Source organism: Pseudoalteromonas ulvae UL12 (assembly GCF_014925405.1).
Taxonomy (GTDB): domain Bacteria; phylum Pseudomonadota; class Gammaproteobacteria; order Enterobacterales; family Alteromonadaceae; genus Pseudoalteromonas; species Pseudoalteromonas ulvae.
Genome location: NZ_AQHJ01000023.1, coordinates 57,672 through 288,357 on the forward strand (window position 1 = coordinate 57,672; position 230,686 = coordinate 288,357).

Annotated in this window: 209 protein-coding genes, 1 tRNA gene and 1 other annotated feature (2 of these 211 only partly in view); of the genes, 83 read left to right on the plus strand and 127 right to left on the minus strand. The window is 41.2% G+C overall.

The window, feature by feature from the left end:
* From truA to PULV_RS03785, 5 genes are all read right to left on the minus strand, one after another.
* A protein-coding gene (gene truA, locus PULV_RS03765; protein WP_193331254.1) for a tRNA pseudouridine(38-40) synthase TruA crosses the window boundary here: on the minus strand, window positions 1-547 show its 5' portion. The gene continues 242 nt to the left of window position 1, outside the view; the window shows 547 of its 789 coding nt (coding positions 1-547); it begins with the start codon at window positions 545-547; its stop codon lies beyond the left edge, outside the window.
* A gap of 215 nt (window positions 548-762) precedes the next feature.
* Window positions 763-3,387, minus strand: coding sequence for a glycosyl hydrolase family 18 protein (locus tag PULV_RS03770; RefSeq protein ID WP_193330959.1), 2,625 nt, complete (start codon window positions 3,385-3,387; stop codon window positions 763-765).
* Window positions 3,388-3,426: 39 nt separating this feature from the next.
* On the minus strand, window positions 3,427-5,007 hold the full coding sequence (locus PULV_RS03775; protein WP_193330960.1) for a lytic polysaccharide monooxygenase: 1,581 nt from the start codon (window positions 5,005-5,007) through the stop codon (window positions 3,427-3,429).
* A gap of 47 nt (window positions 5,008-5,054) precedes the next feature.
* Window positions 5,055-8,195 carry a glycosyl hydrolase family 18 protein gene (locus PULV_RS03780; RefSeq protein ID WP_193331255.1) on the minus strand — a complete coding sequence of 1,047 codons (3,141 nt, stop codon included), beginning with the start codon at window positions 8,193-8,195 and terminating at the stop codon, window positions 5,055-5,057.
* Window positions 8,196-8,600: 405 nt separating this feature from the next.
* Complete coding sequence (locus tag PULV_RS03785) at window positions 8,601-9,374, minus strand: hypothetical protein (protein ID WP_086742878.1); 774 nt, start codon at window positions 9,372-9,374, stop codon at window positions 8,601-8,603.
* 144 nt (window positions 9,375-9,518) lie between these two features.
* Here PULV_RS03785 and PULV_RS03790 point away from each other — a divergent pair, with 144 nt between their 5' ends.
* From PULV_RS03790 to PULV_RS03805, 4 genes are all read left to right on the plus strand, one after another.
* A complete protein-coding gene (locus PULV_RS03790; RefSeq protein WP_086742877.1) occupies window positions 9,519-10,019 on the plus strand; it encodes a DUF1543 domain-containing protein in 501 nt (166 codons plus the stop codon).
* Between the two features lie 51 nt (window positions 10,020-10,070).
* On the plus strand, window positions 10,071-10,397 hold the full coding sequence (locus PULV_RS03795) for a hypothetical protein (RefSeq protein WP_086742876.1): 327 nt from the start codon (window positions 10,071-10,073) through the stop codon (window positions 10,395-10,397).
* Between the two features lie 164 nt (window positions 10,398-10,561).
* Window positions 10,562-11,755 carry a porin gene (locus PULV_RS03800; protein WP_086742875.1) on the plus strand — a complete coding sequence of 398 codons (1,194 nt, stop codon included), beginning with the start codon at window positions 10,562-10,564 and terminating at the stop codon, window positions 11,753-11,755.
* A 13-nt stretch (window positions 11,756-11,768) separates the two neighbouring features.
* Window positions 11,769-12,179, plus strand: a complete 411-nt coding sequence (locus tag PULV_RS03805) for a type 2 periplasmic-binding domain-containing protein (protein ID WP_086742874.1) — start codon at window positions 11,769-11,771, stop codon at window positions 12,177-12,179.
* 81 nt (window positions 12,180-12,260) lie between these two features.
* Here the strand turns inward: PULV_RS03805 and PULV_RS03810 are convergent.
* The 7 genes from PULV_RS03810 to rlmE all read right to left on the minus strand — a co-directional run bounded on the left by PULV_RS03810 (window position 12,261) and on the right by rlmE (window position 18,466).
* A tRNA-Leu gene (locus PULV_RS03810) sits at window positions 12,261-12,346 on the minus strand.
* A gap of 7 nt (window positions 12,347-12,353) precedes the next feature.
* Entirely contained in the window at window positions 12,354-12,710 is a 357-nt protein-coding gene (secG, locus tag PULV_RS03815) for a preprotein translocase subunit SecG (protein WP_193330961.1), read from the minus strand.
* A 2-nt stretch (window positions 12,711-12,712) separates the two neighbouring features.
* Entirely contained in the window at window positions 12,713-13,462 is a 750-nt protein-coding gene (gene tpiA / locus PULV_RS03820; RefSeq protein ID WP_193330962.1) for a triose-phosphate isomerase, read from the minus strand.
* Window positions 13,463-13,533: 71 nt separating this feature from the next.
* The gene (gene glmM, locus PULV_RS03825; protein WP_086742871.1) at window positions 13,534-14,886 is read right to left on the minus strand and encodes a phosphoglucosamine mutase; all 1,353 of its coding nucleotides are present in this window, start codon (window positions 14,884-14,886) and stop codon (window positions 13,534-13,536) included.
* Window positions 14,887-15,726, minus strand: coding sequence for a dihydropteroate synthase (gene folP / locus PULV_RS03830; protein WP_193330963.1), 840 nt, complete (start codon window positions 15,724-15,726; stop codon window positions 14,887-14,889).
* 96 nt (window positions 15,727-15,822) lie between these two features.
* Window positions 15,823-17,769 carry an ATP-dependent zinc metalloprotease FtsH gene (gene ftsH, locus PULV_RS03835; RefSeq protein ID WP_227009346.1) on the minus strand — a complete coding sequence of 649 codons (1,947 nt, stop codon included), beginning with the start codon at window positions 17,767-17,769 and terminating at the stop codon, window positions 15,823-15,825.
* Window positions 17,770-17,836: 67 nt separating this feature from the next.
* On the minus strand, window positions 17,837-18,466 hold the full coding sequence (gene rlmE, locus PULV_RS03840; protein ID WP_086742868.1) for a 23S rRNA (uridine(2552)-2'-O)-methyltransferase RlmE: 630 nt from the start codon (window positions 18,464-18,466) through the stop codon (window positions 17,837-17,839).
* Between the two features lie 88 nt (window positions 18,467-18,554).
* On the opposite strand from rlmE, the gene yhbY reads away from it, so the two are divergent.
* The gene (gene yhbY, locus PULV_RS03845) at window positions 18,555-18,851 is read left to right on the plus strand and encodes a ribosome assembly RNA-binding protein YhbY (protein WP_086742867.1); all 297 of its coding nucleotides are present in this window, start codon (window positions 18,555-18,557) and stop codon (window positions 18,849-18,851) included.
* Between the two features lie 53 nt (window positions 18,852-18,904).
* Here yhbY and PULV_RS03850 read toward each other — a convergent pair whose 3' ends face one another.
* Both PULV_RS03850 and PULV_RS03855 read right to left on the minus strand, forming a co-directional pair.
* Entirely contained in the window at window positions 18,905-19,408 is a 504-nt protein-coding gene (locus PULV_RS03850) for a histidine phosphatase family protein (RefSeq protein ID WP_193330965.1), read from the minus strand.
* Window positions 19,408-20,541: a serine hydrolase domain-containing protein gene (locus PULV_RS03855; protein ID WP_086742865.1), complete on the minus strand. Its 1,134-nt coding sequence runs from the start codon at window positions 20,539-20,541 to the stop codon at window positions 19,408-19,410. Before PULV_RS03855 ends, PULV_RS03850 begins: the two co-directional genes overlap by 1 nt.
* A gap of 176 nt (window positions 20,542-20,717) precedes the next feature.
* On the opposite strand from PULV_RS03855, the gene PULV_RS03860 reads away from it, so the two are divergent.
* From PULV_RS03860 to PULV_RS03885, 6 genes are all read left to right on the plus strand, one after another.
* Window positions 20,718-21,530 (plus strand): hypothetical protein, encoded by an 813-nt coding sequence (locus PULV_RS03860; protein WP_086742864.1) that lies wholly within the window; start codon window positions 20,718-20,720, stop codon window positions 21,528-21,530.
* Window positions 21,531-21,619: 89 nt separating this feature from the next.
* Window positions 21,620-22,465, plus strand: a complete 846-nt coding sequence (locus PULV_RS03865) for a MipA/OmpV family protein (protein WP_086742863.1) — start codon at window positions 21,620-21,622, stop codon at window positions 22,463-22,465.
* On the plus strand, window positions 22,455-22,856 hold the full coding sequence (locus PULV_RS03870; RefSeq protein WP_086742862.1) for a DUF3019 domain-containing protein: 402 nt from the start codon (window positions 22,455-22,457) through the stop codon (window positions 22,854-22,856). The genes PULV_RS03865 and PULV_RS03870 overlap by 11 nt, the downstream gene beginning before the upstream one ends.
* Window positions 22,856-23,563 (plus strand): response regulator transcription factor, encoded by a 708-nt coding sequence (locus PULV_RS03875; RefSeq protein WP_086742861.1) that lies wholly within the window; start codon window positions 22,856-22,858, stop codon window positions 23,561-23,563. The genes PULV_RS03870 and PULV_RS03875 overlap by 1 nt, the downstream gene beginning before the upstream one ends.
* A gap of 3 nt (window positions 23,564-23,566) precedes the next feature.
* Window positions 23,567-24,862 (plus strand): sensor histidine kinase, encoded by a 1,296-nt coding sequence (locus PULV_RS03880; protein WP_086742860.1) that lies wholly within the window; start codon window positions 23,567-23,569, stop codon window positions 24,860-24,862.
* 210 nt (window positions 24,863-25,072) lie between these two features.
* Window positions 25,073-26,422, plus strand: a complete 1,350-nt coding sequence (locus PULV_RS03885; protein ID WP_193330966.1) for a sodium-dependent transporter — start codon at window positions 25,073-25,075, stop codon at window positions 26,420-26,422.
* A gap of 83 nt (window positions 26,423-26,505) precedes the next feature.
* Here PULV_RS03885 and PULV_RS03890 read toward each other — a convergent pair whose 3' ends face one another.
* From PULV_RS03890 to PULV_RS03900, 3 genes are read right to left on the minus strand one after another with little or no spacing between them, the layout of a single operon-like run.
* Window positions 26,506-26,955 (minus strand): GNAT family N-acetyltransferase, encoded by a 450-nt coding sequence (locus tag PULV_RS03890; protein WP_193330967.1) that lies wholly within the window; start codon window positions 26,953-26,955, stop codon window positions 26,506-26,508.
* 3 nt (window positions 26,956-26,958) lie between these two features.
* A complete protein-coding gene (locus PULV_RS03895) occupies window positions 26,959-27,570 on the minus strand; it encodes a rhomboid family intramembrane serine protease (RefSeq protein WP_086742857.1) in 612 nt (203 codons plus the stop codon).
* A gap of 39 nt (window positions 27,571-27,609) precedes the next feature.
* A complete protein-coding gene (locus PULV_RS03900) occupies window positions 27,610-28,353 on the minus strand; it encodes a sporulation protein (protein ID WP_086742856.1) in 744 nt (247 codons plus the stop codon).
* Window positions 28,354-28,701: 348 nt separating this feature from the next.
* Between PULV_RS03900 and PULV_RS03905 the strand changes: the two genes are divergently transcribed.
* The 4 genes from PULV_RS03905 (at window position 28,702) to PULV_RS03920 (ending at window position 32,701) form a co-directional block, all read left to right on the plus strand.
* Window positions 28,702-30,276 (plus strand): cation:proton antiporter family protein, encoded by a 1,575-nt coding sequence (locus tag PULV_RS03905; RefSeq protein WP_086742855.1) that lies wholly within the window; start codon window positions 28,702-28,704, stop codon window positions 30,274-30,276.
* A 331-nt stretch (window positions 30,277-30,607) separates the two neighbouring features.
* The gene (locus PULV_RS03910) at window positions 30,608-30,892 is read left to right on the plus strand and encodes a hypothetical protein (RefSeq protein WP_086742854.1); all 285 of its coding nucleotides are present in this window, start codon (window positions 30,608-30,610) and stop codon (window positions 30,890-30,892) included.
* A 104-nt stretch (window positions 30,893-30,996) separates the two neighbouring features.
* Window positions 30,997-31,233, plus strand: a complete 237-nt coding sequence (locus tag PULV_RS03915; protein WP_086743207.1) for a DUF3820 family protein — start codon at window positions 30,997-30,999, stop codon at window positions 31,231-31,233.
* Between the two features lie 10 nt (window positions 31,234-31,243).
* Window positions 31,244-32,701 (plus strand): aminoacyl-histidine dipeptidase, encoded by a 1,458-nt coding sequence (locus PULV_RS03920; RefSeq protein WP_193330968.1) that lies wholly within the window; start codon window positions 31,244-31,246, stop codon window positions 32,699-32,701.
* Window positions 32,702-32,724: 23 nt separating this feature from the next.
* On the opposite strand, the gene PULV_RS03925 is transcribed toward PULV_RS03920, so the two are convergent.
* The 9 genes from PULV_RS03925 to ilvY all read right to left on the minus strand — a co-directional run bounded on the left by PULV_RS03925 (window position 32,725) and on the right by ilvY (window position 43,505).
* Window positions 32,725-33,723 carry a sterol desaturase family protein gene (locus tag PULV_RS03925; protein ID WP_193330969.1) on the minus strand — a complete coding sequence of 333 codons (999 nt, stop codon included), beginning with the start codon at window positions 33,721-33,723 and terminating at the stop codon, window positions 32,725-32,727.
* A gap of 79 nt (window positions 33,724-33,802) precedes the next feature.
* Window positions 33,803-35,998, minus strand: a complete 2,196-nt coding sequence (locus tag PULV_RS03930; protein ID WP_193330970.1) for a TonB-dependent receptor family protein — start codon at window positions 35,996-35,998, stop codon at window positions 33,803-33,805.
* A gap of 9 nt (window positions 35,999-36,007) precedes the next feature.
* Complete coding sequence (locus PULV_RS03935) at window positions 36,008-37,294, minus strand: imelysin family protein (RefSeq protein ID WP_193330971.1); 1,287 nt, start codon at window positions 37,292-37,294, stop codon at window positions 36,008-36,010.
* Window positions 37,295-37,381: 87 nt separating this feature from the next.
* Entirely contained in the window at window positions 37,382-39,124 is a 1,743-nt protein-coding gene (locus PULV_RS03940) for a DUF4856 domain-containing protein (protein WP_193330972.1), read from the minus strand.
* A gap of 261 nt (window positions 39,125-39,385) precedes the next feature.
* On the minus strand, window positions 39,386-40,630 hold the full coding sequence (locus PULV_RS03945; RefSeq protein ID WP_193330973.1) for a sensor histidine kinase: 1,245 nt from the start codon (window positions 40,628-40,630) through the stop codon (window positions 39,386-39,388).
* Window positions 40,631-40,633: 3 nt separating this feature from the next.
* A complete protein-coding gene (locus tag PULV_RS03950) occupies window positions 40,634-41,320 on the minus strand; it encodes a response regulator (RefSeq protein ID WP_193330974.1) in 687 nt (228 codons plus the stop codon).
* Window positions 41,321-41,334: 14 nt separating this feature from the next.
* Window positions 41,335-41,703, minus strand: a complete 369-nt coding sequence (locus tag PULV_RS03955; protein WP_193330975.1) for a DUF3019 domain-containing protein — start codon at window positions 41,701-41,703, stop codon at window positions 41,335-41,337.
* 10 nt (window positions 41,704-41,713) lie between these two features.
* Window positions 41,714-42,517: a MipA/OmpV family protein gene (locus PULV_RS03960; protein WP_193330976.1), complete on the minus strand. Its 804-nt coding sequence runs from the start codon at window positions 42,515-42,517 to the stop codon at window positions 41,714-41,716.
* A gap of 85 nt (window positions 42,518-42,602) precedes the next feature.
* A complete protein-coding gene (gene ilvY, locus PULV_RS03965; RefSeq protein WP_193331256.1) occupies window positions 42,603-43,505 on the minus strand; it encodes an HTH-type transcriptional activator IlvY in 903 nt (300 codons plus the stop codon).
* Between the two features lie 143 nt (window positions 43,506-43,648).
* Between ilvY and ilvC the strand changes: the two genes are divergently transcribed.
* The 5 genes from ilvC (at window position 43,649) to PULV_RS03990 (ending at window position 50,316) form a co-directional block, all read left to right on the plus strand.
* Window positions 43,649-45,124, plus strand: coding sequence for a ketol-acid reductoisomerase (gene ilvC / locus PULV_RS03970; protein ID WP_193330977.1), 1,476 nt, complete (start codon window positions 43,649-43,651; stop codon window positions 45,122-45,124).
* Between the two features lie 157 nt (window positions 45,125-45,281).
* On the plus strand, window positions 45,282-47,201 hold the full coding sequence (locus PULV_RS03975) for a methyl-accepting chemotaxis protein (protein ID WP_193330978.1): 1,920 nt from the start codon (window positions 45,282-45,284) through the stop codon (window positions 47,199-47,201).
* Window positions 47,202-47,209: 8 nt separating this feature from the next.
* Window positions 47,210-48,106, plus strand: a complete 897-nt coding sequence (locus tag PULV_RS03980; protein WP_193330979.1) for a Dyp-type peroxidase — start codon at window positions 47,210-47,212, stop codon at window positions 48,104-48,106.
* 117 nt (window positions 48,107-48,223) lie between these two features.
* Window positions 48,224-49,396: a tetratricopeptide repeat protein gene (locus PULV_RS03985; RefSeq protein ID WP_193330980.1), complete on the plus strand. Its 1,173-nt coding sequence runs from the start codon at window positions 48,224-48,226 to the stop codon at window positions 49,394-49,396.
* Between the two features lie 59 nt (window positions 49,397-49,455).
* The gene (locus tag PULV_RS03990) at window positions 49,456-50,316 is read left to right on the plus strand and encodes a M20/M25/M40 family metallo-hydrolase (protein WP_193330981.1); all 861 of its coding nucleotides are present in this window, start codon (window positions 49,456-49,458) and stop codon (window positions 50,314-50,316) included.
* Here the strand turns inward: PULV_RS03990 and PULV_RS03995 are convergent.
* Window positions 50,258-50,617 (minus strand): GIY-YIG nuclease family protein, encoded by a 360-nt coding sequence (locus tag PULV_RS03995; protein WP_086743205.1) that lies wholly within the window; start codon window positions 50,615-50,617, stop codon window positions 50,258-50,260. The genes PULV_RS03990 and PULV_RS03995 overlap by 59 nt on opposite strands.
* A gap of 80 nt (window positions 50,618-50,697) precedes the next feature.
* On the opposite strand from PULV_RS03995, the gene PULV_RS04000 reads away from it, so the two are divergent.
* Window positions 50,698-51,045 (plus strand): outer membrane protein assembly factor BamE, encoded by a 348-nt coding sequence (locus tag PULV_RS04000; protein ID WP_086742839.1) that lies wholly within the window; start codon window positions 50,698-50,700, stop codon window positions 51,043-51,045.
* A gap of 50 nt (window positions 51,046-51,095) precedes the next feature.
* Here PULV_RS04000 and PULV_RS04005 read toward each other — a convergent pair whose 3' ends face one another.
* Together PULV_RS04005 and PULV_RS04010 are read right to left on the minus strand one after the other, a co-directional pair.
* The gene (locus PULV_RS04005; RefSeq protein ID WP_086742838.1) at window positions 51,096-51,416 is read right to left on the minus strand and encodes an RnfH family protein; all 321 of its coding nucleotides are present in this window, start codon (window positions 51,414-51,416) and stop codon (window positions 51,096-51,098) included.
* The gene (locus PULV_RS04010) at window positions 51,413-51,850 is read right to left on the minus strand and encodes a type II toxin-antitoxin system RatA family toxin (RefSeq protein ID WP_086742837.1); all 438 of its coding nucleotides are present in this window, start codon (window positions 51,848-51,850) and stop codon (window positions 51,413-51,415) included. The genes PULV_RS04005 and PULV_RS04010 overlap by 4 nt, the downstream gene beginning before the upstream one ends.
* A gap of 117 nt (window positions 51,851-51,967) precedes the next feature.
* On the opposite strand from PULV_RS04010, the gene smpB reads away from it, so the two are divergent.
* Both smpB and PULV_RS04020 read left to right on the plus strand, forming a co-directional pair.
* Window positions 51,968-52,447: an SsrA-binding protein SmpB gene (gene smpB / locus PULV_RS04015; protein ID WP_086743204.1), complete on the plus strand. Its 480-nt coding sequence runs from the start codon at window positions 51,968-51,970 to the stop codon at window positions 52,445-52,447.
* A 287-nt stretch (window positions 52,448-52,734) separates the two neighbouring features.
* Entirely contained in the window at window positions 52,735-55,353 is a 2,619-nt protein-coding gene (locus PULV_RS04020) for a TonB-dependent receptor (protein WP_086742836.1), read from the plus strand.
* A gap of 91 nt (window positions 55,354-55,444) precedes the next feature.
* Here PULV_RS04020 and PULV_RS04025 read toward each other — a convergent pair whose 3' ends face one another.
* Both PULV_RS04025 and fadR read right to left on the minus strand, forming a co-directional pair.
* On the minus strand, window positions 55,445-56,050 hold the full coding sequence (locus PULV_RS04025; RefSeq protein ID WP_086742835.1) for a peroxiredoxin C: 606 nt from the start codon (window positions 56,048-56,050) through the stop codon (window positions 55,445-55,447).
* Window positions 56,051-56,454: 404 nt separating this feature from the next.
* The gene (fadR, locus tag PULV_RS04030) at window positions 56,455-57,168 is read right to left on the minus strand and encodes a fatty acid metabolism transcriptional regulator FadR (RefSeq protein ID WP_086742834.1); all 714 of its coding nucleotides are present in this window, start codon (window positions 57,166-57,168) and stop codon (window positions 56,455-56,457) included.
* Between the two features lie 432 nt (window positions 57,169-57,600).
* Between fadR and dsbB the strand changes: the two genes are divergently transcribed.
* Both dsbB and PULV_RS04040 read left to right on the plus strand, forming a co-directional pair.
* Window positions 57,601-58,116, plus strand: a complete 516-nt coding sequence (gene dsbB / locus PULV_RS04035; protein WP_086742833.1) for a disulfide bond formation protein DsbB — start codon at window positions 57,601-57,603, stop codon at window positions 58,114-58,116.
* A 9-nt stretch (window positions 58,117-58,125) separates the two neighbouring features.
* Window positions 58,126-58,431: a DUF6170 family protein gene (locus PULV_RS04040; protein WP_227009347.1), complete on the plus strand. Its 306-nt coding sequence runs from the start codon at window positions 58,126-58,128 to the stop codon at window positions 58,429-58,431.
* 36 nt (window positions 58,432-58,467) lie between these two features.
* On the opposite strand, the gene PULV_RS04045 is transcribed toward PULV_RS04040, so the two are convergent.
* Window positions 58,468-58,773: a ComEA family DNA-binding protein gene (locus PULV_RS04045; protein WP_086742832.1), complete on the minus strand. Its 306-nt coding sequence runs from the start codon at window positions 58,771-58,773 to the stop codon at window positions 58,468-58,470.
* Window positions 58,774-58,988: 215 nt separating this feature from the next.
* On the opposite strand from PULV_RS04045, the gene PULV_RS04050 reads away from it, so the two are divergent.
* Complete coding sequence (locus PULV_RS04050) at window positions 58,989-59,291, plus strand: YebG family protein (RefSeq protein ID WP_086742831.1); 303 nt, start codon at window positions 58,989-58,991, stop codon at window positions 59,289-59,291.
* A gap of 27 nt (window positions 59,292-59,318) precedes the next feature.
* Here the strand turns inward: PULV_RS04050 and PULV_RS04055 are convergent, their stop codons facing one another.
* The 4 genes from PULV_RS04055 to PULV_RS04070 all read right to left on the minus strand — a co-directional run bounded on the left by PULV_RS04055 (window position 59,319) and on the right by PULV_RS04070 (window position 63,326).
* Window positions 59,319-60,506 carry an amino acid aminotransferase gene (locus PULV_RS04055; protein WP_193330982.1) on the minus strand — a complete coding sequence of 396 codons (1,188 nt, stop codon included), beginning with the start codon at window positions 60,504-60,506 and terminating at the stop codon, window positions 59,319-59,321.
* 112 nt (window positions 60,507-60,618) lie between these two features.
* Complete coding sequence (locus PULV_RS04060) at window positions 60,619-61,287, minus strand: GAF domain-containing protein (RefSeq protein WP_193330983.1); 669 nt, start codon at window positions 61,285-61,287, stop codon at window positions 60,619-60,621.
* Window positions 61,288-61,362: 75 nt separating this feature from the next.
* Window positions 61,363-63,018: an ATP-binding SpoIIE family protein phosphatase gene (locus PULV_RS04065; protein ID WP_086742828.1), complete on the minus strand. Its 1,656-nt coding sequence runs from the start codon at window positions 63,016-63,018 to the stop codon at window positions 61,363-61,365.
* Window positions 63,019-63,020: 2 nt separating this feature from the next.
* Window positions 63,021-63,326 (minus strand): STAS domain-containing protein, encoded by a 306-nt coding sequence (locus PULV_RS04070; protein WP_086742827.1) that lies wholly within the window; start codon window positions 63,324-63,326, stop codon window positions 63,021-63,023.
* Between the two features lie 239 nt (window positions 63,327-63,565).
* On the opposite strand from PULV_RS04070, the gene PULV_RS04075 reads away from it, so the two are divergent.
* Together PULV_RS04075 and PULV_RS04080 are read left to right on the plus strand one after the other, a co-directional pair.
* Entirely contained in the window at window positions 63,566-63,895 is a 330-nt protein-coding gene (locus PULV_RS04075) for an SUI1 family translation initiation factor (RefSeq protein ID WP_086742826.1), read from the plus strand.
* A 1-nt stretch (window position 63,896) separates the two neighbouring features.
* Complete coding sequence (locus PULV_RS04080) at window positions 63,897-64,697, plus strand: response regulator (protein WP_086742825.1); 801 nt, start codon at window positions 63,897-63,899, stop codon at window positions 64,695-64,697.
* On the opposite strand, the gene PULV_RS04085 is transcribed toward PULV_RS04080, so the two are convergent.
* Window positions 64,694-67,693: a bifunctional diguanylate cyclase/phosphodiesterase gene (locus PULV_RS04085; RefSeq protein ID WP_086743202.1), complete on the minus strand. Its 3,000-nt coding sequence runs from the start codon at window positions 67,691-67,693 to the stop codon at window positions 64,694-64,696. The genes PULV_RS04080 and PULV_RS04085 overlap by 4 nt on opposite strands.
* Window positions 67,694-67,892: 199 nt before the next feature.
* Window positions 67,893-68,015 (plus strand) — a sequence feature (Phe leader region).
* Between the two features lie 26 nt (window positions 68,016-68,041).
* Between PULV_RS04085 and PULV_RS04090 the strand changes: the two genes are divergently transcribed.
* Window positions 68,042-69,223, plus strand: coding sequence for a chorismate mutase (locus PULV_RS04090; protein WP_086742824.1), 1,182 nt, complete (start codon window positions 68,042-68,044; stop codon window positions 69,221-69,223).
* 72 nt (window positions 69,224-69,295) lie between these two features.
* Here PULV_RS04090 and tyrA read toward each other — a convergent pair whose 3' ends face one another.
* The 6 genes from tyrA to ffh all read right to left on the minus strand — a co-directional run bounded on the left by tyrA (window position 69,296) and on the right by ffh (window position 74,263).
* Entirely contained in the window at window positions 69,296-70,435 is a 1,140-nt protein-coding gene (gene tyrA / locus PULV_RS04095) for a bifunctional chorismate mutase/prephenate dehydrogenase (protein WP_193330984.1), read from the minus strand.
* Window positions 70,436-70,695: 260 nt separating this feature from the next.
* Window positions 70,696-71,055 carry a 50S ribosomal protein L19 gene (gene rplS / locus PULV_RS04100; RefSeq protein ID WP_086742822.1) on the minus strand — a complete coding sequence of 120 codons (360 nt, stop codon included), beginning with the start codon at window positions 71,053-71,055 and terminating at the stop codon, window positions 70,696-70,698.
* Window positions 71,056-71,088: 33 nt separating this feature from the next.
* Window positions 71,089-71,856, minus strand: coding sequence for a tRNA (guanosine(37)-N1)-methyltransferase TrmD (trmD, locus tag PULV_RS04105; RefSeq protein ID WP_086742821.1), 768 nt, complete (start codon window positions 71,854-71,856; stop codon window positions 71,089-71,091).
* A complete protein-coding gene (rimM, locus tag PULV_RS04110) occupies window positions 71,856-72,386 on the minus strand; it encodes a ribosome maturation factor RimM (protein ID WP_086742820.1) in 531 nt (176 codons plus the stop codon). Before rimM ends, trmD begins: the two co-directional genes overlap by 1 nt.
* 17 nt (window positions 72,387-72,403) lie before the next feature.
* Entirely contained in the window at window positions 72,404-72,652 is a 249-nt protein-coding gene (gene rpsP, locus PULV_RS04115; protein ID WP_009838798.1) for a 30S ribosomal protein S16, read from the minus strand.
* A 237-nt stretch (window positions 72,653-72,889) separates the two neighbouring features.
* Entirely contained in the window at window positions 72,890-74,263 is a 1,374-nt protein-coding gene (gene ffh, locus PULV_RS04120; RefSeq protein WP_086742819.1) for a signal recognition particle protein, read from the minus strand.
* A gap of 195 nt (window positions 74,264-74,458) precedes the next feature.
* Here ffh and PULV_RS04125 point away from each other — a divergent pair, with 195 nt between their 5' ends.
* Entirely contained in the window at window positions 74,459-75,265 is an 807-nt protein-coding gene (locus tag PULV_RS04125; RefSeq protein ID WP_086743201.1) for a cytochrome C assembly family protein, read from the plus strand.
* Window positions 75,266-75,327: 62 nt separating this feature from the next.
* Window positions 75,328-76,596, plus strand: a complete 1,269-nt coding sequence (locus tag PULV_RS04130) for an HlyC/CorC family transporter (RefSeq protein WP_193330985.1) — start codon at window positions 75,328-75,330, stop codon at window positions 76,594-76,596.
* A 113-nt stretch (window positions 76,597-76,709) separates the two neighbouring features.
* Here PULV_RS04130 and PULV_RS04135 read toward each other — a convergent pair whose 3' ends face one another.
* From PULV_RS04135 to PULV_RS04145, 3 genes are all read right to left on the minus strand, one after another.
* Complete coding sequence (locus PULV_RS04135; protein WP_086742817.1) at window positions 76,710-77,318, minus strand: transglycosylase SLT domain-containing protein; 609 nt, start codon at window positions 77,316-77,318, stop codon at window positions 76,710-76,712.
* Window positions 77,319-77,425: 107 nt separating this feature from the next.
* Window positions 77,426-79,000 (minus strand): glutamate--cysteine ligase, encoded by a 1,575-nt coding sequence (gshA, locus tag PULV_RS04140; protein WP_193330986.1) that lies wholly within the window; start codon window positions 78,998-79,000, stop codon window positions 77,426-77,428.
* 70 nt (window positions 79,001-79,070) lie between these two features.
* Window positions 79,071-80,039, minus strand: a complete 969-nt coding sequence (locus PULV_RS04145; RefSeq protein WP_193330987.1) for an NADP-dependent oxidoreductase — start codon at window positions 80,037-80,039, stop codon at window positions 79,071-79,073.
* Between the two features lie 162 nt (window positions 80,040-80,201).
* Here PULV_RS04145 and PULV_RS04150 point away from each other — a divergent pair, with 162 nt between their 5' ends.
* A complete protein-coding gene (locus tag PULV_RS04150) occupies window positions 80,202-80,621 on the plus strand; it encodes a DUF4124 domain-containing protein (RefSeq protein ID WP_193330988.1) in 420 nt (139 codons plus the stop codon).
* A gap of 68 nt (window positions 80,622-80,689) precedes the next feature.
* Here PULV_RS04150 and clpB read toward each other — a convergent pair whose 3' ends face one another.
* From clpB to rluD, 3 genes are all read right to left on the minus strand, one after another.
* Window positions 80,690-83,266 carry an ATP-dependent chaperone ClpB gene (gene clpB, locus PULV_RS04155; protein WP_193330989.1) on the minus strand — a complete coding sequence of 859 codons (2,577 nt, stop codon included), beginning with the start codon at window positions 83,264-83,266 and terminating at the stop codon, window positions 80,690-80,692.
* A 91-nt stretch (window positions 83,267-83,357) separates the two neighbouring features.
* Window positions 83,358-84,098 (minus strand): peptidoglycan editing factor PgeF, encoded by a 741-nt coding sequence (pgeF, locus tag PULV_RS04160; protein ID WP_193330990.1) that lies wholly within the window; start codon window positions 84,096-84,098, stop codon window positions 83,358-83,360.
* Entirely contained in the window at window positions 84,088-85,065 is a 978-nt protein-coding gene (rluD, locus tag PULV_RS04165) for a 23S rRNA pseudouridine(1911/1915/1917) synthase RluD (RefSeq protein WP_086742811.1), read from the minus strand. The genes pgeF and rluD overlap by 11 nt, the downstream gene beginning before the upstream one ends.
* Window positions 85,066-85,189: 124 nt before the next feature.
* Here rluD and PULV_RS04170 point away from each other — a divergent pair, with 124 nt between their 5' ends.
* Window positions 85,190-85,942, plus strand: a complete 753-nt coding sequence (locus PULV_RS04170) for an outer membrane protein assembly factor BamD (protein ID WP_086742810.1) — start codon at window positions 85,190-85,192, stop codon at window positions 85,940-85,942.
* Between the two features lie 38 nt (window positions 85,943-85,980).
* Here the strand turns inward: PULV_RS04170 and glnB are convergent, their stop codons facing one another.
* Window positions 85,981-86,319: a nitrogen regulatory protein P-II gene (glnB, locus tag PULV_RS04175; protein ID WP_086742809.1), complete on the minus strand. Its 339-nt coding sequence runs from the start codon at window positions 86,317-86,319 to the stop codon at window positions 85,981-85,983.
* Between the two features lie 177 nt (window positions 86,320-86,496).
* Between glnB and PULV_RS04180 the strand changes: the two genes are divergently transcribed.
* Both PULV_RS04180 and PULV_RS04185 read left to right on the plus strand, forming a co-directional pair.
* Entirely contained in the window at window positions 86,497-87,018 is a 522-nt protein-coding gene (locus PULV_RS04180; RefSeq protein ID WP_193330991.1) for a GspH/FimT family pseudopilin, read from the plus strand.
* 47 nt (window positions 87,019-87,065) lie between these two features.
* Window positions 87,066-87,578, plus strand: coding sequence for a GspH/FimT family pseudopilin (locus tag PULV_RS04185; RefSeq protein ID WP_193330992.1), 513 nt, complete (start codon window positions 87,066-87,068; stop codon window positions 87,576-87,578).
* A 35-nt stretch (window positions 87,579-87,613) separates the two neighbouring features.
* Here the strand turns inward: PULV_RS04185 and PULV_RS04190 are convergent, their stop codons facing one another.
* From PULV_RS04190 to murJ, 13 genes are all read right to left on the minus strand, one after another.
* Complete coding sequence (locus PULV_RS04190) at window positions 87,614-88,006, minus strand: type IV pilin protein (RefSeq protein WP_086742806.1); 393 nt, start codon at window positions 88,004-88,006, stop codon at window positions 87,614-87,616.
* Between the two features lie 9 nt (window positions 88,007-88,015).
* A complete protein-coding gene (locus tag PULV_RS04195) occupies window positions 88,016-91,033 on the minus strand; it encodes a pilus assembly protein (RefSeq protein WP_193330993.1) in 3,018 nt (1,005 codons plus the stop codon).
* 50 nt (window positions 91,034-91,083) lie between these two features.
* Window positions 91,084-91,557 (minus strand): pilus assembly PilX family protein, encoded by a 474-nt coding sequence (locus PULV_RS04200; protein ID WP_193330994.1) that lies wholly within the window; start codon window positions 91,555-91,557, stop codon window positions 91,084-91,086.
* Window positions 91,557-92,537 carry a PilW family protein gene (locus tag PULV_RS04205; protein WP_193330995.1) on the minus strand — a complete coding sequence of 327 codons (981 nt, stop codon included), beginning with the start codon at window positions 92,535-92,537 and terminating at the stop codon, window positions 91,557-91,559. The genes PULV_RS04200 and PULV_RS04205 overlap by 1 nt, the downstream gene beginning before the upstream one ends.
* Window positions 92,534-93,082 (minus strand): type IV pilus modification protein PilV, encoded by a 549-nt coding sequence (gene pilV, locus PULV_RS04210; protein ID WP_193330996.1) that lies wholly within the window; start codon window positions 93,080-93,082, stop codon window positions 92,534-92,536. The genes PULV_RS04205 and pilV overlap by 4 nt, the downstream gene beginning before the upstream one ends.
* 105 nt (window positions 93,083-93,187) lie before the next feature.
* Entirely contained in the window at window positions 93,188-93,895 is a 708-nt protein-coding gene (locus PULV_RS04215) for a LytR/AlgR family response regulator transcription factor (RefSeq protein WP_193330997.1), read from the minus strand.
* Entirely contained in the window at window positions 93,892-94,911 is a 1,020-nt protein-coding gene (locus PULV_RS04220) for a sensor histidine kinase (RefSeq protein ID WP_086742800.1), read from the minus strand. Before PULV_RS04220 ends, PULV_RS04215 begins: the two co-directional genes overlap by 4 nt.
* A gap of 24 nt (window positions 94,912-94,935) precedes the next feature.
* Window positions 94,936-95,865 (minus strand): 4-hydroxy-3-methylbut-2-enyl diphosphate reductase, encoded by a 930-nt coding sequence (ispH, locus tag PULV_RS04225; RefSeq protein ID WP_086742799.1) that lies wholly within the window; start codon window positions 95,863-95,865, stop codon window positions 94,936-94,938.
* Window positions 95,865-96,305 carry an FKBP-type peptidyl-prolyl cis-trans isomerase gene (gene fkpB / locus PULV_RS04230; protein WP_193330998.1) on the minus strand — a complete coding sequence of 147 codons (441 nt, stop codon included), beginning with the start codon at window positions 96,303-96,305 and terminating at the stop codon, window positions 95,865-95,867. Before fkpB ends, ispH begins: the two co-directional genes overlap by 1 nt.
* Window positions 96,298-96,795 (minus strand): signal peptidase II, encoded by a 498-nt coding sequence (lspA, locus tag PULV_RS04235; RefSeq protein WP_193330999.1) that lies wholly within the window; start codon window positions 96,793-96,795, stop codon window positions 96,298-96,300. The genes fkpB and lspA overlap by 8 nt, the downstream gene beginning before the upstream one ends.
* Before the next feature lie 9 nt (window positions 96,796-96,804).
* Complete coding sequence (gene ileS / locus PULV_RS04240) at window positions 96,805-99,633, minus strand: isoleucine--tRNA ligase (protein WP_086742796.1); 2,829 nt, start codon at window positions 99,631-99,633, stop codon at window positions 96,805-96,807.
* Window positions 99,634-99,663: 30 nt separating this feature from the next.
* Window positions 99,664-100,584: a bifunctional riboflavin kinase/FAD synthetase gene (ribF, locus tag PULV_RS04245; protein ID WP_086742795.1), complete on the minus strand. Its 921-nt coding sequence runs from the start codon at window positions 100,582-100,584 to the stop codon at window positions 99,664-99,666.
* A gap of 65 nt (window positions 100,585-100,649) precedes the next feature.
* The gene (gene murJ, locus PULV_RS04250; RefSeq protein WP_264372475.1) at window positions 100,650-102,227 is read right to left on the minus strand and encodes a murein biosynthesis integral membrane protein MurJ; all 1,578 of its coding nucleotides are present in this window, start codon (window positions 102,225-102,227) and stop codon (window positions 100,650-100,652) included.
* Window positions 102,228-102,512: 285 nt separating this feature from the next.
* Here murJ and rpsT point away from each other — a divergent pair, with 285 nt between their 5' ends.
* Window positions 102,513-102,773 (plus strand): 30S ribosomal protein S20, encoded by a 261-nt coding sequence (gene rpsT, locus PULV_RS04255; protein WP_086742793.1) that lies wholly within the window; start codon window positions 102,513-102,515, stop codon window positions 102,771-102,773.
* Window positions 102,774-102,836: 63 nt separating this feature from the next.
* Here the strand turns inward: rpsT and PULV_RS04260 are convergent, their stop codons facing one another.
* Window positions 102,837-103,232: a response regulator gene (locus PULV_RS04260; protein ID WP_086742792.1), complete on the minus strand. Its 396-nt coding sequence runs from the start codon at window positions 103,230-103,232 to the stop codon at window positions 102,837-102,839.
* Window positions 103,233-103,348: 116 nt separating this feature from the next.
* Here PULV_RS04260 and PULV_RS04265 point away from each other — a divergent pair, with 116 nt between their 5' ends.
* The 3 genes from PULV_RS04265 to smrA all read left to right on the plus strand — a co-directional run bounded on the left by PULV_RS04265 (window position 103,349) and on the right by smrA (window position 104,816).
* Entirely contained in the window at window positions 103,349-103,804 is a 456-nt protein-coding gene (locus PULV_RS04265) for a hypothetical protein (protein ID WP_086742791.1), read from the plus strand.
* 87 nt (window positions 103,805-103,891) lie between these two features.
* On the plus strand, window positions 103,892-104,131 hold the full coding sequence (locus tag PULV_RS21890; protein WP_227009348.1) for a hypothetical protein: 240 nt from the start codon (window positions 103,892-103,894) through the stop codon (window positions 104,129-104,131).
* Window positions 104,132-104,234: 103 nt separating this feature from the next.
* Window positions 104,235-104,816: a DNA endonuclease SmrA gene (smrA, locus tag PULV_RS04270; RefSeq protein WP_193331000.1), complete on the plus strand. Its 582-nt coding sequence runs from the start codon at window positions 104,235-104,237 to the stop codon at window positions 104,814-104,816.
* A 14-nt stretch (window positions 104,817-104,830) separates the two neighbouring features.
* Here smrA and PULV_RS04275 read toward each other — a convergent pair whose 3' ends face one another.
* Together PULV_RS04275 and PULV_RS04280 are read right to left on the minus strand one after the other, a co-directional pair.
* Window positions 104,831-104,968, minus strand: coding sequence for a hypothetical protein (locus PULV_RS04275; RefSeq protein ID WP_176365123.1), 138 nt, complete (start codon window positions 104,966-104,968; stop codon window positions 104,831-104,833).
* 121 nt (window positions 104,969-105,089) lie between these two features.
* Window positions 105,090-106,007 carry a 2-hydroxyacid dehydrogenase gene (locus tag PULV_RS04280; RefSeq protein ID WP_193331001.1) on the minus strand — a complete coding sequence of 306 codons (918 nt, stop codon included), beginning with the start codon at window positions 106,005-106,007 and terminating at the stop codon, window positions 105,090-105,092.
* Window positions 106,008-106,108: 101 nt separating this feature from the next.
* Between PULV_RS04280 and PULV_RS04285 the strand changes: the two genes are divergently transcribed.
* On the plus strand, window positions 106,109-106,897 hold the full coding sequence (locus PULV_RS04285) for a UDP-2,3-diacylglucosamine diphosphatase (RefSeq protein WP_086742787.1): 789 nt from the start codon (window positions 106,109-106,111) through the stop codon (window positions 106,895-106,897).
* A 97-nt stretch (window positions 106,898-106,994) separates the two neighbouring features.
* Complete coding sequence (locus tag PULV_RS04290; protein ID WP_193331002.1) at window positions 106,995-108,713, plus strand: GNAT family N-acyltransferase; 1,719 nt, start codon at window positions 106,995-106,997, stop codon at window positions 108,711-108,713.
* A gap of 63 nt (window positions 108,714-108,776) precedes the next feature.
* On the opposite strand, the gene dapE is transcribed toward PULV_RS04290, so the two are convergent.
* Window positions 108,777-109,958: a succinyl-diaminopimelate desuccinylase gene (dapE, locus tag PULV_RS04295; protein ID WP_086742785.1), complete on the minus strand. Its 1,182-nt coding sequence runs from the start codon at window positions 109,956-109,958 to the stop codon at window positions 108,777-108,779.
* Between the two features lie 281 nt (window positions 109,959-110,239).
* Here dapE and PULV_RS04300 point away from each other — a divergent pair, with 281 nt between their 5' ends.
* Window positions 110,240-110,893: an OmpW/AlkL family protein gene (locus PULV_RS04300; protein ID WP_086742784.1), complete on the plus strand. Its 654-nt coding sequence runs from the start codon at window positions 110,240-110,242 to the stop codon at window positions 110,891-110,893.
* A 43-nt stretch (window positions 110,894-110,936) separates the two neighbouring features.
* Here PULV_RS04300 and PULV_RS04305 read toward each other — a convergent pair whose 3' ends face one another.
* Window positions 110,937-111,473, minus strand: coding sequence for a thioesterase family protein (locus PULV_RS04305; protein WP_086742783.1), 537 nt, complete (start codon window positions 111,471-111,473; stop codon window positions 110,937-110,939).
* A gap of 136 nt (window positions 111,474-111,609) precedes the next feature.
* On the opposite strand from PULV_RS04305, the gene PULV_RS04310 reads away from it, so the two are divergent.
* Entirely contained in the window at window positions 111,610-112,095 is a 486-nt protein-coding gene (locus PULV_RS04310) for a hypothetical protein (protein ID WP_193331003.1), read from the plus strand.
* A 39-nt stretch (window positions 112,096-112,134) separates the two neighbouring features.
* Here the strand turns inward: PULV_RS04310 and tyrR are convergent, their stop codons facing one another.
* A complete protein-coding gene (gene tyrR, locus PULV_RS04315; RefSeq protein WP_086742781.1) occupies window positions 112,135-113,691 on the minus strand; it encodes a transcriptional regulator TyrR in 1,557 nt (518 codons plus the stop codon).
* A gap of 281 nt (window positions 113,692-113,972) precedes the next feature.
* On the opposite strand from tyrR, the gene PULV_RS04320 reads away from it, so the two are divergent.
* The 3 genes from PULV_RS04320 to PULV_RS04330 are packed head-to-tail and all read left to right on the plus strand — an operon-like array spanning window position 113,973 to window position 116,904.
* Window positions 113,973-114,935: a UDP-glucuronic acid decarboxylase family protein gene (locus tag PULV_RS04320; protein ID WP_193331004.1), complete on the plus strand. Its 963-nt coding sequence runs from the start codon at window positions 113,973-113,975 to the stop codon at window positions 114,933-114,935.
* Between the two features lie 12 nt (window positions 114,936-114,947).
* Window positions 114,948-116,105, plus strand: a complete 1,158-nt coding sequence (locus PULV_RS04325) for a glycosyltransferase family 2 protein (protein ID WP_193331005.1) — start codon at window positions 114,948-114,950, stop codon at window positions 116,103-116,105.
* Between the two features lie 13 nt (window positions 116,106-116,118).
* Window positions 116,119-116,904, plus strand: coding sequence for a family 16 glycosylhydrolase (locus PULV_RS04330; protein WP_193331006.1), 786 nt, complete (start codon window positions 116,119-116,121; stop codon window positions 116,902-116,904).
* Here PULV_RS04330 and PULV_RS04335 read toward each other — a convergent pair.
* The 8 genes from PULV_RS04335 to PULV_RS04370 are packed head-to-tail and all read right to left on the minus strand — an operon-like array spanning window position 116,888 to window position 124,878.
* A complete protein-coding gene (locus tag PULV_RS04335; protein ID WP_193331007.1) occupies window positions 116,888-118,090 on the minus strand; it encodes a glycosyltransferase family 4 protein in 1,203 nt (400 codons plus the stop codon). The genes PULV_RS04330 and PULV_RS04335 overlap by 17 nt on opposite strands.
* A gap of 25 nt (window positions 118,091-118,115) precedes the next feature.
* Entirely contained in the window at window positions 118,116-118,607 is a 492-nt protein-coding gene (locus tag PULV_RS04340) for a hypothetical protein (RefSeq protein ID WP_140372830.1), read from the minus strand.
* Window positions 118,604-120,139, minus strand: a complete 1,536-nt coding sequence (locus PULV_RS04345; protein WP_086742775.1) for a lipopolysaccharide biosynthesis protein — start codon at window positions 120,137-120,139, stop codon at window positions 118,604-118,606. The genes PULV_RS04340 and PULV_RS04345 overlap by 4 nt, the downstream gene beginning before the upstream one ends.
* Entirely contained in the window at window positions 120,136-121,620 is a 1,485-nt protein-coding gene (locus tag PULV_RS04350) for an O-antigen ligase family protein (RefSeq protein ID WP_086742774.1), read from the minus strand. Before PULV_RS04350 ends, PULV_RS04345 begins: the two co-directional genes overlap by 4 nt.
* A 16-nt stretch (window positions 121,621-121,636) precedes the next feature.
* Window positions 121,637-122,446 carry a P-loop NTPase family protein gene (locus tag PULV_RS04355; RefSeq protein ID WP_193331008.1) on the minus strand — a complete coding sequence of 270 codons (810 nt, stop codon included), beginning with the start codon at window positions 122,444-122,446 and terminating at the stop codon, window positions 121,637-121,639.
* Window positions 122,447-122,479: 33 nt separating this feature from the next.
* A complete protein-coding gene (locus tag PULV_RS04360; protein ID WP_193331009.1) occupies window positions 122,480-123,895 on the minus strand; it encodes a GumC family protein in 1,416 nt (471 codons plus the stop codon).
* Window positions 123,896-123,898: 3 nt separating this feature from the next.
* Window positions 123,899-124,294, minus strand: coding sequence for a polysaccharide biosynthesis/export family protein (locus PULV_RS04365; RefSeq protein WP_193331010.1), 396 nt, complete (start codon window positions 124,292-124,294; stop codon window positions 123,899-123,901).
* Entirely contained in the window at window positions 124,291-124,878 is a 588-nt protein-coding gene (locus tag PULV_RS04370; protein WP_193331011.1) for a polysaccharide biosynthesis/export family protein, read from the minus strand. The genes PULV_RS04365 and PULV_RS04370 overlap by 4 nt, the downstream gene beginning before the upstream one ends.
* A 369-nt stretch (window positions 124,879-125,247) precedes the next feature.
* Here PULV_RS04370 and PULV_RS04375 point away from each other — a divergent pair, with 369 nt between their 5' ends.
* Entirely contained in the window at window positions 125,248-126,189 is a 942-nt protein-coding gene (locus tag PULV_RS04375; RefSeq protein WP_086742770.1) for an OmpA family protein, read from the plus strand.
* 15 nt (window positions 126,190-126,204) lie between these two features.
* Window positions 126,205-128,028: an asparagine synthase-related protein gene (locus tag PULV_RS04380; RefSeq protein WP_193331012.1), complete on the plus strand. Its 1,824-nt coding sequence runs from the start codon at window positions 126,205-126,207 to the stop codon at window positions 128,026-128,028.
* 1 nt (window position 128,029) lies between these two features.
* Here PULV_RS04380 and PULV_RS04385 read toward each other — a convergent pair whose 3' ends face one another.
* The 5 genes from PULV_RS04385 to PULV_RS04405 all read right to left on the minus strand — a co-directional run bounded on the left by PULV_RS04385 (window position 128,030) and on the right by PULV_RS04405 (window position 136,389).
* Window positions 128,030-128,794: a WecB/TagA/CpsF family glycosyltransferase gene (locus tag PULV_RS04385; RefSeq protein ID WP_086742768.1), complete on the minus strand. Its 765-nt coding sequence runs from the start codon at window positions 128,792-128,794 to the stop codon at window positions 128,030-128,032.
* 8 nt (window positions 128,795-128,802) lie between these two features.
* Window positions 128,803-130,029, minus strand: coding sequence for a glycosyltransferase (locus tag PULV_RS04390; protein ID WP_193331013.1), 1,227 nt, complete (start codon window positions 130,027-130,029; stop codon window positions 128,803-128,805).
* 1 nt (window position 130,030) lies between these two features.
* Window positions 130,031-131,488 carry a sugar transferase gene (locus tag PULV_RS04395; protein WP_086742766.1) on the minus strand — a complete coding sequence of 486 codons (1,458 nt, stop codon included), beginning with the start codon at window positions 131,486-131,488 and terminating at the stop codon, window positions 130,031-130,033.
* A gap of 38 nt (window positions 131,489-131,526) precedes the next feature.
* Window positions 131,527-133,329 carry an AAA family ATPase gene (locus PULV_RS04400; RefSeq protein WP_193331014.1) on the minus strand — a complete coding sequence of 601 codons (1,803 nt, stop codon included), beginning with the start codon at window positions 133,327-133,329 and terminating at the stop codon, window positions 131,527-131,529.
* Window positions 133,330-133,455: 126 nt separating this feature from the next.
* A complete protein-coding gene (locus PULV_RS04405) occupies window positions 133,456-136,389 on the minus strand; it encodes an Ig-like domain-containing protein (RefSeq protein WP_193331015.1) in 2,934 nt (977 codons plus the stop codon).
* Window positions 136,390-136,555: 166 nt separating this feature from the next.
* On the opposite strand from PULV_RS04405, the gene PULV_RS04410 reads away from it, so the two are divergent.
* Window positions 136,556-137,554 (plus strand): acyltransferase family protein, encoded by a 999-nt coding sequence (locus PULV_RS04410; protein WP_193331016.1) that lies wholly within the window; start codon window positions 136,556-136,558, stop codon window positions 137,552-137,554.
* A gap of 27 nt (window positions 137,555-137,581) precedes the next feature.
* Here the strand turns inward: PULV_RS04410 and PULV_RS04415 are convergent, their stop codons facing one another.
* A complete protein-coding gene (locus PULV_RS04415) occupies window positions 137,582-139,369 on the minus strand; it encodes an ABCB family ABC transporter ATP-binding protein/permease (RefSeq protein WP_086742762.1) in 1,788 nt (595 codons plus the stop codon).
* 149 nt (window positions 139,370-139,518) lie between these two features.
* On the opposite strand from PULV_RS04415, the gene PULV_RS04420 reads away from it, so the two are divergent.
* The 10 genes from PULV_RS04420 (at window position 139,519) to PULV_RS04465 (ending at window position 150,166) form a co-directional block, all read left to right on the plus strand.
* Window positions 139,519-140,310, plus strand: a complete 792-nt coding sequence (locus tag PULV_RS04420) for an ATP adenylyltransferase family protein (protein WP_193331017.1) — start codon at window positions 139,519-139,521, stop codon at window positions 140,308-140,310.
* 273 nt (window positions 140,311-140,583) lie between these two features.
* Window positions 140,584-142,011 (plus strand): peptide MFS transporter, encoded by a 1,428-nt coding sequence (locus tag PULV_RS04425; protein WP_086742760.1) that lies wholly within the window; start codon window positions 140,584-140,586, stop codon window positions 142,009-142,011.
* Between the two features lie 543 nt (window positions 142,012-142,554).
* On the plus strand, window positions 142,555-143,601 hold the full coding sequence (hppD, locus tag PULV_RS04430; protein WP_193331018.1) for a 4-hydroxyphenylpyruvate dioxygenase: 1,047 nt from the start codon (window positions 142,555-142,557) through the stop codon (window positions 143,599-143,601).
* 138 nt (window positions 143,602-143,739) lie between these two features.
* Window positions 143,740-145,053, plus strand: coding sequence for a fumarylacetoacetase (gene fahA / locus PULV_RS04435; protein ID WP_086742758.1), 1,314 nt, complete (start codon window positions 143,740-143,742; stop codon window positions 145,051-145,053).
* 130 nt (window positions 145,054-145,183) lie between these two features.
* Entirely contained in the window at window positions 145,184-146,413 is a 1,230-nt protein-coding gene (locus PULV_RS04440; protein ID WP_086742757.1) for a peptidoglycan DD-metalloendopeptidase family protein, read from the plus strand.
* Window positions 146,403-146,798: a bactofilin family protein gene (locus tag PULV_RS04445; protein WP_193331019.1), complete on the plus strand. Its 396-nt coding sequence runs from the start codon at window positions 146,403-146,405 to the stop codon at window positions 146,796-146,798. The genes PULV_RS04440 and PULV_RS04445 overlap by 11 nt, the downstream gene beginning before the upstream one ends.
* 42 nt (window positions 146,799-146,840) lie before the next feature.
* Window positions 146,841-147,494: a peptidylprolyl isomerase gene (locus PULV_RS04450; RefSeq protein WP_193331020.1), complete on the plus strand. Its 654-nt coding sequence runs from the start codon at window positions 146,841-146,843 to the stop codon at window positions 147,492-147,494.
* 55 nt (window positions 147,495-147,549) lie between these two features.
* Complete coding sequence (locus PULV_RS04455) at window positions 147,550-148,734, plus strand: multidrug effflux MFS transporter (RefSeq protein WP_193331021.1); 1,185 nt, start codon at window positions 147,550-147,552, stop codon at window positions 148,732-148,734.
* Between the two features lie 280 nt (window positions 148,735-149,014).
* Window positions 149,015-149,644 carry a LysE family translocator gene (locus PULV_RS04460; protein ID WP_086742753.1) on the plus strand — a complete coding sequence of 210 codons (630 nt, stop codon included), beginning with the start codon at window positions 149,015-149,017 and terminating at the stop codon, window positions 149,642-149,644.
* Window positions 149,645-149,701: 57 nt separating this feature from the next.
* Entirely contained in the window at window positions 149,702-150,166 is a 465-nt protein-coding gene (locus PULV_RS04465) for a methylglyoxal synthase (RefSeq protein WP_086742752.1), read from the plus strand.
* A gap of 99 nt (window positions 150,167-150,265) precedes the next feature.
* Here PULV_RS04465 and yegD read toward each other — a convergent pair whose 3' ends face one another.
* The 12 genes from yegD to PULV_RS04525 all read right to left on the minus strand — a co-directional run bounded on the left by yegD (window position 150,266) and on the right by PULV_RS04525 (window position 168,720).
* Window positions 150,266-151,630: a molecular chaperone gene (gene yegD, locus PULV_RS04470; RefSeq protein WP_193331022.1), complete on the minus strand. Its 1,365-nt coding sequence runs from the start codon at window positions 151,628-151,630 to the stop codon at window positions 150,266-150,268.
* Between the two features lie 88 nt (window positions 151,631-151,718).
* A complete protein-coding gene (locus PULV_RS04475; protein WP_227009349.1) occupies window positions 151,719-152,567 on the minus strand; it encodes a DNA ligase in 849 nt (282 codons plus the stop codon).
* A gap of 47 nt (window positions 152,568-152,614) precedes the next feature.
* Window positions 152,615-153,277 carry an HAD family hydrolase gene (locus PULV_RS04480; RefSeq protein WP_193331023.1) on the minus strand — a complete coding sequence of 221 codons (663 nt, stop codon included), beginning with the start codon at window positions 153,275-153,277 and terminating at the stop codon, window positions 152,615-152,617.
* 54 nt (window positions 153,278-153,331) lie between these two features.
* Complete coding sequence (locus tag PULV_RS04485; protein WP_193331024.1) at window positions 153,332-153,634, minus strand: hypothetical protein; 303 nt, start codon at window positions 153,632-153,634, stop codon at window positions 153,332-153,334.
* A 191-nt stretch (window positions 153,635-153,825) separates the two neighbouring features.
* Window positions 153,826-156,759, minus strand: coding sequence for a TonB-dependent receptor (locus PULV_RS04490; RefSeq protein ID WP_193331025.1), 2,934 nt, complete (start codon window positions 156,757-156,759; stop codon window positions 153,826-153,828).
* Between the two features lie 335 nt (window positions 156,760-157,094).
* On the minus strand, window positions 157,095-159,401 hold the full coding sequence (locus tag PULV_RS04495; RefSeq protein WP_193331026.1) for a TonB-dependent receptor: 2,307 nt from the start codon (window positions 159,399-159,401) through the stop codon (window positions 157,095-157,097).
* 644 nt (window positions 159,402-160,045) lie between these two features.
* Window positions 160,046-160,915, minus strand: a complete 870-nt coding sequence (locus tag PULV_RS04500; protein ID WP_193331027.1) for a hypothetical protein — start codon at window positions 160,913-160,915, stop codon at window positions 160,046-160,048.
* Window positions 160,916-160,932: 17 nt separating this feature from the next.
* Window positions 160,933-162,801: a methyl-accepting chemotaxis protein gene (locus PULV_RS04505; protein ID WP_193331028.1), complete on the minus strand. Its 1,869-nt coding sequence runs from the start codon at window positions 162,799-162,801 to the stop codon at window positions 160,933-160,935.
* A gap of 118 nt (window positions 162,802-162,919) precedes the next feature.
* On the minus strand, window positions 162,920-163,207 hold the full coding sequence (locus tag PULV_RS04510) for a hypothetical protein (RefSeq protein WP_193331029.1): 288 nt from the start codon (window positions 163,205-163,207) through the stop codon (window positions 162,920-162,922).
* A gap of 108 nt (window positions 163,208-163,315) precedes the next feature.
* Window positions 163,316-164,797, minus strand: coding sequence for a carboxypeptidase M32 (locus PULV_RS04515; protein WP_086742743.1), 1,482 nt, complete (start codon window positions 164,795-164,797; stop codon window positions 163,316-163,318).
* A 25-nt stretch (window positions 164,798-164,822) separates the two neighbouring features.
* Complete coding sequence (locus PULV_RS04520; protein WP_405127479.1) at window positions 164,823-166,091, minus strand: M20/M25/M40 family metallo-hydrolase; 1,269 nt, start codon at window positions 166,089-166,091, stop codon at window positions 164,823-164,825.
* Window positions 166,092-166,551: 460 nt separating this feature from the next.
* Entirely contained in the window at window positions 166,552-168,720 is a 2,169-nt protein-coding gene (locus PULV_RS04525; RefSeq protein ID WP_193331030.1) for a M3 family metallopeptidase, read from the minus strand.
* 292 nt (window positions 168,721-169,012) lie between these two features.
* Between PULV_RS04525 and PULV_RS04530 the strand changes: the two genes are divergently transcribed.
* The 4 genes from PULV_RS04530 to PULV_RS04545 all read left to right on the plus strand — a co-directional run bounded on the left by PULV_RS04530 (window position 169,013) and on the right by PULV_RS04545 (window position 175,114).
* Entirely contained in the window at window positions 169,013-170,770 is a 1,758-nt protein-coding gene (locus tag PULV_RS04530; protein ID WP_193331031.1) for a response regulator, read from the plus strand.
* Between the two features lie 172 nt (window positions 170,771-170,942).
* Window positions 170,943-172,466, plus strand: a complete 1,524-nt coding sequence (locus PULV_RS04535) for an ethylbenzene dehydrogenase-related protein (protein WP_405127484.1) — start codon at window positions 170,943-170,945, stop codon at window positions 172,464-172,466.
* Complete coding sequence (locus PULV_RS04540) at window positions 172,463-173,086, plus strand: Lcl C-terminal domain-containing protein (RefSeq protein WP_193331033.1); 624 nt, start codon at window positions 172,463-172,465, stop codon at window positions 173,084-173,086. The genes PULV_RS04535 and PULV_RS04540 overlap by 4 nt, the downstream gene beginning before the upstream one ends.
* Before the next feature lie 66 nt (window positions 173,087-173,152).
* Window positions 173,153-175,114, plus strand: coding sequence for a pre-peptidase C-terminal domain-containing protein (locus PULV_RS04545; protein ID WP_193331034.1), 1,962 nt, complete (start codon window positions 173,153-173,155; stop codon window positions 175,112-175,114).
* A 54-nt stretch (window positions 175,115-175,168) separates the two neighbouring features.
* Here PULV_RS04545 and PULV_RS04550 read toward each other — a convergent pair whose 3' ends face one another.
* Complete coding sequence (locus tag PULV_RS04550; RefSeq protein ID WP_193331035.1) at window positions 175,169-176,845, minus strand: glucosamine inositolphosphorylceramide transferase family protein; 1,677 nt, start codon at window positions 176,843-176,845, stop codon at window positions 175,169-175,171.
* Between the two features lie 291 nt (window positions 176,846-177,136).
* Entirely contained in the window at window positions 177,137-177,997 is an 861-nt protein-coding gene (locus PULV_RS04555) for a type 2 periplasmic-binding domain-containing protein (protein WP_193331036.1), read from the minus strand.
* A 187-nt stretch (window positions 177,998-178,184) separates the two neighbouring features.
* Between PULV_RS04555 and PULV_RS04560 the strand changes: the two genes are divergently transcribed.
* The gene (locus tag PULV_RS04560) at window positions 178,185-178,781 is read left to right on the plus strand and encodes a lysophospholipid acyltransferase family protein (protein WP_193331037.1); all 597 of its coding nucleotides are present in this window, start codon (window positions 178,185-178,187) and stop codon (window positions 178,779-178,781) included.
* A gap of 3 nt (window positions 178,782-178,784) precedes the next feature.
* Here PULV_RS04560 and PULV_RS04565 read toward each other — a convergent pair whose 3' ends face one another.
* From PULV_RS04565 to PULV_RS04600, 8 genes are all read right to left on the minus strand, one after another.
* On the minus strand, window positions 178,785-182,633 hold the full coding sequence (locus PULV_RS04565; protein ID WP_193331038.1) for an ATP-binding protein: 3,849 nt from the start codon (window positions 182,631-182,633) through the stop codon (window positions 178,785-178,787).
* Window positions 182,634-182,732: 99 nt separating this feature from the next.
* Entirely contained in the window at window positions 182,733-183,062 is a 330-nt protein-coding gene (locus PULV_RS04570) for a hypothetical protein (protein ID WP_227009351.1), read from the minus strand.
* 2 nt (window positions 183,063-183,064) lie between these two features.
* On the minus strand, window positions 183,065-183,328 hold the full coding sequence (locus PULV_RS04575; RefSeq protein ID WP_086742732.1) for a DUF3081 family protein: 264 nt from the start codon (window positions 183,326-183,328) through the stop codon (window positions 183,065-183,067).
* 70 nt (window positions 183,329-183,398) lie between these two features.
* Window positions 183,399-183,587, minus strand: a complete 189-nt coding sequence (locus PULV_RS04580; protein ID WP_193331039.1) for a hypothetical protein — start codon at window positions 183,585-183,587, stop codon at window positions 183,399-183,401.
* 163 nt (window positions 183,588-183,750) lie between these two features.
* Window positions 183,751-184,209 carry an RDD family protein gene (locus tag PULV_RS04585; RefSeq protein WP_086742730.1) on the minus strand — a complete coding sequence of 153 codons (459 nt, stop codon included), beginning with the start codon at window positions 184,207-184,209 and terminating at the stop codon, window positions 183,751-183,753.
* Window positions 184,210-184,437: 228 nt separating this feature from the next.
* Window positions 184,438-184,830, minus strand: a complete 393-nt coding sequence (locus PULV_RS04590; protein ID WP_086742729.1) for a hypothetical protein — start codon at window positions 184,828-184,830, stop codon at window positions 184,438-184,440.
* A 139-nt stretch (window positions 184,831-184,969) separates the two neighbouring features.
* On the minus strand, window positions 184,970-185,173 hold the full coding sequence (locus PULV_RS04595) for a DUF2256 domain-containing protein (RefSeq protein ID WP_405127480.1): 204 nt from the start codon (window positions 185,171-185,173) through the stop codon (window positions 184,970-184,972).
* Complete coding sequence (locus tag PULV_RS04600; protein ID WP_193331041.1) at window positions 185,133-186,620, minus strand: cryptochrome/deoxyribodipyrimidine photo-lyase family protein; 1,488 nt, start codon at window positions 186,618-186,620, stop codon at window positions 185,133-185,135. Before PULV_RS04600 ends, PULV_RS04595 begins: the two co-directional genes overlap by 41 nt.
* Before the next feature lie 235 nt (window positions 186,621-186,855).
* Here PULV_RS04600 and PULV_RS04605 point away from each other — a divergent pair, with 235 nt between their 5' ends.
* The 3 genes from PULV_RS04605 to PULV_RS04615 all read left to right on the plus strand — a co-directional run bounded on the left by PULV_RS04605 (window position 186,856) and on the right by PULV_RS04615 (window position 189,516).
* Entirely contained in the window at window positions 186,856-188,541 is a 1,686-nt protein-coding gene (locus tag PULV_RS04605; RefSeq protein WP_086742726.1) for an alkaline phosphatase, read from the plus strand.
* A 232-nt stretch (window positions 188,542-188,773) separates the two neighbouring features.
* Complete coding sequence (locus PULV_RS04610) at window positions 188,774-189,130, plus strand: RidA family protein (protein WP_193331042.1); 357 nt, start codon at window positions 188,774-188,776, stop codon at window positions 189,128-189,130.
* A 170-nt stretch (window positions 189,131-189,300) separates the two neighbouring features.
* On the plus strand, window positions 189,301-189,516 hold the full coding sequence (locus PULV_RS04615) for a hypothetical protein (RefSeq protein WP_086742724.1): 216 nt from the start codon (window positions 189,301-189,303) through the stop codon (window positions 189,514-189,516).
* A 23-nt stretch (window positions 189,517-189,539) separates the two neighbouring features.
* Here PULV_RS04615 and PULV_RS04620 read toward each other — a convergent pair whose 3' ends face one another.
* Window positions 189,540-189,980 (minus strand): tellurite resistance TerB family protein, encoded by a 441-nt coding sequence (locus PULV_RS04620; RefSeq protein WP_086742723.1) that lies wholly within the window; start codon window positions 189,978-189,980, stop codon window positions 189,540-189,542.
* Window positions 189,981-190,270: 290 nt separating this feature from the next.
* Between PULV_RS04620 and PULV_RS04625 the strand changes: the two genes are divergently transcribed.
* The 3 genes from PULV_RS04625 (at window position 190,271) to PULV_RS22135 (ending at window position 192,159) form a co-directional block, all read left to right on the plus strand.
* Window positions 190,271-191,227, plus strand: coding sequence for a substrate-binding domain-containing protein (locus PULV_RS04625; protein WP_227009352.1), 957 nt, complete (start codon window positions 190,271-190,273; stop codon window positions 191,225-191,227).
* 409 nt (window positions 191,228-191,636) lie between these two features.
* Entirely contained in the window at window positions 191,637-191,870 is a 234-nt protein-coding gene (locus PULV_RS04630; RefSeq protein ID WP_086742721.1) for a type II toxin-antitoxin system ParD family antitoxin, read from the plus strand.
* Window positions 191,863-192,159: a type II toxin-antitoxin system RelE/ParE family toxin gene (locus PULV_RS22135; protein WP_086742720.1), complete on the plus strand. Its 297-nt coding sequence runs from the start codon at window positions 191,863-191,865 to the stop codon at window positions 192,157-192,159. The genes PULV_RS04630 and PULV_RS22135 overlap by 8 nt, the downstream gene beginning before the upstream one ends.
* 8 nt (window positions 192,160-192,167) lie before the next feature.
* Here PULV_RS22135 and PULV_RS04640 read toward each other — a convergent pair whose 3' ends face one another.
* The 3 genes from PULV_RS04640 to PULV_RS04650 form a co-directional block, all read right to left on the minus strand.
* Complete coding sequence (locus tag PULV_RS04640) at window positions 192,168-192,527, minus strand: MmcQ/YjbR family DNA-binding protein (RefSeq protein ID WP_193331044.1); 360 nt, start codon at window positions 192,525-192,527, stop codon at window positions 192,168-192,170.
* Window positions 192,528-192,535: 8 nt separating this feature from the next.
* Window positions 192,536-195,265: a CHASE domain-containing protein gene (locus PULV_RS04645; RefSeq protein ID WP_193331045.1), complete on the minus strand. Its 2,730-nt coding sequence runs from the start codon at window positions 195,263-195,265 to the stop codon at window positions 192,536-192,538.
* Between the two features lie 132 nt (window positions 195,266-195,397).
* Window positions 195,398-196,651, minus strand: a complete 1,254-nt coding sequence (locus PULV_RS04650) for a hypothetical protein (protein ID WP_193331046.1) — start codon at window positions 196,649-196,651, stop codon at window positions 195,398-195,400.
* Between the two features lie 230 nt (window positions 196,652-196,881).
* Between PULV_RS04650 and PULV_RS04655 the strand changes: the two genes are divergently transcribed.
* Window positions 196,882-197,163 (plus strand): hypothetical protein, encoded by a 282-nt coding sequence (locus PULV_RS04655; protein ID WP_086742716.1) that lies wholly within the window; start codon window positions 196,882-196,884, stop codon window positions 197,161-197,163.
* A 70-nt stretch (window positions 197,164-197,233) separates the two neighbouring features.
* Here PULV_RS04655 and PULV_RS04660 read toward each other — a convergent pair whose 3' ends face one another.
* Together PULV_RS04660 and PULV_RS04665 are read right to left on the minus strand one after the other, a co-directional pair.
* Window positions 197,234-200,401 (minus strand): M1 family aminopeptidase, encoded by a 3,168-nt coding sequence (locus PULV_RS04660; RefSeq protein WP_193331047.1) that lies wholly within the window; start codon window positions 200,399-200,401, stop codon window positions 197,234-197,236.
* Window positions 200,401-201,261 (minus strand): ABC transporter ATP-binding protein, encoded by an 861-nt coding sequence (locus PULV_RS04665; RefSeq protein WP_086742715.1) that lies wholly within the window; start codon window positions 201,259-201,261, stop codon window positions 200,401-200,403. The genes PULV_RS04660 and PULV_RS04665 overlap by 1 nt, the downstream gene beginning before the upstream one ends.
* 183 nt (window positions 201,262-201,444) lie before the next feature.
* On the opposite strand from PULV_RS04665, the gene PULV_RS04670 reads away from it, so the two are divergent.
* From PULV_RS04670 to PULV_RS04680, 3 genes are all read left to right on the plus strand, one after another.
* On the plus strand, window positions 201,445-202,968 hold the full coding sequence (locus PULV_RS04670) for a sensor histidine kinase (protein WP_193331048.1): 1,524 nt from the start codon (window positions 201,445-201,447) through the stop codon (window positions 202,966-202,968).
* Window positions 202,962-203,660, plus strand: coding sequence for a LytR/AlgR family response regulator transcription factor (locus PULV_RS04675; RefSeq protein WP_193331049.1), 699 nt, complete (start codon window positions 202,962-202,964; stop codon window positions 203,658-203,660). The genes PULV_RS04670 and PULV_RS04675 overlap by 7 nt, the downstream gene beginning before the upstream one ends.
* A gap of 159 nt (window positions 203,661-203,819) precedes the next feature.
* Window positions 203,820-205,670, plus strand: coding sequence for a DUF885 domain-containing protein (locus PULV_RS04680; protein ID WP_193331050.1), 1,851 nt, complete (start codon window positions 203,820-203,822; stop codon window positions 205,668-205,670).
* A 174-nt stretch (window positions 205,671-205,844) separates the two neighbouring features.
* Here PULV_RS04680 and PULV_RS04685 read toward each other — a convergent pair whose 3' ends face one another.
* Window positions 205,845-206,552 (minus strand): outer membrane beta-barrel protein, encoded by a 708-nt coding sequence (locus tag PULV_RS04685; protein WP_176365120.1) that lies wholly within the window; start codon window positions 206,550-206,552, stop codon window positions 205,845-205,847.
* A gap of 193 nt (window positions 206,553-206,745) precedes the next feature.
* Here PULV_RS04685 and PULV_RS04690 point away from each other — a divergent pair, with 193 nt between their 5' ends.
* Complete coding sequence (locus PULV_RS04690) at window positions 206,746-207,360, plus strand: flavin reductase family protein (protein ID WP_193331051.1); 615 nt, start codon at window positions 206,746-206,748, stop codon at window positions 207,358-207,360.
* A gap of 279 nt (window positions 207,361-207,639) precedes the next feature.
* Here the strand turns inward: PULV_RS04690 and PULV_RS04695 are convergent, their stop codons facing one another.
* The 8 genes from PULV_RS04695 to PULV_RS04725 all read right to left on the minus strand — a co-directional run bounded on the left by PULV_RS04695 (window position 207,640) and on the right by PULV_RS04725 (window position 214,941).
* A complete protein-coding gene (locus tag PULV_RS04695) occupies window positions 207,640-208,314 on the minus strand; it encodes a hypothetical protein (RefSeq protein ID WP_227009353.1) in 675 nt (224 codons plus the stop codon).
* 109 nt (window positions 208,315-208,423) lie between these two features.
* Complete coding sequence (locus PULV_RS04700) at window positions 208,424-209,272, minus strand: hypothetical protein (protein ID WP_193331052.1); 849 nt, start codon at window positions 209,270-209,272, stop codon at window positions 208,424-208,426.
* 125 nt (window positions 209,273-209,397) lie between these two features.
* On the minus strand, window positions 209,398-210,024 hold the full coding sequence (locus tag PULV_RS04705) for a hypothetical protein (RefSeq protein WP_193331053.1): 627 nt from the start codon (window positions 210,022-210,024) through the stop codon (window positions 209,398-209,400).
* Between the two features lie 262 nt (window positions 210,025-210,286).
* Window positions 210,287-211,261 carry a transposase gene (locus tag PULV_RS04710; RefSeq protein ID WP_193331054.1) on the minus strand — a complete coding sequence of 325 codons (975 nt, stop codon included), beginning with the start codon at window positions 211,259-211,261 and terminating at the stop codon, window positions 210,287-210,289.
* Window positions 211,262-211,532: 271 nt separating this feature from the next.
* Window positions 211,533-211,676: a hypothetical protein gene (locus PULV_RS22140; protein ID WP_405127485.1), complete on the minus strand. Its 144-nt coding sequence runs from the start codon at window positions 211,674-211,676 to the stop codon at window positions 211,533-211,535.
* Between the two features lie 123 nt (window positions 211,677-211,799).
* On the minus strand, window positions 211,800-212,621 hold the full coding sequence (locus PULV_RS04715; protein WP_193331055.1) for an alpha/beta hydrolase: 822 nt from the start codon (window positions 212,619-212,621) through the stop codon (window positions 211,800-211,802).
* Between the two features lie 1,078 nt (window positions 212,622-213,699).
* Window positions 213,700-214,434, minus strand: a complete 735-nt coding sequence (locus PULV_RS04720; RefSeq protein ID WP_193331056.1) for a substrate-binding periplasmic protein — start codon at window positions 214,432-214,434, stop codon at window positions 213,700-213,702.
* Window positions 214,435-214,602: 168 nt separating this feature from the next.
* Window positions 214,603-214,941 (minus strand): zinc ribbon domain-containing protein YjdM, encoded by a 339-nt coding sequence (locus PULV_RS04725; protein ID WP_086743197.1) that lies wholly within the window; start codon window positions 214,939-214,941, stop codon window positions 214,603-214,605.
* On the opposite strand from PULV_RS04725, the gene PULV_RS04730 reads away from it, so the two are divergent.
* Entirely contained in the window at window positions 214,940-215,095 is a 156-nt protein-coding gene (locus PULV_RS04730) for a hypothetical protein (protein WP_193331057.1), read from the plus strand. The two genes, PULV_RS04725 and PULV_RS04730, sit on opposite strands and share 2 nt — an antisense overlap.
* Window positions 215,096-215,144: 49 nt before the next feature.
* Window positions 215,145-216,557 (plus strand): MFS transporter, encoded by a 1,413-nt coding sequence (locus tag PULV_RS04735; RefSeq protein ID WP_086742708.1) that lies wholly within the window; start codon window positions 215,145-215,147, stop codon window positions 216,555-216,557.
* An 80-nt stretch (window positions 216,558-216,637) separates the two neighbouring features.
* Here PULV_RS04735 and PULV_RS04740 read toward each other — a convergent pair whose 3' ends face one another.
* From PULV_RS04740 to hutH, 3 genes are all read right to left on the minus strand, one after another.
* The gene (locus tag PULV_RS04740) at window positions 216,638-217,669 is read right to left on the minus strand and encodes a cytosolic protein (protein WP_086742707.1); all 1,032 of its coding nucleotides are present in this window, start codon (window positions 217,667-217,669) and stop codon (window positions 216,638-216,640) included.
* A gap of 180 nt (window positions 217,670-217,849) precedes the next feature.
* Complete coding sequence (locus tag PULV_RS04745; RefSeq protein ID WP_086742706.1) at window positions 217,850-219,862, minus strand: urocanate hydratase; 2,013 nt, start codon at window positions 219,860-219,862, stop codon at window positions 217,850-217,852.
* Between the two features lie 13 nt (window positions 219,863-219,875).
* The gene (gene hutH, locus PULV_RS04750; RefSeq protein ID WP_193331058.1) at window positions 219,876-221,369 is read right to left on the minus strand and encodes a histidine ammonia-lyase; all 1,494 of its coding nucleotides are present in this window, start codon (window positions 221,367-221,369) and stop codon (window positions 219,876-219,878) included.
* Between the two features lie 159 nt (window positions 221,370-221,528).
* On the opposite strand from hutH, the gene PULV_RS04755 reads away from it, so the two are divergent.
* Window positions 221,529-222,422, plus strand: a complete 894-nt coding sequence (locus tag PULV_RS04755; protein ID WP_193331059.1) for a LysR family transcriptional regulator — start codon at window positions 221,529-221,531, stop codon at window positions 222,420-222,422.
* Window positions 222,423-222,448: 26 nt separating this feature from the next.
* Here the strand turns inward: PULV_RS04755 and PULV_RS04760 are convergent, their stop codons facing one another.
* A complete protein-coding gene (locus PULV_RS04760) occupies window positions 222,449-222,769 on the minus strand; it encodes a hypothetical protein (RefSeq protein WP_140372824.1) in 321 nt (106 codons plus the stop codon).
* Window positions 222,770-222,945: 176 nt separating this feature from the next.
* Here PULV_RS04760 and PULV_RS04765 point away from each other — a divergent pair, with 176 nt between their 5' ends.
* Both PULV_RS04765 and PULV_RS04770 read left to right on the plus strand, forming a co-directional pair.
* The gene (locus PULV_RS04765; RefSeq protein WP_227009354.1) at window positions 222,946-224,088 is read left to right on the plus strand and encodes a sensor histidine kinase; all 1,143 of its coding nucleotides are present in this window, start codon (window positions 222,946-222,948) and stop codon (window positions 224,086-224,088) included.
* Window positions 224,085-224,699: a response regulator gene (locus PULV_RS04770; protein WP_086742701.1), complete on the plus strand. Its 615-nt coding sequence runs from the start codon at window positions 224,085-224,087 to the stop codon at window positions 224,697-224,699. The genes PULV_RS04765 and PULV_RS04770 overlap by 4 nt, the downstream gene beginning before the upstream one ends.
* A 51-nt stretch (window positions 224,700-224,750) precedes the next feature.
* Here PULV_RS04770 and PULV_RS04775 read toward each other — a convergent pair whose 3' ends face one another.
* The 3 genes from PULV_RS04775 to PULV_RS04785 all read right to left on the minus strand — a co-directional run bounded on the left by PULV_RS04775 (window position 224,751) and on the right by PULV_RS04785 (window position 226,728).
* Window positions 224,751-225,569: a class I SAM-dependent methyltransferase gene (locus PULV_RS04775; protein ID WP_193331061.1), complete on the minus strand. Its 819-nt coding sequence runs from the start codon at window positions 225,567-225,569 to the stop codon at window positions 224,751-224,753.
* 121 nt (window positions 225,570-225,690) lie between these two features.
* Window positions 225,691-226,296 carry a M23 family metallopeptidase gene (locus PULV_RS04780; RefSeq protein WP_193331062.1) on the minus strand — a complete coding sequence of 202 codons (606 nt, stop codon included), beginning with the start codon at window positions 226,294-226,296 and terminating at the stop codon, window positions 225,691-225,693.
* Between the two features lie 183 nt (window positions 226,297-226,479).
* Window positions 226,480-226,728, minus strand: coding sequence for a hypothetical protein (locus tag PULV_RS04785; RefSeq protein ID WP_086742699.1), 249 nt, complete (start codon window positions 226,726-226,728; stop codon window positions 226,480-226,482).
* A 652-nt stretch (window positions 226,729-227,380) separates the two neighbouring features.
* Here PULV_RS04785 and PULV_RS04790 point away from each other — a divergent pair.
* From PULV_RS04790 to PULV_RS04800, 3 genes are all read left to right on the plus strand, one after another.
* Complete coding sequence (locus PULV_RS04790) at window positions 227,381-228,529, plus strand: CobW family GTP-binding protein (protein WP_193331063.1); 1,149 nt, start codon at window positions 227,381-227,383, stop codon at window positions 228,527-228,529.
* A 254-nt stretch (window positions 228,530-228,783) separates the two neighbouring features.
* Window positions 228,784-229,503, plus strand: coding sequence for a lipoate--protein ligase family protein (locus PULV_RS04795; RefSeq protein WP_193331064.1), 720 nt, complete (start codon window positions 228,784-228,786; stop codon window positions 229,501-229,503).
* Between the two features lie 156 nt (window positions 229,504-229,659).
* Window positions 229,660-230,686, plus strand: the 5' portion of a protein-coding gene (locus PULV_RS04800; RefSeq protein WP_086743196.1) for a dipeptidase. The gene runs 464 nt beyond the window's last position; 1,027 of the gene's 1,491 nt are visible here — the first part of the coding sequence; its start codon is at window positions 229,660-229,662; its stop codon lies beyond the right edge, outside the window.

Here is a 230,686-nt window from a genome sequence, read left to right on the forward strand (position 1 = left end):
TCACCACAAAGTCGCCAAAGCGGTCGACTCTAAGATGGCTGATATTTCTAAATGGCGTATTTGATTGGCAATGAACCGCTCTAAAAGAGGTAAAATCGTTTTCGCCTAACAAGCAATCTGTTGCTTGCTGCATCAAATTAACATTTAACGGTAAGTGGTAATGGCTGATGCCATTTTTAAGAATACCCGGACGATTATTATGATTTAGTATCACATACCGATAGCGACGTGCCGTAGCACTAAAGCGCGCGTGAAATTCGCTGTCAACTTCTTGTGCCCACCTTACTGCGATAGCATCAGGTAATAAAGAGTTCATCCCAAGATAAAAAGCACTGATGTCACGCTTTGCGTCTGTATCAAAATGAACAACTTGACCTGTGCCATGAACACCTGAATCAGTACGACCTGCACACACCACTTCAACGGGATGATTACAAATACTAGACAGCGCTTTTTCAACTTCTTCTTGCACGCTGATCACATTACTTTGGCGTTGCCAACCAAAGTATTGAGAACCGTCGTATTCGACACCTAAAGCTATTCGCATATTTTCCCACTGAATATTAATCAATAATAACGTGCAATTATATAAAACTATCGAACAAACAAAAAGTGCTCTTTTACCATAACGACGACTGTGCATCATAAATCACCTCTAAAAAAGGTGTATAAGTGCACACCAAAGAGCCCGCTCAAATCTAAAAAATGAACATAAAAAAAGCAGCTAATAATAGCTGCTTTGGGTGTCATCTAGGGATTACCTTATTGTTTAGTCCAAACACCTGATTGGCCCGGCTCTTCACCTTTGGTCCACCAGCCAGCTTTGTAGGTTGCATTATTATGCGTGACCACATCACCGCCGTTGTAAACTAAATCAGCACGCCAAGCGCGAACTTGTCCATCATCAGGAATAACTTCTTCCCATGGGCCGCCTTGATCAGGTTGATTACCTTGTGTCCACCATTTAGCACGATATTGTTTACCGTTGAACAAGACAGTATCGCCAGCTAAATAAATTTTACTCGCTTGCCAAGTTGTATCGCCCCCACCCGTTGTTGTATTTGTCACTGTAACAACAAAACTGGTCGATGCCGATGCTTTGCCATCTGATACTGACACTGATACGGTATAGTCAGTGTCTGATGTCACATTTGCAGCGGTTAATGTGACATTTGACCCCGTGCCTGACAACGTCAGACCTGCAGGGACTGTCCACTCATAAGATAATGCATCGTTATCAGCATCTGATGCCACTGCCGCTACATTAATTGCTTGACCTTCTTCAACAGATACATTCGCAATCGTTTCAATCACAGGAGCTGTGTTTGCGGCATCAGCTGCTAATACACGAACAGTTGCAGATTTGCTGACGGTATCCGTGCCATCAGAGACTGCCACAGTGACAATGAAATCAGTATCGACTGATACAGATGGTGCAGTGACGACTAAGTCAGCGCTATCATTACCAGATACAACTAAACCAGCAGGTACTGTCCAAGTATAAGTAAGTGGGTCATTGTCACGATCAGAGGCGCTCGCTGAGACTGTTACTTGCTCACCCGTTTTGACACTGACTAAAGCAGGTACAGATACCACAGGTTTTGCATTAACCGGGCCACCTGTACTACCTAACCCTTCATGCATGGCATTTAAAATATCGCCGTTATCTGCATCAATTTCCCAAGCAAACAAACCGCCTAGACCTAAAGTATTGGCATATTGACCTTTAGCTATCGTTGAACGAGGGCTATCGTATGTCACTAATTTACCTGTTGCGCGGTTCCAAACATACGCACCTTGTGCTTGCTCATCATAACCAACTTCAAAGCCATTGATACCCGTGCCTGATGCGCCAATCATGGAAGACTTGATGCCTTTATAGTCAATGACACCTGCTTCCCAAACACCTTGCTCTTTTGTGCCTGTAAGCTTTCCATTACCCGGCGCCGTGAACGGATTATCAGGGTTAGTCGCGTTTGCTGGATAAACACCTTCCCATCCACGGCCATACATAGCTGTACCGAGTACTATTTTCTCTGGTGCAACACCTTGTTGTAATAACAACTGAATACCGTTATCAGTGGTATAAGCAGGCCCCTTACGCGGTTGGCCTTTGTCATCAAGTCCTGTGCCAGCACACTCATCAGGACTCATGTGTTCACCACAATATAACGCGGTTTGATGACCCGTTACGTTGTTCCAACCACCGAAGAAATCATAGGTCATGGCAAAAATGTAATCCATGTACTGCGCGGCTTGAAGATAGTTAACATCTTCAATCTTGTCATAACCCATGCCGATTGCTGATGTGAGCTGATATTCTTTGCCTGTTTCAGCGCTGAGTTCTGTTAACATGGCACGAAGCTCTTGCATTAAGGCAATGTAAGCTGGACCGTCTTTGACCGGATCGCCTAAATTTGCATTAGGGCCACCGCCACCTGGAAATTCCCAGTCAATATCCACACCATCATAAAACTTCCACGTTTTTAAGAATTCACGAACCGATGCAACAAACACATCACGGTTCTTTTTATCAGTGAAACCATGAAACGGATCAGACAGCGTCCATCCACCGACAGACGGTAAAATTTTAAGATCAGGATAGCGCTGTTTTAGTGCCATCATTTGCGAATAAGTACCGCGGATGGGATCTTTGGCATCAACACCCGGTAGTGACTTTTGGATTGCAGCCCAAGGGTCGTGAATAACCACTTCGTAATCTTGTGAGTCACCACAAGCTTTTTGTAAAGCACGCCAGCTGTTACCATTTTCGATTTCTTTTAGTGATTCATTAGGCCCACAAATTGGCACAAAACCATACAAAATATGTGTTAAGTTTTTGCCAGGCACTTTGGTTACATCAAAATCACGCCCGTAAATCCCCCACTCGACAAAATAAGCACCCACCACTTTGTTTGGATCAGTATTAAAATCACGGTTATTTGGATCGTAGTTCATTGGTAATGGCGCTAAATGCCCACCATCTGTGTCAGCAATAACAATTTTTTTCTCCGCACTGCTTGCACATTCAGCGCCTTGGCAAAGTTGCATCGTCATTTGATGACGTCCAGATTTGGTATATGGGAATGTCACTGTGCCGGTTTTTGTTCCTGGCGCTAACTGACCTTCGTTGACCACCACGCCATCAAATAAAATTTTGTAGCTATCGCCACCTTCACCGCTCCAGGCACTCCACTTTATTGCGATGTCGACTTGATCTTTACGTGTCACTAATGATTTATACGAACCTTGACCGTCAATATTGACATCAACAAACGAATAAAGCTGATCTTCCCAGCTTAAGCTTGGGGTTGAAGGGGCTGCTGTGGCATGCATGCTTGCCAATGCGGCTGCGACAGCCAATGCTGAGGTGAGTTTTTTATACATAATGTTCTCTCAGTTATTTAGTTAAAATTGAATGTAGAATTAAAGGGCTTGCCAGACTGATGCTTTCCCAGGCTCTTCGCCTTGAGTCCACCACTTAGCCTGATATTTTGCTCCCAAGTGACTCACTTCACTGCCTCCTGGGTATGACTTCACTGCTTGCCATTGATCATTACTGGTTGGTGACAGCAACTCCCACGCTGAACTGGTGTCAGGTTTCTCTCCTTTAACCCACCATTTAGCACGGTACTTTTGTCCGTTATAAGTAACGATATCACCAGCAGAATAAGCTTTGTTTTCTTGCCACGCAGGATCGGTCGGATCAACCACCGGAGTGTCATTCACGGTGACATTAAAGCGCTTTGTCGTGCTTAATTGCCCATCACTGACCGTGACACCGATAATCACTGTGGTATTGGTATCCACTTCGCCCGCGGCAAGTGTTAAGTTCATTCCCTCTGCGCTATAGGTCAGTGGTGCTGGGACATCGTACGTAAACGTTATGGGATCATTTTCATCATCAAAGGCATGAACATGCACGTTGATAGAAGTTGCTTCATCTAGGGATACATCAGCAATGTCATTAACAATCGGTGGGGTATTATCTGGCGCGACTTGCACAGATAACGCAAAGCTATAATCCTTATTTACAGCGAATACTTGATTTGAGGCGACATTACTGGCATCAAATGCAATATTGCCATCGGCTCCTTGTACACCCACTTGGAGGTACTGACTGTAATTAAGGTTAAGTGAATCAGCCAATTGCGCTTGCCAACTAGCTTGATTTTGAGTTGTAACAGCTAATTGCTCACTGACCAACTCTTGGCCTGTGGTATCAAATAAGCGCAACCACACAGTGTCGCCGACATTGGCTTGCTGTCCTTGACGAACAAAATAGCCCAATGCAAACCAATCGACTGGGGTGACTGTATCTTGTTGGATAATAATATCGCTACAGTTATAAAACCCTTCTCCGACGACATCATCCCGTTGCCAACGGGTGTATAACAGTGCTTCCCCTTGTCTATCTGCAGGGATCGCCACCTTCATTTCATAGTAACGTTTGTCATCAGGATCTTTGACAAAATCAACATTGCCATAACTTTGCACTAACTCTAAGTCTTGCCACTTCAGAGTATCTGTCGCTGCATTAAAACTTGGTTTAGATAAATAAAATTGCCAAAAACTTGGGTTATGCGGTGTTGTAGCACGAAAACGAACGTTAATTTCGCCATTAGCGTTAGGCGTAACCACGGTTTTTTGCCAATCCGCTGAAGGTAAATTCATCCCCCGCTTTTGGTGGCTGCCAGCACTGCATAACGTGCCATCAGGTATATTTGCTTCAACAGCCGCTTGATTTAAAAAATCAGCAGTATTGACTGAAAACTCATGTTCTTGAATAAACTGAACATGACCCGACTCTAAAAAAGCGGCACGGCAAGCTAGGTTCGGGATGTTCGAACCATCTTGTGGCCACCAATACCCACCTTGTGCTTCACAAAACGCTTGGCGTGCTTTTGGGCTATCCATGTAACCATGTGCCGTCACTGACGGTGAGGCTAGAGTAGCAACCAAACCCAGTGCACTTGTGATCAGAGTCACTTTAAAAATAGGTTTCATATTTGTCTCCTCAAATGCTGAGGGCCAAAGCCCTCAACATTGATTGATTAAAGGCTACAGGCTTTTGTCCAATCAGATGTACCAGGCTCTGTGGCAGTCCACCACTTTGCTTTAAATACGCCATTGTTATGCACTAACAAATCACCCGCATTGGCATGTGATGGGTTGCCTGCCCAATCTTTTCGAGGGAAATCAGGATAAACAGGGATGTCGGCAATTTTAACCCCTTCACAGGTGCCATCAGCGTTACCGCCCCCACCACCATTGCCAGGTTGAGTCGCTGCTGGTAAATGTGGGTATTCAAACGCTGCTGCGTAGACTTTGCCGTCTTTCTCAATGGTAAAATTAACAGGTCCAGTGATTGGCATGTAATACATCACTTGTGCATTAATGGTTTCACCCGGAAGGAAGGATTTCACCACACTGCCAAACTCGTTCACTAAGGTAATAGAAAAACGGTGGAACTCATTTTCATACCCACCAATGTTATTACCCGCAGCATTTGAAGCGTTTTTCTCCACCACCATGCCAAGCTTCTCTTGAGCGTTCCAATTTGATTTGAAAATAGCCGATGTAGACACAGGCACATCAAACGAAATTTTGGCACCGCTTAAATCAAGGACTGAGTGATTGGTAAAAGCAAATGTTGGTGAAATTGGGTAGTTTTTATCGCCAACTGGAAAGTCTTTTGTTTCAAAGCTGATATCCACTGATTCTGCAGGTAACACAAACTCAGCCGCACCTTTATTGATGTCGTACCCTGCCGCTTGGCTAAACTTGTTATAAGCAATAGATGTCATGGTCGAACCCATGAAATATTCTTTTTTCACTGCATCATAATCAAAGTCACCAGCAAGCTCCCAGAACATGATACCGCCCAGACCTTTATTGATGATGTAATCAACTTTGGTGGCCATTGACTCTTCATCTTCGATTGATAAGAAGACTTTTTTCTCTGCATTCCATAACCATGGCGCAACAGCGACACTGTCGTATTTACGTGCATAAGTGCCCACAAGCTGATCATCTGCAACATTCGCAGGATCGAGTCCATACACACCTAAATAAGAAGGTAAAATCCCATTTTGAAGGTTTTTCACATGCCAAAGTGGGTTACTACCGGCTGGAATTTCTTCATTATTTTTACCTAAATCATGCCAAAGATTATCGATACCTACGGCGCCATTACCACAGTTGTTTTTCTCTCCTTTTCCGGTTCCCACTGGACAATCGGCTTGATTAGGAAGCGGCGCTCTGCCCCAGAGTCCGTCCGTACCACCACTTACATCTTTAAAACCTCGGGTGTAATAAGGCACGCCAATATTGATGCGCCCAGCACTGAGTGCACCACGGAAATACGTCACAGCCCAATCAGTGTTTAAATAACCAATCCCTTCGAACTCTTTAGTACCGTAGACATTCCATGCAGCAAGCTCAGAATCTTTACCTGTGTCATATAGTGCAGCGTTATGACCAACATGGTCATTCCATGCACCATGCAAGTCATAAGACATGATGTTGACATAATCGAGATATTGCGTTGCTTGGAATGTTTCCATCCCACGTAATAAATAACCCGAAGATGGCGAAGCAATCGTGAGCATATAATGCTTACCTGCTTTTTCACCAGCCATGTCGAGCTCTTCACGCAGACGTTTCATCAACACATTGTACGACGCGTTTAAACCCGCTCGACGCGCATTTGAAATAGGAAAATCATCTGGGTGACCGGCATCATTCATCGAAGAGGGATATTCGTAATCGATATCGACACCATCGAAGCCATATCGTTGAATAAACTCAACTGAACTTTTAGCAAATGCATCAATACCAGCATGGTTGATTGAGCCATCAGCATTGGTGGTCATGGTATAAAAACCACCACTGGCGACGCGGTTACCATCAGCACCAAAGTATCCACCCGTTTCAGCCCAGCCGCCCACTGAAATCAATGTTTTAACATCAGGGTGGAGCTTTTTGTATTTGTTCAATAAGTTAAAGTGACCCGTATAGCTAAAGCTAGGATCCATTTCAGCCCCTTCTACGCCCGGCCATTCCATGTTGGTAGCAGCATTATTCACTGCATTTGGATTGCCAATTGACACTTTGTTTTCAGCGTCAACATGAGCAAAGGCATAATTAATATGAGTGATTTTGTCCCAAGGAATGTCTTTGGCTAAATAACTGGGTTGGTCATTTTTACCTGTCCGCCAACTGGTGAAATAACCGATAACACGACGTGGATGATCAGCGCCCATCTCTTCACGCCCATTGGCATCGTACACTGTACAATAAGGGGTATTGACTCCTGGAGTTTGGTACAAGCCTTCAGGTTTACAATTATCTCGGTCGTCATCAGGGGGAGTTGTAGCATCTTTAACATTAATCACCACAGCCGAGCTTGTTGTCGTAGCACCTAAGTCATCCTTAGCTACCAAAGTAAATTCAAACCGACCCACGGCGGCTGCGTTGAAAGTAAATTCGCCGCTAGCACCATTGACTTGACTGACCGATTGGCCATTTTCGAACAGCTCTAGTGAAACAACTTGGCCATCGGTGTCTTGACCTGACAACCCAAAGACAACGCTGTCATTAATATTAACAGAAGTAGTCCCTGAGGTGATGCTCAATAAGGTTTGCGGTGCTTGATTGCCTGGCGAAGCAGTATTGACTTTGATAGCAACAGCGCTTGAAGTAACGCGCGCACCTTTATCATCTTCAACAATGGCTGTCAGGACAACATCACCAACACTTGCAAGCCATTGCGCTGAATATGGAGCACTTGCGTCAGAGCTAATAAGCTGACCATTTGCGAAAAATTCAACTTGCTTCACAGTGCCATCAGCATCGCTTGCATCAGCCTTTATGACAACGCTGTCTTTTTCAGTGAAAACAGTGTTTTGCCCTGGCTCGGTGATAAGCACCATTGGATTTTCATTCGGCACATCGGTGCCACTACACGCACCAAGCGTTTCCCATTCTTGCCATGGCCCTGAATGTGTTAACGGATCTGCTTGAGTCCACCATTTCGCTTTAAAAGCCTGATTCGCTTTCTGAGCTGTTTGCCCTGCTGTGTAAGCTTGACCACTTAGCCATTGATCGATATTTGTACAATCGACAGTTTGCGCTTGCGCACCCGCTGCACTTATCAGTACAGAGAAAGTGCTGAGCTTAAATGCTCGCTGCATCATTTTCGTGTTTTTCACAACGCCTCCAGTTAACTTCAACTTAACAATATTACCCATTAAGATTACAAGCTAACATAGGATTTAACAAAGTGGCAAATATAAAAATGGGTTCAGCTTACGTTCAGGTAAAAATACATTAACCAATAAAAACAGTGCATTAGATTAAAAAGTGAATTTATCATGAATTAAAATGCAACTGAGTTTTTACTCTAAAAAACACGTACTGCACAAATGTAAATAATTGTTACATTTAATTAACGCCAGTGGTTTAGGGGCTTTGCAGTGTATTTCAGGGACACTTTTGCCCCTTTCAAAAATGAAATAAAAGTTATTAATTAGAACTAATAATTATATAGGAAAGCAATTTTTGTCATATGGCAGTCACATGAGTGAGTAAACTAGCTATTAACTCAGTCGTTCAGTTAATAGCTTTTCAAGTGCTTGTTGAATTGTCATTTCTTCATCTTCGTTTAAATAATATTCAACAGTGCGAATGACAAATTTTGTATTTTGTTTATGTTGCTTTGCAAAATCGCCGCATTGTTTTTTAAGGGCTTTATCATGCTCTTTTTCTAATTGCATTTGCCCAAATCGATAAATAGCTTGATTGTAATCATCATTATAAATTTCCAGCAAGTCGATCAAGGTTGCTTTTGGAATTCGATAAGTCTTATTTGCATAATCAAGCGCCTCTTTAGTGGTGTAAAAAACCCGATCATCAACTTTAATAGCCAGCTTCGCTTCTGGTAATACATGATGCTTGTGACCATCGACCTCATAGCTAAACCCTGAAAATTCAACTCTCTCGAGGGATTCTTTCCCTAAGATAAGCCCTGCTGCGATACTTTTGGCTAAATGGTAATCGAGTTCCTCGATTTCATCTTCTTGCCATACTTGATAAACATGAATTGCACGTTGGTATTTTTGAGCGAGGAGTTGCTTTAATTTATCTCTGCGTAAAGTAACGTAGGCTGCGTGGTTTTTTTTAAGCAATGAGACGCACTCTAAACAACTAGGTACCGCATAAAAATCGCCATCATCTTGGTCTAATTGGTAATCTTTTACGTATTGTTTAGGCGGTACGTAATCTAGCTCTGTTGCTAAACAGCCGCAATAAAAGCATTGATGATAATGCTCTGAGCTGAGCGCATTCATTTTAAAGTAAGTGACATCCTGCATAGGTGGTATTCATTATCGATTTGTTGTCATATGATTAATTTTACAGTCAAAGCCGTTTCACCTCGACTGTTTTAATTGATTAATTATCTGTATGTTTTGTCACCTGATCATGCAAGCGAGCCTACTAACTTTTCGGGAGTTTTAATGAACCTTTTTTTAACCTATTTAGGAGGGCGTATCACAGGTGGCAACATTGAAATTCATGACGTGCAATTTGTAGTAGGACCCAATATTGAACATACATTTTCAGAGCTTAAACAGCGCTGGATAGGCAATAAAAACAGCGTACACCTCGACGCATACATCACATTAAGGTATGTCGATGGTTACAGCATCACGATTGCCAATGAACCTCAAGATACTCAATTGAGTCTTTATTTTGTTAATATTGGCGGTTATCAAAAGGATAAAATCGCAGAACAACATGAATTTGGGGTATTTGTTGCCACAAGCGAAGCCCATGCTATTTCAAGAGCCAAGCAGCAATTATTAAGAAATACTGAGTTACAACACAAAGATGACAGCTACGACATCGACGATTGTTTTAAAGTCTCTCTATTTGATCTTCACCAATATATTCATCTGACCCCGACACCCCACACGCAAGCATTTATCCCTGATTGGTATGGGTACCATGTTTTATAATTAACAACTTTCTACTATCTTTGATGAGTCTATTCCCACAGAGAATACCGAATGAATGCTTTACCATTAGAAAAACAACTCACAGTACTTTTTCGGCTAGAACCAGGTTGCCTAGGGCCTCAGGGGATTGATTTTATAGAAGAGTTTTGCTCGTTTATCAATAAGCAACCCCCTCAACTACACTATGCTCGTTTTAATTTTGTGGCTCGGTACGATAAAAAACTGCCTGAGTGGGAGTACTCTATCAACAAACGTAACTTGAACGACGAAAAAGTTGCCATGTATCTCAACCTATTTCAAACAAATAAGTCTGCCTTCGAAGAAGAAATTGAAGAGCTACTCGCACAACGAATCGAAGTTTTTTTTGCGCGTAGCTAAACAAACATCCCATCAATGTTCTTGCGGATACGCAGGCACTTAAATACAGCTGTTGACTCTACTTAAAAATTAAAGGTACACCTTTATCTTTTTGGCTTTTAATCAATGCATTACTACACTGTAAATGTGAAAACACACATAAAAGCAACATTAGGATGAAAAACATGAAAAAACAGTTACTCGTGTACGCTATTGGTCTTGCCTGTTGCGCTAGTTCCGTGCAAGCAGAAGTCAGAGTCAATGGATTCGCATCCATCATTGGTGGAATGACATTAGATAAAAACAGTAATTTATTCGGTTATACTGACGAATTTTCTTTCGAAAATGAGAGTTTATTTGCACTGCAAGTCTCTGCCGATTTACAAGAAAACTTGAGTGCAACCGCTCAAATAATGGCAAAAGGCAGTAATGACTTTAATGCTGAGTTTGAATGGGCTTATTTAACTTACCAAATTAATGATCAGACACAAGTAAGCGCTGGTCGAATGCGCGTTCCTTTTTACCGTTACTCAGACTTTCTTGACGTGGGTTATGCCTACCGTTGGATTAGACCACCACAGTCGGTCTACAACCTTCCTTTTTCAACTTATGAAGGCTTAAGCTTAGTGTACAACACCCAACTTGGAGAGTGGGACTCAACTCTGCAAGTGATTGGTGGCGCTACTAGTGGTGATGTAAGAACGTTTACAGACAACGACCCATCTAAGCTCGATGGTATTGTCGGTGTAAACTGGACGATGATGTATGAGTGGCTCAGCCTTCGCGCGGCATATTTTGTAGCAGAAACCACTGTAAGTGGCGAAAACTCACCTCAGTTTACTGGATTAATTGCCGGCTTAAATAACTATGGGTTAACCGACCAAGTAGACGAATTACTGATTGATAAAGATGATGGTAGCTTCTTGGGATTAGGATTTTCTGTTGATTATGAAAATTTCTTACTCGATGGTGAATTTACTGAGCTCAATGTCGACAATAGCTTTATTGCCCCACAAGAACAGTATTACCTTGCAGCGGGATATCGCATTGATGAATGGCTGATTCATATGACCTATGAGAAACGCGATGTTGAGCACGAAACGAGTAAATATAACACAGTGCCAGTTACCATCGAACACCCTGTATTTGGCACTATTCCCGTCTCTACCGATCCAACTAACCCCAATGCGCCACTGCTACGTGACTTAACCAATGCAGCACTTGCAGGGACTATGGTTGATTCAAGCTCGATGTCATTTGGTATTCGCTATGACTTCCATTCTTCAGCAGCACTGAAAATAGATTACACGATAGTTGATAACTCGCTAACAAACACCGATACAGATGTCCTCGCCTTCGGCGTTGATCTTGTCTTTTAAGGAGCGCACACACATGAAAAAATTATCTTCAATTTTAATTTTGAGTTGCTGCTCATGGTTTGCCACTGCAGAAGTGGCCATTGTGGTTAATACTGCTAATGCAAATAGCTTAGATCAAAGTGCAATCGCTAAAATTTACTTAGGAAAATCTAAATCTTTTCCAAGTGGTGACAAAATTGAATTTGCCACCTTAGATGATGGCCATGCTACGACAGAAGAGTTCAATGATAAGGTGTTAAAAAAATCAAGTAGTCAAGTTAACGCGTATTGGTCTAAATTGGTTTTCACAGGAAAAGGAACTCCTCCTAAAAAACTTGAGAATGATGCTGCAATGCTCCAGTTTGTGGCGTCCAATCCAAACGCCATTGGCTTTGTTGATGCAGGTAAAGTAGACGACAGTGTGAAAGTGATTGCGACATTTTAATTCTGAGATTGAATTTGTTTTACAGTTAAGTGTATTTAAAACAGCAAAAAGCCAACTGATTTCTCAGTTGGCTTTTTTATTTGGTGCCGTGAGCGGGACTTGAACCCGCACGAGCATAGCTCACCACCCCCTCAAGATGGCGTGTCTACCAATTCCACCACCACGGCAAATACTTTAGTTTGGAACTTCAGATGTTTTATTCTCTGATACTGGTACATCTTCAACAACTGGAACAATCTTTTCAACTACTTCTGCAGCAGGTGCAGTAGATAAATCAGACCACTCGTCTGTTTTCTTAATTTGGCCAGCTGTTAAGTTACCAAGAACGATACTTAAAACAAAAAATACAGCTGCTAGTGTTGTTGTGGTTTTAGTCATGAAGTTACCTGCACCACTCGAACCAAATACAGTAGCCGAAGCACCTGCGCCAAATGAAGAGCCCATATCTGCGCCCTTACCTTGTTGGATTAGCACCATTCCGATCAGAGCTAAAGCAACAATTAAATAGATAACCAATAAAATTTCGTACATCGTTATACGTTCCCTTGTGCACTTTGGCAAATATTAACGAAACTGTCAGGTTTTAGGCTTGCGCCACCGACCAATCCGCCATCAATATCTGGTTGTGCAAACAATAATTCGCTACTAGACTCATTGACGCTACCACCGTAAAGGATAATAAGCGATTGAGCTACATCTGCATCGAGTGCAGCAATTTTAGTTCTTATGAACTGATGCACTTGTTGTGCTTGTTCTGGCGTCGCAGTTTTACCTGTGCCTATCGCCCAAACGGGTTCGTATGCTATCACAGATTTATCTAAAGACACCACACCTAAATCGTCAATTACAGCATCTAATTGCTTTGAAATCACCGACTCGGTTAAATCTTGTTCGCGCTCTTGCTCTGTTTCACCCACACATAAAATTGGAATGAGCTGAGAAGACTGTGCTCTTGCAAATTTCTTCGCGATTAAACTATCAGACTCACCATACAAGCTTCGACGTTCTGAATGACCAACTAGAGTGTATTTACAACCTAGCTCGTACACTAAACTTGCATCGACTTCACCTGTAAACGCACCTGCTTCTTCATGAGAAACTGTCTGCGAACCAACATTGAGCCCAGTATTAATCGCGTTGGATAACAAAGGAAAAGGTGGAAAAACCACTACATCTACGTTATCTAGTTCTGCTGCTTTTACAGCGTTGGCCATCTGATTAACCAATTCAACTGAACCATTCATCTTCCAGTTGCCGGCAACCATTTTTTTGCGTAATTTCATTAATTACTCCAACTTGTTAAGCGGGCGAGATACTAGCGCGACTCACCCAAAGATTCAAGAAAATAGTTTAGTTAAACTGACTGATTGCTCACACTTTCAACAACTTCGGCGATTTTTGTTGCAAAATCGATAACTTGCTTCTCTTGCTCAGCTTCGACCATGACACGCACAACAGGTTCAGTTCCCGATTTACGCAGTAAAACTCGGCCTTTTCCAGCAAGGAGCGCTTCGACTTCCTTAACTGACTCAATAACACGAGAGTCATTGACCGGATCAGTCCCTTGAGGGTAACGAACATTGATCATTTTCATAGGATACTTAACGAATCCTTTGCCCAAGTCTTCGAGTGTTTTATTTTGTGCGATCATCGCTGCTAATACTTGTAGACTTGAAATGATGCCATCCCCTGTCGACGTTAAATCAAGATTAAGGATGTGGCCTGAGCTTTCACCACCTATTTTCCACCCTTTTTGCTTTAATAGCTCCATGACATAACGATCACCCACTTTGCTGCGTGCAAACGGGATGCCGCGTTCAACTAACGCATTTTCTAACCCCATATTAGACATGACAGTGCCTGCTACACCCGTCTCACCAAGACTACCATCTTGCTGTGCCTGACATGCTAAAATATAGACAATATCGTCCCCGTCAAACACACGGCCTTTGCGATCAACCATCATGACTCGGTCTCCATCGCCATCATAAGCAATACCGACATCTGCTTTTTCTTCAAGAACTTTGCGCACCAAAGCATCAACATGGGTCGCGCCACATTCGAGATTAATATTCAAGCCATTCGGTTGACAAGCAAAGCTGATCACTTCTGCGCCAAGCTCTGATAATACCGATGGAGCAATATGATAAGTCGCACCATTGGCACAATCGACCACGACTTTCAAACCTTCTAACGACATACGATCTGGAAATTGGCTTTTGCAAAACTCAATGTAACGACCATCAGCATTATCCAGACGGCGTGCCTTACCAAGCTGTTCAGATGCAACGCAGGTCATTTCTTCATCTAACATAGCTTCAATTTGCATTTCCACATCATCAGGTAACTTTAACCCTTGGCTAGAGAAAAACTTGATACCATTATCATGAAATGGATTATGTGATGCACTGATCACAATTCCCGCCTCGGCACGAAATGTTTGTGTCAAATACGCGACCGCAGGGGTTGGCATTGGACCAAGCAACACTACATTTATGCCTGCTGAAATTAACCCAGCTTCTAAAGATGTTTCTAATAAATAACCTGAAATACGGGTATCTTTTCCGATGATGACTTTTTTTGTGCCCTTTTGTGATAGGACTTTACCCGCAGCCCAACCGAGCTTTAATGCAAATTCTGGCGTAATTGGATATTGACCAACTAACCCGCGCACGCCATCCGTGCCAAAATGTTTTTTATTACTCATCTAAATTCCATATTCTGTTGCTTGCCAAACTTTTAATACATCGACGGTTTGTGCCACGTCATGTACACGAATAATTTTTGCACCTTTTTGCGCTGCGATAAGCGCCCCCGCGAGCGAGCCCGCCAATCGATGTTCTGTGTCACGCGACAACAAGTTTCCAATCATCGATTTTCGAGACAACCCCGCCAACACTTCGCAACCGTGCAACCTAAACTGTCCAAGTTCTTTTAATAACTGATAATTGTGCTGCAGTGTTTTACCAAATCCAAAACCGGGATCGAGAATAATATTCTCTAATAAGAACCCCTTTTTGACACATGCATCAATTCGCTCTTCAAAAAAGCAATTAATTTCTGAGATTAAATCGGTGTAAACAGGGTTATTTTGCATTGTCCGCGGTGCGCCTTGCATATGCATTAAACACACCGGCACCTGTAACTGCGCTGCCATTTCAAGCGCACCAGGTTCTTGCAACGCTCTGACATCATTGATGATGTCAGCACCCGCAGCGACAGCCTGCTTCATGACCTCAGCCTTGCTGGTATCAATCGAAATAATACAATCAGATTGCATTCTAAGCGCTTTAATGACTGGGATAGTGCGTTTTAGTTCCTCATCAAGAGCGACTTCTGGTGCATTTGGCCGAGTGGATTCGCCGCCAATATCTATGATAGAAGCCCCCTCTGCCAACATTTGCAGCGCCTTAATGACAGCGCTGTCGAATGTATTATGGCACCCGCCATCTGAAAATGAATCAGGAGTAGTATTTAAGATCCCCATAACATGAGGAGCCTTACTTAGGTCTAACGAGCGACCTTGACGTAACGTTAAAATAGACATGCATTACCTATCAATACGAGCGTATTGCTGTGCAACGAAGATTTAAATATTAAAAAACCCCGAAAGTTCGGGGTTTTATGATTGAGATTTTACCGCTTATTGCTCTTGATCATCAAGCTTTGTTGTCGGTTTTTTCTCGGCCTCTGCAGGCTCCACAACTTGCTCTTCTACTTCATCGGCAACAACATCTTCTTTGATATCTTTGCTTTTAAAGTGATTATCGTGAGCATCAGTCGGTGGACGAACTTCTCTTCGCGCCATCAAATCATCAATTTGTTTTGCGTCAATTGTTTCGTATTTCATCAATGCATCTTTCATAGTATGAAGAATATCGATGTTATCTTTTAGTATTTGCTCTGCACGTAAGTAGTTACGATCTGAGAGTTCACGAACTTCTGCATCAATGATTTTAGCTGTTTCATTAGACATACTCTTAGCTCGCGCTGAACTGCGCCCCATGAATACTTCACCTTCTTCTTCAGCATAAAGAAGTGGGCCTAATTTTTCACTTAATCCCCATTGAGTGACCATTTTACGTGAGATTTCAGTTGCGCGTTCAATATCATTGCTCGCACCGGTTGTCACTTTTTCAAAGCCATAAATTAACGCTTCAGCAATTCGACCACCATACAAGCTTGAAATCATTGACTCTAAGTGTTGTTTAGAATGGCTGACACGATCTTGCTCTGGCAAGTACATGGTCACACCTAACGCTCTTCCGCGTGGAATGATTGACACTTTATAAACCGGATCATGCTCAGGTACCATGCGGCCAACAATCGCGTGACCTGCTTCATGATACGCTGTCATTTCTTTTTCTTGCTCGCTCATCACCATGGACTTGCGCTCAGCACCCATCATGATTTTATCTTTAGCGGCATCAAATTCTGCCATGCTAACCACACGTTTATTACCGCGTGCAGCATAAAGTGCAGCTTCATTAACTAAGTTAGCTAAATCCGCACCAGAAAAACCAGGTGTACCGCGCGCGATAACAGATGCTTTAACATCATCAGCTAATGGCACTTTACGCATGTGCACTTTTAAGATTTGCTCTCTTCCACGAATATCTGGAAGGCCTACAACAACTTGGCGGTCAAAACGTCCAGGACGAAGTAAGGCAGGATCAAGTACATCTGGACGGTTAGTCGCAGCAATCACGATAATCCCTTCATTGCCTTCAAAGCCATCCATTTCAACTAACATTTGGTTAAGTGTTTGTTCACGCTCATCGTGACCACCACCCATACCAGCGCCACGTTGGCGACCTACAGCATCGATTTCATCAATAAAAATGATACAAGGCGCTGCTTTTTTAGCTTGTTCGAACATATCACGAACACGCGATGCACCCACACCCACAAACATTTCAACAAAATCAGAACCAGAAATAGTGAAAAATGGCACTTTCGCTTCACCGGCTACCGCTTTAGCAAGCAATGTTTTACCTGTACCAGGAGGGCCGACCATCAACACGCCTTTTGGAATGCTGCCACCAAGTTTTTGAAACTTTGATGGATCGCGTAAAAAATCAACCAGTTCAGTGACATCTTCTTTCGCTTCATCACAACCTGCGACATCTGCGAACGTTGTTTTGACTTGATCTTCACTCATTAAGCGAGCTTTACTTTTACCAAAGGACATCGCGCCTTTGCCACCGCCGCCTTGCATTTGACGCATGAAGAAAATCCATACACCAATAAGCAGTAACATTGGGAACCACGAAATAAAAATAGTGGCTAAAATTGATTGTTCTTCAGGTGGTTTGCCCACCACATTGACACCATTTTTAAGAAGATCATTCATCAAGTCGCCGTCATACATAGGCATAATCGTGGTAAAACGCTCACCACTGTTTTTAATACCACTTACTTGACCTGTGCCTTGATCCATTCTGACTTCACGGATCGCACCACTGCGTACATCATTGATGAATTGCGAATAACTTGTATTACGGTCGCTTGCATCGCCCGGATTAAAGCTCTGAAAGACCGACATTAATACGACGGCGATTACTAACCAGAGTATGAGATTTTTAGCCATATCACTCAAGGGGTTAACCTCTTGTTTTCAATTAATTAAAAGTTTCAGGAATTCCTGACCTAATGTACTACAGTTTGTACCCTGTAGCTACTATATACACTTCTCTTGAACGCGCACGTGAAGAATCTGGTTTGCGTATCTTGACCGAATTAAAACTCGACCGCACGTCCTTAACATATTGATCAAACCCTTCTCCTTGGAAAACTTTAACTGCAAAACTGCCATTTTTCTTAAGAACTTGGTGGCACATGTCTAATGCTAATTCAACAAGATACATACTGCCAGCTTGATCTACTGATAAATGACCGCTCATGTTAGGTGCCATATCAGAAAGCACCACATCTACATTTTTACCACCTATACGATTAAGAAGTGCATTTAGCACACTTTCTTCACGAAAATCGCCTTGCAAAAATTCCACGCCGGCCAGGGGATCCATGGGCAGAATATCACACGCGATCACTTTACCGTTAAAACCGATAAGCTCAGCAACGTATTGCGACCAACTACCGGGAGCTGCGCCTAAATCAACCACAGTCATACCGTCTTTGATCAATTTATCTTTATTTTGCAACTCTTCTAATTTAAACATTGCACGTGAGCGTAGCCCTCTCTTTTGGGCTTCTTGTACATAATGATCGTCAAAATGCTCCATCAACCAGCGCTTAGAACTGGATGTGTGCTTTTTTTTTGTCATGAATTTACACTCAACTAATTAGTATTATTCTCTAGATGGCGTTAGAATACCGATAATTCAAGCTTTATCCAACGAAATTTGTAACAACATGACATTATCAAACAAGCAAAAACAGTTTTTAAAAGGCCTAGCACACAGCCGTAAGCCTGTGGTTTTACTAGGAAGTAATGGATTAACTGAAGGCGTAGTGGTCGAAATTTCCAACGCCCTCGATATTCATGAATTAATTAAAGTTAAAGTACCGACTGAAGATCGTGAAACCAAAAATTTAATTTTTGAAGCCATTGTTCGTGAAACGGGTGCAATTAAATTACAAACAATTGGCCATATAATTGTATTATTCCGCCAATCAGACGACAAAAAAATCGAACTGCCACGCAGATAGATAATTTTTCGTCATTTGTGTTTTATAAAAAAGCCAGCATCCGCTGGCTTCTTTTATGGCTGTGTTTGTCCAAACTCCATCTGTTTTTCGCTGGCTTTAAAGCCATCTTTGACACTCACCAATTCAACATAAGTATTAAACTCACTTTCAGACCAATTGTCAGCTGGATAATCAGCTAAATAACTGGCTAGTTTTGGAGTTGTATTACTGTGACCAACAACAACGATATGCCCATCCATTGCTAATAACTGCTCTGCAAACGTAGTTAACTCTCGAGGATCATAACTGCGAACAGTCAGGTTTCTTGCCAAAGCAAGCGGTGCTGCCGTTTGCTCTGTGCGGTGATAACGAGTACTAAAAATGTGTGTCACGGCTTTTGATGACAACTCATCAATTAAACTCTGCGCTCTTTTTTGACCTATATCACTAAGCGATGGGTTACTGCCGGTGAGCTTTTCACTATGGCGTAACAGCGTAATAGTCTCTGGTTTAGCTAACGCGACATGACTAATCAATAGTTGGATTAATACACTCATCAATAAAACACTTTTTTTCATTATGACCCCTGTTGTTTTTCGTTATCCACGACTCGATTGATAAAATCGGTCGTTAATTCATTAATGACGCCTGCTTCTGCATTAATCATTAAACTAAAGCCAATAGAGCGTTTAGGAAAGATCACAATATCAGCGCGATATCCTTGTACCCAGCCACTATGGTAATACAAAGACTCACCATCATAATCATAAATCCGCCAGCCAAGTCCATAGCTCGCTTCTTTAAGGCGTTTACGCCAAACTCGACGTTTCAGTTCTTTTTTTGTTTTAGTATAAGGCTTGACTTGTTTGCTGAGCGCACTTTCATTCAATACATCGGGATATTGTCCAAGCTGAGCTTTTAACCACTGCACCATATCGGATGCACTGGCATTGACACCAGCAGCAGGGGCTACTTTATAATAATCTTTTTTCAACTTAGCTGTGTACCAACGTTTTCGAGCACGAACATGCGGCAGCGCATAATTCTCATCTTTCACCATCTCGTCATAACCCACACTGGCGTTATGCATGTTGAGTGGTTTAAAAAAGAACTCTTGTAGCCATGTTTCATAACTTAAACCGGTACTTTTCTTGGTTATATCTCCAATCAAGCTAAACATGACATTTTGATAGCCATAACACACCCCAGGTGAGCACATAGGCTTAACCTGCGCTAACTTTTCAACTATGGCATCATACTGCATCCTTGACTCTATCAGGTTATCGTAAGCATTGGGGACTAGGCCTCCTGAATGACTGAGTAAATGGTACAAGCGCAGTTTTTTATCGTAACCTTCGTAATGAAATTGAGGGTGATATTTAGCAACAGGATCATTGAGTGCAAAAGCCCCTTCACTCGCCAATTTTGCCGCTAAAGAACCCGCAAACGTTTTCGATACTGAAGCTAAACGAAAGCGAGTATTTGCAGTGACCGGATGCCCCTTTTTAGCCTTTGTGACACCAAATCCCATTGCAACTGAGCTGTGATCCGTTTTCACAATCGCAACCGCAGCCCCTGGTATTTTTTTTGATTTTAATTTTGTATCTAGCTCTTTAACATAAGAATCAACTAGTTGATTCCAATCTTGTGGCTTTGCATTGAGGTTGAGACTCAAAAACAACATCACCACACACCCAATAAAACGTGGCATTATCACTCCAAAAATTTCGCCACTGAATATCACCGGCTATTCGGTTATTTTATCATGAGTTAAGCGAAGGGGTAATCACCTGCCGTGGATTTTATAAGAGACAATTTTATGGTTTTAGATCTATTTATGGTACGATTTGCGCAAAATTATACTGATTAACAATTTGGGTTCTCTGTATGCGACATGTCTCCCTCTTCCTTATCTTCTTATTTCTGATTGTATTGCAAGGATGTCAATTATTAACTGAACCAGCACCTTTATTAGAGCGACCTAAAGAGCCAAAACTACAAACTCATACGGCTATTTTACACTATGAAGCTCCGATGGCTCCCCTCCAGATAAAATCAGTTCAGCTGCCAGCTCATCCGCTTAAAAATGGGCAAACCGTAATGCTCGCTGATAAAAACATCCACAGTGACAGCGAACTTGCGCAGTTACTGGCAACAAAACTCAATGAAATAGGCCTAACCCTCATTCATTCAGCTCAAGCTGATTACAAGTTAACTCTTACTAAAATGGAATTATTACCCGGCAACACAACCGATTTTAAACTCCAAGTACAGCCCACTAAACAACCTTTCATACAACAAGAAATGGACAATAATCCAGTCAAGCACTGTGCGACATTAAAGGGAAATATTGGTTTTCGCCTGACTCATTTAAAAAGTGGCGATATTGTCTGGTTTGCAAAAGCTCGCGCTGACACAACCACTTTAGGTGAGCACATACTTACACACAAAATTATCCTTCAAGAAACCATTACTAATCAACACAGTATTCAAGCCTTTATTGAAGAGCACAATACTGACGAAGCCCGAATAAAGCGCGCGCACCAACCCGTCACCATTCCTAAATATAAGCTTGAACAAAAAGCGACCAAAAATGATAAAATCTCTGGTCGTTGTAATGAAGAAGAAGTGCAATCATTAAATATACCGCTACAACGTTTTTTGATTAGTGAGCTAATCAGCAAATTAAATGTCATTTAAACTTTGTACATTTTTTTACAGCTTTGGTACATCTAATCACAATATAATTACACTGATAGCGAATAACGAGCAAAACAATAAGGATCCCAATGCTAACTAAACACCTGTTCAAAGGGCTGCTTTTATTAAGTCTTGTGTACTTGCCTGCTGCAAACGCAAGTAACCGTTACTATGCGGACAACGCACTTGAACCTACAGAAGGGTTTGCTTGGGATTGGAGTTTAGGATTAGGGTATTACGTTGCTGATACTTACCTAGCTGGGGTTGATCCATATAACGACGGCATTGAGTTCAATATCAATTTAGCCATGTCATATGATAAGTTTTATTTTGATGCGGATAACAGCCAGCTCAGCGGTAATTTTACAATTGGCTATAGTTTAATCAATAAATATGAGTGGGATCTCGATATTATTGGCACTAATGTCCAAGATGGTTTCGATCAATATGGCACCTACTACAACGAAGACAGCATTGTTGAAGAGTTAGCTGGAATTAAAGTCCGTGAATACGATTTCGATGTGGGTCTTCGCCTGACTCGACGCTTAAATGAGTCTCAATTTTCATTGGAAATTTTAAAGGATATATCAGGCAGTCACAGCGGTATCATAGTTAACAGCTTTGTCAGCCACATCCAGACTTATCGAAACTGGGAGTTTCGTGCAGGGGTGGGACTAAATTACTACTCATCTGATTTTGTTGATTATTATTTTGGCATTTCCGCTGATGAAGCCATTAATGGCCGACCAATCTATGTGGGCAGCTCAGGCGTAAATGTCCTGACTGAGTTTCATGCAGAATACCCTATCAATGAAAATTGGGTCTTTTTAGCCGGTTGGTTATCAACCTGGTTCTCACAATCAATTAACGATAGCCCTATCGTCTCTCAGGATTATCAGCATAAAGCCAAGGTAGGCGTGCGCTATGTATTTTAGATTACTCTTAGTAATACTGCTGTTTGGAGGCGCTCCCGCTGTCCAAGCCAAAGAAAAGCGCCACACCGAGCCTGTTGATTTAACATTGCAAGCTTCTCCTAATAAATGTGTAGCACTGCGTGAAGGCAGCGCCTGTTATGCGGTGGTGACGTTAGATTGGGCGCAAAACAAAGTTGGCGACTACTGCTTACGCAACCAAGCGACTAAAAAAATTATTCAATGTTGGCTTGCCAAGCAAACAGGGCAATATGCCTATGAATTTAATTCTGATCAAACCTTGCAGTTTGAATTAATCAATACACAAACAGGGCAAGTACTGGGTCAAACTCAAGTGCTCGTCAATTGGGTCTATACCAATAAACAAAAAAAGAGACGTTGGAGGCTTTTTTAATGGAAAATTACGGTAAAATTTTACTCGTTGAAGATGACCTTTCTTTGGCTCAATGGGTCAGTGAATACCTGACTGAACAAGGCTTTCACGTCATCTTATGCCACCGTGGAGACTATGTTCAGCGACTGGTGAAGCAACATGATCCAGCCTTAATTTTGCTCGATATTATGCTGCCGGGCATGGATGGTATTAGTGTCTGTCGGGAATTACGGAGCTTTTATCAACAGCCAATTATTTTACTTACCGCCAAAGGTGAAGAAGTCGACGAAGTCATTGGCCTTGAGGTTGGTGCGACCGATTACATCATCAAACCGGTAAGGCCGCGCGCTTTATTAGCCAGAATTAAATCAGCATTGCGTGCAGCTCAACCAAACTCCGATACCCCAGCTGAGCCAGAAAGTGAATTAAATGTCGGCCACTTAACCATCGATGTACGTTCACGTAATGTCAGCTTAGGCGCCAATAACATCACATTATCAAACGCCGAGTATTCACTGCTGTACTTTCTAGCAAAGAATGCGGACAAAATCGTCGACCGTGATGCAGTGTTTATGGCAACCAAGGGCCGAGAATACGATGGCTTAGATCGCAGTGTCGATGTGTTAATCTCAGCATTACGGAAAAAATTTGCTGATGATCCACAAAATCCGCAAAAAATTAAAACCATTTGGGGTCAAGGTTATTTACTCGTTTCGGCTGCTTGGTAAACGATGAAAAAGCTGTATATCTCACTGTTGCTCAGTGCGTTTATCTCATTATTCGCACTGGGTTGGTTAATCGATACGTTTAGTCAAATTGAAGTCAGCCACATTGATGAGTTTATTGTAGAGAAAAAATTACTTGATGGTTTTGCTGAACAAGTCGCGCTCAGCCCAGATAAACAAGCTGCAACTGTGTTACTCGCACAACATTTTAGTCAAAACCTGACATACAATCAAAACCGTGACTTAGCTTTACACCAAAGCTTACTCGATGAGCTGACCATTCCGGGTGGCTTAATGCTCGAAGATGAGATAGGTTTTTATTTATTAAAATCTCACCCCAAATTTGTCGATTCTCACCTAGAACTACGCTTAACTAAGCCGGATGCAAAAACTCGCCGACTAGATTTACTCCTCACCTTGTCATTTTACTTAGGAGTATGCCTGTTGATGTGGTTGTGGTTATCTCCATTGACTAAGCGCTTAAGCTTGCTTTATAAAACATCTCAGCAATTTGCCAGTGGTGACTTATCTGCACGAATCAAATTGAGTAAATTCACCTACATCACAGATGTCGAGGTCGCATTTAATCGCATGGCAGCGCAGATACAAAAACTGATGGAAGAAAACAAGCTGCTTGCATCAAGCTTATCACACGATATAAGAACCCCGGTTGCTTGTTTGCGTTTTGGATTAGATGCAGCCTTAGACTGCCCGGATATCAATAAAAAGAATGAATACCTGCAACGGATGGAAGCTGACCTTGATCATATGGAATGCATGCTGAAGACTTATCTTGAATTTGCTAGCTTGGAAAAAAAATCTTACCAAATCAACTTCCACCCTATTGACTTAAATGAATATTTTATCAAATTAAAGCAACAAATTAGTCCTCAATTACAAAATAAGCACATCCAACTGACTCTCGACTGTGAGGCAATCACAATTCAAGCTGATCTACATTGGCTTGGCCGAGCTATCGTCAATTTACTTTCGAATGGTTGTGATTTTGCCCAAAGCCAACTTAGGCTCAGTGCAAAACAGACCGACCGTTTTACATTTATTTATATTGAAGACGATGGCCCAGGGATCGCCAAAGATAACTGGCAACACGTATTTGAACCTTTTTTTAAAGAGCAAAACCACCGTAATCGTAGCGATAAAAGTTATGGCTTGGGCTTGGCCATCGCCGCTAAAGTGATAGATTGGCACTTTGGTTCAATTAGTGTTGACCAATCCGATTTATTACAGGGTGCCCGCTTTACTATCGCCCTACCATTAAAGTGTCCACGGACGCCCGTATGAAAATACTGACGGATGAGTTGATAAATAAGCAATAAAGCCGTCTTGTTATCAATATGTTAGGTAACTGTGCTCATTTGCTTACAACCTGTATGCCACTTACCTTATTTTTGAACAATCTTAATTGAGCTGAATCAACCAAATAGCCCTTTTTATTTAAAGTTAATTCAAGTAGATTGTGACCGCCGTTATAAAAATGAGAATGAAGAAACTATGAGCGCTATCCGAGGGGAATTCAGTTCCCGATTTGGTTTTATTATGGCCGCAGCAGGCTCTGCTGTAGGTCTTGGAAATATTTGGGGCTTCCCCACACAAACAGCATCAAACGGGGGTGCTGCATTTGTACTTGCATATTTAGTATTAGCTTTTTGCCTTGCCTACCCCGCACTTATGGCTGAACTGGTTGTCGGCCGTCATGGTCAAGCTAATGCAGTCAGCGCGTTGCGCAAAATCTCTAAGCCAGGCTTTGGACATAAAGCGGCCTTTACTGTTGGCTTTGGCGGCATCGTGTGTGCAGCGCTCATTTTAAGCTTTTACGCCATTGTTGCAGGCTGGATGATGAGTGCCACCATTGAGCCGATTGCAACATTTGCAGGACAAGCAGAAGCCGCAACTTGGCTGACCAGCCAATCTTTAAGCCGTGATTTACTCTTTACTGCGGGTTTTATTATTCTAACCGTGGCGATTATCAGTCGCGGGGTCGAAAACGGCATAGAAAAATGGTCAAAGCGCTTAATGCCTGCTTTGTTGATTATCTTATTTTCGTTGATTGCTTATGTATTGACTCAAGAAGGGGCAATGACAGGGCTTAAAGCCTATTTAGTTCCTGATTTTTCGCGTATTTTTGAAGCCGATCTCCTGGTAAGTGCATTAGGGCAAGCATTCTTTTCGTTATCTCTTGGTACCAGTGTAATGATTATTTATGGCTCATACATAAGTAAAAAAGAAAACTTAGTCTCACTGGGCGCCTATGTGACCCTGATTGATGTGTTCATTGCTTTTGTGGCTGGTCTGTTAATTATTCCTGCGATGTACGTTGCTCAAGCACAAGGGGTGCAAATTTTCTCTGACACGGGTGCGTTGCTCTCAGAAGATACCCTTGTTTTTCAGGTCTTACCGGCATTATTTGAAAGCATGGGAAGTATTGGTTTATTAATCAGTTTTGCATTTTTTGCGTTGATGAGTATTGCAGCCCTCACTTCATCTATTTCAATGCTTGAAGCACCTGTATCTTACACGGTTGAAAAGTTTGGTATGAATCGATTACAGGCAACTTGGACCATTGGTGGCATTATTGCACTGACCAGTTTTACGATTGTCTTTAATTTTGCTGCATTATTTGGCTTTGTTATCACGTTAACCACTCAGTACGGTCAACCATTACTAGGGTTAATGTGCTGTATTTTTGCTGGTTGGTTTTGGAATCGTGGCGGCTTGTTAAATGAAATAAAACAAGGAAATGAACACACTGAACATACTATATTTTGGAAGATCTGGCCTTGGTATATTCGCTACGTCTGCCCACTATGTATTGGTTTAGTGTTTGTTAACTCTATTATTTAATCAACACAACCGAACTCTAATTAGAGATTGAAAAAGGCGCTTAAGCGCCTTTTTCAATCTCTGCACACTAGGGGTTGTTGATCTTACTTTACTAACTTCATATCTTGATGTGGCAAGCCATCTTCTAAATAAGGCTCAGAACACACCTTAAAACCTAATTGACTGTAAAACCCTAATAGATAGCTTTGTGCCGAAATTTTTAAATCGCTTTGTGGCCATCGGTCTAGACAAGCCTGCATGGCTTGCGTCATTAATGCATTTGCCAAGCCCTTCCCACGCGCTTGTTTTGCGACAACCACCCTACCAATTGCACAGGCATCAGTAAAAGTTGAATTTGGCGCTAAGCAACGGGCGTAAGCCACTAACTGGTTTTGTTCATACATTAAAATATGATGTGTATCACGATCACAATCTTTGTCATCTAATTCAGGATAAGCACATTGTTGCTCAACCACAAAAACATCAACACGCAATTTAAGTAATTCATAGAGCTCTATAGAAGTGAGTTCTTCAAACTTTTTTTTTAATTTCATACATTAAGGTTTACCTTTTAACGCTTGCTCAGTCTGGTAGCGTAAATCATTTTTCAATAATGCTTGTTTGTCTTTCTTAGCAAAATAACGGGCGAGTCCCCCCCCCATCAGCGCACCAAACAGATGGGTTTCGAAGCTCATACCAGGAATAACAGGTAATAACCCCCAAATAAATGAGGCATACAGAAACATCACTACAATGGCGATAAGTATCGCTTTGATGCTACGAAAAGACACCGCAAACACTAAAATATAAGCCCATAAGCCATACACCACACCACTTAAGCCGATATGGAATGACTCCCTTGCAAACAGCCACACTAACAGCCCTTCACCCAATGCAGTAAAGACTATCACCCAAGGGACCCGAGCTGATTTTAAAGGCCAAGCTAGAGCGACCAAAATACTAAACGACACCAGATTTTGCAGCAAATGTTGCCAATTAGCATGCAAAAATGGATGGGCAATAATACCAATAAGTCCATCAATGTGACGAGGTAAAATACCGAATTGATTTAACTGCATGGCGAGCAAAATATTCATAATGTGAATACTGATCAGCGTAACGCAGACAAAACTAATAAAAGGGATAAAGGTGAATTGCGGTTTTGTCATAAAAACCTTCAACAAAATAGGGTGCGGCTGCACCCTATATTATTTAAGTAAACGTTCGAGTTGATCGCACAACTTAGATAAATTGACTTGATCGTGTTCAATGGTAAGGTCAACATAACCGTCACCTCTAAATGCGCGATCGAGTTCTATCAACACATGTGTTTTATGCATTTCTGGTACAAATGATAACTCGACTTCTCGAATGCCAAAGACACTGATCCCTGTTGGGCGATATTCTATTTCTTGATAACAACCTGATGTAGAGTGAAAACTTGGCGCGGTTAAAAACCCTTTTTCGACATCTGATTTAACTAAATTAAAGCCTAAACGCTCCATCGCTTGCATAAAGGTACGTACGGCTTCATTTGGGTAGACATAGATAGGATCTTTATCGGTCGGATCAAGCGCCATATCAATGTTTAAACCTGTCGCTAACCATACCTGGCATTGATTTAAGCCTGAATTGATTTCTGTGATCGGTGTCTCTGAATGTAAACGAGCCTCAAAAGGAATGCGTTTTTCTTCCCCTGGCGCAACTGTGCATTTATCTACAATTTTCCACTTATCAATCACATGGTTTGCAAAGTAATCACCTTCCTCACTTTCAACCTTCACTTTAGTCATCAATGAAAGCTCTAAACCGGTAATTTCTTGCTCGACGTCACCACCATAAATAATGATTTCTGCACTAAACTTTTGCCCTGGATGCAAGTGCTCTGTTTGTAATACGGTATCAACTTTGGCAGCACCTACCCCTATAGATGCGAGGATCTTTTTAAACATAGTGTACTCCTGTTATGTCATCCTTTGATTTGCATAATAACCATATTTTTTGCGCCTTGTCAGTGAAAATTATGTAAATTAAAGTTTATTTTAAGACAATAGGTGACTAAATAAGCTAAAAAGGCCCATTTTTTAAATCTATCCCCTGTGATGCAAACAGATGAAGGCTTTGATCAACAACAAACAGACACTTTTCAGTATCATTGTTAGATCATTTTATAAAATACCAAACCCCTACATCCTGTTAGATGTTATATAACCTACAGCAATAGTGACTATTTTTAATCTTCGCTAACAAAGTATTAAATTGTTATGTAAACTAAAAAAAAGTAATCAAAAAACAGTGATATGGAACTAATCTTCTTTGCAACCGCATTTGTATGCGGATTCATTATTTTACAACTAAAACTTCCACCATTAATTGGCTTTCTCGCTGCGGGTTTCATCCTCAATTTAGCTGGCTACGAAAGCACACCTACGCTCGAAACCATCGCGGCGTTGGGCGTGACTCTTTTACTGTTCAGTATTGGTTTGAAACTCAAAGTCGAAAACCTAACTAAACTGCAAGTGTGGGCACCCGCTTCGCTTCACATCGTGATCAGCAGTGCACTCTTTTCAGGATTCTTACTAGCGTTAGGTTATTTTGGCTTACCGTTATTTATTGACCTTTCAGCTGAATCTGCCCTTATTTTGGGCTTTGCTTTTAGCTTTTCAAGTACTGTATTTGCCGTAAAAGTGCTCGAAGAGCGCGGTGAAATGGCCAGTTTGCATGGTAAAATTGCGATCGGTATTTTAGTTATGCAAGACATTTTTGCTGTCTTGTTTTTAGCTGTAAGTACAGGAAAAACACCTAACTTATGGGCGATTGCCCTAATTGTCGCGCTTTTATTTGTACGGCCTGTGTTCTTTTGGGTGCTCGCACGATCTAAACATGGTGAAGTACTCCCTCTTTTTGGTTTTTTCTTTGCACTCGTAGTTGGTTATCACGCATTTGAATTTGCAGGCCTAAAAGGAGATTTAGGTGCACTGATCATTGGTATGTTACTGGCTTCACATAAAAAAGCAGGCGAGCTTGCAAAGTCATTAATGAGTTTTAAAGATTTGCTGCTGGTTGGTTTTTTCTTAAGTATCGGTCTAAACGCTCAGCTCACCTCACAAGCATTTGTCGTCGCTTTATTAATTGTATTAGTGTTACCAGTCAAAGTGGCACTTTATTATGTACTTACAAACTTATTTCATTTACGTGCCCGCACGTCATTATTAGGTGCATTCACCCTTGCAAATTTCAGTGAATTTGGCCTCATCGTATGTGCAGTGGCAGCGACAAACCAATGGTTAACCCCAGAATGGCTTGCTGTAGTGGCAATATCTGTCTCTCTTACTTTCATTATTGCGTCACCTTTAAATAACCGTGCTAATGACATATATGTCAAACTCGAAAACTGGTTGTTTAAATTTGAGTCCGATAAACGCTTAGCTGAAGAAATGCCGGTAAACTTAAATAAAACTAAAATCCTTATTTTTGGTATGGGCCGTATCGGTACTGGTGCGTATGAAGCAATTGCACATTCATATCCTGATACAGTTGCAGGTGTTGATATTAACCCTGAGTGTGTTGAACGCCAGCTAAAACGTGGCCGTTTTGCTATTTTAGCCGATGCAACAGATCCAGATTTTTGGCAACGGATCAATCACTCAGATGTTGAAATGGTCATGCTCGCAATGCCAAAACATGTGCAAAACTTATTTGCATTAGAGCAAATCAAAGCATCGGGGTTTGTTGGCCAAATTACTGCTATCGCAAATTACCCAGATCAACAAAAAGAACTCGAAGACTTAGGCGTTGACTCAACCTATAACTTTTATCTTGAAGCCGGTTCTGGTTTTGCGGAGCATGTAAAGGAACACTTTTCCCCAAAATAACTAAACGGTCATCACTGATTTATATTGAGTAATCGGTTTATAAAAATAATTATCAGCCCCCATTTGTGGTACTGATAATTATTTTTATTTGACTCTCAAACAGTTAGCTTTTCATTTGTTAATTAAACCGAAACAACACAGAAATTCTATTTACAAACATTTACATCCAAATTGGCATTTCCTTGCACAAACATCGTACACTTACCCTCAATGAATAACGCTAAGTATCTATTTTTCACACAAAAATAAGAAAAAGGTACTGTTTTAAGCGCAAACTAATTTAATCACCATTTCGTTACATCTTGTAACACTAAAGTAACGGGGAGCACCTATGGCTAAGCAAGACAATAATATAGAACACCAAGCTGTCGCTGCAGATGCTAATGCAGAGTTACTTGTTCGCTTACAACAAGAATTAGATGCTATCCAGAACAGAGGAATAAGCCCCATGCAATTGCGTGAAGCCTTGTTCCAAAAGATGCTCGATTTATATCATGTGCCTATGCAACATAGTTTACGCGCCGAGCCCATCCCGATGAACTTAGATGATCCTTCGATAAAAACTAAACTTAATCAGCACGGCTTTTATCGTCATGGCCGCCCTATTTTACACTAAATATCGAGGCCCTACTGTCTCGTAAATAGACCAACAATGCCCCGTTGGTCTATTTTCTCTTTCAAAAGCCCATTATAATGGGCTTTTTCTTTTTGGGTTTAATTATGGATAATGCCACGCTAACCGACGCAATAAACGCGATTATGCCTTTTGGTAAACATGCTGGTCGCCCGTTATTATTATTGCCTGAGCCTTATTTAGTCTGGTTTAAACAACAAGGCTTCCCTGATACTAAACTTGGACAACAGTTGGCGCTCATCTACGAAGTTAAACTCAATGGCCTTGAAGGGATGCTAATGCCCTTACTTAAACAAGCACCTCGTTCAAAAAATCATTCATAAAGGTATTATTTTGACCACACTTAGCCAATTATCACCCCAACCACTTTGGACTATTTTCGAAAAAATCTGCTCTATTCCACACCCAAGCAAGCACGAGCAACAAATTTCAGCTTGGATCCAAAGCTTTGCTACAGAGTTAGGGTTAACAGTAAAAGAAGACAAAGTCGGAAACCTAATCATTAAAAAGCCAGCCACTGCTGGGATGGAAAACAGAAAAGGTGTAGTACTTCAAGCACATATGGATATGGTGCCACAAAAAAATGCTGATAAAGTCCATGATTTTGTTACCGACCCAATTGAAGCTTATGTTGATGGTGAATGGGTCACCGCGAATGGGACCACTTTAGGTGCAGATAATGGCATTGGCCTAAGCGCCTGTTTAGCGGTACTGCAAAGCACTGATATTGTTCATGGACCAATCGAAGTACTGGTAACCATTGATGAAGAAGCCGGAATGACAGGTGCATTTGGCTTAGAGGCCGGTTGGCTTGATGGCGAGATTCTTTTAAATACCGATTCAGAAGATGAAGGTGAAGTCTACATGGGCTGTGCTGGCGGCATTGACGTCAATGTAACGTTACCCATTACACGCCAGCCAAGCAATCTAAATCAGCAGGCATTTGTGCTCTGCATTAAAGGCTTGAAAGGCGGTCACTCAGGGGTTGATATTCACACTGGTCGCGCCAATGCCAATAAACTCCTTGCACGTTTCTTAAAACAGTTTTCTGAGTTAAATCTAGCGATTCACAGCTTTTCTGGAGGCACATTACGTAATGCCATCCCACGAGAAAGCCAAGCAACTATTTTATGTGATACAAACTCTGTATCTGCATTAAAAGCAGCAGTAACAGATTTTAACCAAACCCTCGTCGCTGAACTCAGCGCGATAGAAACCAACATCAGGGTCTCTGTAGAGCCTTGTGAGCGCCCAGATGATCAGTTGAGTGCACACAGCCAACTTGCCTTAATTAACTCGGTTAATGCCTGTGTTAATGGTGTGATCCGTATGAGTGATGAAGTTGAAGGCGTTGTGGAAACCTCGACAAACTTAGGCGTGATCACCACTGAGGCTAATCACATCAATATTATGTGTTTAGTGCGCTCATTAATCGATTCAGCGCGAACTAACACACAATTGATGATCACCTCTAATTTCGAGTTAGCTGGGGCGAGTGTCATCTGTACTGGCGCTTATCCCGGTTGGGAACCCAAAGCAGAGTCCCCAATCAAAGATTTATTGCGCGAAACGTATCAAAGTATGTTTGGTGAATTACCAAAAATCATGGTCATCCACGCAGGCTTGGAGTGTGGCTTATTTAAAGATGCTTACCCTAATTGGGATATGGTGTCGTTTGGTCCAACAATTCGCTTTCCACACTCACCTGATGAAAAAGTGAAAATTGATACCGTTGCACCATTTTTTGATTTATTAGTGAATGTATTAAAAGCCATTCCTGCAAAACCTTAATCTTTTCAGTATAAAAAACGCCTTTACGGCGTTTTTTTATACTTAGAATTATTTAAATCTATTGCTCGTTTTGGTTTAAAAGAGCCTATCGCATTGACGATTGGCCGCCAATAGATCTCAGCAATCGAATCGTGTTTGACATCATACTGGCCTATGCCAATTTCAATTTCTTTCACCTCTGATGCTTTAATTAACGTGCCACACATCCGATCCCAAATAGCCAATGCAGAACCTAAATTGGTATCAAAGTGAATAGGATTATTACTGTGATGGATTTGGTGCTGTGCAGGGCTAATCAACACCCCTTCCACTTTATTACCAAAACTAAACCAGATATGAGAGTGGCGTAAATTAGCACCCAATACGTTAAATAAAAATACAAACACATTGGCTCCTAGCACATCAAACATACTTAATGTACCGCCAAAGAGATAATACCCAGCTCCCACAACACTGCCTTGCACTATGGCCATTCGACAAGCATAAAGATAACTTTCCACAGGGTGAGTGCGATAAATAGTGAAAGGAGTCAGCACTTTTGCTGAGTGATGCACCGCATGAAAATGCCAAAGAAAATCGATTTTATGTAAAGCTAAATGCAGTAAAAAACGCGTAAGATCATCAACAATAAATAGAGCGAAAGTAAAAACAGCTATAATACTGGCTTTAGACCAAGCAAATGGGGTTATCGCTCCAAATAGCCACTCAAGCCCATCTGAAAAAAACAGTGCCACCGGCACCATAGTCAACACGATTGGTCCAAACAACAAGGTTTTAAGTAGTTTATTTAACAGCCAAAGTACGTAGTCTTGTTTGGCGCTGTTGTGGAGCCACACGCGTTTAGGAAAAACAAACTTCATAAACTGAGTGAACGTTCGCTCAGCTTTGTTTGAGGTGGCAGCTAAAAAAACCGGTATGGCCATCAGCCAGGCTGTTACCAAATACCCAATGAAAATACGTTTGTTTGCATCGGTGAAATAACTTGGCAAGGCTAAAATACTATTATTGAATACTTCAAGCACAGAGTTTCCTCTTTGATTTAGTCAGGCCATTAACTTGATAATTGTAAACAAGGTGCCGAAGCACCTTGTTGATAGACAATTAGAACTGATATTTATACCCAATTGAAATTTGTCTTGGTTTACTCGGTCTCGCCCCATAAGGACGGCGACTGATAATATCTGCCTCATCGGTAATATTATCAACCTTGGCGTAAATACGACCATATTGGCCAATATCATAACTCGCTGAGACATCAATCACAGTTGAAGCATCGGTTTTTACTCCCGATAACGCCACACCACGGCCCGCAGCTTCGTTCATCGCGCTAATGTATTTAAGCGCCATGTTAATACGCCAGACATCGCTGTCGATTCCCAAATTAAAGGTCGCTTGGTGAGTCGGTAAATACGGTAATTCATCACCTTTACTCACCTCTCCCCATTGAGCAAAATCTGAGTTAAATGCTTCTTGGAATTCACTTTTCGTGTATGTGTAAACAACACTGTATGGAATTTCAATTTGCATATTTAATGGATAACGTTGGCCAAATTGTGTTTCTAAACCATACACATTGACAGCGCCACCATTAAACTCAGTATCAAGTTGAGTATCATCGCCACAATTAGACTGCGAACAACTTTCTTTAAGATTACTGTAATCATTAAAAAAGCTCACTACTTCAAACTGGGTAATCCCATCATTGAAACGTCCTCCGAATTCATAATTAACGCTCTTCTCTAACTCAATATCATCCCCTTGTTGTGGGCTCGATGGCACAAAACCTTGATGAACCCCAAACAACATGCCGGCCGAATCAGAGAACTGATAAAAACCACTCACACCTGGCAACCAAATACGAGTTTCTTTATTTTGCCAGTCATCAAGGTTGGCTTTGTTATGGTAATGCATATCCATAAACTCACCACGAACACCTGCTGTCACTGTGAGTTTATCTATAGTGACAGCATCTTCAATATACACAGCTAACGCATCAGTTTGTTCGACATTTTGCGTGGTATCGTAACGGCTATCAGCGATTTCTTGACTTATCCCTGCTTCCATTAAAAATACTTGTTCAAAATGTTTACGATCAATCTCATCTTCGTGATAACGAGCACCAAACGACAATTTATGTTCAAAGTTAAAGGCGTTAAATCGCCAGGTACCATCAAGTTGAACACCCTTAGAGTAGTACTCTCTATCGTTAGTTCCCATTATCAAATTATGACTTGTTTCGCCGCTGACCACAGAATCACGTGCACCAGTGATCACACCAAACTCAGTTTGGTAAGTTGTCGGATCAGCCAACACTTCAGACAAAGTCGCATTTGTATTGGTGAGCTTATTCAGCTTTAACCAAGCACGTTCATAATCGTTGCGATAAATACGGCTGGTCAAACTAAACTGATCATTGCTCATGTTATGCGTAAACATTACTTGTTGGTGTTCAGTTTCCATCAAAGCCGGTTGGGTAGCCGCATAACGACGATAAGGCGTGGTAGCAAAGTCATCATCACTTAAACCCAAGTATGTTTCGTGAGATGTTTCATCCGCATAGGACAATTTGAGTTGGATATTTTGATCAAACCCAGCAGCATTGAATTGATAACGAATTTTGGCAAGTAGATCATTTTTATCAAAGCCCGTATTGCCGCCGCCATCGAGTTCTTTAAAGCCATCGGCACCTAAATGCACCCCTTCGACTAAAAAGCTTAAGTCATCCACTGCATTGCCGTAATAACCATGCACTTTTTGATAACCATCTTGTCCAGTAGCCAGATCAATCCCACCCTCTTGCATATCTGGAACTTGACGCGTCACCATATTTAACGTGCCTGCGACTGTCTGCGGGCCAAATTTAATTGCTGCAGGCCCTTTAAAGACCTCTACAGCAGTCATACGCGTGGTGACCGGAAAATAATAAGCCGCTGGTGCAGAATAAGGAGCTGGACCAATTAAGACACCATCTTCTAGAATCGTAATTTTTTTACTGCGCTCAGGAGTCACACCACGAAAACCGATGTTAGGGCGTAAGCCATAACCGTCTTCTTCACGAATGTTTACACCTGGAACAGACGATAAAATACGGTGGATATCATCGTATTCAAATTTTTCCAATTCGACTTCAGTCAATAAAGTCGCAGAGCCTGATTCGGTACGTAATCTGTCATGATGACTAATAATTTGGATATGCTCTAAATCAGAGCTGTTTACTTTAGCAGCCTCAGCTTGCGCATTGACTGAATGCGATGAAAATAACGCTGCGATACTGACCGCGAGTATTGATTTTTTCATTGTGATCCCTTAATCGTTATCGCCAGCTGACGTTTTTGGTAACTCCAGCGCTAATTTATTGATGAAATCATTTTTCAATTGATCGGTAATCACTTTAACTTGATCATGGGTGTCTACCACCTTGTCATTTTCATCGATTAAGGCTTGTTGTAAATCACCATTAATATTGGTCACTGCAGCTTTGGCATTCGCAATGCCTAAAATCATCGCTTCTTTAACCTGCGAGCCATTTTCTTGGTCGAGGAAATCATCAAAACCGGTTGTATTCTCTGTATTGACACCTTGGCCTAAAAACAGCTGCTCAAATGCGCTGATATTAGCGCTAATATACGCCAGTGAAACATTTGCGATTCCCGATTCAACATCTTGTGGACAAGCTACTTTGCCACATGAGTTGGTAAATTGTCCTAAGCCTAATGGCACTGCTAATTTGTTGTCTTTGACTTCTTCTGTTAAGTAAAAAAGTGCATCAGAGATCACATTGACCGCCAGGTGGGCTGACTCAAATTGGCTGCCAGGCTCCCCAGCTGTTTTTAATGCTTTAGCATAACCATTGTCGGCATTCCAAGTATTGACTAAGACAGTGGCGTTATCGTGTAAATCTTTGGCCACTTCCACTGCAAATTGGCAACGGGCCACTTTGCGTGATTGCTCTGGGCGCATATCCCAATCGGCTAACGCATCATTGGCCACTGAACAATTGTGGGCTAAATTTTGGTTGAAAAGTAAATGCTCTAAGCTAATTAAACCACGACGGTTTGCCGTGCGATCTTTAATATCAAACGGTTTATTTGGATCTAAATTGATAAGCCCATCTTCAAAATACGCCACATCTTGGTCTATGCCACATAAACTTTTTGATGGCCAAGAATAAATGACATTGCGCAATTGCTTGTCGTTTTCGACTAGCGGACCCACTTGCATCAATTCCGCATGTTGCCAAATTTGTGCTAAATCACGCCACGATTGTGTCGCTTCAACATAGGCTTCATCACGCTGGGCTTCAACAGCTTCACCCGCGAGTACTTGCTGCTCTAAACCACAATAGGCCGACACTGCAGCAATGTTTTGCTCACTTTGAGTTTGAAATGCATTAAATGTCGGTGTAATAACGTTATCGACAAGATTAGTTAAGAGTGCGCGTTCATCAAACGTTGTGCCACCTTGGCCTGGATCAGGTTGATTACCACCAAAATCTGGGCCGCTGGTGCTAGACGTACTTTCACCACATCCCGTTAAAATAACGCTTAGCGCACAAGCGATAGCCAGTGGTTTCATTTTTCGAGAAAACAGCATCGTCATTCCTAAAGTTTTGAATCATAAATTACAACAAAAGGTTAGCACCCGAAAGTACTAACCTTTTTTCGATAGATTAATTACCCATTACCAATCAGCGACAGTGTCGGCATCAAAGTTATACGCCGCTTGAAGAATATCTCGGGCTTTAATTAAATCCGCAGCATAGGCATCCACAGCTGATGCATCTAAAACAGGTGCATCTTTAAACAATGTGTGCAAACTAACAAAGTCAGCATTCGCAGCCGTCGCTGAATGAGCAAACGGTGAGTATGGGCTAAATTGTAAGTTCAATGCAAAGCCTTTCATTTCACCCCAATGTTTTGCATAAGTAGCGAACTGATCAGCAGTAAACTCACCCGTTTTAATAACCGCTAAATCAGCAATGCTGTCATTGATATAATGAATAACAGTTGCTGCAATGGCTTTTTCCCAACCTAATGACGCAGCTTTAGCATGCGCTTTTAATTGCGTCATTTGCTCATCAGATAAAGGCGTGCCAACCACGTCAGCTAAAATTTTACGCCCTGCAATAAAGTGAGTCATTGCTTCTGCAGTTAGATCGATTGGGTTGGTTGCACCTAAATCACGTTTTGCCGCGTTTGATGAGTTACCCCAAACAAATTCTGCACCTAAATCAATGGTACCATTGCTGTTGATATCGTTTTTACCTTGGAATTCATCACGGCCGCCTTTGATCGCAATTTCTTTATCTGAATATTCAAGATAATTACGAGACGCTCCGAAATAACCAAAACCTTCATCAAATTGGTGTGCAAGTTTAGTGTACGCTTTTGTGCCATCTTGCACATTGTCTGAATTTAGACCTTCTTCAAGATAATCATCAGTACCTTGTGAAAACATCACTGCACCGAGAGTGTGCTTTTGAACCAATTGCACTAAATCTAAGCCTTCAGGGGTAATGTGTACAGGAATAACAACGTCAGTACCAACAACTTTATTCGCTTCACCGCTGTTAACTTTCGCTACTTGCGCTACAAATAAATCTAAAAGGTGCTTAATTAAACCCTCAGGAGTCGCCGCTTGAGTACCAAAATCAGACCAACCAACAAAGCTGCCGGCTGCTAACCAATCTTTATACATTTTCGAACCGTCATTACCAGCCACTTTACCGCTTAATTCTTTGCCTGAACCAGAGATATCAGCAAATGTTTTTTGCTCAAAGTTAGTTAAATCACCTAAGAAAGTCATGTTTGATTCTGAGATGGCAGCATAATCGCCCCATAAAGCATTTAACTGCGCACTGACTTGTTCAGGCGTATAGCTAGCGACATCAGATGAAACGGTACTCATGTACTCTTTAATTTCAGCCGATAAAGCGTGACGAGCAATTTGACCTGTGTAAGAGACTGACGAACCATCTGTAAATGTTGATGCAAACTCATACACATTCACACCGTTTTGCGCATCTAAATCAACAACATTAATTGTTAATGTATCTGTAAACGTTAACCCACCGGCATCAGTCACGGTAACTTCAACATCCACTGTCGCAGCATCTTCAAAATTAAGCGCTAAATTCTCTTTTAATGACAATACGCCATCAGTGATCGTAAAACGAACGTCATTGGTAGTAAAAACTAAACCTGAAGTTGAGTCATCGGTTGCAGATAATTGACCAACCACTGCACCCAACATATCTTCAGAAAAATCAGAAGATACAGTCAAAGCGATTGCTGTTGGTGCTTGATTCGTAGGAGTGACTGGAGGAGTAACTGGATCTTTTTTATCGCTTGAACCACCACAACCGGTTAAACCTAACGTTGCAGCAAGAACTGCTGAGGCCAATAAGCTTTTACGTAACATCATCTGACTATCCTTTTATAAAATAACTGGTTAGAACTTTTTATTGAGCCAGATTATATAGATATACCAATGAGAATCAATATCATTTACCTTGCTTTTTAGAGTTAAAACCATTGAAATATTGGATTATCAAGCTAACCGTTTGATTTGTATTGACAATAAAAGTAGAAATAAAATTTACAAACGTCAAGAAAAATGAAATTCACGCAACAAACCTAAAAAATATTTAAAATTCAGATAAATACTAGTTAACTTGTGCTCAGCTTAGTGACCATTAAGGGGGAGTTCGATCACAAATGAGGCACCTTTGAGTGATCCTTGTTGCAAATAAAGACGCCCATGATGCCAATCAACAATCTTGCTGACGATTGCTAAACCGAGTCCAAACCCACCTTTTTGTTTGTCTCGACTTTTATCTAACCGAATAAAAGGTTTAAACACCTGCTCCCAGTCTTGCTGATTAATCCCTGAGCCATCATCACTCACAATAAGCTTTATATGATCAGATTGCTGATTAATCTCAACTTGAACACAGCTTTGAGCATATTTTATTGCATTACCAATTAAGTTTTGCAGTACCCGTGTCATAAAATGTGCATCACAACGATAAAACACCGACTCAGTTTGCATTAACTGCAAAGACAATCCGTGGTTAAGTTGTAATTTTTCCATCGTTTGCCCTGCAAGCTCAGTTAAATTGACCTCAGTCAAATTCAGCGCTGGGGTTTCACGATCCATCTTGGCAAAGTTCAGCATTTCAGTCACCAATGCCTCGAGCTCGCTAATATCTCTGGTCATGCCATCTATGTAATTATATTGCTCCTCATTGAGTGGGTACTCTTCTAGCATTGCAATGGCGAACTTTAAACGCGCTAAAGGCGTGCGAAACTCATGAGAAACGGCTGACGTTAATTCTTTTTGCGAACTCAAGAGCTGTTTTATACGGCTCTGTAAGGCTCGTAACACATCGGTAATAGGTAACAAAGCCGAGCTATACCCAGAGGCAAATTCTGCACTTTCTGGGGCCACCATATTATCGCAAGCATGGCGCAGCTTGTTAAAATCTCGCAGTAACCACAGGCTCCAGAGTCCAATAGGCAAGCCGATTAACAGCAACATCACTAAATATGGCCAACTCGAATCAAAATTAGGAGTCACTATGTCTATCGGGCCTAATTGTAATAATTGCTGCTGTGGGAGTTGAAAGTACCAACTTGCCTGTTGCTGCTGATTAAACAACAACACCGCTTCGCCACGGGCTAATTGCGCCTGCTGTTCTGGCAAAAAGGCAATCTCATTAATCTGGAAAATCGCACTGGGGTAATGCTGCTGAACTTGTTGTAAACCATCTGGGTAGGTGAGCAATAAAGCAATACTGTGGGTAAATTCGGGGTGCAGCATCAGTGCTTGCTCCCCTTCTTTGTGAGGCCAAAACTTTTCGACCACTCCACTGAGTAATAACACTGACACTATGATGTATAAATATAAGCTGCCAAACAGTTTACCCATGAATTATTCCCATGCATCTGAGACAAACAAATACCCTTGCCCCCACACAGTTTTGATTCGATACGGGCGAGCTGTATTATCGATTAATTTTTTTCTTAATCGAGAAATACGTACATCAACGGTTCTGTCTAGGCCATCGTATTCGCGCCCAATCATTTTTTGATGAACATAATCTCGGTTAAGGACTTCTCCAGCATTTGAAGCCAATAACCATAATAATTCAAACTCATGCGAAGTTAAGATAACTTCTTGCTGGTGTAAAAATACTTGCCGACTGGTTTTATCAATGCGTAATTGCCCAAACACTAGTTCTTCACTGACTTTTACTGGTTGCTGACGCCTTAATACGGCATTAATGCGAGCAAGTAACACCCGCGGCTCAACAGGTTTAATTACGTAATCATCCGCACCAAACTCTAAACCAACAACCTGATCAAAATCTTCTCCTTTGGCTGTTAACATTAAAATAGGCACGTTAAATCTATCTCTCACTTCACGACACACAGTAAAACCGTCTTTTCCTGGTAGCATGACATCTAAAATAATTAAATCAGGCATACGTTTATGCAGTGCAGCCATCACATCATCACCGTTAGCGATGGTCGCAACTGAAAAGCCATTATGAACTAAATACTCTTTGGTCAACTGTTGAAGTGCTAAGTCGTCTTCAACTAATAATATATGCGCCATAAGATCCCTATCTATTAAAAAAAGCTCCAAGGAGAGCGCAGTCTTCGCCTTTGAGGCTTTAGTTGACTGTTTTGCACTTGTGCTTTTACTTTATCAAGCACGACCCCTTGCTTTGTTCTTGATAACAAATATACGGTATCAAACTGAATGCTCGCTTTATGATGGTAATTTATTTCTCGTTCTTGCCAACATTGAATGACTTTGTCGTTTTCAAACAGGCACACTTCATCGCTGCTCTGCTGTATCAACTGAACAAAAACACTGACATCACAATAAGGTGCGGTGTTATTAACAGCACAAATTTTGGGTGTCACGACTAATTTTTCAGGGTTAGTGCTGGCCTCTGAAGCTGGACATATCAGGCTGAGTACCACAGCAACCACAATCAGGGTTCTAAAAAATATATTTCAATCCTAAAAATATGCTAAGCGCATGATCTTCTTTAAATAACGGGCTCTCACTGAGCTGGCTGTAATCGTCATAACTGGCACGAACAAACACCGCTTTATCGTGCGAAAACGGCCAGGTTAACTGAACTTTTGCATAGGGAGAAAAACTATCATCAGCCAAGTAAAGTTGCTCCAGTTCCAGTGACGGATCAATACCATAATAATACTGATTCAATTGCTGACTTCGATATTGAACTCCGACCAAAGGATTGATCAGCCACTCTCCGAGCACTAACTCAGTTTCTAACTCAATACTGGCACGGGCACTGTTATAGACCCCTGTAATGTCATGTAACCAATCAATCCGCATCACAAAATCATCTGCAAAATATTGGTATTCGAATCCGCCGTCCAGTGCCCAACGTTTTTTATCTAACGTTTCAATAGACACTGAGTTTTCAAGTTTTAAATCTGAGCTTCGGTAAGAATTAAGAAAGAGGTTCGCAGGATGCCAAAAAACAAAAAAACGATTTTCTGGATTTAGTTCGGTAATTGCACTCAAAACAAAACGTTTATCCTGAATAAACGTGTAACCAAGGACACCATTATCAAAAAATACGTGTTCATCGTAATAGGCTAAATCAGGCAAAACAAGCAGTGGAATATCATCACCACCATGCAATGGATTTGTGGCAATCCCGATCCCAACTCCCACTGCAATATGCCATGTAGCCAATTTAATATCGTTGTTTTCGCTTTGCACCATCAGACTAAACACAGCTAACAAAGCAAAAAAAGAGTGTCGCATACTTAAACCTATCATGTTCTATGTGGCTACTTTAGCAAATCCCCAGCTGCGAAGCAGTAGCGCGTTACAAACAATAACAAAATGACTAAACACTCATCGATTGCGCGGTTTGATACATGGCAGTGATCAGTGGGTCTTGTAAACGATTTCGTAGCACACAAATACCTATTTCAAATGCAGGAGGTTGAAACGGTGCAGAGATGATTTGTACTTTATCAAGCAGTGGACTGTTATCTAACACTATCTGAGGGACTAACGCGACACCAAACCCTAAACTCACCATCGACACAATCGCTTCATTCCCCGCTACTTGCGCATAGATTGATGGTTTGATGTTCATTTTTTTCCACCAGCTTTCCAAACGCTTACGATTAAGGCCCATTTCAGGAACTATGTAGGGCAAAGATTGCCAAGGCGTTTCTTGTTTATCACGCTGGCAATTCGCCAGCTGCTGGGCGATCTCACCATGACCGATCGGCGCGATAAATTGCAGACTCGAATAACCAGTCGAACAAAATGCTAAGTTTGCCGGTAAGTGATCGGGCCGCGCGGCAATTGCCATATCTTCATGGCCTTCGAGTACCCGGTCGAGAGCTAACGCGGGATCCCCTGTGTGTAACTTAATTTCGACTTGCTGATAATTTAACCTAAATTGTTCCAGCAATTTGTACAAAAAACTATAAGAAGCCGTGACTGAGCAAAACAAACTAAGCTCTCCGACTAACTGCTCTGTCTGTTGTTCAAATGACAGCTTAAGTTGTTGCCATTGCTGCAGTGAGAGTTTGGCATACTCAATAAATGCCTTTCCATGAGCTGTTAAACGCACTGTACGGTTATCTCGTAAAAATAAGTCGACGCCCAATGACTCTTCGAGTTGTTTAATATTGCGACTTAACGTCGGAGCACTGACATGACAGCGCTCACTGGCTCGGGCGAAATGTAATGTATCTGCTAATGCTAAAAATAATTGCAAAGTGCGTTGATCTATCATGAGTTCATTCCACTAGAGCATTTCAAAATATGAAACACTCTAGTGCAAATATATCATTTTACGCAAGGTTATTTATTCATTACATTAATTTTAAGCGCAACCTGAGAGCAGCGTTGCCAAGATTTCAAGGATTTTAACAAATGTCGAAAAATTATTTTAATAGCTTAAGCCTACGTGAACAATTGGCGCAATTAGCCCAATGTGAATTTATGGATGCCTCAGAATTTGATGATGGTGTTGACGTACTTATTGGTAAAAAGCTTGTCATTGTCGGTTGTGGTGCACAAGGTCTTAACCAAGGATTAAACTTACGTGACTCAGGTTTAGATGTCAGCTACGCCTTGCGCGAATCAGCAATTGCCGAAAAACGTCAATCGTTTTTAAACGCTTCAGATAATGGCTTTGTGGTTGGCACTTACGAGCAATTGATCCCAACGGCTGATTTAGTATTAAATCTCACTCCTGATAAACAGCATACTTCAGTCGTCACTGCCGTCATGCCATTAATGAAACAAGGCTCTACACTTGCCTATTCTCATGGGTTTAATATTGTCGAAGAAGGCATGCAAGTTCGCTCTGACATCACTGTAATAATGGTGGCTCCAAAATGTCCGGGGACAGAAGTACGTGAAGAATATAAACGTGGTTTCGGTGTACCCACTTTAATAGCGGTTCACCCTGAAAACGACCCTGAAGGTAAAGGTTTAGCACAAGCTAAGGCTTACGCAGCTGGCACTGGCGGTCATCGTGCAGGTGTTTTACTGTCATCGTTTATTGCTGAAGTAAAATCAGATCTGATGGGCGAGCAAACCATTTTATGTGGCATGTTGCAAACTGGCTCTATTTTATGTTTCAACAAGATGGTCGAAAAAGGCATCGATGCCGCCTACGCATCAAAACTTATCCAATATGGCTGGGAAGTGATCACTGAAGCATTAAAATATGGTGGTGTCACCAATATGCTCGATAGACTCACGAACCCTGCAAAAATCAAAGCTTTTGAACTAAGCGAAGAGCTGAAGCAAATCATGCGTCCGTTATACAACAAACATATGGATGACATTATCAGCGGTGAGTTTTCATCTGGCATGATGGCTGATTGGGCCGAAGACGATGCAAAATTACTCGGCTGGCGCGCAGAAACAGGTGAAACTGCATTTGAGAAGCAAACAAATACAGACGAGTCAATCAGCGAGCAGGCCTTCTTCGATAAAGGTATTTTAATGGTCGCCATGGTCAAAGCTGGTGTTGAACTTGCTTATGAAACCATGACGGCGGCAGGCATTAAAGCAGAATCAGCTTATTACGAATCTCTGCATGAAACACCATTAATTGCCAATACCATTGCACGCAAAAAGTTATTCGAAATGAACCGTACCATTTCTGATACCGCTGAATATGGCTGTTACCTCTATAACCATGCATGTTTACCACTTTTAGCTGACTTCATGAAAAACATCGAGACTGATGTGATTGGTGAAGGTTTGCAATTAAGTTCGACGGGTGTCGACAATGCCAAGCTCATCGCGGTAAACAAAGCGTTACGTGAGCACCCGGTTGAAATAATTGGCACCACATTACGTGGTTATATGTCAGCGATGAAGCCGATTGTTTAACATTTAAACTTTTCGTTTGTTAAGTCCCAAGCCTAATAACTCCCTGATATTAGGCTTTTTTCTTTATTAGAAACAGATTCATCCCTTCTTGCAGTAAACACAACAAAATAACCATGCTAAAGTAAGCATCATTACAAGTCACTGTAGGTATAAAAAGTTGTCGTTTTCCCTTTCAATTAAACAAAAAGTTGCACTTGTCGCCACGCTTGTGGCAATCGTTGTTGCATCGTTAATTGGCGCCAGCGCCATCTACTCAGCCAAAAACATCATCGAAAAAAGGATGATTGAGTCAGAACTTCCGAGTAAAGTCGAAGAAATCAATAACTATGTAGCAAAAGAAATTAGCTTGCTCTTAATGGCAAGTGAGCAACTCGCCAGTAACGAGTTTGTATTAAATTGGGCTGCGCAGCCGTCACAGCAAGACGATGCTTTATTGTTAAAAGAACTCAACCGAATCGTCCGCCAATATGATTTAGCGACCGCTTCTTGGGCCAATCGCAACACCAATCAATATTGGAACCAAGAGGGTTTTTTACGCGTGCTGACCCCAGAACAAGATGGTTGGTTTTTTTCGTTTGTTAATACCTCAGAAAACTCTCTGATCAGTATTTATCAGGAAAGTCCTGGCGATGTAAAAATGTTTGTTAACCACCAGCAAACTAATGGTGTTGGTCTGGCAGGGCTCGCCAAAAGCATTGATGATATGCAATCTATTTTGCAGAAATTCAAAATTGAACAAACTGGCTTTGTTTACCTTGTTAATCAAGAAGGACTTGTTCAACTTCATAAAAACGATCAGTTCGTTGCCAAACAAACCATAGATCAAATTTATCAGCAACCTCTGAGTCGTGAGTTGCTTAATCGTCAGCGTTTTACTTACCGCGAAGTATCTATTGAAGGAAAACCTCATTTAATTGCAACGAGCCCAGTCAAAAATACTCAACTATACATAGTCGCTCAAGTGCCAAAAGATGAAGTTTTTTCAGCTCTAGACAGTTTAACCTGGAAGATTGTCACTATTTCGTTAGTTGTAGCTATGTTGGCAAGTATTTTTGGCTTGTTATTGGCATCAACAATTAGTGCTCCCCTGCAAAAAATCACTCAGTTATTCACGGAACTTGGCGCAGGTGAAGCGCGACTTAATTACCGCCTACCTCAGAGTAATCAGCCTGAATTAAACCGGTTAAGCAGTGGGTTTAATTTATTTCTTAATAAAATTGAAGATGCCATGCATCGAGTTTCCAATGAAAGCCACGAAATAAAAGAGGCCTCTGAAGCGGTCTATTCACAATCACAAGTGAATGCAGGTCAAATTGAGCAACAAAAAGACCAAACAATGTCAGTGGCGGCAGCGATTAATGAAATGGGGGCGACAGTGCAAGAAATAGCCGCCAGTGCTGGTCATGCAGCAAAATTGACCGAGCAAAGTGCGCAACATGTGCTGTCAACTCAACAAAGGGTGAGTCAAAGCCAACACGATATCACCCAACTGGCTCGTAACATTGAACAAGCCAGCACAAAAATCCATGCCTTAGCTGATAAAACCTCGCAAATTGGCTCTGTGGTCGATGTTATTCGTAGTATTTCTGAGCAAACCAATTTATTAGCACTGAATGCCGCCATCGAGTCTGCCCGAGCTGGTGAACATGGCCGAGGTTTTGCCGTTGTTGCTGATGAAGTCAGGGAGCTGGCAAAACGAACATCTGTTTCCACCGATGAAATTCAAAAGACTATTATTGAATTAAATAATACATCCAATGAAGTTGTCAGCGATATTGCACAATCACAACAAACGGCGACTGTCGGTGTGACATCAATGAATGAAGCCGTGAACGAGTTAAAAGATATTGTCAACATGGTCAACCAAATCAATGAAATGACCACCGTGATTGCCTGTGCAACTGAAGAACAAAGTAAAGTTGTCAGTGAAGTTGGCCAGAATGTCGAACAAATCAGTACAATCAATGAAGAGGCTGTCCACAATCAGCAAGGGGTGACTGGCGCAATCGCTTCTTTGAAGGATTCAGCACAATCACTCGATGGTCTCGTTGAATCTTTTAAACTTGAAAAACAATGAGGATAAAAATGACACGTCCACAATCGGGCATTTTTGCCGAACAAAGTACAGCATTTGAAGTCATTGAATACCGAGCAAAAACGGGTGCTACGCTTCAGCAAATCCGCATGGCATTAGCGGAACTTAAGCAACAACTTGATACTATTGAACTCGTGATTGGGTTTGGCCCGAAATTGTTGCAAACATTGACTGGCTCAAACGAAACGATATTTGATGAATATACACCGCGCCAAAGTAGCCATGGACACCAAGCACCTGCAACGCAAACAGACTTATTTTTATGGTTTCACAGCAACGACCAAAATAACTTAGCGGAAGCACTCATAGACCTTCAGCCTATTATGGAAAAGGTGATGACAATGACTCAGCAGTGCAGTGGGTTCAAATATCGTGATAACCGTGACTTGACTGGGTTTGTTGATGGCTCTGCCAATCCAAAAGACTTGGCAGCGAAGCAACAAGCCGCACTAGTGGCTGCCGAACATCCATTAGCCGGTGGAAGTTTTATTCTTGGGCAAATCTGGCAACATCAACTAAGCAAGTTTCACCACCAATCAATCTCTGAACAAGAGCAAATCATTGGTCGAACTAAAGCAGATTCCATTGAGCTATCTGGTAAAGCTATGCCCAATAACTCTCATGTCAGCCGAACCGACTTAACGATTGATGAGGTCGCGCAAAAAATGTATCGTCGCAGCATGCCTTTTGCGAATGCAAGCCAACAGGGATTATATTTTCTTGGGTTTAGCTGCCAGTTATCACGTTTCGATGCACTACTCGATAGTATGTATGGGTTAACGGACGACGGAATTACTGATCGGCTGTTGGATTTTTCTCAGCCTGTTTCTGGCTCATACTGGTTTGCTCCAAGTGAAGACATGCTAGCAACGCTCCTGCAAAGCTAAATAGAAACCTTATGTAACAAATCAATCACTGCAAAAACATCATTCTGGTTATATAGTTATATGATAATGAGTGAAAAAAAACTCACTCATGTGACGGTATATTGGGTGAGGTGTCTGATGAATATCAAACTATTTATATGTTTTTGCAGTGTTATTTACTTAGCTGGGTGCCAAAGCACATCCCCCTCCGCCCCGCTAACGCCACCCGATATTTTGAATAATGTTTCGTTTGAGCATCAACCAGTAGAGTCTGTTGAAGAAATTTTCTCACTCTCTCCTGAGATAATTAATCAATTTCATCAATCAATACATCACACTCCTGATGCAAAAATCATGACTCGGGAATTGCTTACTTTTATTTTTGAATCTTCAACCAATAAACTCAATTATGTTTCTGGCTCAACACTTACAGCAAATCAAACCTTTAGTCAGCAAAACGCGAATTGCCTCTCTTTGTCGATTTTAGCCCATGCGTTGGCTGAAGAGCTTGGGTTAGATTCTCGTTTTCAGCGGGTTTATATCCCTGAATATTGGGCACTCGATCAGGGTTTCAATATGCTGACCGGACATGTTAATTTAAAAATCAACCGCCAAGCATTCGAATCTCAAGATGGCGTGACACGATTTTACAATTATGCAGATAGCTTGACCGTTGATTTTGATCCAAACTCTCGCGAACAAGGTTTCCCAACACAATTTATTGATAAATCAGTGATTGCAGCGATGTTTTATAACAACAAAGGCGCACAAGCATTGGTCAATCAACAATATGATCGAGCGTTTAGTTACTTTAAAGCAGGGATTGATATTGCACCCCATTATTCAGGCTCGTGGGGCAATGTAGGTATATTATTCAAACTCAACAATCAGTATAACGCAGCTGAGCAAGCTTATCAGTTCGCTATTAAGCTAGATGAAGATAACAATACTGCAAAAGGTAACTTAGCTATTTTATTGTCACTCACCGGTCGTGAAGAACAAGCAAAAGTAATTCAAGATGAACTTGAACTAAAACGACAATCCAACCCTTATTACCACATAGCGAAAGGCAATGAGGCCTACATTCATAATGAATACCAAATGGCGATGCGTCATTACCGCAAAGCGTTAACGTTGGATAAAAAAAGCCACGAATCGTACTTTGGTCTTGCTAGAAGCTATTACCAACTCGGTGACACTAAATTGGCTGAGCGCTATTTGAAACAAGCACATAAAAGCGCTCGGTTTAGTTTTGACATCGAACGTTATCAAAGTAAATTATCTCATTTAAGTGCGGCAATAAACTATTGAAAATAACAGCATGCCTTTGCCTTGTTTTTTGCTCGTTTACAGGGTTAGCAAGTTCACTGATGAGCGACTTAACGACATTAGCCAGCGATGACATGCTTGGCAGAAAAACGGGCACATCCGGTAGTCACTCCGCCGCCCTTTTTATTGAGCAGCAGTTTTCAACTGAGGGCTTGAGCCAATATCAAGGACGGTTTTTACATCCATTTAATTACCGAAGCGGCTTTACAAATAAACAAGGCGTGAATGTCATCGCGCAATTAGGCGCCTTAGATAACCACCAACCGCTCATTGTATTCACTGCACATTACGACCACCTAGGGCAACGCGGTCATAAAATTTTTAACGGCGCTGATGATAATGCCTCTGGAGTTGCTGCATTACTTCACCTTGCAAGACAGTTTAAAAGTCAGACAATTCATCACACCATGTTATTTGTTGCCACTGACGCTGAAGAGAATGGGCTGTATGGGGCAAAAGCGCTTGTTCAAAACCTGTTAGATGCAGGCCATAAAGTGGTCTTAAACATTAACTTAGATATGCTGGCCATTAAGCCCAAACGTGGTCATGTATTTGCTTTTGCTGATAAACGCTTAGCGCCTTTTGAAAACATAATTGAGCAATATAATCAGGCGCTAAACAGTAACATCACCTTTAGTAGCAGTAGTAACCTGATTAATCGTCTTAATAAAACGGACAAAATAGATTGGCGTCGAGCCAGTGATCATAGTGCGTTTCGGGAGCAGAAAATCCCATTTTTATATTTCGGAGTCGGCACGCATAAATACTACCATACCGATAAAGATGAAGTGTCAAACATCGATGTTGAATTTTATCACACCACAGTGCAGGCAATTGAGCTAATTAGTTTGGCATTAGATCAGCAAAATTTAGCTGCATTGTTGCTTGATGCTGATAGTTAACTTGTTGATGTCGTTCACACCAAGTCTGCTTTTGTTTTTTTGTGAGTTTTTTAAGGGCTATTTCTAATTTTGTTGCTTCACTGCGATTACCCACTGGCGTAGAAAATACTAATGTCAGCGGTTGCTTACCACGTAAGTTCTTAGCGCCACGCCCCAGCTGATGCTGTTCGAAGCGCTTTAAAACATCGGTGCTAATCCCAATATACCAATGCCCTAAACGAGTTTGTACGATATAAACAAACCACATCGCTTGCGGTGTATCTGCCTGATTATTTTCCTGTTTGGAACTATTAATCGCCATAAGGGTCAAATTTAAACTTTTCCACATTGCCTGCAACAGGTATCATGCTATCAGTAAGCCAATAAGGATTAAAATAAAGAATGCAGTGGTTAAAATATTTATTAGTTTCATTAATGGTTGTGTCTGCCTCAGGATGCGCAAACTGGGTTTATCGTATGAATATTCCACAAGGGAATTTTTTAGAACAAAAAGACATCGATAGATTGCGTATTGAAATGACTCGCGAGCAAGTCTTATATGTATTAGGTAAGCCTGTTGCTGAAGATGCGTTTGATAATTCAGTTTGGCATTATATGTACTTACTGAATCATGGTCGTAGCTCAGAAATGCGCAAATCACTCCAAGTTCATTTTGACGGTGACAAGTTAAAAAGTATTAGTGGTGATTACGAAGTCCCTGAAGAGTTTAATATCCCCTTAGAGGGATAGGAAAATAGCACAAGCTGCTAGCGATAAAAAAGAGGCTAAACGCCTCTTTTTTATTTTAAAGGTTTGCCGCCGGTTATTTTGTTGGCGCGCCCTTCCTCTTTCGCTTTTTCGGCTCGTTTTCTTCGCGCATCTTTTGGATCGGCGATAAGGGGCCGGTATATTTCAATGCGATCTCCCTCTTTTAAAATTTGCGTTAATTTACAGGTCCGATTCCATACCCCGACAGTCATAGAGTCTTTATCGATTTGTGGACACTTTTCTAAAATGCCCGATGCAATAATGGCCTCTTCAACCTGTGCCCCTTCGGCCACTTCAACACGTAAGCACGTTGCTGAATCTGGTAATGCATACACCACTTCAATTTTCATCAGCGCACTCCATAAACTTGCTTGGCTCGTTGAGTAAAAGCAGTAATCATATTGGTCGCTACTTCATTAAACACCTTGCCAAAAGCCATTTCTACCAATCGATTGGTAAATTCAAACTCGAGGTCCAATGACACTTTACAGGCATGTTCATCAAGTACTTTAAATGTCCAACCACCGCTTAATGTTTTAAACGGCCCATCGAGTAATTGCATATGAACAGCTTGATTTTCAATAAGCGTATTTTTGGTGGTAAACCACTTTTTTAAACCCGCTTTAGAGATTTCTAAAGCCGCGGTCATTTCATTGGCTGATTGAGCAATAATTTTCGCGTCAGAACAATGAGGTAAAAACTCAGCATACGCACTAACATCATTCACCAAGTGATACATTTCTTGGGCACTGTACATCACCAGCGCATTTCTACTGATTTGAGGCATAACATCTCCGATTTAATGCGGGGATTCTAGCAAGGTTTAGCGCTAAACAAAATACGTTCTCAAAGCCCTAAAAAAATGGATGTAAATATTCAAACAATCCGTATAATAATCGCCACTATGGCAAATAAAAAATCAAAACCAGGTAGCAATACCATAGCGCTTAATAAAAAAGCGCGACACGAGTACTCGCTCACAGATAAAATTGAAGCTGGCCTTGAATTACAAGGCTGGGAAGTAAAAAGCATTCGTGCGGGTAAAGTTAATATTTCTGATACCTATATTCATCTTAAAAATGGTGAAGCTTTCCTATTGGGGTCTCAGATCCAACCTTTAAACAGCGCATCAACACATGTTGTGTGTGATCCTTATCGTTATCGTAAGTTGTTATTAAAAAAACGAGAGATAGACCGATTAGTTGGCTCCACTGAGCGTGATGGATTCACGCTGGTTGCAACCGCTATGTATTGGAAAAAATGTTGGGTTAAGCTTGAGTTTCACTTAGCCAAAGGTAAAAAACTCCATGACAAACGTGCTGATGGGAAAGATAAAGATTGGGCACGTGAAAAAGAACGCACCATGAAGCATTCTGCAAGATAAATAAACCTTCAATAAAAGCCGCTTTGCATATGCGGCTTTTTTGATCTGCACGCGCTATCGCCGTACCAGCCATCTCTTATTGCGCATATTTCTCATTATACAGTGAGTGCCAGCGTATTTTTTATAACGAATATGTCCGCCTTCTGCTGCGCATTCACACTTACGGTATAACGTCACCAATGCATTTCTTGTAACAAAACAGTTAATTGCAAGCTACCAATTTACATGATATTAATATATATGAGTTTTTTACTCACATTATTATAATAGTAATAAGGATATCTATCATGTCACGCGCTACTCAATTTAGCCTCAGTAAACTGGCTATTGCTATTTCATCTTGCTCTTTACTTCTCACTGCAAACACCCATGCTCAAGAGGAAGAAATCGAAAAAATTGAAATTACGGGATCTCATATTAAAAGAACGGATCTCGCAGGCCCATCCCCGGTCAGCTCACTTTCTGCTGCTGATATTGCTAACACAGGGGCAACAGATTTAATTGCATTATTTGCCAAGCTGCCAATTTCAGGTCAAGGCACTTTTTCTACACAAGCCAATAGCAGTGATGACACAGCGAATGGTGGCTCAAGTGTGTCACTTCGTGGTTTAGGTGCGGATTCGACTCTTATTTTAGTTAACGGACGCCGTGTTTCTGTTAGTCCATTTGCAAAAGGGATCGATACTGCATTCGTAGACATCAATAACATCCCTGTTTCTGCAATTAAGCGTGTTGATATATTAAAAGATGGTGCATCTGCAACTTATGGTTCTGATGCTGTCGCTGGTGTAATCAATATTGTGTTACGTGATGATATTGATGGTGCTGAAATTTCAGCAAAAATTGGCGGTACAGCTGATGGCGGCGGTGGCGAAGATAATTTAAGCATTGTGTGGGGCAACACAACTGACAAAAGTAACCACACGTTCATTTTAGATTATTTTAGCCGTGATGAAGTGCTTTATGCTGATCGTGATTATGCCAAGTCATCTAATCAATCAGCATTAAACCCAAATGACCCGTTTGCGACTGACTTTAGAAGTTCTTCAGGTATTCCGGGCACTATCGCATTAAAATCAGATCCAACTAACCGAATTCCAGATACATTTGGCGCCGACGTTTGCCCAGCTGAAGATATAGTTGGCACACTTTGTCGTTATGATTATGCCCCCTATATGACAATGGTTCCATCGACGGAGCGTTTTAGCTTTAACTATTTAGGTAAGTATGAAATTAACGATTCACTTCGTGCATTTGCTGAATTAAATGGCCAAAACTCAAAAGTCACCATTAAAGGCGCCGGTAGCCCGAGCTTTAATGAATTGTTTATGGACGGTGACAACGTAAATCATCCATTTGCCAATATGCCTGAGCATGAATTTTTTGGTCAAGATCTCACCATGAGACGCCGTATGGTTGATATTGGTAACCGTAAAAAAGAAGTTGATTCTGATTACTTACGCACTGTGCTAGGACTCAAAGGTGAAGTAGGAGATTGGAGTTGGGAAGCAGCATATAGCTATATAAAAAGTAAATCAGTTGAACGTGGTGTTGATGGTTTCCCTAACTCACGCCGTGTACAAGAAGCCATTGATAATGGTTCATGGGACCCGTTTGAACCTTCTAAAAACTCTCAACAAGCGCTTGATTTTATTGAAACAACTACCACTCGCGTCGGTAAATCAACCAATCGCATTTGGGATGCTAAAATCTCAGGTCCTCTGATGGACATCTCTACAGGCGAAGTGATGGTTGCGATCGGTGTTGAGCACCGTAAAGAAACCATTAGCGATAACCCAGATGATCAATTCTTACGTGGTGAAGTATTTGGTACAGAAGCAACGCAAGCAAATGGTGAACGTGACAACACTGCGGTGTTTGCTGAGCTCGCGATTCCAGTTATGGATAATTTCGAAATGCAATTTGCAATTCGACACGAAGACTATAGCGACTTTGGTACAACCACTGATCCTAAAGTATCGTTCTTATGGAGTGCGACTGAAGATGTCTCGCTTCGTGGTTCTTGGGGGACAGCGTTCCGTGCTCCATCACTTGCGCAGTTAGGGCTTGGTCGCACTGATGAATCGCCAAACTTAGTCGATAAACTTCGTTGTGATGCAATCGGTAATATTAATAAAGCGTGTGAACCACAAGAATACACCGCTATTTTTGAAGGTAATCCTGATTTAGGACCTGAAGAATCGCAAAGCTATAACTTAGGTCTTATTTATAATGTGACCGAAAACTTAGACTTCTCAGTTGATTACTACAGCTATGATATTGAGAACATTATTGATTCCGACACTCAACACTTGCTCAATACCAAAGGGCTTGATTCGAGCGTTGTTCAACGTATTCCTACCGGGATTGCTGGCGACCCAGGTGAAATCGTGCAAATCTTTGATCGTTTCCAAAATATTGGTGACTTATCAACGACAGGCTTAGATCTTGATCTGAAATACCGCTTACCGACAGAAATGGGTGATTTTAAATTTTCATATATTTTAAATTATGTCATCGACTTTAAAGATGAGCGCCCTGATGGACAAGGTGGAAAACGTACCAATATCGCTGAAGGAGACTTTGAACAACCACAATATCGTTGGACTGCAGGTGTTGATTGGTCTAAAGATGATATGACTGCGTATTTAGGTATTAACTTTATTGATTCATTTAAACAACAAGAAGCTGTTCAACAAGATGGAATGAGTGACGTTGATTCAATGATGACCGTTGATACATCATTTAATTACCATGGAATCGAAAACACAGTTTTCACGGTTGGTGTCACCAACTTACTTAATGAAGAACCACCTTTTGCATACCATGACTTTATGGGCTTTGCTGTCAATGTGCATAGTGGCCAAGGTCGCTTTGCTTATTTACAAGCAAGCTATAAGTTCTAATTAGTAATTGTTTAAAGCCATACTTGTATGGCTTATATAAAAAAACCGCTTAAAAAAGCGGTTTTTTTATTTTCACAAAAGGGCTAAATAATTATAGCTCGCCTTCGTTTTGAGATAGGTAAGCAGCAACACCTTCAGGGCTTGCATCCATACCTTTTTTACCTTCAGTCCAACCAGCTGGACATACTTCACCGTGCTCGCTATGGAATGCTAGTGCATCAACCATACGAAGCATTTCATCGATATTACGACCTAGTGGTAAATCATTCACTACTTGGTGACGTACATTACCCGCTTCATCGATAAGGAAAGAACCACGGAAAGCAACACCCGCTTCAGGATGCTCAACATCGTACGCTTGACAGATTTCGTGCTTAACGTCAGCTACAAGTGCATATTTAACTGGACCGATACCACCTTCGTTTACCGGAGTGTTACGCCATGCGTTATGAGAAAATTGTGAATCGATAGATACACCAATTACTTCAACGCCACGCTTTTGGAATTCCTCAAAACGCTTGTCAAAAGCAATTAGTTCAGATGGACAAACAAATGTGAAATCTAATGGGTAAAAGAAAATAACCGCTTTTTTACCTTTAATTGTTTCGTGAAGGTTGTAGCTATCAACAATCTCGCCATTACCAAGTACTGCTGCAGCTGTAAAATCAGGAGCCTGACGGCCAACTAATACACCCATTGTATTCTCCAATAAATTAAAATAATTATATCGATTAAGAGCTTCGCTCTTGTTGCTGTCATTGATATTGTGGCTAAAAACAAAAACCCAACCCCGAATTGAAAATTAAAACGAGATAACGACTTTTAGCACTGAATAAAAACAACATTCTGCTTTTTACTGTTTGATTTGAATTAATTAACATCAATATTCACACAGCAAAATTAACACGTATCCTACTGAGCAATATAATTAAAAGATAATCGTATTTTACGATGGGTATGATTGAAAAAATTGAATGGAATTAAAATACGCTATTAGAGGCTATTGATCTCGAACAAAATTCAACCTCCAAAGATCAGCAATCCCTAGGTTTATATTAAAAAGCCCTGCACTGCAGGGCTTTTTAATGAAGAGGTGATGAGTTAATCCATAATATTTTCAGGGATTGAATTACGTAACTCGTGCCAAATTTGGCCAGAATTCAAACCATATTTACGCATCAAGAAAATTGCTTCGTCAAACTTATTTTGCTCAGCTAATCCCATGAGGTCTTTATAAAATTTACGCGCAAGATCACGAGTTCTAATGTCTGAAAAATAATGCTGCGCGATTTTAGAGTACAAACCACGAAAGCCATTCAGTGTTAACACATAAATCGGATTTCCACATGCCGATGCTAACTCATGATGCATACGGTAGTCGTACTCTGCAAGTGCTTGCGGTGTATCGTCTATTTCTTCACTACGCTTTAAAATTTCAATCACTTTTTCTGGATTGTTTTTAATCGCGGCTCGTGTATAAATGGCACTAATATTTGTTCGCGCAGATAAAAGTTGATCAATTAGATCTGGCATCTTATCTTCATCTAATCTTGCCAACGTTTCGAGAATATTTAGACCTGACGTTTCCCAAAAATCATTTACTCGAGTGGGTTTACCATGTTGGATTGTTAACCAGCCATCTCTTGCTAAGCGCTGCAAAACTTCTCGCAAAGTGGTTCGTGTGACACCGATTAATTCTGAAAGCTCTCTTTCTGCAGGCAAAATAGAACCAGGAGGAAATTCACCATTCCAAATTGATTCAACAATATATTCTTCAGCAAATCCGGCAGGGCTTTTCGCTTTGAAAATTCTCATCAACATCCCACTTTAATAATTATACGCTACTTCATCAAAGACTGATTGTACCAGATGAGGCGTAACTAACAAGATAATGTAGCAACATATCGTGACTCAAATTTTAGCTAACAAAAGCACAAGCATATTCCTTTAAATGACACAGCGATTATTTTAATTGACCGTATTTATAATTTATTTTTACCCAATGAGTGTGCTTGCAATAAAGAAATAAGGAGCCCTCTCCCCCTTTATTTTTCAATGTTTAAGTTCTGGCTACATAATTTGTAACGCTTTGAGATCAGTCATGATGTTGTGCTTTATAAGAAATAATTGGATGACCCAGTGTTACATCGCGGCTTTTCTAGGTCTTATCTTAAACTCACTTCCAATCTAAGCGCTAAATATGGTTTAATCAACGCATTGAAAAGAGTCTCTACTAACAGGTTATTAATGAACTTTATTGCATCGCTTCCAACTTCTCGGGCGGCATGGTTAACGCTTGCAGCATCAGCTCTTGTACTCGAAATCTGTGCGTTATTTTTCCAGTACTTCTTAAATCTTGCGCCTTGCATCATGTGCATTTATCAACGCACAGCAGTACTTGGATTGGTATTTTGTGCGGTATCGGCCATCAACCCACAGCAAGTCTTACTCCGTGTGTTCGGCTATCTGTGCTGGGCTATTTCAGCTTTTTGGGGATGGAGTATTGCAAATGAGCATATTGCCATGCAGCAAAATACAAACCCTTTTGCTTTTAGCTGTGAAGTCGTGCCTAATTTCCCAAGTTTTATGCCTTTGCATCAATGGATACCGAGCTTTTTTGAAGCAACAGGAGATTGTGGTGAAATAAGCTGGTCTTTTTTAGGAATGAGTATGCCAGGTTGGATGCAAATAATTTTTGCAGTGTATAGTATTGCGTTCGTAGTCGTCTTATTGACGCGATTGCTCGTTAAAAAATCTGTTTAAGGAAAATTGATGATCTTTTTCACTTCAAGAAATATTCCTGAACTAAAAGGTTTAAAATATGCTGAACGAGCTGAAATCATCAAGCTCGCGCAAGGTAATTTAACCACTCCACAAAAAACAGTACTGAATATCATCAAATTACTTTTTCTCACGCCTCTATTTTTATTATTAGCCAACATAGAAAGTTGGTGGTTGTTACTGTATTTGTTTATCTTAGGGATAAGCTATCCTGTCGTCACGAACCCAATCACCTTCTATTTTATTAGGCACACTCTTAAAGATACCAAAGACGAGTATTTCCGCCTGATAAAGTAAATACCGATAAAAGGGCTGAAAACAGCCCTTTTTTGTTTAAAATCTGACTTTTCCTTCTAATTTCGCAATAGCCTTATCGCCTATTCCTTTCACGTTTTTCAACTCAGCAAGTGATGTGAATTCACCAAATTGGTCGCGATATGCAATTATTGCTGCAGCTTTAGATTTACCAACACCTGGTAACGCTTCAAGCTCCTTCGCACTGGCTTTATTTACGTTTATAAGCGCGTCTTGACTGACCGACACATCAGGATTGACTGCTATATTTTCTACAGCCATCACTGTAGGGCTAGACATAACTAATGCACTTATGATTAAAAATAGAGATGTCATAAACTTCATTGTATTTCCTCCTTGATGTCCACCATGGACTGACTATTAGCTCATTTAGCTAACATATTAACTAAAGAACATGACCTAAAATTTGTCAAAAATAAGTAATATGGAGAAATAGAAACGGCAAGTGTACAATTAGTTAGATCAGCTGAAGTTTTTCACTTGAAAAAAAACACCAATAAAGTTACTGTATAAAAAAACAGTACTCTTAGGAGAGAATCATGGCCGTAGTTGTCAAATATGTTGTAGAAAGAAATGGAGTAGAGCGGATGACTTTTACAAGTAAAAAAGATGCTGATGCTTATGACAAGATGCTCGATATTGCAGAGTCTTTAGAATCTATTTTATCAACTATCGATGTCCCCCTAAGTGAACAGCAAGTCGAATCACTCGCTTTAGAAATGGCGAAAGATAAAGATAATATTATTAATGCTTTAAAAGGTATGAGTAAAGCCCCAACTAAAACGGCAAAAAACAAGAGTGAGTCTTCTGCTAAAGTAGCTGATATAAAACAAGCAGGATAAAAGCGGGTTACCCCGCTTTTTTCATCTTTAATTTAAGACTTCTGCAACAGCCTTCGAGAAGTAATCAATATTGGCTTTGCTTATGCCTGCGACATTCACACGGCTCGAGCCAACAATATAAATGCCAAACTCTTTTTGTAAACGTTCTATTTGCTCTTTATTAATTCCTAAGAACGAGAACATACCGTGCTGGTGTTTTATAAATGAGAAATCTTGATCTGTTTCGGTATTCAATGCATCAACGATTAAGCTACGAAGACCATTGATACGATCTCGCATTTCTGCCAATTCTTCATGCCATAGAGCGGTTAATTCATTACTGCCTAAAATTGTATCGACAATTGCAGCACCGTGCGCTGGTGGCATAGAGTAAATACTACGTACGACACTTAACAACACTGAGTTTGCAATATCTGCTACTGCTGATGTATCCGAAATGATCGAACAAGCACCAATACGTTCTCTGTATAAACCAAAGTTTTTCGAACAAGAAGAACAAATAATTAACTCATCAACTTTATCTGCCAACAGACGTAAACCTGCGGCATCATCATCTAAGCCAGTACCGAACCCTTGATATGCAATATCAACCAAAGGTGTAAAGCCAACATCGGCAGCGATATCAGCAACAATTTCCCACTGCTCAAGATTTAAGTCCATACCACTTGGGTTATGACAACAAGCATGTAATAAAACAATGTCGCCTTTTGGCACTTGCTTTAAGGTCTCAATCATCTCATCAAATAGTAGCCCTTTATTTTCATAATCATAATAAGGGTATTCTTTGACTGTCAGACCTGCCGCTTCAAACAAACTAATATGGTTCGCCCAAGTAGGAGTGGTTACCCAAACTGTCGCATTTGGATTACAGCGTACAACAAATTCAGCTGCAACGCGTAACGCACCCGTTCCACCAGGCGCTTGCGCCGTTCGTACGCGATTAGCCAATAACGCACGATGCTCACCTAAAAGCTGCTGTTCAATCTTACTACAAAAACCAAGGTCACCTGCTAAGCCAATATATGACTTTGACGTCTCATTTTCTAAACGAAATGCTTCTGCTTTTTTGACAGCCTTAAGAACGGGTGTATTACCCAGCTCATCTTTATAGACGCCCACACCCAAATCAATTTTGTTTGGATTAGTATCTTGGCGATAAGCGGCCATTAAACCTAAAATAGGATCTGTTGGTAACGGTTTCAAAATCGAAAACATTGCTGGTATCTCTTTACTCGGGGTTAATAAAACACTAGCTTAACATAAAGTCATCTTTTGTAAGCTAGCTTTAAATGGATATTTATTCCTAAATAATTCAATTAGCAAACGGCTAATTAAGTAAATATTTGGGGATAACAAAACATGCTGCAATCAGCAATGCAAGTTGCTCATCATCAAAAAAATGCAACTTAAAGGCTTCTGCATCAATAATACCTAATAATTGATTATCGCCACTGAGTAATGGCAAACAAGACTCCGCAAGCACTTTAGGATCGCAAGTGTAATACTCACCTCCTTCAGTTAAATAGGTGGGTATATCATTGATAACTCGCGCACGTTTCGATAGCCCTACTTTGACGTTATTACTCAAAGCTGCAAACGTTTCATTTAATGGAAAGCATGCGCGACTTTCTGCGCCAAAATATGCAAGCTTAACTAATTGCTGTTGCGAGTCATGAGTTACTTTTTGATAGATTCCAAACCAATCTACTTGTGACTCCTTAACAACACAATCAACAATTGCTTGTAAACAGTTAAGACGTTCGAGGTTTTTATCGTCAGTAATATTTACTACCGAACTTAATTCAAAAGGTTCAGCTTGTAAGTGACCAAATAAGCTACAACTACCACCCTCGCCTAATTCTGGGACATAATAATTAAGTGGTGCTTTTGTATCTAATCCATGTTGAGCCAGATAAGTTTGAATCAGCTCGATTTTACTTTCGATTAAAGAAACAGGGCACTCAAGCCCTGCTGTTGATAAATATGAAGAGACCATTTAGCCATCAATCCATCTAAAAATAATGACTTGATACTATCATGGCAAAATGCGAAAAAGTAGCAATCACTTCGCTTAATTATTAATTAACTGATAACTAATCGTTATGATATTTCCAATCTCGTTATAAGTTACCTCTTTGGCAATTTCAGCCATCAACCCTACCCCTCTACCATGCTCATGGTCATCCTCAGAGCGACAAAAATGCGTTCCCCTTTTAAAGCCTTTTCCAGAGTCTTCCACTGTTAACTTTATTTCTTTTGAATGGGGTTCATAGGTTGCACTTAAATTTATTTCGCCACTTTCTAATGCTTCTAGCCGTTGTGTTCTTTGCTCATAAAACAACAGGAATCCATCTTCCTCATCTTTTAAGTGAGAGTCTAATTCTAATAAGCCATGATCAACAGCATTGTTATAAGCCTCTGATAGTAAAAGAAATAAATTCGACCTATGTTCTGATGCTCCTTCAATACTTGAGATTAGGTTCACCATTTGAATAACAGGATCGGTGGTTTTGAGTAATTTCGCATCAAGATTCAATGAAAACGAAACTGGTATATCACAATATATTCGCTCTCGAGGTTTTAAAAGTGGGCTAGGCTTGCAATGAAGCAGCGCTAAACTCAAATCATCTTGTTGAGCTATTTCTCCACTAAACTCTTTAACTGCATCAACAATCTCTAAAATACCTGCATGCTCAGAGCTTGCCATCACATCAAGCACTCTGTTTTCACCAAAATAATCATCATTTCGATCTGCAGCTTCAATAATGCCATCAGTGAAGACTAAAATTCGATCGGTATTGTCAACCTCAAAATGCACTATGTCTCGTTCAAATTCATGATCATCGAGTATCCCTAATGCCATATGTTGCGATTCAAGCACTCGTTTTACTTGGCCATTTTCATTGAGCACATAACAATCAGGCAAACCACCTAACCAAGCAGAAAAACTACGGCCACTGCCACTCAACTCAATAATTGTCGCGGCACAAAACATGTGCTCAGGAAGCAACTGCGTCAAGACCGTATTGAGCTCGGCTGCGATATCGCCCACAGAAAGCCCTTTGTGAGTCATCGTATAAAAAACTTTTGAAGTCGGTAGTGCACCAATTGCAGCGGCTAATCCATGTCCGGTGAAATCCCCAAGTAGCATATAAATGCCACCAACAGGACTCGGAGCGACTAAAAACAAGTCGCCATTAAACATGGATGCTGGAGACATGTGGTAATCAATCAAATCAGGAACAATTAGGCGTTCTTGTAGCGCGTTTGCAAAAATATGCTCTACAATTTCATGCTCTCTTTCTGTTTCATTTTGATGGTATTCGAGTAACTGATTTTGCTGGTAGGATTTCTTACTTAATTCTCTCGTACGACTGTGTGCTTTAATTTTGGCTGACAAAATGACTTTATCAAACGGCTTGTTTAAAAAGTCATCACCACCGACCTCCAAACAACGCTGCAAACTATTTTGATCATCAAGAGCGGTAATAAAAATAATCGGAAGATAAACATCTTGGGACAATTCCTTGATGAGTGGCGCAGTTTCATAGCCATCCATGACAGGCATCAGCACATCAAGCAAAACGATATCCGGTTGATAAATCGGGATCTTTTCTAATGCCAACTGGCCATTTTCAGCTGTCTCAACATCGTAACCTTCTGCATTGAGCATGAACGTTAAGAGCTTTCGATTTAATTGCTGATCATCGACGACTAAAATACGCATATTCAGTCGATATCAAATTTTTTATCGAAGCGTGAGATCTGTAATATTTTCTTAATTTGCGGCCGACAGTTAGCAATTTGTATCGCCGAGACACTCTCACCTAATGATTTTTTCATATTGAGTAACATGCCTAACGCTGAACTATCCATATAATCTGTTTCACGTAAATCAATGATCACTTTAGGTGTTTCATTGCCTATCTCAGCATAAGCCGAACGAAAAGCTTGAACTAGGTTAAAATCAAACTTCCCTTTTATTTGAATTGTAAAAACCTTACCATCAGATGAAAGACTCTTATTTAAGCTCATCCACTTCTCCTTAATATTAAAGCATTTTGGCATTTAACCTGATTAATGTTCTTATTAACTAAAGTCGTTAATAGCAAAATTATCAATACAATTAACTGGATTTCTTTCGCTTTTTTTCAACTATTCCAGTTAACTAGAGGGTAAAACTAATATTCATCTCTGTTTGCACCTATTCTGCTATGGTATTACTATCCACATATAAAATCGAAGATCAGAACTAAGTGACAGAAGGTAGTAATATGAGTGATTCTAATCTAGTTTATTCAACCGATGGCGGTCGAATAACACAAGCCGCTGAAAAAGCACCACTTGAAGTGAAGCTTTTCTCTGATGGTTTTATTCGAATAGAACGTCAAACTAAAGGTCGAAAAGGAAAAGGGGTGATGCTTGTTGTAGGGATTGATCCTGAAAAACATGATTTGAAGACTTTGGCTAAAACATTAAAAACTAAAATGGGTCAAGGTGGTTCACTTAAAGATGGCGTGATTGAAATCCAAGGTGATGATCGTGAAAAGCTCAAAATACTACTGCAAACAGCAGGGTTTAAAGTTAAATTAGCAGGAGGTTAAAATGATTGAACTCTCCCCATCAGATTTACATATATTGCTTGTTGAGCCTTCCTCAACGCAGCGTAAAGTAATCGCAAAAGAATTGAGCTTAGAAGGCATTACCAATATTGATTTTGCAGATACCATTATCGCATGTCTTGAGCAAATCAAACAAAGCACTCCAGACTTGGTTATCAGCGCACTTCATCTTGCTGATGGAAGCGCATTACAACTTCTTGAAGACATTAAAAATCATACTACCCTTGCCGGGTTACCTTTTATGCTCATTTCAAGTGAAACTAGAAAAGAGCAATTAGAACAGTTTAAGCAATCTGGTGTGATTGCGATATTGCCTAAACCATTTACAAGAGAAAACCTTGGGCGTGCCATCAATGCGACGTTGGATGTCTTAAGCCCGCAAGAATTGGAGTTGGATTTTTACGATGTGCACGATATACGCGTGTTAGTTGTCGATGATTCGCGTCTAGCTAGAAATCATATACGACGGGTACTCACCAATTTAGGTGTTCAGCACTTTGTTGAAGCAGAAGATGGCCAAGAAGCCATTGATATCTTACAGTCACAAATGTTCGACTTATTAGTCACTGATTTCAATATGCCACAAATTAATGGCAAGGAGCTCACTGAATATATTCGTAACAGCTCAGAACACTCCCATCTTCCTGTCTTGATGGTCACCTCTGAAGCAAACGATACACACTTATCGAATATTGCTCAATCAGGTGTAAATGCAATGTGTGACAAACCTTTCGAACCTCACACAGTTAAGCAACTGCTATATCAACTGCTAGACCAAGGCTAATGTTTTTTTAGCGCCAGTTGCTGGTATAACCCAGCAACATCTCCTTCCGCTAAAGGTGGGCTAAAGAAATACCCCTGCACAATGAAACAGTTATTATTTTTCAAAAACTCAATCTGCTCGATTGTTTCCACCCCTTCAGCCACTACATTTAAGTTCAACTTTTGCGCCATTGCGATGATCGCGGCGGTGATTTCCATATCATTACTATCTTGTGGGATATCTTTTACAAATGAACGATCTACTTTCAGAATATCAACAGGAAAACGTTTCAAATAACTAAGAGAAGAATAACCTGTACCAAAGTCATCGATAGACAATGATACGCCTAACATTTTGAGTTCATGCAACTGATTAATAGCAATCTCGACATCCCCCATCAACATGCTTTCTGTTAATTCTAGGTGAAGGCTACGAGGGTTAATCCCTGTTTTAATGATAATACTCGACAGCAAAGCTTTAAGATTGGAATCTTTAAATTGCCGTGCAGATAAGTTAATCGAAATATTGTTTCCTTTTCCTTGCTCATCGAGGCGTTTTGCAAATCGACAAGCCTCCCAGAGCACCCATTCTCCTAGCTCCACAATTAATCCTGTTGACTCTGCTATTGGAATAAATTTAACAGGTGAGATCATGCCTTGCGTGGGATGAAACCAGCGAATAAGCGCTTCAAAGCCAACCACTTCAAGAGTTTGGCAATCAACCTGAGGTTGATAAAACAACTCAAATTGTTGCTCTTTAATAGCAATACGTAACTCATTTTCTATCATCAAACGCTCTTTTGCCGCAGCATTAAGCTCTTGATTATAAAAGTGGTAGGTATTTCGTCCTTTTGCCTTTGCTTCATACATTGCTAAATCAGCATGTTTAAGCAATTGATCTTCTTCCGGACTATCATCAGGGGCCATGGTAATGCCAATACTGGCACTAATGATCACTTCATTACTGCCAAGTTTAATGGGTTGGCAGATTGTTTCTTGGATGGTCATCGCGACTTCGGCAGCTTTATGTTTGTCATCAATACCACTGAGTAACACAGCAAATTCATCGCCCCCTAAACGGGCCACTGTATCTTCTGCACGAAGCCTTTGCTTTAAGCGATTTGCAACTTGGAGTAAAAGCTGATCGCCAGCATCATGACCGAGGGTATCGTTTATGCGCTTAAATTCATCTAAGTCAAAATAAAACAACGCAAAGGCATAGTGGCCTCTTTCCGCTAACGCCATTGATTTACGTAACTGCATGCGAAAAAACGCTCGATTTGCTAACCCTGTTAATGTATCAAAATAAGCCAGCTGCTCCATTTTACGCTGACTTTCTTTAACAAATGAGATGTCCTGAGCAGAAGCAACATAACTTGAGATACTATTATCAGCTTCGCGAATTGGAGAGACACTTAATGACACCCAAATAGGCTGGTCATCAATACTCTTTAAAACCGTATCTCCTCGCCAGTGATGGCGAGAACGTATATCCATATCAATATCATCCAACAATATTTGCATATCGTTCGAAATGATACTGAGTAATGGTGAGCCTAAGAAATCTTCTTTTGCAAAGCCACTCATTTCAATCAGTTTGGGATTCACATATTCAATCTCAAAGTTAGCATTGGCAATCACCACACCACTTCCTGAGAACTCCACAGCTTTTGATAGCCTATTGGCCGCTTTTTCTGCCTGCTCTTTTTCTTCTATTCGCTGATTTAAACCATCAACTAATTTATTTATGTCGAGCGCCATCACTTGAAAAGCGCTATTTAACGAGCCGATCTCATCCTTATTCACTGCTGGAAATTGGGTGTTAAATTGGCCTTTACCAAAACTAGAGACTGATTGAACTAAAGTATAAATGCGCTTCAATACCAGCTGAAACAAAGCTTGGTGTAGCAATAATGCAACTAAAACAGCGTATAAAATAAATAAACCAAAAAACTTAATCTCTAATTCATCTAAAGCAGAGAGGGCCCGAGAACGCTTTTTATACACACCAACATACCAGCTAAGCGACTCAATTTTACGAATATTCACTAAATGCACTTCGCCATCTTCTATAAAATCATCTGATAAATCTTTAAAGTCCATGGCTACAACACTTTTTATTAAACCATTTAGTTCCTCTGCAATCTGGCTTGATGTCTCAAGTAACTCATTCATTTTACCTTCTTGCTGAAAAATTTGATGGTTCAGCTTTGGATGAGCCAGCACTTCACCCCGCTCATCAAAAACAAAAAACTGTTGTTCACGGTCTGATAAAGGAAAATTTTTGATTAAATTACTCAGTTCTAAGTCACTTCCGGTAACGCCGATAAACTCACCTTTTACATACAAAGGGACGATTAAACTTGTAACCCATTTGTGCCAAATATCATCGTAATAGACAGGTGTCCAAACCGCATCTCGGGAAGGATTGTTTTCGCTTGAAGCTACAGTGAAAAAGATATCATCAGAAAACTGGTGTTCGGCTTCAACCTGAAGTGCCCAGTTTGGAGGGGAAATCCGTATAAAGTTGTTTGTAGAAATAAAATAAAAATTGAAAAACTCTTCAGTCAGTGTTGGCGAAATTTGCTGCCAAAGCACTTCACTATTGTGAAATAAATTCTGGTACTGTTCATTAAACACTGTTTGCGGTAAAAATGCTGCCGACAAACCATCGGGCGCCGCACTACGCACACTCCCATCATCAACAAACGATAAAGGCGTAACTGGAATTTCTGCATTGGTTAGCCCTAAATCAAATAATTGTTTTTTAACAACTTGATTGGCTTTTTGCGCAATCGCTTCTTTATTGTGAATGACTCGGTTGAATTGATTTATAAAACTTTCGCTAGAGTGTTTTAGAGCATCATGCTCTTCAAAAATCAATTGTTTACGTTCGGACTTGAGCATGAATACCGCAGCACTGATCCCTGCAATTAAACAAATCGCAGAAATTAGAATTGATAATTTAATGCTTAATGAATGAATGCCAAAACGCGAAGGCAACTGACTGTATCCCAAAACAAAACCTTCCAAAAGTTAGTGCGTAATTGCGTTATTTAACCCTGTGAATATAAAAGAATATCACACTTAGTAACACCTTTTTTTACTATTTTGTTGCTTCATTTGATCCGTCTGTTAAAACCTACATTAATCAGTCAACAACTGAAAAGAAGTGTTGACTTTCACTACAAGTATTTTTACATTGAAGTCTATGAAACATATTACACGTATTTACTTTTTTAGCTTTTTTATGCACCACCAAAATTTTGGAGGCGATTCAGTCACGGCATAAACAAGTCAAATACGAATTCAAGCCTCCCACCCGGGAGGCTTTTTTTTTGCAACATTGGGAATGAGGAAAAAACCATGGCAAATGATGTACTCGATGCATTAAGAAAAGACATCAATGAAATAGATGCAGAGTTATTAGTACTGTTGGCAAAACGACGCAGGATCAGCCACTCAGTAGTTGAATACAAAATCGCTCACAATAAACCGATCCGCGATGAAGAGCGTGAGTTAATTGTGCTTGAGAAGTTAATTTCCTACGGTAAGTCACTCGGCTTAGATGGGTATTACGTAAACAATGTATTTCAAACCATTATTGAAGATTCCGTATTACACCAACAGGCCATGTTGCAGCAAAACCTCAATCCTGAGAGCTTAAATGAAACAAATCGTGTTGCTTACCTCGGCGGTCAAGGTTCATATAGTCAATTGGCTTGCCATAAATATTTTAGTCGCCGTCCGGGTCAAGTCATCGAGCTTGGATGCGATAGTTTCCAAAAAATCACCCAGCTAGTTGAAACCGGCCAAGCCGATTACGGGCTATTGCCAATAGAGAATACCTGCTCAGGGAGTATTAATGAGGTTTATGACCTCTTACAGCACGCGCAAGTCTCTATTGTTGGCGAGTTAACTCAATCAGTTGAGCACTGCCTCATCGCACAACCTGGCGTTGAACTGCAAGATATCACTAAAGTCTTTGGCCACCCTCAACCCTTTGCTCAATGTAGTCAATTTGTGCAAGGACTCGGTGATATGCAATTGTCCTACTGTGACTCAACCTCCAGTGCGATACAAGAAGCACTGAAAACCAAAAACAGTGCAGCTATAGCATCTGCTCAAGCAGGTAAAAACGCAGGATTAGAAGTCGTGAAATCAGCGGTGGCCAATCAACCCGATAACCACAGTCGTTTTATTGTTGTCGCTCGTAAAGCCATGCAAGTGTCTAAACAAATCCCAACAAAAACCACATTAATTATGGCAACCGCACAAAGTGCAGGAGCCTTAGCCGATGCGTTAATGATTTTCAAACAACAGCAGATCAACCTAGTTAAACTTGAATCTCGTCCTGTCCCTGGTAACCCTTGGGAAGAAGTATTTTACGTTGATTTAGAAGCGAATTTAGCACAAAGCAATGTCAAACGTGCATTGGAATCTTTGAAGGAAGTAACTGAGTATATTCGTATTCTTGGCTGCTACCCAAGTGAATCAATGAAAGCCGTCAAAGTTAATACCCCATCATCTCACGCCATAGAAAATTAACTTTCTTGAGGCTTAAAACAGATAAAACCGCAATAGAGCAAGCCTTTATTGCGGTTTTTTAAAACAAATCAGTTAATCAAGAACTTTAGCGTCATTTGCCTTATTAAGTAAGGCTTTACTCTGCTTTAAAAAATGTTCAGCTGAGTCTGAGAAAAAATGCTTCGCTTGGCTAAATGACTCTATTAAAGCCGTTTTATCGCCAGCCTTTAGTTTTGCAAGTGTTGCTTGATATGTATCTTGATAAGATGCCAGCAAAGGAGCAACATTATCAAATTGCGCCAGCATAATATCAGCATACAGTTCTGGGGATTGCGCAAATAATCTCCCGACCATCATTAGCTCCAATTGATAAATCGGCGACGAGCACGATTTTATTTCTTCTAAGCTATGAGGTTGTTTTGCTAAAAACTGCCCGTAGACAAACGTGGTTAAATGCCGCATAACCTGAACAATTTGCATCGCTTCATCATGTTTATCTGCTGGCATATCGACTAACTGACTTCCCCAAACCGCGAGCTGGGCAAGAAATTGGTGGGTTTTATCCCCTTCTCGACCGCGACAAACAACAATCGTTTGTTTGACCCAATGTTCAATGTCAGGACCAAACATCGGATGTAACCCAAGAACTTCGCCGGTATGAGCATGTAACATTAACAGGAGTGGTTTTTCTTTCACGCTGGTGATATCAACAAGCAAGCAATCTGGATCTAATGGGGGTAAAGCTGACACCACGTCACTGACGGCATTAATAGGAACAGAAATCAGCACAAGTTTTGCACCAGCTAGAATGTCTTCTTGCTCAGCGTGATTGGCTTTATCTAAAATCCTAACTTCGATTCCTGAACGTTGAAATTGTTTAGCAAATAGTTTACCCATCGCACCCTGACCACCCACGATGACTGCAGGAGATAAATCAGGTGCAACACAAGCAAGTTCAGATTGTTGATTTTGATAAGATTCTCGCATCATACGTCGCAAAATATCTTCAACTAAATCTGGGTTCACTCCTTGCTCTTGCGCTTGAATACGACGCGCTTCAATCAGCTGAGCCTCTCTGCTTGGCACATAAACAGGGGCGCCAAACTCTTTTTTTAATAACCCAACTTGTTCAGTCAAGCGATTACGCTTTGCCAGCATGGCCACTAATTGAGTATCGCAGAGATCGATTTCGTCTCTAAGGAGGGTTAATTGCGATTGAAGGTCGTCATTCATGTAAAGTATTCAGTACAGCAGTAAATAATATATTACAGATAGTAACAAGATTCTGATTCAAGTAAAACCCTAAAACAGAAGCTAAGTCGTTTTGACTAAATACTGATTGAGCAAATAACTCGCACTGGAACTTATGTGTAAAACACTCTAAACAGACTGTATGACAAATACCAGTTATGTTTGGTTTTATGGATGATAAAAACGAAACAGGCCGATGTTTTGCAACATCGGCCTGTTTTTGCATCTGAAAATCAGACGTATTAGTTAAGTTTTTCTCTAATACGTGCAGACTTACCAGAACGCTCACGTAGGTAGTAAAGCTTAGCACGACGAACTGCACCGCGACGCTTAACTTCTACGCTATCAACTAAAGGGCTGTGTGTTTGGAATACACGCTCAACACCTTCACCGTTCGAGATTTTACGAACTGTGAAAGATGAGTGTAGACCACGGTTACGCTTAGCGATTACCACACCTTCAAACGCCTGTAGACGCTCTTTAGCACCTTCTTTAACTCGTACTTTAACGTTAACCGTGTCACCAGGGCCAAACGCAGGTACGTCAGTTTTTAGTTGCTCATCTTCGAGCACTTTGATCAAATTTTGGTTTACTTTTGCCATTATATTTCTCACTTTCCTAGGTGTAACTGTCTTCTAGCCACAAACAGAGTTATGTTCTTGCTGAAACTCAGCAAGTAGCTCAGTCTGCTCCTCAGTCAGAGCTAGGTTATACAACAAGTCTGGACGTCTTAACCAAGTTCTCCCTAATGACTGCTTTAGCCGCCATTTCGCGATTGCTTGGTGGTTACCACTGAGTAATACAGTAGGAACTTGTTTACCATCCAATATTTCCGGCCGAGTATAATGAGGACAATCTAACAAGCCATCCGAAAATGAATCTTGCTCTGCTGACTGATTGTGTCCTAACACTCCAGGCACTAATCGAGCGACTGTGTCGATTAATGTCATTGCAGGTAGTTCACCACCACTCATTATAAAATCACCTATTGACCATTCTTCGTCAACGTACGATTCTATAATTCGCTCATCTATACCTTCATAGCGACCCGCTACGAGGATCAGCTTTTCTTGCGAGGCAAGTTCTGCCGCACCTTGCTGATCTAGTTTACGCCCTTGAGGGGACATATAAATTACTTTTGCACCTTCACCTGCAGCCGCTTTTGCTTGCGCAATCGCTTTTTGCAGTGGTTCAACCATCATTAACATTCCAGGCCCGCCACCATAGGGGCGGTCATCAACGGTACGATGCTTGTCTAAAGCATAATCCCGAGGATTCCAACAATGAAAATCAATTAAACCTTGTTTCACTGCCCGACCAGTCACGCCTTGCTTGGTAATTGCATCAAACATTTCTGGGAAAAGGCTTATCACCCCCACCCATAACTGCGATTTATCTACCATTAAAAGCTTGGATCCCAATCGACCGTAATCTCTCTGGCGTCCGCATCCACATTCTTAATAACTGAATCTGTTAAATATGGAATTAAACGTTCAGATTGACCAAAACCATCGTTACTATTTGCTTTCACAACTAGCACATCGTTTGATCCTGTCTCCATCAAGTCATCGACTGTCCCTAAGCTGTAACCTTTATCAGTTACAACAGACATACCGATGAGGTCTCGCCAATAGAATTCACCTTGCGGTAATTCTGGAAGTTGCGCTTCAACGACAGCGATTTCAGCGTTTGTATAAGCAACCGCTTGATCTCTATCATCTATATTCGCAAACTTGGCGATAAATCCTTTACTGTGACGACGCCAGTCGACCACTGCAAGGGATTGCCATTTACCTTGTTGACCTATCAACCATGGGCTGAAATCGAAAATCCCTACGGGATCATCAGTAAATGAATGTACCTTAAGCCAGCCCTTTATACCGTAAGGGGCTCCGAGCTTTCCTACTACTATTGAGGTGTTCTCTTGACTCATGGTTACACTTACGCCTATTAAGCCGCTTTACGAGCGTCTTTAACAATTTTAGCTACGCGATCTGTAAGAGATGCACCTTGACCTACCCAGTGTTCAACACGAGTTAAATCAACACGAATTTTCTCTTCCTGACCTTGAGCAATTGGATTAAAGAAACCAACTTTCTCGATGAAGCGACCGTCACGCGAGAAACGGCTATCCGCAACCACAATTTGATAGAAAGGACGCTTTTTAGCGCCACCACGTTGCAAACGAATAGTTACCATACCGTCCTCTAAATAGATTGACTGTTTTCATTAATATTAAACCCTCCTATTCGGAGAGCTGGAGAATTGTACGAATTTTTACTATTAATGCAAGCAAGAAGTGCGTTTTAAGGCAATTTTTATTGCGAAAATTGAACGAAGTACTGTTTTATATACAGTTTACTCACAGCGAATGTTCAGACTTTCCATAACAAAAAAGAGGCACAACGCCTCTTTTTTGTTTGAAGATACACTCTTTTAGAATTTTGGCCCACCCATCATGCCCGGAGGCATCATGTTTTTCATGCCGCGCATCATTTTCATCATGCCGCCTTTGCCTTTCATTTTCTTCATCATTTTTTGCATTTGGGTAAACTGTTTTAAAAGCTTGTTTACATCTTGCACTTGAGTGCCTGAGCCCGCCGCGATACGCTTTTTGCGTGAACCTTTGATGATTTCTGGACGGATACGCTCTTTCATCGTCATCGAGCTAATAATCGCTTCCATTTGTACAAACGATTTGTCACCCATCTGATCTTTAACTGAGTCAGGTAAATTTGCCATGCCAGGCAATTTATCGAGCATAGACATCATACCCCCCATATTTTTCATTTGCTTTAATTGATCAGCAAAATCTTCAAGGGTAAACCCATCGCCTTTAAGCACTTTGTTAGCAACTTTGGCAGCTTGCTCTTTATCCACTTTCATCTCGACTTCTTCGATTAATGAAAGTACGTCGCCCATGCCTAATATACGTGACGCGATCCGATCTGGGTGGAAAGGTTCAAGTGCATCGGTGCGCTCACCTACCCCCATAAACTTGATTGGTTTACCGGTAATATGACGAATAGATAATGCGGCACCGCCCCGTGCATCACCATCAGTTTTAGTTAAAATCACCCCTGTAAGTGGCAATGCTTCGTCAAATGCTTTGGCAGTATTGGCCGCATCTTGACCTGTCATGGAGTCAACAACAAACAGTGTTTCGATTGGCTTGACTGCGTGATGAAGCGCTTTAATTTCATCCATCATATCGCTATCAACGTGAAGTCGCCCTGCGGTATCTAGGATGACAACATCAATAAACTTACGTTTAGCATGATCAATTGCGCCGTTGGCGATATCTACAGGCTTTTGAGAAATATCACTTGGAAAAAAATCGACCTTGACTTCGGTCGCTAAAGTTTCAAGCTGTTTTATCGCCGCGGGGCGATAAACATCGGCACTCACCACTAATACTGACTTTTTCTTACGTTCAGTTAGAAACTTAGCAAGCTTTGCAACGCTGGTTGTTTTACCCGCCCCTTGCAAACCCGCCATCATGATAACAGCTGGCGGTTGGGCGTTTAGGTTGAGCTCTTCATTGGCTTCCCCCATCGCTTTTTCTAATTCTTGGCGTACAATTTTAACAAATACTTGGCCAGGGCTCAGACTTTTGGTGACTTCAGCACCAACAGCGCGCTCTTTTACGACTTTAACAAAGTCACGTACAACCGGTAACGCTACATCAGCTTCAAGCAATGCCATGCGTACTTCACGCAACGTGTCTTTAATATTCTCTTCAGTTAAGCGACCTCGGCCACTAATATTCTTTAGGGTTTTACCTAAACGTTCCTGTAAGTTTTCAAACATGCAAACTTATCCGCTAATGCTACAAAATTAAGGCGATTATACCTAAGAATCACAATTAGAAAACATCCACGAGAGAAGTTAAATGGATAATCTTTAACAATTAACGATATACACTATGCAAGTGGCCCCGCTTAAAATACAATAAGGATACAATTTGACCCTGTGGCACGCTTTGGTGTCCTGAAACGATTTAGCATGTTATTACTCAGTTTAACGTTTATTGCGTTTATTTTTTACAGTCTGGCCAGCATTCACGTTATGGGACGTTTGTTTCATAAAGAAGGCCCGAGCCAGAAGAAAACGATTCTTCTTAGTACGGTTGCGATACTCGCTCACATGACATTATTGGTTAATTCTGTTTTCACTGAAAGTGGTCAAGACCTCAGCTTCACTAATGTCGCATTGCTTATTTGTTGGATGATTGTTGTCTCTGTCACAACCGTTTCATTACGTTTTCCTGCAACCTTGTTACTGCCTGTAGTTTATGGCTTTGCGGCGACGTTACTGGTCGTGAGTTTATTTATCCCCCATCACATCGTATTGCAAACCATTGATATCAATGTTGGTTTAGTAACACATGTCTCACTGTCATTTTTAGCCTATTGTGTGTTGATCATCGCAACCTTGTATGCCGTGCAGTTTTATTTCATTAACAAACGATTGAAACAAAAAGATCTTTCGATTGTTTATAGTCATCTTCCGCCGCTGATGCTCGTTGAAAAACAACTCTATCAATTAGTTACTGTGGGTACAGTTTTATTAACTAGCGCCTTAATATCCGGCTTTGTGTTTTCCGAAAATATGTTTGAAAAAGCATTTATTCATAAAACCATCTTATCTCTGATTGCTTGGGTAATATTTGCCACAGTCGTCTTTGGGCATCACTTGAAAGGTTGGCGAGGTAAAGGGACTGTCATTACTATTATTAGTGCCGCAACCGTGCTGACTCTTGCGTATTTTGGCAGTCGTTTTGTCAAAGAAATCCTCCTTGGTCAGTTTTAACTTGACTCAAGCATTAAGCTAAGCCTTAATAACCATCCCTAATCGTTGAAGGAAAATTTTAGTTGGACGACATATCTACCAGTACCTTATTTATTATCTTGACAATTTTGGTGCTAATTTCAGGTTATTTTTCAAGTTCTGAAACTGGCATGATGTCTCTTAATCGCTATCGATTAAAACATCTTGAAAAAGAAAATCATAAAGGTGCGTTGCGTGTCAGCGCCTTACTTAAACGCCCTGATCGTCTTATCGGTTTAATCTTAATCGGTAATAATTTAGTGAACATTGCCGCATCAGCAGTTGCTACAATTATTGGTATGCGCTTATATGGCGATGTGGGAATTGCTATTGCGACGTTTGCCTTAACATTTATTATCCTTATTTTTGCTGAAGTCACACCAAAAACACTGGCTGCCATTTACCCAGAAAAAATTGCATTTCCGAGCTCCATCATTCTTAAAGTGTTACTCAAGCTTTTATACCCGTTAGTCGTGGTAATCAACTTAATTACCAATGGTCTTCTAAAGCTATTCGGTATTAGTCACAAAGACATTGAAGAACACAGTTTAAGTACTGAAGAATTGCGTACCGTTGTTTATGAGTCTGGCTCACTCATTCCTGAACACCATCAAAATATGTTGATGTCTATTTTAGATCTCGAACAGGTGACGGTTGAAGATGTCATGATCCCGAGAAATGAAATCATTGCAATTGATATCAACGATGAGTGGAAGTCAATTATGAGACAGCTCACTCATGTTCAGCACACCCGTGTGCTACTTTATCGTGATCAAATAGATGATGCAGTTGGCTTTATCCATGCCCGTGATGCACTTCGTTTATTAACCAAAGAACAATTTACTAAAGCCACGCTATTGCGCGCTGTTCGTGAGATTTATTACATCCCTGAAGGCACATCATTAAACACGCAATTGCTGAAGTTTCAACAAAGTAAAGAACGCATTGGTCTGGTTGTTGATGAATATGGTGATATTCAAGGTTTAGTAACTTTAGAAGACATTTTAGAAGAAGTGGTCGGCGACTTTACAACCACCATGGCTCGCTCTGTCAGCGAAGAAGTTCACCTGCAGCCTGATGGCTCTTATTTAGTCGATGGTGGTGCAAATATTCGTGACATCAACAAAGAAATGAGTTGGGAGTTTCCTATCGATGGCCCTAAAACATTCAGCGGTTTAATTGTTGAGTTTTTAGAAGAAATCCCAGAAGCAAATGTGGGACTTCGCATTGCTGGTTACCCTATCGAAATTGTTGAAGTAAAAGAAAACATGATCAAAACAGCACGAGTGCTGCCAGAACATAAAACTGGCTAATATTACCCGTTTGCCTATCATAAAAAAGCTTCCTTATTTGGAAGCTTTTTTATTTAACAAGAAAAATAGCTGAATAGTACAGAATCGCTTTCGGCATTTTCAGCCGCCTTTTATTAAGTAAATAACCTCATAAACCATCCTTTTTCTAATTCGGCTTCACACTTTTTTAATTGCGCTGAATACTGACTTGCCCGACGTTTTACTTTATGCGAGGTATTCATCAACCATTTCTTGGATTTATAAGAGCCTCTTTTATACCCGCCCCACCCTTCATGGTAATTGAGGTATTGCGCATAAGCATCCCACTTTGATATCCCATTCACTTTATGGGTTTTATAAACAAACCACCCCATAAAATCGACAGCATCATCAAAATCATCACGATCAGCCCCACTGTTACCAGATTCGCGAACATAATCTTGCCATGTTGGCGTCTTGGCTTGCGAGTAGCCATAGGCAGAACTCGCTCGACCTATCGGAATAAAACCAAGGAAATACTCCATTGGTGGCTGTGCATCATGTTTAAACGAGCTTTCTTGAAACATCATGCTCATTAACACATGCTTAGGGGCTCCCCACTTTTCTTGTGAATCTTTTGCGGCATAGTACCAATCTCTTTTTTCGGTAAAAATATCACAAATATCATGGGGGTTTTCTGGCGGTGCTGTCGCACAAGCACTTAATAAACTCGCACACGAAATAATTAAAATTTTTGTCTTCATTTTATGAACTTTTTAAAATAACGGCAGTCTGAGTCTATGAATGCTTTAATTAGCGTTGTTTTCATCCCTGAAGAATCCCTTTACGCAGCTCACTGAGCTGCGTTTTTTTATGCCTTAAAATAATCGGCCAAGAATGCATTAAAGTCGAGCGTATCGCTTTGTTCAATCTGCAGACGTTGCTGATCAGATTCTTGTGCCATTTGCTCAAATTCAGCTTCAGAATAAACACTGTAATCAGACTCTGAAAAATATGCTTTATATCGCTTGGCAAGCTCAAAGGCAAAATGGCCATTATCTAAACCAGAATTAAGCACCTGTTGCATATATTGGCCTGAGTAGGTTTGTTCGGGATCAGCGATGGCTTTTTGTAGAGATTCAATTACCGCCACATAATGTGTTTCATTATGTGCATCATCAAGGTAACGCGCGACTGCGAGCAAATCGGTAAACAATGTTTGCCCCCATTGTTGTAGCGAAATTGACTCTCCATCTTGGGCTAAACAAAGTTTAGGATCACGCCCAGCATTGACGACCGCACTTAAATTTTCTTGCGTTTCTTGCTGCTGTTGTGCTGACATATCAGGAGAAGGCATCAACGCACAATATGTGATAAAGACATCAAGAAAATACACTTGCTCTAAGCTGATCCCAACCGGTGAAAATGGGTTTACATCCAATGCACGTACTTCTATATACTCAATACCACCGCGTGCTAATGCTTCCGTGGGTTTTTCACCTGGTGCGGTATTTCTTTTTGGTCGAATGGGTGAGTAAAATTCGTTTTCAATTTGTAAAATATTATGATTAAGCTGTTTTAACCGTCCATCAGGATAAGTACCAATGTTACGGTACAGATCGGATTCCGTCGTAATTGCGCTCTTAAGGCCGCTGATATACTGATCTAAGTTATTGTAAGTAACATTTAACGCCGATTGAGCGCTGTTCGTATAACCCAAATCACCTAAACGCAAAGCTGTACCATAAGGTAAATACAGACTGCCTTTACCAAAAGATTCGAATGGTAGTTTTGTCTCTCGCCCTTGTAGAAACGAGCTACATAAAGCTGGCGATGCGCCAAAAAGGTAACTAATTAACCACAAGTTTCGCTTAAAGTTTCTGATCACACCTAAATATGCATCTGAAATAAATGTTTGTTTAGGCTGTGTATTTTGACGAATCATTTGTAAAGTTTGCCAAAATGATTCTGGTAATGAAATATTAAAATGCACTCCAGCAATCGCTTGCATCATACTACCGTAACGGTTTTTTAGCCCTTCACGGTAAAGTGTTTTCATTTGTGCAGTGTTAGAAGTGCCGTACTGCGCTAAGGCAATCTCATCTTGATGTTTAATAAAACAAGGCATACTGATCGGCCATAAAATTTCATCGCCAATGTGGGCTAAAGTGAACTTATGGATGTCTTCTAACTGTTTAATTGTAAGCTCTGCATCAGATTGCGCAGGAGTAATAAACTCGAGTAATGCTTCAGAGAAATCAGTGGTAATTGAAGGATGAGTTAATGGACTGCCTAATGCAGCTGCGTGTTGCTTTGCTGATAGACGTCCTTGTTCGGTGATTCTGAGAGTTTCTCGCTCAATACCACGCTTTATGCCAACAATGGCCGAACGATTAGCAGGCAAACTAAGCGCCTGCAATGTTGATTTAAATTGCTGATTCGTCAAAATTGATCCTCAAAGCATCACGCTTTTCTAATTGTCAGTTTACTATGGGGGCACGTTTGCAATTCTCAAGCTAATAATTAGAATTGACTAATATCACCTTGCCTTGCGTTAACCCACTTTCAACCCTATTGTGTGCCTTTGCGACATCGCTAAAAGTAAACTGACTATCTATATGTAATTTTAATTGGCCTTCTTGGTACCAAAGAAATAATTGTGTTAGGTCTGCTGTATTGGATGATACTAACATGCCTTGGCAAGCGATATTCATGCTGTTTGCTAAATCTATGCATTCTTGCGCTGTGACCGTTGGCACAGTCACCACTTGACTGTCAGTTTTTAGGGCTGCGATACATTTTAGCCCTCGCGCGCCTCCTGCGACATCAAATAGTGCTTGTGCGTCATTAGCTTCTACAAATTGCTCATAACTCACCACATAAGAGGCGAGAGATCTAACAAATGTCTGGTCTGGGTTACTGACTATCGCTGTCACTTCAAACCCTAAGTTGCGTGCAATTTGCAAAGCTAAATGCCCTACCCCTCCCCCTGCAGCATTAATATAAATATGAGCACCAAGGTGGAGATCTTCCGTTAAAAGTCTCAACCCTTGCAAAGCTGTCAGACCAGATAAACAAAGACCTGACATTGACGAAAAATCTTGCACCGAACTGCCTGAAATAATTTCACTTCTGTCAGCTAAACGATAATCTTGATAACAGCCTGGGCTCAGTGGAAAACCCACCATCCCCATTACCACTTCACCGATAGAAAACTCGCTCACTGCAGCACCAACAGCAACGATCTGCCCACATACGTCGTATCCTAATCCAATCGGTAAATGCTCTTTATTTTGTGCGGCAGCAAATCCAATGCCTGCGCGAGTTTTAACATCAATGGGATTAATCGCTGCATTATGAATTTTAATAAGCACTTGATTGTCATTGGGTGCCATCACAGGTAAGTGAAACTGCTTAAGTTGGGTGGTATCACCAAATTGCTCTATAACCATGGCTTTATTTTGAGACGCTGCTTGTTCTGTCACTGTGTCGTTTCACTATTAATCGATAATGAGGATGGGTTAGATTATGCGTTGACTGAAAAATTTTGTCGATTGATATGATTATTTTCATTAAAAATCATCCACTCATTCGCTTTATGCTTTAAACTTAACCAGTAATCCTCTCACAGGGCTAGGACTGGTTTTATGATCAAACAATTAGCATTTAGTTTTTTTATTTTCATGGGTTGTATTCAAACTTGTGAAGCTAAAATCAAAACTATTTATACATGGCAAGATGCCAATGGTGTCATGCACTATTCACAAATGATGCCCAAAGGCATCGACTACACTACGATGGATATTCGTGAACCCGCGCCCCCTGTTATCGAAAAAGTCGAATCTGAAGACAAAAAGAGTTCCCCCTCCCTTCTAACTGATTTAGACAAGCAAACCTACGATAACTGTAAAAAATCTCAGGAAAACTTACGCGTTTTGGCCGAATTTGACGACGTTAAACTTATTGATGAGCAAGGCAACGAAACCTTATTAACTGAAGCAGATAAAGCCTTGCATCAACAGTTAGCTGAAAAGAAAGTCAAACTGTATTGTCAGACAACCCTATAAGTCATCAAACCTTGTCCAACAAAAAAGGCTAAGTAAGTTACTTAGCCTTTTTGTCTATTTAGGGATGTTTACTTGACTGTAATAACAAACTCACCGTCTTTTACGTCAATATGGAATTCACTGCCTGTTGTAAAATCACCCGCTAATAATGTTTGCGCTAAAGGATTTTCAATATACTGCTGAATAGCACGCTTGAGCGGCCTTGCCCCAAAAACTGGATCGAATCCTGCCGCAGCTAGTTGACTCATCGCTTCATCCGTTAACAATAATTGATAACCACGCCCCTGAAGACGCTGCTTTAACTTGGTGAGCTGAATGTCAGCAATATGTTTGATATCCTCTCCAGATAACGGATGGAAAACAACAGTGTCATCAATTCGATTAATAAACTCAGGTCTGAACTGCGTTGCAAGTACCTCCATTAACATCGCTTTTAAACGATCATAATCACTATTAATCGCGTGTTCTTGAATGACGTCAGAACCCAGATTCGAGGTCATAATAATGACTGTATTTTTAAAATCGACTGTCCGACCTTGGCCATCAGTCAATCGGCCATCATCTAACACTTGCAATAGGATGTTAAAGACATCTGGGTGCGCTTTTTCAACCTCATCGAGTAAAATAACGCTATAAGGCTTACGACGTACGGCCTCGGTTAAATACCCTCCTTCTTCATATCCTACATACCCAGGAGGAGCGCCTACTAAGCGCGCCACCGAATGTTTTTCCATAAACTCGGACATATCAATGCGCACCATCGCATCTTCGGTATCAAACAAAAATGTCGCCAGCGCTTTGGTTAACTCTGTTTTACCCACTCCAGTTGGACCTAAAAACAAAAATGAGCCTATGGGTCGATTAGGATCAGCCAGACCCGCTCGCGAGCGCCTAATTGCATTTGCAACAGCAGTGACAGCTTCATGCTGACCAATCACTTTGGTATGTAAGTTATCTTCCATTTGCAGCAACTTGCTTCGCTCGCCTTGCAGCATTTTAGTGACAGGGATCCCGGTCCAACGGGATAAAATTTCGGCAATTTCGTTTTCACCGACTTTATTTCTTAATAAGCGCATGTCTTGCATTTCGACTTGTGATGCTAAATCAAGCTTACGTTCAAGTTCTGGAATACGGCCATATTGTAATTCAGACATGCGCTGTAAATCACTCGCCCGACGTGCAACATCCAAATCTAAACGAGCTTGTTCAAGCTCAGTTTTAATTACTTGTGTGCCTTGTAATGAAGCTTTTTCTGCAGACCATACTTCATCTAATTCATTGTATTGTTTATCTAAAGTCAGAATTTGCTGCCTGATATCATGAAGCCTTTGCTGGCTTGCTTCATCTTTTTCTTTAGATAACGCGTTGTCTTCCAGTTTGAGTTGAATGATTTTACGCTCAAGTTTATCAAGCACTTCAGGTTTAGAATCAATTTGTAACCTTAAAGAAGATCCTGCTTCATCAATCAGGTCAATCGCTTTGTCAGGTAATTGACGATCGCTAATATACCGATGAGACAATGTGGCAGCGGCGACTATCGCAGGATCAGTGATTTCTACACTATGATGTAATTCATAGCGCTCTTTTAAGCCACGCAAAATTGCAATTGTGTCTTCAACATTTGGTTGCTCAACAAGCACTTTTTGAAAACGTCGTTCAAGCGCTGCATCTTTTTCAATATATTGACGATATTCATCCAACGTCGTCGCGCCGACACAATGAAGCTCGCCTCGGGACAAAGCAGGTTTGAGCATATTACCCGCATCCATTGCGCCATCGCTTTTACCCGCCCCAACTATGGTATGAATTTCGTCAATAAATAAAATGACCCGCCCTTCTTCTTTGGCTAATTCATTGAGCACGGCTTTGAGTCGCTCCTCGAATTCGCCTCGATATTTAGCACCCGCGACTAATGCCCCTAAATCAAGAGACAGCACGCGCTTATCTTTAAGGCCTTCAGGCACTTCACCATTAATGATCCGCTGTGCTAATCCTTCCGCAATTGCAGTTTTACCAACACCAGGCTCACCAATTAAGACCGGATTGTTTTTTGTGCGACGCTGTAAAACTTGAATAGTACGACGAATTTCATCATCTCGGCCTATCACAGGATCTAACTTACCTAACTCGGCTCTTTCAGTTAGATCAACAGTATATTTTTCAAGAGATTGCCGCGAGTCTTCCGCATTAGGATCATCAACTTTTTGCCCGCCACGAATGGCTTGAATGGCGGTTTCGACTTTAGAGGCATTTAAAGCAAACGATTTAAATATTTCACCCAGCGGACCTTTATCTTCACACGCAGCTAGAATGAATATCTCGCTTGAAATAAACTTGTCTTTGCGTTTTTGCGCATATTTATCACACAAATTAAGTAGGTTGGCCATGTTAGGAGATAACTGAACATCCCCACCAATGCCTTCCACTTTGAATAGCTTTTCGATTGCTTGTGACACTTTGCTATTCATTTCAGTGGTACTTACTCCCGCTTGAGCAAGTAAAGCACGCACACTCGAGCCTGTTTGCTGTAACAACGCATACATCAAGTGAACAGGTTCAATAAATTGGTGATCTCGACCGAGTGCTAACGATTGAGCATCTGACAAGGCCGCTTGGAATTTACTCGTGAGTCTATCTAAACGCATCGGGAATTACCTTCAAAACATTTCAACTATCTATGTAATGGGTGCAACCGTAAAAATGTTCAAGTCAATAAGATGTTTTATTTGATTTATATCACGATTTTGAAAGCCAAATGAGGTGGGCTAATCGGCCTGTTTCACCATCTCGACGATAAGAAAAAAACCGAGCTGGGTCGCTAAACGTACACAACTTATCAGAATAGATTTGTTCAACCTGCAAAGCGTTAAGTTGCACCGAAGCAATAGCAAAGATATCTGCCATAAACTTGCCATTCGTTTGTTTTTTAAAACACTTATCAAATTCATCACCGGAAAAAGAGCGAACAACATCTTCACCGACCTCAAATGCCAAAGGACCAATTGCAGGACCTAAGTAAGCAATCACATCTGCTGGATTTGAACTAAACAAAGATAAAGTGTTTTTAATGATCCCTTCTGCTAGACCACGCCAACCACCATGCACAATTGCGATTTGCGTTCCTTGTTTGTCGGCTAAAAATATGGGCAAACAATCTGCGGTCATAATTGCTAAAGGAACATCAAATAACCGAGTATAAAAGCCATCCGCTTGAGATGTGTGATAGGTTTGGTAGTTAGTCTCATCAATAATGATAATATCGGCACTGTGAGTTTGATCTAACCATTTTGGTGTGCGTGGCAGAGATTGGGTGAGTAACGTTCTATTTTTTTGCACATCGTGTTGATCATCACCAACATGAAGCCCAAGATTGAAACTATCAAATGGAGGCTTTGAGAAGCCTCCTTGGCGTGTGGTACTTAGCGCGTTGACCTGCTTGGCAGCAGGCCAATTCAAGTGCAATAAGTTAGAACTCATCGCTACCATGTAGTTGTGTGTCTTCGCGTAGCACCTCGGTTAAGTATTGCATATCTGCAGGTATCGGTGCATGCCATGTCATCACCTCTCCAGTAATCGGATGCTCAATGGTCAACATCACAGCATGGAGCGCTTGACGGCGAAATTTTTGCAAACAATCAAACAGCTCTGGTGTCGCCTTTTTAGGTGGGCGAGGACGGCCATTATAAGACTGATCACCGACTAACGGGTGAGTCAAATATGACATATGAACACGAATTTGGTGAGTACGGCCAGTTTCTAACCGTAAACGCAAGCGAGTATGGGCGCGAAATTTTTCAGCAACTCGAAAGTGCGTCACGGCTGGTTTGCCCGTTGGGATCACATCCATATGAGTACGCTTTGTGGCGTGGCGACCAATAGGTTTATCGATCATGCCACCGGCTGTCATTGTTCCTGTGCAAATTGCTTCGTATTCACGGGTAAAATTACGGCGCGCTTGTAAATTAGCAACCAATTTGGTTTGTGCTGGAATCGTTTTAGCAACCACCATCAGTCCGGTGGTGTCTTTATCAAGACGATGGACGATGCCCGCTCTTGGCACATTGGCTATCTCAGGGAAATGATGTAACAGTGCATTTAACACAGTCCCATCTGGATTACCTGCACCTGGGTGCACAACAAGGCCTTCAGGTTTGTTAATCACTAGAATATCATCATCTTCATAAACAATATCAAGTTCAATATTCTGTGCTTCGTATTCTCTTTGCACTTCAATAGTGGCACTGATCACCACTTGCTCTTCACCAAACAATTTCTCTTTGGGGATATTTTTAATTTCGCCGTTAATTTGTACCATATCATCTAAAATCCACGTTTTTATACGTGAACGAGAATATTCAGGGAACAATTCGGCCAGAATTTGGTCTAGACGTTTGCCACCAAGTTCTAGTGGAACTTCGGCAGATAAAGAAATTTGCTCAGACATTTAACATGTTTACCTAATTTACCAGTGCAAGCTAATGCTGACTGGGGTAGAATCGCTTAATTAGGTATAGTTTACTCGGTTTTACCGACTTGGCCTAGCTCAAGACAACGAAGGTAGTTAATTAATGATAAATATAAAAGGGAAACGTGTATTTGGCACCGCTTTAATCTTGCTAGTGCTCAGTGCATGTTCGTCAAAACCAGAACAAGAAGAAATTGAACGTATTCCTAATAAATCAGCACAAGCCTTATACGCTGATGCTAAACAAACCCTCGATTCGGGCCTATACATCAGAGCCATTGAACTGCTCAGTGCTATCGATTCTCGTTATCCATTTGGGCCTATGTCTAAACAAGTGCAAATGGATTTGGTGTATGCTAATTACCAATCTAATAACACTGATAACGCATTGGCTACAATCGACCGTTTTATTCGTCTTAATCCTAATCATAAAGATCTTGATTATATGTATTACATGCGTGGATTGACTAACATCAAAGCGGATGAAAACGCATTTCAAGAATATTTTGGTGTTGATAGAGCCGACCGCGATCCGATTAAAACCCGTGAAGCGTTTAAAGATTTAAGTACGCTCGTTAAGCAATATCCAGCGAGCCCTTATGCCGAAGAAGGTAAAAAGCGCATCGTTTGGTTACTCAATAAAATGGCCCGCTATGAAATCAAAGTAGCGACCTACTACTTCGAGCGTCAAGCCTATTTAGCGGCAGCCAATCGTGGTAAGTACGTAGTTGAAAACTACTCGCAAAGTAGCTATGTCAAAGAAGCGCTAGAAATCATGATTAAAAGTTATGACAAGCTAGGCTTAACAGATTTGAGTAGCCATTCAAAACAAATATTGCAGACTAATGCACAATAAAAAAGGCGCGAAAGCGCCTTTTTTATTTCAATAAAGTGCTAAATCGCTGCTTCATCTTCTTCGCCAGTTCTGATCCGAACAACACGCTCAATATCAGTAACAAAAATTTTGCCATCACCAATTTTACCTGTTTGCGCCGTTTTAAGAATCACATCAATAGCACGATCGACATCTTCATCAGCAAGGACGATATCAAGCTTAACTTTTGGCAGAAAATCAACCATGTATTCAGCACCGCGATATAACTCAGTATGACCTTTTTGGCGTCCAAATCCTTTGACTTCACATACTGTCATGCCAGTAATGTCAATTTCAGACAATGCTTCGCGCACATCATCAAGTTTAAAAGGTTTAATAATGGCTTCAATTTTTTTCATTTTTTATGCCTGTTAAATAGCAAAAGTGAGTTGATTTTAGACAATCGCGTCCGCTGTCGCAAACACTGATTCATTAACATCATCAATTAAAAGTAAAAAATCAGTAAAAAGGCCGATAAAATAAGGCTTAGCAGCACGAAAAATAAGCGTTATACTAAGATAAAAAGGAGACTCATTATGCAGTTAAAAAATAGAGGTTTTACTCTTTTAGAGCTTATGGTCGGGATTGCGATCATGGGTATAATTGGTAGCATTGCAATGATGAATTTCGGCACAATGCTAGAAGGTGATCGCGCGCAAAACTTCGTCACAGAGTTTACTAAAAACCTGAAGTTTGCCCGAGCCAAAGCGTCATCTGTTGACGAAATCGTTATTGTCTGCCCGCTTAATAGCAGTAATACTTGTGATACTGACTGGATAAGCAATCAAGTTGTAGTGTTTGTCGACAATAATAATGATGGGAAAAGAGATGCATCAGAACAAATCCTCCGTACCATGGATAAATTACACAGTACTGATAAGTTTCTGCATACATCGGGATCCGGTGCAATTAGTTATAACGGACAAGGGCGTATAGCCGGCGCGCATACATTTGTGTACTGCCCCAATGGAAAAGCCGATAATAACGCAGTGTTCGAAATAACCGCATCAGGAAAAACTTGGAATGCGGGTCGTAGCTCAGCCGCTTGCACATCCTAAAAAATGAACTAAATTGAAATAATAAGGAACTTTACGAGACTTCAAGGATGAAGAGTACTCAAGCAGCATTTACCTTAATAGAATTAATGGTATCAATGCTTATTTTATCAATTTTACTAATGATAACCACCCCCTCATTCGGTAACTTGCTAGCGCAAAATCGCCAATCGAATCATATCAGTTTAATCAAAACGACATTAGCTACCGCACGTGGCACAGCAATCAGTCATGATACATCGGTGACCATTTGCCCTTTAGATGGGCCTCAATGCACAAACAATTGGCACGAGGAAATCTATGTCTTCATAGATGCTAATCACAATAAGTTTTTTGATAGTGATGATTTTATAATCGGCATGATTGAATCCATACCTAAGAGTGACTCTCTCACTTATCCAAGAAATGCCATTACATATCGAGCCGATGCAAGTATTGCAGGATTCCAATCAGGCAGTTTTGTTTATTGTATTAAGGATAAACCAGAGATATTAGGTAAGCGAATAACGGTTAGCCAAGCAGGCCGATATCGTACTCGTGATACAGATTGTCAGGGTAAATAACCAAATTACATTGGAATCTACCCTGACAGTTTAAGCTACCAGCAAGGGCCTGAACCAGTGTAACCTTTTGCCCCAGTTTGAGTAATAGTAAACGTTTTGCATTCGTCATCTTTTAATGCAATACCACTGGCTGCTGTAGCCGTTACTGTAAACTCTGTATCACTTGATGCTGTTGCAACTGAAATTGTATATAAACCCGTTTCAGATGTTGATGCGACACCCAAATTACTTAATGTTGCTGTATATTGATGATTATCGACATAAAATTGCTCTTGCTTATTAGCAATATCTAATAAGGCTGTTTTAGCCTCAGTTCGCGCCCCTCTTTTGACATAATCACTGTAATTAGGGATCGCAATTGCGAGTAAAATCCCCACAATAACAACCGAAATCATGACTTCTATCAGGGTAAAACCACGTTGTTTCATACATCCACCTTAAAAATTAGATTCACGATATTGATAGTTTCTGTGAGTTTTAAATCCAGCAAACTCTCCAACCAAATTAGGCACACACCCTTCACCATCACAGTCAGGCACTAAGTTTGAGGCAATTGACTTTGCCTTAATGACCCCAGAACCATCTTCACCACTGCCTACTCCAATTAATAAAAACTCACTGTTTTGATGGGTATCTTTATCAAAGATTAATTGTGGTGCAGCTGGCACACGGTTACCCACATCAAATTTTAAGTTATTATAAATTTTTGCCCCATAATGAAGGTGAAATGCATACAAGGAACCATCACCAGTATTAATACTACATTGATTTACAATCGGGTCGCTGCTTTGAGTAAACTTATAAGAAGTAAAATAAGCCACGCCACCAATTACTTTGGGTTCAGATAACGACTTCTCCCCTGCAAGCATCGGATAACGCCAACCAACAAAACTTTGCGCATATTTAGTCTCTAAGGCTCTAAAGTCATCAAGTTGTTTGTTATCAAACGAGTCCGTTTTTATGTCCATCAATTGATCAACGGTGATCAAAGGCACAGACTTGCTCGCAAGATTTTCAGTGAGCACATTTTCATCACGGATCATGAAAAGTTGATCGTTGATAGTGGAATCTTTAGGCGATGTACGGTTGCCACTTCCCAACAAAATTGCTTCGTATGGCGTTTGTTTCCTTGAATATTGTACAGATATATCTCCGTTATTGTTCGTTTCTGTTTTTGTTAGTTCACTAAAAAAAGTACGAGCTACTTCAGGTTGGTAAAAAAACATACGATTATTAGCGCCTGACCCACCTAGGCTTGCTAGTTTAACTGCACTCCAACTTTCGCTTTCGGGTAAGTCATAACGCCAGACAAAACCTCCTGTATCGCCTGCATAAAGGCGATCCGTATAACCATCATAATCGGAATCTAATACTGCGATATTTGAAGGAATACTGTGATCACCAGAATCAAAATGATGTAAGTATTTACTTGTAAAGGCTTCGACAATATATACACCTTTGCCTAAGTTATCACTTGCTGTTGGATTACTATCTTTATTAGGATCATAACCACCGCCCAAGATTAATACCGGAGTATCTTTACCGTATTTTTTGATAAACGTGACTTTAGGTTGGGACCAACTCTGCCCTAAATCTGCAAAATCACCTTCTCCACCTTTGATGGTCCATTTTAAAGACGGCGAACTAGGGTCTGTAATATCAAAGCCATAATAGTTTCGTCCGCCTCTGCGCATACCAAAGAATGCCCATGCTTTATCGCCTGCATCTGCTTCGACAATGCCATTATCATTCTTATCATCTATGTACACGGTTGGTGTTAAGTCCATGCCGTACACTTTGCCTTCTTTTAAATCTGCTGAAAACTGATTATTCCTAACCGCAGGTAAAATTGGGTATAAATCGCTGGGTATAAATGCCCACTCTTCTTTAATATCGTCTTGACCACCCAAGTCATTAAACATGTGGATAAAGCCTGCATTCGTACCAACAAGAATATGAATATCATTATTTTTACCATAGTTAATTGCAACAGGCTTTGAATGTAATGGATCGCCCATAATCGCAGGACGAAGATCGGTGGTACTATTATCACCATCTTCATCATCGACATCCAAACCAGCACTCCAATCAATTAATTCTTTTAATGCTGAAGCGCTGTAACCATTCACTTTAATACTGGCATTACTCGATGAAAATGTAGGCAGACTATATCCATTGGCATTTTCACCCACATCAGTAAACACATTACGAGAGGTCATGGCGCTTAACCTCGCAGATGCACCGCCTTGCCCAACTACATTACCGTCAGGAGATGAGTCCTTTAGCCAAAAAGTAGATGCACTCTTTTTAATATTGCCTTCATCATCAATCGCATTGACTCCGCTTTTATCAGTCAGTGAATTTCCTTGTATCTTTAGTTTTTTGAGATTTCCTTGCCATCTTGGTCCTAATTCAGGATAAAACATCGCAAAATAAACAGAATCTAACGTTTGGGTTCGATCACTTTGACTACTCGCAACTGATGGAGATGTAAATCCATCATTTACTTGCCTTATCTGTGAGATCGCACTATTTAATTGTTTGGTGAGTTCAGCTGCAGTATTAGCATGATAAGACTTTCCAGATCCTCCAGACTTAGCGGTCTCAGCCAGCAACTCTTTACCTGGTTCAGTCATGCCCGACCCAAACCCAATCGTAAACGTTCTAGCGATATCTTTTGCTGGCGTAGATGTATAAAGATCATCATTTACCATATATTCAGCCAATGCATGCAAATAACTAGATGACTCAGCTGTTGGGTTAAAACCAAATTTGTTTTTGTACAACCCCTTAATGGATCCATTTGAATCACTATCTTTCGTAGGGTCACCATCAGTCATAATAAGTAAGTTGACACTATTGTCACACCTTAAGATTTGTGAACCATCAGCATCGTACTTAACCTCAAAGGGCGATGAATAACTAGAGCCATCATCAATCGATTTATCTCGTCCATCGACTCCACTCGCCCATATCAAACTTTTGCCTGACAAATATCGATATGCTTCATAAGTGGTTTCAGACAAAGGTGTCCAGTCTGTCGCGGTTATTTGCCAAATTTTACTTTTCACGACCGAATGTTCAGTACCAACACCCGCAAGAATATGCCCACCTTGATTATTGTTAAAACGCATTAAACCAAACTCAACATCAGGGTTTGTATCAATTAGGTCACTCATTGCTTTTTTTGCTACCACTAACCGAGTGCAGTCAACTTTAGACCACTGATACTTTCCTCTATATGAGTTCCACACCCAGTCATAACAATCACTATCAGATGAGATTTTTGTCCCCATACTTCCTGATGAGTCAAACATAATTAAGACTCTGGCTTGCTCTGTCGTCTCGACATTGTGGTTAACATACAGCTCAATATCTTCAGCCATTGAAGAGCCTGTAACCATTACCGCCAAAGCAATAGACATGCTTTGCCAATGAACTTTAAACTTATTCATTTCCCATTCCTTTACTTCTTAATCTATTTACACGCGCAATCGTTTTTTGGTTATTGGTTTGCACTGCCAATTTCTTGCAAAATACCAGACTGCACCACAGCTTCATGTTTATCACCCACACCGTATTTGATGCTGGCGCGAATACGCAGCGGATTGCAGACAATACCGGGTGTTGGTGCGAAACGACGCGGACAAGGCGTTTCTTCTGGTCCAGTTTGCTCATTAAATAACGTGATGGTGGATTTTGGATCCGCATTTTGATGCTTAATACTCATCCCTGCGTCAGTGAATTGACCATCGCCCTTAATTAAAGGGCTATTTGCCGCCAAATCCATCGCATTACGTAATGATAACTCTGCATCACCTTTAATGGTCATCTCTGCTGTTTCACTTTCTTGTGCGGCATTGACCATTTTCAAATCTAAGGTACTCGAACTCATCAAACTAACTGCAATCCCAGTCACTGCAATGATCATTACCAAAGCCGCAACGAGTACAACTCCACTTTGCTTTGATTTATTCATTACCATTTCCATGAGTCTTCTCCCCCATTTTCTAAGCGGACAGTGGACACAAATAGCATCCGGCGATATTTATCCGTAAATGTTAACTCTTTAGCTGACTCGCCTGAGCCACCTAAGGTGTAAGTTCGTGCTGTAGCTGATAAATCAAAATCTGTATCCATGGAGCGCACTAAAATAAACATTTGCACCGTCAAAATTTGCCCTGTTTGCTGCTCCCAATCAGTTTGCATCATTTGCCCAGCTGTTTTATATGTATCAACACGGCTATCACCGTCAAAATCCATTCCATAGATAAAACGCATATTCTCGACCCCTTCCATAATGGTCTCAGTAATGATGCCTGTTTTAGTCAAACGCTTTCGCTTGAGTGTCGGGACAGATAAACTTTTATTGTTAACGGTATAGGTATCTTGGCCAATGTAATAAACGTGGTGATTATAGGCCCACAAAGAGTTAGCGGGGTCGACAGGGAGCACGCCACCCGTTCCATCCAAAATTTTGGCAAAATCATAATTTGTTTCTAAATAATACTGATTAACTTGAGAGGAGTTCCCCGATATATCGTTGCCTGACACACCTTTTAATTGAATCACATCGCTATTGGAAATACTGTCCTTGATACAATTTAAAACGACCGCACTATTTGTCTGTACGCCATAAATAAATTTAAATTGGCTACCATCAGCAATAGGAAAACTACGGTTATTTGCTCCTTCAAAACAATCGTTACTCGGGTTTGCTTTAGCAAAGTTGACTTCATTTGGCATCCCAGAAAAGTTTCCCCAAAAACCAGCCAGCTCGATATCGCGGCGCAGTACATCCATAGCGATGCGACCAGATTCTTGCAAGTCACCTATTTCAAGGGTATCGCGGTTACTGGTTTTCATTGCCAAGTAAGTAAACATGACCCCGGCCAAAATAAACGCACCCACAAACAAAGAAATCATCAACTCAATAATGGTGAATCCGCGCTGTTTCATAACGTCCCATCCCTTAGGTTAATGTCAGTATTCATCACCACCATTCTACGGTTATCTCCTGTGCCACAAGTAATCGCTTTATTGGCCGATGATTGACTTATTTTTTGCCGTCCCTGCCAAGAGACAATAATCTGTAAACTGACAGTGCCATCTGCATTATCGGTCGGATCGATACAAACAAATGCATCAGAGAGTGCGCCTGTGCGCTCTCGAGCTTGCGTAGCCTTAATCCATTCAGAGATATCAAATGCCGCCATTTGCGCGGCCGTACAACGAGCATTAAAACAAGACGCAGCCGTGCTTGTGCTGGTACTGCCAAAGTTCACATCATAATCTGTTGCGGCACTTGGACTATCATTTGTACGAACTCGCTGCACAATATCATTCGCCAACGCTAAGGCAGCTGCGCGCTGAACAGAGTCATAACTCGCTTGTTTTGCTTTAGCTTGCAAAGCAACCGTCCCCAGTAAGCCAATTGTTAGCACAATGAAAGCAATGAGTACTTCGAGTAAGGTAAAACCACGTTGATGGGGGTGATTGTTCATCTTAACCACTCTATAAAAAATTAATCTATTTTACAGAGTAACGATTCGTTTCTGGATCACAATCAAATAAGGAACAAACGGTCGGAATTTACAGATGAATGGTTATTAAGAGAGATTTAATAATTCGCGGACTTTTTTACTTTCTCGACGGCTGACTTCTAAGTGCTGCTCGACGCTACTCAGAGCTACGCTGTATGTATTGTCGGAGCAAAAAAACGCCTCTAGCTTATTAGGGTTAATAAGATACTTACGGTGGATTTTAACTAAATGATGCGGATATTTTAACGCGAGTTGTTTCAAACTTGTTTCTAATAACGCTTCACCTCCAGCATAATGTGCCACAACATATTTATCTTGAGCTTCGACATACAATACATCGTCGAGCTTTAATTTTCTGGTGATACCCGCTACCTGATAACTAAGCGCAGCTTCTTTATTCGCTTCAAGTTGAGCACGATTAAGCTTACCCAGTTGACTGATGACACCAGCAAAAGATTGTGCATCAACCGGTTTTAATAAATAGCCAACAGCGGCACATTGAATCGCGTCTAATGCATGTTGTGGATAAGCGGTAACAAATATAACCGCAGGCGCAATTGCAAAGCACTTTAATTGCGCAGCAACATCGAGGCCATTACAATTGGGCATTTCAATATCCAGAAAAACCACCTCAGGCTGATACTTTTTCGCCAACTCCACAGCACTTTCGCCATCTTCAGCCTCTGCAATCACAGTAAAGGTCGGATGTTCTAACAATAAACGCTTTAACCGAGCGCGCGCCAGTGGCTCATCATCAACAATTAATACTCTCATTGCTCCCCTCTTGGTAAGACTAATTTACTGCGATAAAAAGCATCACCTTGATGAAAAGTCAGGCTGGCACGATGGTTAAAGGCGAGCACTAAACGTTGTTTAATATTATTTATGGCCACCCCATTGCGCTCGCGTCGATTTATCCGCTCAGAACAAAGCGGATTCATAACCACTAATGTCACGGATTTATCCGTCACATGTAATTCAATTTCAAGGTTGCCACTGGTGGTTAGAGGTTCAATACCATGACATACCGCATTTTCCAGTAACGGTTGAATTGTTAAGCTCGGTAAATGTAATTGCGGAAGTGTGTCAGGCAGCCGCCATATAACATTTAAACGGGCTCCTAAACGCCATTTCTCAATTTGCAGGTATTGTTTGGCAAGTTCAATTTCATTGGCCAAGGTCACACTTTGCCCTGCATTCATTGACGCTCTTGCCAGCGCAGCAATAGCGAGAATGATTTTTTCGGCTTCTTTCGGGTCATGATGTACAAGCTCAGCGGCTGTATTTAAGCTGTTAAATAAAAAATGCGGCCTTATCCGAGCTTGCAGAGCATCAAGCTGAGCACGGTCATACGCAGAGTTTGTTTGTGAATTTTGTTGATGCATAACATTAAATTGCACGAACAATAAACTGATGATCGTGGCTATTAAAGCATTTTTAAAATAAAGGCTTAAAACCAGTTCATCGTTGATTAACCCTACACTAATCACGATTGTCGAAGCGGCAAATACTACTATATTAACCACAAATAAAATAATGAGTAACTGCGGTATTAAATCTGTGGTTTTGATCCGTGGTTTAATCAACGCAAGCAAACTTAAACTGATTAAATTGCACACATGAATAAACAAACTCACCAAGCCAAATTTAAGCCAAGGATCGTCATGATGTAGCGGAGAGAAAGTAAGTAAAATGGCCAAGAACTGGCCAACAACAAGCGTAGCAAGTGTTGCTCTGTCACCAAATAGGCTAGGTAATAAATGCCCTTTAAATTGAGCGTATTGTTCCATTAACTAGCCTCTTTAACGCATGAATTATCTCAATTCAACTGGCACAGCAAAAATGATGTTTTCGATCTCACCTGGGTTCTCAATTGCTTCATCTGCTCCCCATTCTTTTAATTTCGCAACAACTTGCTTCACTAAAATCTCAGGTGCAGACGCACCAGCTGTCACACCGACTGCTGCAACATTATCAAACCATGACAATTCCATAGAACTCGCATCATCGATTAAATAAGCTGTCGTGCCCATTTTTTCAGCCAGTTCGCGCAAACGGTTTGAGTTAGAGCTATTTTTAGCACCAACAACCAGTAACACATCAGCTTTTTCAGACAACTCACGCACAGCATCTTGTCTATTTTGTGTCGCGTAGCAGATATCATCTTTACGAGGGCCATCAATTGCTGGGAACTTATCACGCAGTGCATCAATAACATCTGCAGTATCATCAACTGAAAGCGTAGTTTGGCTGCAATAAAACAAGTTCTCGGGATTTTTTACCGTTAAATTCGTCACATCTTCGACTGTTTCAACTAAATAAATGCCCCCACTTTGATTGTCGTACTGCCCCATCGTGCCTTCCACTTCAGGATGACCCTGATGACCAATCAAAATGCACTCGGTTCCTCTGCGACTTGCACGCGTCACTTCCATATGCACTTTTGTCACTAAAGGACAGGTTGCATCAAATACACGTAATCCTCGACGTTTAGCTTCAGCTCTTACTGCCTGAGAAACGCCATGAGCACTAAAGATAACAATGTTATCATCCGGAACTTGATCCAACTCATCAACAAATACCGCGCCTCGCTTTTTTAAGCTATCGACTACATATTTGTTGTGAACCACTTCATGTCTTACATAGATAGGGGCTGTAAAAATATCAAGTGCACGCTCAACAATACTAATAGCACGATCAACACCCGCACAAAAACCTCGCGGATTGGCTAACAATACTTTCATTAGTTTGTTACCTCGATGATTTCGACATCAAACGTTAACTCTTGACCCGCTAAAGGATGGTTAAAATCAACGGTGACTGAGTCACCTGCTACGTCACGAATTAACCCTGGTAGCTCAGTGCCATCTTGTTGGGTAAAAGCGACAATTGTACCAACTTCAGGTGGAACATCTACACCAAATTTAGAGCGATCAAGGTAATAAATGTTATCAGGATTAGGCTGACCAAATGCATCTTCAGGGGCTAGTTGGAATGATTTATTATCACCAGCTTTTAAACCAAATAAACATTTTTCAAAATTTTCAGTCAAGCTACCATCACCCATAACCAGTTTCGCTGGCTTGTTATGAACTTTACTTGAATCTGCAGCAGAGCCATCAGAGAGCTTGATTGAAAAATGAAATACAACTTCAGAATTTGAGCCAATTACTTGTTCAGTCATCTTTTACATCCTCTGACTTTTGATCTCTAAAAGCATCGAGTAACAATAACCCAGCGCCAATACAAATTGCACTGTCGGCAATATTGAATGCAGGAAAGTGCCAAGTGTCATAATAAACATGGATAAAATCGATGACATACCCATAGGTTAAACGGTCATATAAATTTCCAAGCGCACCTGCAAGTACTAATGAATATGCGCCGCATAACACTAAATTTTTGGCTGGAAGTTTTTTTAACCAATAAGTTAATAAAATACTAATACTGATTGCGATAATGCTGAAAAACCAACGTTGCCAACCACCGGCTTCACTTAAAAAACTAAATGCAGCCCCGTAATTATGCACATAGGTTAAATTAAACACAGGTAGCAACTCTATCGACTGATAGAGTTGCATTTGTGTGCTAACGACATACTTTGTCACTTGATCAAGGATTAACAATACCACTGTGACCCATAACCAAATCAAACCACTTTTGTTATCTAGCACACTTTGCTCCTAAGCAAATTGACGATGTTCGCCATCACCATCCACGTTAGTCACACAACGACCACAAATATCTGTATGACCTTCGTGTGTACCAACATCATCAGTATAATGCCAACAGCGCTCACATTTTTGACCTTGTGTTGCTGCAACACTAATAACGAGTCCTTCAATCTCTGTCGTATGCGCATCTGCAGCTGCTTCACCTAATGGCGCAACGGTGACCTTAGAACATAACAAAACAAAACGAAGTTCAGACGAAATACGATCAAGCTTCTGTGCAAGATCAGCGTCAGCAAATAAAGTGACTTCAGCTTGTAATGTAGCGCCTATCAACTCAGCTTTTCGAGCAGACTCAAGCACTCTATTGACCTGATCACGAACTGTTAAAATCGTTTGCCAATATTCATTTGACGCATCAGCGTTATCAGCCTTAACAAGCCCTTCATACCATTGACCGGTAAACACAAATTGCTCACGCTCACCTGGCAGAATTTGCCAAATTTCTTGAGCTGTGAAGCTCATGATTGGTGCCATCCAACGTGTCATTGCTTCTGCAATATGATAAAGCGCAGTTTGGCATGAGCGGCGGGCTAGCCCATCCGTTTTCGCGGTATATTGACGGTCTTTGATCACATCTAAATAAAACGAACCCAATTCAACTGTACAGAAATTCGTTAGCTTTTGCGTCACGACTAACATTTGATAGTCGTCATAGGCTGCAATGATTTCTTCTTGTAAAACCGCTGCTCGGTCTAAAATCCATCGATCTAACTCGACCATATCTTCAATAGCAACTAAATCTGTTGCTGGGTTAAAGCCATTCAGGTTCGATAACAAATAACGACTGGTGTTACGAATACGACGATAACGGTCTGCTGCACGATTAAATATTTCGTCAGATACTGTCATTTCTGCGGTGTAATCAGTTGATGCGACCCACAAACGAAGAATATCAGCACCGAGCTTATTCATGACATCTTGTGGTGAAATCACGTTACCTAATGATTTCGACATTTTGCGACCATTTTCGTCCACAGTGAAACCATGAGTCAGCACTTGACGATAAGGGGCATGACCATTAATGGCCACCGATGTCATCATTGATGACATAAACCAACCACGATGCTGATCTGAACCTTCAAGATATAAATCAGCGGGGCCAACTAACTCTTCACGCGCATCAACAACACAGGCATGAGTCACACCCGAGTCAAACCATACATCCAAGGTATCTGATACTTTCATATATTGCTCAGCATCTTCAGCTGACAATAATTCAGTAATCTCTAAGTCATACCAAGCTTGTATGCCTTTTTGCTCAATGCGTTCAGCAACTTGCTCAATCAGCGCTTGTGTATTTGGATGAATCTCACCCGTGTCTTTATGAGCAAACAACGCGATAGGTACACCCCAAGTACGTTGACGAGAAATACACCAATCAGGGCGGCCTTCTACCATTTTTTCTATGCGGCTTTCGCCCCATTCTGGTAACCATTGAGTTTTCTTAATTTCGCGAATTGAGTCTTCACGTAAATTAGCTTGATCCATGCTAACAAACCATTGAGGAGTCGCACGGAAAATAATCGGAGTTTTATGGCGCCAACAATGAGGGTAGCTATGTTGTAATGCTTGGTGATGCATTAACGTGCCTTTTTCTGTCAGCACATCAATAACACTCGCATTGGCTTTGAAGACATGCTGACCAGCAAATAACGGCGTATCTGGTAAGTAAATACCGTTGGCACCAACAGGATTAGCTACTTCAAGATCATACAGTTTGCCTACCACGAAATCTTCTTGACCATGGCCTGGAGCGGTATGAACTGCACCCGTACCCGAATCAGTCGTAACGTGTTCGCCTAAAATGACCGGTACAGTAAAGTCATAAAACGGATGTTGCACTTGAAGATTTTCTAATGCAGCACCTTTACAGTAACCTAAAGCATGATACTTTGTGAAGCCATAGCGATCCATGGTCTCTTTCACGAGATCTGAACCAATGACTAAACGTTGTGTGCCGTGTTCTGCTTCAACTTGGATCAGGCTATATTCCAGCTTCTCATGGATGGCAACCGCGCGGTTGGCCGGTAAAGTCCAAGGAGTCGTTGTCCATATAACTACTTTTGCATCACCTTCACCATGATGACCATCAGTCAGATTAAATTGCGCTACCAGCTGGGCTTCATCAACAAATTTAAAGCTAACATCAATGGCTGGCGATTGTTTATCTTGGTATTCAACTTCCGCTTCGGCCAGTGCAGAACCACAATCTGTACACCAATGCACAGGTTTAGAGCCTTTGTGTAAATGACCATTTTTAATAATACGACCAAGCACACGCACAGCATTTGCTTCAAAGTCATAGTTCATTGTCAAATAAGGACGATCCCAATCACCTAGCACACCAAGGCGAATAAAGTCAGTTTTTTGCCCATCAACTTGTTTTTTAGCATACGCACGGCATTTTTCGCGAAACTCAGCTGCGGTAACTTTTTGCCCAGGCTTGCCGACTTTTTTCTCAACTTGAAGCTCAATCGGTAATCCATGACAATCCCAACCAGGCACATAAGGTGCATCAAAGTCAGACAACGTCTTTGCTTTAATAATAATGTCTTTTAAAATTTTATTGACTGAGTGACCTAAGTGAATATTACCATTCGCGTATGGAGGGCCATCGTGCAGAATAAAGGTTTTCTTGCCTTTTTTTGCATTACGAATTTGACCATACAAATCCTGTTCATACCATGTTTTGAGCATGCCTGGTTCGCGGTTGGCTAAGTTGCCACGCATTGGAAACTGAGTTTCCGGTAGATTCAAAGTATGTTTGTAGTCGCTCATTAATCCTACTTTCCGTATCGGCTACTGAAATTAAACGAAACACTGTTTGGCATTATTCACATCGATTTCGATTTGTGAAATAAGCTGAGCCAGAGTGTCGAACTTTTGTTCATCACGTAGTTTTTTTACGATCTCTACGCTAATAAATTTACCGTACAAATTTCCTGAAAAATCGAAAAGATGCACTTCTAATAAGGTTTTTTTACCATTGAGTGTTGGTTTGCAGCCAATATTTGCTACACCCCGAAGGATCCCATCAGTGGTTGCGACACTCACCGCAAACACACCATGTAATGGACTTACTTGTCTTTTTAAGGCTACATTTGCTGTCGGAAACCCCAGTTCCCGACCTTTTTTCCAACCATGTATCACTCGGCCAGAAATTGTATAAGAGTGCCCAAGCATTTGCTGAGCTGCTAAAAAATCCCCATTTTGCAAGGATGTTCTTATCGCCGTACTACTTACTCGACAATTTTGCTGACGAAAACTCGCAGTATTTTTTACTTCAAACGCAAGTTTGCGACCCATTTCTTCCAGTAATGTAAAATCACCGGCACGATTGGCACCAAACTTAAAGTCATCGCCTACCGTCAGAGCTTTAACTCCGAGTTGTTGATGTAAAATACCTTCAACAAAAAACTCAGGATCTAACTTGGCAAAATTGGCGTTAAACGCAATACAAATCACTCGGTCTATACCGATTTTAGCTAGCAAGGTTAACTTATCTCGCAGGCGCGTTAAACGCGCTGGTGCTTTATCTTTTGCAAAAAATTCTTGTGGTTGCGGTTCAAACAACATCACAGTGCTCGGCAAAGATAATCGTTTTGCGTCAGAGATTAATCCGTTCAGGACCTCAACATGGCCTAAGTGTACCCCATCAAAATTACCAATAGTCAGCACACAGCCTCGGTGTCTATCCCTAATATTATGAACACCTCTGACTAATTCCATCGAGTTATAAACCTTGCTTTTGTTACCACTAAAATCACCAAAGAGCGATTATAAACTTTTTTTTGTTAGGATTCAGTAGTCGAGACATTTTTTATCATCGCAGGTCTGACTCCAAGCAGTAATAATACCAATACATAGCTAAACAATGCGATGCCTATTAATAGAAATAACACCATTATTTGCTGTTTCAGCTCGGCAGCTTGCCAAGAAAATGATTGTTCTGCGTAGTGAACGACTCCCGCCATCACCGTCGCTGAGACAAAGCATTTTAAACTAAACCACATGCTTGTTCTGGAAAACGAGTATGTTCCCTGCTTCGCTAAAAAATAGAACAACAATAACGCATTACACGTTGCCGACAGTGATGTCGCCAACGCCAATCCAACATAACCCCAAAAAGGAGCTAAAGCCAGATTGAATACCATGTTCAATACCAACGCAACAATACCTATTTTTACTGGTGTTTTTGTATCTTGCTTGGCATAAAAGCCTGGTGCTAACACTTTAATCAACATAAAGCTGACTAATCCAACAGCATAAGCCGTCACTCCGTTAGCAACTTGTTCAACATTATTTTTATCGCTGGCAATAAATTCACCATGCCCAAAAAGAACCGTAATGATAATAGGGCTAATTACAATTAAACCAAGCAATGCGGGTAAACCAAGCCAAATAACAAACCGAACTCCCCAATCTAGGGTCGCTTGAAACTGATTCCCCTCTTGCTGCGCATGTAATTTCGACAACGCTGGCAATATCACAGTCGCGATGCCAATACCAAAAAGCCCCAGTGGGAACTCAATTAAACGGTCGGAATAATACAACCAAGCAATTGATCCAGTTGTTAATGCTGCAGCAATAATAGTATCGAGCAATAAATTGATCTGGCTGACAGACACCCCAAAAATCGCTGGCAGCATTAATTTCCTGACTTTTTTAACATTATCATCCTGCCAAGCCCACTTCGGTTTAGCCAACATGCGAGCTCGATATAAAAAAGGCACTTGAAATAATAACTGCGCAACCCCTCCAATAAACACTCCAAGCGCAAGAGCAAATCCAGGGTTTGAAAACGAATCATGAAAAAATAATGCACAGCTAATTAGCGAAACATTAAGCAACACGGGCGTAAATGCCGCTGCGGCAAATTTATTATAGACATTGAGTACAGCCCCAGATAGCGCAACTAAACTGACAAAAAACAAATAGGGAAAAGTAAGCTTCAGCATCATCCCAGCGAGTTCAAATTTTTCACCAGCAGGCTCACCATCCAACCAAGCAAGAAACCACGTTGTGCCAAACAAGGCGGCAATGATAGGAGAGCCAATCACCCCCAATATCGTGACAATGAGTAATATCGTCCCCAGAGTTCCACTGGCTTGTGCAACAAAAAGTCGAACTCGATCATCATCATGTTGTGCTTTGATTTCAGTGAGTACAGGGACAAATGCCTGCGCAAATGCTCCTTCAGCAAATAACCGTCTAAGAAAATTGGGGATTCTGTTCGCAAATAAAAATACATCCGCAACCACACCCGCACCGAGTAAATTCGCTACAACTGAGTCTCGAACCAATCCCAAAATACGTGATATCATGGTCATTGCACTTACAATCATACCTGAGCGGAACAACCCTTTACTCACAGCTCACCTCAAACCAATGCTAAAAAGAGCGCCATTATGCCATAAAAGCGCGTCCATCCAATATTTTGGTTTTCTTGCCTTTTCTAATTTTTTTTTAAAACTTTTCGATAACACTAGTACAGGCTTATCCGACTTTGTTACAATGGGCGGATTAACTGCTAGAGCGGCCAACAGATGTTCGTTAAGAAGTAGTTTTTATGAAAAGATAATTGACATTATCACGAAAAAAAGGCATATTCCTCGGCCTTTAAATTAAGCTTTATTTAAGATTGTTAGGAGCAAACCTTGGCTAACATCAAGTCTGCAAAGAAACGCGCTTTAACTAGCGAAAAACGCCGTCAACACAACGCAAGTCGTCGTTCAATGATGCGTACTTTTTTCAAAAAAGTAATCGCTGCTATTGAAGCTGGCAACAAAGAAGCTGCACAAGAAGCATTCTCGGCAGCTGTACCTGTATTAGATCGTTACGCAACTAAAGGTCTAATTCACAAAAACAAAGCTGCTCGTCATAAGAGCCGTTTAGCTGCGAAAATCAAAGCACTATAATTTGTTTTTGTACAAAAAAACCGGCTCACGCCGGTTTTTTTATATCTAAATTTTGTCAATTCACTAATCAGGTAATTTAACTTGAGGCCCATCAGGGGCAAACTTTTTTAAAATAGCAGCAATCTTTTTCGGGGAAAAAGGCTTCACTACAAATCCTTTAGCGCCTTTGTCTATCGCATCTTTTACATTTTCTACCGTTGAATGAGCAGAAACCATCACAACATTACTAGAAGGTGATATTTGGTTTAATTTTTCGATAATCTCTTTTCCATTACCATCAGGTAACTCAATATCCAAAAAAATGATCGAATATTGGTTATCTTCGCTCATTTGTAAGCACTGACCAGCTGTTGATGCTTCTGAAATGTTATCTATCCCTAAATGCACCAATGTTTGATGCAAAAAATTACGAACAGTCCCAACATCATCCACGATTAATACAGAAAAATCTGCACCCATAATTCATCCTATCAATTTTATTGCGCTTACATGAGCTATTATAGACGCTAACTCATAACTAGTGTGTTAAATTACCAATTTGCACATATAAACAAAGTTTAAGTAAAAATACCATTATGTCTAATAAGATAAAACAACAAAAGTTACTTTCCCCAGAGCAATTAAAAAAACAGCAAGCACAACGAAAGCAACAAAAACTTAAACATGCAAATCAATCACAATCAAATACGTTAAAACCAACCAATCAGATCGAAACTAAAAAGCGTAATTGGCTACCCACTATAATTATCAGTGCACTGCTAGGAATATGCATTTTACTCGCACCTAAGCCTGCTTTATTGACCTATCAAAAATCCGGAGTTACAACACAAAGTATTTATTGGCCAGGGATTTTCAATACTGATGCTCAATTACTCGATAGCCACCTTTTAGCCACGCTCGACAATCAAGAGAAGAATCTCTTTATTTGTCACAATCAAACTGATATCTCTGGATGCCAGAAATATCAAGTAATAGAAAAAAGTGGTCCTATCTCAGCTGCGATATTTTACCTTTCGCATAAAAAAAACTAATAACAAAAATTTAATTATTCTCATTTGTCGCTTGGATAAAAGATCACCATAATAGCGCTCCAATTTATCATGTCGGAACAAGGAATAATGGATCTTTTAGCCACATCATCAATCAACCTTCTTGGTTTAGCCCTTTGTATTGGTGCTTTTTTTATTAACAATGTTACTTGGTTAAGAGTTGCAGCCCTTGGGGGTTGTATTATCCTGTTTATTTGTCATCGATTTGATACTATTCCTACTGGCAATATCTCTAATATCACTTTAGTACTGATAAATGCGTTTTATCTATTCAAAGTATATACTTATAGTCAATTAGACTTAGATTAATTTGCTTACAGGCGTAACGGTAATAACCAATACGCCGTCACTAAAACACCTCCCAATTTCTGCTGACACGGTTATAATCGAGCAAAAATATGAGAGGTGTTTTATGAGCAATTCCGAAGATAATTTATTTTCTCAATTAATGAGTGATGTTGATGCGTTTGAACCCACTGCATTTATTCGACCTCAAAAATCCCTCCACGCAAGTGATGCACAGCGTGAAAAACAAATGGCCGCCATGGCTGAAGTTAATTCTACTCACGATTACTTAAGTCAAGAAACGGTTGAGTTTATTGAACCATACGACGTAGTTAGCTTTAAGAAAAGTGGTGTACAAGCTGGTGTATTTAAAAATTTAAGACTAGGCAAATATCAATTTGATGCGAGCTTAGAGCTACATGATTTTAAGCTTCACAGAGCCAAACGTGTACTACTGGATTTTCTTGATGATTGCCTGCAACGCAACATTCGAGTGGTATTAATTCATCATGGATTAGGACTAAAAAATACTCCTGTTCCTGCAATTTTAAAAAGCTACAGCTATAAATGGTTGACTCAATGCGAACAAGTACTGGCTTTGCATAGTGCGTTAAAACCACATGGTGGAGCTGAAGCCATGTACGTTTTATTGACAAAAAGTGACGCTAAAAAGTTAGAAAATAAAGAATTGAATCGTAGAAATAAATAAAGCCCTTCAGGGCTTTATTTTGTTTGATAGCTTACTACATCAGGCTCTATATTTTGTGCCGCCGCTTGATTAAACCAAGCCGATACAGCCAAAACCGCAACCGCAAAAGCAACTGAACTCAGTTTAATACCTCGGCTTGCAGAACGATGCATAACTCCCCCAAATTTTCTTTTATTATTAGTATTGATGGATTAATTGTTTTTATTGTGCGCATTTAACGTACAAAAGATAGTCTACCCAAATAAGTTTTTTTTAACAACACGTTTACAGAAATTAATAGCCTTTTTTTGCATCAATGCAATGACACATCGGCTCTGAGTTTTTCACTTGCATATAATTATGAGCTATCTGCTTAACAACTGTATTGATGTCAGTTAATGCTGAAACATGTGGTGTTATCGTCAAATTATTTTGTTGCCAAAAAGGATGTTCCTCAGGCAAAGGTTCAGTGTGGAAGACATCTAAAATGGCATGAGCAATTTGCTGTGTATGTAGAGCCTCTAACAAGTCAGCTTCAACTAAGTGTTTGCCTCTGCCAACATTAATTAACACACTATGATTCGGCATTGCTGAAAACAAACGCTGATTTAAAATCCCAGTTGTTTGATCTGTCAGCGGCAAAAGACACACCAAAAAGTCGCATTGCTCGGCCATTTGATATAAGCCAGTCTCACCATAATAAAAATTGATCCCTTCGGCTTGCTTTTCATTGCGACTCCACGCACTCACGGCAAAGCCATTGAGTGTTAGTTGTCGAGCTGCTTCTTGTCCTAATTGCCCATACCCCAAGATCCCCACATTTATTGCTCGATGAGCTCGCTTTGGATACCAACGGCGTTCATTTTGTTGCTGACGATATTGCAACAACCTTAGTTTCCAAGCCAGAATGTGGCCTAAAATATACTGCCCCATGTCAAAGGCCAAATTAGGATCAACGATTCTTGCAATCGGTACATCAGGCAAGGCTGCAGAGAGAAGGCCATCAACTCCTGCACCAAATGAGGAAATTCCTTTCACATTTGGCAAACTCTGCCACACACCCTCAGGTGGAAGCCATGCCAATACAAACTCGACTTGCTCTGGCTCTTTGATGTCAGGCCAGACTTCAATCACCTCATTTGGTAGTGCCTCGGACAACTTTTCTTGTAGCGCTTGCGTATTTCGATTGGGAATAACGATTAATAAGCTCATTGGGTTACCTGTCATTAAAGCATCATTGATTCATCATCGCTTTGTCATTGTGATTTTTTAGTTTGTTTTTAGGACAATTAGACTCTAAAGGTGCGTGCTCGATGGATAAAACACTGAACGTCAAAAGCCTATTTATATCCGATTTACACTTAGGATATAAAGATTGCAAAGCGACCTACTTACTCGATATGTTAAAACATATCCAGCCTGAAGTCCTCTACCTTGTTGGTGATATCATTGACTTTCAAGCACTTAAACAACGGTTATTTTGGCCAAACTCGCATTATTTAGTGATTCAGCAACTGATCCACATGCAGCAAAATGGCTGTAAGGTGATTTATATTCCCGGAAACCATGATGCATCGGTGCGCCGCTATGCCAATCACTTTTTTGCCGGCATAGAGATCAAACAACAGGTTATTTTTCAGAGCCTTTCTGGCAAACGCTTTTTGGTCTGCCATGGTGATATTTTCGATGGCGAGGTGTGTTTAGGAAAATGGCAAGCTCGTCTAGGTGATGTGTTGTATGATTTGCTGTTGTTTATCAACCGCTGGTATAACAAAGCCCGTCGTTCACTAGGGCTGGGTTATTTATCGTTGGCAGCTTACGTTAAATCACGTATTTCAGGTGCAACCCAAGCCATCAATCGCTATCAAGATGCGGCATTAAAATATGCAAAAAAACTCAACTTAGATGGTGTGATTTGTGGTCATATTCATAGCGCTGAAATTGTCTATAAACACCAGATGATTTACATCAATGATGGCGATTGGATAGAAAGTTGTACTGCTTTTGTTGAACATCTCGATGCCAGCATGGAACTTATTTATTGGACCGAGCAGCAAAAAACCCTCGAAAAAGTCCCCTCTCATATTTTAGAAGTCGCGTAATCGCCACTCACTGAGTCGCAAAACTGTCATCTCGGTGACGCTTTTTTGTCATCGAGCCTTTTTACTCTAAAGTCAAATTAGTGAGAGTGAGTCAGTTATGATTAGTGCCGAAAGTGTCGTGGAAAACAACCTTCCACAATTAAAAAACTCCCCAAAACTTAAAAATATCGTCACCAAAGGATTGGGTTATTTGTTACATGAACAAGAGTTCATTCGCTTTGCAGCTCAATACCCTCATTTAAAAGGCATTGAATTTGTTGAACAAGTGCTCGAAGAGCTCGAATTTAATAGCCGCTTTAATCCTCAGCAAGTCGAAAATATTCCCAGTGACGGTAAAGTGGTTATCGTATGCAATCATCCAATTGGTTCCCTCGATGCACTGGCCTTAATCAGTCTGTTATATAAAGTGCGTAAAGATATAAAAGTCGTGGCCAATCGCATGTTAATGGCCATAGAGCCGATGCATAACTTGCTTTTGCCTGTTGATAATTTGTCTGGTAGCAGCAAAAAACGCGAGCTTGCCAATATTCAACAACATTTGAAATCGGAAGGTGCATTACTCATTTTTCCAGCAGGAGAAGTTTCCCGCCTCAGTCCAACAGGGATCAAAGATGGGCAATGGCATACTGGCTTTTTACGTTTTGCACTGAAAGCGCACGCGCCTATTCTACCCATTCAAATATTGGCCAAAAACAGCCCACTCTTTTATGGAACATCATTGGTTTACAAGCCTTTAGCCAGTTTGCTTCTTGTCAAAGAAATGTTTAAACAACGCCACAAATCATTAGAGTTTGAAATTGGCTCCCCTATCGCCCCTGCCGCATACCATTTAGAAAATGTCAGCGATAAAGTGGTCTGCGAATTAATTAAAAAACAACTGTACCGTTTAGGCAGTAAAAAACAGCTCCCCTTTAAAACCGAAAATCCCATCGCTCAACCTGAGTGTCGAAAAAGTCTCAAGCAAGCGATTGCTCTCACCGAGTTACTCGGGCACACCCAAGATAACATGCAAATCCACCTGTACCGTTATGAAGGGAGTTCAGCTATTTTTCGCGAATTAGGTCGCTTACGAGAAATTGCCTTTCGAGCTGTAGGTGAAGGCACAGGTAAACGCCGCGACATTGATAAATACGACATGAGCTATCAACACTTAGTCTTGTGGGATCCGGATCAACTCGAAATTGTTGGCGCCTACCGATTAGCCGATGCTGATACCTTAGTAAAGCAATCGGGTCATGCAGGCTTATATACTGATACTTTATTTAACTATCAGCCAGAGATAAAACCTTACTTTGAGCACGGATTGGAGCTTGGCCGAAGCTTTGTTCAACCTAAATATTGGGGAAAACGCAGCTTAGATTATTTGTGGTATGGCATTGGTGCATTTATTACACGCTACCCACAATTTCGCTATTTATTTGGTCCCGTGAGTATTTCAAACAGCCTACCAAAAAAAGCACAAAACCTATTAGTGCATTACTATCAACACTACTTCTCTAGCTCCGTGATGCTGGCACAGCCAAAATGCCAACACCAGCTAACAAGCATTGAACAAAAAGAACTCAGTGCGGTGTTTGAAGGTAACGATGCTAAAGCAGATTTTGTCACGCTCAAACATATGCTGGCCAATATGGGAGTGCAGGTGCCGACACTTTTAAAACAATATGCTGATTTGTGTGATGATGCAGGTGTTCAGTTTTTAAGTTTTAGTGTTGATCCTGATTTCAATTATTGTATCGATGGCCTTGTTATGGTCGACTTAACACAACTCAAAGCGCAAAAAATAAAACGCTACTTAAGTGTTCATCAACAATAAGCAGCACAATGCAAAAAAGGCATCTCAGGATGCCTTTTTTATTGAACCCAAATTAGGGTTGGCTCACTCAATATCAGTGCAAAACACACCTTGTAAAAATTGTCGGTAAATATCAGTTAACTGTGCGAGCTCATGAACTGCAACTCGCTCATTAACCTGATGAATAGAAAAATTACGTAATCCAAATTCGAAGACTTGTGTATCCGGATCAGTAAAAAAACGCCCATCAGACGTGCCACCTGATGTACTTAATGTTGGAAAAATCCCCGTCGACTGACTGACGCACGTTTCAAGTAGATTCAAATAATCAACAGGAGCGCACTCTGAGCGACCTGTGTAATATGGCTCACAAGGTCGCTGCCAAGTCAGTTGATAGTTTAAATTAAACGCCCCGACGGCTTGATTAATCAACCAATGAATATCTTCGCTTTGATAAGCATGGCTATAACGGACATTAAAACTTAACTGAGCGACTGCTGGCACTAAATTATCCAATGCATTGGGGACCGATAAATCAGTGATTTGCAGTGACGTTTTTGAGCCTTCAATATCTTTTTGCCATGTCAAATCAAGCAGCTGAGCAATCAGTGGACTCATCAAATGAACTGCATTAACTGTATTTTCTGGATAAGCCACATGCCCAGCTTTACCCAGCACAGTTAATTGACCCGATAATGCGCCGCGTCGACCATTTTTAATCGTATCACCAATGTGGTTTGAACAAGTGGGCTCGCCCACTAAACACGCATCAAGCTTTATATTGCGTTTATCAAGCTCCTGCACCAATAACTTAGTGCCAAACTCAGCTTCCCCTTCTTCATCTGAGGTTAATAACCAATAAAAAGTGCCTCGGCACGGCTGAGGGCTAGCCAATAGCTGCTCGGTCGCACTCAGCATTGCAGCGATCGCACCTTTCATATCTGCTGCGCCACGACCATAAATATGACTATCGATTATTGCGCCAGAAAACGGATCGCACTGCCAACCTTTATTTTTGGCAGGTACCACATCTATGTGACCGCAAAAGGCGACATTTGGCCCTGGTGAAAAACAATAACTGGCTAATAAATTTGTCACACCCTGTGTTTGAAAGACATCAACCGAAAAGCCAACTCGATTTAATTGCTCTGTTAACCATTGCATGGCACCTGCTTCATCAGGTGTCACCGACTTAAATCGAATCAAACGCTGCAGGTAAGCAAGTGCTTCAGGCATATTTAGTATTTTTTGTTCAGCAAAGGCCATGATCTTTCCATTGGTTTCTGGCAGTAAGTGCCATTTAAACCAACAAAGATGTCAAATACATGTCAGTTGAATAACGTTTTACTTAAATTTAACACTTTAAAATTCATAAAAATAAAAGCCTTAACCCTTAAAAACTTAATCTAAATCAAGCTTTTTACATAAGTTCATTCTGACAATTTCAGAACTTGATCTAGAACAGGTTTTCAAAAATTCATCTCGCCATAATGGCCCCATAGCAACAGCAAACAGATAAATAAGATTTAAACATCGGGAGATTGAAAATGAGCAAATTATTAAAAAGTGCTTTATTAACAGCAGGTTTAATCGCAGCACCTTTTGCAAATGCAAACTTAAGTGTCAACATTGGCGCCATTCACGTTAACCCTGATAGCAGCTCATCAGCTATCAATGAAGCGCCAACTCTTGGCTTAGGTGTTGATTCAAATACGCAGCTTGGTATTACTTTTGATTACGCATTAAATGATAACTGGGTGGTAGAATTAATAGCCGCGACACCTTTTAGCCATGACATTACAGGTGAAGATGGCCTAGCTGGCGCAGGAATTGGTAAAACAAAACATTTACCACCGACACTTTTAGCGCAATACCACTTTGGTGATGCAAGCTCAGCATTTCGTCCATTTGTTGGCGCGGGTTTAAACTATACGATTTTCTTTGATGAACAAGCTGGTGCAGATTTAAAGGCAACACTTGGTACTAACGATGTAGAAATTAAATTAGATGACTCATTTGGTTTAGCTGCACAAGCGGGTTTCAACTACAGCTTAAATGAAACTTGGGGTGTGCATGGCATGGTTTCTCTAATTGATATCGATACCGATGCCACTGTTTATGCTGATGGTAAAAAAGCACTGACTTCAACAGTCAATATTGACCCAGTTGTCTTTATGTTAGGCTTAAAATACACATTCTAATCACTGACGAGTGACTAGAATGAAAAAAAACAACACACGCCATTTATTTGGGTGTGTTGTTTTGTTTTTTCTGCTCAAGCATTTCTTTCCAATGAATAATTTCTGCCGGTAAGATTGGCGCTACACCATCAAACTCAGCAACGTCGAGCATTTCTTCAATACTGACTAAGCCACTGCGTTTTTTAAATACGCCTCGCACATAAGCAATAGCGTGTAAACCTCGTTCAGATTCAAAGCGCTGCTCAATATAAAAATACTTGTGATCCCAACCCACTAAGCGAGTATTAATAAAAAACTTCTGCATCGGTTTAATATCACGAATATACGTAATCGCAGTTGCATTTACGATTGGAAACCAACGGCGCTTGAGCATTTTCCCTAATAAGCCAAATCGTTCCGTCATCCAAGTACGTGCAATATCCATCAAAGCCAAATAGCGTGAATTGGTCAAATGAAGGTTAATATCACAATCAGTTGGTAAAGCAGTAAATTGTAAGCTGACTTCATCAAGTAGTGGTTGATATTGCTTATTTCGCTTAATGCGAAAAAACAACAAGAGTAATCTAAAATATAAGTTCATTTACGGTTCACAGGTCTTACCAGAAAAAAGTTATTCTCAGCGCAAATACATTTTTTTACAAGTTATTCTGCTTTTTTGCACTCTAGCTAGAAGCACATATACTTTAAAATTCTATATAAAACAGAGTAACCTAACCATGAAACCGCTATTCACCTTCCTCATGCTTTGCCTAATTTATTGCCCAGCAAGCTTTGCTGATTTTGACTTGCCAGGAAAAGGTGAATTAATTTATCCCACGGGGATGGTCAAACCGTTTGAGTTTGGCTTTGGTTGGGACAAAGCGCACAGTAAAATCCGCATTGGCAACAAGGAATATGACTTAAACGAACTACCGGAATCTTATTCGGTGACTATTGCCATGAGCAAAGATGAAAAAAATGTCTGGGTACAAGAATTTGCTCAAGGTTATTTTGAACAATTTAATTGGCAAATAGGCGCGCATGTCATTTCGCTGCGCAAGCAATCATTTGATTATGCTGTAAAGGGTGACTATGTACTCACAGTTGATGGTACTGATTACTTTTTTGTCTCACGCGCGGCTAACCTCAGTATCAAATTTACACAAGATGGCATCGAATCTGTAACCGCTGAAGGCGTGACAAAAGATATGGGCAATAAATAACGCGACAACGGCTATGTGTCGCGTTATTTTTATACATGACTAAACTTTGATGGTTTTACGGTTAATGCCATATTCACGTAGTTTATTTGCCACTGCGGTGTGACTTAAACCTAAGCGCTTTGCTAACTGCCGTGAACTTGGATAAGCAGGATAAAGCTTACGTAACAAGGTCGACTCAAAGCGTTTAACGGCTTGATCAAGTGAGCCTTCAAAGTCCGATTCCAAATACCCTAAATCATTGGTAAAACTAGGCAGTTGCAAATGCTCTGCACTGAGCTTTTCATCATCAAGTAATGACACCGCCCGATAAATTGCATTTTCAAGCTGGCGTACATTTCCAGGCCAAGGATATTGCTGTAAAAACTCAAGACAGCCTGGCTCTAAACTGGGTGCTGACTTACCAACTTGATGGGCATATTTTTGTAAAAAATGCTCAGTTAATGGGCCGATATCTGCGCTGCGATCGCGTAAAGGTGCAATATCTAAATTCAACACATTAATACGGTAATAGAGATCTTCTCTAAATGACCCTTCTTGGACCATGCCCGGTAAATCTTTTTGTGTTGAGGCAATGATGCGCACATTTACTTTCACTTCATTTTCACTACCAACTCGGCGAAACGTCCCATCTTGTAAAAAGCGCAGTAATTTTGTTTGTAAGCGCGCCGACATTTCACCGACTTCATCAAAAAATACCGTCCCACCATCGGCTTGTTCTAAAATGCCACGGCTGGGGGTTGAGCCATCTTCATACCCTGCAAAACCAAATAACTCTGTTTCTGCAACATCATCAGGTAAAGATGCGCACGATAACGCTAAAAAAGGCTTCATAGAACGGTGTGAAGCATAATGACAAGAGCGCGCCAATAACTCTTTTCCAGTGCCTGTTTCACCTGTGACTAAAATCGGTGCTTCAAGTTGAGCCATTTTGCGGGCTTCACGTACGACCCGGCGCATCGCGGTGCTCGAAGTCTGAATACTCGAAAAACTCTCTTGACCGTAACGACGAAATACACTGACCTGTTGCCCTAATCGACTTTGCGATTTGATATTAATCACGGCTCCAGCCAAAATTTGTTCGTTTTGACTCTCTGGAACTGAAATTGGCAAAATATCAGCAATAAAGTCTTCACCATCTACCTCAACCCGAGTGGTCTGGCCTAGAACTTCTTTGCCTTCTAACCAACGATTAAAATTAAAGCCTTTCAATAACGAGTTAATACTGACACCGACGATGTCTGCTTGAGAAACATTTAAATCACGGCAAGCTGCATCGTTGCAAAGCCTCACCATGCCTTTTGCATCAATGGAAATAATCCCATCAGGTAAAGCGCTCAGTAACGTATTGAGCTCATTATGCTCTCGTTCTGACGGCATAAACGCAGTCGTTCTGACATCCGTTACTCCTTCGATTAAACGGATAGAAGGCATGATTTTTTGAAATTGTTCAAATTCTATAGGTGGAAATGACACATACATACGACAGTGCTTAGCATCAACTTCGATTCCTTTGAGGTCGACCTGATAACTCACCAAAATATTAAGAATTTCCTGCGCAATACCAATACGATCAGCACAATGGATCTCTAAGCGCATTAAAACCTCAAGTTAAGCAGTATTAGATGAGTGAATCATACTAGAAAGAAACAGAAAAAGAATAGCGATTTGTAAACAATATTGAACAAAAATCACATAACCTATAACTTTACAGGTCCTTTGTTCTCACACTACTAAGCCGGTTCATTTTCTTCTTGGCTCTGTCGGCTAAATTCAGTTAAGAAGACGTTAATTAAATTTGATCTTCACAGGTGTGACACGCTTTAATCCCCTGATAAAGCATGCAATAATCGACGCAATAATAATAAGGGATATGCAGTATGTTCAAACGTAAAAAAATCTTAGTTACCGGTGGTGCCGGCTTTTTAGGCTCTCACCTATGTCGTAAGTTGTTATCACAGAATCATGAAGTGATCTGCGTTGATAATTTTTTTACCGGGAATAAAGATAACATCATCGATTTACTCGATAACCCGCGCTTTGAACTAATACGCCATGATGTGACCTTCCCTTTATTTGTTGAAGTCGACGAAATTTATAATCTTGCGTGCCCAGCCTCGCCCATTCATTACCAACATGATCCGGTGCAAACCACAAAAACCAGTGTCCATGGCGCTATTAACATGCTTGGTTTAGCAAAACGCACAGGTGCAAAAATCTTTCAAGCATCTACGAGTGAAGTGTATGGTGATCCGATTGTTCACCCACAAGTGGAGTCTTACTGGGGAAATGTTAACCCGATAGGCGAGCGTTCTTGTTACGATGAAGGCAAACGTTGTGCTGAAACACTCTTTTTCGATTATAGAAAACAGCATAATCTGAAAATTAAAGTCGCACGTATTTTTAATACCTATGGCCCCAACATGCACCCAAATGATGGCCGAGTCGTGTCTAACTTTATTATGCAGGCTCTGCAAAATCAAGACATCACCTTATATGGTAATGGCGAACAAACACGCTCTTTTTGTTATGTTGATGACCTTATTAACGCCTTTATCAAATTCATGGATACAGATGATTCAGTCACAGGTCCAATTAATTTAGGGAACCCAACGGAGTTCACAATTAAAGAATTGGCGGAGAAAGTGATTCACTTAACCCGCTCATCATCAGCATTAACCTATCAAACCTTGCCAAATGACGATCCAAAACAACGCAGGCCTGACATTTCGTTAGCCAAAGAGCATTTAAATTGGCAACCTACCATCGCATTAGAGCAAGGGTTGGAAAAAACCATCGAGTACTTTAGTTCGCTAATCAATGCATCTGAACGTCAATCCTAAACAAGGTCTAATGTGCTGGAAACTACCTTAACAATAATAGCTTGGGCAATTGCAGTCATTGCCCTACTGCCAATTGGCTACACTTTTGCCTTAACTCTTGCTGGGTGCTATCGACAGCCGCAGGCTAAAAGTACACCCGAAAAGCAAAAACTCGCCATTATCATTCCAGCCCATAATGAAGCGCTCTTGATTCAAGACACAATCAAACATGCATTAGCGCAAGAGTATCCGCCTTCGCGTTTTGCTGTGTTTGTCATTGCTGATAACTGCTCTGATAATACCGCTGAATTAGCCAGTCAAGCTGGAGCTCACGTCTGGACACGCACCGACAATCCGGGAAAAGGTCAAGCATTGGAATTCGCCTTTGACACCTTACTCAAAGATGATTGGCAAGGCTTTTTAGTCATCGATGCTGATTCTCATCTAAGTATTAATGCACTTGATGCACTAAATAATGAGTTTTCATCTGGTGCTCCCGTGTTGCAGTTATTTGATACCATCAATAATCCCAATGACAGCATGCGTACCCTCGCTATGCAATTGGGGATGGCGTCATTTAATGGTTTACGCCCATGTGGCCGCACTGCACTTGGTTTATCTGCAGGATTATTCGGAAATGGTTTTGCTTTGTCTCGCAAAACAATTGAAGTGTGTCCATATAAAGCACACTCAATAGTAGAAGATCTTGAATACCACATGTTACTTTTACAAAATCACTACCGAGTGAAACTCGTTGAGTACGCAAGCGCTGCCGCGCAAATGCCCAAAACTGCTGACGCGTCTTCATCGCAGCGTCAGCGCTGGGAATTAGGCCGCATTGCCATGATCAAACATTATGCAGGTGACTTATTTTTCCAAACACTAAAGGGGAATAAGTGGGCACTTGAAGCCCTCATTGATATTGTCATGCCACCTGCAAGTTTAATGGTGATATTAGCTATTACTCCCTCACTCATCGGCTCAGGGTTGGTACAATGGCTTGGTTTAATGCTAGTAATGATGTTATTTATTCATTATTTCATTGCTAGTATTCGATTTGGCAGTTTCATTGGTTTTTGTAAGGTCGCCTGTTATGTACCTTGGTACATAATTTGGAAAACTTGGCTAGTATTAAGGACAATGGGTAAAGGGAAAAATCTCCCTTGGATCAGAACACGCCGTCATAAATAAGGATGTGATGTAAGTGAGCACTCAAAAACTTTTCTGCATACTAACAGGTATGGTATCAATCAGTGTCATGGCCGATCCACCGCCTTACGGTCAGTGGAAATATATTCCAGAAGTTTCAGATGAGTTTTCATCACAGACATTAGATACAACTAAATGGCAAGATTACCATCCTCATTGGCCAGGACGCCCGCCAGGTGTATTTAAATCACAAAACGTTAGCATTCGTAATAATCAGCTTATTTTAGCGGTAAAAGATGAAAGCACGGCTGAGCAAAAAGTCATTAGCACGTCGGTCATTCGAGCACGCAATAAAATTAAATATGGTTATTTTGAGATAAAAGCAAAAGCCAATCGCTCTCGCGCTTCGAGTGCCTTTTTTCTGTACAACTGGGCGCCCAATGCCACATACGAAATCGATATAGTCGAAATTGGGGGCGCCTCTGATGGCAAAGAAAGAAATCATCATTCGAACGCACACATTTACTATGGCGATCCAAATTTAGAAAACAATAACAACCGGATCTCAGACTCACAAACATATGTCAATGACACCCCCTTAGCTGATAACTACCACCTTTATGCTGTCGATTGGGATGACAAAGAAATTCGTTGGTATTTCGATAATCAGCTCATCAGACGCAAAAAAAATATTCATTGGCATACCCCGATGCAAATCAATATTGATACTGAGACATTCCCTAGTTGGTTAGGCATGCCCAGAGCTGAAAATTTACCTGCAGAGTTTATTGTCGAGTATATTCGCGTGTGGCAACGCACCGATATCAGCTATCAACCTTAGCTTGATAAACCCGCTCCAACAGCTCCATGACATTTTGGGCATTTTTGTGCCAAGTAAATTGCTCATGCACTCTTGTTTGCGCGCTTAGACCTAATGACTCTCTTAGTTGTCGTGATGTGATAAGAGTTTTTAAGTGTGCTTTAAATTGCGCGTTATCACCACGTTGATAAACCAAACCATCTTCGTTTGGGCGAAGGATATCTTCAACAGCAGCGGTACTGACTGATACCGTAGGCTTCGCCATTGCCATATATTCAAATAACTTTAAAGGTGAGCAATAATCTTCTGTGTTAGGTAACGTGGCGATATCCATTTTATCAATAAACTGTGGCACACTTTCTTTTTCAATATAACCTGTGATTGTGACATGTTTGGCAATATTCGGACTCGTTAAAGGGCTCAATAAATAACGAGACTCAGGCTTGGCAAACCCCACTAAAAGTAAATGAACATCAAGTCCTTCTTCTAATAGCGATATAAATGCTTCAATTAAGATATCCAAACCATGCCATGGAGCAAAGCTGCCAACAAAACCAATCGTGATCGGCTCATTTTCAGTGCTTGATTCTGGCTGGTTTCCCGTGTTCTTAGGTGTAAATAAAGTAATGTCTACTCCATTCGCTATTGTGCTAGTTACCTTGCCTTTATTTGTTAACATTGCGTCATTAATAATGGCATCGCTGACTCCGAATGCCCCATTTGCTAATGATAAAGCATGCTGATTAGAGTAAAGCTTTTTAAAGAAAGTTAACTGACGATAATCAGAGCTTGTCTGCTCTGTTGAGGGGGAGTTAAATTCTAACACGACTGGGATCTTCAACCAGCGGCATGCCCAAATGATTGATAATGAGTTACTCGCATATCGGGTCAAGACAATATCCGGCTGCTCAGCTTTTAATAAGCGAATTTCAGTCAACATCCTTCTGATATTGATTAAAAGATCTTTAAAATCTCGCAGATAAAACTGCGATAAAGAGCGCTTTAATTCATCGAACCAGCTTGGCGTATACGCATCTTCATCTTCAGGAAGCACCTGTTGCGGACAAACCACTTTAAACACAATCCCCTGATCGTCACATAACTGACTGAAATGCTCATTGAATGCTTGTGTATGGGTATTTGAGCCATCACTTTTGAACTTTTGATAATGAATATAGAGACATTTACTAAAGGTAGAGGGGATCATTAATTACTCTCTAAGCTAAGCTTGTTTAATCGATAGGATGGATCGAATTTTTATTGTAAATTTGGATAAGTTTCGCGCGAGTCAGCATGCCTTTATAGTTATGAAGGTTAACTAAAACACGTGTCCATCCTTGAGGTGTAATCTCAACTTTATCGAGATAGATGGTTTGATCAACAATGATATTATTTACATCATCTCTCACCCCAGATTGGACTTGGATATCAACCCAGGTTCTATTTACTAATACACTGCGGTCATCATAAATATACAACACTAACCCATTTGGCGGCTCTTGTTCCCAACTATGAATAAATAAAGTATTGGCCAGCATATTCTCAGTATCATTGAATCCCCTTGGCCAGTATATGTATTTTGGATCATACTCTGCGGCTAAATTTTCAAAAGGTGTGGGGGTATAATTATCAGGGAACACTCTTAGATATTCTTGACGGGTTGTCGCCTGACTTTCGTGTGAGAGTAATAACCCAAGACACATTAGCACTATTAGAATTCTCATACTTTATCTCTCAAAAGGCTATGAACACTATACTTAGCTATAAAATTAAACATAGATAAAGGTAAGCGATGGCTAAAACGCTGTAATACTTGGCTTGGCATAGAACCGATAAGTGATGAAGGCAGCCATAATATAGCGCCAACATATACAATTGCACACTGAATAATAAACAAGGTTAATAAGAGCTCAGCAGGCGCGCTAAAAAAACGCTCTATCAAGACATTAAATATCACACCAAAAGCAATAATAATTAAGCCTAAAATAAACCCTGGTTTTTGTGCTTGAAAAAATAAACGCCAATCACATTCAATTAGCTTTAGTACCAATTGATTAAGGGACACGTACAAATAGAATGAAGCGAGCACAACAACCCAAGCCACGGCTTCCACACCAAAAGAGACAACAAATAAACAGCCCAAAAGCAGCACAACTAAATAAATACATTGTCGCAACAACTCATTATAAACCAAGCCTAAAGCCTGAATAATCGAACCTGCCAGATTAAAAACCGTTTTAAATAATCCTGCAATACATAAGATTTGAAAAGTAACAACAATATCTTGCCAATTGTCACCAAACAATCCAACGATTAACCAATGTGCGCCTATAAAAAAGCCCGCTAAAATCGGAAATATAACCAACGCCGTTAACTCAACAACAGCTAAGTAATTTCGTTTTAGCAGCGGCTTATTCGTTTGGATCTGCGCATAAGAAGAAAACATCACACTCGAAATTGAAGTCGCTAATTTCGTAATCGGCAGTGTCATCAATTGACTGGCCCGACTATATAAACCCAGTGACGTTGGACCAAGAAACTTCCCTATAAATAAGGTATCAATATTTGCGGCTAAATAATTGACAGCACCATTTAAACTTTGCCCAGTACCAAAGTACATGAGTTTTTTGGCTATGCTCACATCGAAACTAAAACCAAGTAACTGTCGATTTGCAATAATCAACAAACAGGTCATTAATATGCTTTGGGCAAGTGCCCCATAAACTAAAGACATCACCCCTAATTCATAGAAAATACACGTAATAGTTACCAACACATAACCAAATACATACCCCGAAAAATCAACGAGAAAAATCGATTTAAAATCTAAACGCCTGATTAATAATCCTCGATACACCGCGCCAAACGCACTAAGCCATAATGTAGTCGCTAAGATATAAATCATATTTTCGAGCATAGGTTGCTCAAAATAAAGCGCGACGAAATGCGCACTGATACATACACATACGGTCACGATACTGCCAATCAATACTGACAGAGTTTGCGCGACCGAAACATCTTGATTTGATAGCTCTTTACGCTGAACAATGGCAGGCCCCATACCAAGGGTACCCAGTAAATCCCCAAAACCGATAACAAACACTGCCAACGCCATTAAACCAAAATCTGCAGGCGGTAAAAACCGAGCTAACAACGCAATCACAAATATCGATGAAAAGGTTTGGAACAACACCCGAAGGCTATTCCAGCTCAGACCTCTCACCGTATCATCTGTGTGAGACTTATCATGGTTCATTTGAGTACTTCACTTTGATTAGGGGGGACATGGGCGCTTTTTGCAGTCAGGCCAACAACCATGCCTAATATCACCCAAATGGCGTTATTCATGTAAGCATCATCGAGATTCACCAAGTTATGAATAAGCCAAGTTATGATACCCGTTAACAAGCCAAGTAAAACCGCTTCATTTATACCACTTTGTTTATAAAATGCCTGTAAAGCGCGGTACAAAATAAATCCTAAAAGTGATAAGAAAATTATCAATGAAGGCAGCCCTGATTCTGCAGCCATCAGCAGGTAAGTATTATGAACGGGATATGGGTAATATTTAGAGACATATTCATTGGTATTATCGTAATCTTGCATACGTGCCGCATACACATTTAAGCCCACCCCGAGCACAGGATTATCAACTATCATATTTTCTGCAATTTGCATCAAGGGGATACGTAAATCTGCGGTACCATAATCTTCACCAAACACCCGGGTTCGGAATGTTTCTGACGTTCCGAGTAAAATCGTCGCCGCAGTGATCGACACTAAAACAATACTCAAAACGATTTTAATAATATTGACTCCTCGTTTATGCATTAAAAGAGAAATCGCTAATGTCATCGAGCAAGCTAAGGCAATCCATCCTCCTCGCGAAGACGTCCACAATTCCGCCAAAATTGCTAAGAATAAACTAAGACCAAAAAAGGCTCGCCAATGGGCTTTTTTCTCTCGCAACAATATAAAAACAACAACGGGAATAAACAGATTTAAAAACATCGCCAAGTTATTCGGATGTGATAAAGAGCCTGCCACCCGTTCGACTTCTTGATTACCAATCAATGAAACGATCGCGATTTGTTTACCAATTAAATCTTGGGTGAAAATGGCCCCCACAAACTTTTGCTCTAATACGATCACTCCTTGCATTAACAAAATAAGGCCAAAAATTCGCCCCAGCACGGTGAGTGTTTCTTCATCTTTATAATTATTCATAAAGTACATGAAAATGATAAACGCTTTAAGAATCCAAAAAAGCGCGCTAATACTAAAAAATGGGAAAGGTGAAATCAGCGAGGACAATAAATTGAAGAAAAACAGTAAAATGAAAAACCAAATAAACACTTTAGGGGTTTTTAAATGTTCTGCACCTATTTTATAGCGATTAGATAACCACATAAAAAAAAGTGGGAAGAAAAAAATATCAAATAACGTGATAGTTAAACCGTTTGCTGATACATAAAACGGAGCATAATCCTGATAAAAAAAGTTGATATCAAAGAAAATAGGAAGACTTAAAAATACTCCGATGAGTAAGGTCAGTTTAAGTTTATTTGAAAAAACAGTGATAAATAAAAGCGATGTCGCGCCGATTGTTAACCCCAAAATAACCAAGGTCCATCGCGCAGACACATTACTCATGGATAATACAAAAAAAGCACCAACAAGTGAGCTGAACAAAATGACAAGTAATAGATCTAATCGAAACTTAGGCCAATTCAGCATAATTGCACTACGAAACCTATATAAATTTCATTAAGAACTTAGGGATTGGGAATGTCCTAAAATTCAAAATAGCACCTAAAATTGTCGCCCCACAATCTTCTAAATCGCTAATCAAGGCATTCAATGCGGGTAGCCTAGTTTCACCAGATTTAGTGACTAAAATAACACCATCTGACAAATGGAACAGAGACAAAAAGCTCGGCACACGACTTAGCGGTGGCATATCAAAGACAATCCAACGGTAATTGTTTTTAACTATGAGCAATAAATTAGCAATGGTATTGAGTACGCCAGATGACTGAATCTCTTTTTCATTTATATGAAAGGTCAGGTGCGTAAACGAATAGTAAGTCAGGCCCTGAATAAATTGTTCTGCTGACACTTCTTTATTCATCACTTTAGAAAAATCTGCAGACGTTTTCTTTTTGGTCAGTTTAATGGATAAAAATAAGCAGGCTTGTTCGATATCGTAAGAAGATAATAACCGAGTGGCGTAATAGCCGATTGTGGTAGAACCCACTTTATTATTAACCCCCACAAACATTAATGTTTGTGATTCATCGCTGGCACTTGAAATTAGTCCCGATGTGACACGATTTAAAGAACGGATCCATTGGGTGTTTTCAATTGGCTTGAGGTCATCGTTTTGCAAAACGGTCTTTGTTTTTTCTTCACTTTGTTCTGGTTCTGAGCTTTCAGTGATAATAGGTGTTTTTAAAGGCTCAAAGACCCGTTCAGAAAGGCGCACCTCAGGTTGCGCTGATTTATTATCGAGCTTGCCAAGCTGAGGATACAGTTTGTTCACAGTGTCGAATACGTTAGCCATTTCAAATACTCTGCTCAATTAATACAATCACATTCATGCTGACATATCATCCAAAGAACCAAGGTAACGAATATTGGTTTTCGAAATAATATCGTTAGGCATCACCACACGTTGATCTAACGAATATGCAGCAATACACAGACCCATAGCTAGGAAAAACGCCAGCACAATAGCCATCAGCATTATTTTGGTTTTTTGCGGGAACCACGGCACTAACGGTTTCACCGGACGTGTAGCAATTGACACGTTAGCAAATAAAGCCTGATCTTTTTCTAAGTTAATCCGAGCTTCTTCGCGCTTTGTGCTGTAAAGGGTATAGTTATTTTTAGCTAAATTATGCTCTAGCTGAAGTCTCTCAAGGTTGATCGATGAAGCTGTTAAACGCCCGAGTTCAGCTTTAGCTTCGGCGACTTTCAGATCTAATTCTTTACTTTCAGCAATGCGCCCTTGCAGCTTTGTATCTAGCTCATCAATAATTTGTCTCATTTGTGAGTGGATTTGCTTATGCATATTTTTATACTGACTTTCAGCATCAATGACCGCTTTAGAGTCAGGTAAATAATCACTCATCGCTCGTTGTTTATTAATGATAAGTTGAGCAATCGCTTTAGACATTTCAATTAGTGCAGGAAAGCTATCAAGAATTTCTCTTGGGATCCCCACCCACTTATCATCTCCACGAATATTCTTTTTAGTTTTTGAAATTAAAACAATACGCTCACGTAATGAGCTTGTATCCATTGCAACTTCGGCTTTTCGGTATTCAAGGTTTCGGATCAACTGCAACAAGTTTTCTTTTTGTAATTGCGGGTTCGCCACATTTACACGCTGACTTTCATCTGCAAGGTCATTGGTTAACTGCTTAAATCGGGATTGAAAGGTGCTGGTTTGCTTATCAAAAAAGTCCAAACTTGATTTAGATGTCTGATTAACATTGATGTGATAAGAAATATAGGTATCAATGATGGTATTTAATTGACTTACAATTTCATCAGGGTTACCACCACGAAGTTTCAGTTGAATGATATTCGATAATGATAATGGCTCAGCTTTAAAGGCACCAGAGAGCTTAAACACAGCTTTTTGCAGAGCCAACTCATCATCATGGCTGGCCAAGTCATGTGCCAGTACCACATTGGTCATGACAGGCTCAGATTTGAGTAACTCAATGACAGTATTAATCATTTGAGAGTCAACACGGTTTTCATAGTTAACTCGCGAAACATCTTTATCAAATACGACCGGTGTTTCAATTTGCGGTTTAATAACTAATTTTGCATTGACTTCGTAAATTGGTGGATACAACAAAACAACAGCAAGTGCAGTGAGCACCACAGCACAAAAACTGACGATAAACAGCGTTTTTTTAATAAAGAAGATACTAACAATATCTCTTATTGTTTGATTTTGTTCTTTTTGCTGCAATTTATTTGATGCTATCGGTTCCATTATTTAATCACCACTATGGATAAAGTTGACCGACTCAGAAAGACTATAAATCAGCCCTAAATCAGCTGGTATCATCCGTCTTATCGTTTCGCCTAAAACAGCAGCTCGCCCTAGTCGGCTTGTTGGGACATAAATAATGTCGGCTTGGCGCAACAGCGTGTCTTTACCTAAATTTCCCGAGTCAAATATATTTTCAATATCAATAATTCTGCCAACCGCGTTATTTCGCTCATCACGGGTAATCAGTAAGGTATCAGATGTGACCGCATTTGGCCTAAACCCTTTGGCCATTGCTACGGCTTGCGTCACCGTTGTAGGACCTTGAAGCTGATAATAACCTGGCTCATTAACCGCTCCCATAATATAAACACGATTACCCACCGCATTAATTAATGTCACGGATGTGAACATACCAGGGAAATTTTTTGATACTCATCATTGATATTTGCTTGAATATCTTCCACAGCCATGCCGGCGACCCGCAAGGGCTCTAACAGAGGGATTGCAATACGACCATCGGGCTGCACCAATGCGAGACGACTTTGTCCTCTGGTGGCTGTTTTAATTGCTTCTTTTAATTCACGGATACTTTCTCCATAGCGAATGAGCGCTACAGTGCAATTGGGGTTACGAAGTATTGGTTCGTACTTTTGCGTAATACGCTCAGCTAATTCCATCGGCGTGAGACCAAATGCATCAATATCACCAATGTGCGGGACTGTCACACGACCATCTGGTCTGACATTAAGGGAGCGATCAAATTGTGGGTAATGAGGAAACTCGACTCGAATCTGATCACCTACAGCAATGCGATACACGTCTTGTTTTCTCACATCAATATGATAAGACACCTCAATTTGATCACCTGCAGAAATCATGTAATCATGGCTTAGGTACAAAATTTTATCGTCGTATATTTGCCTATTATTATCAATACTCGCGGGGCCATGAGGCGAAGTACAAGAAATTAAAAAAGCTAACATGAACGCTATAAATATCAATTTATGCATTTAGATGAGATTCTCCGACTGATAACAAATATCCCTAAATAGTCGCTATTTATTTTAAGTCTAATACTATTCAGTATAGGGTAGTTATATTGTTATCTAATGTAACCTAATTACTGATATATAACAATAATGTATTAGATTTGAGCCCTAACTAAAGATAATCAACTCTCATTACCTCAAGTCTAAGCCGCTATTTAGCCGCATTTGAGCAATTATTACACTGTATTACATAACAATCATAGCTTATCTAACTTGTAAAAAAAAAGGTAGATAACTATTCAAAACAACAAATTATGATATGATTCTAGGACTATTTCCAGCTTCGACATAAGTGCATACTCAATGATAAATTTACTCAAAAACGTTACCTTATTGACTCTGCTTCTCTTAGCAGGCTGTTCAAATGTCGACGATGCAAATCACCATCACTCTCATCACTATGAACCAGAAGGGCTTTACCAAGAAGATTACTCAAGTTTTTATTACTACTTATATGAAGGTTACTTGGGTTTAGCAAAGCAAGAAGACAATGAAAATGATGTTGATGATTTTGAGTTATTTTCCGATAAAGCACAGCGCGTAAAAGACGGTCGAATTGTTGATCCTCAGCATCTCAATATGCGCAGAATTCCCGAAAAACATGTCCAAGAGCTTCGAGAAGCCAGACAACGGCTCCTAACTGCCTTTTATCAAGGAAGCAAAGAAAAACAGCCAAAAGAATCAGCTTATGCTCAAGTGATGTTTGATTGTTGGATGCAAGAACAAGAAGAAAATTTTCAACAACATGATATCGATGTATGTAAAAGCCAGTTTTATGATGCATTAGCGTTACTCTCACCTGCACCACTTAATCCTGCTCCTGAAGTTATTGCTAAAAATGCTCCAGAGCAACCCTGCGCATGTGATAAACAACCTGTTTTACCTCCTGAGCCAAAGAAAGCCCCAGTTAATCCACCGGTATTTATTATCTATTTTGATTTTGACAAGGATAATTTAACCTCTAAAGCCATCGCTACAATTAATGAAATTAAACAAGCAAATGAAACGTGGCAGCCGAGTCGAATTATTTTGTCAGGCCACACTGATTTAGCTGGCTTAAATACTTATAACGAAGGCCTTTCTAATCGTCGGGTAGAGAATGTTAAAAATGGCTTAATCCTCACCGGTATCGACGCTAGCAAAATTGAATTTAACTGGCTAGGCGAGCGCCACCCTGCCATTAAAACACCTGATGGTAAGCGCAAAGCCGAAAATAGGCGGGTAGAAGTTCACCTTGAACTATAGTGGTTTTGACTCGCTATGAGTGACTTTTTATTAGGGCAACATTCTTCTTATCCTATTGAGAATAAAGCCAAAAACAGCTTTACGTCTTTTGCTGAGCTCTACACTCATCATGATAAAGTGATGAGTGTCAGCCTTTCAAGAAATGAATGCGACAGTATTTGGGCGCCCATAGCGGATCCAAAAACACAAACTCACATGTTTATATTAGGCCGGCCCAGCCTTGAAAATTCGCAAATATTGAATCATGTTGCTCAAGAAAAAAAACAAGCATGCCTCACTAAGTACCTACTGGATAATTGGCTAAGCAATCAAACCGATTTTCATACCTATTTAAATGGCTATTTCGCAATCATCATTGTCACCCAACAGCAGATCCATGTTTTCACTGATAAATTGGGCGTCTACCCTGTTTTTAAATCAAGACATTCGCCTACTTTAAAACTGGCTTCACACCCAGACAACTTAACGGCTTGGCTGCACGATGAAGAAATGACAGTGACCCTCAATATGCAGGCCCTCGCCGAAACACTGGCAACAGGCAGTAGTTTCAGCCAAGCTTCTTTTTATAACGAAATAGATGCATTAAAACCAGCGACTCACTACGTGTTTCATCTTGAACAAGAAACATATACCGAATCCAGTCAACCTTACTGGTCCATTGAACAACAAAAACTGCAGCAGCCTCAAAAAAAATGGTCGCAAGATATTGCGCAAGCTATTACCAATGCAATGGCCAAACGGACCCATCAGTTCAGTAAAAAAAATGCTTTGCTGTTAAGTGGTGGTGCGGACTCTCGTGCGATCTTATTTGCTCATCCCCATCCAAATCAGCTTTGCACTATTACTTTCTGTGATGCTTACAACGCTGAAGCGAATACCGCTAAAAAACTAGCAAATATTGCTCAATCTTCCCATCAGATTTGGTTTAGAGATTATGACCACTATGGTCACGCCTTTACAGAGTCCATTAAAACTACGGGCGGATTGTGGTCAATCAAAGACGCCCATTATTTAAGCTTCAAAGAAAAGTTAGTTAATAACCACTGGGACACTATTTTTACTGGTTGTTATGCTGATTATTTACTGAAAGGTTTAGGTATCAATAAAAAGCACACTCAGTTTCTTGGTAAGCCAATTCCGTTATATGTTCGTGCGCCAATGACAAGTCACTTTTATCAACCTCATTTTACACTGAATGACAATTGGCAACCGCAGTTAAATGCTTCACTGAATCAATACTATGAGTTTGAACAGACGACTGTCGATAAACTTGAAAATAAACGCATTAGCCCTCTTTACAAAGAAGCGGATGCTATGGGTCGACTTTACCTCATGCGCTGCACTGCTTGGGAATCTATATTTTGTGACAATGAAATTATCGACCTGTATTGCAAAATGCCTGCTGATATTAAACTCAATTACCGAACGTTTGCTGAGGCTGTACAAAGCATAGTTCCTGAAAAAGCAAAAAAGGTGATTAACAATAATCATGGCGGTCGTTTAGACGCATCGGAATTCGGTATTAAGTGTCGCTATTTACTGCGTCGATTTAAAAGCAAAGTGCTACGAAAGTTACGCCCCAAGACAACCTCTATAGCCACTCAGGCTTCTTGGCCAAACTTTGTTTCTTACATTCAACATAGCGCAGAGTTTAAACATCATTGGCAGTCTGTGTCGCCCCAAGCACAAACGCTGATAAAATCTATGTTGGCGCACGATCCTTGGCTTAAGCCTTTGCATGAATGGAACGACGATAACAACGATTTAATTTTAAGGGCATTAACCATTGGTTTATGGCTTGATTTAACGGCTAACACTCATCAATACCTGCAAAATTAAGCTAAGCAGATACCCCGAAAAGTTTCGCCTTTAAGATCCGATACAAAAACAGCGGGTTGCCTAATACATACCTTCGCCAAGTCTTTTTGGGCTCGACAAACAGCCGATACAACCACTCTAAACCGTTATCAGTCATCCACTTTGGCCCTCTGGCAATATTGCCAGTGTAGACGCGATGAAACGCACCCGTGGCGATTTTAACCGATGCATTCAATAAGTGTGCATTCTCGGCAATCCACTTCTCCTGAATTGGCATACTCATGCCAACTAATATGATCGAAGCATGTGAGCGATTAATTAAATCAATCACTTGCTGGTTCTCTTCACCTGTTCGCGAAAAAAATCCATGGTGAAAGCCCGCTAACGCACAGTGTGGATGGCGTTTTTTTAGCTCCTCCTCAAAAGCATGCCCTTGCTCTTGTTCATCACCGAGTAAAAAAATAGACCAATTATTTTGGCTACAGAGTTCAAATAAATCATCGAGCCAATCCATTGGCGTCATACGCTGGCCAACTTCGAGTCCTAACAACTTAGCGCCAATCTTAACGCCCATCCCATCGACAAACACCAAATCCCCCGAGTTTAAAACCTGCTTAAAATCAGGATCACTGTAGGTTAGATTCATAGCGTGGATATTGAGGTTATAAATATTGATCGGCTCATCATGTTCGATCTGATTTGAAATAACCTCAAAGAGCTCTGATTGATTGATAACGTGGTAATTAATCGATAAAAGCGACTGGGTTTCGAAGGGCTTAAGCAGCATACGCTTCCTTATTGATGGCTTAACTTTGTCAGTAAATCAGCAAATTTATGGGTGTTTTTCACTAAATTAAAATGAGCATGGATATGTGATTGAGCGAAAATACGTTGTGTATTGGCTTTTTCAGGCTGCTCAATCAAGGTGCAGATCGCTTCAGAGACTGATTGAGCGCTATTGGCTGCAGTTAACTCTCCGGCTTGGCCAAACGCTAATAATTCAGGAATACCACAAATATTAGGAGCGATGACAGGTAAGCCGATACTCATCGCTTCCATTAATACTAATGGCATGCCTTCAGTGATACTGGTCATAACAAAAATATCAGCACAGTGATAACTAGCTAACACTTCTTTGTGGTACTTTGCACCTAACAATGTCACGTTATTGTCTAAAGCGCGCTCTTTTATCAAACACTCTAAAGATCCTCGTTTAGGCCCTTCACCAATAATCTCGCACTGCACGTCAACCCCTTGATTAACAAGCAGTGCACAGGCCTCAATTAAAATATGCTGCGCTTTATGCTCAGATAAACGCCCAACATTAATTATCTTAATCCGTGAAGGCGCATTACTGTCAACGCTGTTCTCAGGCGCTGCCACAAGCGGTGAACTGTCCGCAACGCCAAGTGGGATCACCTCGGCAGAGGTGAGATTAATATTTGGGAATGTCTGTGTGATGAAGTCTAAGTTATATTGCGAAATAGAAATAATTTGATCAGCTTGGCTCAACTTAAGTTCAAGATCTGCAACAGAATCAAATGTTAAATCTGCACCATGTAAAGTCATTGAATACGGTGTTTTTTGTAACCATTTAAGCCACATTGCAATGGCTGTTGCACCATAAGTGAAGTGGCTGTGCACCCATTTTACATTCGGATAAATCCGCCGCACTAATAACGCACCGGTAAAATGTGCTAAAGAGACCGACTTTTTTTCTTCTAACTTAAGAATCCGTAATAAGCTGGTTATATACAAAAGCGGTGCAGTGATAAAAAAAGATAAATGCGCACATAAAATATAAAAAATCGAAGCATTCGACAAATAAGTGACAGCATCAAGCGACGCCCGCATATGCGGATGAACATCAGATAGTGCAGGCTTGTTATTTGAAACAATACCAAATTCAAACCCTTTATCTGTCAGTACTTGATACTGATCAAAGATAAACGTTTCACTTAAAATCGGGTACACAGAATTGAGAAATACAACTTCTGCGTGTTGATTCGAAAAGGAGCTCACCCTAAGACGCCCCTTTTCCTTTTAAAACTGCAGGTACTGTTTTTATTAGAATTTTTAAATCAAGCCAGTGGCTCCAGTGATCAATATAATCGCTGTCTAGCTTCATCCATTCATCAAACGATAGGTCATTGCGACCATCCACCTGCCAACTACCTGTGATGCCAGGTAATACACTGAGTCGTCTTAAATGCTCCACATTAGTAAAACGCTTATAATCAGCATGAGGAAGAGGCCTTGGGCCGACTAAACTCATATCACCTTTTAAGACATTAATCAGTTGTGGCAATTCATCTATGCTAGACTTACGTAAAAAGCGCCCTAACGCTGTGATACGAGGGTCATTTTTCATCTTAAACGCGGCACCATCAAGTTCATTACTGCTTTCTCTTAACGCATCTTGTAGGGCATCCGCATTTTGCACCATGGTTCTAAATTTAAATAATCTAAACGTACGTCCATTATACCCGTACCTTTCTTGTACAAAAAAAGCACCACCGCGAGATTCAAGATTAATTAATAAAATACACACCGCGAATAAAGGCGTTAAAAATAAAAGCCCGAGCACCGCAACAGTCAAATCTAAAATACGCTTGAATAAAAATGCACTGCCAAGCTGATAACCCGAACGAACGATAAGCTCTGGTGATACATCATCTGCTGACACAGCAATATTTTCTAAACTAATTTGAGTCATCTCAGTATTTTTAAATAAAGAATGCACGACAGAAGCAACCGGAAAACGCAGCATGATCCCCTGCGCATGCGCTCTAATAATGACATTGTGTAACGCCTGATCTTTTACCGATGTATCAGTAAACACAACCAGCTCATCAATCACTTCATTCTTAAGGAGCTTTTCAAAGTCTGCATAACAACCTATCGTTTGTGGATCATCATATACATCGCGTTGTTCTGCGCTTAAATGACCAACAATTTTGCACTCTTCATTTTTAAGCTGCATTGCATAGTCTTTTGCGTAGTCACAATCACCAAGAAACAATACGTTGCGAATATTAGAATCACCTAAATGGAATCGCTTTAAGACTGACCAAACAATATATCGATACAAAATCGTAATGAAGGTGCTAATAGGCCAAAAGACAAGTAACAGATACCAACCTGAAAAAATCGAAATATCAAATAGATTTCCCACAGCGAGCAATGCCACTGTGATCACCCCTTGCACTTTTAAAATAGTAAAAGCATCGCTCGCAAAATCATTTTTCAAAAACTTTGCTTCATACAATGAAAATTGCTCGAATAAAAAGAGGTAAAAGCCAATTAAAATCACCACTATCACAAAGTTGGTAACCGATAATCGAATACTCATAAATTCGATAAGGCTAAATTGGCCGTTAAAGTGGCTGTTAATGCTAGTTAGAATAAATAACGATGTGATGAAAGCCAGCACATCAAAAAACTTAAAGTTTTGATATATAAAACGATTTGAACAAGTCATAAACTACTACCTTACATATGACAGACAAACTAAGTCACTTAAAAAACTCGGCTAAAGTCGGTGAAATCTAAATTCATTACTGCATCTTGTGCTTGTGCAAAAGATTGATATGGCCCGATATACACACGAGATACATACCGATAATCCCACTTTTCACTTTGAAAAACAGTTTGAAAACCAATCTGATTTAAGTAATCTGCTCGCTCTTTTGCCAAACTTTGCTTGGTGAAAGAACCAAAATACACATACACTTCGCCAGACTTAGATTTAGTCAATAAATTGATTTCTGATAACTTAGGTAAATTAAGCACAACGTGTGAATTGATATCATTAAAAGATGTAATGTGACTATTTGTTTGGCGGGCCACATCTTCAATGGACGCATTCCAACTGCCATAATGACCTTTAATCACTTGGCTAATTGCCTGCCCTGATGGTTTAGTGACTTGCGAAACACCTTTCATATTTTCTCTAAATGGAAAAGCAATTAAATGTTCGGCATCCCACACTGAGCGGCTTGATTCAGCGTTGTTGGTTTTCACTACAGGCTGACTGGCTTGATTTGTGGTTGAAGCGTCTAAATTAGTTTTGACTTGAGTAGCAATGTCATTTGTTGCTTCGTAGCTGCGATCAAAATTATCTTGTTGTGAATTAAATGTTTTCACTTGATAACGAGAGTCTGAATGATCAACAGGGATAACCCTTTTAACTCTAGGCTCATCATCATAAGCGGCAGGTTGAGACATTTGCGATGTTCTGCCTTTTGTCCCTTGCTCTTTATTTGCTTGATTAACCACTGAAAAAGCATTAAATAAAACAAAAGAAAACCAGACCAACAAAACCAATACAACCCCAGCTAATATTTTATAAAGCAGGCGTTTATTTAAATTATATTGACGAGGTTGTTGTACTTCTTTGGTTGGTAATGAAATATCAGCATAAGCGTCCTCATCCGACTCTGATACTGCTGCTTTTTCAACTTCAATATTCTCTAATGTGTGTTCTTTTTCTGATTCAAAAGCCCCTAATTGGATCAGCGGTAAGTCAACAATGGCTTTATTGACCACATCACTATCAATGATGCGTTTTTCATTCATAAAGCCATGAAAAAGGCTCGCATCACAAATCTGATTAATTAACCTTGGGCTACCTTGGGATAATTCTGCAATCTTATTAATTGCTTGTTCATTGAATAAATGCGGGTTTCCGCCTGCAGTATCTAGGCGAAATTCAATGTATTGTCTAACAAAGTGTGGATCTAAATAATTAAGTGTTTTTGCAATTGCAACACGTTGTAACAAAGCTTGGTTTGGCACTCGACTTAAATGTTTAATCAACTCAGGTTGACCCACTAAGACGATGTTGACCAGTTTATGACTATCGTGTTCAAGGTTTGATAAAATTCTCACTTTTTCAAACGAATCATCACTTAACATCTGCGCTTCATCAAGCAGCAAAACAAATCGAAACTCATCCGTTTGTCTCGAAATCAACTTTTGCTTGATAGATGTCAGCACCTGATTTGCACCACACCCATCAACTGGTTCAATCATCAAGCAATTTGCAATAAAGTTAAACAGCTCTTCACTGCCTAGTTTTGGATTCACTATCTCGATAATTTTATTATTTTTATCTTCTGATAATAAGTCTTTAAGTACTTTGAGTGCTTGCGTTTTCCCTGCGCCAATTTCACCCGTTAGCATCAGCACGCCTTTGTTTTGCTTAATACCATACATAAACGAAGCGAGCACATCACGGTGCCTATCACTTGGAAAAAAGAACTTAGCGTTTAAGGTATTTTCAAAAGGCTCACTTTTAAAATGATAAAAGTCATTATACATTCTTAAAAAAACTCCAAGCTCAGTAAATAATATTTGCTTTTATTGCAATACGTTATCTCTTTAGTCTACTTGAAAAAAAACCATATATCAGCAATTAGCACTACTTTTTTATTACTTTGTATTACATTACTTCTTTATTAAAATATTATCAATTTTGATGACATTCTGATGTTGTGCATCCGTATTAGCTCTTATGAAAGCCCACTCGAGTACAAATGGCTCATTTTCGCTCGCTCTGTCAGTTGACTTAAAGGTGTATTGAAAGCGTGTAAACTGCGTTTGATTTTCTTCTTGATCATTATACAGCGGGCTACTCTGATACTGTTTATTAATAAAAAATCCAAATTCATCACCAGCATCTTTACTCAACTGATAATCAAACTCAATGGATACCGCTTCTCTAAGTACCATAGTCAAGACACTTGATTGACCTTTATCTAAATCTGCCGCAGATTGGACAATAAAGCGACCTTGTAGCTCTGAATACTCTTGTTCAATCACTGTCCAGCTGCCACTCATTGAGGCTGAGAGCTCACCATTTTCAAAATCTATTAACTTCTCACTTGAAGGATTGTATTCAGCCATTTCAATTGTGGTGCCCTCTGAGTTGATTGCGATAAATTGCTCAAAGGTATCCCCTTGATTAAAAATATCGGAAACTCGAACAACACAATCTGTTTGTACCGATGAAAATACCTTTAGAACAATTTGCGATGCATCAAAGACTGATTCACTAACTGTATCGTCCTGTGTTTTCGCTATTCGACAAATTGCACCTTCGGATTGATTAACCACTTGCCAGTTAAATAAGTTAGGGCTCACAGAGCTTTGTGCAATTAACGAAGTCACACCATTATCGTTTAACTTGTAATTGGGGCTGAACACTTCAATATTGGTACTGTTGAGCACTAATTCATAGCTTACATTTTCGATCGGAGAAGAGCCCGCCACGACATTGTTTGCATCTTTTATCACTAAAGTGTCAGAACCTAACACCTCAGCAGTTAAAATCATTCGTGTATTACTCGACTGAACTTGAGAAAAAGGCGGAGTAATGGTCGGCAATGCGCTCGATTGAAGCGTCCAGCTATAGTTAGGCAACTTAGCAGTCCAACTTGTTGAAGCTTCTAAACTGATACTGTCACCTAGAGGAACATTTAAATAACCTTTGCTCACATTGCCTTTTGCACTTGAGCCACTTAACTTTATTTCTGCGGGCGTCGTTTGCGTAAAAGGTGAAGCGTCATACTTTCCAATAATATAAGGGACGTTTTCAGTACCATCTAAATAACTGATTTTGAGTTCCCACTCACCAGATCGCTTCGGTGTCACATACTCAAGTTGATAAATTGAACCTATCTGGGTATTTAATCGTTGGTTTTGCAACTTAATTGCTTCTTCGATTAAAGATAAATCCCCTTTGGTCGTAATCACCTGCCCAGTTGTTGCTATTTTGGTTAATTCAGCTGGAACAGGAGACGCATCACTCACTTGACCTGTATAAATAGCAACGACTTCTTTATTGCCCCGTTGATCGATCACATCTTGTAAGGTCGCACTACCTGATTCATGGTTTCCATCGGTTATCAAAACCATAAAACCTTGCACAATGCCCGTTGATGATGACTCATCTCGCCAAAGTTCGAGTCCTTTAATGGTGCCACCATATAAATCTGTTGAATTGTTATCACTTCGCGACTGGCGATTTAATAACGCCAACTCATCTAAGCGCTGCTTAATCAGAGCAAGACTCTTAGTAGCAGCAATGTAAACGTCTGCATTTTGATCAAAAATGACTAAGCTAACAGTCTGCGATGGTAGTAATTTCGACACTAGCTCACCTGTTTGAGCGTTATCTGTGTAAATCATGCCACGAATAGTTTCGATCAGCTCCAAAAAGTCACTATCAGAAATACTGGCACTGATATCAAGGGCAAATACGATGGGCTGAGTTAACTCAACATCTTTTATCGGTGTGACTGTGGCAAATGATTCGCTCCGTAATCCCACATTGACGCCATTTTCTTCAATTAAAAAATTATTTTTCCAGCTATCATCATTGCCCTCAGCCAAACCTTCAATGGGTTTATCTTGGCCATCAAATACTTTAAAAATAGACACTATCTTGGATGGTGCTATGGCAAAAGCATTGACTGATTCAACCCGATTTGACTCTATTTCATCAATATAAATCTGTAACTGTGCTGTTTTATCAAGCGCTGTCGCCGTAATCGTCACATCACCCACAGTCAGTGGGTTAAGCAAACCATTTTGGGTCACAGTTGCACGAGTGGGATCCGAGCTGACCCATTGCACTCCTTCTAAGAGCTTGTCCGTTGTACCATTTGTAAATGAGGCGGCAAAAGTGAGTTGAACATAATCACCTTCGGCAAAATAACTCTGTTGTGAGGAAAGTATTGATACTGATTGGATCCCCGGTTGGACAGATAACAACACCGAAGCTGAGAAATCTAAATAAACAGCATTGATTTCAACCTCACCTTCACTTAGAAAAGTCATATCGCCGGACGAATTAATGGTTGCGACAGATTGATTAGAGCTGCCCCAATTGATCGGCCCTTCTAAAATGCGAAATGAATCATCTTTATAAAAGCCAAAAATAGACAATCGAATATTTTGTTGCCCGACCAAAAATGTTTTACTGGCAGTATTAATGCCTATCGAAACAAGTTCTTCTTCAGGCTTAGGGCCTGACTGTATAGTAAAACTATAGCTAGCGGTTTTATCTTGAAAGACCGCAGATACAATCACAGTTCCGACCTTCAATGGAGTTAATTGCCCCGCATCTGATACGGTCGCAATTTGCTGATCGGAACTAGACCAAGTCGCTTGGCTCGTGACATCCTGCGCAGCGCCACCACCAAAATTAGCGGTTAATACCAGCTGCACTGCCACGTCACCAACCGAAATCACTTGCGTCGGTGATGAAATGATTATTGCATCAGGAGATGGCGTGGCAGATTCTTCTTTTGGCGGGCTTCCGCAGCCTGCTATCAACACAAAAAAAGTGGTCAGTAATAACAATCGAAGAAAATACATATCATCCCAAGGTCTATTATTTTAATAATGATTTCATTTTACCGACAAAATGCACAAAAAAAAGGTTTCTTTTATCGCCATAAAACAAATCTCCAAACAGCTCTTTCTCGCTTTTACATCAAAGCTCGAATAGAATCACTAAATAACGAGAAATCAATGGATAAAGATGCATAACAGAACTGATTGGATTGATTACTGTAAGGCAATTGGCATTATTTTAGTTGTTTATGGCCATGTGGTTAGGGGCTTACTTAAAGCTGGCATAAACGACAACCTCATCGTGCATCAGTATATCGACTCGGTTATTTATACCTTTCATATGCCACTGTTTTTTTTCCTCTCTGGGCTGTTCTATTTACAAACCTTGCACAAATACGGAGCAGCAGGGTTACTGAATAAAAAAATAGACACTTTATTTTATATGTACGTCGTTTGGTCGTTATTACAAGGCGGTATCGAAGTCGCCCTGAGTCAATTTACCAATAACACTATTTCACTGTCTGAAGTTGTCAGTTTATTGATTGAACCAAGAATGCAGTTCTGGTTTTTATATGCGCTTATTATGCTTTTTGTGCTCACCACTTTCATTTATAAAGTAATACCTAAATTGCCAGCCTCTGTGCTGATAGGGGTCAGTGCCTTACTCTATATTTATGCAGCTGAACTACCGCAAGGGCTTAATAGCTACTTTATTTATCAAAATCTTATCTTTTTTACGTTAGGGATAGGTGTGTACCAGTTAAACGATCTGCGTATGCACTTCAATATGCCCATTTTTATTGCGTTAATTGGCGCTTTTATCACCTCGCAATATCTATTTCATCTTAATCATACTTATCAAGATCGCGGCTTTTATTCATTAATCACAGCGACAATCGCAATTTCAATGGTAGTACAAGCTGCGCTTGGTTTAATGAGGTTCGAATTACGCTGGCTCAAGCTGATTGGAGTGTATTCATTAAGTATTTATTTAATCCATATCTTAACCGGCAGTGGTATTCGAGTGGTGTTAACCAAAGTACTCACGGTTGATAACTTTTATATTCACTTAATGTGTGGCTTGTTGTTTGGTTTACTGTTTCCGATGATTATTCAGTATGGGGTCGAAAAAAATCGTCTCCGTTATATCTTTTCGGCCCCAATTAGCAAGCTTTGGCGTACTTAACCGCTCAGCCAAAGTGCAGTTTACATACTAATGCTGATTTGATTGTGCCCGCCACAACGCCGCGTACGCGCCATTTTGCGCTAGTAACTGGGTGTGGGTTCCTTGCTCTTTTAATTGACCTTGATCCAAAAATAAAATCGCATCAGCATCAATAATGGTCGATAAACGGTGTGCGATCACTAATGTAGTGCGCCCTTTTGAAACAGATTGTAGCGTTGCCATAATCGCGGCTTCATTGTGGCTATCAAGTGAAGATGTCGCTTCATCGAAAATGAATATTGCGGAGTTTTTTAATAACGTACGTGCAATGGCTACACGTTGCTTTTCGCCGCCCGATAACTTCAACCCTCGCTCACCAACTTCGGTATTAACTCCTTCGGGTAAACTGGCAATAAACTGCGCTAACTGTGCATCTTTTATTGCTTGTAACACGTGTTCATCGCTGGCATTTAGGTTGCCATAACGCACATTTTCTAAAATGCTGGTATTAAATAACACAGTATCTTGCGGCACAATGCCAATCTGTTGACGAACCGAGTCAAAGGTCAATGATTCAGTTGCTTGGCCATCAATTAAGATGCGCCCCTGATTTAGATTATAAAAGCAATATAACAACTTAGTGATTGTCGACTTACCCGCGCCGCTTGGCCCGACAATTGCTACTTTTTTACCGCCAGGTACCACAAAACTGAGATTGTTTAAGATCTCTCGCCCACTTTTATATGAAAAGCATACATTTTCAAAGCGCACCTCCGCTTGTTCAATCGACAAAAGCTGTGCGTCTTCGGCTTGTTGAACTGGAGATGTTTGCGCTAATAATGAAAACATATTTTCGATATTGGTCAGTGAGCCTTTAATTTCGCGGTATACAAAGCCAAGAAAATTGAGCGGCATAAACACTTGCATCATAAAGGCATTTACCAGCACAAAATCCCCGATTGTCATCGAACCTTGCTGAACATCAAGCGCTGCAAACGCTAGCATGGTTGTCATCGATAAAGCGATGATTAACGCCTGACCACCATTGAGGGTGAATAAAGACAAACGATTATTTCGTCTTGCTGTTTCCCAATCTGATAGCGCCTGATCATAGGATTGTTCTTCATGGCGCTCGTTATTGAAATATTTGACCGTTTCAAAATTCAATAAACTATCCAGCGCTCTGGAATTTGACAAATTATCAGCCTGATTGGCATCACGAATAAACTTTAACCGCCAATTAGTGACTTTGACGGTAAAGAGCACATACGCAAATACCGCCAGTGCAATGACCAACGCATATTTAATACCGTAGTTGTAAGACAAAATGCCAATTACAAACGCCAACTCGATTAAAGTTGGGCCAATGTTAAAGACAAAAAAGCGCATCACAAAGCTGATCCCTGAAACCCCTCGCTCGATATCGCGAGCAAGGCCGCCGGTTTTACGTGATAAATGAAACTCTAAATCAAGATGGTGAATATGCGAAAAGACCTGTAAACCAATCCGGCGCATTGCACGCTCAGTCACTCGGCCAAACAACATATCTCGTAGTTCAGAAAAAACCACATTGGCAAAACGTACGAGCCCATACGCTGCAACCAGAGCAAGCGGAACACTTAATAAGGCAATCTGCTGCTCATGTTCACCATTGAGAGCATCAACGGTGTATTTAAGAATAAATGGCAGCAGAACACTGGCTAACTTGGCACTGAGTAAACAAACAAATGCAAAAATAATCCGTTGTTTGTATTCGAGTAGATACGGCCAAACTTTTTTAAACACACTGATATTAAAACTATCATTTTCATTGGGGGTACTAAAACCTCGGCGCATATCAACCTACTTGTGAATAACCAACGCAACAGCCTGCTGTCTCAAATCGCAGTCTAACCTGTTTATTGAAATTTGCATGACATCATTTTATTTATGCGCATTATCAAGTATTTTGATTACAAATACAGCTTGGTGAATAAGGAAGTGTCATGATTTGGCAAAAAGCAGGCAATGTGATTGAAAAAGCGCGAAAAACCGGCGCATTACACCCTATCAGTGCCACGACCATTGAACATGAAGTCCATAATGTTCACTTTACCTATCACCTTCGAAACCAGCTGGCTGAAAAAAAACCTCATCAACTCACCCAAACCAGTAACCCGTTTTTGCCTCACGAAGCAGCAATGTTTGTGGACTCTTTAGGTGACAATCACAAAGTCTTGTTGAATAAATTTCCTGTGCTATCACCTCACCTTTTAGTCTGTAGCAATACCTTTATTAACCAAAGCCAGGCACTCACTGAATCAGATTTAAACGCATGGCATGATGTGCTCAGCGAAAACAACGCCTCACAAACAAATACACACCGATTAGGTTTTTTTAATTCTGCGCCTACCGCTGGTGCGAGTCAGCCACACCGTCATATGCAAGTAATCGAAGTTCAGCACCCTTTAACTCCCTTTATGGAAGCCTTTCAACAATGGTTACCAAACAAAACACTGAGTCTTCGCTACTCAAGCCCTATGCAGTTATATCAAGCCTACCAAGAGGCGTTACAACGTTTGTCATTATTGCACCCAGATCAGGACACTTCGCCTCATAATATTTTATTAACCGAGCATAATATCTGGTTGATCCCACGTTCTGATGTGCAATATTTGGGAATTTATGCCAATGGCTTGAACTTTTCTGGGCATTTTTTATTAAAAGATCAAACGCAACTTGACTGGTTAAAAACGCAAAATCCCTTTGATATTCTGGCAAAGTTAATAAAAGTATAATCATTCAGGTACGCGCAGCGCAGTGAAAATACGCCCGTCATGCATCTAAAGCTTTTCCTCAATGGGCTGTCTATGTATACTGCTAGGATGCTTTTTGTCTGACCGGCCCGATTTTTATGCAGTTTTATTGAATACTATTTGCATAAAAATGGGAGGTTTTGACGCCAAGTCATACACATGGCCACCCGTTCACGTTGCGTTCATCCGAACACTCAACGAAACATAACAATATTAATAACGGCCGCAACGATAGTATTAATTAGGAAGTTAACAATGAGTTCAATTCCAAAAACAGGCGACTTTTTAGGTCATCCTAAAGGTTTATTCCTGTTATTCGGTACCGAAATGTGGGAGCGTTTTGGTTATTACGGTATGCGTGCCATCTTGGTACTTTATCTAGTTGCTATTACCCAAGAAGGTGGATTCGGCTGGAGCAATGCAGATGCGTTAAGCTTATATGGTACATTTACCATGGCCGTTTATATTACCCCACTGTTTGGTGGATGGTTAGCCGATAACGTCATCGGTCAACGTAAAGCCATCATTTTTGGTGGTCTTCTTATGGCTGCTGGTCACTTTACTATGGGTATCCCACACGCGATGCTTGGTGGCCAAGAAGAAAATGTTTTTTATATCGGTTTAGCACTTTTATGTTTAGGTAACGGTTTATTCAAACCAAACATCTCAACCATGGTGGGTGATTTATACCAAGAAGGCGATCAACGCCGTGATGGTGCGTTCACTATTTTCTACATGGGTATCAATATCGGTGGTGCACTAGGTCCTTTAGTAGCCGGTTTTGTTGCTTCATCAATGGGTTGGCAATATGGCTTTATCGCGGCTGGTATCGGTATGGTAATTTCTGTTGCGATGCAAATGGCACTCAGCAACAAATATTTAGGTGATATCGGTGTGTTGCCTGCCGCGAAACTTGCTCAGCAGCAATCAACGTCAGGTACAAAAGAGCCATTAACAAAAGTTGAAATGGATCGCATCAAAGTTATTTTCACTATGAGTGTATTTAGTATCATTTTCTGGATGGGCTTTGAGCAAGCCGGCGGTTTAATGAACTTATTTGCTAACGATTACACAAACCGCGTATTAATGGGCTTTGAAATTCCAGCATCGTGGTTCCAATCACTTAATTCATTGTTCATCATTATTTTTGCACCTATGGTTGCCGTAGTGTGGTTAAAGCTTGATAAACGCGAGCCGAATTCACCAGTGAAGTTTGCAATTGCACTCGTATTTCTAGCCCTTGGTTTCTTAACTATGGTACTTGCACTTGCTACACAAGGCCAAGGTGAGCACTTACAAATCAGCATGATGTGGCTAGTACTGTTCTATTTATTCCATACATTAGGTGAGCTGTGTTTATCACCAATTGGTTTATCTATGGTCAGTAAATTAGCACCGCTACGTTTAGCATCACTATTAATGGGTATTTGGTTCCTATGTACAGCTATCGCGAATAAGATTGCTGGATTTGTAGGTTCTTACCTAGGTGAAGGTGAAGAAGCGCTTGGCAATGCGATGGGGATTTTCATTGGCTTAGGTGCCACTGCACTCATCTCTGCTGTTGCTATGTACTTACTGAGCGACCGCTTAGTGATTTGGATGCATGGCGCTGAAGGCCCGCAAGAAATCAAATCTGAAGAACATATTTTAGCTGAAGAGCTTGAAGTGACTGCTTCTCGTTAATTTAGCGAATGACACTAAAAAGGCTTGTTATCCTCGATAACAAGCCTTTTTTAATCTCTCTTTTTTACTCAATGTTCTCGTGTCGAATTGACACTCAACACATCACTCGCCTAGTAAGCCTATAAAAAACACATTTTTGTATTTAAAAGTTTACAGTTGAAATATAAATTTTGCGTCAATAGTCTCTATTTGTGTACTCACATTCCTTCATTTTGACCTTCAAAGAACCGTTTTCAAAAAATAAAAATAACCATTTTAATTCAAATACTTAAAATCAAATTTAAACTTATTTTATTCTGTTCGATGGTTAGTGGCTTAAACTGTTCGCAGAATTTAAGGCCATTTAATGCATCAATTCGAGCATGGCTCCTTAGCAACTTCTGAGTCACATTTGCAACGCAATCAGAATGTCCTATTAAATTTACAAATCACCTTTTAGCTAAATCACATGCCCCTCTTCCACTTATTCTCGGAATGATTAATTATCCGCTCAACAGCAAGTAACACAGCGCAACTATCAGCGCACTTTACGGAGTACTTAACATGAGCGAAGTAATTAACCCTTTAGGTCTAGTGGGCATCGAATTCACAGAATACGCCACACCAGATGCGGATTACATGGAAAAGGTATTTACTGATTTTGGTTTTTCTAAATTAAAAACCTTCAAAGGTAAAGACATCGTTTATTTCAACCAGAATGACATTCACTTTTTACTAAACAATGAGCGTGAAGGTTTCTCTGCTGAGTTTGCAAAAAGTCATGGCCCAGCCATTTGCTCAATGGGCTGGCGTGTAGAAGATGCACAAAAAGCATTTGAAGTAGCAGTAGAGCGCGGCGCAAAACCAGCGACCGATTCTGCTCACAAAGATTTACCTTACCCAGCCATTTACGGCATTGGTGATAGCTTAATTTACTTTATCGATGTATTTGGTGATAAAGGCTCTATCTTTGAGAATGATTTCGAAGATCTCGCTGAGCAAAACATTGTTGCTGATAAAGGCTTCCTACGTATCGATCACCTTACTAACAATGTTTATAAAGGCACAATGGAAACTTGGGCTAACTTTTATAAAAATGTATTTGGCTTTACAGAAGTTCGCTACTTCGACATTAAAGGCGCAAAAACAGCGTTGCTTTCTTATGCGCTTAAGTCACCATGTGGCACCTTCTCTATTCCAATTAATGAAGGTAAAGACAACAATAATAACCAAATCGATGAGTACTTAAACGAGTACAATGGTCCAGGTGTACAGCATTTAGCATTCTTAACCAATGACTTAGTAAGCTCATTAGATAAATTAGACAAATCAACTATTGCGACATTGGATATCATTCCTGAGTACTACGACACTATTTTTGACCGTGTACCTTGGGTAAAAGAAGATAAAGAAAAAATTAAAGAGCACCAGATTCTAGTTGATAGCCAAAGTGAAGATTGTTACTTACTACAGATTTTCTCTAAAAACTTATTTGGCCCAATCTTTATTGAAATGATCCAACGTGTTGATGATGGCGGTTTTGGTGAAGGTAATTTCCAAGCCTTATTTGAATCAATCGAACGTGATCAAGAACGCCGCGGCGTTCTATAATTAGCCCTCGGTTAATTTATTCACATTAAGCAGTGGCATTTTTGCCCTGCTTTTTCTGTATTGGTCTTTAAAAAATTTTAATCGGCACCATGTGTACTATCAGACTTGCCGATTGTGCATCGCACCCAAGGAAATACAATGAATTTAATCAATGAAACACACGATATAAACTTAACAAGCTGGGTTGAATCAGCCAATCAAGCCAATATCGACTTCCCAATCCAAAACTTACCATTTGCGGTTTTTCGTCGTAAAAACAGCAATGAAGAATTTCGCGGTGGCGTAGCAATTGGCGATCAGGTGCTTGATCTTAATGTTGTTGCGACAGCAAATATTTTCAATGGCCTTGCGCAAGAAGCCGTCGTTGCAGCAAACGCACCCGCTCTAAATGAGTTTATGGGGATGGGTCAAGAATATTGGTCAGCGTTGCGTTTGGCGTTATCACAGGCTCTTCGCGCAGGCAGTGAGCATCAACACGCTCTTGCTGACGCATTAGTGGCGCAATCAGACATCGAATTTAGCATGCCGTGTCACATCGGTGATTACACTGATTTTTACACCTCTATTTATCATGCAACAGCTGTGGGCCGTTTATTTCGCCCAGATAACCCACTGTTACCAAATTACAAATGGGTGCCTATTGGCTACCATGGCCGTGCTTCTTCGATTGATGTTTCTGGTCAAGTATTCCATCGTCCAAACGGTCAAACTAAAGCACCTGATGCTGAAGTCCCATCATTTGGCCCATGTAAACGCCTTGATTATGAACTAGAACTTGGCATTTACTTAGGAAAAGGCAATGCACTGGGCGATGCGATTAGTATCAGCAATGCTGAAAACCATGTATTTGGATTTTGTGTCTTTAATGACTGGTCGGCACGTGATTTACAAGCATGGGAATACCAACCATTAGGGCCATTCTTAGCCAAAAACTTCGCCTCAACTGTATCACCTTGGATTGTAACCACTGAAGCGCTTGCGCCGTATCGTACCTGCTGGACACGTGATGAAAATGATCCGCAGCCAATGGATTATCTCGAGTCAGCTCATAACCGTGAAGCAGGTGCGTTTGATATTCAAATGGATGTATTACTTGAATCTGAAAAAATGCGCGCTGATGGCACACCTGCGTGCAAACTTTCTGAGTCTAGCTTTAAGCACTCTTACTGGACAGTGGCACAAATGGTGACACACCATACAGTCAACGGCTGTAACTTCTTACCAGGTGACATGCTAGGCTCTGGCACACAATCAGGCCCAGATCACGAAGAAGCTGGCTCAATGCTTGAGCTATCTCGTGGTGGTAAAGAAAGCATCACACTTGCTAATGGTGAAACACGCACCTTCCTCAACGATGGTGACAAAGTGATCATGCGCGGTTGGTGTGAAAAAGAAGGCTTCAATCGCATTGGCTTAGGCTTTGTAGAAGGCACTATCTTACCCGCTAAGTAACGTATCTTCTCTTTTATAAAGAGCCCTATTTGGGGCTCTTTATCTTTTTCATAAGCTCCTAAAAATTAACAAAAAGTAGATTTTTTGCTAAATTTTGGTATTGTTGGGCAAAAAATAGAACCTTTTTGTAATGCTAAAAACCATAAGCAACTGTTATAGATGGTTATTTCCAGATAGACAGTTTTTCATACGTCAAAATGGTGCCGTTAAATTTGTCACCTTTTCCAGCTTTTTGCAGTTTCTGCTCGTACTTTTATTGGGCATGGCGATTGCGTGGGCTGCATTTACCAGTAATCAGTTTTTTAGTCTGCAAAAGACTGTCTCAGAAAAAAATACTACGATTGCTGATATTGAAGCACAATTGACCTCGTTAAATCAGTCTTACCAACAAAAACAAGCTGACTTAGAAGCGCGTCTAATGCTCTTAAACCAGCAACAAGACTTAATGAGTAACTTAATTGAATCAATGCCAGGTACGTTAGAACCCACTCAAATAGAAGCATCAACTGTTTTAGCACCTCTTCCGGCTGTGGCCAATACTGACAGCGCCTTTACTGAGCAATTACCTGATGATGACTCTCAGTTTGTCCCAGATCAAGAGCAAAAACCGCCCAGCACAGATGCAACGCAAGAAGGTGACAACAGCCAAACTCAAGATCAACAAACAAATAATGTACTAGAAAAAATGCAACAAACTGATGAACAGCTAGTACTTGTTGATTCTCATTTGGCACAAAGCTTTGATATTATTTTAAATAAAGTACAGCAAAGAAAACACACCCTGCAAACAGCGATGAGTCAATCTGGGCTATCATTCACCATCGACCCCATACTTATTCCTAGCGCTCAAGGTGGCCCGTTATACGATGTTGCTAGCCATCAATTATCCGATGTGCAACAAATACTGATCACTGAATTACTTGAACTAAAAGAGCTTGAGGCGACGTTATCTGCTGTGCCTAATCAACTGCCTGCTAAAGACTTTTACATTTCGAGCAGTTTTGGGATCCGAAAAGATCCAATGACTGGCCGTGCTGCGATGCATAAAGGCATCGATTTAGCAGGCTGGCACAAGACTAAAATTTTCAGCCCTGCCGATGGAGTGGTCAAACGCGCTGGCAATAACGGCGGCTATGGCCGTTTTATAGAAATAGAACACGCGAATGGCTTTATTACTCGATATGGCCATTTGGCAAAAATCAACGTGAAGAAAGGCCAAACAATTAAGCGCGATGATGTAATTGCATTAATGGGCAGCACCGGGCGCAGCACCAGTACTCATCTACACTATGAAGTACTGCATAATAATAAACACGTAAATCCACTTAAGTTAACTAAGGCGTTTGCACATGTTCTCTAAAAAACTCATTCCTTCACTCATTTCTGCCGATGTGACGTTAGAAGGTGAAATAAAAAGCGCAGGCGCTATTCAACTCGATGGTACCATCAACGGGCAAATTGCCGTAAACCACCTAACTATTGGTGAGCAAGGGCAAGTGATTGGCACGATTACAGCTGAAGAAGTCGTGATCAAAGGACGCGTCACAGGCTCAGTTACCGCCACTAGTGTGATTTTAGAAAAATCAGCACAAGTTCAAGGCGATATTTTCCATGGTACATTATCCATAGCAACAGGCGCTGAAGTCGATGGCACAGTAAAAAAGTTAGAGACTGAAAACGTCACTGATTTAAGCCAACCAAAAGTAGAAAAACGCCCAATACCAAAATCTCAAGTTGCCAATTAACAGCTGCTTTACTATCAATAAACTCATATTATAAGTACATTTATGATCAAAACACTCTTAAAAACCACTGTTGCAGCTTGTTTAGTTTTCTCGTTAACTGGCTGTTTTGGCCCTGATCAAGCGATTCAACAAACACACACTTTTATTGAAAAACAAAATATTGATAAACAAAGAAAAGACTGGAAAACAACTTTACCTGAGCCACCAAAGCTTACGTTTAGCGAAGGAAAACGCTATTTTTGGGATTTATCGACCAATCATGGCAACCTAAGCATTGAACTGTTTCACAACAATGCTCCCGTCCATGTCAGCAGCACCATTTATCTGACCGAATTAGGGTTTTATGATGGCCTGATTTTTCATCGTATTATCCCAGATTTTATGGCGCAAGGCGGCGATCCATTAGGTTCAGGACGTGGTAACCCAGGTTATAAATATGCCGGCGAATTCGATGGTGAACATTCACACGATAAAGCCGGTGTATTAAGTATGGCCAATGCAGGCCCCGGCACTGATGGCAGCCAATTTTTTATTACCTTTAAACCTACGCCTTTTTTAGATGGTCGACACACTATTTTTGGTCAAGTCACCCAAGGCTTAGATGATACTCTCAGTACATTCGCCACGCTCGGCAGTCGCTCAGGGAAAACAAGTTCTGAAGTGGTTATAAACAAAGCCACCATCAGAATCGAATAAATATTTCAATTTGAGGTAAGACCTCATACAATGCGCCGCTAACTGAGGAGTCCTTATGCAACGCGGCGCGAATTTTCCAACGAGTACTGTTTTTATTCTCATCCTACTGGTGATTTTTTGTCCCTTAGCCATTGATATTTATTTACCCGCTTTTCCCGTTATCGCAGAACAATTAAACGTGCCACTTGCGCATATTCAACAAACAATCAGCCTATTTTTAATGGCGGTTGGTTTAGGACAACTCATTGCAGGTCCACTGGCTGATAAATATGGCCGAAAGCCGCTCGCTTTAACTGGAATGTTGATTTATGGACTCAGTGCCTGCGCTGCTGCGTATGCTGATACTTATCTGCAACTGTTGGCCGCACGCATTTTTCAAGGGCTCGGCGCTTGTGCCACCTTTGTGTGTGCATTTGCAATGGTCCGAGATAAATTTGATGCCAATAAAGGCGCGCAAGTCATGTCTTATCTCAATGGTGTGATTTGTTTTATTCCAGCCCTTGCTCCCATTCTTGGCGCTTGGTTAACCCACCAGTTTGGCTGGCGTGCAAACTTTGCTTTTTTAACTGGGTTTGCCTGTATTGCGGGTACCATCATGCTGATATTTGCAAAAGAAACTCGCCCTTCTGACACTATTTATCAGGGTAAGTTATTCGACTTCTCGCGTTTTATCCCGATAATTTCGCATCGCGTGTTTATTTTTCATGCTTTAATTAGCCTGCTGGCTATGGCGATTATTATCGCGTTTGTAAGCTCAGCACCCGGCTGGATGATGACGCACTTAGGATTGAGCAGTAAAGAGTTTACGGTGTGGTTTACCATCAATGCCGTGTTATCTATTATCGCAAGCTTTAGCGCTCCTTATTTTATAAAGCGTTCAACCAGAAAAGCATTACTGCAAGGTTTATCGGTCTTAGTTTTGAGTGGTATGTTAATGGCGGCATTGTTGCCATTTAATACACCATGGGCATTCATGTTGCCTATTTTTGTCGCATCGATTGGTTTTTCACTCACATTAGGCTCAGCAGTAGGAAAAGCACTCGAGCCGTTTGCCAAACAAGCAGGCACAGCCTCAGCACTGATAGGATTAATGCAAATGAGTGGCGCTGGTTTACTGGTTAGTCTCAGCTTGCAACTACAATTAGCGGCGCCACTGCTGGTTTTATTTCATATCCTGCTTATTGTACCTTTACTCATTTTATTACTAAGAGATAAGGCTGCAGAGCTGCATCCTGTTTGACCTATTTGAGGCAAGCCCACCGTGTAATGAAAATTTTCCAATTGTGATGCTCTCTAAACTAAGCAAAAGGTGACAGCTACACTTACCAAGTCTGCGACCAAGGCAACACAACTAGCTGTTCAGTGAATGCGACTATTACATTCTAAAATCCAATACTCGTAAGATCAAAGCGGCTGAACGTTACGTTCGCCGCTTTTTTGTTATCCGCGCATTGTGTGACTTCTCTGATTGTTTACAAACTGTTAAACTGCCGCTTTTTATCACTAAGTATAAAATATCCATGATTAGCATCGAGTCCCTGCTCTCTTTTTTAAGTATTAGTTTTTTGTTAGCTGTTTCGCCTGGCCCTTCTAATGCGTTTTTGATGGCACAAACCTTTACCAAAGGAAAACAAGCCGGGATGCAAACCGCATACGGATTTGCGATTGCGGGGGTCATTCATACTATTTTTGCCGTGCTGGGGTTATCGGCCATTCTCAAAACATCGCCCACCGCATATCAAATAGTGCAATGGTGCGGTGCAGCTTACCTCGTTTATTTGGGCGTATTAGCCATCAAGGACAGCTTACATTCCCCTCAATGTGATGAAAAACCTCACATTTCAACCAAAAAAGAAAAAAATGTCCTCTTTCAAGCCATGATGACAGAAGTACTCAACCCTAAAGTTGCGTTGTTTTTTATCGCTTTTTTACCGCAATTTGTTGATACCGGCTTAAGTTTGTCAGCCACTTGGCAATTAGCTATTTTTGGCTTACTGTACCCTATTTTTGCATTTCCAATCGACACCTTATACGTCCATTTTGGTGATAAAATTGCAGGCTACTTTCGCCATCACCCCAATGCACAAAATTGGCTAGACCGCATCACTGGCATTATTTTTATTACACTTGCGATCAACCTTTTACTTTAAATTTGTGTTTACTCTTTTTTATAAATTCTTCATATTACAATCGAATGAGGAGAAAACATGAAAATGATCCAACAGGCCTTACCGGCTAAAAAACACATTGCACTTGTCGCCCATGATGGGCGTAAACATGCCTTAAAATCTTGGTGTGAAAAACATTTAGACGTTTTAAAACAGCATTCATTATATGGCACTGGCACAACAGGGCATTTAATTGAACAAGCAACCCACCTACCTGTTCATAAATTGCTGAGTGGCCCGATGGGAGGCGATCAGCAATTAGGAGCACTGATAGCCGAGCACGACATCCACTTACTGATTTTCTTTTGGGATCCGTTGGCTTCTCAGCCCCACGACCCAGATGTGAAAGCCTTACTCAGGCTGGCCGCTGTATGGAATATTCCTGTTGCATGTAATGAATCAAGTGCAGATATGATATTAAGCTCATCATTGATGAACACCCCTATGATGCGTGATATGCCTGACTATCAAGGGTATTTGAACGAGCGACTAGGCCAGCAATAGCCTAGCGTGTGCTGTGCTCGTTCAAGGTTGTGTTTACAGTAAATTGTGGTTTATTAAGACAAGGTCGAGGCCTTGTCTTCAGATGTGGCACCTGTTTGGTTATGCAAATAGCTGATAGGCGCGCTTTGTCAAACCTGCTGTCACGCTGCCAAAGTGATCGCCATTCACCATTTCAATATCACCCAGAGCTTGTTGCAGTGCAGCCTTTAACAATGGCGATTGGGCACTACCCCCCGTTAAATAGATTAAGTCAGGGGTCGTATTTGCATCCGCGATAGCACTTTTAGCTAATGTCACTACTTGAGAAATAGCATCATCTATGGCAATGGCTAATTCGACTTGCGTGATAGAGTGGCTCAACTTCGCTGCAAAATCGTGTAAATCAACCTCAAAATGGGAGTGCGTAGATAAGGCAATCTTGGCTTGCTCTGCCGCGCGTACCAATTGGTGCCCTTGTTTATTTTGTTGCAAATTGAGTAAACGCTCAAATAATTGCGGTTCAGACACATCTTTAGCTAAAAGCTTTAAATGCCGATAATTTTTCTCACTGTAAAATTCACTTTGTAAAATGACATCGTTAATTTTACACGCTTGCCAAAATGGCTGATTTGGAATTTCAATGCCTGATTTTAATTGTGTTTTAGCGCCAAACAAAGGCATTAAACCATGATAAGCAAGATTAATATCCAAGTCGTTTCCGCCGACGCGCTTACCGCTGTGCGCTAAAAAGTCGCCTTGGCGCTGTGTTTTACTACGAAAGCTAGGACCCATTTGCACAAATGAGCAATCGGTTGTCCCCCCACCGACATCAATCACCAGTACTTTTTGATCTTTGGTTAAATGAGTTTCAAAGTCTATGCCGGCTGCTAATGGTTCATACAAAAACTCAATATGCCTAAACCCAGCTTTTTTAGCCGCATTTGTTAAAATAGTCAGCGCTTGTTGATTTGATTGCTCAGCACCGATTGCTTGAAAGTTAACAGGGCGTCCTATCACCGCATCAGTAATGGTATTTTGCAGCTGTTGCTCTGCCCGCTGCTTAATAGACATCATCATCACAGTGGCAATATCTTCAAAAAAATCAAGTTGATTTGGCTTAAGCCCAACCGCACCAAAAAATGACTTGGGAGATTTAATATAATGCCCTTCTTCAGGGTTAGCGACATAGTGCTCTATCGCCTCTCTGCCAATTTGAACGACGCATTCATCATCGTTTAAATCAAATTCATTCTTGGCAAATGCAACACTATTAAGCAGTGCTTTACGGCTGTGTTGAAATTCAGTTCGTAGAACTTGGTCAGTCATCGCTTGATTGACCTGATGGGCGATAAAACTAGGGTGTAACGTGTACAAACTTGATGGTAAATAGTTACTTTTCCCGTCTAGTGGCACTAACTGGCAGCGATTATCTTGCCATGTCCCAACGGCACAATTGGCACTTCCATAATCAAATCCAACAAACATAGCCGCCTCATTATTTACAAAAGGCGCGAAAATAACACAATGAGCAAGAAACTCAAGTGTTCAGGCTCATTAGCTGCCCACTTTTCTTTTATTGATATTGCTTGCTGCGAGTACGTAAATAACTGGCAAAACGTGGCACGCCATTTTTGGTGACCCCATGATATCGAAACGTGACTTCATCACCGATCTTCGGTGGATTTTTACGCTCACTATCACTAAAACCAGTGCCGATTTTAAACTCAATTCCCTGGCGAGTACGAACCAATAACGCCCCAAGTTGCTGATGATATTTCCCTTTACCCGGTAAATGCGCAATAACATGCGCTTCGGCATCCATGTATGGTTTGAGTTTGATCAAGTTATCATTACGACCGACTGTAAAAATGCCCAATTTACGCTGTAGCATTAGACCTTCGGCCCCTTCGGCGGTCACTTTTTTGAGAAGTTGTTGCAATTGACGATTAGAAGAAAGTTCTCGCTGTTCAACTGCCACGATAAAAGGCTGATCTATTTGACTTACCAGTTCGAGATAGTGCTCATAACGCTCAGAGAATGGACGGTGCAAATCTGGGGCATCAAAAATCATGTAGGAGATTTTTTGCCAATCAATGTCATTTGGTACGCGATCTCTGACGGTTTGACTAATAAACTCAAAGTCGTTTCGCTTCGACCATAGCTCACCATCTAACCACACATTAGGTAAATGCTCGGTAAACCAACTGGGGGCTGAAATTAGGTTTCCACTGCGAGTTTTAAGTTGCTGGCCATCCCAGATAGCCCGAATACCATCGTATTTTTCACTGATGAAGTATTCAGTCACATCAGTACTGGCTTGATAAGTTTTAGCCAATTGTACCTGCGGAGCGCTTGCCTGACTGAAATGAGTGGTCAAAATGACTAAAAGATAAAAAACACACATCCTGTATCGTAAATACATATCGATTCCTTTCGATTAAAATATCATTAAATCAGTATAGTGATGCGTTAAGTATTCGCCAGAATCGGGACGATTAGCTGCCAAGCAGCCATTAAGTTATCGACTTTATGATCAGCTAAACTTAAATCTTGCAGTTGGCTATGTGCGTTGGGTACCGCAATAGCGATTAAATTCGCGCCTTTGGCCGATGTCAATCCAGTACAAGTATCTTCAATTGCCACACCTTTTGCCCCTTGTTTATTGAGTTGCTTTAACCCTAATAAATAAGGTTCGGCATCGGGTTTGGGCTTTTCAACATCATCTTTTGTGACGATCACTTCAAAATAATCTAATAAACCATGTCCTTTTAAAATTGGCATGACTTCGCCTTTTGCTGACCCTGTCACAAGCGCCACACTTAAGGGGCTATCTTTAGCGAGCTGTAAAACTTCTTTTGCAAATGGTAATAAAGGAGGAAGATGAGTTTCAACATACTGAGCGAAAAACTCGTTTTTTTGCTCCGCCAAACGCACTGCGCTGATGTGCAAATGATGCTGATCAATAATGTAATTTGCAGCCTGCAAAGTTGGCTTACCTGAAAACAGATGACAAAACTCAGCTTCATCGTAGTGGATTTGATAAGGCGCTAAGATATGCTGCCAACATTCATAGTGCAACGCCTCTGAATCAACCAATGTGCCATCACAATCAAATAATATTGCTTCTAACATCTCAACGTCCTATCTGTTATAAACTAATAAAAAAAGCGCCGCAGCGCTTTTTTATTATGATTCGGTTAACCCCGCAGGTGGTTGCGCATACGCATCTTCGCCTGTTTCGATATCAACTAACTCATACCCTCTCGCTTTACGCACAACTTTTAGCACTGGCTTTTCAAAGGCACTCTGTTGACGTTGCGTATCTTCTTTCAACTCTTCAAGAGTGCGACCAAAAGGTGCGACACTGGTTTCTGACCAGTTCACTGCGCGTCCGTTGATGTTGTACTCAACTTCATGGATCTGAAAAAGTGTTTCTTCATCTCCTTGTCCTTCGCATTTAATCACACGAAAATTCCAAAATGCTGACATCAGCCACTCCTAAAAATAATTTGCGCCAACTCTACCAAGTTAGCCGATGAATTTCATTCTTTTATTACGTTTAAATCTTGGCCTAAAGTCCTGCTTTTTTATGTAATAGACGATGATTATATTCCTAGATGCCTAAACAAAAAAAGCCGCATAAAATGCGGCTTTCAATCTTCAGGGATTATTCTAAAAATTTAGAATTTTATTGATGCACTCAAACGAACATAACGTGGTGTCTCAACACTGGTTGGTAAACCATAAGCAGGATTGTAATCACCACCTATTGATAACGTTTCTTCTGTTTTAAGCACATTATTAACATTAAACAGGTTAAATATATCCATGCGAACTTGCGCATCTACACCGTCAATGAAATCAACGTTATACACCATGTTTAAATCCATTTTAAAGCGCCAGCCTTCACGGCCCATACAGCCTCGTTGGCAAGCTGTATTATATGGATAATAGGTTGCACCATATTGGTAATCAGCTCCGTAGCTATCTGGCAAGCTATCACCAAATGCACTCTTTGGACGACCTGACTGTGCAATCATATTGGCACCGATTGAAAGGTTATCGGTGATCTCGTATGCTCCATACACTTTAAATGTATGACGGCGATCATTTGGTAATGGGCCGTTTGCTCCATCCATCAAATACGGGTAATCCCAGTCAGTCGTTAAACCTGCATCATCTTGACCATTATCAGACTTCACATAACCTTCTGCGTTACCGTAGCTTTTTGCCCAAGTGTATGAAGTATTAAGTGCCCAGCCATCAGTAAAGCCTTTAGTCAAACTGAACTCTAAGGCGTTATAAATACGCTTAGGTTCTGGGTAACCTAGTTGATCTGCACTTAACTGAACTTGTTCGCGCACACCATCACCATCGGTGTCATAAAACACAGTGATATCGGTATTAGGATTCGTTAAGACATAATAACCACCATGATCAGGATCATAGTCCCAACCATTAGCTTTAATCGCCTCATCAATTGTGATGTCATCGATGATGCTTTTTAGATCACGGTGAACAAACTTCACACCTGTTGACCAGTCATCATTGATGGTATGTTCAAAACCAATGATCAATTCATCTTGGTACATAGGTTTAATTGAGGTATCGAGGATTTCAGCAGGATCTGCAGCTGAACCATCAGCAAATGTACGACGGTCACCGAGTGATGCACCTACATCTGGTAAGTCATTTGCATCGACACCATTTAATAAATTGTAATCTTCATAATACAATTCAGCACCAGCCATGCGCACGTTCGTATTTGAAGCTACAGGAATATGGTAACGACCCCAGTTAGCAAACAATTTTGAATTGCCATCGCTAAAGACATCCCATGCAATCCCTAAGCGCGGTGCAAGCTGATTGCTAATTTCGATAAATGCTTCATCATTAGCATTTAAATTTTCGAACGATTCAGAACGTAAACCAACACGTGCTGTGACATCATCTGTAATACTCCATGTATCTTCAATATAAAGAGCCATCGATTTACTGGTGAATGTGCCACCATTTTCATACACACGCGTACGCACGTACTCTAAATCATTTGGTGCTACATAACCGTTAGGTAGTGCGCTTCCCGCAGCTAAATTACCATATCGGTAATAGACGTGACCTGAGTAGAAAGTACCAGCTGTAGAGGTGTTATTTTCATAATCAACACCCATACGAATAGAGTGATCATCAAAGTAATCAACATTGAAGTTAAGCTGGGATTGTTCACGTTTATCCGCTTCTAAGCTCGCAGTAAAGTTAACCCAACACCCTTTCTCAACCCAGCTACCTGAACGCGTATCATAGACTGCAGGACAAGCTTCATCTGCCGGATCCTGACGTGTCGAATTAAACTCGACTTCTGCATACAACGCATCAATAGAAAGCCAATCGTTAATTCGGCCATCATATTTAACTGACCAAGTATTACCACCAGTTTTTGTTACTGGTTCACGTGCATCACCAGTTGTGGAAGACGTTGATTTATTGTAATAATCTTTTTCGTCACTAAAGCCCCAGATCATTAATGAATGGTCATCAGTAATATTCCAATCGATACGCGCCATCCATAGTGGATCATTGGCTTCTGATTCTTGTAAATACCATTCTTCAGCACCATTGTAATAACCTAAAGAGTGACTCTTACGCTCTTTGGTTTGTGCTTGATAAAGACCATAAAAGAATAACGTATCTTCAATGATGTCACCTGATGCCCAGACTTCCGTTTCAAAGTCCGTTACTTCTAAATGCTCTTCTGTTGAAAAGACGTCAAAAGGTTGGATATCGCCATTAGCACTGGCTACTTTATAACGCACTGTGTCACGATTTTCTCTTAACGCATCAGGCTCCCAACGCGCTTCAATACCAAAATCCCAACCATTGTTACCGCGTTTAGTAATCGCATTGACCACACCACCGGTTGAGCGTCCAAACTGAGCAGAGTAACCACCCGTTTTAACTTGGAATTGGTCGTATGCACTAAATGGGATTTCAGAAATAGAGGTACCGCGGCGAAAGCCAGTTACATTAACACCATTAATAATAAAGGTATTTTCAGCAACTGATGCGCCACCAAATGAAGCTAAATTACCAAAAGCAGCATCACCTTGAGTGGTGCCTGGCGCCAGTAATGCAACATTTACAACATCAAGGGCAATAGGCAAACGCGCCACTTCATCCGCCGTAATTGTTAAGGCGATTTCAGGCGTTGATGCATCCACGAGTGCAACTCTTGAACCTGTCACCGAAATGATTTCAACATCACCTGATGTCATCACAACATCAATATTAACTTCGTTACCAATGCTGACTTTTGCACTTTCAATGACTTGAGTTTGATAACCCTCTTTGGTGATCGTAATTTTGTAATCACCTATTGCTAGATTTGGAATGCGGAAACTGCCATTTCGGCCTACGACAGAAGTCGCTACCGATCCATTTGCTTTATTGACTATGGTAACCACTGCACCAGCTAGCGCCGATGAATTTGCAGCATCTGCAACTTTACCTTTCATTGAACCTGCAGTGTTATTAGCAGCATGCGTTGGTGCCGTCATGGCAAATAACGCTGAAACTGATAATGCAACTAGCGAACGCTTAAAATGCGTTTTCTTCATTATTGCTTTCCCCTTTGAACTGTCTGATTTTATTATTATGATCGCCGCAAAGTTAACTCAAAAAAAACATGAGGTACAAAAATGCAACAAACAACATAATATACAAAAATGTAACAAAGAGTAAACAAAATGTTTCAAGCTGAATCATTTTGAAACATTTACAATAACTTAACTAATTGATTGTATTGAGCTATTTAAAATAAAGTTATATCTATAACATTTAAACACTAAAAGTAGGGACTAACGGAGGTTTTAGGTAGGTAGATTATATATAAAAACGGTACAAAAAAGCCACATAAAACGCGGCTTTTGTTAGAATAAAGTTAAATTAAATATTAGAAGAATTTAATCTTAAACTCAGCACCAATGAAGCGCTCTTCGTTAACCATACCGGTATTATTGTTGAAATCTACGCCACCAATAACTACTTGTTCATCCGTTAGGTTACGAACAAATGCTGAGACTTCATATTCATTATCACCTGAATCCCATGCATAACCAGCACGAACACCGCCTTCAAATAACGCTTCGCCTGTGAACTCTTCAGCATGATATAAGAAAAAGTCAATTTCTGAACGGTATGACCAATCGGTATACGCGAAGAATTCACCATTTTCTAGCTCTTTGGTATAACGTAAAGTGAAATTAGCAATCCACTCAGGGGCATGTGGTAAGCTATTACCTTCAATCAAAGCTCTCTTCTCAGGACCATTTGGCCCGTCAATTTCAAAAGTAGGGCTAGTCACAGTACATTGACCACATACAGCGACAGCCAATCCAGGGCTATCTAATTCTGTGTTGTTGTAACTTAAGTTTATTGTCGCCAATAAATCATCTGTTAACACCCATTCGGTATCCAATTCGAAACCGTACCCTGTGGTTTTATCCGCATTGATTAAACGGTTGAAGTTTGAACCACCACCCACAGCCGTTAACTGCTGATCATCCATTTGGTAGTAAAATACCGTTGCATTAACACGGCCACGGCCATCAAGTACGTCTGATTTTACACCCGCTTCAATTGAGTTGATGGTTTCAGATTTCGCAACTGTAATATCATTACCAAAAACAATGCGTCCCTGAATACTTGGCGCACGGAAACCATTGGCGATGCGAGCAAAGAAGTTCACATCACGATTGTATTTATACGCAGCACTTAAATCCCAACTTACATGGCTGTCACTTGGATTTGCTGAACCTTCGGTTGTACCTGAACCAAATGGGCCTTGTGTACGCTCTGCAAAGAATTCTTTTTCATCATCAGAATAACGTAAACCGGCAGTGATTTTTAACTCATCTGTTAGGGTGAAATCAGCAGAGCCGAATACAGCCCAAGCATTGGTTTGTTGATTTTGAATCGCATAACCATTTTGAATACCACCTGCTAACGTATCAAAACTAAAGCTTTCGATGATTAAATCTTCATCAAAATAGAAGGCACCCACTTGGTAATTAAAATCACCGCTGAAGTTACTTGATAAGCGAATTTCTTGTGTGATTTGATCGTGTTCAGGAATTGCATCGGCACTTTCAGCTGGAAATGCAATGACACCTGGACCTTGGAAGTTAGGTAAGAATGAAGCGCCATAACCACCATCAACGTCTGCACGAGAATAAATCTCTGCACTATCCCAAGCTGAGATAGATGTTAAAGTATGTGCATCAAAATCATATTCAACCTTTAAGCTTACGCCTTCAGATTCAACTTGCTGAGTTGCACGACTTGCCGCGTCTTGATAAACCACATCGTTTTTAAAACCAGCGCGAATATTATTAGTGCCTGTATCCATCAGATTGGCGTTAAACACGATTGGTTTACCATCTAAATCACGCACGTGATAATTTAACAACGCGGTTAAATCGCCTTTTTCATATAAGAATTGTAAGCGGGCTGCTTTTTCGGTGTAACCACCTAAAACATCTTTTGTAAGCTTACATTGATCTATTGAGTCACCAAACTCTGGTACGCAATTATCGATATAATCGTCTTTATCTTGCACTAACATTGAAAAACGAGCAGATACAGTGTCAGTTAAGCCACCACCTACCGCGCCTTCAAAGTCAATCGCACCACGGCTGCCATAAGACACAGCGCCGTAGCCATCAAATTCTTGTGATGGTTTAACAGAGTCAAACTTCACTAAGCCTGCTGGCGTATTACGTCCAAACAAGGTCCCCTGCGGGCCTCGTAGCACTTCAATACGAGCAATATCAAAAACAGGGAAACCTTTTAAGATTGGGTTTTCTTGTACAACATCATCAACCACTAATGATACCGGTTGTGACGCATTTAGATCGAAATCTGTGTTACCTAGGCCACGCACATAAAAACGTGGGAAGGTACGACCAAACGACGATTCAACCGTTAAACTAGGTATTTTGGCATTCATAAAGCGAATGTCCATACCGGCTGAACTATATGCATCCAGGCCATCGCCTTGTAATGCAGACACCGAAACAGGCACTTCTTGTGCATTTTCAACACGTTTACGTGCAGTAATTTGAATCACTTCAAGCTGAGAGTTTGTTGCTTTATCTTCACCTGATTCTTCTGCTGCTGTTGCATTAACAGATAAACCTGCGGCAGAAAACAAAGCAGCCTTAATAAAAACTGCAAGCGTAGATTGTTTCATTGCTTTCATGTCTGAATAAACCTTTAGATCACTCTTATGTTCAACGGTAATATGTAGCGCCATATTACTTTGGCGGTATAAGGTTCAATTTTACGCGACGTTTGACGCGCGGACCTTAAGGTCAAGAGTGTGATGTACCTTAAGACTGAACATTATGGCGGTAGAGTATAACATCTAATTACATTATTTTTGCAAGATAATCCTAAAATGCTGAACTTTAACATTGAGTTAACCATATTTTAAAGTCAAATTAGGCACAAAGTAGAGTTATTGAGCAAAATTAACCCACCAAAATTTAGCTACAAGCTGATTTTATTCGTTATTTTTTAAAACATCCTTAGCCAAGGACATTTGACCTTAAGATTAGACGAGATCGCACCACTTACCAAAAAAATGTCATTCTCTGGTTACAAAAAACATCATCAGTGGCGCTCAATCATACCTACAACAGCTATTCAGGCAAAAGTGTCATGTGTGAAATTAAGATCTGTTGATTGTGCAAGGTTATTGGTTGCAGCGAATTGCTGTTCATTTAGATATTGGAGCGTATTTGTGGTGTCGTTATTCTACGTAAACAGCTGATAACAAAGTAAACCGAATTATAAATGGGTAAGCCCAAACAGCTAAAACATCAAAAAGAGACTGTGCGTCAACTAATGCGCTTCAATCACCGGCCAATCTTTCACTAATGGATTTAAAAATCCAGCATCGGTGTAGGCTTTTTCAATCTGCCCTCTAGCCTTTAAAATAGCCAGCCCTTTTTGCAACGCCGTAAATGTTTGCTTTCCAAGTGGATGCTTTTTTGAAACTAAAAAATGGCGGCTATCATTTAAGGCAACTTTTACATTCGGCACCGCAACAAGATGATAGCCCTCTCCTGTATATTCAAACGGAAAAGAAGTATTAAAAGGGATCAACATGACATCAACCCAGCCCCGGCTCACCATTTTTGCCATGGAGATCCAGTCACTTTCGTGCAGTAATGATTTAGGTTTAAGCATTTGCAGGGTTTGCCAATCAACTGGCCAATCATGGCTAGATACAATACTGACATCATGTAAATTCAGTTGTTGAGCTACCTTATTGGCAACTTCATTTCCGGCCTTGGTAAACAAACCAGCCATATATTGACCTTTAGTAATGACAGGTTCAGAAATATAGACTGAGTCGCTCATCGAATTTGCTTGTGAGAGCCAAACTGAGTCAAAGCTCATCAGTAATAACCCTTTTTCGAGCAATAGAATATTACGAGCATCGTAATTGCCAAGCTTAAAATCAAACTCGAGTTCTAACCCACCAAGCAATAACGCTTGTTGAATCAAAATAAATTCCACCACATCTCGCTGTACCGTTTTGTGTTTGAACTGAGTGATAGATGCTATTGGTTTATCTTGGATGATCGCTTGCGCATAATGGTAGATATCACTTTCAATAGTGATTTCCACTTTTGGTTTGCTTGGTGCGTTTGCCATACTTCCCCAACAAATGAAGAGTAAAGCAACTGAGACAAAACGAAGAACCATCAGCTAGCTCCTAGATATTACACTTTAAATTGCTCTAACATTTGCTCTTGTGTGGCAATATTTTTAACTTGGTTTTTCATCGTTGCGTCGACATTTTCAGCCTCATCAGCAACACGATTTGAGATATCTTTAATTGCAAATGCATTACGATTCACTTCTTCAACCACAATACGTTGCTCATCAATGGAAGAAGCAATTTGACTATTAAGATTAACAATGTGTGCAATGGAACCTCTGATCTCATTCAATGCCTGAGTGGCCTGCGCTGCTTGCTCAACAGTTTGACCTGCCGAGTGTTTACTATGGTTCATCTCTGCGACGGCTGCCGAGGCATTTTTTTGTAACTTATCTATCATAGTCTTAATTTCGGTCGTGGCCGTTTGCGTACGCTGTGCAAGTGTTCTGACTTCATCCGCCACAACGGCAAACCCGCGACCTGACTCCCCAGCCCGAGCGGCCTCAATGGCCGCGTTCAATGCCAGTAAATTAGTTTGTTCTGCAATGGCATTGATGACCGACAAAATATTTTCTATTCCGCTCGTGGATACCTCAAGCTCAGCGACTACAGCAACGGCCTGATCTATTTGCGTCGACAATAAATCCACAGCCGAGGTGGTATCGTTCACAATAGTTTGCCCTTGTTGCGCAGAGCGATCTGTTTGCTCGACCGCTTGCGCCGCTTCTTGGGCCGTACTAGAGATAACCACAGAGGTCGCAGCCATTTCATTGGTCGCGGTCGCTAAGGATTCCAACGCAGCTAGTTGTTGATGAATGGCTTCATTTGTTAAGTTTGCTCCCTTAGATGTTTGAGTGGCATCCTGCAAAATTTTGTGACCTAACTCCTTAATATCATTGATAAGCTGTTGCAGCATATGAGTAAACTGGTTAAAACTGTTGGCTAGCTCCGCAAACTCAGGTTCATTACTAGCAGCCAAACGAGCGGTTAAATCAGCATTGCCTGAGGCCACATTGCGCATTGCTCGATTTATCAGAGTCAATGGCGCCATTAATATATGAATAAAATACGCTAATCCGCCTACCCCAACGATTAACGAAATAATTGAATAAATAATCGCATCGCGTTTCATTTCGGTAACGGCTGAATACACTTTGTCTTTATCCAGCGCGACCCCTACCCACCAATCCACCCCATCAACAGGCTTAAATTGCACCAAACGCAATTTATCTTCAATGAGCACTTCTTGAATCGTTTGCGAGACATCTGTTTGACCCAAAAACTGACTTGATGGCTGACCATTGAGCCCAGCATTGGGATGAGAAATGATTTGCCCATCGCCACTGATCATAAATGCGTAGCCTGCATCAAAAAGGTTGACCGCATTAATCATGTCACTAAGCGCCGATAAGCTAACGTCAAAGAATATCGCTCCACTAAAACGATTATTTAACATCACCGGCGTACCAATCGAGACCAAGATTTCCTTACTCACCGCATCAGCATACGGAGCAGTAACAATTAACGTTTCTGCATTTTTTGCATCTTGATACCAAGGGCGTTTTCTTGGATCCCAACTCGCCCCCGGATCCCAACTTGGGTCACTGGCCACATATTGCCCTGAACTTTGCTGACCATAACCAATCAAAATAAAGTTTTCTTGTAAGGTTGGCGCGGCCAAAATAGGCGCGGCACTTGGCAAGTCAGGGGTATTTTCGATTAAGCTAGTCGTCAGCGCTGCAAGTTGGGCTTTACCTTTCATTTGCGCTGCTACGGTATTACTGATCCCTTGCAATATTTCGTTGACACTCTGAGCAACCTGATTTTCGATTTTCGTTTTAACAATCCAATATTGATTAACTGTGATAAAGCTGAGTGCCAGCAATAAGACCAACGATGAGGCTAAGACAATTTTATACTTGAATTTCACTATTAACCCTTAAACTCAGTGTGTTTATTTAAGGGTATGTGATATCTAAAGAGTTGCAAAAAAATAACCGAATTGCTTTATTACAAATCGGCTATTTTTTTAGATGGCGGTAACACGATTAAATCATCGTTTTAAAACCATTTTCTTGTCTACGATCTCGCTTAGTGCGAGATTCAATCCAACGGCCCCGCGCCACAGCCTGTTGACGGCGGTCTTGATTTTTACGTCTCTCTTCAAAACCATAATAACGGGCATTCGTTTGCTGTCGTTCTGGGTTTTGATCAGTCTGAAGGTGCTTTTTTGTTTGTTGTCTATGATGCTCTGCCTGCTCTTTTTGTTGCTTGTTAGTTGCAGTGTCGATTTCATTAACTAAATAAGGGGTGATCAATCGTGCGATATAATCCATTGTCGCTCTACTTCTTGTACTATTTTTTCACTGGTTGACTGTATTTATCCTATCGGCAGCACATGTCCGTTCTGTACCCTTCCATGTGCTGTATTAATATTTTTCAAGTTATAGGTAACGACTCTGTAAATGCAGCCTAAAATGCTCAACATTTAATGATTCACCGGTGGCATGTTTAATTAATTCTGCAGTCGTCATAATCGACCCTTTTTGCCAAATATGGCTCTCCAACCACGCAAAAATAGCCGCAAGATCGCCCGTTTGAATACATTGATTGACATCGATAACGCTTTTAATTGCAGCCATAAATTGCGCGGCATACATCGCACCTAACGTGTAACTCGGAAAATATCCAAACGAGCCATCAGTCCAATGAATATCTTGCATACAGCCATCTTTAAAGTTGCCAGCAGTATCAACGCCAAGATAAGCCTGCATCTTGTGTTGCCACAAATCAGGAACGTCACGATAACTAATTTTTTGATTCATTAAGTCTCTTTCTATCTCATAGCGCAGCATCACATGAGCAGGGTACGTCACCTCGTCAGCATCCACACGAATAAAACCGGGTTGCACTCGTGTGTATAACTTCAATAAATTTTGCTCACTAAGCATCGCTTTATCAATATGAGGAAAAACACGCTGAATGTTTGCTGTTAAGGCCGAAATAAAGGCATCGCTACGCCCTAACTGCATTTCGAAAAATAAACTTTGTGACTCATGAAGCCCCATCGAACGAGCAAATCCTGCAGGTTGCCCAGCCAATGACTTGGGTAATCCTTGTTCGTAACGAGCATGGCCTGTTTCGTGGATGATGCCCATCAAAGACTGCACAAAGTCAGACTCATCATAACGGGTTGTGATCCTGACATCACTCGGCGTACCACCACAAAATGGGTGAGAGCTAATATCCAAACGACCGTGGTTAAAATCAAAACCCAATAATGCCATGGCGTACTTACCAAGAGCTTGCTGTTGCTCCACTGCAAATAAGCCAGATGGTTGAATAAATTGCTCACTTTGTTGCTTTTCAATGATTTGTTGGGTCAATGGCGTCAGCCATGTTTTCATGTCACCGAATAAGCCATCAAGCTGAGCAGAATCAACACCCGGCTCATACAAATCCAGCATGGCATCATATGCACTGCAATTATTTGCCTGCGCTCTTATTTGTGCCTCTTGCTGTGATAAGGAGACGACTTCCGCAAAATGAGTACTGAATCCTTGCCAGTCATTATTGGCTCGTTGAGTCCGCCATGCATGTTCACAGCGAGACCCAGCTAAAGACTTAGCTTGTACTAAATCATCGGGGATCACCGTCGCTTGCTGCCAGCTGCGGGTCATTTCGCGTAAGTTTGCCGCTTCAATAATACTCAACGTCTCTTCTTTGGCTTCGCTTAGCCAATCTGCCAATTGCGGGGCTGTGCGCAATTGATGAATGTGCAACGCTAATTCAGCCATTGCCTCGCCCCGGGCTTGGTTGCCACCAGTAGGCATCATGGTTGCTTGATCCCAACCACACACCGCGGCTAAATGGTTAAATCGGTCTAACTTGGCAAAATGGGCGGTTAGTTTTTGATAATAGGTCATAGGTGCTCGCTTAAAATACGTGTGATTACGAATTTGGCTTGATAAGTCTTACCAATAACAAGGTAGTTTTTTCTATATTTTTTTGTAACGTGGTTAAATCGGCCACTTCATCTTTGGTATGGGCGCCTCGACCCATCAACCCCAATCCATCCAACGCCATTTCAACATGGTTAGCGGCAAACGAAATATCAGCAGCTCCCGCTTTACGTGGGTTCGCAGCGACCACAGCACCATACCCTAAATCAACACTCGCTTGGTGATAATGCGCTAGCAGCGCTAAATTCCCTTTGCTGAGTGCCATTGGCGGATAGCCCGTTTCAAATTCGATGGTTGCATGGCTGTGCGGTAAATTGTCAGCTACGATTTCAGACATCACTTGTTTAGCGTTAATCAACTGCTGCTGTGAAAATGCTCGTAAATCGCCTTTAACAATCACATCTTTGGCTATCACATTGCTTTTACCAAATGCCTGACCAGATGAACTTTCACTTTGCTCATTGATCCTTGTGCCTCCAAGGATAAGTCCGGGGTTAAAGCTGAGGTTTTCTTGGCTCGATAAAGCAGTGCGAATACTCTGTAAGATACGCGCTGCTTCAAAAATTGCCCCACTACCAACTTCAGGGGTAAAAATCTGTGAGGAGTGTGCAGGCTGAGCCGAGACCTTTAATGTCCACCCTGTATATCCTCTTCGTGCCGCCATAGCGGTGCCGATATTGTTATCGCCATTTTCAAATCCTAACGCAATATCAGCCCAAATAGCGGCGTCAACAATGGCTTGTTTAGACAATTGCAATGGCTCGCCACTGCTTTCTTCATCACCCGTTAACAGAACTTGAATACTGAGTTTTTCTAACAGGCCAAGCTTTTTTAAAATACGTAGGCTGTTAATGATAATGGCATTGCCGCCTTTCATATCCGCAACACCTGGGCCTGCTGCGGTATTGTCGTCGATGCGACGAAAAGCTTGAAATGCATCATCTTGGCTAAATACTGTGTCTAAATGACCAATCATCACTATTTTTGTCGCCAGCGGATCATCACTTATGTTTGATGCCAATAAATGCCCAGCTCGATTAAACTCTCGGCCATCGAGCCACTGCGTGGTAAACCCAAGTGCCGATAGCTGCTGCTCAGCGAGCGCCCCGACCGCCTTAACGCCAGTAAAATTCATACTGCCGCTATTAATATTAACGCTTTGCTCTAGTTCTTGAAGTGCCTGAGGGAGCAACTGCGCAGAATGTTGCTTAATGGTTTGCTCAAGGCTTAAAGACGCCCCATGTAATTGGCTGCTCATTGTTAATACGGCGCAAAGCAACCCGCTAATAGTTATTTTTTTTCTACACATAGTGTTCAAATTTCCTAAAGGTGGATTTTAGGGGCTGTTGAACTTTCGTGGTTAAATTTTGTTCGAGATAAAAGTGTTTTTATCGCGACGAGCAGTGTGTAGCCTAGTCATTCTAAGCAAATACTGCTCAACAAAGATAAGTATGCTTTTAGCTGAACCCTTCGGGCAGCGTTTGTTGGGTATTTCTACTGCGTTATCGCTTTTTCGTGTAGCTCGCTACACCACAAAAGCGCTGCCTTGTATAAATCCCCTACATTCGCTGCAAAAATCATCACGAAAGATCAACAGCCCCTAGCTACTATCAAATAAATAATCACGCCATGCAATTGGAACTTGCGACTGACACAAAAAAGGCCTCTAATTTGAGGCCTTTGTGGTTGGGGATACTAAATTTTTCGTGTTAGTTAATTTACTTTGGCACAGGAAAGCCACGGTCACGCATTAATGCACTCACATCGGCATCTTTGCCTCTAAATAAACGATAGGCTTGCGCAGGATCGACCGCATTACGGACACTAAACAAATGCTCCACGAGCTTATCTGCTAGAGCTTGGTCATAAAATCCACCTGGGCTGCTGGCAAACGCTTCCGCAGCATCAGAGGTCAATACTTCGGCCCATAAATAACCATAATACCCAGCCGAATAGCCTTCACCTGAAAATATATGCCCAAAGTGCGTGCTGCGATGGCGCATCACCACTTCTTTTGGCATACCTAAACGGGCAAGTTCTGCTTGCTCAAATTTGGCCGGATCAATTTTAGCGGGATCAGTGGTGTGATAAAGCATGTCCATCAGGGCTGAGCCTAAATATTCTGTGGTGCTAAAACCTTGGTTAAATGTGGCTGAACGTTTGATTTTATCCACCAGCGCTTTTGGCATTGGCTCACCAGTTTGTGCATGCACTAAATATTGGTTAATCACTTCGTCTGTAGTTAACCAGCGCTCTAATAATTGCGACTGAAACTCAGTGTAATCTCTCACGCCAGAATTTGAGGTTGGATACACCACATTGGCTGATAAGAAATGAAGCGCATGACCAAACTCATGGAAAAAAGTCTCGGCATCCGACCAAGAAACCAATGTTGGCTTACCTTCTGGCGCTTTCACAAAGTTAGAGTTGTTTGATGACAACACCGTTTTAGGGCCATCAAACGAAGTGAAGCTACGATAAGTGGTTGCCCACGCACCTGAGCGCTTGCCTTTACGACCATACGGATCAAGGTACCATAGACCAATATGTGCCCCTGTCGTTTTATCCGTTACATCCCATACTTTGACATCTTCATGAAAAACGGGCACAGACCCTTCAGCTATCGGAGTAAAATTAAAGTTGAATAAACGACCCGCGACATAAAACATCGCTTCACGAAGATTATCTAGCTGTAAATACTGTTTAACCTCGTTTGAATCTAAATCGTATTTTGCTTTACGTACTTGCTCTGCGTAAAAGCGGTAATCCCATGGTTCAATGGTGATAGCTGCCCCTTGCTGATCGGCTATCGCTTGCATATCGGCCACTTCTTCTTTCACCCGAGCTATCGCTGCTGGCCACACTTTATTCATCAATGCCATCGCGTTTTCAGGAGTTTTCGCCATACGATCTTCAAGACGCCACTGCGCGTAGTTATCGTAACCGAGTAATTCAACACGCTCATCACGCAAGGTTAAAATTTGTTTAATGACCGCATTGTTATCAAATTCATCACCATTACCACCGCGGTTATAGTAATTTTTCCATACTTGTTCACGTAAAGCGCGTTCGGTTGAATACGTTAGGAATGGATCCATTGATGAACGAGAATTAGTAATGGCGTACTGCCCTTCTTTTCCTCGCTCTTTAGCGGCTGCAGCGGCTGAATCAATTTGCGACTGCGACAAACCACCTAACTGCTCTTGGTTTAAAAAGACCACATAGCCTTCTTCATCTGCCAACACATTGCTGGCAAATTTTGTATGCAGTTCTGCCAGCTGTTGATTAATCTCTGCGTAGCGCGCTTTATCTTCTGCGTTAAGTGTCGCGCCATTACGCGCAAAGCGATTATACGCAAGCCAAGTCACACGTTGCTGCTCGGGCGTCAGAGTGTTTAATTCGTCTGACTCGTAGACAGCTTTGACACGGGAAAAAAGCGCCTCATTTTGCGTTATTTTAGAGCTAAACGCCGATAATTTTGGCGCCATTTCTTTTTGGATGGCACGAAATTCAGGGCTTGATTGATTCGAACGTAAAATGCCGTAATAAGTAAACACACGGCTTAAATCTTGCCCTGCTCGCTCTAATGCCACGATGGTATTTTCAAACGTTGCTGGGGCGCTTTGTGATGCAATGACTTCTATTTCAGACAAGTTGGTCGCCATGGCTTGCTCTAAAGCAGGTTTGATATCGGCTAAATTCATTTTATCAAACGCAGGAACACCATTGTAAGGACCAGTAAAAGGCGCAAGTAAAACGTTGTTGCTAACCGCTGTATCAGCTGATTTCGCTACTTCGGGGCTCGAATGACTGCTTGAAGGTTCTGTACAAGCTGTCAGTGCAAGACAGACCGCAGCACTTAGCAGTGAGGTCATCATTTTATTCATAGTTGGGTCACTTCCATTTATTATTGGTGATTGATGGATGATAAAAACACGGTTGGATTTCATCATAGGAAGTGCGCAACAAACTACAATCAAATTGCGCCAGAATGTGGTTTTTTACCGATAACTCCCCCTAAATGCGTTAAAATGACGATTTACTGCCATGTCACATTTCAGTTGAGTCAATCGAATCTCTTGATGCCAAACGTATACAATTGCCCGGCTTTTATTTATTCCACTCTAATTCACTTGGTCTACACTTGTAATGACAATGCAAAGGAATATCAACAATCTTATGCTACAAATCATTGCCAATATCCGTTCTCAATACCGCATCGCGCTTTTACTCATCGCAGGACTTTCTAGCTGCTCAGCGCTGTTGATCCAATCAATGTTATCAGTGCAACAAAAAGACGCGACAGTGATTAATATCGCCGGGATGCAACGCATGTTGTCACAAAGAATCGCCTGGCACAGTGCCTATTTAAGTTGGCATCACGCCCCCAATCAACAACAAGCACAAGCGAATACCGAAGCAGTGCACTTAGCTTTAACACAAGATTTAGCGAGCTTTGATGACAACCATCAACAGCTTATCAAGCGCGACGCAAGTGGCGACTACCTTTATTTAACTCCTGAACTACATGCCCTTTATTTCGAAGAGCCAGTGAAACTCAATCAGCAAGTCGAAGACTTTATTGCATTAGCCACTGATTTATCAACTCACAACACATTAAGTAAAAAACACCTCGACGCTTTACAAATTCAGCCCATGACGGCCCTGCTAAATCACCTCGATCATGCAGTTAAGCAATTTGAAAATAATGCAGTAGATAAAATAGAACTGCTTTCTCATTTGGAGCTTTTTCTATGGTTACTTACATTGCTTGTTTTAGTATTTGAACTTAAGTTTATTTTCATGCCTCTTGAGAAAAAAGTGCAAGATGCCTTCACTCGCTATCAACAACAAAAAGAAAAAGCAGAGCTTGCAACCACAGTGCGCGAGCGCTTTATCGCCAGAACAAATCATGAACTTAGAACTCCACTACAAGGATTGCTATTTAGCCTTGATGAACTTGCGACCAACAGTGATGACAGTGGCAATCTAAAAAAAGCACAGAACTACGCGCATCGTTTGCGTTTGTTATTAGATGAATTTAATGACTTTGAGCAATTTGAGTCTGGGTTATGGCAACTCAATATCACCTCACACTCACTACAAAGCACGTTAGATACGACTATCAAACCGTTTGAACAAATTTGCTTACAACAAGGATTAATTTGGCAATATGAGTGCCTAGGTGACATGTCCATTAAACTTGATACCGATCACGAGCGCCTTGCGAAAGTCATCAAAGAGCTGATTGATAATGCAATAAAATTTACCGAACACGGTCATGTGAAAATCAACTGCCACTTGCATCACAGTCAAGGGGAAGAAAGTACGCTGAAGATTACCATTGAAGACAGTGGCCGTGGTTTTAAAACCGATTTATTTGAACACGACAATGCGCAAGATAAACAAAGCAATCATTTTCAGGGCCTACACCTTGGGCTTATCCGCGTAAAGCATATCCTGAACGCTATGGATGCAACCATGCAATTAACAGGCTGTCATCCTCATGGCACTAAGATATCACTGCAGGTGCCTCTCGCTCACTGTACCGAGAGTAACATCGAGCTCCCCACAAAGCTTCATTGCCTTATTGTTGAAGACAATCCACTCAATGCAGTTATCTTAGGCAAAACACTCGATCAACTAGAGTACACTCATTACGAAGTTGCTAATGGCCTCAAGGCCGTTGAACACCAAAACCTCGCTGCATTTGATGTGATTTTTATGGATTTAAACATGCCAGTTATGGATGGCTTTCAAGCCATAGAAATACTTCGTAAAGACAAAAACATCACCGTCCCTATCATTGTGATTACAGCCAATACCTCTGAGCGCGATATCAAGCTCGCATACCAATGTGGTGCTGATGGGCATGTCCATAAACCATTTAATTTAGCTGATCTGAAAGCGGTGCTTGGCCAATATTTTAACAAGTAAAATAACCCATAAAGCAAACTAGTCTATCCAATACGTAATAACCTATTCTTAATTGTTCTGAAATTTTAGTACCTAAAAAGTGTAATTCATCTGTCATATCGCTATGTTATTAATATGTTAATTTCATAGTCTGGATGACCGCGTTATCAAAACATTACACTCTCGGTTTGCAATTACGCATGTTTTGGCCATTTTGGCGCTTTTTATTAGCCTTTTTACTGGTTTGCGGATTAGCTTAGTCAGCCACCAAGACTTTGCATGGCTATCCGCCATACTGCCCCAAGGTAGAGTTCATACTTGGCATTTTTATGCTGGCATACTGTTAACCTGCGTAGCTATCTATTTTGTCTACTATTACAAACAACTAAAAAGACCCACTCATAATCTTAAATTAAAAACGCGCTATCATCGGCTCGTCAATCAATTTGGCTATGTGGTATTAATCCTTACCTTAGCGACCGGTTGGATCCGTTGGTTGTCCAATGGCGCTTTAGCAATAAATGCAAACTGGCATTACTACTGCGTATTTGGCGTTGTGTTATACCTATTTTTACACAGTTATATTTATTGGTTAGAGCAAGGCGCTCGGCTAGTTAGCCGTTTAATACCCCGCAAGCTTTGGCATAAAAAACAAACATGGATCACAGGACTGGTATGCATTAGCGGCGCAGTATTTGTATATGCTGCTGTGCTAACCACAGCTGGTCGCGAACAACTCACAGTTACACCTCTGTCTTTAGATACATTTATCGACATTGATGGCCAAGCGCTTGAACCAAATTGGCAAAAAGCGCAAAGCGTCACAGTCCATACTTATGGGGGAGCTAACTTTGTTGATGGCCAAACTCAAGTCGAGATTAAAGCGATGGCCAATGAGGATGAGGTCTATTTTTTATTTCGCTGGGCCGATCCCACGGCGAGTTTACAACACCTACCACTAGAAAAAACGGCACAAGGTTGGCAGGTGAAGGGGCATGGTTTTTATCAATATAACGAAACGCAATATTATGAAGACAAATTTGCCGTCATGCTCTCAGAGACTTGCGCTCACGGTGCGGATGGTACCGCACACCTTGGACCACAACCACTCAAGAATAAACCGAAAAATACCCACTCTAAAGGCTATCATGCCAGTTTAGATGGCAAAACTCGTGACTTATGGCATTGGAAAGCCGTACGCACTAACGACATGTTTTTAGCCGATGATAATTTTATTGGCGCACCGTTAAAACCACAAACAGGTTCAAGGCGATATACTGCAGGATACGCGACAGATAGCCACGAATCAGGTGTTTATGTGATGAATTGGCAATGGTACTCGCAACATGGTGTTACTCCCAAACGACTCCCCATATCCCCCTCAGTCAATAAATCACCCTCCGAAAAAGCCATTGGCACCTGGTTTGATTATCAACCCTATCAAACCAAACATGATACCTACCCTATCGGCACTTTATTACCCTCAGTGCTCTATCGCTCAAATCGTATAGAAGGCGATCGCGCTGATGTGCGAGCTAGAGGCCATTGGCAAGCAGGATTTTGGACCTTAGAGATGGTGCGAAAACGCGACACAGGTTCAACTAAAGATCTCAGGTTACAGGACAATACATGTTTATGGGTTAGTGCATTTGATGCCTCTCAAATCGCCCATACTCGCCACGATAGACCTCTGCAATTGGCGTTTTTAACACCATGAAAAAACGTATCTTAATAAGCTTATTTTTTATTGTTGGCCTTCTTTATCTGGGTGCATTACAGACCTCACCCACGCCATTGACCGATCCTAACTGGCAGAAAATATCATCCCAAGGCCAACCTTTAGGGCCCTGGCAAGGCCCGTGGGCCTGTATATTCGATAAACGACAACAGTTATTTTGGGAAACTAAAACCGACGATGAGTCGATTCATGATGGTAACTGGACCTATTCTTGGTTCCAAAACGGAATTGGCAAAGAAAATCATGGCGATTGTTACTTTGAAGACAAACGCTGTGATACCGACGATCTGATCCGCCGTACAAACCAACAGCAATTATGTGGCCAAACACAGTGGCGCTTACCTACCCAAGCAGAATTATTAGCACTAAAACAAACGCAAGATAGACCCGGACAAATCGCCATCACTACTGATTATTTTATCCATATGAAACATGGCGACTATTGGTCAAGCACGCATCATCAGCCATTGAGTGGTATTTTTGGGCATTTAAAACACGGAGCCGTAGCAGTCAATATGACCGACGTCTCTGCGGTCACGTTACCCTATCGCAATGCAGCGTTTGTTATTTTAGTGAGCGAGGCCAGCAGCGCCCCATGAACAGTTTCATTTTTTTAAACCTATTGCTTGGCAACAAACCAAGCGCACACAACAAAGGAAAGCACTATGAAACTGCGTCATGTATCCCTGATTGGGATAGGACTGCTAACATTGGCCACACACACTTTGGCGGCAAGTAAACAGCACCGACTTATTTGGGATCACAACCCCAGCAATCAAGCGACTATTGGTTTTAGCCCATCAGGAAGTCAAAACCATTTTGTTAAGTATGGTTTATCAACCGACGAACAAGCCTGGTCCAATCAATCTGTTACAGCAACCCGAACTTTTGCTGGCAGCTTAATAAGCCATTTTGTCACCTTGAAAAATTTACCTAGTAATCAGCCTATTTATTATCGGGTGTGTGATGATAGTGGGTGTGGCGATAGGCTCTGGTTTCAAACGGCTCCCAATGATCAGTCTGGGTTTGTGATGGTGGCAGGAGGCGATACCCGCACCGGTTGGACAACTCGTCGTCAAGGTAACCGTTTAGTTGCAAAAATTCGTCCCCTAGTGATTATGCACGGCGGCGATTATACTAATGCCAACTCGGCTTCAGAAATGAACACCTACTTGGATGACTGGCAGTTAACCATGTCTGACGATACGATTAATGGCTTGAGTTATAAGCGTATTTACCCGTTTATACCCACTCATGGCAATCACGAAGACAATAACTACAATACCTTATGCCAAGTGTTTGGAGTCGATTACGACCAAAATGGTCAATGTGATGCGAAAGACACTTATGGCGCTGTGACACTATCACCGTTGCTGAAAGTCTATACGCTCAATAGTCAGTTCAAAAATAGCGGCTGGTCAAGCCATGCCAATACTATGAATACGTGGCTGCAGCAAGATATGGCCAGTAACAACGCAAAATGGCAAGTGGCGCAATACCATAAACCTATGTATCCACACTATAGTGGCAAATCAGATAACACTATTTTATTTAATTGGTGGGCGAATCACTTTTACACCTATGGTATGAATCTAGTTGTCGAATCAGACACCCATATCAACAAGCTCACCCAAGCGATTAAACCTTCAGGGAATGGTTTTACTGAAACAACCACCGGAGGCACGGTTTATGTGGGCGAAGGTTCATGGGGGGCTCCCGCTCGCTCAGCAAACAACCCTAAATCATGGACAATTGATTTAGCCAGTATTCAACAGTTTAAAGTGATAAACGTCACTGCAGACCAACTCGCTGTGCGCACCGCGCAATTTGATGCCAGTGCAAACAGCCTCAGTCGCGCCGAGCGTCAAGCCGACCCACTTGCATTACCTGAGAATATCAACTGGTGGTACGCCAATACTGTTGGCGAAGTGATGAATTTAGTGCAATCAAGTAGCGGTAAAACAGTGATTGACCTGGGACCCATCGACCCGATTGACCCTCCTTCTGAATTACAAAACAAGCAATTAGTGTCCAATTTAAGTGCAGCAAAAGGCCAGCAACAGTTCTTTACCTTAAATGTGCCAGGCAATGCCAAAAACTTAACCATCAATACCAGTGGCGGTACAGGTGATGTTGACTTATACGTCAAATTCAATAGTGCAGCCAGCCTCAATAATTATGATTGTCGTCCATTTAAAAATGGTAACAATGAGAAATGTGACATCACCCCGAGCCAAACTGGGACTTACCATGTGATGCTCAATGCCTATAGTACCTATGCCAATGTGAACTTACTGGCATCTTACGATGAAGATACTGGCAATCCAGGTCAACAAGGATCATTTACTGATTTAAGTGCGGCTACGGATAATTGGATTTACAAACACATTACCTTGCCCGCAGGTGTCACGTCTTTAAACGTTGCGCTTTCTGGCGGCACAGGTGATGCGGATCTGTACGTTCGTCACAATCAGCAACCGAACAAAAACGACTATCAATGCCGCCCCTACAAAAATGGTAATAATGAAAGCTGTACCATCAGCAATCCAGCACAAGGTCAGTGGTTTTTAGCTCTCAACGCCTATAAAAGCTTTAGTAATGTCACTATTAGTTACACTTATCAGTAACCTGAGCTCAAGTTAAGCCACCTAAACTCGCCCCGTAGAGATTCTTCGGGGCGTTTACTTGCCAGCCCGCCACGTACTTTTAACTCGTAAAAAATCAAATACGCTGTACTGACCGTTACTATGTAAATGGTGATTGCCGCGTAAATCAGCAAAAAAGTCTGGAGATAACTGACTGACCTGCTGCTCTTCATAGCTCGAGGGCGTGAGAGTAATAATTTTTGCAATACTCAATCCAGCCCCATAGCTATTAAACCCTTGCGCTTGGCGACAACGATAGAGTGAATGCTCATCGCTGACAATGCCACCATTGCGGCCAATGTCACTATCAAACACAATGGGATTTTTCTGATGAGGGGTCCAATTGGTTGATAATGGGCTATCACTATAAAAAGCATGCAATTGCGCGCAATGCTCTGTACCCCCTGCCACTTTTAAATTAGTAAACAGCCACCAGCGCCCTTCATATTCAAACACCATTGAATCTACCGCTTCACAATTTGGCATCAGTTCATATTGAAACTGCCACTGCATTGGAAAGGAATCACAATGATATAAACGGATCCCATTTGCAGCAGTTGACTCTGGGATCATATATAGTTGCTGTTGATATTCAAAAATGTACGGAAAAGAAAGGTGAAAAGGTTCATCAATGATCGGGCCTAAAAACACAGGTTTATCAGCCGATAAATCAACCGCACTAATCGCCCCACGTCGCTCAGCCAAATCGTAATCCTCCACAAAACACACTGTTTGCTGCTGATGGCTGATCACAAAAGGATCGGCTAAATATCGCCCTCGGGGGTTCTCAATCACCGCACCTTTACTAAGCACCGCGTTTTGCCATCCACTGCGTACAAACGCCACCCCCCATACATCTTGGTATGACAAAAAGCGCTGAAGCAGATGAATGCCTATTAACGATGAAGTTGAGCACAAACAATACCACATACTTTGCCATGGTTTTGGGGTGGTCAAAATGGGGTGGCTAAAAGGAAGAGAAGGCTCAACACTCGGTATCTGCCCAGTTTTTGCGATATCGCTCACCACCGCAACAAAAGTCGAAATACTTTGGCTAAAAATTTTGATCTGATTTTCTGTAAACGAGCGAGCAGTGGCTAAATTCCCGCGAGCCAAGACTTGCCCCCCATCAAGCTCTTCACTGAGCTTTTGTACAATAAAGCCGGTGCTTGAGCGCTTTTGATACACCTCCCAAAACCCTGCAGGCCCTCCTCGATTCCAGCGATTATCACCATGATGAAAAGATAACAAACCATGTTTAGCAACTGACAAAATATCACCTCGAAAAATACCCGGTGCATTGCCACGCATAATCACATCGAACGATTGGTCTCTCAATTGTGCAATGCTGTCATCATCAAAGCGCACCACCCACTTTGAGGCAGAAAACTGAGGGGTGATGGTTAGGCTTGATGTGATGAGTTCACTGATATCAAAGCTTGCTTCGTATTGAGCCAATTCGGGGTAAGTACGTTGCAATAAACGTTTTTCTAATTGGGTAAAGAAATTAAAAAAGCGCCCAGATAACACACGCATGATCTGCCCACGATGCAAAACATCCAGTAGCTTACTCAGTCGACTCACGTTGGTTTTTGGTGAAGCTTGAATAAGAAAAACCAACTCACATTCCACCTGCTCACTGAGTTGCTCAAGCAAGCTTTTAAGGTAATAATCGACCTCACTACCCGTTACTAAAATCCCTATTTTAAGCATAACCACCTACATTCATTATTTTTATACAAAAAATTGAGCATATTGATGTGTAAAGAGTATGAAAGAAACGAGTAAAATGAGGGTAATCGTTGTTACTTAGTCGGTTTTCACTGTGTTTTATAATCTACTCGCCCATCTATAAATACGCTCACACAGCATCGAGTGCTCTTTATTAAGCGTAGACGATAAATAGAATGATTAACTTTATTTTCATGATCTTAAGTAAAAATCACGGTGTGACTCTTACTGTTCATTACTTTGGTGAATACATCAATAGCGTGGCGTATTTGCTTAGTCAGGGCTATGGAAAACTTGGCGATAATCTTGTTTAAAATGTATTTTGTCAGCCTCACTTAAATAACGCACATGGGCTTGATACAAGCGCTCATCATGATAAAGCTGTTTTAAAACATGATTAACCTTAGCAATAAAAGTGGCTGCTATCTCTGATTGTTTACATGCAATGTGGCCTAAAATATAAGTGGGATTACCTGCTATGGCCACTGAACGAATCTGCTTGCCCTGAACTTTTTGGCCGGTTTGCTCAAAAAAAGTAGCAGGAAACATTAAGGCGTACTCTGAACGGCGTCTCTCAAGCATCGCCAATAGCGCAGTGTAATAATCTCCGCCAGAGCGGTACAGTGTGTTACTTTTATCAAGTAATGCTAATTGCGAATCTAAATATCGCCCATATGACTTATCTTTCACCAATAACAACTTGTGCTCTAATTGTTCAGTGAACAGCGCTTGTAATGAAAACAATTGCCCTTGCTTATTAAGTTGCTTAGCACTAATGGTCACCCAAGAAGGATCGTAATACAGACGGTGATTAGGAAACATGTGAATTGGCAAGCTAAATAGATACTGCGCTTGTCGCTCAGGGGTTTTGACTCTGTTTACAACACATGCATTTTCATGGCGGTCTAATAATGGATCAATGCGAGAAATAGGGGCACTTTGCACGTCAAAATCGAACTCATCTGTTAACTGATTGAGCACTAAATTAAGCGTATCGGTTGCCAATGAAACAGGCTGTAAACTCAATAACTGCTGGCGGTCATTTTCATCATCACTCAGTAATAAAATGCGCTCTTTTGCACTGACACTGAGATGAAAAAAAAGCAAACTAACAGCCAATAAAAAGTATTTCAAAAGGACACTCTGCACTGCATTTTTACTGAGTATATAAAATAATATTACTTTCGTCTTGTAACGAATAAGGAACATACAAGGCCAGAGTTACCAAACGACTGCAGAGCAAACCATCAAGTTATGTGCAGACGTAAAATGCTGTGATAACCTTCATCTTAAATGTTGGCCATTGTCATCAGGAAAATCTATGTATATCAATCCCGATACCCTTCCTAAAGAGTTACCCCGGACCAACAGCCGACTTGGGCGATGGATTGGGCAAACAATACTGCGACTCAGTGGCTGGCAAGTCATCGGGCAGTTTCCTGCACAAGGAAAGTTTGTTGCTGCGGTCGCCCCTCATACTTCAAATTGGGATTTTATCATTGCCCTCGCCGTCAAACTCAGTCTTGATATTAAAATCAAATTTCTTGGCAAACACACGCTGTTTGTTGGCCCATTAGGTTGGCTCTTAAAAAAAATGGGGGGCATTGCGGTTGACAGAACTGCAGCTCACGGTATCGTTGCGCAAGTCAGTGACGCATTTGCTCAACACGAACAACTGATCGTCGGTATTGCCCCTGAAGGGACCCGTAAAAAGTCAGCACACTGGAAAAGTGGTTTTTTATATATTGCGAATAAAAGCCAAGTACCTGTTGTGCCAATGGCGCTCGATTACTCGCGCAAGTTATTTATTATTATGCCTTGCGAAACCATTTCTGATGATATTCCAAGTGAATTACGCAGAATTAAAACACTCTTTCCACAACACTTTGCAAAGTACCCTTTCAATGTGTCGGATTAACCCCTACTTAGTCCGATGAGCTACAAGCGGTAAACTAATCATAAACTCACAACCGCTACCAAGCTCACTGTGACATTGAATCGTACCTTGAAGAACCTGATGGACTAAATTGAAGGTAATACTGAGCCCTAAACCAGTTCCACCTTGCAGCCGATTTGTGGTGAAAAACGGATCAAAAATTTTATCAATCACCTGAGGATCAATCCCTTTGCCATTATCTCTAACTGAAATAAAGCATTGTGCTTGCACCACTTTTACTTCTATCAACACCTTCGGCGCTAAATGATCACTAAATGCATGCATAATCGCATTATTTAATAATGAAAATAGCACTTGCGCTAAAGCTCCTGGATACGTTTGTATTTCAAGCATATCAGGTACCACCACTTCAACGGCAATACCTTTCAAATCGAGTAAAGATTGTTGTCCGGCCACAACCCCGGCAATAAATTCATCAAGTTTTATCTGCGTTTCATTATCACTTGAGCTTTCAACCGCCACTTGCTTAAAGCGCTGCACAAGGGAAGCAGCACGTTCAGTATTATCTTTGATTAATTGAATACTTTGCTCTGCACTAACGAAAAAGTCATGTAACCGAGTCCGAGAGAGTGTTTCATTACTAAAGTGGCGCTGTAAATTTTGCGTATGATCATCCAATACACTTGCTGCTGTTACGGTAATCCCAAGCGGAGTATTCACCTCATGGGCGACACCAGCCACCAACTGACCTAAGTAGGCCATTTTTTCATGCATAATGAGCTGCTCTTGAGTATGTTTTAATTCTTCCATGCTATTTTTTAAGTTTTGATGAACCTGCATTAAATTTAAGTGCGAGCGTGCATTGGACACAGCTATCGTCGCATACGCAGCCAAACTTTCGAGTAATGTTAAATCATGCTCGCTATAGCTATTATTCACCACACTTTGAATACTGATCACCCCTAGCATTTCACCATTGTGCTGCATTGGGACGTACATCATTGATACTGCTTTGATTTCTTTACTGCCGCTGCTCAGTGTGTGTTCGTTTAAATCTTGCTGCGGATAGTACTTCTGGTATTCTTTTTCATAGTCATTAATTAAAATTGATTGATTGTGCTTGACCGCATACACAGCAAGCTGCCCAGGCTCATCAAGAGAGCGTGAATAAGCAAGATATCGCACACCTCGCTCAACGGCGTAATCAAATTCAAGCAAATTCTTCTCGGGGTTTAATATCCCAATCCCAAAGCGATCGGCCTGAAAAATTTGATTAATCTGCCCATAAATATCATTCAATAATTCATCGAGCAGCAGCTGAAGTGTGAATTGTCGGCCAATTTGATTAATCACTTGAATTTCACGAGTGCGCTGATTGACTAGATCTTCCAATTTTGTCGCTTGAGCCCTCACTAAACCAATCCGCCATCTAAAAATCTGTAAAATTACCCCTGTAATCAATAACACAACCAAAATCTTAAACCACCAAGTCTGCCAAAAAGCAGGTAAGACGGTAAATTTAATCGCTATTGGTACAGGCATTTGCTGATAGTTAGGGTACTTTGCTCGCATGCGCAATACATAGTGACCAGGTGTTAAATTATTGAACTGTACAAAATGGATGCCACTATCGATTGCCTGCCATTTTTCTTGGGTTTCACCTTCAAGCCAATATTCATATTTTACTGTTTTTTCAAAGAGTAAATCACTTAATGCGAAGTGAAATCTGACATTGTTTTCATCTGGCAAAAATTTCAATCCATGCAAACGCGACAAAGGAAAATCTTGGCCATTAATGTCTAATCGCGTCACATTAAAATCACTCGGCAAGTGCGTCATCTCAAACTCATCCGGATCAATAATTAATAAACCTTGAGTTCCGCCAAATAACATTAAACCATTGCGCATTTTTGTATATGCACCTAGCCATGCAACACCAAAATCAACGCCTTCATTTTTGCCCAACGACATGTACTTTTCAGCATTAATATCCAGCACACTGGTGGCACTCCAAATGCGCCCGCTGCTGTCTAACAGCATATTGGCACCAGGTGTTCGTTTTGTTATCGGCAAACGTTGCTTTAAACGAGTAAACATCGGGTCAGCCTGATCAAGGTTTGTGATTTGATCAAAGCCAATACTCGTGGTCAACCAAATTGACCCGGCAAAGTCGCTCACCATACCTAACACATAATTATGACTAAGGCTGTGCTCAATCGTGGCAGCCTTAAAATGATCGAGTTCTGTATCAGCTTGAGCTAAACGATACACGCCATTGTGTGTACTAATCCAGAGTGCGCCAAATTGGTCTTCGAGCAAGGAAGTGACAGTATCTAACATGATTTGCCCATCACTTTTTTTGTGTAAATACTGGCAATCATTATTTTTCAAGGTCACTAAACATACACCTTTGGCGGTCCCAACCACTAAAGTTTGATTGCGTAACACCAACATACGCAGCACTGCACCTTTGTTAATTCCTATCACTCCAGAAGGGATAAATCGCTTTGAATCGAGGTCTAATTTAACTAAACCTGACGATGCGGTACCTGCCCATATTGTGCCTGATTGCTGCTGAGCTAAAGAGACAACATTGGTCAATGCTTTGCCCTCATTAGTGCGATTAATCGAGCTTACTCGACCTCGCTGAGGATCAATAATATCGACTCCTTGGCCGGTTGTGCCCACAGCAATTAAACCATTATTAAGCTCTAATACAGTGCGTACATTGGCATAACTCAATCCGTTGTCGTGTTGTAAACTATGGCGAAGAGTCACAAAGCTGCTCGCTGTATTGGCGTTCATCACCTGTAAACCTGCGCCCCAAGTGCCAATAACCAAAGCACCATTTTTACTTAAAAATGCAGTCCCTATTTCATCAAAAACTAAACTACTTTTTACTGACGGATCATGTTTCAAGTGGCGCTCAAATTGATGGCTTTTCGCATTGAGCACCCATAATCCATTGCCGTAGGTTGCAACCCACACTTGACCGTTTTCAAGCGGTACAATTGAACGCACATAAGCATTTTGATTAATTAATGTTTTAGGCGGCATAAACTTGTCTAATTTATTTTTCCCATCCCAAAACCATAAGCCACTGCGTGACCCCAGCCAAAAAGTGCCCTGTTTATCTTGGTAAACAGCTCTTACATCGAGTTCTGTGAGCGTCGATATTGCAATGAATTCATCATTGTCTTTGGCCTTTTTAAATACACCTTTTGTGGTACAGGCCCACACATCCCCATTGCTGGCTTCATAAATACGGTAAGTAATACTGCCAGCCACAGGCATTTCGAAAAATGAAACTTGCTCGGTAGCAAGGGATACTCGCTCAACACCCAGTTCATGCCCTGCCCACAACTGGTTTTGGCTATCAATCATTAAGGTTCGAAGAGTGTCGCTTTGCAGCTGCCAAGGCTGTGATTGTGTATTGAGGTGTTGATACGTTTTATGTACTGGACTATAGCGCGATAAGCCTGACGTTCGTGTCGCCATCCAAATCCCTTGCTGGCTATCTTGCGCTAACGCCACGATATAATTAGCAGCTGGAGATTCTGGATTATTGGGTTGATGAGGAAAGGATTCAAATTGCACCCCATCAAAGTAAACTAAGCCATTTTGAGTACCAAACCACATTTGCCCATTTGTTAACTCAACAGCACTAGTGATAACCCCATTACTAATTTTACCTTCATCATCTATAGTGCGAAGCAAAGGCGCAGCCTGAGGAAACAGCGTAGTAGGATTGTTTACCATGACGGACTGCGACACTTCTGCAGCTCGAAGACTAAAAGCGAATAAAGCAAGGCATACAACGAATACAATGCGGCAGCGAATGAGCAATAAAAAAAATGGTTCAGTTAACAGCACAATACTAAACTCAGTGTTAATGGACAACAGTAGCTAAATTATTGTGTAATCATACATAAAAGCAAGGTAGATGCGTGTGGTACAAACAGTTAAAGTCAATTAACCTTCAGCGTTTTGCTGTGACAACACACCTTTAAAAAGAAGCGGATAACGACGTAAACGCTGACCAATGTAATCGTCTGCTAAAATTTGCTGAGCGATACGCTCAACATCATCGTCAACCTCAAAAACCCAATCAAAACGCTCAATTGCAAGCAAGAAGCCCTTTTTTAAATAAAGCTGCGATCGATATTCGTCGCAATTCCTTTTGATAATTGCCAATTTAGTGGGGTATTGCCGCAACTCTTCTATCACTCGCTCAATATATTGGTGCTGAGTGTCTTTTTTTGTACGAGGAGGCTTGCGTCTCGGACGATTGACATACACCATTTCTAAGAACCAATAAGCCGATGAATACTGGTCACTTTCGCTAAAAAATCTGACTTATTTTTCTCACTTTGGTAATCAAGGTGGTAGGTATTGTGAAAACCAAAACGCATCAATACCCCACTGCCCTGCAAATAGAGAGTATAACCATCAAAATCAGTAAACGCGGTGATCCCTTGGTAAAAGTACCCTTGTGACTGTTTATCACCATGACGCTGAATGTAGTCAAACACAGATAAAATTGTCTTGCTCGATAAATCGTTTTTCATATCTTACCTCTAAATAAAATACGAACAAAAACACAATAACGATTACTATAGCAATTAATTATGACGACCTTTATTCCCTATGAGCTTGCTCAGTAACGGCAACTAAGGTAAAGCTTGCTAAAGCAATCAACATCCCCATTGCAGGCCACTTAACCCACAAATAATCTGGGACAGTCAATATATTAATGATGAATAACAGACACACTATCGGTAATAATCTGAAAAACAATCTGATAACACGGCTTTTTACACTGTTCATAATAAACCCCTCTAGTCATTGGAAGGTTGATTATTGACGCATATCAGATCAAAAACAGGTGCCAAACGTCACGACTATCTTGATGACAACATTGCTCTTTGTTGGCAATAAAAAAGCCCACGCTAACTCAGTTAGACGAGGGCTCTGCAAAGTGTGTATTCTTTTAAGCGTGTTTGACTACCACTGTGCCTGCTAGTATGTCATGCCAACCACGATTTTGTTCATCAAATATAATCCAAATAAAACCCAGACCCAAAGGGATTGCCGATATAAAATAACCCACATAACGAAGTAGCGCCTGAGCGGGTGATACATGTAAACCAGTTTTTGCATCCAACACTTGGGTCGACATCACCATTTTTCCCGGGGTCGCCGCTTTTTTAACCCAAAACACAATAGCTAACACCAGTGGTAATAGTTTGTCATAAAACACATGGTTGACACTCCACTCACTTTGAAGTTCCAGCCATTGGGTATCGCCATAGAAAATACCAAAACTCATTGCCAGTATAAGACCCAGTAAAATGGCATCAATAAGGTAAGCGGCAAGACGACGCATAAACCCAGCATTATGGGTTTCTCTTGCACTGTGGTAATAACCGTTATCAACTGATGTTTGCATAATAAAACTCTCTTAACTGAGCGCGTGTTGTGTGACGCGTTAATCTGATGGCCTAAGTATTGACCGATAGACAAAGTAACCATGCAATTAAGTGATGAAAGGACTATTTTGGGGATAGACAGTTAATATTTGGGAAAATGGGAAAATGACTGTTAAGCATCTAAATAACAAAGCCACAGAGCCGTGGCCTTATTATTCGTTTATCTCGATAAAAACCTGCTATGGTAATTAACTTCTGACGTTATTAGCATTAATACGGTTCATTAAGTTCCTCACCCAATTGGCGTATTGGCGATGAATACTCTTACCATCATATTTCAAATTCGTTGAATCAACATAATCAATCTTATAATGAGTCTCATCATACGTAATCATAACCACTAATTGATGTGTACGAATATTGAGTGTTGCTTCCACTTTGCCTGCATCTACAACATGAGCTTGCCAACCAAGGGATACCGCGGCTTTAATAATCGACTGCTCGATTTGGTTAATATCAGGCTGAGTTTGGCCATAATTGGCAATCGTTTGTTGACCATAATCAGGCATTGGGATCGTTGTCCGACAACCACTGAGCGCAATACATAATCCTAATAAAGCCCATACTAAAATACGATTCATTGAATACTCCTTTTTAAAACCTGCATGCTAAGCGCTGGTGCAGCTATTGTAAAGTGCATAAAAATCAATGATCCATCGTTTATTCAAAAACATCACGACCGAGACGCATAAAGCAAATCATGAGTATTAAAACAACAACTTAATCATCTGAGAAAAGTTGCTTAGCCGCTTTATCCTTTCGGCATCGCTGCGAACAATACTTAATTTGCAACCACTGTTTTTGCCATTTCTTTCGCCAACTAAATGGCCTCAGGCATATCGGGCAAATTTTGCTGGGTAAATGAACTTTTTTATGAGCCATGCTAAGACTGCTGACTGTGGTTATTGGGCCGAACATTGACATGTCGCTGTAAAATTCGGCGCACCTCACGCTGCACAGCGTCTTTTTTTCTAAAGTCCCATAATCGCTCTCTGGCTTGCTGGGCTGCAACATCTAAGTCAATCATAGGTGGGTAATACTCTTGCTCTAAATTAAAATCATTAAAAATGGCTTCCATTGGCGGCTGCAACCAAGGCTGATGAATATATTCGGTCGGTAACTTTTTAAGTTCAGGACACCAAGTACGGATAAACTCGCCGCTCGGATCTTGGTCTTGAGATTGCTTGATTGGGTTATACAAACGGATAGTATTAATGCCAGTTACAGAGGCTTGCATTTGAATTTGCGGGTAATGGATCCCCGGTTCAAAATCAAGAAAATACTGCGCCAAAGGTAAGCTTGCCTGTTGCCAAGAAATATTCAAATGATGGGTAACAAAACTGACTAACATGGCACGCATCCGAAAATTAATATACCCCGTCTTTTTTAAGCAGCGCATACAGGCATCAATAATAGGGATCCCTGTTTTTCCGTGTTGCCATAAGACTAAATCCTGACTCACTGAATCATCATTACGAAATGGATAATCTTGGTAGCCATTGTTGAGTGGCTCAAACTCTATCCGAGATTCACTTTCGAATTTTTGCATAAAGTGACAATGCCAATGCAAGCGAGAAATAAACGAGGCAAGTGGTTTTTTCCAACCTTGCTTTGCATCATGGTAATGAGTAATTGCATGTTGATACACTTGGCGCAAACTCAGATTACCCCACGCTAAATATGGCGATAAACGCGAGCAATGTGTTTGGCTTAAACTCGGGCTGGAAATCCCTTTTTGGTATCCTTTTGCCCGCTCAGCGAAAAAACTCTTCAGTACAGCACGCGCTGCTTTTGGCCCACCCTGCTGAAAATGCGGATCAATAACTTGGTATGCATGCAAGTGATCTGGGACTTGATACGTCGTTAAAGTCAGCGGGTTTATCTGCTGCCAATTTGGAGTGGCTACGGGTGATGATATCGTCTGCTCCCATAATGTTTGCCAATCTCGGCGGTTCTTTTTCCCCCTGACAACCGCACCCGTTGGACTTTCAATCCATTGAATTTGTTTACTATCACACCAAGCCTTTACCGCTTTATCGCGCGCAAACGTATTAGCCAAACCAATTTCTTGATGACTGTAAATTGTATTGATCTCAAATTGCTGATTCAACGAATTGAGTAACGATTCCATTGCTTCACTGAAGATATAAATTTGGCAATTAAACCGCGCAAGCTGTTGGTTTAAATCCATTAACGACTGCCATACAAAGCGCCAGTGCCGCTCAGTGTAATGCACATCATTCAATAAAATCGGCTCAAAATTATAGATCAATAAAACCGGGAGATGCTCAGAAAATGCCTGCTGCAGAGGCGCATGATCTGATAACCGCAAATCCCGCTTGAACCACACTATATTAATCGCTGAATCCATAGACTCGAAGAGTTGTTAAATTGGCTATTAAATACGTATAACAACCCCAATCCGATCGCCATGATTTAATGCAAAGCCTCACTAACGCAAAAAATGTCAAACGCGGCGCTATGATTAGAGCTTGTACTCAAAATGTAACTTCTTTGAAATAAAACAGTCATTCTTTGTCCCTAAACTCTCACGCCATCACACATTGCTGCACAAGCAATATCGTTAACCCTAAGAGACAACAACAATGAATAAGAACTTAGTTGCCCTGGCAATCTCCAGTGTTTTTTTAACTGCATGTAACAACACTGACACCAAAGAAATTGAAGTCATTAAAGAAGTAGAAGTCATCAAAGAAGTCGCTCCAACACCAGTTACAACAGTAAAAAATGTGATTTTAATGATTGGCGATGGCATGGGCCCGCAACAAGTCGGCTTGCTTGAAGAATATGCGCGCCGTGCGCCTAATTCTACCTACAATAATAAAGGCAACATCACTGCTTTATCGAAGCTCGCAAATGCAGGTCAAATGGGCCTTTCACTCAACGCACCTCATGGTGCAAATGGCATGTTAGTGACTGATTCTGCCTGTTCTGCAACCCAGTTGGCCACTGGTAAAGCGGCTGGTTCAGAAATGATTGGCCTTGATGATCAAGGTTATATTGTTGAAACTATCTTAGAAAAAGCTAAAAAAGCAGGAAAAGCAACGGGCTTAGTGTCTGACACTCGGATCACCCACGCTACCCCAGCTGCATTTGCAGCTCATCAACCTCATCGCTCACTTGAAGCTGAAATTGCCGCTGAAATGATCAGTTCAGGCATGGTTGATGTAATGTTATCAGGTGGTGCTCGTGTATTTGTTCCTGCTGATATCAGCACCGACGAAGCTGACAGACAAATCATGGCTGATTTAGGTGCGCCCACTAGCGTGTATAAAAAATCAAAACGCAAAGATGACCGCAATTTAATCGTAGAAGCCAAAGATCAACATGGCTACACCTTAGCGTTTGATAAAACGCAAATGCAAAACAGCGATGCAACTAAATTGCTTGGTTTATTTGCCAACTCTGGCATGGCAGATGGCATCGCTTATAAAGCGTGCCGCGCCGCTGATACCTGTAGCCAACCGTCGTTAAAAGAAATGACCGTCAAAGCCCTTGATATCCTAGCTAAAGATGAAGATGGCTTCTTTTTGATGATTGAAGGAGGTCAAATTGATTGGGCAGGTCACGCCAACGACGCAGGCTGGATGCTGAATGAATTACTGAAATTCGATGAAGCAGTTGAGGCGGTTTACGACTGGGTCAAAGATCGCAACGATACACTCGTAGTCGTCACAGCAGATCACGAAACTGGCAGCTTTGGTTTTAGTTATTCTCGTAAAGAATTACCACAAGCACGCACGCTAGATGGCGATGGTATGAAAGGTGCTGATTACAAACCTAACTTTAACTTTGGCGCATTATCTCATCTCGATAAACTTTACGGTCAAACAGGCACTTTCTTTGACATGATGAACGCTGCAAACAGTGATTGGGACTTTGCAGCAGCCACCGCACAAAATTGGATGGATGCAGTAAATCAATACAGCTTGTATAAAGTTGATATTGACCAAGCCAGCAAAATTGGCGAGCGTGAAATCAACGAATACTATGTTGCCGATCACAGCTATCAAAGTGCTGAGATGGTGCCAAGCTTTGCTGATTTCAAAGAGTTTTATGTTTATGCCGACGAAGATCACACCGCCAAAATAGGTCGCGCACTTGCCGCTGATCAAAACGTAGTGTGGGGAACGGGCACTCATACAGCCGCGCCTGTACCTGTCTATGCCTTTGGCCCTGACGGTGTCACCAGAGGGTTTTCAACCATGCAACACCATGTAGAAATATCACAAAAAATGATGACTGCATTAGGGCTAACATACGCCGAATAATTAAAAATGTGATGAGATAAACAAAGCCATCTTGCCAACACGCCAGATGGCTTTTTTCATTATCACCTTGGAAACTTCATTAACGTTACGCCAAAAATTAAGCGCCCACATACAACTAAAACGTATAGCCCAAGTCATCAAGTTTAAAAATCTTCAAGCCCAACGGTCGTTATTTCTTCATCAACAGCAGATAAACTAGAGTACAATGCCCTTTTTATGAATTGGAGTTCTCATGACTATTTCTCGCCAACACACTAATCAACGCATGAGCCGTATTGTGACGCATAACAACACTGTTTACTTGTGTGGCCAAGTTTGCAGCGATGCAACTCAAGGGATCACTGAGCAAACCCAAACCATGCTAGCAAAAGTAGATGACCTATTGGCACAAGCAAACAGCGATAAATATCACCTCTTAAGTGCGACTGTGTATGTCAGTGATATGAAGTATTTTGCACCAATGAACGACGTATGGGATGCTTGGGTACCCGAAGGGCATGCACCAGCTCGCGCTTGTGTTCAAGCGCCAATGGCACGTCCAGAATTACTAGTTGAAGTCTCTGTCATTGCCGCAGTAAAAAACACTTAACTTAGCCACTATTTTCGAAAAGCGACCATATCCCAACCTGTTCAATCAGACTCTGGATGTGGTTAATGCTTCAACGGTCTTTTTGCACTCGAGACGACAATAATAAAACGCCTTGATTCAATTGAAAGTTCAACAACCCCTAATCACTCTAAAAAATACGCTTAAATAACATGAAACAAGAAATAACTTATGAGTTTAGCGATGCACAAGTTGCTAATCGTTTTCGAAACGAACTCAAACATTGGCCTAAAGCCGAAGTAAAAGCAGTGCTTTTTCAAAATGATAAACGTGTAAAAGTCAGTTATTACACTGCAGACGATGGGTTTGATACCACCTGTAGTGAACTCGATACGCTTGCGGCAGCGTATAACGCAGCCGAGTGCTAGTCCTAACTAACGGCTAGTCGATGTTACTTTTTAGCCGCTAGTTTAGTGGCGATAAAGTCACTATGGCTGATATATAATAGTCCCGCAATGCGCCGAACAATATGCTCTTCATGGCTATCGAGCTCATCATCTGCAAACGCAACATGCCATAACAGCTCAACAATTTCAGTACGCTCAACATCACTGGTTTGATTATTGATTTGTTTCACAAACGCAAATAAATCTATGGCTTCTTCGACTAATGATTCTGCTTTATTGATTAATGCATCAGCCTGAGCAGCCGAAAGCTCGCAGCGAGTCACTAAAATTTGTGCCACTTTGGCCAACTCACGTTTACTCGAACGGCCATCCGCTCGCATCACTTCGACCAATAAAGCGGCTAATGCGGTATTAAAATCAAGTTCATTCCTTGCCAACTCTTGGGGATTCAAGTCTTGTAGTAATTTTTTGATATGGCTTAACATTACTTCTTCCTCTGTTATTGTTTAATAAATCAACATTGGCTGTACAGCCTTGTAAACGAAAATCGCCACACTTCTCAATTCTGTTAAAGCTTAAAATAAATGACATGATTTAAAAGCCCCTATATGTATCAAAGTATTGCAGTCTCTCTCTTCAAAAAGCACTTAGCCACGCTATACTGATTAATGATTTAAATAAAGTTTTCCATAAAGAGAATACGCTGCTAAACACTATAGATTACATGTTCATCCAATATTTTTTACGACCTTCCTTATTCCTACTGGGAGCTCTATTGACTTTTTTTAGCCCGCAAGGCGCAGCTGAGATCACCATAGCGGTCGTGGGGAAAACGAAAAACGATAGCTTTTACCAACAATCATTTCATGGTTGCCAATATTTTGCCAACTTACATCCTGCCCTCAACTGTATTTATACTGGCCCTGATGATTTTCAAGATGTCCGCGCTCAAGTCATCATAGTGCAAGAGCTATTAGAGAAAAACATAGACGCACTGCTCATCTCAACGACAGACTCTGACTTTCTCGTCAAAGGTGCATTACAAGAATTTTCAGCGCGTAACATTCCGGTGATCACCTTTGATTCCGATTTACTCCCCCAGCATCACCAATACCGTCTTGCCTATGTCGGCACGAATAGCTTCGATTTTGGCCAAGCACTTGGCCAGTATGCCAAGCGATTCAAACACTCCGAGAAACAAAGCATTTGCTTACAATCAGGGCATAAAACCACCCCCAATTTAAATAGCCGCTTAGCTGGTGTCAGGTTTGCTTTAGCTGGAGAAAACACCCCTCGTTTGACTGGTCAAAATGGCTGGTATGAGCATCCGCGCTGCCCTTTATATAGCTTGGGTAAACGAGCCGACTCAGTCCATCAACTCGACACTATGCTCAAAAAAACACCTCCACCGATCTTTTTAGCCGTAGCAGGATTTGCTCAATTTAGCCCCGATTACGTCAGTACTGTGTATCCATATAAAAAACAAATAGAGCAGCATAAAATCGTGATTATTTCTGCCGATACAGAAGACACACAACTCGACGTTTTAAAACAGGGATTATCGGTCGCCAATATTGGGCAAAAACCGTTTGAAATGGGACGTTTAGGGGCTGAGCTTCTCTATAACTATCTGATCAATAAACAACGACCAGAAAAATCTAGCTATTACTTGGGATATCACTATTGTACGCCTGAAAATGTAGAATATTGCACGATTAACCGCAAGTGGTGAATAAAAAAGCCCGCATGAAATCATGCGGGCAAACGCTTTTAAAAATAATAAAAGCCTCAAGGGAGGAACTTTACAACAACGATATCGGGGGAGATAAACGGATGTGTGTTTAAGTTGTCCCTATCATAGCGCGCTGAAACTTAACCGAATATTAATAAAACCTCTTTTATCAATATATTAATCATCCAAGGTAGCAATATTTTCCGTGATGCTTTGCTGATCTTTCTTGGTCATTTTACTCGCAGCACTTCCCCCTTAGGTACGCTTTAATCAAAATAAACAGAAATCCAGTGTTTTTTAAGCATGTAAACATAAGCGTTGCTAAATCCACCTAAAACACACTAATGGCAAACATTGCCAATATATGCCACAATCATTTTTTAATACTGACACTAAAATAGGAGTGACCATGGCAACACTGAATATTTCTATCCCAAACGAAATGCGACATTGGATTGATCAACAAATAGCTAGTGGTCAGTTTGCCAATGCAAGTGATTATATTAGAGATCTTATTCGACATAATCAAAGCGAAAAAGAAGCAATACGCATGGCTTTAGTTGAAGGTGAAATGAGCGGTGAAAGTTCTTTATCAGTTACTGATATCATTAATGAACAGAAAAAAATCATAACAAATGTCTAAATATACTCTCTCAAAAAAAGCATCTGATGATTTAATCAATATTTTCCAATATACCTATAAAAACTTCAATATTAGCCAAGCAGAATCTTACCTATTAGAACTTGAAACGTGTTTTATCATGCTGTCAAATGAACCTGAATTGGCTCACAGAGTTGAGGATATAAGAAAAGATTACTTTCGATATTTATTTAGAAAACATGCCGTTTATTTTAAATCTCGTGAAAATGACATATTCATTGTTAGAGTCATACATCAACAAATGAAATATGAGCTGCATTTAACAAGTTAAATGGCTCTTTAAAATAGTGTCAAAATAGACTGCTGATCTTTCTTGGTCATTTTACTCACCACAAGATTAAATGAGTTATCAATTAATCTTAGCACTTCGCCATTAGGCACGCTTTGATCAAAATAAACAGAAATCCAGTGTTTTTTGTCCATATGGTAACCGGGCGTAATCGCAGAAAAAATATCTTGTAGCATCAAAGATTCACTCGGTGCACATTTGAGGTTTAACATCATCAAGTCGTTACGCCACCCAATTAGGGCAAACATCTTATTTTTTACTTTAAACACATGCACATCCTCACCAAATGGAAACTGACACTCAGTGCATGGTTTATTGAGTAAATACGCCTTTAACGCTGCAAAATCCATATTTAACCTTATTGCTGATATTTCATCAAAATCGCTTTTAACTCAGCCAGATTAAACGGCTTATTAATAAAATTATCAATGCCGAGTTCTTTGGCTTTATCTCGCTCAACCTTTCCGACACTTGCACTTAAAATCACAATAGGGATAGTACGTAAACGCTCACTTTTTTTAATGAATTCTGAGGCTGTAAAACCGTCCATATTCGGCATTTGTAAATCCATTAAAATTAAGTCTGGTGTATGTGTTTGCAAATAATCTAACGCATCTTGCCCATCGTTTGCCAAAGCACATTTTACCGATAAATTCTGCAAATGCTTTTCTACAATGATTTGATTTATTTTATTATCTTCAACAACAAGCACACTCATCCCGGATAAATCGACGTCATTCAAAGAGTCTTCTTTTTCAGATTGCGGCGCAGTAAGTTGGCTGGCTTTTTTCAGTTGCAAGGTCACAACAAATTCAGACCCTTTACTTAACTCACTGCTTAAAGTCACATCGCCACCCATTAAATTACTGAGTTGCTTTACAATCGATAAGCCCAAGCCTGTGCCACCATACTTTCGAGTCGTGGCACTTTCTGCCTGTGAAAAGGACTGAAACAATTTAGTTTGATGCTCTGAAGCGATGCCGATCCCAGTATCTCTGACGCATATAGTCAAGTAGTAAGTATCTCCTTCTAGTGTGGCTTTTGCATCTAGCGTAATAGAGCCTGCTTCAGTGAACTTAAGCGCGTTATTTAATAAATTTATAATAATTTGCTTAAAGCGAATATCGTCACCTTCCATTTGCTGATAAAAAAGTGGCTCATAGTGAGTCGTTAACGTTAAGCCTTTATCGCGCACTTTGTCACGGAGCATTTCTACTGCAGCCTCTGCAGCTTGCGCTGGATTAAATTCACAGGCATCAAGTGACAATTGCCCTGCCTGCATTTTAGAAAAATCGAGCACATCATTAACAATACCGAGCAATAACAGCGAGGCATCATGAATTTTTTCAAGATAATTATGAGTTTGAGGTTCTTTTGACTCTCTTTGTGCTATTTCACAAAACCCCATAATGGCGTTCAGAGGTGTTCGGTATTCGTGACTGATATTGGCTAAAAAAAGGTTTTTTGCTTCATTCGCTTGTACAAGTTCATCATTCTTTTTTTGCAGTGCTTGGGTACTTTCATTCACTTTCTTAGTTAAACTTGAGTTGTAAGACACGATAAAAAAGACAAACATCACACACACAACCCCCAAGGCAGTGCCAATCACAATAATAAAAAAACCGGCCCAATTAATAAGCGTCAAATCAAATGCATCACTGCTATAAAAGTTAATCAGCCCTTTTTTATCAAATAAATTTAGCTCTACTTGATGAGCCAACAGTGGTGCAGCTTCGTTACTCAGTTGCGGATAAACATTGCGCTCTCCATAAGATAATTGATAGCTAAACATCCAATGACTCTCAACGCCTTGTTGTGGGTCAAGCAACACCTCTAGCTCCAATACAACCTCAGTCACGCCAATCAGCGTTTGCATTAATGCAGGTGAATTTTTCCTAAACACAGGGTAATACACCACAACACCCGTGGTCTTATTTTGCGCTTGAGCAAGGGATAAAAGTGGTGTCACAACAAACGTACCTTGCTCAATTGCCGCTTTTACTGCAGGACCTGCGATCGGGTGACTAATCACATCTAAACCAATTGCAGATTCATTGCCACTTAATGGCGCTAAGTACTGGATCGGAAGATAAAAAGGCTGTGTGGCTGCTTTAGTAAAACCCGAAGGCGTGAGCTGCTGAATAGTGCGGTGTTTCAGTTGCTCGCGGGCAAGCTCAGCTTCAAATTCGCTTCGGTTGTACTCTGGCACTAAAGGTAACCAGCCGATTGCACGTATTTGCACTCGTTCATCTTGGACTATCGCGGTGAAATCACTAAATTCTTGTCGCGAAACCACTTCACTGGCCTGAAAAAAGGCTTCTAACGCTTTTAAATAGAGTTTGATTGTTGATTGGGCACTATTGATTTGCTCAACAAACGGCCTAGTCGAATTAATAAACTGTTGCTGCCTTTGATTCTCAAAATTTGTTTGTGATAAATTAAACAAAAAACCAATCATGCAGTATGCCAACACACTGGTAATCGATGCAGCTAAAGGTTTGCGGGCTTTTTTAACGATGTGATTTGGATAGGTAAATAAAATAATTGGTGTAATAAAAATGATTGAAAAAAGATCCCCAACCCATTTTGTTACACTCAGATAAGCAATCACTTGAGGTGCTAAATCGCTATAAAATAACCCTAAAGCAAAAATAATCGCCACTGGCAGTGCCGATATTGGGCCAGTAAAAATTAAAAATTTTACAATTTCAGAAGCACGGCTGGTTTTTAACGGTAAATTAAAGCTTTTTTCAATCAGCCACTTAACCATCACTACATGGCTGGTCATCAAGATAGCGAATAAAAAAGCACTCTGCGCAGGAAAATGGGCGATAACAGCAGCATCATTATGATAACTAATCGATAAACCAACTAGTAATGCAATTGCCACAGGCCAACCAAAGACCAAATACAACCCGAGCATGACACCTGTAACAGGCCAAATAACACTGGTTAGCCCAAAGGGATTGGCAAACCATCCGCCGAGCAGACTTAACCCTAAGCACAACAGCAACGACGCTAATAATACCCAAAAATTATACAAAGGTGGCCGCGCTGTTTTTGTACGAACTCCATGTTGCTGATGCATTTATTTCCTGAACAAGTAATACGTCTTAGCCAAAACGGCGAACTGTGTACCAGTATAGTGAAAAAAGCAAAATCCCACAGAGCTAAATAGTTTTGAACCAAGTTTCAATCGTTAAGAACGAACACACAACCTTTATAAAGTAAGCTCTAATGCAAGATTAGAAGGGTGAATTTGATGCCATATTTTCTCTTGCGGATCCAGTTCACCCAATGACTCTAATTTAAAGGAGTCAAGCCACAAAGTGCCTGTACCGCGCAGCTTAGGGCCAAATGTAATACTTGTGGCTTCATCGGGAATATTTACTTCAATACTCACCCTTTGCCAATTCGTACTCCCCACGACAGCTCGGTTCGCCATATTGTCAGCACTGATGACGGTATCATGTTGATCCACAACTCGTGCCCAAATGGATGCTGTTAAAGCAACATCTTGCGCCCTAAAAATAGCCGATATTTGTATCCGCTTGCCACGAAAAGCCGTTGCGTTCACTTTCTGATACATCACTAAATCATTCGCTTGCGCTGGAAACGCCGCTTCATGCAAGCGCTCAATCTTTACAGGAGCTTTATTGCCATACAATCGATTGGTATCAAGGGCGATAGAATCCCCCTCATGCCATAAACGACCGCAGCGCCAGCTGCTAGATGTATCACAAGCAAAATCATCAAACTTTAACTGTTCTGGAGTCGGAATCAGTCGCTGATCATAAAAACCTCGATTTGTTAGCCTAGCGCGCTGTTGCTGCTGTGCAGAAGCGATGTGCTCGCGAGTCATGGTTTGATGATATGTCCCAGTTAAAGGCGTTGTTTGGTCGACCACAGAGATTGATACATCGTCAAACCACGCTTTACCTGTTCCAACAAGATAAAAACCAAACGACAAATTATTCGCATCTTCGGGGACATCTATCACCACTGCATAAGGCTGCCACTCAGTAGTCCCTATAATTGGCCGATCCGACATATTGTCAAAACTAGCGGTCGGTAATAACAAAGTATCTGCTCGCCCCCATAACGCGGCCTTTGTCGTCACTTGCTCGGTTTTTATAAACGCCGCAATTTTGACTCGCTGACCTCGATAGTCAATAGGATCAAAGCTTTGCATCAATAATCCAAAACTATTTTTATCTATCACAGCGGTTTTACTGGCGATATAAGCACTGGCATTGCCTTGATATTTTGTCTCTACATCAAAACCAGATTCGTATTCTTTGGCATAGACATTTTTGAAATACCACGTATTAGTGACTTCACCGGGAAAAGAATAATGCACATCAGCCCAACTCAGTAGGTTGAGCTGAGTATTAGATGAATAAAGGCTTTGATAGAAATAGAGCACAGCAATACAGCACACAGACACCGCCCCAAGACGGAAATATTTAAACACGTAAAACAACTTCCAAAAACATGACAAACACTCCTAATTGTACCTAAGTTCATTATTGCCAAAAAGCCAAGAATCTCTTTTCTTAGCACGCATTTGAATAAAGTCGTAAAGGAGACTAAACACAATTGCCGACAAAACAATCAATTAACACACCACGATAAATCAGCCTAACGGTTATCAGCTGTTGAGCTATTTGTTATGATCACTTAAGTCAAAAAAAGAGTGTTGTTATGAATCCTGATATCCCCCGTGTTAGCCCCACCGAACGCGATGCCCTACTCTGCACAGTCAAGGCCGACTTTGAACAATATCAGGGTAGTCTTATCGAAGGGGATAAACATGGCAATGGCCAAAAATTAAAGCTGTTTGTGATGGCCAATGTCACTACGTTTCACCTAATCCATAACAGCAGTACCGCACAAGAAATCGATCAGTTTTGTAAGCAGTATTCTTGGTTTTACCCATTATTTGCCACTATCAAAGAATTATTTGATGACTCAGAAAATGACTAACGCTGTTTAGCCCCAGTGATCAGAGGCTAAACAGCGAGAGCGAACTCCCTCCCTGTAACCGCGACTCAATCTATGACTCAAGTTGTGCTGGCGGCTGTAAAAAGAGTCGTTCAATCAAATCATGGTGTGCAATACCTGCTGAGACTTTCAGATAACGAACAAAATCCATCGAATTTGCGGGCCTTTTTGGGTAACCATGATGCTGCCATAAAGAGTTTAACGCCGCGATGATGACCTCATCACCACCCGCCTCTCGCAGCTTTGCAAAAACAAGTGTCGCTCTTGAATACTGATCGTAACTTTGATTGGCATCCACTAATGCACGCCCTTGACCAAAATCCATCGCACGACGTTGTTGATAACGTTTGCTTTCATAAGCCACCAGCGCATCAACGGCTGTGGGGCCGTAATGAGTATCGAGCATCACTAGCTCAACATATTTTGCCAGCGACTCGACTAAAAACGCAGAGTCATCACTCACACCATTACCAATGTCATGGCCAAACCATTGGTGGGCGGTTTCGTGCACCGCACGGCGGTAACGCTGATCAAACCCCGCATTCTCCTCTGGCTGTGCGCGAAACCCTACATCATCATTAATCAAGATCACTTGTGGCAATGCATATCCCGTTACGCCAATGCGCGGCACACTGATCAGGCTCAATTGCTTGGCGCGATACGCACTAATGTGTTCGTTAAACCATTGTACTGTGTCTGCCATTGCGGTTAAGTGCAGCTCTGCAGCTTTATCTTTTTTGGGAGCAAACACTTGCAGAGTGACACCATTTTGCTGTTTTGTCTGCGCCAAAAAAGGCATAGTTAACCAGCTCGCAATCGCCCGAATTGGCGAACGCGTAGCAAACTGGTAAATGTGACGGCCATTGTCTAAACGCGTTGACACTAATTCACCAGGTGCAACCGCTTGATAGCCTTCTTGTGTGCTGATGGTGCTAGATACGGTCATCCAATCATAACGACCCGAGCCAGCCGCTTCGTCAGCAAATAACATAGAGGGTAACCCCTCTGGCTTTGCTGCTAACTGATGCGCAGCGCGAAGCTGAGGATCCGTCAATTCATAGTTAGCTTGATAACCCACTGTCGCAATAAAGGGCACACTGCGAATATAACTCAACTCAGGCGTAACAAATTGATGACCTCTAATTGGCCAAAGAATCGGCTGCTGATACCTCAAGACAGACACAAACGTTCGGGTTTCATTCGGTGCCATCGGCTGGTCAAATTCGAAAACGGCTTGATTAAGCATTTGGTCAAACGACACTTTTTTTGCGCCATCAAACACAACATCCGCCCATTTGTAGAACCCAGCTCGGCCAATTAGCACTTGGTTAATCGCCTCATCATGATGATTGACCAGCGTATACGTCAGTTTAAACTCAGCACGTTGTTGTAAGGGGTAAAAATCCACTTTGGCATCAAGGTGCTCAATACTTGGCTGGGCACGTTCACGCCAATCGGCAAACTGCCGCTCATAGTGCGCTTTAAATGCCTCACGCTTATGTGAATTGGTTAACGGCTTTTCAGCGACCAACTGCAAATGCAGGCCAATAAATGCAGCGACGGTCAGACCCCAAGGAGCAATTAGAAGACTGTGAACACGAGAAACAGGCCCTCGACTTAATCCCGCTCCCCGATAACTCAGCATCATAGCCGTACACACAAGACTGAATGCAGCCAATCCCCAAACTTGCATGTAAGGCCAATAACTACTCATGCTCGCACGATAACCCCAAAATGTATCTGGGGCTTGTAATGGGGTCCATGCGACACTCCACAATGTATGCGTCACCCCTAAAAAGGTCATCAGCGGCGTAAATTTAATACAGACAATCAGGCATACCAGCAAACCGGCTGTCACCTGTGAACGACATAGATGAAAAATACATACACAGGTAACCGCTAAAAGGCTAAGCGGCAAGCCCACCAAACTTAATGTACTCAGGTATGCCTGCACCTGATATTCACTGCCTGTCAACCACTGTGCAATACTCGACCCTAGCGCTGCGAAGATCAAAAAACATACCACCAACCAAAAAATCGTTAACAGATGCGCCAACAGTAACTGATGTGTTTTCATTGGTGTGGCAGCTATCAGCTGCGCGATATTGCTACTACGGGCAAGTGACGTCACTTGCCAGCTCCAAAGCACCACCAAACATGTTCCTAATAGCGCCAGCATATCAAATGCAAAATGATTGAGCGCATCTTGGCTGGTATAGGCCAATGTCGATAACGGTTCAATATATCCATTGGATGACGCGACCGTATTACAGACTATTAGCGCCCAGATAAGTAATAATCCCCCTGTGAGCTTGTTCGTTAATATTGCATGAACACTGGTCTTGAGTAACGTCATGAAACTGGCAAAGGCGCTACCGTGCAACTCAACAGCCTGATAGCACTGAGTTGACGGTGGTGCGGCGCAAGTACTCGATGCATCAGCAGAGCGTGGTTGAGAGGATACTGGACGCGATGCAAAGCGCAACAAGACATAAATCAGCATAACACTCACCACTATCACCATGATCCGATTAATAAGCAATGCAAAATTGAATTGCTCAGCACTGGCTGAAAAGTGCTTAATCACAGCGGTATAGGCAAAAGGGTCAAGCCAAATAAAGGCCTGATAAAATGTGTCGTTAACAATATTGCTGCCCGCCAATGCTGGGTTACCCGTGATACTGGCGACCATTACATAGCCAATTAACACTGCACCAAACACCACATACGTGAGCATAGAATTAGCCGAACGCTGAGCAACAAGCCAACCCAATACACTCAGTAAAACCGCATTCGGTAAGCTCAATAACGCAATAAACCCTATGGTTGCCTCAAATAAAGCACCTTGCGCGCCTAACTGGCTCATATACAAACCCATCACCGCCAATGAACAACCACTGATGATCGTAAAACTTAATAAAGACAAGGCCAGCATTCGCACTAGCCCTCGTCGCGCATCTGAGACGGGCGTCACAGCAATCAATTCATGCATCATGGCTTGCTGATCGCGTAAATACACAATCGGTGACAAGACGGCTACCAACACAGGCAGGACCATCATATGCAGGACAATTAAATTGAGTGTTAGCTGCTTGGTCGGCGCGTCCTCCACACCTGCAAGCCCACTGGATAGCAACAGCGAAAACAAGATGGGCACAAAAACACATAACCAAACTAAGGGCTGACGCAGTGCATAACGATATTCATTGCGTAATAACATTACAGGGCTCCTTGTTTGTTTAACTCAAAAAAATATTTATCCTGTAAGGTTGCAGGCACTAAGACCGCATCTGTATTTGGTTGTTTATCACCATAAATACGGTAAGCACTTTGCCCATAACGATAGCTTTTACTTAAAATATGCGAAGGTGACACCCGATCAGGGTTCACATCAGTACGCCAGATTTTATTGTGTAATGGGGCGAGTAAGGTTTGCACATCGCCACTTTCAATCACACAACCTTTATTAATAATCGCCACGTGATGGCATAAGTTTTCGACATCTTCCACTATATGCGTAGACAATAACACTAAGCGACGTTTACTGATGTCTACCAACAGATTGTTTAAGCTCTCGCGTTCCATTGGATCTAACCCAGCCGTAGGTTCGTCCATAATGATTAACTTTGGATTTCCCAATAGCGCCTGCGCAATACCAAAGCGCTGGCGCATCCCTCCTGAAAAGTTCACCACTTTTTTATTAGCAACATGAGTTAAATTGGTTAATGCAAGTAAGCGCTCAATTTGTGGCTGATAATCCGCTTTGCGTAACCCTTTGAGAATGGCAATGTGTACCAAAAGCGCCTGACAGCTCATATTCGGATACACACCAAAATACTGGGGTAAATACCCCAACTGAGCACGCAGCGCATCAGGATGCTGGAGAATATTGCAATCATCAAAGGTAATCGAGCCGCTATCGGGTGCCTGTAGACACGCAAGTGTGCGCATTAAACTCGACTTTCCCGCCCCATTTGGGCCAAGCAAGCCAACCATGCCAGTTGGTAAGTTCAGAGATATATTATTGAGTGCACACGTCCCATCAGGGTAAGTTTTATTGATATTGGTCATTGTTAGCATGGCGGCTCTCCTAAAAATTGAATAACACCATCCTAAAAAAATTACCGGTTTACGCCCATCGATACATGCCTAAGGGTATGAACTATATGATGAAAGATAAAATTTTACTTTCATCATATAAATCGGTACTTTCATCATTTAACACCTTACAACACGCTCATAGCCCGCCACACTGGTTAAAAAATGGAATCTTTTATGTCTTTGGCTAAGCAAAAAAACGCGTTCAAACACGCACAAGCCATATTCGTTAGTAGTGTGCCCGTTTTAGCCGCTATCATGCTCGAAGCGCATATTCGCTTTTTATCGCTCCGTTATGAATCACCCACGATGTATGTGGCGATTAACCTGCAACTCGTTATCGAGTGCTTGCCTTTTTTGCTTGCTCATTATGCGACTCAGCACCTTACACGCATCAAAGCTTTGAGTGCTTGGGCCAGTGGCTTTATTGGCTATCCACTGCTGCTCATTGCGCTCAATCAGAGTGCTGAGTCAATCAATCAGACGCTGTATTTAGGGTGGCAAGGTTGGTTATTTTGCGTGACAGCAAGTGCTGCTTGGCTGCTATCACAACAACGAAAAACACAAGCAGCTAAAAACAAAATGAACTGGTTTCAGGCTATTTTTTCGCTCAATGCAGTCATCGCTATCTTAGTGTTTAGTTGGGTCGCGATCATGGCTGGGGTATTAAATTCACATGTAGACCCGATGATGAATCAGCCTTTTCCACTTCGCCTTGATTTGGGAAAAATAGTGACTCAGTTTGGTCAGTTTTTTCACTACTTTTGGCAATTGAGTGTGTATGGCCTGTTTACCATGATGCTGTATTTATTTACTCGTTATGTCTTAATCCGCCTAGTGTTAACACAACAAGGGGTATTAAGTTTTTTGTTTTCCTGCTTATTAACCCTCATTATTGCAACACCCGTCATGATCTGGCTGCTGCTACAATTGCCAATCAATGATTTACCCTCCCATATCGCAAACCTGACACCGGGTGCAGATCACAACTTGTTTAATCGTGATAATTATCAATTTATATTCTTATTTTTAGCCATTAGTTCCCCAATCATTTTGGCCTTTGAACGTCAACAGCATCATGCCACTATTAATGAAATTGCCAATCAGCATACGCAAACAGAACTCAAGTTATTACAGCAGCAAATCAATCCGCACTTTTTATTCAATACTTTAAACAACTTATATGCGCTGACGCTGACAAAATCGGACGATGCTCCTGAGCTGGTGATGCAATTGGCTAATTTACTTAGATACAGTGTCTATGAAGGCCAAAAGCCGCAAGTAAACCTTGAAAAAGATCTCGACTATTTACAAAACTTTATTGCCTTACAAACAATTCGCAGCGGCGATAAATGCCGCTTTATCACCCAGTGGCCAGCATTAACACAACCACTGAACATTGCGCCTTTGTTGCTAATCATCATCTTAGAAAATGCCATCAAACATGGCGTCGAGCCAACAACTGAACAAGTAACAGTGGAATTTAAGGTGACACTCAATGCCAATCAACTCAGTGTTGTTTGTAAAAATCCTATCCATTCATCGCCCTCAGAGCAGGTCGGCGGATTAGGACTCCTGAATTTGAAACGTCGCCTCGACTTACTATACCCTAATCAGCATACATTCACGCAACGTCACACCGCACAATACTGGCAAACGACCCTGACCTTGGAACTGACCCCATGTTAAACGCACTCATCGTCGACGATGAACCCCTCGCCCATCAAGTGATATTGCATCATCTTAAGGCCCATAGCGATACTCAGGTTAGCGGCCAATGTTACAACGCCACCGATGCATTGTGTTTTTTGGCCAATCATTCTATCGATCTGCTCTTTCTTGATATTAATATGCCTGCTTTAAGTGGTATTGAATTATTAAAAGTGCTCGCCAACCGGCCACAAGTGGTCATCATCAGTGCCTATCAAGAATACGCATTGCAAGGCTTTGAACTCGATGTCACTGATTATTTACTCAAGCCAGTTGATGCCAAACGACTCGCATCCGCGCTTGATAAAGTGCGCATGCGCGCGCAACTAATACAGCCACCAGCACCTGCTCAGCCTCTGGATTTATCGGGTCATATCGTGCTAAAAGTTGAGCGAGAAAAACACAAAATAGCCCTCAAAGAGATCAGTTATCTCGAAGCCTATGGCAATTACGTCAAAGTGTGGCAAGGCGACACTATGACGTTAGCCAACACCACACTTAAACAACTGTTAACTGAGCTGCCTGAGGCGTTTTTTGTTCAAGTGCATAAATCATTTGTGGTCAACAAACAACACATCACCGCCCTCACCACGCAATCACTGCAATTAGCCACAGGCCAAGCAATAAAAATAGGGAAGTCATACAAAGCCAGCTGCCAAGATTTACTGTGATTAAACAAGATCCGTCAAGCTTGCCTCACACCGCAGGCATCAGGCAATTTTGCAATAGAATCGGCCGTTCAATTTGTAAACAAAATATTAATAAAATACTTTGGATCCTGTATAGTCAGCCTCTTACCTTGAAATAAAAATAACAACAAAGGAAAAATGATGATTAAAAAATCCTTGAAATGGATTGGATTACTGATCCTACTCGCCATACTGAGTGGGGCAACGTTTATCGCCCACGAATGGTATGCTGATAAACCCCTGCGCTTTAAATCATATGTTGACCGTACTATGGTCAAAATGGCGTTTGATAGCCCAGAAACCTTAACCTCTTTAGGCTTTTTAGAAGGCGTTGGTATTAAAGGTCACAACGCCGACTTAGATGATGCCAGCCTTGAAAAAGCCAATGAATTGTATGAAATGCTGCCAGCAATTCGCCAAGGTGTTGCGCAATATGCCGATGACGAACTCGATAAATCAGACCAAATGTCTAAAGAAATTGCCTTGTACTTGCTGGATTTTGCCAGCGAAGCCAATCAATTTCGCTATCACGGTTACCCAGTCAATCAGCTGTTTGGCATTCAAAATGGCTTTCCAAGCTTTATGGATGCCCAGCATCAGGTCAAAACCATCGAAGATGCCGATAACTACATTAGCCGCTTATCACAAATAAAACGCAAATTTAGTCAAAGCCTCGAAGGACTCAAACTCAGAGAAGAAAAAGGCATCATCCCACCCCGCTTTGTGATTGATCGCGTGTTAGATGAAATGCAGCAATTTGTTGATAAACCCATTACTGACAATATTCTGTACGTCTCATTACAAGAAAAAATGAACAAAGCAGAGCAAACCGCACAAGAAAATCAAGATTCGGTATTTAATGATGACGTACAAAGCCGCATTTTGGCTGATGTAACCAGCCAAATGCAGACATCTGTGCACCCTGCTTACCAACTGTTTATTGATTACTTTACCAAGTTAAAAGATAAAGCCACCACAGATGATGGGTTTTGGCGCCTGCCTGATGGTGACAAAGCTTATGCCAGTTCACTGAAATTTTTTACCACCACAGACTACAGTGCTGATTACATTCACGATACTGGCCTGCGTGAAGTTGACCGTATTCAGGGAGAGATTTTAACCATCTTGAGCAATGAAGGGTTTGATACCAACGCTGGGTTTACCCCCGCCATCGAGCTGCTCAAAGCACAGCCTGAGTTTTACTACCCTGATACCGATGAAGGTCGCCAGCAAATCCTCGACGACTATCAAACCATCTTAGATGAAATAAGCGCAGGCCTAGATGGCGCCTTTAATATTCGCCCACAAGCGGGCATGAAAGTACGCCGCATTCCGGAATTTAAAGAAAAAACTGCACCAGGTGCCTATTATCAGCAACCGGCCATCGACGGCTCTCGCCCGGGGATGTTTTTTGCCAATTTATACGATATAAAAGCAACGCCGAAATACTCAATGCGCACATTAGCCTACCATGAAGGCGTGCCAGGGCATCACTTTCAAATCGCCATTGGCATGGAAGCAGAAGGCCTACCACTATTTAGAAAAGCATCCCCTTTTACGGCCTACACCGAAGGCTGGGCCTTGTATGCTGAACAAGTGGCGTGGGAGCTTGGCTTTCAAGACGATCCCTACGACAACATAGGGCGCTTACAAGCGGAGCTATTTCGTGCGGTACGACTCGTGGTCGACACAGGTATTCACCACAAACGCTGGACACGCGAGCAAGCGATTGATTACATGCTTGCCAATACCGGAATGGCCGAGTCTGACGTGATATCTGAAATTGAACGCTATATCGTGATGCCAGGCCAAGCAACCTCATACAAAGTCGGCATGATGAAAATTCTAGAAATCCGCGCAGCCGCGAAAGCACGCCTAGCTGAGCAATTTGATTTGGCTGAGTTCCACGATGTGGTGCTCAAAAATGGCGCTGTGCCGCTGGATATTTTAGCTAAAATTGTTGATGATTACGTCACTGAAAAACTGAAATAACCCATTACCATCATGGCTATGCCCTGAGTATTCTCGCAGGGCATAGCGCATCTAATTTTGACTTTTGATATCACTGCGCTTATAGATAATCGTTGAACCCACCAGCATCGCGGCTTGGGTTCCAATTGAGTCCTCAGCAAACAGTCCTTTAGAAATGATCCTGCGTGTGATCCCTTAAAAACGGTAACTCACGTGCGCGCCTATCCCTTGTTTATTTGAGCTATCGGCTGTAAAACCATTTTTAACCGGATCAAAATTTGAATAAGTCGCAAAGACGGCTAAATCAAGTTGCTTAGTCATAGCGTAATTGAGGCTCAAACTGGCTTCGTGCGCATCCGCTTGGCTCATATCATTCAAATCGCGGTAGGTATAACCCGCGCTCAGCACTACATGTTCAAATAATTGCTGCTGAACCCCAGCAGAAAAGCGCCACTCATCCGCATTGGCTGTGTGACTAGGTTGATTCCAAAACACATATTGCGTGCCAAATAACACGGCTGTTTCATCTGTAAAAACATATTTGCCCAGTAAATCAGCACCATAACCGAGCACATCTTGATTATCAGTGGTCTCATACACCCCTTTCATTCCACCACCTAAGGTGAGTTCTAATCCCAAGCCGTTGTTGCCTCGCGATAAAAAACGATAGCGAGTGTGGCCAATATTAATGCTCCAGTTATCGGTGATCCCGTATCCGGCATCCAAGCCAATCATAACTTCATTGTCTCGGTCGTTTTTGGCGTAGCTAAGATTACCCGACAGCTTCACTTCACTGTCTTTAAGAGTCAGTGAGCGCGTCACTAAATTTTGATCGCTCAGCTCATTCGCTTGAGTCGTTGCAGCTACAAATAAACACAGTACAGCCGTTACTTTTTTAAACATGATTTTTCCTTTCATTGACGGTATGGCAATCATGTTAGAACGAAGTATTGTAAGTTTCTGGCGCGAAAATGTTTGAAACTGTTGGTAAATGTAGAAGCTCACGTGGTCGACTATCTTGAGGCACTTTACTTCACTGGCATAACATGCGAGCGTTAGCCCATATTTCACTGAACATATACTTACTCCCATTGCTATGATTATTGATTTTTCGGCTCTTTCAGCCAATAACATTTACCATACCCTCACCCAAACGATTATCCCAAGACCCATTGCGTGGGTGTTATCAAAAAATCCACAGGGAGTGCTGAACCTGGCACCGTTTTCCTATTTCACTGCAGTCAGTTCAAACCCGCCGATTTTAATGTATGCGGTTGGGCAAAAGCCATGCGGGGAATACAAAGATTCAGCAACCAATGTCGAAGCAACAAAAGAGCTGGTCATTCACATTGCCAGTTGCGACCTCGCTGATGACGTCACCCAATCGGCGGCGACCTTACCCAACGATCAATCAGAATTAGACTTGCTTGACCTCGATGTGTTGGACTTTGATGATTTTAGCCTTGGCCGAATAAAACAATGTAAAGTCGCGTATGCGTGCAAATTACACAAAGTGGTCGAGATGGGTGAACTACCAATGAAACTGATGTTTGTTGAAGTAACCAAAGCCTATATTGACGATGGCATTATCGAGCAAGATGAAAAAGGTCGCAGCAAAATCGATGCCCTAGCTCTTGACCCCCTTGCACGTCTAGGAGCCGCTGAATATGCCGATTTGAATGAAATATTTACCGTCAGTCGCCCAAAATAATCTCACTATTTTGGGCGGCTGAATAAGTGGAATAAATCAGAGAGAATAAGTGTGAGTAAATAAGCCTTAGCTTTACTTGTCAGATTTGATTAATAGGATTTAATCAAATCTGACTGTCACACTAGATCCAACATGGAGATTGTTGCACTTGATGCCACTCTACCTCCTCAATCCAGTCATATTCCCTCGAACTTTCAATAAATTATTGATTTGGATTTGACCGCTTATGCGGTCAAAAAGATAGGTAATGCCGATTGAAGAGAGATCGGCTCATATGTGTTAGAATTTTTTGAAACTTATAAGCTCAGCATTTTTAATCGAAACCTTATAATCTCCAAATAAATTACTAAAGCCAAGCTCCCCTGAGATTGTTGCGTTATAACCGGAAGATAAAGCAGCTAAATCCTTTTCATGTTTTCTTTCAAAAGTGGCAGTGAAGAATTTAGGTATAGATGAAGTTCCAGACGCTTTTTCATGGGTAAAGGTTAAAATTAATTCGCTATCATCCCTTTTGAATATTGGTTCAACACACTCGACCTTCACATTTAAATTAATTTTTCTACCAATGTTACGTTTAGCAAACTGGTCTATTTGTAGTTTCGTGTATTCTTTATTATTTAAAGCTGAAACGATATCTTCAAATAACAAGTTAAAGCTATCCTCTTGACTACTTTCAACAACTTCATTTTTAGTGGGGAATTGGTTTTCAATTGGCTCTGATTTTTCTTTTATTACAGCTTCGACGGGAGCGTGAACTATTGGTTTTTCATCAGCTTCAGCAGTTAGTTTTTGACTGCTTAATTCTCTTCTTTTTATATCAACAAACGTCAAGATAAAACCAATCAATACAAGGATCGGTTCAAAGTTACCTTCAGGGTTGTTAAACCACAAAATGCAAAGCATAACAGCAATGAACGCTAATATTATTTCTGCTACCAATAGTTTATTTTGCAACCTAACCTCTCGAAAATTCTAACGCCTAATTAACAGGCTTAAAATTGTTTGCTAAGATGTTTGAGGGACGAAAAAAGCAAACTGTTTTAAGTCCTTGTTTAATTTATTGTTATGTTTTGATGCTCACATTGTAAGTTTTATCATTTACTGAAACTTCATAGCTAGCTGGTTCATCTTCTGTTTTTAATACGATTAATGCTGAAAAATAAACACTTAGAAGAGCTAATAAAATCAAGATGCTCTTTTTATAAGAGTCTTCTATAGAGACCTGTTTGTTATACCCTTCCAAAACTTTTTTATAATTACCTAAAGTTATATATGAGATATTACCTAGATCTCTAACTAATAAAAATGGGTCATTTTTTTGCGTTACAAATAACGCTTCATCTGTATAAAGTTCCAAGAAAAGTTCCATTTGCTTTACCGTTAACTCAACTTTTTTATCGGAACTCATATTTTCTTCATATTTAAATGACGAAACCAGTTCAGGTAAAAATGTTTCAAGTCTCTTTTCTCGCTCATCAAACTCTTGCAGTAATGTGTCAAATTCCTGAACATCGCTAGAAACTTTTGACATCTCTGGTACGTGCTGTAGACCCTTTTCACTTAGCTGAACCATGTCACCTAATAAGTTAATTGAAACCTTGCTTTTAAATTTAAGCACCCTCATAAGCTCTTTGATTAAAAAGTGGTATTCATGGATGTCGTGAAAAAAGCTTGAGTCGACGATCCTTTCACCCTCATAAGAAAGTAATCGATTAACAACTTCACTAGAACGAAGATTATTAAATTTTTTATGAACCTCTTCATTCCAGTAATTTAATTGGAAGTCGTACTCGTATGCTTTATCTTGCTTAGACTTTCCGGCATCTGACCATACAAAATTTTGTACGAATGTAATCAAAAACCCCGTAAAAATAATGAGTAATGTTAAAAGCGACTTTTTTCCTATAGTCAAAACTCTTCCTCTTAGATAAAACATAACGCTTGCCGTAAACGGCGCAAAATAGCAGGCTAAAATTGGCGACGAAGGAGCACAAGCCTGCTGTTTTGTGTCCTTGGTTTAACGGCCTTGTTAACACTTTATTGAATTGATTTTCCCAGTTTGATAAATAAAGCCATGTAAGAAATCTGGATTTCATTCATGAGCTTTTTAACTTTTTCAGAATGTTCATCACCCCAATTTTCACCATTCCACTCAACGACACCTGCACAATCTGCAATGCAAGTTTGTAATTTGAAAAGCTCCATTGTCATATCTGCATCAGCCAAAATACTTACATATGCTGATACTCTTGCCAAGGCTGAATCAGCTTGAATTTGGGGTTCAATATCTACGAAAAACTTGTCCCTTATCATTTTGTCGAAAAGCTCTTTTTTAAAAGGTTCGCCGGAACTGCACATGGCATAGTAGGCTTTAACAAGAGACAATGTATTGCTATAAATAGGTTCTAATTCTTTAATTACTCGGTCTACAATATCTTTTTTTATTTCAGCGACACGCTTACCATCTTCAAAGCGATGAGCCTCTCGTTGAAGGTTTACATCCTTTTCAGCTTGTAATTCAGCTACTTTAATTGATATTTCCTTGGCATTTTTGCTACCCAAGTAGCCAAAGACAGCACCTAAAATAGCCACAATATATGGCCCGCACACCTTTACTAACTCAATCATCCCTTTGCCAGCTAACTTCCAAAATTCTAAATCCAAAACACATAGCTCCATTGAGCACTGAAATATCTGACACTCATAAATATCTCTTTGATTTTAAATAGTTTGTGTTAAAAATCAATACAAAATCGATGTCAAAGGGTGTGGTGGGTTGAACGAATGCTGCTTGATAGGGATTTATATTACAGCTTTTCACAATCAAAACCGCTGATGATCATAAATTGACATGAAATATCGGATTTTTAGGCATGATAAAACTAGGCTGTGCCTCGTTTACTCGCCTAAAAGGCTAAATAGATAGTTAACCGACTCCGCGATACCAGCTTTGCTGATGCTGATGAGCACATTGTCTGAGTGCACTCGGTTGGCCTGCGAAATTGCTGTATTGACGCCTGAAATTTTGTACAGATTCAAGCCAGACCGCAGTTTCAATCCCCAATTCCACTAATATCTTGGGTTGGGTTTTGCTGATAGCGCCGCGCTTTTTGGGGTCAAAATGTCGGCCACTCCAATCAGCGAGTTCCAGGTAATCCAGTAACTTAAATGGAATGGTTTGATTGTTTGCGTTACTGCCAAACGCCATAAGCTGCTTTGGTTGCAGAGTAACTTGTTCGGTTTTTTCTAACGTGGACTGCTTTTTGTAATGCTGAATGCGCTCTTGAATTGACGTAAAGTCGCTGTCTTGCAGGTTTTTCGCCATTTTGGCTCTGATGGGATTCAAATCGACGTACATCATGCAACTGAGTACAGCTTGCTCGTCTAATAGCGCTTGAGATTTGAAACGTCCTTCCCAGAATCGGCCAGTGCAGCGGTCTTCTTTATTCGCTTCTCTGGCTATAAATTCATTCAAGTTGCGCATGTACCAACTGATGTCGTAAAGTCGATTTCGCCACACTTCTATCGTTTTATCAACGCTGTACATATAGGCTTTATCTAGCTGCTCACCCTTGCGGTAGCGGTCAACCAAAATTGTGCCGTGATACAGTTGATACCAGCGTTCAATCACCTCGTCTTTTGACCAATTTAATGCCCGACTTCTATCCACTCTCAGCACCAAATGGTAATGATTTGACATCACTGCGTATGCGGCAATATCAATCGCAAACACTTGTGATAACAGCTTAAATCGCTCGACTAACCACGCACGTCGGTGTTCAAAGTTTTGACCAGAGTATTTGTCAAAACCAGCTAAAAAAGCGCGACGAACACATCGACTGATGCAGTGATAATAAGGTGTGGAATCTAAATCAATTAACGACCGTCTTGCTTGTGCCATGTGAGCCACCAAAACATGAAGTGTTTAATTAAAATTAGACCCACTATTGTGATTTTTCAATGAGATATTTATGGGTGTCATGTATTTCTTATTGCTGTGCCTTAAAAAATGCAGCCGCCGTGGCTAGCACAATTCCAATTAATACAACATTTTTAATAACTCGGAAATTCACAAATTCTTCCTTGAAAAATTTAACGCCGCGCTAAGCGTGGCTAAAAATAAGCGACGAAGGAGCAAAAGCCAACTGTATTTTGTCTTTTTTAACAGTTTGTTAGGCATTTTTAAGCACCCTTTTAAGTTCAGTAATAGAAAGGGCTGGCTGTCGTATGTGAGTTAAGCGATGACATGTAGGACACAGTGATATTAAATCACTTAACTTAGTCTTGGTTTTCCCTAACTCTGAAAGAGGAGATATTTATGGGTGTCATATATTTTCCTGTCATGTATTTTCCTGCCTACTAATGGGTTTTCGCAGCGCAGCGTAGGCAATCCCGTGGAGGCCTCGCTTTTTGTGGCCAGAACGAAATTAAGCAATTTGTTATACGCCATTATCTAAACCTAATAATGCACTGATAGAGCTTAAAAGGAGAAGCTTGTTGTCATGTGGTACGTTATGACCAGTTTGATTAGTAACCATATGGATAGAATTTGCATTATTACGGATCAGTGACTGGTGCAAATCCCTCCAGATCTTTTTACCTTCAGCACTATGCCCTATCCACCAATCACTTTCATTTAATTTTGATGAGGTAACTATTACCGCAGGAATTCTGTTGGCAATATCGTCGTCAGCAATCATTTTCTGAAGATAAATCCCTTGCAGAAGGTTCCACTCAGGCTGGTTATTATTCATGCAGTTTAATTTAGTTGTATCGCGTTTCGACCAAGCTGCGTCGATTTTATTTAATTCACTATCAAATAGCTCGTGGCTTGGATCGAGCAAGATTAACCCTCTTACCTGCTCGGGATAAGTGGCTGCAAAAGCTCTTACATGCAAGCCACCAAAGGAGTGACCAATTAGAATCAAATTTTCTTTGGCGTTAATCGCTGTAAGCAGTTTTTCAAGTCGTTGATTTGAAGCCGCTAAACTAACATCTTTTGCAACTTGAGATTTACCATTCCCAGCACGAGAATATATCACTGCTCTGACATTTAACTTAGAAAGGTCAGCTAATAGCGGTTGCCAGTAAGCTAAACCCATTCCGATACCTGACTCAATCACCAACGTTTTGTTTCCAGCGCCAATATCGATATATTCTATTTGAATGCCATCAATAGCTATGACTTTTGGTTCCTGAGCTTGCGCTACGATTGGATTTGCAACCAAGAAAAATAACAAAAATGTTAATCGAAGAACCAAGCGTAACTCCTTGTGCAGCTAACGAGCCTGTAGAATTACTCGTTTTTAATTTGTTTTTATTAATCAACGAACCATAACTGAGTTCCTATTTTGATTCAATCGTTTAGGCTGTTTTTAGGTGAGATTTTAAATCGGGGTTTTAGATGGGTTTTCTTGCGGTTTATGTGTGGGTTTTAAGGCCTTTTTAAGGGTGAAAAGGGTTTCCCTTGCTTAATGCAACCTATTTTGCAGCTTTTCTATATTATGAACCAAGCAATACAGTTGCTACTGAGAAGAAACATTTGGCACCCATAAATATCTCATTGATTTTAAATAGTTTGTATTTAAAATCAATACAAAATCGGTATCAAAATTAGTTATGGATTGAATAACTTCTGTTTATAAATCATTGATTGTAAAAATCACAAACAAACTCTGTCGCTATATAAAGTCGTTTACACAAATAACACCGATGCCAATCTCCCCGTGATCACGCCCTAAGAATAACCAATTGATGAGTCATGCATTTCATGGATGAAATGTAAGGTGAAGCTTGGCCATGGATGGCCTATCTTCACCGCTGACGTTCACATCAATTGATTATTTGCAGGATAAAGCGTGATGTCGGGGCGCTGGGGTGACGAAAGACCAAAGCACCGCTTTGCAGCTTGAGGAAGTGGAAGCATGGATGCTGACAGGAACCCCGCTTCATGGATGAATTACAACCGCAAAATAGTTCAGGGCTCCACCCCTCTTTGGCTGCCCATGCCCTCGCGACAACGATGCTAATTTGCAAAGCGATTCTTAAAACTAAACACAATAGTTAATTGGAAAACGAGGTGAATTCTGAAAGAGCTGTCGGGCTAAAGCCTGACCTACTAAAAACGGCCGAGCTTCATTCGCCTTCGCAAACAGGCTTGCACCTACCGTAAAATCTCAAAATATACACCAATGCCAAATCCCCCGTGATCACCCCCCTAAAAATAAGCAATGGATGAGTCATGCATCTCAGGATATAACACAATCAAAGCGGAAGATTTTGCATTAGAAACAGTCAATCGAAAATAGGGGAAGCTCAGGGATAAAGGAAAACTCACTCTTAGTTTTTAGCTCCCTCGCTTATTGAAGCTTCTATTTTTTTCCTTTGAACTGCAATATTGCGCCAAATAGTTTGGACTACCGCTGGGTGCGACTCATAAAAGCCTTTATTGAAAGGAAGATACCAATTTGATTGCAACATTAAATGTTGGCTCACTTCGACATCTTTAGTGTGGTTAATAAGCTCCAATAAGTGAATTCCAATCTGACGCTCAACGACATAACCATCGAGTTTATTCATAGCAACCATTTTCAAACCCTCTTTTGGCCCATATTGGTAGGGGCTTAACCAGTTTTTATCTTTAAGTATGTCCAACACAACATAACCAAATGGCGCGCCAATCCCTGTTTTAGGTTGGTACTGGGCCGCGACAAACGGCTTTCCTTTAGCTCTAAATACAGGATATTGTGCTAACCATAAGTACCAATGCGATAATTTATTTTCTGGTGGGAACGCAAATGTTTTTTTTCTTTCATCCGTTTCGATCATCGCAAATAAAGCGTGGGCTTCACCTGATATAACATCTTGCTGACACCGCTTCCAAGGTTTTGAATATAACGCTAGCGAAACACGTGTATCTTGAGCGGCAGCAGTGATGATATCGACCAATATCCCCTTCCCAACATTATCTTCCCTGTAAATATAGGGCGGATAATTATTGTCTTCATAACAAATTTTAAGTGATAGTTGTTCAGCAGAACTCGGCGTGGCCATCACTATTAGTGCCATCAACATAATTGTGCACACGTTAGACAAATCAGGTAGTTTAATAACCTTTCCTTAATAGTAAAATTTAACTAAGGGGCCTCATCAGTCTCATTTTTTCTGAGTACTCCAATTAATATTATAGGCATTAATATCAATTTAAAGTAACCGGCGAATGATTGCCATTCGCCCTCATTTTTAGGCTTTTTTCACATACGCGGCAGTGACCATCATTTCACCCACACCATCGACCTTGCAATCTAGTTGATGGTCTTTACTGTCTTTAATCCAACGAATGACTGCTTTAGTGCCTATTTTAATCACTTGCGAGCTGCCTTTGATTTTTAGATCTTTTATTACAGTGACTTTATCGCCCTCGGCAAGCTGCGTGCCATTGGCATCTTTTACATTCACCGCATCATCGTCAGAGGCCGCCTCTGACGGATCCCATTCATATGCGCACATTGGGCACACTAACTGGCTTTGATCTTGGTACACAAACTCAGATTGACACTTAGGGCAAGGAGGTAATGACATGGCGCTATTCTCGTACATCTTGGTAAAACAGTATGGTATACCCAAGATCCCCAAAAATAAAACCGATTATGATAAGCAATTGCTGCAAAATGACACTGATTGGCCATTTCGTTACCTAATTACAAAATCACACTCATTGTTGCTTGGAATATAACTTTAACTCCCCTAGTATCTAGTTGTCTTTGTTCATAATTTGTAGAAAAATGAAATCATTCCCCTCTCTTTATTTTGCCAACCTTTTTTTAATCAGTGGCACAGGTTTACTCACCACTTATCTGGCGCTGTACCTTGGCCAGCATGGCACCTCAACCTTCTGGATAGGTTTAATGACCTCGTTTTATTATTTAGGCCTATTATTGGGTTCTAAATTAGGTTATCACCTGATTAAATCCGTTGGCCATATTCGAACCTTTGCAGCCAGCACAGCAGCAGTGACAGCATGTGTGGCCGCTCACGGTGTCAGCGACAATATTTACCTCTGGCTTGGCTTACGCTTATTTGTGGGTCTGGGTATGATGTGTAATTACATGGTGCTCGAAAGCTGGTTAAATGAACAAGCCGCGCCAGAGTCCAGAGGCCGTGTTTTTTCGTTTTATATGATCACTTCTTACTTTGGCATGATTTTAGGGCAATATGCGCTGTCACAATTTCCAGAGTTAGGTTATGCCCCGCTATTTTTAGTGTGTATGGCATTGGCACTCGGGATTATTCCTATTTCCGTTACTAGGCGGATCCACCCCAAACCCCTCAAGCCAATCCAAGTTAGCTTGTGGAATTATTTTAAAAAAGCGCCGCAATCATTAACCGCTATTTTATTTGCCGGCATCATTAACGGTAGCTTTTATGGTTTAGGGCCCACTTTTGCCAAATCATCAGGTTTTGACGCATCACAAATCGCCATTTTTATGTCAGTGACAATTTTGGCCGGCTTGCTTGCTCAGTGGCCAATGGGCTTTTTATCCGATCGCATTCGTCGCAGTATTTTAATTCGCACTAACGCGATATTGATTGGCGTCACTAGTTTATCGCTTTATTTCCTACCTGTGTCGCCCTATTACGCTTTTGGATTAACCTTTATTTTTGGCTTATTCGCGTTCACTTTGTATCCGCTATGTTCGGCACTCGCCAATTCTCGGGTTGATGATGAAGACCGTGTCGGAGTCTCGTCAGCATTATTGGTTCTCTTTGGTGCCGGTGCTGCATTGGGCTCAGCAGGAAACGCCCAAATCATGGCTTATTTTGGCCATCAGGCGTTATATGGATCGATTGCAGTATTAACGGCTCTGATGTTTATGCTGTTAACCTACATCAATTCACGCCAAAAAGTTGAACAACCCGATACCAGCGATTATGTGGTCGGCACCTCAGATGTGACCAACTCACCTCTGGCGGCCACGATGGATCCTCGCATTGAAGAAACCACCGCGCACGACCAAATGTTAGTGGTCGATGAGCACCAAGATGATTCAAATGAGCAAGCGGACAATATGGCAAATGACCTTACCAATCCGATGCAAGGTGAATTGTTCAGCTCCCAAAGCGACGATTCACACAGCGGTTCTAACAGTAGTAACGGTAGTAACGAGCCTAGTGATACCCACAAACAGACACTGTAACGAGTAATCATATTACTGGTATCAATACTAAAAAAGGCTTATCACCATCCAGTGATAAGCCTTTTTTATTCGAGTCTCGTTTACTCAAGTTGCTTGAGTTTGTGGGCCACCAAAGGATCATCGGGCGCGAGTTGTTGCGCCACTTCCAGTAATTGAATGGCATCTTCCGGGTGGGTTTCTTGATGCTTCAGCGCCACGTCAATTAATGGTTGAATATCAATTTGAGCTTGATGCTCTTGAATATGAGCCTGTTTCTCATCAATTAAAATTCGATGTGCAGTGCTAAGTAACCCCAATCGATGGGCTGAATTTTTATTGGCTCGGTTTAACTGCTTGTAATAATCTTCTTTAAAGCGCAACGTACGAGTTTGCTGCCTAAATTGAGCAATATCAATATCTTGATTAAGAATAAAATCGACAGCAACTTGCTTATAAAAACCAAATTTATTCAAATACGTTGCATGGGTGCCATGGCCCATACCAAACACTCGTAAATGCTTCAGTTGCGGGTAGCGCTTGGCATGACTGCGGTCAATGCGATTAGTTGGATCGTAAATGATGTATCCTTTGGCATCACCTAAATCAAGGTCGTGATACGCTCCTTCCCAATCAAACTGCTGCGCAATATCTGTACTAGAGCGATCATCCCACGGGGCTAACTGCTTGTTCTTGGTACTGACGGGGTGAAACAATAACACTTGATCTAATTTGAGTAATCGCGCAAAAGAACCAATGGCAAATCCCCCTCGGCTTAGTCCGTAACCGAGTCGTTGTTCAAACGGATCCAACATAGTGGCAATTTGTTCTAGGAAAAAAATCACATTGCGATTTCTAAACCAATTGCTTTTACCAAGATGCTGAAAAGCTATCACATTCACATTCTGTTTTTTAGCGAGGCGATAACCCCATGGCGCAAAGTCATCATGCAGATCATGCTCTTGAACATCGGTACCAGCAGGTGAAAACAAAAACAGTAACGGTCGGTTCAGATCAACAAAGTCATACTTCACGTACACATCGCCAAGTAAATCGCCCCCCACCATAGGTAGTCTCGCTTGCTGCTCGTCGCGGGCCAGTGTTAACCATTCATCTAACCAATACAGTAATTTCATTTTTCCTCCAGCTGATGAAATTCGGCGAAGATCATAACAAATTAGCAGATGTATGCACAATTTGATTTAAATTTGCCTGCACTTACTTGCGCCACACTTGCGCCAAACAACTTTAAATGCAGCTTAAACAAACAAAAAACGAGGCCTGAGCCTCGTTTTTACCGTCGCTAAAAAGCAACTTTACAGCGACAAATTGTCAAACACCGCGTCATCCACTCGGTTTGCAAGGGTTACTTTTAGTTTAGGTGTACGAGCCATTTCGCGTTTAATGGCAAAATTAGCTTCTTCATTGCGTGCCCAGCTTCGACGGGCAATACCGTTATTGACATCAAACAGTAACATCGATTTTAAGCGTCGCTCAGCATCGGCGCTACCATCTAGCAGCATTCCAAAGCCACCGTTAATCACTTCGCCCCAACCAACTCCACCACCGTTATGAATTGATACCCACGTCGCGCCACGAAAGCTGTCACCAATCACATTGTGAATCGCCATATCGGCGGTAAAACGGCTGCCGTCATAAATGTTAGATGTTTCACGAAACGGTGAATCCGTACCACTCACATCGTGATGATCACGCCCAAGCACCACAGGGCCAATGTCACCGCGATTAATCGCATCGTTAAAGGCTTTGGCGATTTCCATCCGCCCCTCTGCATCAGCGTACAAAATCCGCGCTTGTGAGCCAACCACCAGCTTGTTTTGCTTCGCGTCTTTAATCCATGTGATGTTATCTTGCATTTGCTGCTGAATTTCAGCAGGTGACTCAGCCATTATTTTAGTTAAGACATCAGCTGCAATAGCATCTGTTTTATCTAAATCTTCAGGCTTGCCAGATGCACACACCCAACGGAACGGGCCAAATCCGTAGTCAAAACACATCGGGCCAAGAATATCTTGAACATACGATGGGTATTTAAAATCAATACCGTTCTCGGCCATCACATCGCCACCCGCTCGCGAGGCTTCGAGTAAAAAGGCATTACCGTAATCAAAAAAGTAGGTGCCTTTGGCGGTGTGTTTATTGACCGCTGCCGCGTGGCGCTTGAGGGTCGCTTGTACTTTTTGCTTAAAGACTTCTGGCTCTTCACGAATGAGGCGATTTGATTCTTCATAGCTAATATCAACCGGGTAATAACCGCCCGACCACGGGTTATGCAGCGAAGTTTGATCTGAACCTAAGTGAACATAAATACCTTGCTGGTCAAATTTTTCCCACACATCCACTATGTTACCAATAAAGGCTATCGAGACGACTTCTTGATTGTGTTGTGCCAATTTAACACGGGCAATTAAGTCATCGATGTTATCAATCAGCTCATCAACCCAACCTTGTTGATGGCGTTTAGTCGCCGCTTTAGGGTTGACCTCAGCACACACAGTAATACAGTTGGCAATGTTACCCGCTTTTGGTTGCGCGCCACTCATACCGCCAAGGCCTGCGGTTAAGAAAATTTTGCCTTTAGGGCTTTCGCCTTGTGCAAGCACTTTTCGAAACGCATTCATCACAGTGATAGTGGTGCCATGTACGATGCCTTGTGGCCCTATGTACATAAACGAGCCAGCAGTCATTTGGCCATACTGAGTGACGCCAAGTGCATTAAATTTTTCCCAGTCATCAGGCTGTGAGTAATTCGGGATCATCATGCCATTAGTTACAACAACTCGCGGTGCTTCTTTTGAAGATGGAAAGAGCCCCATCGGATGACCCGAATACATGTGCAAGGTTTGATCTTCTTCCATTTCGCTTAAGTATTTCATTGCTAACACATACTGCGCCCAGTTTTGGAACACCGCGCCATTGCCGCCGTAGGTGATTAGCTCTTCTGGGTGCTGTGCCACAGCAGGATCAAGGTTGTTATCAATCATCAGCATGATGGCCGCCGCTTGTTCACACTTTGCCGGATAATCACTGATCGAACGCGCAGTTAAGCTATAACTTGGCTTAAAGCGATACATGTAAATGCGGCCAAAGTTTTTAAGCTCTTGTGCAAACTCTGCCGCTAACTCGCTGTGCCACTCTTTAGGGAAATAACGCAGAGCATTGCGAAGCGCAAGCTGCTTTTCATCCGCTGATAAGATGTCTTTACGTTTTGGCGCGCGGTTCGCATCAGCCGGATATGGCTTAGCAGCAGGTAGATCGTTTGGGATCCCTTGCTTGATCTGGGCTTGAAAATTCATCAGGTCTGTCATTCGAATGGGCTCCTTAATTCACTGTCAGTGATTGTGATTTTACCAAGGCAATCATGGCATCGATATCCGGCTTGAGCAGGCGATCTTCTTCAAGCTTGGCCACTTTTTCGCGGATAATGGCAAAGTTTTCTTCGATGATATCAGAGCAGGTATTTGGTCGTCTAAAGTCAATCGCTTGCGCGGCGTACATGAGTTCAATGGCAATGATTTTTTCTAAATTACCTAAAATCTGATTAAGTTTACGACCCGAAATACTGCCCATAGAAACATGATCTTCTTGCCCCATTGATGTCGGTACGCTGTCTGCTGAAGGTGGGAAGCACAGTGATTTATTTTCAGTCACCAATGCCGCAGTGGTGTACTGCGGGATCATCATGCCCGAGTTTAAGCCACCTGATGATGTCAATAAACGTGGCAAACCGTGCAAGCCCTCAAGCAATAAATAACAACGACGATCAGCAATGTTGCCAAGCTCCGCTGCCGCAATCGAGGCATAATCAAGCACCATCGCTAGTGGTTGGCCATGGAAACTACCGCCAGAAATCGCTTCTTCGCTGCTGATGATAATGGGGTTATCAGTCACCGAGTTCATCTCGATTTCAGCCAGTTCTTTTAAGTGATTGTACGCATTACGTGAAGCACCATGCACTTGTGGAATACAGCGTAGTGAATACGGATCTTGCACGCGATCACAATCTGAATGCGCTTGCATATTTTGTGAATCTTTAAATAATCGTCTCATACGCCCTGCGACTTCAATATTACCCGCAAAAGCGCGCAATTGGTGCAACTCAGCTCTAAAAGGTGATTGGCTGCCTTGCATGCCTTCGATGCTCATCGCACCGGCCACATCGGCTAAATCAAGTAAGTAGCGCATTTTTGTCAGTGCAGTAATCGCATGCGATAAAATAAATTGCGTCCCGTTGATTAATGCCAGTCCTTCTTTTGCATGCAACTCTAGTGCTTCGAGGTTGTGCTCTTTGAGCGCTTGTGCGGCAGGGACTGTGCTGTCACCTTGCCAAAACTCCCCTTCACCAATTAAAGGTAAAAATAAGTGCGATAACGGCGCTAAGTCACCCGATGCACCGACTGAGCCTTGCTCTGGCACAGTTGGAATAAGATCAAGCTCAATAAACTTAAGCATGCGCTCAACCACCACTAAGCGAATACCTGAAAACCCTTGGCTCAGCGCCTGTACTTTGGTGATCAGCATCAATTTAGAAATCGATTTATCAATCGATTCGCCCACACCTACTGCATGGGTAATTAAGAGATTTTTTTGTAAAAGGTGAGTTTCAGCAGGTGAGATTTGTGTGTCGCACAATGGGCCAAAGCCAGTATTGATGCCATATACGGCTTTATCAGAACTGGCCATAATGTCGACATTTTGTCGGCTTTTATTAATATTATCGATGGCTTCTTGGCAAAGCTCAGCCGTTATGGTGCCATTAGCGATGCCATTGACGATATCTAGGTTTAGTTGGTCGATACCATATCTAAACGTCATATTTCTCTCCTCACTCATTGTTCTTATACGTCTCGAATGCACTCATTTAATGCACTCGTGACGCGCAATGACCTAATGCTAGCTTGCTGCTGTTGTTTTATAAATGCATAATAATCGATGTTTATTCCGATTTTATCGAACTAAAGAGAGAGCAAACCAATGCAAGTGCATGATGTTGACCTACGCTTATTGCGTATTTTTGTTGCTATTGTTGAATGCGGAGGGCTCTCTGCGGCTGAATCACGCTTAAATATCGGTCGTTCGACCATTAGTTCGCATTTATCGGACTTAGAAGTGCGTTTAGGAATAAAACTGTGCAAACGCGGGCGCAGCGGCTTTGAATTAACCGAATCAGGCCGCATTACTTACCAAGCCTCACTGGAGCTATTACAGCAATGCGACGCCTTTGCCAGCACAGTGGCTAGCTCTAAAAACGAGCTTTCGGGTCGCGTAACCATTGCGATTATCGACACCCTGGTTAGCGATCCCCGCTCGGGCGTTGCACACGCCATTGCCGCGCTGAAAAGTAAAAGCAAAAACATTCAGTTTGATATCAATGTCTGCGAAGCCCGCGAAGTCGAAACCTCTGTGGTCAATGGTCGTTCGTTAGTGGGAATTGGTGTCAGCCGTCATCATTTACGCGGCCTGACTTATACTCCGCTTCATAACGAAACCAACTATTTGTACTGTGGTGTGGGTCATCCGTTATTTAATTGCCCACCTCAATCGGTCGACGCACATTTGGCTGATGCCGAGGTGATCACCAGTAATTATATGCGTGATAAAGAGCTGCGAAACGATGGTTTAAACTACCAAAATAGCGCCATAGCCTACCATGATGAAGGCATTGCTCACTTGATTTTGTCGGGCAAATTTATTGGTTACTTGCCCGAACACTACGCGGCGCATTGGGTTGAAAAAGGGCTGTTTAAAGCCATAAACCCAGCCCAATACTCTTACCAAATTCCACTGATGCTGATCACCACAAAAACGGCGACACCCTCACCTTTAACACAAGCCATTATTAAAGAAATTAAGCGCAGCCATCAGTAACAAATAAGAATCAATCTTTGCAAACTTTATGCTTTTTGAGCCGCACAATGCTGAGTTAAATAGTCAACCCACCACGATGGATCTGCCATTATAAACTCAAAAGAGCGCCCATCAGACAGCGTGATGTGGATAGCGCTGGCAGTGATAGCCAAAAGCCCTGCAGCTTTGCCTGATGCAAGTTTAATGTTTGAAATATCGTTGCAAGCAAAATTATATGGACCTAAGCCAAATGCCGCATTAAGGGGCGTAAACCCAACCTCATTGGCTGTGACCCAAAACGTCCCATCAGCCTTCGCCACACCTTGCTGCGCTGTGGCAAACGTTGAGTTAAGTTTCGTATTTTGCACAATCACCTTCCTTCATGTTATTTGTTGAGATAAAACGCATGCTAAAACGAATCAAACTGGATCATAGCGAACCCAGTGCATGACTCACAAGTGTCAAAGCTCATACTTCAGCTATGACATCTGTCACTGTTTTAGTCTTTAAAAATTTGTATAATCATCAAAAAAAGTGGAACTCTATGGATACTCCCATCCGGCATAACACTGACTGGCGTTTTTCAACTCTCACCTCATGGCTTGCGGCCACAGGAGCGTGTGCTTACTACGCTGATTCTTTTTTGAACTTGACAATATTACTGGGTATCAATGTATGCATTTTGCCGTTACTTCTTTATGTGATTAAACACCCGAATAAGCATGTATTGCCCATGGCTGGCTGCTATTTTTTACTTATTTTGTGCCTGCTCCCGTTCACATCCACCTCATTGGTGTTTATTCACTTAGTGATGTTTACCGCTGTGTTTAGCCCCCACTTTGCGCTCTCGCGTTTTGTCATGGCTATTTTGGGCGCAATGCTCGTTTACGGTGCATGTCATTATGATACTTGGCAAGGCGATATACCTTGGCTGATGTTTATCGTATGGTTCTTTTTTTGTGTAACAAATTGGTTTATCAGCCGTAAAATAGTCGAAAGCCTTAATATGCATTATCAATCTCGTCAGAATTACAAAGAGCTGCAAGCCACTCAGCAAATGATGAGTGCCATGAGCGCGAAACAAGAACGACGAGCAATTTCACGAGAGTTACACGATTCATTAGGCCACAAGCTCACGGCGTTAAGTGTTAATTTAGATTTTGCAAAGCGCACCGCCCCAACAGACTTGCAAACAATGCTGATAAACTGCCATCAAATCAGCCAAGATGTGCTCGAAGAGGTCAGAGACATAGTGAGCACACAGCGTGAAGATAAAGCACTGCTCAAAGAGGTAATTGAATCCATTTGTGCGCTGACACCCAACTTAAAAGCACACATCAACATTGATAAAAACAGCGCGTACATGTCACAAGATAGTACGTTATGTGTCATTCGCTTTTGCCAAGAAATGCTCAGTAATACGCTTAAGCACACACACGCGACAGAGATTACATTTAACGTGACGCAAGAGGAACAACACACGATGCTAAGCGCTGAGGCTTTTCATAATCAACCAGAAACGGTGCTCCCAAAACCGGGTAATGGCTTAACAGGCCTCGCTGAACGAGTCGCGCAATTTAATGGCCATTTCACGCAAGCCATCGAAAATCAGGTCTTAATCAATACCATTAACCTGCCTTTATGTCAGTCCAATCATTCGCATGCAAATGCAGAGGTCATCCAATGATTAATTGTCTACTCGTTGAAGATCAAACCTTGTTAAGGTTGGGGCTTGCAAACTTACTTAACCTTGAGCAAAGCATCAATGTCAGTAGCCAAGCTAGTGATGGTGTTGAGGCGTTGCAAAAGCTCAGTGAAGCCCATTTTGATATTGTGCTGCTTGATATGCGCATGCCGAACCTAGATGGATTAGGTGTACTTGAAGCTATGAAACAACGCGGGGACAACACGCCTGTTTTAATCATCACCACTTTTGAAGATTGCGATGTCTTGGTCAAGGCGATTAATTTAGGAGCTAAGGGTTATGTACTCAAAAACATCGAGTTAGAAGAGTTCATTAATGCGATTAATACAGTTATCAGCGGTCAGCTCGTGCTGCAAGATGCGGTCACTCACTATTTGCTCAATCAACAAAACTCCCCGAGCTATCATTTAACAGTAAAAGAGCTCAGTGTATTGCGTTGTATGTCGTTGGGTATGGCCAATAAAGCCATCGCGCGTTACCTAGATAACTCAGAAGGCACCATTCGTAATCATGTCTCGCAAATCATCGCAAAATTAGCAGTACAAGATAGAACACAAGCGGTCATTAAAGCGATTCAAAATCAGTTGGTGTAAGGATAAGTATCACGGCACATCGGTACGTGATACTTACCGCCTAAACGCGAATTAACGTTTGCTAAACAACAAAGTCATGCGGTTAGATTCGCCGACTTTTTTGAATTTTTCTTTATCCGCTTCTTCTTTGACATTAAGTGATGGTGGTAATGACCACACGCCACCTTCTACACCATCAACGATAATGCGGTCTTGATGGTTGTTATGAAAATACGCTTCTGCGTGCAAATCAAACCCTGCCGCTTTAGCTACCGCAACCACATATGATTTAGGTAGATAACCTTTTTTAGCGGTTGCAACAGCGTCATATCCTTCAGGAGCTTGGTGTTGAACCACCCCTAATTTTCCGCCCTTTTTCAGCATTTGGTTAAACTGACCAAAGGCTGCAGCGAGATCATTGCTATTTTGTAAGCCGTGTAAACCACGAAAGGTCAGAACCACATCCGCATCTGTGGTGGCTTTATCAACACCTGCTTTGGGATCAAAATCAGCCACAATCACTTTGCCATACACACCTTTGTTGCCTGCTAATTTCTGTTCAAAATTAGTGCGTGAGCGTTTACGGTATTCAGAGGCAACATTAGTCGGGTAATGCGCCGCCACGAGCGTGCCTTGCTCTTTTAACATCGGCGCTAAAATTTCAGTGTACCAACCGCCGCCCGGCATAATTTCAACCACTTTGCTATTTGGCTTCACACCAAAAAAATCAAGGGTTTGATAAGGCTTACGGAATTCATCACGCTGCTGATTTTTGTCACTACGATGTGAATTATCGACACTGTGATGACCATGGCCATCGGCCAAAGATGCAAAAGGCACTGCTGCACACAGTAACAATGCTGCTGGAAGGAATCGCTTCGAATTGTTCATTTTAGTTTCCTGAGTTAAGAATAATTAACCCATTTATACACTGACTATTAAAGAATAGGTCACTGTTTGCGATGAAAAATTTTACACTTTAGGCTCAGTGACCCATTACACTCATTTCCTTTTACTCTGCCCGATACGCTTGTCCAGCTTGTAAACCGCACTGATGTGGAGCTGTATTTTTAAAGGTAACAGGTATCGTTTGTCCACACGGAAGTTGATTATAATTGGGCGGCAAATTTGGCCCACATTGCTGCACATCAAAATGCAAGTGATGCCCACCCGTTTGTCCTGTATCGCCACTTTTTGCAATTAACTGTCCAGTTTTAACTCTTTGCCCTTCAGAGACTAACGCACCATCATGGGTTAAATGGATATAGCGTGCAATTGAACCATCATCATGGCGAATAAACACAAAATTTTCGTGAAGATCTTGGCCATTACCATCATGAAACTGCTCTCTAATAGCCACCACTACGCCCTCTCTTGCAGCGACAATCTCTGTCCCTATCGGCATGATAAAATCGAGCGCATACAATCCAACGCCTTGATTAGACTTTCGATAATGACCGGTCGAAACGACCACTTCATGGGTGGTACCGATTTGATAAGGGAGCACATAGGGTGACTCTTCCTGATTCGAAAAGACACGACAATCAAGCGTAGGTTTTGCTAATACTGCCGCACAATTGAATAATAAAGCACTTAAAATAAATGAAGTTTTTGTCATTGGACTGTCCATGATTAAAAACTTATTAGACGTAACAAAAATATAAAAGGTTTAAATAAGGAACAAAGAAGTTCGAAGATTTTATAACATAAAATAGAATAACGCTGTCTAGGTTAAGGAGGTGACTAACAAAGGTGCTCCATGGAGGAAAGGCTGCCGATTACACTCAACAGCCTGACACAATTAATGCGGTTTTTTGCCACCGAACTGCACGATTTCTTTGCCATTTTCGAACACTTCTTGCGTGACCCAACGACCCAGTAACAGCTGATGTTTATCATCCAACACCGCCACAAATGGGCGACCATTACTGTTATTGGTGGCAAGGGCAATCCCCGCAACATCTTTAAGCCCAAGCCCTCCTTTGTCTACTAACATGACAAATGCTTCAAGCTCTTCAAGGGTTTCAATTAAGTCGTTATCGTTAATCATACTGCGTTACTCCGCTATACTGCGCCAATCCTGAAAGCGCGTAGAATAACAGGATTAAATACAGCGATAAACTATCAAAGGCTTTAGAGGTTTTGCCCTTCAGATATTTAAACACTGTTTGGTAGCAGCAAATTTACATCGCGATTGGGCTTTCTGGTGATGTTGGAGAAATAAAACCCGCATTTGCCTTCAAAAGCAATGACATCGCTTTTCAAATTACACTTTTATTCGCTGGCGACAGGGATGTTCATTTGAAAATCAGAAACACTTTAAAATAGCTGTCGAGCTAAACCCAAATCTACAATTGGTAAAATTATTTACACCACAGCCAATTTCAAAATACATCGGCTGCAAGTTCAGTCATCATTCAAATCTCATTGCTTGTTTTTTAAAACCAAACAGCCCTTTGTATCACCTCTGGTATCGATGCGGGAGGTGAGACGCTTCAACAACATACGACGGATAGTTTCTGCTGATTGATGGATAAAACAAAAGGTCGTGCCACACACAATTGTTATGTGATAACGTATTATCGCCAGTTAAAGCTAAGCTGTTGACCATTGACTCCCTCAACCCTGCAGCCTTTAACACTGGCGCTGACTGATTTATCTATCACTTATTTTACTAAAACTGTTTTTGATTGGAGCAAGATATGAGTTTAAAAGAGCGTATACCGGTTTATTTATTAACGGGTTTTTTAGGGAGTGGAAAAACGACCTTGTTAAATTCACTGGTCAAGCAGCCTGGTATGGAGCGTAGCCTCATTTTAATTAATGAATTTGGTGAAGTGGGTCTGGATCACCTTTTAGTCAGTCATGCCAAAGAAGATGACAATTTAGTGGTTGAACTTGACAGCGGCTGCCTGTGCTGTGCAACTCGTGGGGATTTTGCTAAGACATTACGGGATACGCCGTGGCGATATGCGCGTGATGGACAGCCCCTTTTTGATCGAGTCATCATAGAAACCACAGGTTTGGCTGATCCAACTTCGATTATTCAGACACTCATGCGCGACCGAACAATCCATTTGCAGTTTCGTTTACAAGGGGTCGTCACCGCGGTAGATGCCATCAATGGTGCGTCAACCATCACCCAGCACATTGAAGCACGTAAACAGGTGAGCGTTGCTGATTTATTATTAGTGACAAAAGCCGATTTGAATATTGAAAAACACACTCTAGATGCCTTATTGCAACAACTTGCTGAGCGCAATCCTACGGCCGATATTCAAATGACAAACAATGGTACAGTGGCCGCCAATTTAATTTTGCAATTAGATCACATCGAGCCAGCAGACTCGTCAATTCCATTGAAAAAATGGCTTAATATCAGCTCTGTTTCTGCACAACCAACAGGCAATAACCTCAAGGCATTTGCACAACTAAAACCGATTAGCGAACCTCAGAATGATATCAATCGCCATAACGACCATATTCAAGCCCACTGTTTTATTTTTGATGAGCCCTTGAGTGAAGCAAAATTTGGCATGTGGGTGGACATCATGGTGCCACTTTTTGGTAAAGATCTGCTGCGTTTTAAAGGAATTATCAACATACAAGGTCATGCAGGCCCAGTTGTGATCCATGGTGTGCAACACACTTATCATCCTGCGGCCTATTTACCTGAATGGCCAGATGACGACCGCCGTTCTAAATTAGTCTTTATCACCTACGATATCGATCGCCAAACGTTAGAGCGTACTTTTGAAGTGTTTAAAGAACGCAATTATGAAACTGAGGCCAAATTTCTCTCTGAAGCTCAAAACGAAGAACACTCAAAGCAAGAAGCAATCAGCGTTTAACCTGTCACCTCCTCTCTTTTTTCATCGCAATCAACAAGGTTGCTATAGCAAATAGAGAGGAGGTAAAACCTGTCGCGCTAAAGTACGTACTCCAAACCCAAAGCGTCAAATCAAAGCATTATTACTAGGGGCTTATATGGACTCCCCATTAATGTCAAAAAAGCACTAGATAACAACAATTAACACTAGCGGGATCATTAGATTATTCGATAAGCTTGCAGCTCAAGCGGCCTAACAAGAAGAATGATAACAGCATGACAAAAATGAAAGCCAAAGTATTGCGTTATGACGCCATTGATGTCGAAACCGTGTTTGAAAAAGAATCAGCCTTACTCGATACCATCGTCAATGGGCAGCTTAATCAGGCGCTTTTACTGTGGCAAAGCCGCGACAACACCCTCGTATTGCCAGCGGGCAATAAGTGGCAACAATCAGCAGGCTTACGCCAAGCACTCAATGCTCTGGGCTGGCAGGTATTTGCCCGCAAAACCGGCGGCGCGCCCGTGCCACAAACCCAAGGGGTGATTAATGTCTCTTATTTGTACGCGCTACCTGCTGGACAAGATTATTCCATCCCCGCTGCATACCGTTCTTTTTGCCATATTCTCAGTGAATTTTTTAACCAATTTGGTGTGGCCGTGCAAAGCCATGCAACCCCAGGCAGCTATTGTGACGGAGACTACAACTTAAACATTGCAGGTAAAAAGGTCGTCGGCACGGCCCAGCGCGTTGTGCTCAAAAAAGGTGGCGGCAAAGTCGTGCTTGCCCAAGCTTGTATTTTAATTGATGTCGATCCGCAGCAACTAGTGACACCCGTGAATACCTGCTACCAACTCCACCAGCAAACCGAGCGAGTACGCGCCCAAGTTCACACTAGCTTGTTTGAACATTGTACGCAGCGCCCAACCACAGCAGAGCTATACCAAAGTTTGTTTCAATGTTTTGCTGCTGCGCAACCCACGACGACAGCATAAATTTTGGCCGATGAGGCCATTAAACTTGCTTTAACAAACAGATACTTATTATACCCAATCAACTTGAAGATACGTATTTCAGCGCTTCAATTCAATTGGGTAGAAACGCAGCATGATGTTACAATCTCTGCGTTTTTTATCATTGGAGTGCCCCCCTTGAAATACTCGTTTCTCAGCTGTGCGTTATTTTTAGCAACCCATAGCGTTGCCAACGTCACCGAACAAACCGATGCCCTTGCTCACTATGCGGTTGAACAATACCAACAGGCGCAAATCCACACCTTAAGTAATATGGTGTCGTTTGAAACGGTCAATAAACCAGACACGGATACCCTGACTAACCCTGAATTTATTGGATTTAAAGCGTTACTTAAAATGAAAGCGGCGCAGCTCGGTTTTGACTACCAAGATAAAGGCCACACCGTACTCATTGGTATGGGTACCCAAGCCGAAAAAGTGACAGTTGTGACTCATGGCGATGTCCAGCCAGCAGATGCCCGTAAATGGCAACAAAGCCCATTTAGCATGGACATGACTTCAGAGCCCGGCAACATGATTGGCCGCGGCACCGAAGACGATAAAGGCGCGATTGCCACAGCGCTCTATGCCATGAAAGCCATTAAAGATAAAGGCATTCCCCTTAATAACCGTATTGAATTAATGATTTACTTGGCTGAAGAATCAGATTGGGGCCCACTCGAAACCTTTATGACCACTTATGAGCAGCCGAAATACGCCGTCACCATTGACGCCTCTTATCCGGTCGTGGTCGCAGAAAAAGGCTGGAGCTTAATTGCTCCAACGTTTTCGGCCAATTCAGCGCAAACGGGTGTGTATGTTAGCCAATTACAAGGCGGCGCGTTTGTCAGTCAAATCCCTGAAGATGCTCAGGTGCTGTTACATAACAGTGATGCAGCCACGCTCGAGACAATCAAACAAAATATTGCGAACTTGAGTGATGTATCAGTCACGTTACAAGCCCAATCAAACGGCATACTCATTAAGGTAAAAGGCGACTCTGCTCATTCATCTGAACCTGAAGCAGGTCATAACGCCATTGCCCATTTGGCCGAAGTACTAAAGGGCATCAATCTTGAAAACAATAGCGATGGCCAAGCAATCAAGTTTATTAATCAGCTGATTGGTTTAGATTTATACGGCAAACAATTTGGTGACATCGCCT

Excerpts from the sequence above, each read along its gene's own strand:
- PULV_RS04460 (WP_086742753.1), top strand. The coding sequence starts at position 149,015 with ATGATTAGCATCGAGTCCCTGCTCTCTTTTTTAAGTATTAGTTTTTTG.
- PULV_RS04310 (WP_193331003.1), top strand. The coding sequence starts at position 111,610 with ATGAAACCGCTATTCACCTTCCTCATGCTTTGCCTAATTTATTGCCCA.
- PULV_RS04755 (WP_193331059.1), top strand. The coding sequence starts at position 221,529 with ATGCAAGTGCATGATGTTGACCTACGCTTATTGCGTATTTTTGTTGCT.
- pilV (WP_193330996.1), bottom strand. The coding sequence starts at position 93,082 with ATGAACAATCACCCCCATCAACGTGGTTTTACCTTACTCGAAGTACTC.
- PULV_RS04620 (WP_086742723.1), bottom strand. The coding sequence starts at position 189,980 with ATGTTAAGCCATATCAAAAAATTACTACAAGACTTGAATCCCCAAGAG.
- fahA (WP_086742758.1), top strand. The coding sequence starts at position 143,740 with ATGAATTTAATCAATGAAACACACGATATAAACTTAACAAGCTGGGTT.
- PULV_RS03990 (WP_193330981.1), top strand. The coding sequence starts at position 49,456 with ATGAGCGACTTAACGACATTAGCCAGCGATGACATGCTTGGCAGAAAA.
- PULV_RS04455 (WP_193331021.1), top strand. The coding sequence starts at position 147,550 with ATGCAACGCGGCGCGAATTTTCCAACGAGTACTGTTTTTATTCTCATC.
- PULV_RS04730 (WP_193331057.1), top strand. The coding sequence starts at position 214,940 with ATGGCGCTATTCTCGTACATCTTGGTAAAACAGTATGGTATACCCAAG.
- PULV_RS04290 (WP_193331002.1), top strand. The coding sequence starts at position 106,995 with ATGATTAGTGCCGAAAGTGTCGTGGAAAACAACCTTCCACAATTAAAA.
- secG (WP_193330961.1), bottom strand. The coding sequence starts at position 12,710 with ATGTACGAAATTTTATTGGTTATCTATTTAATTGTTGCTTTAGCTCTG.
- PULV_RS04050 (WP_086742831.1), top strand. The coding sequence starts at position 58,989 with ATGGCCGTAGTTGTCAAATATGTTGTAGAAAGAAATGGAGTAGAGCGG.
- ftsH (WP_227009346.1), bottom strand. The coding sequence starts at position 17,769 with ATGGCTAAAAATCTCATACTCTGGTTAGTAATCGCCGTCGTATTAATG.
- PULV_RS04610 (WP_193331042.1), top strand. The coding sequence starts at position 188,774 with ATGACTATTTCTCGCCAACACACTAATCAACGCATGAGCCGTATTGTG.
- yegD (WP_193331022.1), bottom strand. The coding sequence starts at position 151,630 with ATGTTTGTTGGATTTGATTATGGAAGTGCCAATTGTGCCGTTGGGACA.
- PULV_RS04520 (WP_405127479.1), bottom strand. The coding sequence starts at position 166,091 with ATGAGCAGCCAATTACATGGGGCGTCTTTAAGCCTTGAGCAAACCATT.
- PULV_RS04205 (WP_193330995.1), bottom strand. The coding sequence starts at position 92,537 with ATGAAACAGCGCGGATTCACCATTATTGAGTTGATGATTTCTTTGTTT.
- smpB (WP_086743204.1), top strand. The coding sequence starts at position 51,968 with ATGGCAAATAAAAAATCAAAACCAGGTAGCAATACCATAGCGCTTAAT.
- PULV_RS04690 (WP_193331051.1), top strand. The coding sequence starts at position 206,746 with ATGATTATTGATTTTTCGGCTCTTTCAGCCAATAACATTTACCATACC.
- PULV_RS04570 (WP_227009351.1), bottom strand. The coding sequence starts at position 183,062 with ATGGTGTATGTCAATCGTCCGAGACGCAAGCCTCCTCGTACAAAAAAA.
- yhbY (WP_086742867.1), top strand. The coding sequence starts at position 18,555 with ATGACATTATCAAACAAGCAAAAACAGTTTTTAAAAGGCCTAGCACAC.
- PULV_RS04185 (WP_193330992.1), top strand. The coding sequence starts at position 87,066 with ATGAAGAGTACTCAAGCAGCATTTACCTTAATAGAATTAATGGTATCA.
- PULV_RS04645 (WP_193331045.1), bottom strand. The coding sequence starts at position 195,265 with ATGCATCAGCAACATGGAGTTCGTACAAAAACAGCGCGGCCACCTTTG.
- PULV_RS04340 (WP_140372830.1), bottom strand. The coding sequence starts at position 118,607 with ATGAGAATTCTAATAGTGCTAATGTGTCTTGGGTTATTACTCTCACAC.
- PULV_RS04785 (WP_086742699.1), bottom strand. The coding sequence starts at position 226,728 with ATGATTAACGATAACGACTTAATTGAAACCCTTGAAGAGCTTGAAGCA.
- PULV_RS04010 (WP_086742837.1), bottom strand. The coding sequence starts at position 51,850 with ATGCCTCAAATCAGTAGAAATGCGCTGGTGATGTACAGTGCCCAAGAA.
- PULV_RS04150 (WP_193330988.1), top strand. The coding sequence starts at position 80,202 with ATGATCAAACAATTAGCATTTAGTTTTTTTATTTTCATGGGTTGTATT.
- PULV_RS03910 (WP_086742854.1), top strand. The coding sequence starts at position 30,608 with ATGGCTAAGCAAGACAATAATATAGAACACCAAGCTGTCGCTGCAGAT.
- PULV_RS03860 (WP_086742864.1), top strand. The coding sequence starts at position 20,718 with ATGCGACATGTCTCCCTCTTCCTTATCTTCTTATTTCTGATTGTATTG.
- rimM (WP_086742820.1), bottom strand. The coding sequence starts at position 72,386 with ATGAGTCAAGAGAACACCTCAATAGTAGTAGGAAAGCTCGGAGCCCCT.
- PULV_RS04575 (WP_086742732.1), bottom strand. The coding sequence starts at position 183,328 with ATGAAAAACGATTTATCGAGCAAGACAATTTTATCTGTGTTTGACTAC.
- PULV_RS03790 (WP_086742877.1), top strand. The coding sequence starts at position 9,519 with ATGAACCTTTTTTTAACCTATTTAGGAGGGCGTATCACAGGTGGCAAC.
- PULV_RS03995 (WP_086743205.1), bottom strand. The coding sequence starts at position 50,617 with ATGGCGATTAATAGTTCCAAACAGGAAAATAATCAGGCAGATACACCG.
- tyrA (WP_193330984.1), bottom strand. The coding sequence starts at position 70,435 with ATGAATGACGACCTTCAATCGCAATTAACCCTCCTTAGAGACGAAATC.
- PULV_RS03780 (WP_193331255.1), bottom strand. The coding sequence starts at position 8,195 with ATGCAGCGAGCATTTAAGCTCAGCACTTTCTCTGTACTGATAAGTGCA.
- ffh (WP_086742819.1), bottom strand. The coding sequence starts at position 74,263 with ATGTTTGAAAACTTACAGGAACGTTTAGGTAAAACCCTAAAGAATATT.
- PULV_RS04560 (WP_193331037.1), top strand. The coding sequence starts at position 178,185 with ATGTATATCAATCCCGATACCCTTCCTAAAGAGTTACCCCGGACCAAC.
- pgeF (WP_193330990.1), bottom strand. The coding sequence starts at position 84,098 with ATGAGTTCTAACTTATTGCACTTGAATTGGCCTGCTGCCAAGCAGGTC.
- PULV_RS04735 (WP_086742708.1), top strand. The coding sequence starts at position 215,145 with ATGAAATCATTCCCCTCTCTTTATTTTGCCAACCTTTTTTTAATCAGT.
- PULV_RS03935 (WP_193330971.1), bottom strand. The coding sequence starts at position 37,294 with ATGCTGTTTTCTCGAAAAATGAAACCACTGGCTATCGCTTGTGCGCTA.
- rplS (WP_086742822.1), bottom strand. The coding sequence starts at position 71,055 with ATGGCAAAAGTAAACCAAAATTTGATCAAAGTGCTCGAAGATGAGCAA.
- PULV_RS04550 (WP_193331035.1), bottom strand. The coding sequence starts at position 176,845 with ATGCTTAAAATAGGGATTTTAGTAACGGGTAGTGAGGTCGATTATTAC.
- PULV_RS04415 (WP_086742762.1), bottom strand. The coding sequence starts at position 139,369 with ATGCGCCGAGGTTTTAGTACCCCCAATGAAAATGATAGTTTTAATATC.
- PULV_RS04280 (WP_193331001.1), bottom strand. The coding sequence starts at position 106,007 with ATGAGCTTATTAATCGTTATTCCCAATCGAAATACGCAAGCGCTACAA.
- PULV_RS04135 (WP_086742817.1), bottom strand. The coding sequence starts at position 77,318 with ATGAAGACAAAAATTTTAATTATTTCGTGTGCGAGTTTATTAAGTGCT.
- PULV_RS04075 (WP_086742826.1), top strand. The coding sequence starts at position 63,566 with ATGAGTGATTCTAATCTAGTTTATTCAACCGATGGCGGTCGAATAACA.
- PULV_RS03800 (WP_086742875.1), top strand. The coding sequence starts at position 10,562 with ATGAAAAAACAGTTACTCGTGTACGCTATTGGTCTTGCCTGTTGCGCT.
- PULV_RS04655 (WP_086742716.1), top strand. The coding sequence starts at position 196,882 with ATGAATCCTGATATCCCCCGTGTTAGCCCCACCGAACGCGATGCCCTA.
- PULV_RS04370 (WP_193331011.1), bottom strand. The coding sequence starts at position 124,878 with ATGTTAGCTTTTTTAATTTCTTGTACTTCGCCTCATGGCCCCGCGAGT.
- PULV_RS04530 (WP_193331031.1), top strand. The coding sequence starts at position 169,013 with ATGCTACAAATCATTGCCAATATCCGTTCTCAATACCGCATCGCGCTT.
- PULV_RS04670 (WP_193331048.1), top strand. The coding sequence starts at position 201,445 with ATGGAATCTTTTATGTCTTTGGCTAAGCAAAAAAACGCGTTCAAACAC.
- PULV_RS04300 (WP_086742784.1), top strand. The coding sequence starts at position 110,240 with ATGAGCAAATTATTAAAAAGTGCTTTATTAACAGCAGGTTTAATCGCA.
- PULV_RS03945 (WP_193330973.1), bottom strand. The coding sequence starts at position 40,630 with ATGGGTAAACTGTTTGGCAGCTTATATTTATACATCATAGTGTCAGTG.
- PULV_RS04350 (WP_086742774.1), bottom strand. The coding sequence starts at position 121,620 with ATGCTGAATTGGCCTAAGTTTCGATTAGATCTATTACTTGTCATTTTG.
- PULV_RS04600 (WP_193331041.1), bottom strand. The coding sequence starts at position 186,620 with ATGGATTCAGCGATTAATATAGTGTGGTTCAAGCGGGATTTGCGGTTA.
- PULV_RS04055 (WP_193330982.1), bottom strand. The coding sequence starts at position 60,506 with ATGTTTTCGATTTTGAAACCGTTACCAACAGATCCTATTTTAGGTTTA.
- PULV_RS04545 (WP_193331034.1), top strand. The coding sequence starts at position 173,153 with ATGAAACTGCGTCATGTATCCCTGATTGGGATAGGACTGCTAACATTG.
- PULV_RS04630 (WP_086742721.1), top strand. The coding sequence starts at position 191,637 with ATGGCAACACTGAATATTTCTATCCCAAACGAAATGCGACATTGGATT.
- dsbB (WP_086742833.1), top strand. The coding sequence starts at position 57,601 with ATGAACTTTATTGCATCGCTTCCAACTTCTCGGGCGGCATGGTTAACG.
- PULV_RS04420 (WP_193331017.1), top strand. The coding sequence starts at position 139,519 with ATGATTTGGCAAAAAGCAGGCAATGTGATTGAAAAAGCGCGAAAAACC.
- PULV_RS22135 (WP_086742720.1), top strand. The coding sequence starts at position 191,863 with ATGTCTAAATATACTCTCTCAAAAAAAGCATCTGATGATTTAATCAAT.
- PULV_RS03770 (WP_193330959.1), bottom strand. The coding sequence starts at position 3,387 with ATGTATAAAAAACTCACCTCAGCATTGGCTGTCGCAGCCGCATTGGCA.
- folP (WP_193330963.1), bottom strand. The coding sequence starts at position 15,726 with ATGTCTATTTTAACGTTACGTCAAGGTCGCTCGTTAGACCTAAGTAAG.
- PULV_RS04515 (WP_086742743.1), bottom strand. The coding sequence starts at position 164,797 with ATGACCTATTATCAAAAACTAACCGCCCATTTTGCCAAGTTAGACCGA.
- PULV_RS04525 (WP_193331030.1), bottom strand. The coding sequence starts at position 168,720 with ATGAATAAAATGATGACCTCACTGCTAAGTGCTGCGGTCTGTCTTGCA.
- PULV_RS04400 (WP_193331014.1), bottom strand. The coding sequence starts at position 133,329 with ATGTATAATGACTTTTATCATTTTAAAAGTGAGCCTTTTGAAAATACC.
- PULV_RS04125 (WP_086743201.1), top strand. The coding sequence starts at position 74,459 with ATGTTATTACTCAGTTTAACGTTTATTGCGTTTATTTTTTACAGTCTG.
- PULV_RS03985 (WP_193330980.1), top strand. The coding sequence starts at position 48,224 with ATGAATATCAAACTATTTATATGTTTTTGCAGTGTTATTTACTTAGCT.
- PULV_RS04685 (WP_176365120.1), bottom strand. The coding sequence starts at position 206,552 with ATGTTTAAAAAAGTAACGGCTGTACTGTGTTTATTTGTAGCTGCAACG.
- PULV_RS04495 (WP_193331026.1), bottom strand. The coding sequence starts at position 159,401 with ATGAAAGCAATGAAACAATCTACGCTTGCAGTTTTTATTAAGGCTGCT.
- PULV_RS04220 (WP_086742800.1), bottom strand. The coding sequence starts at position 94,911 with ATGGAACAATACGCTCAATTTAAAGGGCATTTATTACCTAGCCTATTT.
- PULV_RS04450 (WP_193331020.1), top strand. The coding sequence starts at position 146,841 with ATGATCAAAACACTCTTAAAAACCACTGTTGCAGCTTGTTTAGTTTTC.
- PULV_RS04710 (WP_193331054.1), bottom strand. The coding sequence starts at position 211,261 with ATGGCACAAGCAAGACGGTCGTTAATTGATTTAGATTCCACACCTTAT.
- smrA (WP_193331000.1), top strand. The coding sequence starts at position 104,235 with ATGAGCAATTCCGAAGATAATTTATTTTCTCAATTAATGAGTGATGTT.
- PULV_RS04305 (WP_086742783.1), bottom strand. The coding sequence starts at position 111,473 with ATGAACTTATATTTTAGATTACTCTTGTTGTTTTTTCGCATTAAGCGA.
- PULV_RS03905 (WP_086742855.1), top strand. The coding sequence starts at position 28,702 with ATGGAACTAATCTTCTTTGCAACCGCATTTGTATGCGGATTCATTATT.
- PULV_RS04675 (WP_193331049.1), top strand. The coding sequence starts at position 202,962 with ATGTTAAACGCACTCATCGTCGACGATGAACCCCTCGCCCATCAAGTG.
- PULV_RS04795 (WP_193331064.1), top strand. The coding sequence starts at position 228,784 with ATGACAAAAATGAAAGCCAAAGTATTGCGTTATGACGCCATTGATGTC.
- PULV_RS04020 (WP_086742836.1), top strand. The coding sequence starts at position 52,735 with ATGTCACGCGCTACTCAATTTAGCCTCAGTAAACTGGCTATTGCTATT.
- PULV_RS04580 (WP_193331039.1), bottom strand. The coding sequence starts at position 183,587 with ATGAACAGTGTAAAAAGCCGTGTTATCAGATTGTTTTTCAGATTATTA.
- PULV_RS04665 (WP_086742715.1), bottom strand. The coding sequence starts at position 201,261 with ATGCTAACAATGACCAATATCAATAAAACTTACCCTGATGGGACGTGT.
- PULV_RS04170 (WP_086742810.1), top strand. The coding sequence starts at position 85,190 with ATGATAAATATAAAAGGGAAACGTGTATTTGGCACCGCTTTAATCTTG.
- PULV_RS04590 (WP_086742729.1), bottom strand. The coding sequence starts at position 184,830 with ATGAATCGTATTTTAGTATGGGCTTTATTAGGATTATGTATTGCGCTC.
- PULV_RS03960 (WP_193330976.1), bottom strand. The coding sequence starts at position 42,517 with ATGCGACACTCTTTTTTTGCTTTGTTAGCTGTGTTTAGTCTGATGGTG.
- ileS (WP_086742796.1), bottom strand. The coding sequence starts at position 99,633 with ATGAGCGACTACAAACATACTTTGAATCTACCGGAAACTCAGTTTCCA.
- PULV_RS03915 (WP_086743207.1), top strand. The coding sequence starts at position 30,997 with ATGGATAATGCCACGCTAACCGACGCAATAAACGCGATTATGCCTTTT.
- clpB (WP_193330989.1), bottom strand. The coding sequence starts at position 83,266 with ATGCGTTTAGATAGACTCACGAGTAAATTCCAAGCGGCCTTGTCAGAT.
- PULV_RS04070 (WP_086742827.1), bottom strand. The coding sequence starts at position 63,326 with ATGAGCTTAAATAAGAGTCTTTCATCTGATGGTAAGGTTTTTACAATT.
- PULV_RS04090 (WP_086742824.1), top strand. The coding sequence starts at position 68,042 with ATGGCAAATGATGTACTCGATGCATTAAGAAAAGACATCAATGAAATA.
- PULV_RS04040 (WP_227009347.1), top strand. The coding sequence starts at position 58,126 with ATGATCTTTTTCACTTCAAGAAATATTCCTGAACTAAAAGGTTTAAAA.
- PULV_RS04500 (WP_193331027.1), bottom strand. The coding sequence starts at position 160,915 with ATGGTTCTTCGTTTTGTCTCAGTTGCTTTACTCTTCATTTGTTGGGGA.
- fadR (WP_086742834.1), bottom strand. The coding sequence starts at position 57,168 with ATGAGAATTTTCAAAGCGAAAAGCCCTGCCGGATTTGCTGAAGAATAT.
- PULV_RS03855 (WP_086742865.1), bottom strand. The coding sequence starts at position 20,541 with ATGCCACGTTTTATTGGGTGTGTGGTGATGTTGTTTTTGAGTCTCAAC.
- PULV_RS04770 (WP_086742701.1), top strand. The coding sequence starts at position 224,085 with ATGATTAATTGTCTACTCGTTGAAGATCAAACCTTGTTAAGGTTGGGG.
- PULV_RS03885 (WP_193330966.1), top strand. The coding sequence starts at position 25,073 with ATGAGCGCTATCCGAGGGGAATTCAGTTCCCGATTTGGTTTTATTATG.
- rpsP (WP_009838798.1), bottom strand. The coding sequence starts at position 72,652 with ATGGTAACTATTCGTTTGCAACGTGGTGGCGCTAAAAAGCGTCCTTTC.
- PULV_RS04660 (WP_193331047.1), bottom strand. The coding sequence starts at position 200,401 with ATGTTATTACGCAATGAATATCGTTATGCACTGCGTCAGCCCTTAGTT.
- PULV_RS04440 (WP_086742757.1), top strand. The coding sequence starts at position 145,184 with ATGCTAAAAACCATAAGCAACTGTTATAGATGGTTATTTCCAGATAGA.
- PULV_RS21890 (WP_227009348.1), top strand. The coding sequence starts at position 103,892 with ATGGATCTTTTAGCCACATCATCAATCAACCTTCTTGGTTTAGCCCTT.
- tyrR (WP_086742781.1), bottom strand. The coding sequence starts at position 113,691 with ATGCGCTTAGAGATCCATTGTGCTGATCGTATTGGTATTGCGCAGGAA.
- PULV_RS03890 (WP_193330967.1), bottom strand. The coding sequence starts at position 26,955 with ATGAAATTAAAAAAAAAGTTTGAAGAACTCACTTCTATAGAGCTCTAT.
- dapE (WP_086742785.1), bottom strand. The coding sequence starts at position 109,958 with ATGGCCTTTGCTGAACAAAAAATACTAAATATGCCTGAAGCACTTGCT.
- PULV_RS04355 (WP_193331008.1), bottom strand. The coding sequence starts at position 122,446 with ATGGCTAACGTATTCGACACTGTGAACAAACTGTATCCTCAGCTTGGC.
- PULV_RS04285 (WP_086742787.1), top strand. The coding sequence starts at position 106,109 with ATGGATAAAACACTGAACGTCAAAAGCCTATTTATATCCGATTTACAC.
- glmM (WP_086742871.1), bottom strand. The coding sequence starts at position 14,886 with ATGAGTAATAAAAAACATTTTGGCACGGATGGCGTGCGCGGGTTAGTT.
- PULV_RS04485 (WP_193331024.1), bottom strand. The coding sequence starts at position 153,634 with ATGTCAGCATTTTGGAATTTTCGTGTGATTAAATGCGAAGGACAAGGA.
- PULV_RS04190 (WP_086742806.1), bottom strand. The coding sequence starts at position 88,006 with ATGAAACAACGTGGTTTTACCCTGATAGAAGTCATGATTTCGGTTGTT.
- PULV_RS03850 (WP_193330965.1), bottom strand. The coding sequence starts at position 19,408 with ATGAAAAAAAGTGTTTTATTGATGAGTGTATTAATCCAACTATTGATT.
- ilvC (WP_193330977.1), top strand. The coding sequence starts at position 43,649 with ATGTCGAAAAATTATTTTAATAGCTTAAGCCTACGTGAACAATTGGCG.
- PULV_RS03980 (WP_193330979.1), top strand. The coding sequence starts at position 47,210 with ATGACACGTCCACAATCGGGCATTTTTGCCGAACAAAGTACAGCATTT.
- PULV_RS04380 (WP_193331012.1), top strand. The coding sequence starts at position 126,205 with ATGAGTGACTTTTTATTAGGGCAACATTCTTCTTATCCTATTGAGAAT.
- PULV_RS04265 (WP_086742791.1), top strand. The coding sequence starts at position 103,349 with ATGTCTAATAAGATAAAACAACAAAAGTTACTTTCCCCAGAGCAATTA.
- PULV_RS04510 (WP_193331029.1), bottom strand. The coding sequence starts at position 163,207 with ATGGATTATATCGCACGATTGATCACCCCTTATTTAGTTAATGAAATC.
- PULV_RS04080 (WP_086742825.1), top strand. The coding sequence starts at position 63,897 with ATGATTGAACTCTCCCCATCAGATTTACATATATTGCTTGTTGAGCCT.
- PULV_RS04465 (WP_086742752.1), top strand. The coding sequence starts at position 149,702 with ATGAAAATGATCCAACAGGCCTTACCGGCTAAAAAACACATTGCACTT.
- PULV_RS03930 (WP_193330970.1), bottom strand. The coding sequence starts at position 35,998 with ATGAAAAAATCAATACTCGCGGTCAGTATCGCAGCGTTATTTTCATCG.
- PULV_RS03795 (WP_086742876.1), top strand. The coding sequence starts at position 10,071 with ATGAATGCTTTACCATTAGAAAAACAACTCACAGTACTTTTTCGGCTA.
- PULV_RS04025 (WP_086742835.1), bottom strand. The coding sequence starts at position 56,050 with ATGGGTGTATTAGTTGGCCGTCAGGCTCCTGATTTTACAGCTGCAGCA.
- PULV_RS04335 (WP_193331007.1), bottom strand. The coding sequence starts at position 118,090 with ATGATCCCCTCTACCTTTAGTAAATGTCTCTATATTCATTATCAAAAG.
- PULV_RS04720 (WP_193331056.1), bottom strand. The coding sequence starts at position 214,434 with ATGTTGATGGCACTAATAGTGATGGCCACGCCGAGTTCTGCTGAACAA.
- rlmE (WP_086742868.1), bottom strand. The coding sequence starts at position 18,466 with ATGACAAAAAAAAAGCACACATCCAGTTCTAAGCGCTGGTTGATGGAG.
- PULV_RS04790 (WP_193331063.1), top strand. The coding sequence starts at position 227,381 with ATGAGTTTAAAAGAGCGTATACCGGTTTATTTATTAACGGGTTTTTTA.
- PULV_RS03875 (WP_086742861.1), top strand. The coding sequence starts at position 22,856 with ATGGAAAATTACGGTAAAATTTTACTCGTTGAAGATGACCTTTCTTTG.
- PULV_RS04775 (WP_193331061.1), bottom strand. The coding sequence starts at position 225,569 with ATGAACAATTCGAAGCGATTCCTTCCAGCAGCATTGTTACTGTGTGCA.
- PULV_RS04405 (WP_193331015.1), bottom strand. The coding sequence starts at position 136,389 with ATGTATTTTCTTCGATTGTTATTACTGACCACTTTTTTTGTGTTGATA.
- PULV_RS04410 (WP_193331016.1), top strand. The coding sequence starts at position 136,556 with ATGCATAACAGAACTGATTGGATTGATTACTGTAAGGCAATTGGCATT.
- PULV_RS04200 (WP_193330994.1), bottom strand. The coding sequence starts at position 91,557 with ATGAATAAATCAAAGCAAAGTGGAGTTGTACTCGTTGCGGCTTTGGTA.
- PULV_RS04725 (WP_086743197.1), bottom strand. The coding sequence starts at position 214,941 with ATGTCATTACCTCCTTGCCCTAAGTGTCAATCTGAGTTTGTGTACCAA.
- PULV_RS04445 (WP_193331019.1), top strand. The coding sequence starts at position 146,403 with ATGTTCTCTAAAAAACTCATTCCTTCACTCATTTCTGCCGATGTGACG.
- PULV_RS04615 (WP_086742724.1), top strand. The coding sequence starts at position 189,301 with ATGAAACAAGAAATAACTTATGAGTTTAGCGATGCACAAGTTGCTAAT.
- ispH (WP_086742799.1), bottom strand. The coding sequence starts at position 95,865 with ATGAAAGTATTGTTAGCCAATCCGCGAGGTTTTTGTGCGGGTGTTGAT.
- PULV_RS04180 (WP_193330991.1), top strand. The coding sequence starts at position 86,497 with ATGCAGTTAAAAAATAGAGGTTTTACTCTTTTAGAGCTTATGGTCGGG.
- PULV_RS04045 (WP_086742832.1), bottom strand. The coding sequence starts at position 58,773 with ATGAAGTTTATGACATCTCTATTTTTAATCATAAGTGCATTAGTTATG.
- PULV_RS04345 (WP_086742775.1), bottom strand. The coding sequence starts at position 120,139 with ATGAACCATGATAAGTCTCACACAGATGATACGGTGAGAGGTCTGAGC.
- PULV_RS04360 (WP_193331009.1), bottom strand. The coding sequence starts at position 123,895 with ATGGAACCGATAGCATCAAATAAATTGCAGCAAAAAGAACAAAATCAA.
- PULV_RS04425 (WP_086742760.1), top strand. The coding sequence starts at position 140,584 with ATGAGTTCAATTCCAAAAACAGGCGACTTTTTAGGTCATCCTAAAGGT.
- hppD (WP_193331018.1), top strand. The coding sequence starts at position 142,555 with ATGAGCGAAGTAATTAACCCTTTAGGTCTAGTGGGCATCGAATTCACA.
- tpiA (WP_193330962.1), bottom strand. The coding sequence starts at position 13,462 with ATGAAATTACGCAAAAAAATGGTTGCCGGCAACTGGAAGATGAATGGT.
- PULV_RS04765 (WP_227009354.1), top strand. The coding sequence starts at position 222,946 with ATGGATACTCCCATCCGGCATAACACTGACTGGCGTTTTTCAACTCTC.
- PULV_RS04745 (WP_086742706.1), bottom strand. The coding sequence starts at position 219,862 with ATGACAGACCTGATGAATTTTCAAGCCCAGATCAAGCAAGGGATCCCA.
- ribF (WP_086742795.1), bottom strand. The coding sequence starts at position 100,584 with ATGGAATTAGTCAGAGGTGTTCATAATATTAGGGATAGACACCGAGGC.
- PULV_RS04640 (WP_193331044.1), bottom strand. The coding sequence starts at position 192,527 with ATGGATTTTGCAGCGTTAAAGGCGTATTTACTCAATAAACCATGCACT.
- PULV_RS03880 (WP_086742860.1), top strand. The coding sequence starts at position 23,567 with ATGAAAAAGCTGTATATCTCACTGTTGCTCAGTGCGTTTATCTCATTA.
- PULV_RS04385 (WP_086742768.1), bottom strand. The coding sequence starts at position 128,794 with ATGCTGCTTAAGCCCTTCGAAACCCAGTCGCTTTTATCGATTAATTAC.
- PULV_RS03805 (WP_086742874.1), top strand. The coding sequence starts at position 11,769 with ATGAAAAAATTATCTTCAATTTTAATTTTGAGTTGCTGCTCATGGTTT.
- PULV_RS04275 (WP_176365123.1), bottom strand. The coding sequence starts at position 104,968 with ATGCATCGTTCTGCAAGCCGAGGTATTAAACTGAGTTCAGTTGCTTTT.
- glnB (WP_086742809.1), bottom strand. The coding sequence starts at position 86,319 with ATGAAAAAAATTGAAGCCATTATTAAACCTTTTAAACTTGATGATGTG.
- PULV_RS04585 (WP_086742730.1), bottom strand. The coding sequence starts at position 184,209 with ATGCAAACATCAGTTGATAACGGTTATTACCACAGTGCAAGAGAAACC.
- PULV_RS04680 (WP_193331050.1), top strand. The coding sequence starts at position 203,820 with ATGATTAAAAAATCCTTGAAATGGATTGGATTACTGATCCTACTCGCC.
- PULV_RS03895 (WP_086742857.1), bottom strand. The coding sequence starts at position 27,570 with ATGACAAAACCGCAATTCACCTTTATCCCTTTTATTAGTTTTGTCTGC.
- PULV_RS04320 (WP_193331004.1), top strand. The coding sequence starts at position 113,973 with ATGTTCAAACGTAAAAAAATCTTAGTTACCGGTGGTGCCGGCTTTTTA.
- PULV_RS04195 (WP_193330993.1), bottom strand. The coding sequence starts at position 91,033 with ATGAATAAGTTTAAAGTTCATTGGCAAAGCATGTCTATTGCTTTGGCG.
- rluD (WP_086742811.1), bottom strand. The coding sequence starts at position 85,065 with ATGTCTGAGCAAATTTCTTTATCTGCCGAAGTTCCACTAGAACTTGGT.
- PULV_RS04375 (WP_086742770.1), top strand. The coding sequence starts at position 125,248 with ATGATAAATTTACTCAAAAACGTTACCTTATTGACTCTGCTTCTCTTA.
- hutH (WP_193331058.1), bottom strand. The coding sequence starts at position 221,369 with ATGACGTTTAGATATGGTATCGACCAACTAAACCTAGATATCGTCAAT.
- PULV_RS03865 (WP_086742863.1), top strand. The coding sequence starts at position 21,620 with ATGCTAACTAAACACCTGTTCAAAGGGCTGCTTTTATTAAGTCTTGTG.
- PULV_RS03775 (WP_193330960.1), bottom strand. The coding sequence starts at position 5,007 with ATGAAACCTATTTTTAAAGTGACTCTGATCACAAGTGCACTGGGTTTG.
- PULV_RS03870 (WP_086742862.1), top strand. The coding sequence starts at position 22,455 with ATGTATTTTAGATTACTCTTAGTAATACTGCTGTTTGGAGGCGCTCCC.
- PULV_RS04060 (WP_193330983.1), bottom strand. The coding sequence starts at position 61,287 with ATGGTCTCTTCATATTTATCAACAGCAGGGCTTGAGTGCCCTGTTTCT.
- PULV_RS04395 (WP_086742766.1), bottom strand. The coding sequence starts at position 131,488 with ATGACTTGTTCAAATCGTTTTATATATCAAAACTTTAAGTTTTTTGAT.
- PULV_RS04065 (WP_086742828.1), bottom strand. The coding sequence starts at position 63,018 with ATGCGTATTTTAGTCGTCGATGATCAGCAATTAAATCGAAAGCTCTTA.
- PULV_RS04000 (WP_086742839.1), top strand. The coding sequence starts at position 50,698 with ATGCAGTGGTTAAAATATTTATTAGTTTCATTAATGGTTGTGTCTGCC.
- PULV_RS04780 (WP_193331062.1), bottom strand. The coding sequence starts at position 226,296 with ATGACAAAAACTTCATTTATTTTAAGTGCTTTATTATTCAATTGTGCG.
- PULV_RS04595 (WP_405127480.1), bottom strand. The coding sequence starts at position 185,173 with ATGTCAATGTTCGGCCCAATAACCACAGTCAGCAGTCTTAGCATGGCT.
- PULV_RS04475 (WP_227009349.1), bottom strand. The coding sequence starts at position 152,567 with ATGTATTTACGATACAGGATGTGTGTTTTTTATCTTTTAGTCATTTTG.
- PULV_RS04260 (WP_086742792.1), bottom strand. The coding sequence starts at position 103,232 with ATGGGTGCAGATTTTTCTGTATTAATCGTGGATGATGTTGGGACTGTT.
- PULV_RS03950 (WP_193330974.1), bottom strand. The coding sequence starts at position 41,320 with ATGGCGCATATATTATTAGTTGAAGACGACTTAGCACTTCAACAGTTG.
- PULV_RS04605 (WP_086742726.1), top strand. The coding sequence starts at position 186,856 with ATGAATAAGAACTTAGTTGCCCTGGCAATCTCCAGTGTTTTTTTAACT.
- PULV_RS04480 (WP_193331023.1), bottom strand. The coding sequence starts at position 153,277 with ATGTTAGAAGCAATATTATTTGATTGTGATGGCACATTGGTTGATTCA.
- trmD (WP_086742821.1), bottom strand. The coding sequence starts at position 71,856 with ATGGTAGATAAATCGCAGTTATGGGTGGGGGTGATAAGCCTTTTCCCA.
- PULV_RS04740 (WP_086742707.1), bottom strand. The coding sequence starts at position 217,669 with ATGAAATTACTGTATTGGTTAGATGAATGGTTAACACTGGCCCGCGAC.
- PULV_RS04215 (WP_193330997.1), bottom strand. The coding sequence starts at position 93,895 with ATGAGAGTATTAATTGTTGATGATGAGCCACTGGCGCGCGCTCGGTTA.
- PULV_RS03900 (WP_086742856.1), bottom strand. The coding sequence starts at position 28,353 with ATGTTTAAAAAGATCCTCGCATCTATAGGGGTAGGTGCTGCCAAAGTT.
- PULV_RS04490 (WP_193331025.1), bottom strand. The coding sequence starts at position 156,759 with ATGAAGAAAACGCATTTTAAGCGTTCGCTAGTTGCATTATCAGTTTCA.
- fkpB (WP_193330998.1), bottom strand. The coding sequence starts at position 96,305 with ATGACTGAACAAGTAATTGGCTCAAATTCTGAAGTTGTATTTCATTTT.
- PULV_RS04540 (WP_193331033.1), top strand. The coding sequence starts at position 172,463 with ATGAAAAAACGTATCTTAATAAGCTTATTTTTTATTGTTGGCCTTCTT.
- PULV_RS03785 (WP_086742878.1), bottom strand. The coding sequence starts at position 9,374 with ATGCAGGATGTCACTTACTTTAAAATGAATGCGCTCAGCTCAGAGCAT.
- PULV_RS03940 (WP_193330972.1), bottom strand. The coding sequence starts at position 39,124 with ATGATGTTACGTAAAAGCTTATTGGCCTCAGCAGTTCTTGCTGCAACG.